General features: G+C 63.9%; 211 protein-coding genes, 3 tRNA genes and 1 pseudogene (2 of these 215 running past the window's edge). 134 read left to right on the top strand and 81 right to left on the bottom strand.

The features are described 5' to 3' along the window. Together Q4S45_RS13375 and Q4S45_RS13370 are read left to right on the top strand one after the other, a co-directional pair. Positions 1–218, top strand: partial view of a DUF47 domain-containing protein gene (locus Q4S45_RS13375; RefSeq protein ID WP_305504922.1) — the final stretch only. The gene continues 409 nt to the left of window position 1, outside the view; the window shows 218 of its 627 coding nt (coding positions 410–627); its start codon lies off the left edge, out of view; its stop codon occupies positions 216–218. A 15-nt stretch (positions 219–233) separates the two neighbouring features. After that, complete coding sequence (locus tag Q4S45_RS13370; protein WP_305504920.1) at positions 234–1,244, top strand: inorganic phosphate transporter; 1,011 nt, start codon at positions 234–236, stop codon at positions 1,242–1,244. A gap of 54 nt (positions 1,245–1,298) precedes the next feature. On the opposite strand, the gene Q4S45_RS13365 is transcribed toward Q4S45_RS13370, so the two are convergent. Next, positions 1,299–2,075 carry a glutaminyl-peptide cyclotransferase gene (locus Q4S45_RS13365; protein ID WP_305504917.1) on the bottom strand — a complete coding sequence of 259 codons (777 nt, stop codon included), beginning with the start codon at positions 2,073–2,075 and terminating at the stop codon, positions 1,299–1,301. A gap of 179 nt (positions 2,076–2,254) precedes the next feature. Here Q4S45_RS13365 and Q4S45_RS13360 point away from each other — a divergent pair, with 179 nt between their 5' ends. Next, complete coding sequence (locus Q4S45_RS13360) at positions 2,255–3,649, top strand: TonB family protein (RefSeq protein ID WP_305504915.1); 1,395 nt, start codon at positions 2,255–2,257, stop codon at positions 3,647–3,649. 86 nt (positions 3,650–3,735) lie between these two features. Here the strand turns inward: Q4S45_RS13360 and Q4S45_RS13355 are convergent. The 12 genes and pseudogenes from Q4S45_RS13355 to Q4S45_RS13300 all read right to left on the bottom strand — a co-directional run. Further along, a pseudogene (locus Q4S45_RS13355) lies at positions 3,736–4,037 on the bottom strand (PhoH family protein); the annotation flags it as partial. A 45-nt stretch (positions 4,038–4,082) separates the two neighbouring features. Beyond that, entirely contained in the window at positions 4,083–5,840 is a 1,758-nt protein-coding gene (locus Q4S45_RS13350) for an ATP-binding protein (RefSeq protein ID WP_305504913.1), read from the bottom strand. Between the two features lie 319 nt (positions 5,841–6,159). Next, a complete protein-coding gene (locus Q4S45_RS13345) occupies positions 6,160–7,929 on the bottom strand; it encodes a PhoH family protein (RefSeq protein ID WP_305504911.1) in 1,770 nt (589 codons plus the stop codon). A gap of 242 nt (positions 7,930–8,171) precedes the next feature. Next, complete coding sequence (locus Q4S45_RS13340) at positions 8,172–8,594, bottom strand: peroxiredoxin (RefSeq protein ID WP_305512105.1); 423 nt, start codon at positions 8,592–8,594, stop codon at positions 8,172–8,174. A 40-nt stretch (positions 8,595–8,634) separates the two neighbouring features. After that, positions 8,635–9,624: a polysaccharide deacetylase family protein gene (locus tag Q4S45_RS13335; protein ID WP_305504910.1), complete on the bottom strand. Its 990-nt coding sequence runs from the start codon at positions 9,622–9,624 to the stop codon at positions 8,635–8,637. A gap of 4 nt (positions 9,625–9,628) precedes the next feature. Further along, entirely contained in the window at positions 9,629–10,681 is a 1,053-nt protein-coding gene (locus Q4S45_RS13330) for a bifunctional UDP-4-keto-pentose/UDP-xylose synthase (RefSeq protein WP_305504908.1), read from the bottom strand. Between the two features lie 19 nt (positions 10,682–10,700). Next, positions 10,701–11,615, bottom strand: coding sequence for a formyltransferase (locus Q4S45_RS13325; protein ID WP_305504907.1), 915 nt, complete (start codon positions 11,613–11,615; stop codon positions 10,701–10,703). Then, positions 11,612–12,601, bottom strand: a complete 990-nt coding sequence (locus tag Q4S45_RS13320; RefSeq protein ID WP_305512104.1) for a glycosyltransferase — start codon at positions 12,599–12,601, stop codon at positions 11,612–11,614. The genes Q4S45_RS13325 and Q4S45_RS13320 overlap by 4 nt, the downstream gene beginning before the upstream one ends. Before the next feature lie 11 nt (positions 12,602–12,612). After that, a complete protein-coding gene (locus Q4S45_RS13315) occupies positions 12,613–13,755 on the bottom strand; it encodes a DegT/DnrJ/EryC1/StrS aminotransferase family protein (protein ID WP_305504905.1) in 1,143 nt (380 codons plus the stop codon). Between the two features lie 65 nt (positions 13,756–13,820). Next, on the bottom strand, positions 13,821–14,192 hold the full coding sequence (locus tag Q4S45_RS13310) for a 4-amino-4-deoxy-L-arabinose transferase (RefSeq protein ID WP_305504903.1): 372 nt from the start codon (positions 14,190–14,192) through the stop codon (positions 13,821–13,823). Further along, positions 14,189–15,856, bottom strand: coding sequence for a glycosyltransferase family 39 protein (locus Q4S45_RS13305; RefSeq protein WP_305504902.1), 1,668 nt, complete (start codon positions 15,854–15,856; stop codon positions 14,189–14,191). Before Q4S45_RS13305 ends, Q4S45_RS13310 begins: the two co-directional genes overlap by 4 nt. Further along, positions 15,853–16,239 (bottom strand): Mth938-like domain-containing protein, encoded by a 387-nt coding sequence (locus Q4S45_RS13300; protein ID WP_305504900.1) that lies wholly within the window; start codon positions 16,237–16,239, stop codon positions 15,853–15,855. The genes Q4S45_RS13305 and Q4S45_RS13300 overlap by 4 nt, the downstream gene beginning before the upstream one ends. Positions 16,240–16,446: 207 nt before the next feature. On the opposite strand from Q4S45_RS13300, the gene Q4S45_RS13295 reads away from it, so the two are divergent. Next, on the top strand, positions 16,447–17,676 hold the full coding sequence (locus Q4S45_RS13295; protein ID WP_305504898.1) for a pyridoxal phosphate-dependent aminotransferase: 1,230 nt from the start codon (positions 16,447–16,449) through the stop codon (positions 17,674–17,676). Positions 17,677–17,696: 20 nt separating this feature from the next. Further along, a complete protein-coding gene (locus Q4S45_RS13290) occupies positions 17,697–19,019 on the top strand; it encodes a homoserine dehydrogenase (protein WP_305504896.1) in 1,323 nt (440 codons plus the stop codon). A gap of 214 nt (positions 19,020–19,233) precedes the next feature. Here Q4S45_RS13290 and Q4S45_RS13285 read toward each other — a convergent pair whose 3' ends face one another. From Q4S45_RS13285 to Q4S45_RS13275, 3 genes are all read right to left on the bottom strand, one after another. After that, the gene (locus tag Q4S45_RS13285; RefSeq protein WP_305504894.1) at positions 19,234–19,434 is read right to left on the bottom strand and encodes a hypothetical protein; all 201 of its coding nucleotides are present in this window, start codon (positions 19,432–19,434) and stop codon (positions 19,234–19,236) included. Positions 19,435–19,497: 63 nt separating this feature from the next. After that, the gene (locus Q4S45_RS13280) at positions 19,498–20,970 is read right to left on the bottom strand and encodes a sensor histidine kinase (RefSeq protein ID WP_305504892.1); all 1,473 of its coding nucleotides are present in this window, start codon (positions 20,968–20,970) and stop codon (positions 19,498–19,500) included. Position 20,971: 1 nt separating this feature from the next. Then, positions 20,972–21,664 (bottom strand): response regulator, encoded by a 693-nt coding sequence (locus Q4S45_RS13275; RefSeq protein ID WP_305504890.1) that lies wholly within the window; start codon positions 21,662–21,664, stop codon positions 20,972–20,974. Positions 21,665–21,798: 134 nt separating this feature from the next. Between Q4S45_RS13275 and Q4S45_RS13270 the strand changes: the two genes are divergently transcribed. The 7 genes from Q4S45_RS13270 to Q4S45_RS13240 all read left to right on the top strand — a co-directional run bounded on the left by Q4S45_RS13270 (position 21,799) and on the right by Q4S45_RS13240 (position 29,442). Further along, positions 21,799–22,863, top strand: coding sequence for a porin (locus Q4S45_RS13270; protein ID WP_305504887.1), 1,065 nt, complete (start codon positions 21,799–21,801; stop codon positions 22,861–22,863). 9 nt (positions 22,864–22,872) lie between these two features. Continuing rightward, positions 22,873–23,826, top strand: coding sequence for a tripartite tricarboxylate transporter substrate binding protein (locus tag Q4S45_RS13265; protein WP_305504885.1), 954 nt, complete (start codon positions 22,873–22,875; stop codon positions 23,824–23,826). Positions 23,827–23,851: 25 nt separating this feature from the next. Continuing rightward, entirely contained in the window at positions 23,852–24,952 is a 1,101-nt protein-coding gene (locus tag Q4S45_RS13260; protein WP_305504882.1) for an ABC transporter substrate-binding protein, read from the top strand. 73 nt (positions 24,953–25,025) lie between these two features. Further along, on the top strand, positions 25,026–26,795 hold the full coding sequence (locus Q4S45_RS13255) for an iron ABC transporter permease (protein ID WP_305504880.1): 1,770 nt from the start codon (positions 25,026–25,028) through the stop codon (positions 26,793–26,795). 27 nt (positions 26,796–26,822) lie between these two features. Further along, positions 26,823–27,887: an ABC transporter ATP-binding protein gene (locus Q4S45_RS13250; RefSeq protein WP_305504878.1), complete on the top strand. Its 1,065-nt coding sequence runs from the start codon at positions 26,823–26,825 to the stop codon at positions 27,885–27,887. Further along, positions 27,884–28,930, top strand: a complete 1,047-nt coding sequence (locus Q4S45_RS13245) for an AbrB family transcriptional regulator (protein WP_305504876.1) — start codon at positions 27,884–27,886, stop codon at positions 28,928–28,930. The genes Q4S45_RS13250 and Q4S45_RS13245 overlap by 4 nt, the downstream gene beginning before the upstream one ends. Before the next feature lie 56 nt (positions 28,931–28,986). Then, the gene (locus Q4S45_RS13240; protein WP_305504874.1) at positions 28,987–29,442 is read left to right on the top strand and encodes a cupin domain-containing protein; all 456 of its coding nucleotides are present in this window, start codon (positions 28,987–28,989) and stop codon (positions 29,440–29,442) included. A 116-nt stretch (positions 29,443–29,558) separates the two neighbouring features. On the opposite strand, the gene Q4S45_RS13235 is transcribed toward Q4S45_RS13240, so the two are convergent. Both Q4S45_RS13235 and Q4S45_RS13230 read right to left on the bottom strand, forming a co-directional pair. Next, positions 29,559–30,344 (bottom strand): DUF2145 domain-containing protein, encoded by a 786-nt coding sequence (locus tag Q4S45_RS13235; protein WP_305504872.1) that lies wholly within the window; start codon positions 30,342–30,344, stop codon positions 29,559–29,561. A 2-nt stretch (positions 30,345–30,346) separates the two neighbouring features. Then, entirely contained in the window at positions 30,347–30,763 is a 417-nt protein-coding gene (locus tag Q4S45_RS13230; protein WP_305504871.1) for a hypothetical protein, read from the bottom strand. Positions 30,764–30,964: 201 nt separating this feature from the next. Between Q4S45_RS13230 and Q4S45_RS13225 the strand changes: the two genes are divergently transcribed. The 3 genes from Q4S45_RS13225 (at position 30,965) to Q4S45_RS13215 (ending at position 34,535) form a co-directional block, all read left to right on the top strand. After that, a complete protein-coding gene (locus Q4S45_RS13225) occupies positions 30,965–32,851 on the top strand; it encodes an MFS transporter (RefSeq protein WP_305504870.1) in 1,887 nt (628 codons plus the stop codon). Between the two features lie 185 nt (positions 32,852–33,036). After that, positions 33,037–33,113, top strand: a tRNA-Pro gene (locus Q4S45_RS13220). A 423-nt stretch (positions 33,114–33,536) separates the two neighbouring features. Then, on the top strand, positions 33,537–34,535 hold the full coding sequence (locus Q4S45_RS13215; RefSeq protein WP_305504868.1) for a ParB/RepB/Spo0J family partition protein: 999 nt from the start codon (positions 33,537–33,539) through the stop codon (positions 34,533–34,535). Positions 34,536–35,092: 557 nt separating this feature from the next. Here Q4S45_RS13215 and Q4S45_RS13210 read toward each other — a convergent pair. The 9 genes from Q4S45_RS13210 to Q4S45_RS13170 form a co-directional block, all read right to left on the bottom strand. Next, positions 35,093–37,699, bottom strand: coding sequence for a diguanylate cyclase (locus Q4S45_RS13210; RefSeq protein ID WP_305504866.1), 2,607 nt, complete (start codon positions 37,697–37,699; stop codon positions 35,093–35,095). 128 nt (positions 37,700–37,827) lie between these two features. Then, positions 37,828–38,049 (bottom strand): hypothetical protein, encoded by a 222-nt coding sequence (locus tag Q4S45_RS13205; protein ID WP_305504864.1) that lies wholly within the window; start codon positions 38,047–38,049, stop codon positions 37,828–37,830. Positions 38,050–38,156: 107 nt separating this feature from the next. Next, a complete protein-coding gene (locus Q4S45_RS13200) occupies positions 38,157–38,735 on the bottom strand; it encodes a hypothetical protein (protein ID WP_305504862.1) in 579 nt (192 codons plus the stop codon). Between the two features lie 31 nt (positions 38,736–38,766). Next, entirely contained in the window at positions 38,767–42,624 is a 3,858-nt protein-coding gene (locus Q4S45_RS13195; RefSeq protein ID WP_305504860.1) for an AMP-binding protein, read from the bottom strand. Position 42,625: 1 nt separating this feature from the next. Next, positions 42,626–44,023: a pyridoxal phosphate-dependent aminotransferase family protein gene (locus Q4S45_RS13190; RefSeq protein ID WP_305504859.1), complete on the bottom strand. Its 1,398-nt coding sequence runs from the start codon at positions 44,021–44,023 to the stop codon at positions 42,626–42,628. Next, on the bottom strand, positions 44,023–46,575 hold the full coding sequence (locus tag Q4S45_RS13185; RefSeq protein ID WP_305504857.1) for a bifunctional diguanylate cyclase/phosphodiesterase: 2,553 nt from the start codon (positions 46,573–46,575) through the stop codon (positions 44,023–44,025). The genes Q4S45_RS13190 and Q4S45_RS13185 overlap by 1 nt, the downstream gene beginning before the upstream one ends. Positions 46,576–47,455: 880 nt before the next feature. Then, positions 47,456–48,862: a site-specific integrase gene (locus Q4S45_RS13180; RefSeq protein WP_305504855.1), complete on the bottom strand. Its 1,407-nt coding sequence runs from the start codon at positions 48,860–48,862 to the stop codon at positions 47,456–47,458. Positions 48,863–49,142: 280 nt separating this feature from the next. After that, positions 49,143–49,919, bottom strand: coding sequence for a hypothetical protein (locus Q4S45_RS13175; RefSeq protein WP_305504853.1), 777 nt, complete (start codon positions 49,917–49,919; stop codon positions 49,143–49,145). A 341-nt stretch (positions 49,920–50,260) separates the two neighbouring features. After that, a complete protein-coding gene (locus tag Q4S45_RS13170; RefSeq protein WP_305504851.1) occupies positions 50,261–51,154 on the bottom strand; it encodes a BRCT domain-containing protein in 894 nt (297 codons plus the stop codon). Between the two features lie 161 nt (positions 51,155–51,315). Here Q4S45_RS13170 and Q4S45_RS13165 point away from each other — a divergent pair, with 161 nt between their 5' ends. The 3 genes from Q4S45_RS13165 to Q4S45_RS13155 all read left to right on the top strand — a co-directional run bounded on the left by Q4S45_RS13165 (position 51,316) and on the right by Q4S45_RS13155 (position 53,352). Beyond that, complete coding sequence (locus Q4S45_RS13165) at positions 51,316–51,591, top strand: hypothetical protein (protein ID WP_305504850.1); 276 nt, start codon at positions 51,316–51,318, stop codon at positions 51,589–51,591. A gap of 107 nt (positions 51,592–51,698) precedes the next feature. Further along, positions 51,699–52,976: an App1 family protein gene (locus Q4S45_RS13160; RefSeq protein ID WP_305504848.1), complete on the top strand. Its 1,278-nt coding sequence runs from the start codon at positions 51,699–51,701 to the stop codon at positions 52,974–52,976. 91 nt (positions 52,977–53,067) lie between these two features. After that, positions 53,068–53,352, top strand: coding sequence for a hypothetical protein (locus tag Q4S45_RS13155; RefSeq protein WP_305504846.1), 285 nt, complete (start codon positions 53,068–53,070; stop codon positions 53,350–53,352). A gap of 119 nt (positions 53,353–53,471) precedes the next feature. Here Q4S45_RS13155 and Q4S45_RS13150 read toward each other — a convergent pair whose 3' ends face one another. After that, a complete protein-coding gene (locus tag Q4S45_RS13150; protein ID WP_305504844.1) occupies positions 53,472–53,723 on the bottom strand; it encodes a hypothetical protein in 252 nt (83 codons plus the stop codon). 316 nt (positions 53,724–54,039) lie between these two features. On the opposite strand from Q4S45_RS13150, the gene Q4S45_RS13145 reads away from it, so the two are divergent. Then, positions 54,040–54,498, top strand: a complete 459-nt coding sequence (locus tag Q4S45_RS13145; RefSeq protein WP_305504843.1) for a response regulator — start codon at positions 54,040–54,042, stop codon at positions 54,496–54,498. Here Q4S45_RS13145 and Q4S45_RS13140 read toward each other — a convergent pair. From Q4S45_RS13140 to Q4S45_RS13130, 3 genes are all read right to left on the bottom strand, one after another. Beyond that, a complete protein-coding gene (locus Q4S45_RS13140; protein ID WP_305504842.1) occupies positions 54,495–56,774 on the bottom strand; it encodes a VIT domain-containing protein in 2,280 nt (759 codons plus the stop codon). The genes Q4S45_RS13145 and Q4S45_RS13140 overlap by 4 nt on opposite strands. Next, positions 56,771–57,202: a helix-turn-helix domain-containing protein gene (locus tag Q4S45_RS13135; protein ID WP_305504840.1), complete on the bottom strand. Its 432-nt coding sequence runs from the start codon at positions 57,200–57,202 to the stop codon at positions 56,771–56,773. Before Q4S45_RS13135 ends, Q4S45_RS13140 begins: the two co-directional genes overlap by 4 nt. A gap of 108 nt (positions 57,203–57,310) precedes the next feature. Next, positions 57,311–58,087 carry a PEP-CTERM sorting domain-containing protein gene (locus Q4S45_RS13130; RefSeq protein ID WP_305504838.1) on the bottom strand — a complete coding sequence of 259 codons (777 nt, stop codon included), beginning with the start codon at positions 58,085–58,087 and terminating at the stop codon, positions 57,311–57,313. A gap of 265 nt (positions 58,088–58,352) precedes the next feature. Between Q4S45_RS13130 and prsT the strand changes: the two genes are divergently transcribed. Further along, positions 58,353–61,130, top strand: a complete 2,778-nt coding sequence (prsT, locus tag Q4S45_RS13125; protein WP_305504836.1) for an XrtA/PEP-CTERM system TPR-repeat protein PrsT — start codon at positions 58,353–58,355, stop codon at positions 61,128–61,130. Positions 61,131–61,215: 85 nt separating this feature from the next. On the opposite strand, the gene Q4S45_RS13120 is transcribed toward prsT, so the two are convergent. Beyond that, positions 61,216–62,199, bottom strand: coding sequence for an NAD(P)H-quinone oxidoreductase (locus Q4S45_RS13120; RefSeq protein WP_305504834.1), 984 nt, complete (start codon positions 62,197–62,199; stop codon positions 61,216–61,218). Positions 62,200–62,517: 318 nt separating this feature from the next. Here Q4S45_RS13120 and frc (Q4S45_RS13115) point away from each other — a divergent pair, with 318 nt between their 5' ends. The 4 genes from frc (Q4S45_RS13115) to oxlT (Q4S45_RS13100) all read left to right on the top strand — a co-directional run bounded on the left by frc (Q4S45_RS13115) (position 62,518) and on the right by oxlT (Q4S45_RS13100) (position 69,943). After that, positions 62,518–63,765 (top strand): formyl-CoA transferase, encoded by a 1,248-nt coding sequence (gene frc, locus Q4S45_RS13115; RefSeq protein WP_305504832.1) that lies wholly within the window; start codon positions 62,518–62,520, stop codon positions 63,763–63,765. A 101-nt stretch (positions 63,766–63,866) separates the two neighbouring features. Further along, complete coding sequence (locus Q4S45_RS13110) at positions 63,867–65,564, top strand: NADH-ubiquinone oxidoreductase-F iron-sulfur binding region domain-containing protein (RefSeq protein ID WP_305504830.1); 1,698 nt, start codon at positions 63,867–63,869, stop codon at positions 65,562–65,564. Between the two features lie 10 nt (positions 65,565–65,574). After that, positions 65,575–68,415, top strand: a complete 2,841-nt coding sequence (gene fdhF / locus Q4S45_RS13105; RefSeq protein ID WP_305504828.1) for a formate dehydrogenase subunit alpha — start codon at positions 65,575–65,577, stop codon at positions 68,413–68,415. A gap of 235 nt (positions 68,416–68,650) precedes the next feature. Continuing rightward, complete coding sequence (oxlT, locus tag Q4S45_RS13100) at positions 68,651–69,943, top strand: oxalate/formate MFS antiporter (RefSeq protein ID WP_305504826.1); 1,293 nt, start codon at positions 68,651–68,653, stop codon at positions 69,941–69,943. A gap of 10 nt (positions 69,944–69,953) precedes the next feature. Here the strand turns inward: oxlT (Q4S45_RS13100) and Q4S45_RS13095 are convergent, their stop codons facing one another. The 3 genes from Q4S45_RS13095 to Q4S45_RS13085 form a co-directional block, all read right to left on the bottom strand. Further along, the gene (locus tag Q4S45_RS13095) at positions 69,954–70,532 is read right to left on the bottom strand and encodes a hypothetical protein (RefSeq protein ID WP_305504825.1); all 579 of its coding nucleotides are present in this window, start codon (positions 70,530–70,532) and stop codon (positions 69,954–69,956) included. After that, on the bottom strand, positions 70,513–70,899 hold the full coding sequence (locus Q4S45_RS13090; protein ID WP_305504824.1) for a CHAP domain-containing protein: 387 nt from the start codon (positions 70,897–70,899) through the stop codon (positions 70,513–70,515). Before Q4S45_RS13090 ends, Q4S45_RS13095 begins: the two co-directional genes overlap by 20 nt. A 314-nt stretch (positions 70,900–71,213) precedes the next feature. Then, a complete protein-coding gene (locus Q4S45_RS13085) occupies positions 71,214–72,128 on the bottom strand; it encodes a LysR family transcriptional regulator (protein ID WP_305504822.1) in 915 nt (304 codons plus the stop codon). A gap of 256 nt (positions 72,129–72,384) precedes the next feature. On the opposite strand from Q4S45_RS13085, the gene gcl reads away from it, so the two are divergent. The 5 genes from gcl to Q4S45_RS13060 are packed head-to-tail and all read left to right on the top strand — an operon-like array spanning position 72,385 to position 78,059. Further along, on the top strand, positions 72,385–74,133 hold the full coding sequence (gcl, locus tag Q4S45_RS13080; protein WP_305504820.1) for a glyoxylate carboligase: 1,749 nt from the start codon (positions 72,385–72,387) through the stop codon (positions 74,131–74,133). A gap of 13 nt (positions 74,134–74,146) precedes the next feature. Further along, on the top strand, positions 74,147–74,932 hold the full coding sequence (gene hyi / locus Q4S45_RS13075; RefSeq protein WP_305504819.1) for a hydroxypyruvate isomerase: 786 nt from the start codon (positions 74,147–74,149) through the stop codon (positions 74,930–74,932). Between the two features lie 16 nt (positions 74,933–74,948). Beyond that, positions 74,949–75,839: a 2-hydroxy-3-oxopropionate reductase gene (gene glxR, locus Q4S45_RS13070; protein WP_305504818.1), complete on the top strand. Its 891-nt coding sequence runs from the start codon at positions 74,949–74,951 to the stop codon at positions 75,837–75,839. A gap of 1 nt (position 75,840) precedes the next feature. Next, complete coding sequence (locus tag Q4S45_RS13065; RefSeq protein WP_305504816.1) at positions 75,841–77,103, top strand: glycerate kinase; 1,263 nt, start codon at positions 75,841–75,843, stop codon at positions 77,101–77,103. A 26-nt stretch (positions 77,104–77,129) separates the two neighbouring features. After that, a complete protein-coding gene (locus tag Q4S45_RS13060; protein WP_305504815.1) occupies positions 77,130–78,059 on the top strand; it encodes a histone deacetylase family protein in 930 nt (309 codons plus the stop codon). A 220-nt stretch (positions 78,060–78,279) separates the two neighbouring features. Here Q4S45_RS13060 and Q4S45_RS13055 read toward each other — a convergent pair whose 3' ends face one another. Further along, complete coding sequence (locus Q4S45_RS13055) at positions 78,280–79,215, bottom strand: LysR family transcriptional regulator (protein WP_305504814.1); 936 nt, start codon at positions 79,213–79,215, stop codon at positions 78,280–78,282. A 125-nt stretch (positions 79,216–79,340) separates the two neighbouring features. Between Q4S45_RS13055 and Q4S45_RS13050 the strand changes: the two genes are divergently transcribed. Beyond that, positions 79,341–79,661, top strand: coding sequence for a hypothetical protein (locus tag Q4S45_RS13050; RefSeq protein ID WP_305504812.1), 321 nt, complete (start codon positions 79,341–79,343; stop codon positions 79,659–79,661). 25 nt (positions 79,662–79,686) lie between these two features. Here Q4S45_RS13050 and Q4S45_RS13045 read toward each other — a convergent pair whose 3' ends face one another. Further along, positions 79,687–79,917, bottom strand: a complete 231-nt coding sequence (locus Q4S45_RS13045; RefSeq protein ID WP_305504810.1) for a hypothetical protein — start codon at positions 79,915–79,917, stop codon at positions 79,687–79,689. 140 nt (positions 79,918–80,057) lie between these two features. On the opposite strand from Q4S45_RS13045, the gene oxlT (Q4S45_RS13040) reads away from it, so the two are divergent. The 3 genes from oxlT (Q4S45_RS13040) to Q4S45_RS13030 all read left to right on the top strand — a co-directional run bounded on the left by oxlT (Q4S45_RS13040) (position 80,058) and on the right by Q4S45_RS13030 (position 83,248). Beyond that, positions 80,058–81,377 carry an oxalate/formate MFS antiporter gene (gene oxlT, locus Q4S45_RS13040; protein ID WP_305504809.1) on the top strand — a complete coding sequence of 440 codons (1,320 nt, stop codon included), beginning with the start codon at positions 80,058–80,060 and terminating at the stop codon, positions 81,375–81,377. A gap of 77 nt (positions 81,378–81,454) precedes the next feature. Continuing rightward, positions 81,455–82,222 (top strand): fumarylacetoacetate hydrolase family protein, encoded by a 768-nt coding sequence (locus tag Q4S45_RS13035; protein ID WP_305512103.1) that lies wholly within the window; start codon positions 81,455–81,457, stop codon positions 82,220–82,222. Positions 82,223–82,240: 18 nt separating this feature from the next. Further along, positions 82,241–83,248 (top strand): 2-dehydropantoate 2-reductase, encoded by a 1,008-nt coding sequence (locus Q4S45_RS13030; RefSeq protein WP_305504808.1) that lies wholly within the window; start codon positions 82,241–82,243, stop codon positions 83,246–83,248. A gap of 103 nt (positions 83,249–83,351) precedes the next feature. Here Q4S45_RS13030 and Q4S45_RS13025 read toward each other — a convergent pair whose 3' ends face one another. From Q4S45_RS13025 to Q4S45_RS13015, 3 genes are all read right to left on the bottom strand, one after another. Further along, on the bottom strand, positions 83,352–83,501 hold the full coding sequence (locus Q4S45_RS13025) for a hypothetical protein (protein WP_305504807.1): 150 nt from the start codon (positions 83,499–83,501) through the stop codon (positions 83,352–83,354). Positions 83,502–83,717: 216 nt separating this feature from the next. Beyond that, complete coding sequence (locus Q4S45_RS13020) at positions 83,718–83,882, bottom strand: hypothetical protein (RefSeq protein WP_305504805.1); 165 nt, start codon at positions 83,880–83,882, stop codon at positions 83,718–83,720. A gap of 187 nt (positions 83,883–84,069) precedes the next feature. Beyond that, positions 84,070–84,678, bottom strand: a complete 609-nt coding sequence (locus Q4S45_RS13015; RefSeq protein WP_305504803.1) for a Crp/Fnr family transcriptional regulator — start codon at positions 84,676–84,678, stop codon at positions 84,070–84,072. A gap of 192 nt (positions 84,679–84,870) precedes the next feature. Between Q4S45_RS13015 and oxc the strand changes: the two genes are divergently transcribed. The 3 genes from oxc to Q4S45_RS13000 all read left to right on the top strand — a co-directional run bounded on the left by oxc (position 84,871) and on the right by Q4S45_RS13000 (position 88,421). Next, positions 84,871–86,586, top strand: a complete 1,716-nt coding sequence (gene oxc / locus Q4S45_RS13010; RefSeq protein WP_305504800.1) for an oxalyl-CoA decarboxylase — start codon at positions 84,871–84,873, stop codon at positions 86,584–86,586. Positions 86,587–86,623: 37 nt separating this feature from the next. Next, positions 86,624–87,877, top strand: a complete 1,254-nt coding sequence (gene frc, locus Q4S45_RS13005) for a formyl-CoA transferase (RefSeq protein WP_305504798.1) — start codon at positions 86,624–86,626, stop codon at positions 87,875–87,877. 100 nt (positions 87,878–87,977) lie between these two features. Further along, the gene (locus Q4S45_RS13000; RefSeq protein ID WP_305504797.1) at positions 87,978–88,421 is read left to right on the top strand and encodes a PAS domain-containing protein; all 444 of its coding nucleotides are present in this window, start codon (positions 87,978–87,980) and stop codon (positions 88,419–88,421) included. 285 nt (positions 88,422–88,706) lie between these two features. On the opposite strand, the gene Q4S45_RS12995 is transcribed toward Q4S45_RS13000, so the two are convergent. The 7 genes from Q4S45_RS12995 to Q4S45_RS12965 form a co-directional block, all read right to left on the bottom strand. Then, positions 88,707–88,889, bottom strand: a complete 183-nt coding sequence (locus tag Q4S45_RS12995; protein ID WP_305504796.1) for a hypothetical protein — start codon at positions 88,887–88,889, stop codon at positions 88,707–88,709. Next, complete coding sequence (locus Q4S45_RS12990; RefSeq protein WP_305504795.1) at positions 88,886–89,281, bottom strand: hypothetical protein; 396 nt, start codon at positions 89,279–89,281, stop codon at positions 88,886–88,888. Before Q4S45_RS12990 ends, Q4S45_RS12995 begins: the two co-directional genes overlap by 4 nt. Positions 89,282–89,363: 82 nt before the next feature. Beyond that, positions 89,364–89,927 carry an HAD-IIIA family hydrolase gene (locus Q4S45_RS12985; RefSeq protein WP_305504794.1) on the bottom strand — a complete coding sequence of 188 codons (564 nt, stop codon included), beginning with the start codon at positions 89,925–89,927 and terminating at the stop codon, positions 89,364–89,366. 3 nt (positions 89,928–89,930) lie between these two features. Further along, on the bottom strand, positions 89,931–90,923 hold the full coding sequence (locus Q4S45_RS12980) for a glycosyltransferase family 2 protein (protein WP_305504793.1): 993 nt from the start codon (positions 90,921–90,923) through the stop codon (positions 89,931–89,933). 73 nt (positions 90,924–90,996) lie between these two features. After that, positions 90,997–91,884 carry an alpha/beta hydrolase gene (locus tag Q4S45_RS12975; protein WP_305504791.1) on the bottom strand — a complete coding sequence of 296 codons (888 nt, stop codon included), beginning with the start codon at positions 91,882–91,884 and terminating at the stop codon, positions 90,997–90,999. A 1-nt stretch (position 91,885) separates the two neighbouring features. After that, positions 91,886–92,764, bottom strand: a complete 879-nt coding sequence (locus tag Q4S45_RS12970) for a neutral zinc metallopeptidase (protein ID WP_305504789.1) — start codon at positions 92,762–92,764, stop codon at positions 91,886–91,888. Between the two features lie 141 nt (positions 92,765–92,905). After that, entirely contained in the window at positions 92,906–93,268 is a 363-nt protein-coding gene (locus tag Q4S45_RS12965) for a hypothetical protein (protein WP_305504787.1), read from the bottom strand. Positions 93,269–93,659: 391 nt separating this feature from the next. Here Q4S45_RS12965 and Q4S45_RS12960 point away from each other — a divergent pair, with 391 nt between their 5' ends. The 6 genes from Q4S45_RS12960 (at position 93,660) to Q4S45_RS12935 (ending at position 97,213) form a co-directional block, all read left to right on the top strand. Then, a complete protein-coding gene (locus tag Q4S45_RS12960; protein WP_374046035.1) occupies positions 93,660–93,926 on the top strand; it encodes a KGG domain-containing protein in 267 nt (88 codons plus the stop codon). A 190-nt stretch (positions 93,927–94,116) separates the two neighbouring features. Beyond that, on the top strand, positions 94,117–94,479 hold the full coding sequence (locus tag Q4S45_RS12955) for a hypothetical protein (RefSeq protein ID WP_305504783.1): 363 nt from the start codon (positions 94,117–94,119) through the stop codon (positions 94,477–94,479). Positions 94,480–94,491: 12 nt separating this feature from the next. Next, entirely contained in the window at positions 94,492–95,613 is a 1,122-nt protein-coding gene (locus tag Q4S45_RS12950; protein WP_305504781.1) for a M14-type cytosolic carboxypeptidase, read from the top strand. 2 nt (positions 95,614–95,615) lie between these two features. After that, entirely contained in the window at positions 95,616–96,080 is a 465-nt protein-coding gene (locus tag Q4S45_RS12945; protein ID WP_305504779.1) for a CYTH domain-containing protein, read from the top strand. Next, the gene (locus tag Q4S45_RS12940) at positions 96,081–96,767 is read left to right on the top strand and encodes a hypothetical protein (RefSeq protein ID WP_305504778.1); all 687 of its coding nucleotides are present in this window, start codon (positions 96,081–96,083) and stop codon (positions 96,765–96,767) included. It abuts the gene before it with no gap. After that, positions 96,689–97,213 (top strand): serine hydrolase, encoded by a 525-nt coding sequence (locus tag Q4S45_RS12935; RefSeq protein ID WP_305504777.1) that lies wholly within the window; start codon positions 96,689–96,691, stop codon positions 97,211–97,213. The genes Q4S45_RS12940 and Q4S45_RS12935 overlap by 79 nt, the downstream gene beginning before the upstream one ends. A gap of 32 nt (positions 97,214–97,245) precedes the next feature. On the opposite strand, the gene Q4S45_RS12930 is transcribed toward Q4S45_RS12935, so the two are convergent. Then, complete coding sequence (locus Q4S45_RS12930) at positions 97,246–97,734, bottom strand: hypothetical protein (protein ID WP_305504776.1); 489 nt, start codon at positions 97,732–97,734, stop codon at positions 97,246–97,248. A gap of 34 nt (positions 97,735–97,768) precedes the next feature. Continuing rightward, complete coding sequence (locus Q4S45_RS12925; protein ID WP_305504774.1) at positions 97,769–98,272, bottom strand: hypothetical protein; 504 nt, start codon at positions 98,270–98,272, stop codon at positions 97,769–97,771. 164 nt (positions 98,273–98,436) lie between these two features. Here Q4S45_RS12925 and Q4S45_RS12920 point away from each other — a divergent pair, with 164 nt between their 5' ends. Further along, positions 98,437–98,904 (top strand): YbhB/YbcL family Raf kinase inhibitor-like protein, encoded by a 468-nt coding sequence (locus tag Q4S45_RS12920; protein WP_305504772.1) that lies wholly within the window; start codon positions 98,437–98,439, stop codon positions 98,902–98,904. A 146-nt stretch (positions 98,905–99,050) separates the two neighbouring features. Here Q4S45_RS12920 and Q4S45_RS12915 read toward each other — a convergent pair whose 3' ends face one another. The 6 genes from Q4S45_RS12915 to Q4S45_RS12890 all read right to left on the bottom strand — a co-directional run bounded on the left by Q4S45_RS12915 (position 99,051) and on the right by Q4S45_RS12890 (position 107,781). Next, positions 99,051–100,319 (bottom strand): DUF2863 family protein, encoded by a 1,269-nt coding sequence (locus Q4S45_RS12915; RefSeq protein ID WP_305504770.1) that lies wholly within the window; start codon positions 100,317–100,319, stop codon positions 99,051–99,053. Positions 100,320–100,479: 160 nt separating this feature from the next. Next, positions 100,480–101,829, bottom strand: coding sequence for a PEP-CTERM sorting domain-containing protein (locus tag Q4S45_RS12910; protein ID WP_305504768.1), 1,350 nt, complete (start codon positions 101,827–101,829; stop codon positions 100,480–100,482). A gap of 256 nt (positions 101,830–102,085) precedes the next feature. Then, on the bottom strand, positions 102,086–104,797 hold the full coding sequence (acnA, locus tag Q4S45_RS12905) for an aconitate hydratase AcnA (RefSeq protein WP_305504766.1): 2,712 nt from the start codon (positions 104,795–104,797) through the stop codon (positions 102,086–102,088). Positions 104,798–104,829: 32 nt separating this feature from the next. Beyond that, on the bottom strand, positions 104,830–105,690 hold the full coding sequence (locus Q4S45_RS23185) for a hypothetical protein (protein ID WP_308633149.1): 861 nt from the start codon (positions 105,688–105,690) through the stop codon (positions 104,830–104,832). Further along, entirely contained in the window at positions 105,690–106,688 is a 999-nt protein-coding gene (locus Q4S45_RS12895; RefSeq protein ID WP_305504764.1) for a CoA ester lyase, read from the bottom strand. The genes Q4S45_RS23185 and Q4S45_RS12895 overlap by 1 nt, the downstream gene beginning before the upstream one ends. 103 nt (positions 106,689–106,791) lie before the next feature. Next, positions 106,792–107,781, bottom strand: coding sequence for a malate dehydrogenase (locus Q4S45_RS12890; protein WP_305504762.1), 990 nt, complete (start codon positions 107,779–107,781; stop codon positions 106,792–106,794). Between the two features lie 269 nt (positions 107,782–108,050). Here Q4S45_RS12890 and Q4S45_RS12885 point away from each other — a divergent pair, with 269 nt between their 5' ends. The 8 genes from Q4S45_RS12885 to Q4S45_RS12850 all read left to right on the top strand — a co-directional run bounded on the left by Q4S45_RS12885 (position 108,051) and on the right by Q4S45_RS12850 (position 114,721). Continuing rightward, positions 108,051–108,848: a GntR family transcriptional regulator gene (locus Q4S45_RS12885; protein WP_305504761.1), complete on the top strand. Its 798-nt coding sequence runs from the start codon at positions 108,051–108,053 to the stop codon at positions 108,846–108,848. Positions 108,849–109,115: 267 nt separating this feature from the next. Beyond that, a complete protein-coding gene (sdhC, locus tag Q4S45_RS12880; protein ID WP_305504759.1) occupies positions 109,116–109,538 on the top strand; it encodes a succinate dehydrogenase, cytochrome b556 subunit in 423 nt (140 codons plus the stop codon). Between the two features lies 1 nt (position 109,539). Continuing rightward, the gene (gene sdhD, locus Q4S45_RS12875; protein WP_305504757.1) at positions 109,540–109,908 is read left to right on the top strand and encodes a succinate dehydrogenase, hydrophobic membrane anchor protein; all 369 of its coding nucleotides are present in this window, start codon (positions 109,540–109,542) and stop codon (positions 109,906–109,908) included. Between the two features lie 2 nt (positions 109,909–109,910). Next, positions 109,911–111,689, top strand: a complete 1,779-nt coding sequence (gene sdhA / locus Q4S45_RS12870; RefSeq protein ID WP_305504755.1) for a succinate dehydrogenase flavoprotein subunit — start codon at positions 109,911–109,913, stop codon at positions 111,687–111,689. A gap of 9 nt (positions 111,690–111,698) precedes the next feature. Further along, complete coding sequence (locus tag Q4S45_RS12865) at positions 111,699–112,409, top strand: succinate dehydrogenase iron-sulfur subunit (protein WP_305504753.1); 711 nt, start codon at positions 111,699–111,701, stop codon at positions 112,407–112,409. A gap of 72 nt (positions 112,410–112,481) precedes the next feature. Then, positions 112,482–112,748 carry a succinate dehydrogenase assembly factor 2 gene (locus Q4S45_RS12860; protein WP_305504751.1) on the top strand — a complete coding sequence of 89 codons (267 nt, stop codon included), beginning with the start codon at positions 112,482–112,484 and terminating at the stop codon, positions 112,746–112,748. Between the two features lie 52 nt (positions 112,749–112,800). Beyond that, the gene (gene gltA / locus Q4S45_RS12855) at positions 112,801–114,102 is read left to right on the top strand and encodes a citrate synthase (RefSeq protein WP_305504749.1); all 1,302 of its coding nucleotides are present in this window, start codon (positions 112,801–112,803) and stop codon (positions 114,100–114,102) included. Positions 114,103–114,349: 247 nt separating this feature from the next. After that, entirely contained in the window at positions 114,350–114,721 is a 372-nt protein-coding gene (locus tag Q4S45_RS12850; protein WP_305504747.1) for a hypothetical protein, read from the top strand. Positions 114,722–114,909: 188 nt separating this feature from the next. Here Q4S45_RS12850 and Q4S45_RS12845 read toward each other — a convergent pair whose 3' ends face one another. After that, on the bottom strand, positions 114,910–115,410 hold the full coding sequence (locus Q4S45_RS12845) for a hypothetical protein (RefSeq protein WP_305504745.1): 501 nt from the start codon (positions 115,408–115,410) through the stop codon (positions 114,910–114,912). A 92-nt stretch (positions 115,411–115,502) separates the two neighbouring features. Between Q4S45_RS12845 and Q4S45_RS12840 the strand changes: the two genes are divergently transcribed. Genes Q4S45_RS12840 through Q4S45_RS12830 form a run of 3 tightly spaced genes read left to right on the top strand, consistent with a single transcriptional unit; the run spans position 115,503 to position 117,914 of the window. Continuing rightward, entirely contained in the window at positions 115,503–115,994 is a 492-nt protein-coding gene (locus Q4S45_RS12840) for a nuclear transport factor 2 family protein (protein ID WP_305504743.1), read from the top strand. A 1-nt stretch (position 115,995) separates the two neighbouring features. Next, positions 115,996–116,895: a tRNA glutamyl-Q(34) synthetase GluQRS gene (gluQRS, locus tag Q4S45_RS12835; protein ID WP_305504741.1), complete on the top strand. Its 900-nt coding sequence runs from the start codon at positions 115,996–115,998 to the stop codon at positions 116,893–116,895. 59 nt (positions 116,896–116,954) lie between these two features. Beyond that, positions 116,955–117,914, top strand: coding sequence for a hypothetical protein (locus tag Q4S45_RS12830; RefSeq protein WP_305504738.1), 960 nt, complete (start codon positions 116,955–116,957; stop codon positions 117,912–117,914). A 39-nt stretch (positions 117,915–117,953) separates the two neighbouring features. Here the strand turns inward: Q4S45_RS12830 and Q4S45_RS12825 are convergent, their stop codons facing one another. The 3 genes from Q4S45_RS12825 to Q4S45_RS12815 all read right to left on the bottom strand — a co-directional run bounded on the left by Q4S45_RS12825 (position 117,954) and on the right by Q4S45_RS12815 (position 120,584). Further along, positions 117,954–118,280 carry a hypothetical protein gene (locus tag Q4S45_RS12825; RefSeq protein WP_305504736.1) on the bottom strand — a complete coding sequence of 109 codons (327 nt, stop codon included), beginning with the start codon at positions 118,278–118,280 and terminating at the stop codon, positions 117,954–117,956. A gap of 163 nt (positions 118,281–118,443) precedes the next feature. Next, positions 118,444–119,100, bottom strand: a complete 657-nt coding sequence (locus tag Q4S45_RS12820; protein ID WP_305504733.1) for a response regulator — start codon at positions 119,098–119,100, stop codon at positions 118,444–118,446. After that, the gene (locus Q4S45_RS12815) at positions 119,097–120,584 is read right to left on the bottom strand and encodes an ATP-binding protein (RefSeq protein WP_305504731.1); all 1,488 of its coding nucleotides are present in this window, start codon (positions 120,582–120,584) and stop codon (positions 119,097–119,099) included. The genes Q4S45_RS12820 and Q4S45_RS12815 overlap by 4 nt, the downstream gene beginning before the upstream one ends. Before the next feature lie 275 nt (positions 120,585–120,859). Between Q4S45_RS12815 and Q4S45_RS12810 the strand changes: the two genes are divergently transcribed. The 6 genes from Q4S45_RS12810 (at position 120,860) to Q4S45_RS12785 (ending at position 128,667) form a co-directional block, all read left to right on the top strand. Further along, entirely contained in the window at positions 120,860–123,715 is a 2,856-nt protein-coding gene (locus tag Q4S45_RS12810; RefSeq protein ID WP_305504729.1) for a 2-oxoglutarate dehydrogenase E1 component, read from the top strand. 59 nt (positions 123,716–123,774) lie between these two features. Continuing rightward, entirely contained in the window at positions 123,775–125,028 is a 1,254-nt protein-coding gene (gene odhB, locus Q4S45_RS12805; protein WP_305504727.1) for a 2-oxoglutarate dehydrogenase complex dihydrolipoyllysine-residue succinyltransferase, read from the top strand. 62 nt (positions 125,029–125,090) lie between these two features. Further along, a complete protein-coding gene (locus Q4S45_RS12800) occupies positions 125,091–125,420 on the top strand; it encodes a PspC domain-containing protein (RefSeq protein WP_305504725.1) in 330 nt (109 codons plus the stop codon). Positions 125,421–125,438: 18 nt separating this feature from the next. Then, entirely contained in the window at positions 125,439–126,866 is a 1,428-nt protein-coding gene (gene lpdA / locus Q4S45_RS12795) for a dihydrolipoyl dehydrogenase (RefSeq protein ID WP_305504723.1), read from the top strand. Positions 126,867–126,926: 60 nt separating this feature from the next. Further along, positions 126,927–128,024 carry a cell division protein ZapE gene (gene zapE / locus Q4S45_RS12790; RefSeq protein ID WP_305504721.1) on the top strand — a complete coding sequence of 366 codons (1,098 nt, stop codon included), beginning with the start codon at positions 126,927–126,929 and terminating at the stop codon, positions 128,022–128,024. Positions 128,025–128,040: 16 nt separating this feature from the next. Then, positions 128,041–128,667, top strand: a complete 627-nt coding sequence (locus Q4S45_RS12785) for a hypothetical protein (RefSeq protein WP_305504719.1) — start codon at positions 128,041–128,043, stop codon at positions 128,665–128,667. A 133-nt stretch (positions 128,668–128,800) separates the two neighbouring features. Here the strand turns inward: Q4S45_RS12785 and Q4S45_RS12780 are convergent, their stop codons facing one another. Further along, on the bottom strand, positions 128,801–129,607 hold the full coding sequence (locus tag Q4S45_RS12780) for a PP2C family serine/threonine-protein phosphatase (RefSeq protein WP_305504718.1): 807 nt from the start codon (positions 129,605–129,607) through the stop codon (positions 128,801–128,803). A gap of 151 nt (positions 129,608–129,758) precedes the next feature. On the opposite strand from Q4S45_RS12780, the gene Q4S45_RS12775 reads away from it, so the two are divergent. The 3 genes from Q4S45_RS12775 (at position 129,759) to Q4S45_RS12765 (ending at position 132,998) form a co-directional block, all read left to right on the top strand. After that, the gene (locus Q4S45_RS12775) at positions 129,759–129,959 is read left to right on the top strand and encodes a YdcH family protein (RefSeq protein WP_305504716.1); all 201 of its coding nucleotides are present in this window, start codon (positions 129,759–129,761) and stop codon (positions 129,957–129,959) included. 115 nt (positions 129,960–130,074) lie between these two features. Continuing rightward, positions 130,075–132,012: an ATP-dependent DNA helicase gene (locus tag Q4S45_RS12770; protein WP_305512102.1), complete on the top strand. Its 1,938-nt coding sequence runs from the start codon at positions 130,075–130,077 to the stop codon at positions 132,010–132,012. Positions 132,013–132,146: 134 nt separating this feature from the next. Further along, positions 132,147–132,998: a DUF6159 family protein gene (locus tag Q4S45_RS12765; RefSeq protein WP_305504714.1), complete on the top strand. Its 852-nt coding sequence runs from the start codon at positions 132,147–132,149 to the stop codon at positions 132,996–132,998. Between the two features lie 51 nt (positions 132,999–133,049). On the opposite strand, the gene Q4S45_RS12760 is transcribed toward Q4S45_RS12765, so the two are convergent. Continuing rightward, positions 133,050–134,024 carry an NADPH:quinone oxidoreductase family protein gene (locus Q4S45_RS12760; RefSeq protein ID WP_305504712.1) on the bottom strand — a complete coding sequence of 325 codons (975 nt, stop codon included), beginning with the start codon at positions 134,022–134,024 and terminating at the stop codon, positions 133,050–133,052. 152 nt (positions 134,025–134,176) lie between these two features. Here Q4S45_RS12760 and Q4S45_RS12755 point away from each other — a divergent pair, with 152 nt between their 5' ends. From Q4S45_RS12755 to Q4S45_RS12715, 9 genes are all read left to right on the top strand, one after another. Next, positions 134,177–134,785, top strand: coding sequence for a toll/interleukin-1 receptor domain-containing protein (locus Q4S45_RS12755; protein ID WP_305504710.1), 609 nt, complete (start codon positions 134,177–134,179; stop codon positions 134,783–134,785). A gap of 10 nt (positions 134,786–134,795) precedes the next feature. After that, a complete protein-coding gene (locus tag Q4S45_RS12750) occupies positions 134,796–137,072 on the top strand; it encodes a tetratricopeptide repeat protein (RefSeq protein WP_305504708.1) in 2,277 nt (758 codons plus the stop codon). A gap of 171 nt (positions 137,073–137,243) precedes the next feature. Beyond that, positions 137,244–137,981, top strand: coding sequence for a 5'/3'-nucleotidase SurE (surE, locus tag Q4S45_RS12745; RefSeq protein WP_305504706.1), 738 nt, complete (start codon positions 137,244–137,246; stop codon positions 137,979–137,981). Next, a complete protein-coding gene (locus tag Q4S45_RS12740; protein WP_305504704.1) occupies positions 137,978–138,847 on the top strand; it encodes a protein-L-isoaspartate(D-aspartate) O-methyltransferase in 870 nt (289 codons plus the stop codon). Before surE ends, Q4S45_RS12740 begins: the two co-directional genes overlap by 4 nt. Before the next feature lie 32 nt (positions 138,848–138,879). Next, positions 138,880–139,797 (top strand): peptidoglycan DD-metalloendopeptidase family protein, encoded by a 918-nt coding sequence (locus Q4S45_RS12735; protein WP_305504702.1) that lies wholly within the window; start codon positions 138,880–138,882, stop codon positions 139,795–139,797. A 21-nt stretch (positions 139,798–139,818) separates the two neighbouring features. Further along, positions 139,819–140,835, top strand: coding sequence for an RNA polymerase sigma factor RpoS (rpoS, locus tag Q4S45_RS12730; protein ID WP_305504700.1), 1,017 nt, complete (start codon positions 139,819–139,821; stop codon positions 140,833–140,835). Positions 140,836–140,922: 87 nt separating this feature from the next. Next, a complete protein-coding gene (gene rlmD / locus Q4S45_RS12725) occupies positions 140,923–142,269 on the top strand; it encodes a 23S rRNA (uracil(1939)-C(5))-methyltransferase RlmD (protein ID WP_305504698.1) in 1,347 nt (448 codons plus the stop codon). Positions 142,270–142,379: 110 nt separating this feature from the next. Then, a complete protein-coding gene (locus Q4S45_RS12720; RefSeq protein ID WP_305504696.1) occupies positions 142,380–143,684 on the top strand; it encodes a chloride channel protein in 1,305 nt (434 codons plus the stop codon). Between the two features lie 92 nt (positions 143,685–143,776). Next, entirely contained in the window at positions 143,777–145,195 is a 1,419-nt protein-coding gene (locus tag Q4S45_RS12715; RefSeq protein ID WP_305504694.1) for a M20/M25/M40 family metallo-hydrolase, read from the top strand. Positions 145,196–145,263: 68 nt separating this feature from the next. On the opposite strand, the gene Q4S45_RS12710 is transcribed toward Q4S45_RS12715, so the two are convergent. Beyond that, positions 145,264–145,947 (bottom strand): Bax inhibitor-1/YccA family protein, encoded by a 684-nt coding sequence (locus Q4S45_RS12710; RefSeq protein WP_305512101.1) that lies wholly within the window; start codon positions 145,945–145,947, stop codon positions 145,264–145,266. A gap of 227 nt (positions 145,948–146,174) precedes the next feature. Here Q4S45_RS12710 and ndk point away from each other — a divergent pair, with 227 nt between their 5' ends. The 17 genes from ndk (at position 146,175) to Q4S45_RS12625 (ending at position 163,265) form a co-directional block, all read left to right on the top strand. Further along, on the top strand, positions 146,175–146,588 hold the full coding sequence (gene ndk, locus Q4S45_RS12705) for a nucleoside-diphosphate kinase (RefSeq protein ID WP_305504692.1): 414 nt from the start codon (positions 146,175–146,177) through the stop codon (positions 146,586–146,588). Positions 146,589–146,674: 86 nt separating this feature from the next. After that, entirely contained in the window at positions 146,675–147,844 is a 1,170-nt protein-coding gene (gene rlmN, locus Q4S45_RS12700; RefSeq protein WP_305504690.1) for a 23S rRNA (adenine(2503)-C(2))-methyltransferase RlmN, read from the top strand. Further along, positions 147,841–148,635: a type IV pilus biogenesis/stability protein PilW gene (pilW, locus tag Q4S45_RS12695; protein ID WP_305504689.1), complete on the top strand. Its 795-nt coding sequence runs from the start codon at positions 147,841–147,843 to the stop codon at positions 148,633–148,635. Before rlmN ends, pilW begins: the two co-directional genes overlap by 4 nt. Positions 148,636–148,648: 13 nt before the next feature. After that, positions 148,649–149,611: a helix-turn-helix domain-containing protein gene (locus tag Q4S45_RS12690; protein WP_305504688.1), complete on the top strand. Its 963-nt coding sequence runs from the start codon at positions 148,649–148,651 to the stop codon at positions 149,609–149,611. Between the two features lie 16 nt (positions 149,612–149,627). Beyond that, positions 149,628–150,887 (top strand): flavodoxin-dependent (E)-4-hydroxy-3-methylbut-2-enyl-diphosphate synthase, encoded by a 1,260-nt coding sequence (gene ispG / locus Q4S45_RS12685; RefSeq protein WP_305504686.1) that lies wholly within the window; start codon positions 149,628–149,630, stop codon positions 150,885–150,887. Next, positions 150,888–152,222, top strand: coding sequence for a histidine--tRNA ligase (gene hisS, locus Q4S45_RS12680; protein ID WP_305504684.1), 1,335 nt, complete (start codon positions 150,888–150,890; stop codon positions 152,220–152,222). It begins immediately after the preceding gene. A 30-nt stretch (positions 152,223–152,252) separates the two neighbouring features. Next, positions 152,253–152,909: a tetratricopeptide repeat protein gene (locus Q4S45_RS12675; protein ID WP_305504682.1), complete on the top strand. Its 657-nt coding sequence runs from the start codon at positions 152,253–152,255 to the stop codon at positions 152,907–152,909. 56 nt (positions 152,910–152,965) lie between these two features. Continuing rightward, the gene (gene bamB, locus Q4S45_RS12670) at positions 152,966–154,120 is read left to right on the top strand and encodes an outer membrane protein assembly factor BamB (RefSeq protein WP_305504680.1); all 1,155 of its coding nucleotides are present in this window, start codon (positions 152,966–152,968) and stop codon (positions 154,118–154,120) included. Between the two features lies 1 nt (position 154,121). After that, the gene (der, locus tag Q4S45_RS12665; protein ID WP_305504678.1) at positions 154,122–155,459 is read left to right on the top strand and encodes a ribosome biogenesis GTPase Der; all 1,338 of its coding nucleotides are present in this window, start codon (positions 154,122–154,124) and stop codon (positions 155,457–155,459) included. A 142-nt stretch (positions 155,460–155,601) separates the two neighbouring features. Continuing rightward, positions 155,602–155,838 (top strand): RNA chaperone Hfq, encoded by a 237-nt coding sequence (gene hfq, locus Q4S45_RS12660; RefSeq protein ID WP_211463703.1) that lies wholly within the window; start codon positions 155,602–155,604, stop codon positions 155,836–155,838. 39 nt (positions 155,839–155,877) lie between these two features. Beyond that, the gene (hflX, locus tag Q4S45_RS12655; RefSeq protein ID WP_305504674.1) at positions 155,878–157,059 is read left to right on the top strand and encodes a GTPase HflX; all 1,182 of its coding nucleotides are present in this window, start codon (positions 155,878–155,880) and stop codon (positions 157,057–157,059) included. A gap of 1 nt (position 157,060) precedes the next feature. Continuing rightward, positions 157,061–158,353 carry an FtsH protease activity modulator HflK gene (hflK, locus tag Q4S45_RS12650; protein WP_305504673.1) on the top strand — a complete coding sequence of 431 codons (1,293 nt, stop codon included), beginning with the start codon at positions 157,061–157,063 and terminating at the stop codon, positions 158,351–158,353. Further along, the gene (gene hflC / locus Q4S45_RS12645; RefSeq protein WP_305504671.1) at positions 158,353–159,249 is read left to right on the top strand and encodes a protease modulator HflC; all 897 of its coding nucleotides are present in this window, start codon (positions 158,353–158,355) and stop codon (positions 159,247–159,249) included. Before hflK ends, hflC begins: the two co-directional genes overlap by 1 nt. Before the next feature lie 208 nt (positions 159,250–159,457). After that, a complete protein-coding gene (locus Q4S45_RS12640) occupies positions 159,458–160,612 on the top strand; it encodes an ATP phosphoribosyltransferase regulatory subunit (RefSeq protein ID WP_305504669.1) in 1,155 nt (384 codons plus the stop codon). 5 nt (positions 160,613–160,617) lie between these two features. Continuing rightward, positions 160,618–161,931: an adenylosuccinate synthase gene (locus Q4S45_RS12635; protein WP_305504667.1), complete on the top strand. Its 1,314-nt coding sequence runs from the start codon at positions 160,618–160,620 to the stop codon at positions 161,929–161,931. A 27-nt stretch (positions 161,932–161,958) separates the two neighbouring features. Then, positions 161,959–162,504 carry a phosphoribosyltransferase gene (locus tag Q4S45_RS12630; protein ID WP_305504665.1) on the top strand — a complete coding sequence of 182 codons (546 nt, stop codon included), beginning with the start codon at positions 161,959–161,961 and terminating at the stop codon, positions 162,502–162,504. Between the two features lie 164 nt (positions 162,505–162,668). Further along, positions 162,669–163,265, top strand: a complete 597-nt coding sequence (locus Q4S45_RS12625; RefSeq protein WP_305504663.1) for a MarC family protein — start codon at positions 162,669–162,671, stop codon at positions 163,263–163,265. A gap of 57 nt (positions 163,266–163,322) precedes the next feature. Here the strand turns inward: Q4S45_RS12625 and Q4S45_RS12620 are convergent, their stop codons facing one another. Next, entirely contained in the window at positions 163,323–164,633 is a 1,311-nt protein-coding gene (locus Q4S45_RS12620; RefSeq protein WP_305504662.1) for an MFS transporter, read from the bottom strand. Between the two features lie 63 nt (positions 164,634–164,696). Next, positions 164,697–165,488 carry a substrate-binding domain-containing protein gene (locus Q4S45_RS12615; RefSeq protein WP_305504661.1) on the bottom strand — a complete coding sequence of 264 codons (792 nt, stop codon included), beginning with the start codon at positions 165,486–165,488 and terminating at the stop codon, positions 164,697–164,699. Positions 165,489–165,602: 114 nt separating this feature from the next. Between Q4S45_RS12615 and Q4S45_RS12610 the strand changes: the two genes are divergently transcribed. After that, complete coding sequence (locus tag Q4S45_RS12610; protein ID WP_305504659.1) at positions 165,603–166,499, top strand: LysR family transcriptional regulator; 897 nt, start codon at positions 165,603–165,605, stop codon at positions 166,497–166,499. A 110-nt stretch (positions 166,500–166,609) separates the two neighbouring features. Beyond that, the gene (locus Q4S45_RS12605) at positions 166,610–167,677 is read left to right on the top strand and encodes an SDR family oxidoreductase (RefSeq protein WP_305504657.1); all 1,068 of its coding nucleotides are present in this window, start codon (positions 166,610–166,612) and stop codon (positions 167,675–167,677) included. A gap of 222 nt (positions 167,678–167,899) precedes the next feature. Here Q4S45_RS12605 and Q4S45_RS12600 read toward each other — a convergent pair whose 3' ends face one another. The 5 genes from Q4S45_RS12600 to uvrB form a co-directional block, all read right to left on the bottom strand. Next, entirely contained in the window at positions 167,900–168,412 is a 513-nt protein-coding gene (locus Q4S45_RS12600) for a hypothetical protein (protein WP_305504655.1), read from the bottom strand. A 64-nt stretch (positions 168,413–168,476) separates the two neighbouring features. Then, a complete protein-coding gene (locus tag Q4S45_RS12595; RefSeq protein WP_305504653.1) occupies positions 168,477–170,522 on the bottom strand; it encodes a S9 family peptidase in 2,046 nt (681 codons plus the stop codon). A 109-nt stretch (positions 170,523–170,631) separates the two neighbouring features. Beyond that, the gene (locus tag Q4S45_RS12590) at positions 170,632–170,856 is read right to left on the bottom strand and encodes a hypothetical protein (protein WP_305504651.1); all 225 of its coding nucleotides are present in this window, start codon (positions 170,854–170,856) and stop codon (positions 170,632–170,634) included. A 452-nt stretch (positions 170,857–171,308) separates the two neighbouring features. Then, the gene (locus tag Q4S45_RS12585; protein WP_305504639.1) at positions 171,309–172,283 is read right to left on the bottom strand and encodes an IS110 family transposase; all 975 of its coding nucleotides are present in this window, start codon (positions 172,281–172,283) and stop codon (positions 171,309–171,311) included. 308 nt (positions 172,284–172,591) lie between these two features. Beyond that, entirely contained in the window at positions 172,592–174,679 is a 2,088-nt protein-coding gene (uvrB, locus tag Q4S45_RS12580) for an excinuclease ABC subunit UvrB (RefSeq protein WP_305504649.1), read from the bottom strand. Between the two features lie 110 nt (positions 174,680–174,789). Between uvrB and Q4S45_RS12575 the strand changes: the two genes are divergently transcribed. From Q4S45_RS12575 to Q4S45_RS12555, 5 genes are all read left to right on the top strand, one after another. Next, the gene (locus Q4S45_RS12575) at positions 174,790–176,004 is read left to right on the top strand and encodes an amino acid aminotransferase (RefSeq protein WP_305504647.1); all 1,215 of its coding nucleotides are present in this window, start codon (positions 174,790–174,792) and stop codon (positions 176,002–176,004) included. A 122-nt stretch (positions 176,005–176,126) separates the two neighbouring features. Further along, positions 176,127–176,202 (top strand) — tRNA-Asn (locus Q4S45_RS12570). A 146-nt stretch (positions 176,203–176,348) separates the two neighbouring features. Next, positions 176,349–176,696, top strand: coding sequence for a hypothetical protein (locus Q4S45_RS12565; RefSeq protein ID WP_305504645.1), 348 nt, complete (start codon positions 176,349–176,351; stop codon positions 176,694–176,696). A 51-nt stretch (positions 176,697–176,747) separates the two neighbouring features. Next, positions 176,748–176,823: transfer RNA gene (locus Q4S45_RS12560), tRNA-Asn, on the top strand. A gap of 238 nt (positions 176,824–177,061) precedes the next feature. Continuing rightward, on the top strand, positions 177,062–178,921 hold the full coding sequence (locus Q4S45_RS12555; RefSeq protein WP_305512100.1) for a di-heme-cytochrome C peroxidase: 1,860 nt from the start codon (positions 177,062–177,064) through the stop codon (positions 178,919–178,921). Here the strand turns inward: Q4S45_RS12555 and Q4S45_RS12550 are convergent. Further along, positions 178,918–179,601 (bottom strand): glutathione S-transferase family protein, encoded by a 684-nt coding sequence (locus tag Q4S45_RS12550; RefSeq protein ID WP_305504643.1) that lies wholly within the window; start codon positions 179,599–179,601, stop codon positions 178,918–178,920. The genes Q4S45_RS12555 and Q4S45_RS12550 overlap by 4 nt on opposite strands. A 130-nt stretch (positions 179,602–179,731) precedes the next feature. Here Q4S45_RS12550 and Q4S45_RS12545 point away from each other — a divergent pair, with 130 nt between their 5' ends. The 4 genes from Q4S45_RS12545 to Q4S45_RS12530 all read left to right on the top strand — a co-directional run bounded on the left by Q4S45_RS12545 (position 179,732) and on the right by Q4S45_RS12530 (position 183,913). Then, positions 179,732–180,127, top strand: a complete 396-nt coding sequence (locus Q4S45_RS12545) for a DUF4440 domain-containing protein (RefSeq protein WP_305504641.1) — start codon at positions 179,732–179,734, stop codon at positions 180,125–180,127. A gap of 237 nt (positions 180,128–180,364) precedes the next feature. Further along, complete coding sequence (locus tag Q4S45_RS12540; protein ID WP_305504639.1) at positions 180,365–181,339, top strand: IS110 family transposase; 975 nt, start codon at positions 180,365–180,367, stop codon at positions 181,337–181,339. A 126-nt stretch (positions 181,340–181,465) separates the two neighbouring features. Then, positions 181,466–182,191: an SDR family oxidoreductase gene (locus tag Q4S45_RS12535; protein WP_305504637.1), complete on the top strand. Its 726-nt coding sequence runs from the start codon at positions 181,466–181,468 to the stop codon at positions 182,189–182,191. A 108-nt stretch (positions 182,192–182,299) separates the two neighbouring features. After that, on the top strand, positions 182,300–183,913 hold the full coding sequence (locus Q4S45_RS12530) for a response regulator (protein WP_305504635.1): 1,614 nt from the start codon (positions 182,300–182,302) through the stop codon (positions 183,911–183,913). Between the two features lie 3 nt (positions 183,914–183,916). Here the strand turns inward: Q4S45_RS12530 and Q4S45_RS12525 are convergent, their stop codons facing one another. Next, complete coding sequence (locus tag Q4S45_RS12525; protein ID WP_305504633.1) at positions 183,917–184,375, bottom strand: response regulator; 459 nt, start codon at positions 184,373–184,375, stop codon at positions 183,917–183,919. Positions 184,376–184,383: 8 nt separating this feature from the next. After that, entirely contained in the window at positions 184,384–186,624 is a 2,241-nt protein-coding gene (locus Q4S45_RS12520) for an ATP-binding protein (RefSeq protein WP_305504631.1), read from the bottom strand. A 285-nt stretch (positions 186,625–186,909) separates the two neighbouring features. Here Q4S45_RS12520 and Q4S45_RS12515 point away from each other — a divergent pair, with 285 nt between their 5' ends. Beyond that, positions 186,910–189,174 carry a polysaccharide biosynthesis tyrosine autokinase gene (locus Q4S45_RS12515; protein ID WP_305504629.1) on the top strand — a complete coding sequence of 755 codons (2,265 nt, stop codon included), beginning with the start codon at positions 186,910–186,912 and terminating at the stop codon, positions 189,172–189,174. Between the two features lie 115 nt (positions 189,175–189,289). Further along, positions 189,290–189,832 carry a CHRD domain-containing protein gene (locus Q4S45_RS12510; protein ID WP_305504627.1) on the top strand — a complete coding sequence of 181 codons (543 nt, stop codon included), beginning with the start codon at positions 189,290–189,292 and terminating at the stop codon, positions 189,830–189,832. Positions 189,833–189,893: 61 nt separating this feature from the next. Here the strand turns inward: Q4S45_RS12510 and Q4S45_RS12505 are convergent, their stop codons facing one another. Next, a complete protein-coding gene (locus Q4S45_RS12505) occupies positions 189,894–191,414 on the bottom strand; it encodes a serine hydrolase (RefSeq protein WP_305504626.1) in 1,521 nt (506 codons plus the stop codon). A 177-nt stretch (positions 191,415–191,591) separates the two neighbouring features. Here Q4S45_RS12505 and Q4S45_RS12500 point away from each other — a divergent pair, with 177 nt between their 5' ends. Continuing rightward, on the top strand, positions 191,592–192,014 hold the full coding sequence (locus tag Q4S45_RS12500) for a hypothetical protein (RefSeq protein ID WP_305504624.1): 423 nt from the start codon (positions 191,592–191,594) through the stop codon (positions 192,012–192,014). Then, complete coding sequence (locus tag Q4S45_RS12495; protein WP_305504622.1) at positions 192,011–192,931, top strand: pyridoxal-phosphate dependent enzyme; 921 nt, start codon at positions 192,011–192,013, stop codon at positions 192,929–192,931. Before Q4S45_RS12500 ends, Q4S45_RS12495 begins: the two co-directional genes overlap by 4 nt. A 91-nt stretch (positions 192,932–193,022) precedes the next feature. Here Q4S45_RS12495 and Q4S45_RS12490 read toward each other — a convergent pair whose 3' ends face one another. Next, positions 193,023–194,198, bottom strand: coding sequence for a dienelactone hydrolase family protein (locus tag Q4S45_RS12490; protein ID WP_305504620.1), 1,176 nt, complete (start codon positions 194,196–194,198; stop codon positions 193,023–193,025). A 223-nt stretch (positions 194,199–194,421) separates the two neighbouring features. Between Q4S45_RS12490 and Q4S45_RS12485 the strand changes: the two genes are divergently transcribed. The 7 genes from Q4S45_RS12485 to Q4S45_RS12455 all read left to right on the top strand — a co-directional run bounded on the left by Q4S45_RS12485 (position 194,422) and on the right by Q4S45_RS12455 (position 202,822). Continuing rightward, on the top strand, positions 194,422–196,074 hold the full coding sequence (locus tag Q4S45_RS12485) for an MFS transporter (protein ID WP_305504618.1): 1,653 nt from the start codon (positions 194,422–194,424) through the stop codon (positions 196,072–196,074). Position 196,075: 1 nt separating this feature from the next. Further along, positions 196,076–197,152, top strand: coding sequence for an HlyD family secretion protein (locus Q4S45_RS12480; protein ID WP_305504616.1), 1,077 nt, complete (start codon positions 196,076–196,078; stop codon positions 197,150–197,152). After that, positions 197,149–198,516, top strand: coding sequence for an efflux transporter outer membrane subunit (locus Q4S45_RS12475; protein WP_305504614.1), 1,368 nt, complete (start codon positions 197,149–197,151; stop codon positions 198,514–198,516). Before Q4S45_RS12480 ends, Q4S45_RS12475 begins: the two co-directional genes overlap by 4 nt. Positions 198,517–198,645: 129 nt before the next feature. Next, entirely contained in the window at positions 198,646–200,334 is a 1,689-nt protein-coding gene (locus tag Q4S45_RS12470) for a methyl-accepting chemotaxis protein (RefSeq protein WP_305504612.1), read from the top strand. 54 nt (positions 200,335–200,388) lie between these two features. Beyond that, on the top strand, positions 200,389–200,973 hold the full coding sequence (locus Q4S45_RS12465) for a tRNA-uridine aminocarboxypropyltransferase (protein ID WP_305504610.1): 585 nt from the start codon (positions 200,389–200,391) through the stop codon (positions 200,971–200,973). Positions 200,974–201,056: 83 nt separating this feature from the next. Next, positions 201,057–202,229 (top strand): PA0069 family radical SAM protein, encoded by a 1,173-nt coding sequence (locus Q4S45_RS12460; RefSeq protein WP_374046034.1) that lies wholly within the window; start codon positions 201,057–201,059, stop codon positions 202,227–202,229. A 74-nt stretch (positions 202,230–202,303) separates the two neighbouring features. Continuing rightward, entirely contained in the window at positions 202,304–202,822 is a 519-nt protein-coding gene (locus Q4S45_RS12455) for a hypothetical protein (RefSeq protein ID WP_305504608.1), read from the top strand. 10 nt (positions 202,823–202,832) lie between these two features. On the opposite strand, the gene Q4S45_RS12450 is transcribed toward Q4S45_RS12455, so the two are convergent. Then, entirely contained in the window at positions 202,833–203,396 is a 564-nt protein-coding gene (locus Q4S45_RS12450; protein WP_305504606.1) for a gamma-glutamylcyclotransferase, read from the bottom strand. Positions 203,397–203,538: 142 nt separating this feature from the next. Here Q4S45_RS12450 and Q4S45_RS12445 point away from each other — a divergent pair, with 142 nt between their 5' ends. The 3 genes from Q4S45_RS12445 to maiA are packed head-to-tail and all read left to right on the top strand — an operon-like array spanning position 203,539 to position 205,732. Continuing rightward, positions 203,539–204,081, top strand: coding sequence for a VOC family protein (locus tag Q4S45_RS12445; RefSeq protein WP_305504604.1), 543 nt, complete (start codon positions 203,539–203,541; stop codon positions 204,079–204,081). Beyond that, entirely contained in the window at positions 204,078–205,103 is a 1,026-nt protein-coding gene (locus Q4S45_RS12440; protein WP_305504602.1) for a fumarylacetoacetate hydrolase family protein, read from the top strand. The genes Q4S45_RS12445 and Q4S45_RS12440 overlap by 4 nt, the downstream gene beginning before the upstream one ends. Beyond that, complete coding sequence (maiA, locus tag Q4S45_RS12435; RefSeq protein WP_305504600.1) at positions 205,100–205,732, top strand: maleylacetoacetate isomerase; 633 nt, start codon at positions 205,100–205,102, stop codon at positions 205,730–205,732. Before Q4S45_RS12440 ends, maiA begins: the two co-directional genes overlap by 4 nt. 143 nt (positions 205,733–205,875) lie before the next feature. Here the strand turns inward: maiA and Q4S45_RS12430 are convergent, their stop codons facing one another. Further along, the gene (locus Q4S45_RS12430) at positions 205,876–206,283 is read right to left on the bottom strand and encodes a CBS domain-containing protein (RefSeq protein WP_305512098.1); all 408 of its coding nucleotides are present in this window, start codon (positions 206,281–206,283) and stop codon (positions 205,876–205,878) included. Positions 206,284–206,406: 123 nt separating this feature from the next. Between Q4S45_RS12430 and Q4S45_RS12425 the strand changes: the two genes are divergently transcribed. The 12 genes from Q4S45_RS12425 (at position 206,407) to Q4S45_RS12370 (ending at position 215,573) form a co-directional block, all read left to right on the top strand. After that, on the top strand, positions 206,407–207,171 hold the full coding sequence (locus tag Q4S45_RS12425) for a uracil-DNA glycosylase family protein (RefSeq protein WP_305504598.1): 765 nt from the start codon (positions 206,407–206,409) through the stop codon (positions 207,169–207,171). Positions 207,172–207,312: 141 nt separating this feature from the next. Next, positions 207,313–207,792: a Fe-S cluster assembly transcriptional regulator IscR gene (gene iscR / locus Q4S45_RS12420; RefSeq protein WP_305504596.1), complete on the top strand. Its 480-nt coding sequence runs from the start codon at positions 207,313–207,315 to the stop codon at positions 207,790–207,792. A 19-nt stretch (positions 207,793–207,811) separates the two neighbouring features. After that, on the top strand, positions 207,812–209,068 hold the full coding sequence (locus Q4S45_RS12415; protein ID WP_305504594.1) for an IscS subfamily cysteine desulfurase: 1,257 nt from the start codon (positions 207,812–207,814) through the stop codon (positions 209,066–209,068). A 27-nt stretch (positions 209,069–209,095) separates the two neighbouring features. After that, positions 209,096–209,485, top strand: a complete 390-nt coding sequence (iscU, locus tag Q4S45_RS12410) for a Fe-S cluster assembly scaffold IscU (protein WP_305504592.1) — start codon at positions 209,096–209,098, stop codon at positions 209,483–209,485. Between the two features lie 17 nt (positions 209,486–209,502). Next, positions 209,503–209,826, top strand: coding sequence for an iron-sulfur cluster assembly protein IscA (gene iscA / locus Q4S45_RS12405; RefSeq protein ID WP_305504590.1), 324 nt, complete (start codon positions 209,503–209,505; stop codon positions 209,824–209,826). A gap of 5 nt (positions 209,827–209,831) precedes the next feature. Beyond that, positions 209,832–210,347: a Fe-S protein assembly co-chaperone HscB gene (hscB, locus tag Q4S45_RS12400; protein WP_305504588.1), complete on the top strand. Its 516-nt coding sequence runs from the start codon at positions 209,832–209,834 to the stop codon at positions 210,345–210,347. Between the two features lie 168 nt (positions 210,348–210,515). Next, complete coding sequence (hscA, locus tag Q4S45_RS12395) at positions 210,516–212,405, top strand: Fe-S protein assembly chaperone HscA (RefSeq protein ID WP_305504586.1); 1,890 nt, start codon at positions 210,516–210,518, stop codon at positions 212,403–212,405. Between the two features lie 27 nt (positions 212,406–212,432). Next, positions 212,433–212,774, top strand: a complete 342-nt coding sequence (gene fdx / locus Q4S45_RS12390) for an ISC system 2Fe-2S type ferredoxin (RefSeq protein ID WP_305504584.1) — start codon at positions 212,433–212,435, stop codon at positions 212,772–212,774. 1 nt (position 212,775) lies between these two features. Next, entirely contained in the window at positions 212,776–212,970 is a 195-nt protein-coding gene (iscX, locus tag Q4S45_RS12385; protein ID WP_305504582.1) for a Fe-S cluster assembly protein IscX, read from the top strand. Beyond that, positions 212,957–213,826, top strand: coding sequence for an SAM-dependent methyltransferase (locus Q4S45_RS12380; RefSeq protein ID WP_305504580.1), 870 nt, complete (start codon positions 212,957–212,959; stop codon positions 213,824–213,826). The genes iscX and Q4S45_RS12380 overlap by 14 nt, the downstream gene beginning before the upstream one ends. Positions 213,827–213,828: 2 nt before the next feature. Continuing rightward, entirely contained in the window at positions 213,829–214,860 is a 1,032-nt protein-coding gene (gene ltaE, locus Q4S45_RS12375) for a low-specificity L-threonine aldolase (protein ID WP_305504578.1), read from the top strand. Continuing rightward, positions 214,857–215,573, top strand: a complete 717-nt coding sequence (locus Q4S45_RS12370) for an rRNA pseudouridine synthase (protein WP_305504576.1) — start codon at positions 214,857–214,859, stop codon at positions 215,571–215,573. The genes ltaE and Q4S45_RS12370 overlap by 4 nt, the downstream gene beginning before the upstream one ends. Before the next feature lie 73 nt (positions 215,574–215,646). On the opposite strand, the gene Q4S45_RS12365 is transcribed toward Q4S45_RS12370, so the two are convergent. The 4 genes from Q4S45_RS12365 to Q4S45_RS12350 are packed head-to-tail and all read right to left on the bottom strand — an operon-like array spanning position 215,647 to position 217,804. Further along, positions 215,647–216,165 (bottom strand): RDD family protein, encoded by a 519-nt coding sequence (locus tag Q4S45_RS12365; protein WP_305504574.1) that lies wholly within the window; start codon positions 216,163–216,165, stop codon positions 215,647–215,649. After that, positions 216,155–216,826: a DUF3106 domain-containing protein gene (locus Q4S45_RS12360; RefSeq protein WP_305504572.1), complete on the bottom strand. Its 672-nt coding sequence runs from the start codon at positions 216,824–216,826 to the stop codon at positions 216,155–216,157. The genes Q4S45_RS12365 and Q4S45_RS12360 overlap by 11 nt, the downstream gene beginning before the upstream one ends. Before the next feature lie 19 nt (positions 216,827–216,845). Beyond that, entirely contained in the window at positions 216,846–217,238 is a 393-nt protein-coding gene (locus tag Q4S45_RS12355; RefSeq protein WP_305504570.1) for a DUF3619 family protein, read from the bottom strand. Then, the gene (locus tag Q4S45_RS12350; protein WP_305504568.1) at positions 217,235–217,804 is read right to left on the bottom strand and encodes an RNA polymerase sigma factor; all 570 of its coding nucleotides are present in this window, start codon (positions 217,802–217,804) and stop codon (positions 217,235–217,237) included. The genes Q4S45_RS12355 and Q4S45_RS12350 overlap by 4 nt, the downstream gene beginning before the upstream one ends. Positions 217,805–218,281: 477 nt before the next feature. Here Q4S45_RS12350 and Q4S45_RS12345 point away from each other — a divergent pair, with 477 nt between their 5' ends. The 6 genes from Q4S45_RS12345 (at position 218,282) to Q4S45_RS12320 (ending at position 225,032) form a co-directional block, all read left to right on the top strand. Beyond that, positions 218,282–220,009 (top strand): acetolactate synthase 3 catalytic subunit, encoded by a 1,728-nt coding sequence (locus tag Q4S45_RS12345; RefSeq protein ID WP_305504566.1) that lies wholly within the window; start codon positions 218,282–218,284, stop codon positions 220,007–220,009. Position 220,010: 1 nt separating this feature from the next. Continuing rightward, positions 220,011–220,502 carry an acetolactate synthase small subunit gene (ilvN, locus tag Q4S45_RS12340; RefSeq protein WP_305504565.1) on the top strand — a complete coding sequence of 164 codons (492 nt, stop codon included), beginning with the start codon at positions 220,011–220,013 and terminating at the stop codon, positions 220,500–220,502. A 35-nt stretch (positions 220,503–220,537) separates the two neighbouring features. Continuing rightward, positions 220,538–221,554 carry a ketol-acid reductoisomerase gene (ilvC, locus tag Q4S45_RS12335; protein WP_305504563.1) on the top strand — a complete coding sequence of 339 codons (1,017 nt, stop codon included), beginning with the start codon at positions 220,538–220,540 and terminating at the stop codon, positions 221,552–221,554. Positions 221,555–221,752: 198 nt separating this feature from the next. After that, positions 221,753–222,493 (top strand): SIMPL domain-containing protein, encoded by a 741-nt coding sequence (locus Q4S45_RS12330; RefSeq protein WP_305504561.1) that lies wholly within the window; start codon positions 221,753–221,755, stop codon positions 222,491–222,493. An 85-nt stretch (positions 222,494–222,578) separates the two neighbouring features. Beyond that, positions 222,579–223,424: a CDP-diacylglycerol--serine O-phosphatidyltransferase gene (pssA, locus tag Q4S45_RS12325; protein ID WP_305504559.1), complete on the top strand. Its 846-nt coding sequence runs from the start codon at positions 222,579–222,581 to the stop codon at positions 223,422–223,424. Positions 223,425–223,487: 63 nt separating this feature from the next. Next, positions 223,488–225,032, top strand: a complete 1,545-nt coding sequence (locus Q4S45_RS12320) for a 2-isopropylmalate synthase (protein WP_305504557.1) — start codon at positions 223,488–223,490, stop codon at positions 225,030–225,032. Positions 225,033–225,157: 125 nt separating this feature from the next. Here the strand turns inward: Q4S45_RS12320 and Q4S45_RS12315 are convergent, their stop codons facing one another. Continuing rightward, positions 225,158–225,592, bottom strand: a complete 435-nt coding sequence (locus Q4S45_RS12315; RefSeq protein WP_305504556.1) for a hypothetical protein — start codon at positions 225,590–225,592, stop codon at positions 225,158–225,160. Between the two features lie 240 nt (positions 225,593–225,832). Here Q4S45_RS12315 and rpsO point away from each other — a divergent pair, with 240 nt between their 5' ends. Both rpsO and pnp read left to right on the top strand, forming a co-directional pair. Then, complete coding sequence (gene rpsO, locus Q4S45_RS12310; RefSeq protein ID WP_054263682.1) at positions 225,833–226,102, top strand: 30S ribosomal protein S15; 270 nt, start codon at positions 225,833–225,835, stop codon at positions 226,100–226,102. A gap of 176 nt (positions 226,103–226,278) precedes the next feature. Further along, positions 226,279–228,232 carry the 5' portion of a polyribonucleotide nucleotidyltransferase gene (gene pnp, locus Q4S45_RS12305; protein ID WP_305504551.1) on the top strand. The gene runs 176 nt beyond the window's last position, so 1,954 of the gene's 2,130 nt are visible here — the first part of the coding sequence; the start codon lies at positions 226,279–226,281; its stop codon lies beyond the right edge, outside the window.

Genomic DNA, 228,232 nt, shown 5'->3' with positions numbered 1-228,232 from the left:
ACTCGCAGAAGATCGTCTCGATCTGCGAAGAGATCGACCGCCTCGAGTCCGACGCCGACCACGTGATGCGCGCCGCGATGTCCAAGCTGTTCCGCGACGAGCCGGACGTGCGCAACCTGATCAAGCTGAAGGCGATCTACGAGATCCTCGAAACCGTCACCGACCGCTGCGAAGATGTTGCCAACATCATCGAAGGCATCATCGTCGAAAACGCGTAAGCGGAAAGCCTGTACATGCAAACTCTTCACATGAGTATCTACGTGCTCGGGCTCTTGATCGCCCTGGCGCTGCTGTTCGACTTCATGAACGGCTTCCACGACGCCGCCAATGCGATCGCCACGGTGGTCTCGACCGGCGTGCTCAAGCCGCAGACGGCGGTGGCGATGGCCGCGGTGTTCAACTTCATCGCGATCTTCATCTTCGGCCTGGGCGTGGCCGCTACGGTGGGCAAGGGCACCATCGATCCGAATGTCGTCGATCAGTACGTGATCTTCGGCGCCCTGGTGGGCGCGATCATCTGGAACATCATCACCTGGTACTACGGCATTCCGTCGTCGTCCTCGCACGCGCTGGTCGGCGGCCTGGTGGGTTCGGCCGTGGCCAAGGCCGGCACCGGCGCGCTGGTGGGCGGCGGCCTGCTCAAGACCGTGATCTTCATCGTCGTCTCGCCGCTGCTCGGTTTCGTGTTCGGTTCGATCATCATGCTGATCGTGTCGTGGATGTTCGTGAAATCCACGCCGCGCAAGGTGGACACATGGTTCCGCCGCTTCCAGCTGTTCTCGGCCGCGGCATACAGCCTTGGCCACGGCGGCAACGACGCGCAGAAGACCATCGGCATCATCTGGATGCTGCTGATTTTCGCCGGCTACTCGCTGCCGACCGACCATACGCCGCCGATGTGGGTGGTGATCTGCTGCTACACGGCGATCAGCTTCGGCACGCTGTTCGGCGGCTGGCGCATCGTCAAGACCATGGGCCAGAAGATCACCAAGCTCAAGCCCGTGGGCGGCTTCTGCGCCGAAAGCGGCGGCGCGATGACGCTGTTCATCGCCAGCGCGCTGGGCGTGCCGGTATCGACCACCCACACCATCACTGGCGCGATCGTCGGCGTCGGCTCGGCGCAGAAGATGTCGGCGGTGCGCTGGGGCGTGGCGGGCAACATCGTCTGGGCATGGGTCTTCACGATCCCGGCATCGGCCTTCATGGCGGCGATCGCCTGGTGGGTCGGCACCCACGTGCTGTAATTCGCGGCGCTTGAAAAAATGGGGTCAGGTTCGCCGAACCTGATCCCTTTGTCGTTAACGGCGGCCGGTGCGCTCCACCAGCTCGATCTCGAACAGCTTCGGCCAGTGCTTCCCTGTGACGAACAGGCGCTTGTGCTGCGCGTCCCACGCGATGCCGTTCAGGACGTCGTCCGGCCCCATTCCTTTCCAGTCCTTGTCGGCCAGGCCGGTCAGGTCGATCCAGCCGACCACCTTGCCGGTCTCCGGATCGATCCGCGCGATCACGTCGCTGCCCCACACGTTGGCGAACAGCTGGCCATCGACCCATTCGAGCTCGTTCAGGCTGGCGATCGGCCTGCCCTCGGCGCTGACCTGGATGCGCCGCACCTCGGCCAGCGTCTTCGGATCGAGTACGCGGATCGCCGCCGTGCCGTCGCTCATGAACAGGTGGGCGCCGTTCCCGGTCAGGCCCCAGCCTTCGCCGGTGTAGGAGAACTTGCGCTTCAGCGCGAAGGTCTTGGCGTCGTACACGAAGCCGACCTGGGTGGTCCAGGTCAGGCTGACGATCTCGTTGCCGACCGGCGCGATGCCCTCGCCGAAGAACTCCGCGGCGATATCCTTTTTCTGCAGCACCCGGCCGGTTTCGAGCTGGACCCGGCGGATCGACGACTGGCCCTTCAGGCCGGTGCTCTCGAACAGCGCGCCGTCCTTGATGTACAGGCCTTGGGTGAATGCCCCGGTGTCATGCGGATAGGCGTGCTTGACCATGAAGGCGTAGATGGGAATGGCGGCCTGCGCCGTTCCCGTGGCCAGCAGAAGGGCGCCGATAGCGGCGGAAGTGAGTTTTTTCAATGGGCACCTGTTGTGATGGCGGCTTGCTGCCGCTGCCAGACTCTACCTCAAAAACCGGCGCGCCGTCACCCGCTGCCACCGCGTCAATATATTGATTCTCGGAACGGAAGTCGGCATACTCGTGTCCACTCGGACAAGATGGGCATTTTGCCAATCTTCCGTTTCTGGAAACGTCAATCATGATTCGTGCAGCTATCCTACCCGGCCTGATCGCCGCCCTGGCAAGCCTTCCGCTGGCGGCGCACGCCGCCGAACCGGCGTCGCGTCCGGCGAAACCCGATTTCAGCAACTGCCCCAAGCCGGAGTGGCCGAAAGAGGCGCTGCGCAACGAGCAGACCGGCAAGGTCACAGTGGGTTTCCTGATCGCGCGCGACGGCAGCATCAAGGACAGCAAGGTGCTGGTGTCGAGCGGCTTCCCGCTGCTCGACGAAGCGGCGCGGACTGGATTGACGCGCTGCCGGTTCCAGCCGGCGATGCGCGACGGCGAGCCGGCCGAGGCGTGGATGCAGATGCAGTACGTGTGGCAGCTCGAGCCGAAAGTCGCGGCGCCCGCGGCCAGTCCGGGGGTAGCCGATGCGGCGAGCCGCGGCGATCCGGCGGCGCAGCTGGAGATGGCCCATCGCGCAAGCGACGCGCAGGAGGCGGCGCGCTGGCTGCGCCTGGCAGCGGAACAGGGCAACGCCGAAGCGCAATACGCCCTGGGCGCGGCGCTTGAAGCCGGGCGCGGCATGCCGCGCGACTTGGCCGAGGCGGCGCTGTGGTATCGCAAGGCCGCCGACCAGGGAATGGCGATGGCGCAGAACAACCTGGGCTTGCTGTATTCGAGAGGCAGCGGCGTGCCGCCGGACCCGGTGAAGGCGACCGAGTGGTACCGCAAGGCGGCGTTGAATGGCTACGTATGGGGGCAGTTCAATCTCGGACTGGCCTACGCGAACGGGCGCGGCGTCGGCCGCGACGACGCGATAGCGAACGACTGGATGCGCAAGGCCGCCGAGCAGGGCTTGCCGCGCGCGCAGATCGCGCTGGGATTCCGCCTCGCACACGGCGTCGGCGGGCCGCGCGACGAGGCCGCCGCGACGGCCTGGTATCGCAGGGCGGCCGATCAGGGTGATCCGATGGGCCAGAATAATCTGGGCTACAGCTACGAGACCGGGGCCGGTGTGACGCGCGATTATGCCGAGGCGCTGCGCCTGTACCGCATCGCGGCGTCGCGCGGCAATGCGTTCGCCGAAGAGGCGCTGGGCGGCCTGTACGAGACCGGCCGCGGGGTCGAGGCCGATTTGCCGACGGCGCTGACCTGGTACCGCGCGGCCGCGGCGAAAAACAATCCGCCCGCATTGCGCAAGCTGGGCATGCTGTACGAAGCCGGCCGCGGCGTCGAGAAGGATCCCGCGACGGCGCTGGGCTACTTCGAGCGCGCCGGCGCCGGCGGCGACCAGGCTGCGATGCAGCGCCTGGCCGCGGCCTATGCAGCTGGCGAGCTCGGACTGACGCCCAACGCCGACGTGGCAAAGCAGTGGCAGGAGAAGGCTGAACGCGTCTACGCCACCGTCAGCGGCAACGCGGCGCACTAATCTAGCGGCGCCGCGGATTTAGTCGAGGCGAAAAAAATCCCGCATGCCCGAAGGTATGCGGGATTTTGCATAATTACAGGACTGGGTTACAGCACTTCGCTCGCGTGGTCCGCCAGGCGCGAACGCTCGCCGCGCGCCAGCGTGACGTGGCCGCTGTGCGACCAGCCCTTGAAGCGATCCACCACGTAGGTCAGGCCGCTCGAGCCTTCGGTCAGGTAGGGCGTGTCGATCTGCGCGATGTTGCCCAGGCAGAGGATCTTGGTGCCGGGACCGGCGCGTGTGACCAGCGTCTTGATCTGCTTCGGCGTCAGGTTCTGTGCCTCGTCGATGATCAAGCACTTTTGAGGAAGGCGCGGCCGCGTATGGAGATGATTCTGGAACGGTGCAGACTTTCGCTTCCGCTGACCCCACGTTCAGCGGTCGGCGTAGAAAACTACTTCAATCTAGACGCAATTGCATTGACGATGTCTGAAATCTTTTTCCGAGTGGCGGCGTCCAAACTCTCAAAGCTTACTAGTCCTGACTGTACCCGGAGCAAAAATTGATAAGCCAAAACTGGTTTAGACCTGTTGCTTCTTTTTAGAAATTCCGAATTCTTGCTTTCGATCACTGTCGAATCGTCGCAAAGGACGAACGATTTCAAATCGTTCGCGCTGAAGGCGTCTTCAATCCCTTGGCAATCAGGAAATTTGAGCATGCGTTTTTTCCCGATTTCGACATCGTCGGCGAACATATTCCTTAAAATTGATTTATATGCATCACGCCCTTGACTATCGTCGTCAATAGCTACAATGAAATGAAGCCCCCATCCGACAAACATATTGGCGAGGGGCTCAATTTTATTTACGCCAGTTGCAGCAATAAAATGGACCTCCTTCTCCGCTTTGCATAATTGCCAAAATGCCGTTAGGTAATAATACCCACTCATTTCTTCAAGAAGAACGTTGTTGGTCTTTTTGATAACCTCTTGGTTACTTAGATTCGATCCCATAGCGGTCAAAATCGGAGAGAGGGTATCAGAAGATGCCGTTCCTAACTGATGGGCGTCTATTACTACGCTCGGGCTATCATCTAAGTCGCTGTCGCGCTGCACTGCGTGAACTCTATATAGTCTCGAATACTCCAGAAGTTGCGGACTATGTGTGGTATATACGACCGTGCACGTGTTTTTCGCGAGCTTATTGATCAAACGCAGTACATCGTTTTGAGCTTTTGCATGCAGGTTGGAGCCGGGCTCATCTAAAAGAAAAATTCGTCTCACGCCAATCTTTTCCGAAGCTTTTAATTGAAGATAGAACGAAACAAACCAACTCACTCCCTGGCTTCTCTGACGTGGGTACAAATGATTTTGGCCATCGCTTATCCAAAACACTAGGTGAGAACGTCCTGATTTTTCCTCATTTGAATCATCGTATCGGTCGAGTTCGCAACGAAGTGCAAGTCTTCCGCTTTGTCCTATTGTCTGACTCCAAAAATTGTTAAAGTCTTCGCTAATATGGGCATTGGATTTGTTTAGCAATGTCTCCTGAGAGCGTTTATCTTTACTCATCAGCGCAGGCAAATCGATACCCGCTATTTTCAGAAAATTGTTCGCGGCATCTCGTCCTTCGCCAATCAGATTTCCACTCTTATCGATATCGACAATATTTGGAAGCCGGCCCGTTTTCTCGTCGAATTTAACGCCGCTGGGTAAAACTCCCCAGATATGATTGGCGAGGTCATCCGGAGTCATTGGCTTGTAGTCTTCTGCCATTACTGTTGCGTGATTGTGTACCGCTTCTAAAACGGTAAGCATTTCACCACCGGACGGAGAAGGCGTAGTTGCAGATTTGACATAGCCATCCCGAAATTTTGAAAAACTTTCGTCGGACATTTCTACTTCAGCAATCAAACGTTTACTCTTGGCGTCCAGGTTCCACACGCAGTCAATTTCCACAATGTTGTTTTCGTGCGCGAAATATTTCTCAATTGCCTTTTGTTCGAGTGGCTGGATGTCTTCGAGTTGGCTCTGAATATCTAAGAAGTCTATTGCGATTCGAAGCTTCACGATAGGTAACGGCGCGCCGATCCGGAAATCGTCGTCGGTTGGACAGTCTTTGGAAAAGGCAAAATATAAAGCATCAAGGATCGACGTTTTTCCGCTCTCATTCTGCCCAACAAAAACTGTGATGCCATCCTGCGAAAATGGCACCCATCCGGAGTCCACTATCGATCTGAAATTGTTTATTCGGAACGCAATTAGTTTCATATTTTATGAGGGTTATTAGCTGTCTAGGATGATAAGGCGGACTCGTAGAAATGATTAAAAAATAGCATGTGTTGGTTGTGGAACGCAAGGATTAATTTTCGCGTCGGAAACGGAATGCTGCGTGCCAGCTTTGCACGCATTCGAAATTGTGAGGGCGAACGCTTAGCGGCTGCGTTATACCTGTCTTAATATTGTTTCGTCTTATGCAAAAAATCCCGCATACCCGAAGGTATGCGGGATTTTGCATAATTACAGGACTGGCTTACAGCACTTCGCTCGCGTGGTCCGCCAGGCGCGAACGCTCGCCGCGCGCCAGCGTTACGTGGCCACTGTGCGACCAGCCCTTGAAGCGGTCCACCACGTAGGTCAGGCCGCTCGAGCCTTCGGTCAGGTAGGGCGTGTCGATCTGCGCGATGTTGCCCAGGCAGAGGATCTTGGTGCCGGGACCGGCGCGCGTGACCAGGGTCTTGATCTGCTTCGGCGTCAGGTTCTGCGCCTCGTCGATGATCAGGAACTTGTTCACGAAGGTGCGGCCGCGCATGAAGTTGAGCGACTTGATCTTGATGCGCGAGCGGATCAGGTCCTGGGTCGCCGCGCGGCCCCACTCGCCGCCGTCCGAGTCGGACTTGTTGAGCACTTCGAGATTGTCGTCGAAGGCGCCCATCCACGGCGACATCTTCTCTTCCTCGGTGCCCGGCAGGAAGCCGATGTCCTCGCCCACCGGCACGGTCACGCGGGTGACGATGATCTCGTTGTACAGCTTGGTCTCGAGCACCTGCGCCAGGCCCGCGGCGAGCGCCAGCAGGGTCTTGCCGGTGCCGGCCTGGCCGAGCAGGGTGATGAAGTCGCACTCCGGATCCATCAGCAGGTTCAGCGCGAAGTTCTGCTCGCGGTTGCGCGCGGTCACGCCCCACACATTGTTCTTGTTATGGCTGAAGTCGCGCAGGGTGCGGATTACCGCGGTCTTGCCATTGAGCTGGCGCACCTGGCCGTAGAAGGGCGCTTCGCCGTTCTTCGGCTCCATGTACACGAACTGGTTCACCAGCAGGGTCGGGATGGTCGGGCCGGTGACGCGGTAGTAGGTGGACGAGACGCCGTTCTTGTTCTCCTGCCAGGACTCCATGTCCTTGCCGTTCTTGTTCCAGAAGTCGTCCGGCAGCTGCACGATGCCCGAATACAGCAGGTCGGTGTCTTCCAGCACGTGGTCGTTGAAGTAGTCCTCGGCCGGCAGGCCCAGCGCGCGCGCCTTGATGCGCATGTTGATGTCTTTCGACACCAGCACGATGGCGCGGCCCGGCAGCTCGGACTCCAGGTTGCGCACCACGCCCAGGATCTGGTTGTCGGCCTTGCCGACCGGCAGGCCTTCCGGCAGGGTCGGGCCGCTTTGCAGGCGGGTCTGGAAGAACAGGCGGCCCTTGGCGTCCTTGTTGCCCAGCTTGTTGAGCGGGATGCCGCTTTCGATCGCGTCGTCGTCGATGTTGGCGATCAAGGCGTCGAGCGTGCGCGAGACCTGGCGGGCGTTGCGCGCCACTTCCGACATGCCTTTCTTGTGATCGTCGAGTTCCTCGAGCGTCATCATCGGCAGGTAGACGTCGTGCTCCTCGAAACGGAACAGCGAGGTCGGGTCGTGCATCAGCACGTTGGTGTCGAGCACGAACATCTTGGTCGTGCCGCTCTTGTCGGCCTGGCGGCTGGTGGACGACTTGATGACCGCCTCGACCGGCTTGTGCTTGGCCGGATGCGGCGCGCCGCGCTCGCTGTCGACAGGCTGCGGGGCGCGCGCGGCCGGCGCCGCGGCTGGGACTGCGGCGACGGGCGCCACGGCCGGCACGGCGGCGACCGGCGCCTTCTTGCGCGCTGGCTTGGGCGCGGCCACGGCCTTGCCGCTGATCAGGTCTTCGACCGCGTCGAGCGGCGCGGCGGCGGCCGGGGCCGGCACGGCGCGCACGGCGCCCTTGCGCGGTTCGGCTTTCGGATAATCTTTGGCCAGCAGCAGCGCGGCTGGCTTGGTAGGCATTTTTGGCAGTGGCATCAGGGTCTCAATCTAAAAAATTTCCGAAGGACAGAAACGCCGCGACACGCAAGCGGTGCTTGCGCGACGCGGTCGGCGCGGCCTGGTCGAAGGATGGGGGAGAGGCGCTGGTCAGTCGCGGCATGGAGGCCGGGCTGGCGCGGCGCCAGATCAAGATGATGCGAGAGTAAAAAACTTTCACTCAAAATGGGCGGCAGCAATCGACGTTTTACAGCAGGTTAATCGACGAGGAGCCTTCCTTGCTAGGGCTGGCTCTTCACAAACTCCAGCACTTCATCGGCGTGCTCTGCAACTTTCACGCCACGCCATTCTTTCACCAATCGGCCCTCAGCGTCAACGATAAACGTGCTGCGCTCGATGCCGCGAACTTGCTTGCCGTACATATTCTTCATCTTCATCACGCCGAACTGCTGGCACACCAGTTCTTCCGGATCGGAAATGAGTTCGAACGGCAGGCCCAGCTTTGACTTGAAGCCCTCGTGCGAGCGCAGCGAATCGCGGCTGATGCCGTAGATCTCGGCGCCGGCGGCCTGGAACTGGTCGTGCAGTTCGCGAAACGCGATGCTCTCGGTGGTGCAGCCGGGCGTGTTGTCCTTCGGGTAGAAGTACAGCACGGTGTAGCGCGCGGGGCGCCCGGCCAGCTGGAACTGCTTGTCGCTGGTCATGGCGGCGGAAAAATCGTTGACGGTTGCGGTCGATGGGCTGTCAGCCACGTTGCTCTCCTGGGCGCGCTGCGATCGGGGCCGGCACGATCAGTTCGCCTGAGCGGCCGGGCACTTCGCCCCAGCTGACCGGATAGTCGGGCAGGGGCAGGTCTTTTACTTTCTGGTAGTAGTCGGCCATCGACGCCAGCTGGTAGCCCTGGGCTTTCCAGCCTGTCAATAACTGTTCGAATATGGGGGCCAGTTTCTGGCCTTCAAGCTCGGCGTGCAGGGTATATACGTGGTCGCGTGTGGCGCCAGCGGTCAGCTTGAGCAGGTGGTCGGCGATGTTGCGCGTGGTGATGGTCACGCCGTCGATGGTGCGGCCCAGCAGTTCGTCGAGCGTCGGCAGGGTGGTCGGCAGCTGGATGCAGCGGGTGCCTTGCACGCGGTAGGGGCCGATGTGCGGGTCCTGCAGCGAGCCGTCGTCGTTGAGCAGCGCGCGGCCGTCGGACGCATAGGCGTAGCCGGCCGCGTCGTGCTCGGCGAAGGCGAAATTGTTCATCTGCCAGCCGGCCGCGCCGTGGGTGTGCGGCGAAATGCCGAACACGAAGCGGTAGCGGTCTTCGGCGCGCCGCATCACGTGCGAGGTCCAGCCGGCGCCGCGTTCGCGCACGTGGTCCTGCCACACCACGTGGTCCCAGGTGTGGATGCCGCATTCGAAACCGGCGTTGGCCGCCTTGCGCATCTCGTCGATGCAACGCCGGCCGATGTCTGGGGCGGGCAGCATCACGCCGTACATCAGCGTCTTGATGCCGTAGTGTTCGAGCACCGAGGTGCGCGAGACTTTCTTGAAGAAGCCGGGCCGGAAGGCGCGCCGCAGGGCCCAGCCGGTATGGTCCGGCCCGAGCGAGAACAGGAAGGTGGCGTGGGCGCCGTGCGCGCTCAGCATGCGCACCAAATTGGGCACGCCTTCGCGCGTGCCGCGATAGGTGTCGACGTCGATCTTGAGCGTCAGCAGCGGGCCCTGGTTGTTGGAGGTGGGTTCGGACAAATCGTCAGTCCATCAAGGCTTTGGCTTCGGCCACCTGGCCGCGGTAGGCGTCGAAAATGCCGCGCAGCGCGTCGGCCATCGTCACCTGCGGTTTCCAGCCCAGTTCGGACATGGTGTTGTCGATCTTCGGCACGCGGTTCTGCACGTCCTGGTAGCCCTTGCCGTAGTAGGCGCCCGAGCTGGTCTCGACCAGCTTGACCTGCTTGGCCGAGTCGGCGTACTCGGGATATTCGGCCGCCAGTTCCAGCATCATGTGGGCCAGTTCGCGGATCGAGTAGTTGTTGCTCGGGTTGCCGATGTTGTAGATCTTGCCCGATGCGACGCCGCCCGCGTTGGCGATGATGCGCACCAGCGCGTCGATGCCGTCGTCGGCGTAGGTGAACGAGCGCTTCTGCGCGCCGCCGTCGACCAGCTGGATGTTCTCGCCGCGCACGATGTGGCCGAGGAACTGGGTCAGCACGCGCGAGGAGCCTTCCTTCGGCGTGTGGATCGAGTCGAGCCCGGCACCGATCCAGTTAAATGGACGGAACAGCGTGAAGTTCAGGCCTTCCATGCCGTAGCCCCAGATCACGCGGTCCATCAGCTGCTTCGAGCAAGCGTAGATCCAGCGCGGCTTGTTGATCGGGCCGTACACCAGCGGCGAATTCTCTGGATCGAACTCGGCGTCCGGGCTCATGCCGTACACCTCGGAGGTCGACGGGAACACCAGGTGCTTGCCGTACTTGTGCGCCGAACGCACGATCGGCAGGTTCGCCTCGAAGTCCAGCTCGAACACGCGCAGCGGATCGGTGACGTAGGTCGACGGCGTGGCGATCGCCACCAGCGGCAGGATCACGTCGCACTTCTTGACGTGGTACTCGACCCATTCCTTGTTGATGTTGATGTCGCCCTCGAAGAAGTGCAGGCGCGACTTGTACGCGTCGTTCTCGAGCAGGTCCTTGATGCGCTCGGAGTGCATGTCCATGCCGTACACGTCCCAGTCGGTGGTTTCGAGGATGCGCTTGGACAGGTGGTGGCCGATGAAGCCATTGACGCCGAGGATGAGGACTTTTTTCATGGAATGGGCTCTTGTGTTGTTAGGCCGTCAGGCGCTGTTGCAGCTGCGCCGGCGTGACGGGAACGCCATCGGCAAGCAGGCTTGAAATTGCCAGCAGGCGGCCGTCGCCGCACACACCGACGATGCGATTATCCACCACAGCCAGCCCGGGTGGCAAATGGGCTGGCGCGCTGCGGGACAGTCTTGCGCGTTCGATAACATAACGCTGGCCGCCGGCGTCGGTGAAGGCGCCGGGGTAGGGCGGAGCCACGGCGCGGTGCAGGTTGTACACCTGGCTGGCCGGCTGCGACCAGTCGATCCGGCCGTCTTCCGGCTTGCGCCCGCCGAAGTAGCCGCCTTGCGTCAGGTCGTTCACCGTGCGCGGCGCGGCACCAATCAGCAGCGCCGGCAGCACGCGCCACAGGCATTGCTCGGCCGCGACGGTGACCTTGCCGAACACCTCGAACGCGGTGTCGTCGGGGAGGATAGGCACGGCGCTCTGCGCCACGATGGCGCCGGCGTCCGGCTTGACCGTCATTTCGTGCAGGGTGGCGCCGGTCTCAGTGGCGCCGTGCAGCACCGCCCAGTTGACCGGCGCGCGGCCGCGGTACTGCGGCAGCAGCGAGCCGTGCATGTTGAACGCGGGCGCCACCGCCAGCAGGGAAGCGGGCAGCATGTTGCGGTAGTAGAAGCTGAACATCAGGTCCGGCTTGCAGGCCGCGACCTGCGCCAGCAGCTCGGGCGAATTCGCGTCGCCAGGCGTGATGTAAGGGATGCCTTCGGCCTGGCACAGCGAGATGACCGACTCGAACCAGATGTTCTCTGTGGCGCTGTCCTCGTGCGTGACGACCAGCGCGACGTCCACGCCGCCGGCCAGCAGCACCTTCAGGCAGCGCACACCCACATTGTGATACGCAAAAACGACCGCGCGCTTGTTTTTTGTATCATTACTCACGAGCGGCTCACCTGGCGCTTTTCGACGGCGAGATCGAGTTGTTCGTCCTTGCCCGGCGTGTGCTGCAGGATGGTCTGCACCACGTAGCGCGGACGCGCGCGCACCTGCTGGAAGATGCGGCCGACGTATTCGCCCAGGAGGCCAATGCCGAACAGGATCACGCCCATGAAGAAGAAGGCGATGGCGAACAGCGTGAACACACCTTCGGCCTCGGCGCCGAGCGCGAAGCGGCGGATCAGCAGCATCACCACCAGCAGCGCCGACGCCAGCGACATCATCATGCCCAGCATCGAGAACATCTGCAGCGGCACCAGCGAGAAGCCGGTCACCAAGTCGAAGTTCAGGCGGATCAGCGAGTACAGCGAATACTTCGATTCGCCGGCCGCGCGCTCTTCGTGTTCGACGATGATCTCGGTCGGCTTGCGCGCGAACTTGTAGGCCAGCGCCGGCACGAAGGTATTGACCTCGCCGCACTGGTTGACCAGGTCGATCACGTTGCGCCCGTAGGCGCGCAGCATGTTGCCCTGGTCGGTGATCTTGATGTTGGTGATGCGCTCGCGCAGCCGGTTCATCGCTTTCGAGGCGATCGTGCGCCAGGCCGAATCCTGGCGCTTGCGGCGGATCGAGCCGACGTAGTCGTACCCTTCGCGCATCTTCTCGACCAGCTTGTGGATTTCCTCGGGCGGATTCTGCAGGTCGGCGTCGAGCGTGACGGTGATTTCGCCGCGGGTCGCTTCGAAGCCGGCCAGGATCGCCATGTGCTGGCCGTAGTTACCGTTGAACAGGACCACGCGCGTCACGTCCGGGCGCGCGCGGAACTGCTCGGCCAGGATCGCCACCGAGTTGTCGCGGCTGCCGTCGTTGACGAACACGATCTCGTAGGGGATGCCGATCTTGTCGAGCGCCGGGTACAGGCGCGCGAACAGCGCGGCCAGGCCCGCCTCCTCGTTGTAGATCGGGATGACGACCGACAGTTCCGGTTTCAGTGCGTCGAGATTCATTTCGCCAGCACCGCGTTGACCGCGCCGACCACGCGCTCGACGTCCGCCTTGGTCATCGCCGCGAACATCGGCAAGGTCACCGTCAGGCGGCCGATGCGCTCGGACTCGGGGAACATCCCTTCGTGGAAGCCGCGCTCGCGGTACATCGTAAACAGGTGGATCGCCGCGTAGTGGAAGCCGGTGGCGATGTTGTGCTCGTTTTTCAGGGCCGTCATGAAATCGGCGCGCGTGTTCGGGCCGCGGTCCGGCAGGATGATCTGGAACAGGTGCCAGTTCGAGGTGTCGAAGGCCTGCACCGGCAGCTGGGCGCCGGTGCGCGCTTCGAAATCGGCGCCGAAGGTGTCGAAGTAGTGGCGCGCCAGTTCCGCGCGGTGCGCGGTGACGGCGTCGATGGTCTTCATCTGGCCCAGGCCGATCGCCGCGGCGATGTCGGTCATGTTGTATTTGCCGCCCAGGACATCGACGTCGATGCCGTCCACGCCGCTGCGGGTGACGCCCTGCAGGCGATACTTCTCGGCCAGCACGGCTTCCTCCGGCGTGTTCATCACCAGGCAGCCGCCTTCGCCGGTGGTCAGGTTTTTATTCACCTGGAAGCTGAACGAGACGAAGTCGCCGAAGGCGCCGATGCGCTGGCCTTTCCAGGTCGAGCCGAAGGCCTGGGCCGCGTCCTCGACCACGCGCAGATTGTGCTTCTTGGCGATCGCGTACAGGCGGTCCATGTCCACCGGCAGGCCGGCCAGGTACACCGGGATGATGGCGCGGGTGCGCGGGGTGATCGCCGCTTCCACTTTGTCCAGGTCGATGTTGCGGGTGACCGGGTCGATGTCGGCGAACACCGGCGTGGCGCCCACTTCCAGGATGACGTTGGCGGTGGCGACCCAGGAGATCGGCGTGGTGATCACTTCGTCGCCCGGCCCGATGCCGGCGATGCGCAGCGCGATCTCCATGGTGCAGGTGCCGGAGTTAAAAGTGCGTACCGGGCGGCCGCCGAAGTAGGCCGACAGCTGCTTCTCGAACTCCGCCACTTTCGGGCCGCCGTTGGTCAGCCATCCGGAGCGCAGCACGTCGCCGACCATGGCGATCGTGTCTTCGTCGATGGTCGGTTTGGAAAAGGGCAGGAACGGCAAAGTGGCAGTCATCGATTTCTCTTGTTAAATTGTTATTGTTGACACGCCAGGCGTGCCAAAAGCGCATTCTATCAGCCTTAGGTACGCGCAAGGAGCGCCACGCCGACCATGATCACGGCCATCGCGCCCAGGCGCTGCAGCGACACGGCCTCGCCCAGGAACATCCAGGCGCCCACCGCGCTGACCACGTAGCCGAGCGAGAGCATCGGGTAGGCGATGGTGACGTCGGTGCGCGACAGGCCCATGATCCACACCAGCAGCGAAATCACGTAGCAGGCAAGGCCGGCCAGGATCGGCAGCTGGGAAAACACCTTGACGCCGGTGGAGAACCAGTTCTGCGCGTTGACGTGGATGACGCCCAGCGCGTTGGTGCCGGCCTTGAGCAGGAGCTGGGCGGCGGCGTTGAGCAGCACGCCGGTGATGATGAAGGCGAAAGCGGAGAGGTTCATGGTTTCTTTATATCGTTGGCGATGACGGTGCGGCGCGAATCTTGCGCCACCACGCGCAGCGGCACGCCTTTCTGTTGGAGGTCTTTGACGATGTCGGCGCGGATGATCGCCACGTCGCGCACGCCGGCGGCGGCGTCGCGGGTCCACTGATCGGCGAACGCGGCGACGGTCGGTATTGCCAGTTCCGGCTGCTGCTGCAGGCCGAAGGTAAATTCGTCGAGGTAGTCCACCAGCGTGACGGTGCGGCGCAGGTAGAAGGTGAGCGACTGTTCGTACAGGCCGACCGAGTAGATTTTCGTGTCGGGCTTCAGTTCGGCCTTAATCGCCGGCAGCAGGTTGGTGCCCGCGCGCACCTGGCCGAGCGGCTCGAAGCCGGCCAGCATGATCTCGGTGGTGGCGAAGCCCGCGATGGCCAGCACGAGGACGAACAGGTCGCGCTGCATCTGGCGCGCGTAGATGAAGGCCAGGCCGCCGCCGGCCAGCGCGATGAAGCCCGCGGCCAGCACCCACGGCTGGAACGCCTGGTACAGCACGTGCTCGCCGGCGTGGCCGGCCATCTTCGGCATGAAGGGCACGGTCGCCAGCAGCGCAGCGCCCACCAGCGACAGCAGGGCGGCCGCCAGCATGCGGCTGCGGCGCGTGCCGTGCTCCAGGTAGGACGCCGTCAGCAGCGCGAGGGCGGGGAACACCGGCAGGATGTAGCCGGGCAGCTTGGAGTTCGACTTGGTGAAGAACAGGATGATGAAGGCGGCCCACACCAGCGCCATCAGGCGCGGGCGGAAGCGGCCCGCTTCGCGCTTGGCGCCCAGGGCCAGGCTCTGGAACAGCACGCCGAGCCACGGCACCATGCCCACCGCGGTCAGCACGACGAAGATGTACCAGGCCTGCTCGCGGTGGTGCTCCTTCAGGAAGAAGCGGTCCCAGTGCTCGTGGATGAAGAAGAAGTGCGGCTGCTCCGGGTTGCGCATCCAGACCAGCAGGAACCACGGTGCGGCGATGGCAAAGAACAGCAGCAGGCCCTTGACCAGGTGCAGGCGGGTCCACAGCTTCCAGTCGCGCGTGATCAGGGTATAGACCACCAGCACGCCGCCAGGCAGCATCAGGCCGATCAGGCCCTTGGACAGCACCGCCAGCGCCATGCCGGCCCAGCAGGCCAGCATCCAGTTGCGCCGCTCATGGTCGGGCGCGCCGTCGCGCTGGGCGATCAGCAGCGCGCACAGCGAAATGGTCATCATGCCCGACAGGCCCATGTCGAGAGAGTCGATCTGGCTGCAGGCGGCCCAGTAGAAGCACGATCCCAGCACCAGCGCGGCATAGAAACCGATGCGGCGGCCGAATACCTTGGCGCCGGCGTAACCGGTCAGGGCCACGCCGCCGATGCCGCACAAACCCGTCCACAGGCGCGCCTGCCAGTCGCCCAGGCCGAACAGGGCGAACGACAGCGCGTTCATCCAGGTCTGCAGCGGCGGCTTTTCGAAGTACTTGATGCCGTTCAGGCGGGTGGTGATCCAGTCGCCGCTGGCGAACATCTCACGCGCCATTTCGGCGTAGCGGCCCTCGTCGGGCGGCACCAGGGTGCGCACGCCGAGCAGGTACAGCGAGACGATGGCAAAGGCGGCGAACAGGCTCCAGGCGAGTTTGTTGGACAGGTGGAGTTCTTTCATCGGGCGCCTGGCGCTCCGAGGATCAGCGCCAGCGTGACCTTGCGGCCTTCGCCCATCAGGATGTTGTAGGTGCGGCAGGCGGCCTGGTTGTCCATGCACTCGACGCCGATGCGGCGCGACGACAGCGCCGCGATCAGGCGCGGGTGGATGAAGCGCTGGCGCTCGCCCGTGCCGAGGATGACGACGTCGGGCGCGTCAAGCGCGATCGCCTCGAAATGGGCCTCGGTCAGGTCCTCGAAGGCGGCCACCGGCCACGGCCGCGGCGGCACTTCCGGCATCACGGTCAGGCTGTAGTCGTAGGGCGCGGCGTTGATTTCGACGCCGCCGTCGAAGTAGCCGGTGACGGTCTGGTATTGTTGGGTCGAGCTGGAATGGAGCTTCATGTGCGGATGTGGTTGGCGCGGCAGGCAGGCCGCTTGCGGGCGTTAGCATGCCACAAACGGCAATAAAGCGCGAATTTCCGCGATCCTGCGAGCAATACATGCCATCGGGCAGCAATTCGAGCTTGGCGGTTGATTAATTCGGGCGCTTTCGGCAGAATGGGATTTTTCGCACTGCAACATAGCGCGCCACCGGACAGGGAAAAGACTTTGCGACCGATTCTGAAATCGAACAAGCTCGACGACGTGTGCTACGAGATCCGCGGCCCGGCCATGGAAAAGGCGCGCCAGATGGAAGAAGACGGCCACAAGATCATCAAGCTCAATATCGGCAACCTGGCGGTGTTCGGCTTCGACCCGCCGGACGAGATCGTGCAGGACATGATCATGAACCTGCACGGCGCGGCCGGCTACACCGACTCGAAGGGCATGTTCGCGCCGCGCAAGGCGGTGATGCACTACACCCAGGGCAAGAAGATCGCCGGCGTGAAGATCGACGACATCTACCTGGGCAACGGCGCCTCCGAGCTGATCGTGATGGCGATGAACGGCCTGCTCAACAACGGCGACGAAGTGCTGGTGCCGGCGCCCGACTACCCGCTGTGGACGGCCGCGGTCAGCCTTTCGGGCGGCAACCCGGTGCATTACGTCTGCGACGAGCAGGCCGGCTGGTTCCCCGACATCGAGGACATGCGCCGCAAGATCACGCCCAACACCAAGGCGATCGTCGTGATCAACCCGAACAACCCGACCGGCGCGCTGTATCCGCGCGAAGTGCTGCTCGAGATCGTCGAACTGGCGCGCCAGCACCAGCTGATCATCTACGCCGACGAAATCTACGACAAGACCCTGTACGACGGCGAGGAGCACGAGTCGATCGCCGCGCTGGCCGACGACGTGCTGTTCGTGACCCTGAACGGCCTGTCGAAGAACTACCGCTCGTGCGGCTACCGCGCCGGCTGGATGGTGGTGTCGGGCGAGAAGCGCCACGCCAAGGACTACATCGAGGGCCTGAACATGCTCGCCTCGATGCGCCTGTGCGCCAACGCGCCGGGCCAGTTCGCCATCCAGACCGCGCTGGGCGGCTACCAGAGCATCGCCGACCTGGTCGGCCCGGGCGGGCGCTTGCTCAAGCAGCGCGACCTCGCCCACAAACTGCTTACCGATATACCGGGCGTTACCTGCGTCAAGCCAAAAGCGGCGCTGTACATGTTCCCGCGCCTCGACCCCGCGATGTATCCGATCGCGGACGACCAGCAGTTCGCCTGCGACCTGCTGTCCGAGGAAAAAGTCCTGATCGTGCAGGGCACGGGATTCAACTGGATCGCGCCGGACCACTTCCGGCTGGTGTTCCTGCCGAACTCCGATGACCTGACCGATGCATGCGGCCGCATCGCCCGCTACCTCGATGGCTACCGCCGGAGGCACGGGCGCGGCTGAAACCCTCACCTTCAAAGAATATGAAACCCATCAAAGTAGGCCTGCTAGGCATCGGCACCGTCGGTGCGGGCACATTCCACGTCCTCAAGCGCAACCAGGAAGAGATCCGGCGCCGCGCCGGCCGCGGCATCGAGATCGCCATGGTCGCGGCGCGCAATACCGAGCGCGCGGGCAGCCTGGTCGAAGGCCAGTGCCAGGTCGTCGGCGACCCGTTCGCCGTGGTCGACCATCCCGACATCGACATCGTGGTCGAACTGATTGGCGGCTACGAGCTGCCGTACGAACTGGTGATGCGCGCCATCGCCAACGGCAAGCACGTGGTCACCGCCAACAAGGCGCTGCTGGCGCTGCACGGCAACGAGATTTTCGCCGCCGCCCAGGAGAAGGGCGTGATGGTCGCGTTCGAGGCCGCGGTGGCCGGCGGCATCCCCATCATCAAGGCGCTGCGCGAAGGCCTGACCGCCAACCGCATCGAGTCGGTGGCCGGCATCATCAACGGCACCACCAACTTCATCCTGTCCGAGATGCGCGACAAGGGCCTGGATTTTTCGACCGCGCTGGCGCAGGCGCAGGGCCTGGGCTACGCGGAGGCCGATCCGACCTTCGACATCGAAGGCGTGGACGCGGCGCACAAGCTGACCATCATGTCGGCGATCGCCTTCGGCATCCCGGTGCAGTTCGACAAGGCGCACGTGGAAGGCATCAGCAAGCTGCAGGCGATCGACATCAAGTACGCCGAGCAGCTGGGCTACCGCATCAAGCTGCTGGGCATCACGCGGCGCACGGTGATCGACGGCGTGGAAGGCATCGAGCTGCGCGTACACCCGACGCTGATCCCGGCCAAGCGCCTGATCGCCAACGTCGAAGGCGCGATGAACGCGGTGCTGGTGCAGGCCGACGCGGTGGGCGCCACGCTCTACTACGGCAAGGGCGCCGGCGCCGAGCCGACCGCCTCGTCGGTGATCGCCGACCTGGTCGACATCACCCGCCTGGCCACCGCCGACCCGGAGTACCGCGTGCCGCACCTGGCGTTCCAGCCGAACCAGATGACCGACGTGGCGATCTGGCCGATGTCGGAGATTAATACCAGCTACTACCTGCGGGTGTACGTGAAGAACCGGCTCGGCGTGATGGCCGACCTGACGCGGATACTTGCGGACGCAAGGATTTCCATCGACGCGGTGCTGCAGAAGGAGCCGGCGGAGGGCGCGACGCGGCTCGACATCATCATGCTGACGCACCAGACGCGCGAGAAGAACATCGACGCGGCGATCGCCAAGATCGAAGCGCTGGAGACGGTGGTGGGCAGCGTGACGCGGATCCGCCTCGAGAGCCTGAGCTGATGCTGCCTCGGGGTCTGGTCCCGGGGACCTGACCCCCGCCTTTGGTCCGCGCCGCATGAATACCGGGGTCTGGTCCCGCGGACCTGACCCCATCTTTGAGTACCTCCACAAAAAATGGGGTCAGGTCCGCAGGACCAGGAAGGAGTCGAGCCTTGCACGGCTAGACCGTTTCGCAGGAGCGAAGCTTCGCTTCACTAAACCCCTGCCACACCCCCTACAAACCGGGCTGATCGTCGGCCCGCCGTCCGCGCGGCGCCTGCAGCAAAAACTCATCGGAAAACTCGTCGACGGGCTGACAGGGCGGGGCGTCGTCATCGTGGTCCAGGTCGACGCTGATCAGGGCGCGCAGCTCCTGGTCCTCGTCTTCCGGACCGAGGGTGTCCGGCGCGATCAAATTGTCATTTGGCGTTTTCATTCGGCGATTTTACGCGCGCGGACTCGCCACGAAGCCCGCATCCTACCGCTCCTTTGAGCCTACTCAACGCAATGATGGCGCAGCGGAATCTAGTTGCCGCGCAGGCGGAAAACCGATGCTGACCTTCAGCCCGCGCCCGTCGGCGCCCTCCGACAGCGTGATGCCGGCTCCGTGCAGCGTCGCAATGTCGCGCACGATCGCCAGCCCGAGCCCGGTGCCGCCCTGGTTGGCCGCCAGCGACGCGCTCGAGCGGTAGAACGGCCGGAACACTTTCTCGCGCTCGCCCTCGGCGATGCCTTCGCCGCTGTCCTCCACCTGCAGCAGCGCTCCCGACGGCGTCGCCCGCACGCGCAGGATCACGTGGCCGCCGGCCGGCGTGTAGCGGATCGCGTTGTCCACCAGGTTGCTGACCATCTCGTGCAGCATCAGCGCCTGGCCATCGACCACCACCTCGCCGGCGGCCTCCAGCGACAGGTCGATCTTCTTCTGCACCGCTGGCAGCGCCAGTTCCAGCCCGACCTGGCGCGCGATGTCCGGCAGCGACACCGGCGCCAGCGCCGCCGCCTCGCTGCCATGCTCAATGCGCGCCAGCGTCAGCAGCCGGTTGGCCAGGTGGACGGTCGAATCGGTGGTCGCCGCGATCGACGCGACGATAGAGCGCATCGCCTGCACGTCGTTCTCGCGCAGCGCCAGCTCGGCCTGGGTCTTGAGCACAGTGAGCGGCGTGCGCAGCTGGTGCGAAGCGTCGGCGATGAAGCGGCGCTGGCCGGCGATCAGCTTTTGCATGCGGCTCATGGTGGTGTTCATCGCCGCCACCAGCGGGCGCACTTCGCGGTGCACCAGCGCCGGATCGACATCCGACAGGTCGTGCACGTCGCGCCGTTCGACTTCGCTTTTCAGCCGCATCAGCGGCGCCAGCACCAGCCTCACGGCAAACCACACCAGCGCGGCCACCGCCAGCAGCATCGCGCCCTGGCGCAGCAGGGTGTCGAACAGGATCTTGCGCGACAGCCCTTTGCGCGCCTCCATCGTCTCGCCGACCTGGATCAGGGCGATGCCGCGCATCGAATCGTCGAACACCGGCTGCAGCAGCGCGGCGATGCGCACCGGCTCGCCGTTGTAGTCGGCCTTGTAGAAGCGCACCAGCGCGGGATAGGCCTCCGAGCGCGGCACATTGGCCGGCACCGGCGGCAGGTCGCCGAAGCCGGAGACGGTCTCGCCGTTGATGCCGGTGACCTTGTAATAGATGCGGCCCAGCGTGTCGGTCTCGAAGCTGTCGAGCGCGACGTAGGGCACGTCGGCCACCACCTTGCCGTCCCTGATCGAGACCCGCTCGGCCAGCGCGCGCGTTGACGCCAGCAGCGAGCGGTCGTAGGCCTGGTCGGCCGCGTCGATGCCGTTGTTGTAGGCCGAGATCGAGTTGATCGCCACCAGCAGCACTAGCGGCACCAGCAGCCAGCGCAGCAGCTGGCTGCGCAGGCTGCCGAGCGGCGCGGCGGCGAGGCGCCGCTGCAGCAGGGTGGCCAGCGGCGCCATGTCAGGCCGGGTCGCGCGGCTGCAGCATGTAGCCGATGCCGCGCAAGGTCGTGATGGCCGCGCCGTTGTCGGCGACCTTGTCGAGCTTCTTGCGCACGCGGTGGATGTATAGCTCGATGGCGTCGACGTTGGCGTCGTCCGACAGCGCGAACACTTCGTCGAACAGCTTCTCCTTCGGCACCGCGCGCCCCGGGCGGGTGATCAGCGCTTCGAGCACCGCGTGCTCGCGCGGGGTCAGCGCCAGCGGGGCGCCGCCGTAGGTGAACATGCGCGTGACGGTGTCGAAGGACAGCGCGCCGCACTGGTGCACCAGCGCTTCGTTGCCCTGGCTGCGCCGCAGCAGCGCCTTCACGCGCGCTTCCAGTTCGGACAGTTCGAACGGCTTGGCCAGGTAGTCGTCGGCGCCCAGGTTCAGGCCCTGGACGCGTTCTTCCAGCCCGCCGCGCGCGGTAAGGATCATCACCGGCGTCTTGGCGCGCGGGCCGCCGCGCGCGCGCAGGCGCCGCAGCACTTCGAGGCCGTCCATCTTGGGCAGGGTCAGGTCGAGCAGCACCAGCGAGTAGTCCTGGGTGTGCAGCAGGGCGTCGGCGTCGGCCCCGCTGGTCGCCGTCTCGACGGTGAGGTTGGCGTCGCGCAGGGCCTTGGCCAGCCAGTGGGACAGTTCGAGGTGGTCTTCAACTAAAAGTATGCGCATAGGGTCAAGTGTAAGCCGAACTGTGTTCTTTGCGCTACAGGCGGGGCTGAAAGCGAATTGAAAGGATGACAGCCATATAGTATGTCCAGAAACACCAGCATTCAAAACCATAACTCACGTCCAGGAGACACCCAATGAAGAAGTCTGTTCTTTCGCTCGCAGTATTCGCAGCCCTTGCCGCCGCTGGCGCCGCCCACGCGCAGTCCAACGTCCAGGTGTACGGCCTGATCGACGCCGGCATCGAAGAACTGAACCACGCCAACGCCAACCAGAACACCGTCACCAAGGTCATCTCGGGCGGCAAGAACACTTCGCGCTGGGGCTTCCGCGGCACCGAGGACCTGGGCAGCGGCCTGAAAGCCGTATTCAACCTCGAAGGCGGCATCCTGATGGACACCGGCGCCGCCGATGGCGCGATGTTCAAGCGCCAGGCATACGTCGGCCTTGAAGGCGGTTTCGGCCGCGTCGTGATCGGCCGTTCGTTCACCACCACCTACGACTTCGTCATCAACTTCGACCCGCTCGGCTACGCGCCGAACTACTCGTGGGCGACCTCCTCGAACGCCACCGGCCCGTCGAAATACGGCATGACCACCGCCTTCGACAACCTGGTCAAGTACTCGGGCAGCACGGGCGACTTCAAATACGGCGCGACGGTCGGCCTGGGCGAGCAGCCGGGCAGCAGCGCCGACAGCCGCAAATACGCGGTCGGCGGCTCGTGGACCCACTCCGGCCTGGGCCTGATGGCAGCCTACGAGCAGGTCAACGGCAACGTCGTCCCCGCCACCGGCAACCGCGACGAAACCAAGGCCTACCACCTGGGCGCGGACTACAAGACCGGCGACTGGCGCCTGACGGCCGGCATGCGCGGCTACAAGCTGGTGGCCGGCAAAGCCGCCACCGCCGACGTGCGCGCCGACACCTACTGGGGCGGCCTGAGCTACTACATCAAGCCGGCCATCACCGTGACCGGCGCGGTCTATCACGTCAACGTGAAGGAAGTCGCCGCCGGCCAGGACGCCGATCCGACCATGTACGTGGCGCGCATCCTGTACGCGCTGTCCAAGCGCACCGACCTGTACACCGCCGTCGGCTACGCCAAGGCCAAGAACGGCAAGCTGGTGGGCCTGTCGCGCGACGACGCCGGCTTCGGCAACTCGCAGACCGGCGTGACCGTCGGCATCCAGCACCGCTTCTAAGGCGCCACGATGAAAGCCCGCCTGCCGCTGTTCGCCGCCGCCATGCTGCTGGTGGCAAGCGGCGCCGCGCGCGCGGCCGACGCCGAGTGCATCGTGCCGTCCAAGCCGGGCGGCGCGATGGACCTGACCTGCAAGCTGGCGCAGAAGGCGCTGCACGGAAACGGCCAGATGCGGCTGAACTACATGCCGGGCGGGATCGGCGCGGTGGCCTGGCACACGCTGGTATCTCAGCGCGCCAGCGAGCCGAACACGCTGGTGGCGTTTTCGGGCGGCTCATTGCTCAATCTCGCGCAGGGCAAGTTCGGCAAGGCCAGGGCGTCCGATGTGCGCTGGGTTGCGGCGCTTGGCGCGGACTACGGCATGGTCGCGGTGCGCTCGGATTCGCAGTTCAAGTCGCTGGCCGACCTGCTCGACGCGCTCAGGAAGCAGCCGGAAAAGGTGCTGATCGGCGTCTCCGGCACCATCGGCAGCCAGGACTGGCTGAAGATGGCGCTGGTGGCGCAGCGCGCCGGCATCGACCCGAAAGTGCTGCGCTTCGTGGCGCTGGAAGGCGGCGGCGAATCGTTCACCGCGCTCGACGCCAGCTTCGTCCAGGTGGTGTCGGGCGACGCATCGGAAGCGACGCTGTATGCCGGCGCCGGCAAGGTGCGGGTGCTGGCGGTGCTGTCCGAGAAGCGCCTTCCCGGCGTGTTGGCCAGCGCCCCGACCGCGCGCGAGCAGGGCATCGACGTGGTGTGGCCGATCATCCGCGGCGTGTGGATGGGGCCCAAGGTGCCGGATGCCGATTACCGGCGCTGGGTGCGCGCCTTCGAACAGGCGGAAGCCAGTCCCGAGTTCGCCCAGATCCGCGCATCGCAGGGCTTCTACCCGTTCAGCATGACGGGCGAGGCACTGACGCAGTATGTGACAAAAGCGATTGACGATTACAACCGGCAGGCCAGGCAGTTCAAGCTGGTCCGCTAAAAAAACATAAACCAGGAGACCAGACATGAAACTTACCAAGACCATTTTGAGCGCTGCAATCGCGGCAACCCTGGCCGGCGCCGCGATGAGCGCGTATGCCCAGGTCCCGGCCGGCTACCCGGCCGACTACCAGAAGGTGATCGACGGCGCCAAGAAAGAGGCCAAGCTGGTCATCTACGGCGCGACTGACAGCAAGGCCACCCAGCCGCTGATCAAGGACTTCAGCGCGCTGTACCCCGGCATCACGGTCGAATACAACGACATGAATTCCACCGAGGTGTATAACCGCTTCATCTCCGAGGCGGCGGCCGGCGGCAACACCGCCGACGTGATGTGGTCGTCGGCGATGGACCTGCAGGTCAAGCTGGCGTCCGAAGGCCACGCGATGGCCTACAAGTCGGTTGAAGCCTCGAAGATCCCCGGCTGGGCGGTGTGGAACGACATGGCCTACGGCACCACGTTCGAGCCGGCTGCGATCGTCTACAACAAGCGCCTGGTGACGGCCGCCGAAGTGCCGCAGACGCACGCCGACTTCGCCAAGCTGATCACGTCCGAAAAATTCAAGGACAAGGTCACCACTTACGACATCGAGAAGTCCGGCGTCGGTTTCATGTTCATGACCCAGGACGCGCAGGACTATCCGCAGTTCCCGGCGCTGGAACAGGCGCTGGGCGCGGCGCGCGTGCGCGTGCAGTCGTCCACCGGCACCATGCTCGAGCGGATCTCGTCGGGCGAGAACCTGATCGGCTACAACGTGCTCGGTTCCTACGCGCTGGTGCGCGCCAAGGCCGACCCATCGATCGGCATCGTGCTGCCGAAGGACTACACGCTGATCATCTCGCGCGTCCAGTTCATCAACAAGTCGGCCAAGAACCCGAACGCCGCCAAGCTGTGGATCGACTACATGCTGTCGCACCGCGGCCAGACCGTCATCGCCAACGAATCGAAGCTGTATGCGATCCGCGCCGACGTCAAGGGCGAAACCACTTCGGCCGACCTGATCAAACTGATCGGCGAGAAGAACATCAAGCCGGTGCCGGTCGGACCTGCCGTGCTGACCTACCTTGCGCCGGCCAAGCGCATGGCCTTCCTGAAGCAGTGGAAGGAAACCGCGGGCAAGAAATAATTGGTAAAACGGCGGGCCGCGGCGCGGCCTGCCTTGTCGGTCGCCGTACCCCATCCTTCATCGGGAAATCCTCATGTCTACCTTATCCTTATCCGGTTCGCCGCGCCTTAACTGGCCGCGCGGACTGGTGGTGACGCTCACCTGTATCGCCGTCTTCCTGCCGCTCCTGCTGATCTTCTACCAGAGCTTCCTGTCGGCGCCGTTCTTCATGCCGACCAAGGTGCTGGGGTTGGAAGCCTACCAGTTCATCTTCGACGACTCCGACTTCTGGATGGCCGCGAAGAACGGCTTCATTCTCGCCGCCGGCCTGGCCGCGATCGCCGTGCCGCTGGGCGGCATGCTGGCTTTCCTGATGATCCGCACCGACCTGCCGGGCCGCGGCTGGATCGCGCCGCTGCTGCTGGTGCCGATCTTCGTGTCGCCGATGGTGATGGGCTTCGGTTACGTCGTCTCGATGGGGCCGGTCGGCTTCTACTCGACCTGGGCCAAGCAGCTGCTCGGCTTCGTGCCATGGAATATCTATTCGTTTACCAGCATCGTCATCATCGCCGGCCTGACCCACGTGCCGCACGTCTATCTGTACGCCTCGTCGGCGCTGAAAAGCCTCGGCTCGGACGTCGAGGAAGCGGCGCGCGTGGCCGGCGCCTCGCCGCTGCAGGTGATGCTCAACGTGTCGCTGCCGATGATCATGCCGGCGCTGGCGTATGCCGGCGTGCTGGTGTTCTTCCTCGGTTTCGAAGTGTTCGGCCTGGTGCTGGTGCTGGGCGACCCGGAAGGCCACCTGGTGCTGGCGACTTATCTGTACAAGCTGACGAATAAACTTGGCACCCCGTCGTACCACCTGATGGCCGCCGTCGCGGTGTGCCTGGTGATGGTGACGATGCCGCTGGTGATGATGCAACGCTGGCTGCTCAAGTCGGCCAACAAGTATGTGTCGATCAAGGGCAAGGGCGCGCGCCAGAAGGCCATGCCGCTGGGCCGCTGGAAGTGGGTCGCGTTCGCGCTGCTGGCCGGCTGGCTGATCTTCACCATCGTGCTGCCCATCTCCGGCATCGTGCTGCGCTCGTTCGTGCAGTACTGGGGCGAGGGCGTGAAGCTGGCCGACGTGCTGACCCTGCAGCACTTCCGCGACATCTTCGAGCAGCCATCGCTGATGCGCGGCATCTTCAACACGGTCCTGATCGGCGTGGTCGGCGGCGCGCTGGCCGTGTGCTGCTACAGCGCCATCGCACTGGCGATGCACCGGAAGCCCGACGGCATCACCCGCCTGCTCGATTACAGCGTGCTGGTGCCGCGCGCCGTGCCTGGCCTGCTGGCCGGCCTGGCCTTCCTGTGGGTGTTCCTGTTCGTTCCGAGCTGGCTCGATGGGATGCTCCAGACCAGCGACAGCGGCATCGCGGTCTACCTCCACGAGCACCTGATCCCGGCGCTGCGCGCGGTGCGCTCGACTATCTTCGCCTTGTGGCTGGCGTATTCGGTGGTGTGGCTGGCCTACGGCATGCGTCTGATTTCGACCGCGCTGCTGCAGGTCGGGCCGGAGCTGGAAGAAGCGGCGAGGGCGGTCGGCGCCACCCGCGGCCAGGTCACCCGCGACGTCACGCTGCCGCTGATCAAATTCGGCCTGATGGGCGCCTGGCTGATGGTGTTCCTGATTTTCGAGCGCGAATATTCGACCGGCGTCTACCTGCTCTCGCCGGGCACCGAAGTGATTGGCGCGATGCTGGTATCGTTGTGGGCAGGCGGCTCGACGGACCTGGTGGCGGCACTCTCCTTCATCAACATTACACTGGTCGCGATTGGCCTCGGCATCGCGTTGCGCTTCGGCGTCAAGCTGCATAACTAATATACGATCATGAAACGAGACCTCAACATGAATGAACTGTCCGTCAACGAACTGCACCTGGACTACGGCAGCGGCGCGACGGCCAACCCGATCCTCAAGGGCGTATCGATGCACCTGCAGCGCGGCGAAGTGGTGGCGCTGCTCGGGCCTTCGGGCAGCGGCAAGACGACCCTGCTGCGCGCGGTGGCCGGACTGGAAAGCCCGAAGCAGGGCACCATCGACATCGGCGAGCGCCGCGTGTTCGACGGCGCCGCCGGCCTGGAGATGCCGGCCGAAGCGCGCAACCTGGGCCTGGTGTTCCAGTCGTACGCGCTGTGGCCGCACAAGACTGTGTTCGACAACGTCGCCTACGGACTGAAGCTGCGCAAGATGGGAAAGAGCGAGATCGAAGGGAAGGTCAACGAGGTGCTGTCGCAGCTTGGCCTCGGCCACCTCGGCGCGCGCTTCCCGCACCAGCTGTCGGGCGGCCAGCAGCAGCGCGTGGCGATTGCGCGCGCGCTGGTGTACAACCCGCCGGTGATCCTGCTCGACGAGCCGCTGTCGAACCTCGACGCCAAGCTGCGCGAGGAAGCGCGCGCCTTCCTGCGCGAGCTGATCGTCCGCCTGGGGCTGTCGGCGCTGATGGTCACGCACGACCAGGCCGAAGCGATGGCGATTTCGGACCGCATCCTGCTGCTCAATAACGGCAAGATCGAACAGCAGGGCAGCCCGCAAAGCATGTACGAGACGCCGGACACGCTGTTCACCGCCGAATTCATGGGCAGTAACAACCGCCTGCCGGGCAAGGTGGTCAGCCGCGATGGCGCGCAGGTCCAGCTGGTGGTCGACGGCGTGGCGTTGCAGGGCACGGCGCGCGGCGCGAACACCGGCGCCGACGTGCAGCCGCTGATCCGCGTGGAGGAAGTGCGCGTCAGCCCGACCCCGGTGGACAACGCGCTCGAACTGCCGCTCCTGACCTGCATGTACCTGGGCGACCGTTGGGAGTGCCTGTTCACGCGCGGCGAATTGAGCCTGCGCGCCTACTCGAAGTACCGCCTCGAGCCGGGCAACTACTGGCTGCACATGCCGGCCGATAAGCTCTGGGTATTTTGAAGCCGAACGAGCGGTTGCCGCTGCTCGGCGCACTGCTGCTCGCGTTCATCGCGGCACAGCTATGCGTCTGGCTCGACACGCCGCTTCCGTGGATGATCGGGCCGCTGTTCTCCACCGCCGCGGCCTGCATGCTGGGCGCGCCGCTGCATGCGCCGCTGCAGGTGCGCTGGGCCGGGCAGTGGGCGATCGGCACCGCGCTCGGGCTGTACTTCACGGCGCCGGTGCTGGCGGTGCTGGCTTCCTACGCCGGCTGGATCGTGCTTGCGGTGCTGTTCGCGATGGTGCTGGGGGCGCTGTCCGGCAGGCTGCTGCAGCGCCTGTCCGGCGTCGACAAGGTGACCGCGTTCTTCGCGATGGCGGTGGGCGGCGCCTCCGAGATGGCGGCGCAGGGCGAGCGCCACGGCGCCGCGGTCGAACGCGTGGCCGCCGCGCACAGCCTGCGCATCATGATGGTGGTGGCGACCATTCCCTACGCGATCCGCTGGTGGAGCGGGCATGGACTCGGGCCGGGCCTCGACATGTACGTGCCCGGCGCGGCGCAGGTCCACTACGGCTTCCTGCTGATCCTCGTTGCGCTGACGGTGCTCGGCGCCTTCGCGCTGATGCGCATCGACGTGCCGAATGCGTGGGTGATCGGCCCGCTGTTCGTGGCGCTGGCGCTGACGGCGTGCGGCATCCATCTGAGCCGGCTGCCCGAGTGGATGATCCGCCTCGGCCAGCTGTTCATCGGCGTCTCGCTCGGGACGCGCTTCACGCCGGCGTTCGTGCACACGGCGCCGCGCTACATGGCCAGCGTGGCGCTCTGCACACTGGTGATGATGGTGCTGGGCGCCGGCTTCGGCTCCGGGCTGGCGGCGCTGGCCGGCATCAATCCCGGCGTGGCGATCCTGGCGACCTCGCCGGGCGGCATTGCCGAGATGTCGCTGACGGCGCGCGTGCTGCACCTGGGCGTGCCGATCGTCACTGCTTTCCACGTCTCGCGCATGGTGTGCGTGGTGTTGCTGATCGGACCCTTGTACCGGCTGGCGATCCACGAGGATTGAAAATCGGTCGCGCGTCGCTATGATGAAAATATATCGACGACAGCGAGGTGATTGCCATGAAGCGAATATTACTCATGTCGGCAATGCTGCTGACGGCAGCGGCCGCCTATCCGCAGGAAACGTCGTTCATCAATCAGTCGGACATGAAATGGGAAGACGCGCCGCCGGCGCTGCCGAAGGGCGGCAAGCTGGCCGTGCTGTTCGGCGATCCCTCCAAGGAAGGCCCATATTCGATCCGCGCCAAGATGCCGGCCGGATATATGGTGCCGCCGCATTTTCACACCAAGGATGAGAACCTGACGGTGCTGAGCGGCGCGCTGTACATCGGCATGAGCGACACGGTGGACAAGAAAACGGCGCATGCGCTCAAGGCCGGCGGCTTCCACCACGTGCCGGGCAAGGTGCACCACTACGCGTTCACCAAGGCGCCGACCGTGCTGCAGATCAGCGGGGAGGGGCCGTTCGACATCAACTACCTGAATGCGGCGGACGATCCGCGCACCAAGAAGTGATTTCGGTGTCGTACCTGCGGAGGCAGGTACCCATACTGAGCTGGCGAATGAGGGGAGGCTGATTCAGCATGGGTATCTGCCTGCGCAGGTACGATTTGCGTGAGTTCGCGCGTTCTTCAAATTGCGACCAGGATCTCCCACGATCCGGGATCGCGCTGGTGCACGAAGCGCACCACGGAATCGACCGTGACGGTGTCGATGCGGCCGGCCATGCGCCGCTCGAACGGCTGGTCGTCGAACGAGACGTTGGCGCGGAACATGCGCGCCCCCAGCCGCGTCATGGCCGGAATGTCGATCGTGATCGGCGCGAAGCCGGCCAGCTTCAGCCACGCCTGCGCCTGCGCGCGCCCGTCGATCGGCATGTCCGACACGCTCGCCGCCCAGGTCTCGAGCAGCCACTGGTTCGAGTTCTGGTAGTTGGTCGAATACGGAAACGCCAGCATGTTGTAGCGCTCATCGTGCAAGCGCAGCGGCGTGGTCGACGACAGCATCGCGGCGATCCGCTGCTGTACCTGCGGGCTCGGCACGACGATGCGCGTTTCGTAGGCGTGCATATCGTCAAGGAAGAAATTGCCGAGGCCTTCGTCGAACAGCGCCGATTGCGCCGTGCCGCAGCGGTTCAGTTCATGCACCACCAGCCAGCGCCCTTGCGGATGGTCGCGCCACACGTAGCCCATGTGCGAGTAGCGCAGGCCATACTTCGACAGGTCCTGGCCGACGCGCGCGATCAGCGCCACCTGCGCGCCGGACTTGTCCAGCGCCTTCATGGTGCGCTCGGCCAGCGTCATCGCCTTCACGAACGTGGCCACATCGGTCTTCTTCGTCTCGCACGCGGTGCCGGCAAACGCCAGCTTGGTGGCCAGTGCGGCGGCAAGGATCGCTACGGTGAGCAGGCGCCGCACGGTCAGCCCCTGGCGCTGACGCGCGAGTGGTGCAGCAGCGCCTTGCCGATTTCGTTCGGGACGAAGGCGAGCACCTTGCCCGCCGAGACCAGCAGATAGCCGGTCGATGTCGCCACCAGGTTGACCGAGGCGCCGGCCGCCAGCGATGCTTCGCGCGCCGCGCGCCCGCTTAACTGAATCGTCGCGCGTGCCGCGTCGGAGGCGCCGATCAGCACGATGACGCTGGCGTCGCCTGTCGCGACCACGCTGTCGACCACCACCGTGCCGGAGGCGGCCAGCGCCGACATCGAGCCGTAGACCACCGTGGCCGAGCCTTCGCTCACCAGTTCCGATGCGTTCGACAGCTCGGTACTGCCTTGTTGTTCGGCGGCGCCGGCGGCAAGGGAGCAGCACAGCAGCATCAGGACGATCGGTTTCATGGTCACGCTTTCTTGAGGATGGCCGGGTTGGCAAAATCATCATTGGCGATTTTGTCGCCCCGCTCAAGTTATGCCGGAGAAGTATCGCGGCGTGATGCCGCGCGTATCGTTTGACGAACCGCAGTGTTCGGGGGAAACATTGTTTGTTCGGAGGGGCAATGTGCGATAAATTACTGGTCTGACCTTCCGGGACTATCCAGCATGAACAAGCCGAGCCAATTTACCCTGTTAGCGCAGCGCCGATTTGCGCCGTTTTTCTGGACCCAGTTTTTCGGCGCGTTCAACGACAACCTGTTCAAGACGGCGCTGCTGGTGATGCTGACCTTCGACGCGCTGGCCTGGACGTCGATCAGCGCTGCGACGCTCAACATCGTCATCCCCGCGCTGTTCATCCTGCCGTACGTGGTGTTTTCCGCCACCGCCGGGCAGATCGCCGACAAGGTCGAGAAGTCGCGCCTGGCGCGCTTCGTCAAGTGGCTCGAACTGGCGATCATGCTCGTCGCCGGCATCGGCTGGATGACGCATACGCTGTGGGTGCTGGTGGCGGCGGTGGTCGGCATGGGCGTGCATTCGACCCTGTTCGGGCCCGTGAAATACGCCTACCTGCCGCAGAACCTCAAGGCCGAGGAACTGGTGGGCGGCAACGGCGTGATCGAGATGGGCACTTTTGTCGGCATCCTGCTCGGCGAAATCTTCGGCGCGCTGCTGGTGTCGCACAAACCGTTCGGCATCGAGATGGTGGCGGCCGGCACGCTGTTCTTCGCGGTCCTGGGACTGATCGCCAGCTATCGCATCCCGCTGTCGCCGGCGCCCGAGCCGAACCTGATCATCAGCGCCAATCCGTTGGCCGAGTCGATGCGCAACCTGGCGTTCTCGCGCCAGAACCGCACGGTGTTCCTGTCGATGCTGGGTAACTCGTGGTTCTGGTTCTACGGCGCGCTGATGCTGTCGCAGTTCCCGGTCTATGCGAAGGATTACCTGCACGGCGACCACGGCGTGTTCGTATTGCTGCTGACGGTGTTCTCGCTGGGGATCGGCACCGGCTCGCTGCTGTGCGAGCGGCTGTCCGGCCACAAGGTCGAGATCGGGCTGGTGCCGTTCGGCTCGATCGGCCTGTCGGTATTTGGCATCGACCTGTACTTCGCCAGCCTGCACTACGCGAATACCGCGGCGGTGGACGTGGCGGGCCTGCTGCACCAGGCCGGCGTGATGCGCATCCTCGCCGACGTGGTGCTGATCGGCGTATTCGGCGGCCTGTTCATCGTACCGCTGTTCGCCCTGATCCAGACCCGCTGCGATCCGCGCCATGTGTCTCGCACGATCGCCGGCATGAATATCATGAATGCGCTGTTCATGGTGGCGTCGGCGCTGGTGGCGATGGCGCTGCTGCACTTCGGCGCGACGATCCCCGAGATGTTCCTCGCAACGGCGGTGCTGAACGCGCTGGTGGCGGTATACATCTTCTCGCTGGTGCCGGAATTCCTGATCCGCTTCCTCGCCTGGATGCTGATCCACACGATCCACCGCGTGAAGGTGGAGGGCGCCGACCGTATTCCCGATAGCGGGCCGGCGGTCCTGGTCTGCAACCACGTCAGCTACGTCGATGCACTGGTGATAGGCGCGGCCAGCCCGCGTCCGATCCGCTTCGTGATGGACCATCGGATTTTCGCGACGCCGGTGCTGGGCTGGATCTTCCGCTCCGCAAAGGCGATCCCGATCGCGTCGGCGAAGGAGGACCCGTGGCTGATGGAGAAGGCATACGTGGACATCGCCAAGGCGCTGCACGAGGGCGACCTGGTGTGCATTTTCCCAGAGGGGAAGCTGACTGGCACGGGCGAGATGAACGAGTTCCGCGGCGGCGTCGCCAAGATCGTCGGGCGCAGCGAAGTGCCGGTGATCCCGATGGCGCTGCGCGGGTTGTGGGGCAGTGTGTTTACGCGCGACCGGAACAACGTGTTCGAGCGCGTCTTCACGCGCGGCCCGCGATCGCGGCTGGCGCTGGCAGTAGGCGCTCCGGTTGCGCCGCAGGAAGTGACGCCCGAGTACCTGCACCAGCAAGTAAAAGAGCTGCGCGGCGAGTGGAAGTAGCCGGGCTTGGTGTCAAATCCTGCGCAACCTGACCCCGTCCTGTCGCCGCCGCCCAGCGTAGGGAAGGGGGCTGGTCCCGCGGAACTGCCCCCATCTTGGCCGCACCGACCACCGACAATCATGAATCGATGATGCCCCCGAAGCTGGCAAAACTGGCAAACCCGATGTTATAATTCCGACCTCGTCGGGGCGTAGCGCAGCCTGGTAGCGTACTTGCATGGGGTGCAAGGGGTCGGAAGTTCGAATCTTCTCGCCCCGACCAATAAAATCAATGACTTAGGCCAGCCTCACGGCTGGCCTTTTTCATTAGTCAGCAGGCTTGACCCCCACAACGACCCCCACAGATTCGGCGACTATTTCTGCTTGAGCTGCCTCAAGAAGCACAGCTGTCGCGGGTAGGCGAACCACGTCTGCCTGATCTCCCTCACTCCGCAACCCATCGATAACAAGTCTAATTCGTTCACTCAGCTGGCAGGATTTCCAGGCTCGGTGACCTTTCCTGTCCGCGGTATTTCGACCAGGCGAGCCGGCAGGGGCGATTCGAGCCGAGCGAAGGCGAGGTAGCCCGTTAGGGCGTACCCCTGCATCCCACGGCGCTCCTCCAGAGCGCCGGCTCGGTAAGTCGCACCGAGCAGCTGTCTTACTTATTCGTACTCGTCTCGCTTCGCGCTAAAGGAGTGTAAAGATGGCACTCGATTTGTCGGCACTCGATGGATGGGAACTCAATCCCAAGCCTCGCGAGGGAGGATCTGCTGCACGCGCTGTTTTGTCGTTGCTTGAGGAGGATCCTGAGAACCCGCGCTTTGAAGATGCGCCAGAGGACTTCGCAGCACTTGTGGAAGACGTACGCGTTCACGGTATCCTTCAACCGATTGTGGTGCGGCGTCTCGCCGGCGGCAAGCTTCGCATTCGCTTTGGTGCCCGTCGCTACAGGGCTGCGATGCAGCTTGGACTTCCGGATGTGCCCTACGTGGTCACTGAGGATCCACGCCAATTCGATGATTACGCGCAGGTAGCCGAGAATGAACGACGCACTGCATTGCAGCCGCTCGAACTGGCCACCTTCATCGCGAAGAAGCTCCAACATGGTGATTCGAAAGCGAAGATCGCCGCACGGCTTGGCATCCATCCGAGCGCATTGACCCACCTGCTTTGCCTTGTGGGGGACGTCCCGCCGATACTGTTGGAGCTCTATCACTCGCGTCGATGCCGCACAATCCAGTATCTCTATCGTCTGGGGCGACTGTGGAAAGCTGATTCGCGCCGCGTCGAAGAGGCATGCGCGGGAACAGGCGATATCGACGGCCGAATGATCCTTGCTCTCGAATCGACGGCCGCGGACCCCGAAAATAGGCAGCCACCCATGGCTGGCACTTCGTCCGGCAAGACTTCCGAGGTTACTGATTCCCAAACTAGGAAGAGTGCTTTGGAAAACGCGAAGGCAGGAAATCGTGCCAGTTCTGGTCCTGATGCTGATTCCTCTCGATCGCGACCGAAACCGCCAGCTGGCCGTTTCCGTAGACCTCAGTTGTTCGGGACACTTGACGGTAAGGATGTTGAGATCGACCTGGTGAATAGGTCGTCGAGTCCGGGTAACGCAATCGTGCGATTCATCGATGAATTGATCGTCTCTGAAGTCGACCTTAGTTCGTTGATCGTCACCAGACTGATAGAGGCTCCCTGAGGGACCGGTTCACTGTCCTAATCGTGACTAATCCTCTGAAGGTATCAAGCATAAGGGATTCCTGATTTGCCTGATCTCCCTGGTTCGCAGTCTCCGCATGTCAGGCAGCTGCGCTCATTGATCCTCATCGACTGGCCGCCTCGGCATCACCGGTGCCACGGAGCGAACGGTCACGCGCAAATCCTCGATGCTCCCCGATCACGCCACGCGAGCACACCCTGTACCTCCCTCGGAGTGGCTGCTTCCCTACTAGTGACTTGATAATATCAACAAAGGGGTGAGTCGCCATGGAATGCAGGATAGGCTGTCGCCGGTTAGTGTGCTCCGCGCACGATTTGCCGAGATGGGTGGTTCGATCAAAGTAGTACCTGGTCCAAGAGGGCTGGATCTAAGCGCCATCGAGCCAAGAGCGCGCTATCCCTTTAAATCGCGAGACTCAATGAATCAACGTTTGACGCGCGCAGTAACATTGCTGGCCGCAGCGTGTGCCTCGGCAAACATACCGAGCTTGTGCTGACCTTTTCTTGCGCTGTGTTCTATGCGGGCGGGCAGTAGAATTAAACTGCGACCTTGAGTCGTGGTCGGGAGGCAGCGTTCTCGCATTCGAGCAGCACTGCGATCTTGTCGGGGTGAAGCGCATGGTTGAACAGCCAGCCTTGTGCTTCATCGCATTTCATCGTCTGCAGGTCGGACAACTGGCGTGGTGTTTCGACTGCTTCCGCGATGACCTTCAGCTTCAGGCGATGTGCCATGTCGATGATCGACTCGGCGATTTCGTAGGACTTGCTGCGATCGCCGGGCTTGCCCAGGCGCCGTACGAAGGACCCATCGATCTTCAGTATATCGGCGGGGAGTTCGCTGAGGTAATTCAGACTTGAATAACCAGTGCCGAAATCGTCGATCGATATTTGCACGCCGGCGTCGCGCAACCGCGTCATTGTGATCTGGTTCAGTTCGAGATTGTCGATCAGAATCCCTTCGGTGATTTCGAGGTCGAGGCAGTGTGATTCGATCCCCGTTTGCGCGACGATTTCCAAGACCCGTTCCACCAGGTCAGGTTGTTTTAGCTGGCGTGCCGAAAGATTCACTGCCGTCTTGATCGGTGGCAGGCCCGCGTCGACCCACGCGCGGTTTTGTGCGCACGCCGTTCGCAGCACCCAGTCGCCGATCGGCACGATCATGCCGGTCTCTTCCGCCAGCGGGACGAAACGGGACGGTTCGATCCTGCCGAGGGTCGGATGCTGCCAGCGGATTAACGCCTCGACGCCAACGATGCGCTGGGTCGCCAGTTCGATTTGCGGTTGGTACTCGAGGAAAAGCTGGCCACCTCCCAGCGCCTCCCGCAAGCCATTCTTCAGGGCCAGTCGTTCGCTCGGCGGGACGCTGACCTGCGCCGAGTACACCTGGACCATGTTGTCGCCCCATGATTTCGCGCGCACCATCGCTATGTCTGCGCGCTTGAGCAATTCATCCATGTCCGAATCGATGGCGGGGGAGACGGCGATGCCGATGCTGAGTGTGACGAAGCATTCGCGCGAATTTACCTCAAAAGGCATCGCGAACTGATTCAGGATCTTTTCCGCTACTTGCTGAGCATCCGCCTCCTGCGCGATGTCCTCTAGGATGACGACGAATTCGTCGCCGCCCCAGCGGGCGATGGTATCCGACTCGCGCAAGCAAGAGCGCACTTTGTCAGCGGTACGCACCAGAATTGAATCGCCTGCCTCGTAGCCGAGCGCATCGTTGAATTCCTTGAACTTGTTGACGTTCAATAACATCAGCGACACCATTCGGCCGTTTCGGACGGCGCGCTCCATCGCGTGGCTAAGGCGGTCTCTCAGCATGCGCCGGTTCAGCAGGCCGGTCAGCGGATCGGCTTGCGGCGCCTCGAACACGCGCAAAGCGGGAATGGTCTGCGTCAGGGACGGGAGGCTCCTAGGGGCGAATTCTGGCGCGCTTTCTTTTGCTTCGACTTGCTGGCCGTAGCAAACGATGCGATTTCTGCCGCTCGATTTCGCCAGGTACAAAGCCTCGTCGGCACGCGCGACGGTTTGCGCAATCGATTCGCCGGCGCGAAACTCGGCCACGCCGCTCGAAACGGTTACACCCAGATCAAGTGATATATCGGGAAAGGAGAGCTTCTCTATGCTCAGGCGCACGCGTTCGGTCAAGGTGATTGCCTCCGAGAGCGACGTCTCAGGGAGCATGAGCAGGAATTCCTCGCCGCCATAACGGCCGAATGAGTCACTGTCGCGGATCTGGCGCTGGACGGTGGCGGCAAATTCGCGCAGGACCGTGTCGCCGGCCGAGTGGCCATAGGTATCGTTGATCCGTTTGAAAAAGTCGATGTCGAGTAGGCATAGGCAGAACAGGCTACCAAGTCGGGCAGTGCGATCTTTTTCGTGCTCGATCAATTCGATCAGGTGGCGCCGGTTGTGACTGCCGGTGAGTTCGTCACGAATGGCGAGTTCGTTGATGATTTTCAGCGCCTGTTCGAGTTTGATAAAGCCCTGAGTCTTGGTCAGTTCAAACATCAGCACAAACACTACTACCACGACATACAACCCCACATTGCAAATTAGATGCAAGAGATCCATTTCGGTAACGCGTGTCGCGGGCAGCGGGAAGCCAAGATGCGGCAGCGCGTAAATCACCGCGACCGCGGCGCAGCTCATCATGAGCCAGAACAGCGCCGTGCCTACTCCGCCCAGAAACATCGCAACGACCGGGCCGGTGATCAGCCATCCGGCGGTTGGGGCGTCGATTCCGCCGAGGTTGAATGTGAGCCAGGTGAAATTGAAAAAAACGGCGCACAGAAACAATTCGCGCGCCAGAAAGATACTGCCGGTGGCGCGCATTAGAAACGGCGCAATGAACATGAAGGCGCAGCACAGCAAAATCTCCTGCGCTGCGAGCGTGAAGCCGAGTCCGTAATAGGCGGCGGCATAGAACGGTCCCGCCACTGCCGCCATCACCACCGCATTGATGACGTTCTGTGCGCGTGTGAGGGTGGCGGCGTCATGCTGTACCGATTCCGGGATGAACCAGTGGATGGCGGCAATATAACGTGCGATCCAAGGGGCAGCGATTCCGCTACGCCAGCACTGCACCAGCGTATCCACCCTGATCAACAGCGAACCCAAGAAAGTCCCGACATTGCGCATGAAGTCATTACCTTTCGAATTGCTCTAACAGAATTTTGCTTCCGAGAAATTAAATTCTTAGAACCAGTTCGCATAAAATCTTCTGAAGAACAACAGCGAAATGGATGGACGTGGACGGGTTGTAAAATTTAGTTGGCATACACCACTAAGCGCCATTGAATCGGCAGGTTTGCTGGATGCTGGCGATGCAGCGCGGGAAGAGGGTGGTCTTCGGACGAGACAATTTCAAAACCGCAGGCTTCGCAGCGGTATATTCCGGAGAATGGGGTGGGGGTGCGCGGTGCGTGAATGGCGTCGAAAGCGGGAGATTGATTCTGACGTACCACTTCGGCTTGTTTGTAGATCGCCATAGCTTCCTTCTGTCAGGTTAAGAACATCGTGGATATAAACCGATGCAAATAGCATAACGGGAAAATGTTGATGGAATCTAACTAATTGTCACCAAGCAGTATTAATTTCAACGAGATTTGAAGCACCAGGCGATGATCGTGGCCAAGGCAAACAGGCCGATGTGGCTAACCAATTGCAGCACAAGCGGGCTGGAGACGGGATGAGCGACGAATGGACCGCTGGCGTGCTCGATAGCGAACAGCAGGGCCACCGTCAGCGTAACGACGGCGCCCCACACGAGGCCAGGGCGGACCCCTCCCACCAGCACCGCGACGAGCGGGCATAGCAGGAACCAAGGCACCGTCGGCGCACTGATGCCGCCCAGTTGGACGGCCATCCAGACCTTGAGCAGGTAGAGCGCGCCGATGAAAACCTCGCGCACGACCGGCAGTCCGAGCCCCGCATTCATTGCAAAGGGCGCCACCATCATCGCGATGCCGGCGGTGAGCACCATCATGCCAGCGGCGTCGAATCCGAGAAAGTGATACATCAGCATCAGCAGCGGCACGCACAGACCAGTGATCGTGGCCAGCAGGGTCAAATGGCGCGCGGCGCGCAACTGTGCGTGGTCGGCCAGTATGCTGCTTGGAAAGAAACGGTCGAATACTGCCAGAGTATGCGGGGCCTGGAGTGTACTTGCGATCATTTGGGAGACTCCGGAAAAAGGATATGTCATGTCAGGCGAGGTCGGCTGCGAGGGCGGTAGGTTGTTGTGAATTGCCAGGTTGCGCAAGCAGGCGATTTTCGATGAAGGCGGCCAACTGACCGATGGTCTGGTTGTCGTAAATGAGTTCGGGAATAATCGCGAAGCCGATACGTTGTTCCAGTTCGAACGAAATCGACGCGGTGGCGAGGGAATCCATTCCTAGCGAGGTAAACGGGGTGTCGATCCCGATCTGTTGCGAAGCGCGTGGATTTTCGCTCAAGATCCATTTCAGCACACAGTCATGAACGATGCCTTCCATTTCGCTGACCGGCACGCGGTGCTCCGACGGCGCCGGCGCTGCCGTTGTGGCCGCCTGCAGCACCGGCGCTGGCGCTTCGACGCGATCTGGAGCCCGTTGAAGCAGGACGTCCGTGCGCTGCAGTTCGCCAGGCAGCAGTTGATCGATATCGCCGATTGCTTCGGCGTAGCGGCCGATCTGTGCCAGCAGCGCGGCGCCTGCGCGATTCGAGACCGGCCCGTCAATGTCGGCGGCGATTGCATGCGCCGTGCTGTCAAAACGCTGGCGCGCCCAGACAGCGTCGGAAGCAACACCGTCGCTTTCGACCGCAGCGAGGAGGAAGGCCTGTGCCGCCAGCTCACCCAAGCGGTACTCGAGCCAGTGCGCCGATTGCGCGCTGCTGGAGAACATGCCGGTGCGTTGCGCAAGGGCAGACTGCAGCTGCGCCACGGTGGCGACCAGTTCCTGCGCCAGTTCGCGGCGCCCCAAGGCGGTGCCAATGAATTCGATGGCAGGTGAGTGCTTGTGAGCGAGCGATGCGCCCAGGTGTGAATACAGCGTTTCGGTAGGGCCTTCAAGAATCCGAAGCACGCGGGCATCACGCAGGATTTGCGGCGCGCCGTTCGATTCGATGTAGCCGCGCCCACCCAGCATTTGAACCAGCCAGTCGGCAGACTGGCCAAGCAGTTCGGTGGTGGTGGTCTTGCACGCGAGATAGGCTTCGACAGGCACTGCTTCGCCGGCGTCGAGGCGGCGCGCGATGGCGTATACCAGAGCTTCGCAAGCGCCGATGGCGCACGTCAGTTCGTGCAGCCGCGCCACCGTCACCCCATGATCGGCCAGCAGGCCGCTGGCGATCGTGCGGCGCGAGGCATAACGTCCCATCAATTGCACACAGCGCTTCATCGCGCCGACGCACATTGCGCCGATGCCGAGGCGGCTGAAGAGCATTGCGTCGCGACCTACTTCCATGCCTTCGCCTGGGCTGAGCAAGACCTGATCATCGGGCACGAAGGCGTTGTTCAGCAGCACAGTATTTTGCACCATACCTCGCATGCCCATCGTCAGCGATTCCGGGCCATGTGACAGGCCCGCATTGTCGGCCGTGACGAGCAGGGCGGTGATGCCCAGCGGACCGCCTGCTGGATCGACCGCCTTGGCGAATACCGTGGTTACGCCTGCCCACGAGCCAAGGCCGATCCATTGCTTCTCTCCGGTGACGTTCCAGCCGCCAGCGGTGCGCACGGCTTGAGCGCGAATCGCCAGTGGATTCGAGCCGGCGTCGGGCTCGGTGAGCGCGAACGCGGCCAGCTGCCGTCCGCTGGCGAGAGACGGCAGCAGCTGTTCGCGAGTGGCGGGCGACGCGGCATGCAGGATCGGGCGCACGCCCAGGCCATTGTGCACCCCGACCAGTGTGGCGATAGTGAGGTCGACCGCGGCGAGCTGTTCAAGCACGCGCATCAGGTCGACGGTGTCGAGCTCCTTACCGCCGAAGCGTGCCGGTATCTGCAGGCCGAAAAATCCTTGGTTGCCCAGGTCAAGCACCACGTACGGAGGGATCGTGCGGCGTTCGTCGATGATGCGCGAGTTAAGCCGCTTGGCCGCGTAGTCGCGGAACCAGTGGATCATCGCGTCGGCGGTATCCGCGCTGTTGCCGGTGGAAGACGGCTTGGACTGCACGGCAACCGGCGCTTGCGGCAGGTACGTCGGCGCGAGAGGAGCTTCCGGACGGAACGGCGGTGCTGCGATCTCGCGCGTTCCGCGCCGGTCGAAAATCGAACCGGGCATGACGTACACGACTTCCAGCTGGCCCTGCAGCGCCATGTCACGGCAGCGCGTGCGCTGGACCTTGCCGCTGGTGGTGCGAGGGAAAGTACCGGGCTTGACGAACACGATGGACGACACTGACACGTCGAACTGCTGGCCGATCACCTTGCAGATGTTGTGCGCCATCGCCTCGATTTTTCCGAGGTAGTCGTCCTTGGCGCGCAGTTGTTCTGCCTTGTTGCCGGGGTCTCTGGCGGCCAATTGCTGAGCCGCGCGCACCAGGCTGCGATTCGCTTCGGCGACGATTGCCAAGCGTTCCTGGAAATCAATCTCTACGGAAAACGCGGCGCACATGTTCGGTTCGATGAAATCGATCGAGCGCTCAATGACTTCCTCCACATCCTGCGGATAGACGTTGCGTCCGTTAATGATGATCAGGTCTTTCAGGCGGCCCGTGATAAATAGCTCGCCATCGCGCATGAAGGCGAGATCGCCGGTGCGCAGGTAAGGACCGGCACCGGTGCTGGCCAGGCAGGCGCCGAATGCGGCGGCAGTTTCCTCTGGCTTGTTCCAGTAACCGCGCGCCACGCCTGGACCGGCGACCCAGACTTCGCCGACGCGCTGGCTCGACACGGGAAGGCAGGTTTCCGGATCGACGATCACGACCGAGGTCGACGAGGCGATGGTCCCCGAGCTGACGATGTCGCGGGCATCGTCGCCGCCGGGGGCTACGTCGCGAATCTGATTACCTTCAAGCAGCGATTTGCTCACTGTGCGGACCTGCGGTTCGGTGCCGAGCGGCCCACCGGAGACGAACAGGGTAGTCTCGGCCATACCGTAGCACGGGAACAGCGCGGATGGTCGCATCCCGCAGCGGCCGAACGCAGCGATAAAATTACGCAGGGTCGATGCGCGTATCGGTTCGGAGCCGTTGTAAGCGACTTCGAGATGACTCAGGTCGAGCCGCCCCTTCTGCTCGTCGGTAATCTTCTTGGCGCAGTAATCCCAGCCGAAATTGGGCGCCCCGGCGCACGTGCCACGGTAGTTCGAGATCGCGTCGAGCCATAGAATCGGATTTTTCAGGAACGCCGCCGGCGCCATCAGCACGCAATGAAAACCAGCATACATCGGCGACACGACGCTGCCAATCAGACCCATGTCGTGGAACAACGGGAGCCAGCTGACCATGACGGTTGCCGGAGTGAAGCCGAAGCCCTGGCGGATTGACTCTGCATTGCTGGCGATGTTTCGGTGAGTAATCTCGACGCCTTTCGGCATTGCAGTCGAACCCGATGTGTACTGCAGAAAGGCCAGCATCGATTCATTGATCTCCGGCAGGCCGGAGAAATCGTCACTCAGCGCGATATTATCGGTCGACAGACAGGTTCGCATTTCGGCGCCCACCAACGCCAGACTTGCACGAATCGCCGGCTCACAATCGCTGCGCGTCAGGATCAGGGCAGGGTCGGCGTCGTCCAGCAGCCCTTTGAGACGGCGCGAGGCGCGCGTCTTGTGTGGAATGGTTGCGGGAACAGCGATCAGTCCTGCGAACAGGCAGGCGAAGTACACGATGATGAATTCAAGGCCCGCCGGATACAGGAGCAAGGCGCGCTCGCCGACGGCAGCCCTACGTGCGAGCGTGGCGGCCAGCGCTCGCGAGCGCTGCTCGAGTTCGCCATAGGTAATTTCGTCGATCTTTCCATCATCCCGCAGGAAGGTATAGGCCAGGCGGTCGGGCGTATGCGTTGCGTGGCTGCGCAGGCGCTCGGTGATCAGGAATGGCTGCTCGGCTGGGGCGCAGCCCGTATTTTCGTTGTTGTCCAAATTAACCCACCTTTCGCATTTGCATGCGCGCCTCTCCGGAGTCAATAGCCGCGGTCGCGCGTTCGACGGCTCCGGCAATCACCGCCGCAGCCCGTTTGATCTGTTGAATATTATGGTTGGCCATCAGCTGAAGGCGCAGTCGCGAAGCACCGATTGGTACGCCGGGGAATTCGACCTGGTTGACGAACACAGAATGCTTGAACAGCATTTTTCCTACCAGCCGTGATACGGTTTCGCTGCCGATCAACACCGGCACAATGGCCGAAGGCATACCCATGCACAGCAGATCGTCTGCGCTGAGCAGCTTGCGAAGCGCCTGGACGTTGCGCATCAAGTCCGCGCGCAGCAGGCGGCCTTCCTCTGCGCGGACGATTTCTACGCATTGCAGCACGACGCCCGCCTGAATCGGCGAGAGGGCATTGGAAAACATGTGCGGACCGGCGTAAAGCTGCAAATGACGCTTGACGGCGCGCGATTTGGTCGCGACGAAGCCTCCGTTCGAGGAGAAGGTCTTTGAGAACGCGCCCATGACCAGGTCGATCTTGCCTAGCATGCCTTGGATGCCGATGCACCCGCTGCCATCGGGTCCGAGCGCGCCCAAGTCGTGCGCTACATCGACCATCAGCGTGGCATTGTATTCGTGGCAGCTCGCTTGCAACGTCGCCAGATCCGGCGAATCGGAATCCATGCTGAACAGGCCTTCGGTGACTACGAGGATCGCGTGTTCCGCGTCGCGCGCGCGGATCGCTGCCAGCAATTCGCGCACATGCGCCACGTCGAGATGGCGGTTGATGGAAATATTGGTGGTGGCCGCGCTAGCGCCCTGGCGCAGCGAAGCGTGCGCGAACTGATCGATGACGATATGGTCCTGCGCCTGCACCAGCGCAGTGATGGCACCGAACGCGGCACCCCAGCCAGTCGGGAACAAAGTCACATGCTCGGTCTGCACCAGTTCGCCGATCGCCTTCTCCAGCGCCAGCGAGGTCTTAGTGTTACCCAATAGGACCGCCGAACCTGCACTATGCGGCCCGGCGTCTTGCAGGGCCCGCGCTGCCGCTTCGGCAACCACCGGATGCGAGGCCAGCGAAAGATAGTCCTGCGACGCGAAATTGATGCCGCGCGCGCTGACGCCGGCTTCGTCCTGAATACTGGCAATCGGATGAGGCGCGCCGTCCAGCGCCCGCGCATATTGCCAGACGCCATGGGCGCTGCGTCGCGCATGCCAGTCCTCGAGTTGCTCCATGCGGCCGAGCAGATTGGCGCCGTGCGGCTGCGCGAACTGTGCGGCGGTGCCGGCCAGTGCCCCACTTGCGAGCATGGCGTCGATTTCCGCTTCCCACGCCCGTTCGGCGTCGGTGTCGTTCTGGTCCGTTCCGGCCCGGTTCGAGACGTTTTGCATTATGTGCTTTCCTTGCATTGCACTACGGACGAATGGGGGATTGCCGGCTGCTCGGCCTGGAGCACCAGCAGCGCTCTCACTTTGTCCGGGTGCATAGAACGGTTAAAAAAATATCCCTGGGCGGCGTCGCAACCCATGCGCTCGAGGTCCGCCAGTTGTTCGGCCGTTTCAACGGCTTCGGCGATTACTTTCAATTGCAGGCGATGGGCCATTTCAATGATTGCCTCGGCAATCGCGAAAGAGCGCGCCCCGCCAGCGTTCTGGCCCAGGCGTTTGATGAACGAACCGTCCATCTTCAATACGTCGGCCGGCAGTTCGGCGAGGTAATTGAGGCTGGAGTAGCCGGTGCCGAAGTCGTCGATCGAAATTTGCAGGCCATGCGCACGCAGGCGCGTCATCGTGGCGTGATTCAGCTCTAAGTTGTCGATCAAAATTCCTTCAGTAATCTCGAGATCGAGGCAGGCCGGCTCGATCCCGGTCTCGCGGACGATCTGCATGATGCGGTCGATCAGGTTCGGCTCCTTAAGCTGGCGCGCAGACAAATTGACCGCAGTCTTTACTGGCGGCAGACCCGCTTTTCGCCACTGTTGGTTCTGGATGCATGCGGAGCGCAGCACCCATTCACCGATCGGCACGATCATCCCGGTCTCTTCGGCTAGCGCAATGAAACGCGACGGTTCAATCCGTCCGTAGACGGGATGCTGCCAGCGGATCAGCGCCTCTACGCCGATGATCTGTTGCGTCGCGATATCCACTTGTGGCTGGTATTCGAGAAACAGCTGTCCGGCACCGAGCGCTTCGCGTAGGCCATTCTTCAACGCGAGGCGCTCGCTCGGCGCGATATTCGTGGCTAGCGTATAGGTCTGCACATGGTTTTGGCCCCAGGCTTTTGCACCGACCATCGCCACATCGGCGCGCTTGAGCAGTGTATCCATGTCGCAGTCTTCGCCTGGGTAGGTAGCGATGCCGATGCTGAGAGTGACGAAGCATTCGCTGTCGCCCACTCCGAACGGCATGGCGAACTGGTCGAGAATCTTTTCGGCCACTTGCTGGGCATCGGATTCGGCCACCAAATCTTCGAGCACTACAACGAATTCATCTCCGCCCCAACGGGCAATCGTGTCCGATTCGCGCAACGCGGAGCGGACCATTGCCGCGGCCCGTATCAGGATTGCGTCGCCGGCTTCGTAACCGAAAGCGTCGTTGATTTCCTTGAATTTGTTCACGTTGAGCAGCATGAGTGCAACGAGACGATTGTTGCGAATCGCCCGTTCCATTGCGTGACTGAGACGGTCTCGCAGCATGCTGCGATTCAAGGCGCCAGTGAGGGGATCGGACTGCGCGGCCTGGAACACGCGCAAGGCCGGCAGGGTGGGCGGGCCAAGGCGCTCAGCTTCAGCGGTGGCAAGGACAGGCGCCACTTCGGTTTGCTCGCCGTAGCTGACGACGCGATTGCGGCCGCCGGATTTGGCCTGATACAGCGCCTCGTCGGCGCGCGCGACAGTCTGGCCGATCGATTCGCCGAAACGGAATTCCGCCACGCCGATGGACACAGTGACTGTCAGGTCGCGCGCTATATCGCCGAACATCATCTTCTCAATACTGATGCGCACGCGCTCTGCCAGCACTATCGCTTCGTCAAGCGAGGTTTGGGGCAGCATCAGCAGAAATTCTTCGCCGCCATAGCGCCCAAAGGAATCGCTCTCTCGGATCTGTCGTTGCACTGTGGTAGCGAATTCCTTCAACACCATGTCGCCTGCCGTGTGGCCGTACGTATCGTTGATGCGCTTGAAGTAGTCAATATCGAGCAAACAAAGGCAGAACAGGCTGCCCAGGCGGGCGGTGCGCTCTTTTTCGCTTTCGATCAGCTTGATAAGGTGGCGTCGGTTATGGCTGCCAGTCAGCTCATCGCGGATTGCCAGTTCGTTGATGATCTTTAGAGCCTGTTCGAGCTTGATGAAGCCTTGTGTTTTGGTCAGTTCGAACAACAAAACGAACACCACGACCACTATATAAAGGCCGAGATCGCAAAGCAGATACAGGAGTGCCATATCCTTCACGGGATGGTCCGGCAGGGCGATCCCGAAAAGAGGCAGAGTATAAATCGCGGCGACAGCGGTGCAGCTCATTATGAGCCAGAAGACAGCAGTCGACACTCCGCCAAGGAACATAGCGACCACTGGTCCGGTGATTAGCCAACCTACCGTCGGCGCATTTACCCCGCCGAGATTGAAGGTGAGCCAGGTAAAGTTGAAAAATACCGCGCACAGGAAGACCTCACGCGCGAGCACGATGCTCCCGGTCGCGCGCATCAGGAATGGTGCTGTGAACATGAACGCGCAGCAGAGCAGGATCTCTTGGGCGGCCGCGGTAAAACCGAGCGCGAAATACGCCGCCGCGTAAAACGGACCAGACAGCGCGGCCATCACAACAGCGTTGATGACATTTTGCGCGCGCGTGAGAACGGCAGCCTCGTGCTGGGCTTCAATCGGTATGAACCAATGAATCGCCTCAATATATCTGGCGATTCCACGTGCAGCCAATGTCGTCATGGGCGTTTCTTTTTTTTTGTAATTTCCTGCGACTTTCGAACGAGGCGAGATCAGCTTGAACGCCCTAAGGCGTCTAGAGTCTCCAATTTGTTACTTCATGGTAACCTATTCGGAGTGGATTTTGACTAGCAATCCAAAAGATTTATGGCGTCTGAGCAACAAATTTGCGTGGAAATCTGAGTTTTTCGACCATTTTCCGACGTCAACAGGGCTGATCACTCTATTGAGGTCAACGCAACATCCCGTAGGCATTACCAAGCTTACGGGAGATAACGTGTAAAACAGTAGAGTCAACCAAGGCGCGACTAGGAGCTGGTTTTCAAGTTCAAGGTGGAGGAGCAGTGCGGCCTGCCTAGCAAAGCCGTAGACGATCGACAGTGGCGAACCTGCCGTTGTGTGATTTTGGGTGTCTTCGGAGCCGATGCTAGCGTTGCACGAAACGTCACCCGCAAGCAGCCGTTGGCATTTGGCTCTTGCCGATGATTCGTCCAGGGCAGTATCGCCGTCGGACCGGAAGACACCAATCCCAGCGCTAGTACCAAGTTTAGCGACATCACCGAGAGGAGTCGGTGATTCGCCCAAGCGCACCATTCCTTCCCCGCATCTTTTCGCCCTTAAATGCCTGATAGGAGCGACAGGGCCTGCGGGGGATACAGAATGTCGAATGCACGGGCTTAAGCGTGACGTACTGATTCGTGTCGCCCGTTGCCAACACAGTTGGCGCTAGCGGTGACCTTAGGCGGTCCCGGCTGAGCCGATGCTGGACCTGCAGATACTGCTTAGGAGATCTGTTTTTAAATTGCCATTGGGCCGGGGGGGCGGTGATGCGTTCGGTAGAGTAGGGGGCGTGACTTTCCTCTGCCGACGTCAAAGGATTATTTTAGTGAGGCTGCGGTTGGGCGCCAAGGATAACGTTAATCCTTTTACCAAGCATTTCCCATGCTGCTTTTTTCTCTTCGGCGTACTCATGGTGCAAATAATGTCTTCTAACCTTGCTCCCAGCGAGTACATGATTCTGACAACGGTCAATGACATCGAGCGACACTCCGAGCGCCTGCATCATAGTCGCACCTGTGCGGCGAAGATCGTGCGGTGTCCATGCCCCGTGTTTTCCCTGACCCAATACCAAAAAATTATCGTGCGGTCGATTCAGCATTTGCTGGCGTGGCCCACCGTCTCGACTCTTCTTGAACTGTACTTGGCGATCGCCAATCTGCTTGGCAATTGACTTAGTATCGATGTGATCTTCTCGCAGGCGCGAAGGGAAGCACCATAACGAATTTCCGGTGATGCGATGCAGTTGACGGAATTGATTTAGAGTGAAGGCGGATAGGTATACGGTAAGGCTGCCATACTTGCCTTTTACATCCGTTTTCGGGATGAACCATTCGGACCGATCGAAGCTAACGTTTTCCCACCGGGCTACGGAAAGTTCGCCCACACGGCACATCGTCGATAACATGATCCAGATCGCAAGCTCGGTGGTGGGCTCGATCGGTTGCGGACCATATCGTTTGTTCGCTTGTAGCTCGTGTTCGTTGCGGAGGCGCTGCAGAGCCGCGTAGAGTTCTCGAATCTCGTCGGCGGACAAGACCCGATCCCTGAATTTGTTGATGTCGTATTCAGGACTGAGGATTTGCTCGATATCGATGAGGTCGATAGGACTTCCGTTTGCGAGGAGCCGACGCCACGGTTGCCGTTTCCCGGCCCAGGAGAACATCTGCTTAAGGTTGTTGCGCACGGTGACGGCAGTGCGATTGACGCCGCGAGCCACCAATGCGCGTAGGATGCGGCGGAGATCGTGTTCAGTGAGGTCAACGATCCTCGTTGCGCCAATAGTGGGGAGGACATCTGCCGAAAAGGACCGAATCAGCACCGCGTTACCGTCTTTTCTGCGAACCCCATCCGTGAGCCAGGTGTCGAACAGATCCTGAACCGTGAGCGCATCATCTCGCTTAACATCGATCTCGCTGAGAAGAGTCGCGATCTGAAGCTCGTTCTGGTGTTTCAGAATTTTCTTTTCGTCGACGGGGTCAATACCTTGAGCCACTTTTAACCGAGTCGTATCCCGTGTCAAGCGGATCGAAGCGAGGCTATCGCTGGGCCAAGTTCCGCAAGTGAATTCTTTTATTTTTCCGTCGAATCGATATCGGTAATAGAAGGTGACAGATATTCTCCCTTCAGTGCCAGGACGGATTTTCCCATACAGGCCACCTTCATCACGCACCTTCTCCCCACAATCTTGAGTGGTCAGAGATTCTAAATAGCGATGCGTCAGCTTAGGCATGCGTTTTTAAATGCATTTCTCGGGTTTTTTTCCAGTGGAACTTTGACCCCCACACCGACCCCCACAGATTTCCTGGCTCACCGCGGACGTTGGCGGACCAATGTGGACGACTAAATCTGCAACATACTGAATTTTAACGGAAAATTATAGCGGTGTGAACGCCGGCGGACGATTGAGGACGAGCAACGGAGCCAATGGGGTGCAAGGGGTCGGAAGTTCGAATCTTCTCGCCCCGACCAATAGAATCAAAGACTAAGGCCAGCCTTCGCGCTGGCCTTTTTCACTCCGAAGCCCTGTCGGCGATAACTCCATCTGCCGTCAGCTTTACATACTGAACATTCAATGTGATTGCTTCGCTATAACGTAGCACAAAGGAATCGCCGTCGATTTTATAGAATCGATCCACATCATCGGTATGATCTGAACCAGGCTTCGGCTTGTCATTTTCGATCGGACGACGCACCACGCCTTGGAGAACAAGACGATCTAGCTGGCCCCCGGAATCGACAACGAACTCGTCGAGCACCCCTACGTAGAGCACCGCTTCCTTCGCTACTTCGACAATGGCGGACACTACGATGAAGTCGGGCGCCTCTTCGTGCGAAAAATCCGCGCCGGTTAGCAAGTAATACCAGGGAGCTTCATGAAAGCGGAACACGGAGCTGAAAGGAGAGGCAAGTCGATCGAGCCTGAACCTGGAGATCAGCGAACGAATCATCGTGGGTATCGAAAAAGACGCCAACAACAAGGAGATGAAATAGGCGGAAATCCAGCGAGTATTCTTGGCGACTTCGTTTGTCGCTTCGACTTGACTCGCGGGAGCGGAGGAAAGAAGTTTTATCAGTACGATCGGCTCGACGCGATAGCGGAATAAAACATACGAGATGGTGAGCCAGAAGAGGTGCGCTAAGATCGCCCAAAGCACTGCCTCAGCTGCTATCTGCCCAAAAGGTGAAAAGTCGAGGGAAGTCCTGTCCGCCCTTTTGAGGCGGGTCCGAAAAATAAATCCGGGAAGTAGAAGTAGAAATACGATGATCGCAGGCAGAGCTACGTTCATGCGCCACTGTAGTCAAGCTGATTTGGCTTTTGGAACGAACGCTGCTCTAACTGCGCGACCGTCAGTCCGACGAATTTCAACCTGACCTGAAGCGCGTTGCTGCGTTGGGGAATCGGCAGAACCTTGCGCAACCATGAACCGGCGCAGCTGATCGCGCGCTTGCGGATCGGCCAAGAGTTCAGACGCGAGCGGACTTTTGAGGGCTTTCATACGCTTACTATGCCATAAGTGAGATCCAAAAGCAGCGACCCGCTCAAAAGGACGCAGCCGGTCGTTGCGTTTTTTCGCCAAAAGGGGTGGCGTGGGAGGTCCAATCACCCGTGAATGGAATGCGAGCGAACTCAGCGGAGATCAGCGACTGCGTCATGGAAATCATTCTCGTGGACGAGCAGGAGGCGCGAACCCGCTTTGCGAAGTTCCACCGCCCTCTCCACTTTTCTCCCATAGCAGGCATACGCCCAACAAGGATTACCCTCAGCACAGATCACCAGATAGGCGACGGTGGACGTGAGTGATGAGACAACTTCACCGCCGTGCCTTTTTACCATTGCGGTGAGATCGGCGCGGGTGTGCCGGGTCGAGGCGCCGGTAAAACAAAATTTCTGTCCTACGAATCCTATTTCTGGGCACACTGCGCACAGACCAATCAATGCCGGACCCTGGGCAATAGGCGGACTGACGATCGTCCGTTCATCTAAAATTTGCACGAATTCAGAGAAAAAATCCGTAAGCATCTTTTGCTCCTGATCGTCAATTTTCCCGTCCGCCATTATTGCCGTGATGAGGCTGCCAATTTCGTCATACGGCCAACAAGTTCGCAGATGCTCGTGATCATCGAGCCACGACGACAAACCACGAAGTTCGTCCTCGGTGACAACGCCGTCGGCGATGATACCTCCAAGAATGCCGTGCAAACGCTGCAAGTCTGCGGTTGTCTTGTCGTAGTACTCGATAGAACGCAGTCGTTCACAGAGCCAGCTAATGTCTTCACGCTCATCTGCGGACAGGACGCCGTCGCTGATTGCAGCTTTCACGACCGGCATAAGCTCATTGTAGGGATGGCGATCCTGAAATTCCTCGTGGTCGGCGAGCCAACGATTGAGAAAAGAAATCTCACGGTGATTTATGGTGCCGTCAATAGCTATTCCCTCAATTAATCCCATCAACGAATTGAGAAACTTCTCCACACGCGCGCGCCCTGTAAAAGCGAAGTACTTACTTTGATCCGGATGCATAACGGTCCTTTACGATGGCAAGTGACGGGGTAGCGGATAATGGGTTTTCGACCACATTGCAATGATGTCAATCACAGTCTAAGCACAAACTGAACGGATGTCTATAAGGCAATATTGGCGGGGACGGACGTGCACGCTTTCACTCACCGCAAGCTGCCCTGATGCTCATCACCGGAATCGGCACCTCGACCGTTTCTCCTGCTTGTTCGATTGTGGTCGCCGACACTTTCCTGCCATCGGTTGAAACGATTCTCGCGCTATTGAGCTCGGGGCAGAGATTGCTGTTCTGGCTGGCGCTGCAATCGCCGGGCGCCATCGATCGAGGGCTGCGCCTGCTGAGCGCGCATTGCCGCATACTTGGCACCACGAGCGTAACAGGGGGGATCATGCAGGTGCAGTTGGCGAACGGAGGTGGTGCGGAAGGAGTGCGAATATGATGTCGTTCCTGGTTCTCACGGAGGCGGGGCTTACGGCTCTACAAAACGATCCGCCCGGCGCCGGCGCCATTGTCCATCTCAACCCCTCCGCGTCATCAGAAATCGCATTGGAGCGCCTGCGCGACGCCGGCGTGAGGGTGGTCCCGTTGAAGGAGCCTGTCGATCCCGCCGACGATCACGCTATCGCCGCTGCGCTGCGCCAGGCCTCACGTGACGGCGCCGTGGTCTGGCTGGAGCGCGGCGCCGCAGGTAGATCGCCAGAGCCTGCCGCGCCGAAGCGAGCCCCCACACGTCGCGTCGCTGGCGCCGCCGGCAAGATCGCCGGGGACGCCTGGCGCTTCATCGGCCGCCAACTGCGCGGCGGTTCGTCGCTGATGATCATCCCGTACATCGGCTTCGGCAACGTCACCATGCTAAGCGTGCGCGGGCGCGTGCTCGACGAACGCGCCTTCCGGCCGCAAGGCCTGGAAGACAGCGGCTGGCGCAACCTCGCCGCACTGTACCAGCGGCTCGAATCGGACGAGGTGCGCGGCGCCCGCGTGCGCGCCAGCTTCAATGGCGTCGAGACAGAGACGCTCACCGACCGCGGCGGCTACTTCCAGTTCGAGATCGCGCTGCCGGCGCCGCTCGAACGCAGCGGCTGGCATTCGGTCGATCTCGAGCTGCCCGCCCCACCGGGCGGCGCACCGGTGCGCGCGGCCGCCGAAGTGCTGGTGCCGCCGGCGTCGGCGCGCTTCGGCGTGATCAGCGACATCGACGACACGGTGGTCTGGACCAACGTGACCAACAAGGTGAACATGGCCCTGATGCTGGCGCGCCTGAATCCGCATACGCGCCGGCCGTTCAAGGGCGTGGCCGCGTTCTACCGCGCCTTGCACGAGGGCGCGGCCGGCAACGAAGCCAATCCGGTGTTCTACGTGTCGAGCAGCCCTTGGCACCTGTTCGAGCCGCTGGTCGAATTCATGCGCCTGCAGGGGATTCCGCTCGGCCCCCTGATGCTGCGCGAACTGAGCGTGCGCTCGCTGATCAAGCCGGAACTGGCGCGCAATCACAAGCTCGACAAAATCGAATCGATCCTGCGCGCCTATCCCGATCTGAAGTTCGTCCTGATCGGCGACAGCGGCGAGCGCGACCCCGAAATCTACGCCGAGATCCTGCGCCGCCATCCCCAGTCGGTGCGCGTCATCTATATCCGCAACGTCAATCCGGACCCGCAGCGGATCGAGGCGCTGGACCGGCTGACGGAGGAGGTCAGCAACTCCGGTGCGCAGCTGGTGCTGGCGGCCGACAGCGTGGCCGCAGCCTCGCACGCGGCCGCCGAGGGGCTGATCCGCGTCGAGGCGCTGGCGCAGGTGCGGCAGGATAAACGCAGCGGCGATGAATGAAACAATGGAATCGCGTCAACCCGCCGATTCGTTCAGGCGTTAACCGTTCGCATCTCGGGTCTCTTTCATTGATTTCTTCAAAGGATGAATTATGAAAACCATTTTGAGCCTCACCGCCGCAAGCCTGATCGCCCTGTCCGCCTCCGCGTTTGCCGCACCGCAAGCTGCGACGACCGCACCGGCCGCTACCACCGCGCCGCCAGTCGCCCACATGACCCACGCCGAGCGCAAGGCGGCGAAGAAGCAAATTGAAGCCGACGAGAAAATGGCGATGGCAGAGTGCAAGAAAATGAAGGGCGCCGAGGAGAAGGCCTGCAAGAAAGACGCCAGGGCCAAGGAAAAGGCAGCGAAAGCGGAGCTCAAGGCCAAACCGTAAAGATGCGACCGTATTCCGCAAAAACCGGGCCCGCGTGGCCCGGTTTTGTTTTGTGACGGTGTCACTCCAACAATGGCGGGACGCCGAGTCCCCGGGGTACCACTGCCTCCAGAGGCCGCTCAGGCCAGCTTGAGCTGTTCGAAGCGGAAGCCGATCAGTTCCAGCGCCTGCGCGGCGCCGTCGAGGGTGTCAAACACCTGCGCTTCGAGCGTCTTCACGTCGAGCAGCATGCCGGCGTCGCCCTTGCCGCCGCTCAGCCGCACCGTCCAGCCTGACCGGCTCATCGGCACGCGGATCAGCACCGCGGCGCTCAGCTTCCCGAGCGAGAAATCCCGCCTGGCCTGTTCCATCTTTCGATTGCATTCGATCATGAGTTTCCTGAAAAGCAGCGTTCGCGTGGCGCCGCGACCGCATTAATGTAACAATCGGCAGTGCCGCAAGACAAGACTCGCATGTTTTGCTACACTGCACGCAGTCGTTTCCCCGTTCTGGGGATCCCGGCTTGTCGGCCTGACACCCGCCGGCGCCTGCTTCCACTGTTCGCCTCCGTGAACCACCCAGCATACTGACCCGCACGCCAATTGCCAACAGCGTGCCCTGAAGTCATGCGCGACCGCTTTTCGCCTTGTCGCCGCACCTATCCTGTTATTACCTTCACCACCAGGTTCGGCCTTTAAGGAACGAAGAATGAGTTACGAATTTGACGGCGGCGCGCCCGCCCGCCGCGTTGTTCAAAATATCCCTGCCGGCGCGCTCGCGCAAGCGGCGCTGCGGGTGCTGGTCGTCGACCGCAACCCCGAGATGCTCGATTTGCTCGGCACGCTGCTCGAGCATCACGGCTGCGCCGTCGCCTGCGCCGCCAGCGCGGACCAGGCGCTCGCGCTGGCGCCGGAATTCCAACCGCACGCGGTGTGTTCGGGCCTGGTCCTCGGCGGCGTCGATGGCTTCACGCTGGCGAGCCGCCTGCGCGCGCTGCCCGAAACCGCGGCCAGCCTGCTGATCGCCGTCTCCGGCCGCCACCACCCGGACGACAAGGCCAGCGCGCGCGCCGCGGGCTTCGACCACTTCGTCGTCAAACCCTTCATCCTGGACGAGGTCGTCGCGCCGCTGCTGGCGCTGCGCCAGACCCTGAACCTGTCCGCTTAAGCACAACCCGCGCCGCTGGTCTCGAGCGCGAACACGCAGGGCGGCCAGTCGGACGCGGTCATGTCCGCCAGCGACTCGGCGATGCGTTCGGCAAGCGCCGCTTCGGCGTCACCCGCCTCCGCGGGCGCGGCGGATGGGGCCAGCAGCCGGGTGATCAGCTTGCGGACCGACGCCATGCGCGGCTGCCGCAGGGCAGTGCGGATATCGTCCGCGCACATCACGAACAGGAAAGCGGCCACCACGTCGGGTTCATCCTGTCCCGCCCCCATCACCAGCTCGAGCCAGTCCACGATAGCGGCGCCCAGGCCGATGCCGCGCAGGTCCGCGTAACTGCGCGGCCATTGCGGCTTCGGCATGGCGCGCAGAAGTTCGTGCAGCCCCAGCGGCGTCAGGCCCTCGGCGCCCATCGTCTCGCTGCCGCTGCGGCGGAAGAATGCGGGAACATCGTAAGCCGGCACGCTGGAGGCGACGCACAGCGCGTCGCCTCCAGCGTCCAGGCGTCGCCATACTGCGGGCTGTCTGAAACCTTCGCCACCCCGGGTGACGACCGAGCCTGCGCCAGCCCATCCCGCCGGCAGCATCGGCGCGACCTGCAGCAGCGGCGGCATGTCAGCTGGCTTGTCCGCGTCGGCGCGCTCGTGCACCAGCAGGAAATTGGTGCGCTCGGTGACCAGCTGGTAGTCGAGCGCCAGCGACGGCGCTTCCTCTTGTGGAACTCCCGGCGCCGCGGCCCTGGCGCTGGCTGCCATCCGTGCGAGCGTGTGCGCCTCGCCGCTGGCCGGAGCGATGACGGCGCAGGCGATCTCCCGCTCCGGGCAATCGCCGTCGCAGCCATAAAGACGCACAGTGCCGCCGGCGTCGCCTTCCAGCTGCGCATACAGGTTGACCGTGTCGCCGTCGAACACCGCCTCCGGCAGCGCCGAGGTCCAGCCGCCAGCCGGCCAGCTGACGCGCAGCCGGTTCAGGCGCGGTGAGCGCAGCCGCGCGAACATGCGCAGCACCGCCGGCTCGACCCGTTCTCCCGGCGCGACGAAATCGCAGGCCCCGCCGGTTGCCAGCGCGAGCCGGCGCAGGTGGCTCTCGGCCGGGCTGCTGCCGATGGCGACGATGAACAGCCGGTGGCCGGACGCCTTTGCGGTAGCGAGCACGCCGTCGATCGCGTGGATCTGGCCGTCGGTCACCAGCAGCACGTCGGCGCGGACGTTGGCGCCGAGCGTGAAGGTCGAGGCCAGCGCCGCTTCCATTTCGGTGCCGCCCAGCGTGGCGTCGAGCGCGCCGACCCAGCGCCGCGCCGCCAGCCGGGTGCGCTCGGTCACGGCCCACAGGCCGCGCGCGCGGTGCTCCACCGTGGAGCCGAAGCGCGACAGAGAAAAGCGGTCGCGCGCGTCAAATTTGTCGACGATCGCCTGCAGCGCGCGCCGCGCCGCGGCAATGCTGTCGCCGGCCATCGAGCCGGAGCAGTCGACCAGCAGCTTGGCCACCACCGGCAGCGGCGCGGCGGCAGCAATGCGCGGGCAGAAGCTGGCCAGCGCGGCGCTGCGGCCCGGCGCCGTCGTGTCGGGCGCGGCGATGGCGAACGAATCCTGGGCAAGGTCTTCCAGCACCAGCACGAAGTCGCGGTCGAGCGACCCGGCCTGCGCCAGCGACAGCGTCACGCCGTCGCCCACCATCTGGCTGGCGAGCGCGTGGCTCGGCGACCCGATCCGGGCGCGCGTCAATTCCGGCGGCAGCCGCAAGGTGAGGTCGAATGGATGATGGGCGTGCAGGCTGGGCGCCGCGGCGTGCTGCGGCGCCAGCCGCGCGTCTCGCACCGCGTCGCCAAAGCGCGGCGCGATCACCGTCGGGATGCACACGCGCAGGCCGCGCTGCTCGAACTGCAGCGTTTCGGCGTAGCGCATCGTCACCAGGCAGGTTTCGCCCGCGGCGAGGTTGCCCAGGTTAAGGCTGTAGCTGCGGTCGTGGTTCTGCTCGAGCATGATGGCGCAGTCGCCCGCGGCCAGGCTGTCTTCGTAGTCCTGCGCGGCCTGGCGCTTTTCCACCACCGCGCCGCGCAGTTCGCGCTCGCCCAGGCGCACGTCAACGCCCAGCAGCACCGCGCCGAACGGCAGCGGGAAGGTGTAGACGATTTCGACATGCCGATCGCAGGGATTGCGAAAGCGCTGCGCCACCGACACCTTGAGCAGCAGGCCGGCGATGGCGCCGTCGATGCCGACGTGTTCGAGCAGCACCGGGTCGCCGCTGCGGGTACGCAGGCAGGCGGTGTCGCTATGGCTCATGCTGGATCTCCTTCGGGTGGGTGGGTAAGCTGCTCGAACAGCGCCATCACGCCTTTCGCGAAGGCGCGCACCTGCTCGGGCGACATGCCGGCGCGGCCCGGCTCGATGACCAGTTCGACGCCGTCGGCCACGATCAGGTGGCTGCACACCTCGATCGATCCGGGCGCGCGCGGACGCGGCGGGATGGGCGGCTCGCCGCCGTGCAGCAGTTCGCGGATGCGTTCGAGCGACAAGCCGGCCGCCGTCCATTTGCGGATCAGCAGCAATTGTTCGAGATGGCGTGCGCCGTAGCGCGCCGCGCGGGTTTCGCCGACAGGGCGGTCCACCAGGCCCGTCTGGACGTAGTAGCGCACGGTGCGCGCGGTCATTTCGGCGAGCACGCACAATTCGTTGAGCGAGTAGCTGGCTGCGGGATCTGGTGTATTCATACAGTTAATTAAATCACCAAGACTGTATGAATGCAAGCGACGCGCGCAAAAAAAATGCCGTCGCTGCCACGACGGCATGAGTGGCCGGGTCTTGCTGTTGGACTGCGGCTACGCGCTCCTGCGCCGGCGCACTGCCAGCACGCCGCACAGGCCGATGCCCAGCAGCGCCAGGCCGGCCGGCTCCGGCACGCTGGTCATGCCCTCGATCACGTCGTTCTGGCAGGTTTCGCCCCAGTGCATGGCGAAGGACTTGAACGTCATCAGGTCCGAGACGCTGGCGACGTTGATGCTGAACTTGATCGACTGGTCGGCCGTGACGGTCCAGTCGCCCTGCAGCGCCTGCGTGCCCACTTTCTGCGCCACCGCGGTGGTGCCGGCCGCCGTATTGACCGCCACTTCCTGGTCCTGGCGGTAGGTGCAGCCGCTGCCGCAGGTGACGAAGGAATTCGAATTGAGGATGTTGGTGCTGTTCGCGCCGTCGAGCTTGTAGAGCGTGAACTTGCCGCCGCTGTTGCTCCAGCGGTTATCCAGGCTGAACCCGTATTGCCAGTCGGTGCCGGTGTTGGCGTTGTCGGTGCTGTAGCCGCTGGCCGCCGTGCCGGCCGGATTCCACAGTTGCGACAGGAATACGTCGCCATAGCCGATCCCCTTGGCGTTGGCGAAGGTGTCCATCCCGGCGTGACCGGCGAACGCGGTGTTGATCGTCACCGTCAGGACGCTGCCGACGCGGGTGATGGATGCGCCGCTGATGTCGTAGGTGCTCGCACCGATCACATCGGCCGCGTTATTGGCGCCGATATAGCTGTCGGTGAAGCTCCCGGCCTGCGCGGCAGGCAACGCGAGCAGCGCCAGGGTGAGCCCGGCGATGCGGAGGAGGTTTTTCATGGACTGATATCCCTTGGAATTATGTGTCATCTATAGCACGAATCATGCCTGGAATAAACATTTCATTGAAATCAGCGGCTTAGCTGATTCCGTCGATCGCAGGGCTGGGGCGACTGTAAATAATTTCGACAACTACTTTTTCTGTAATGCAATTCTTTCTTGCAATCCAGACTAGGGAGAGTGGCATAAAAATTGTTGCAACGCAATCTTTTACATGCCACCATGCTTGGCAAGTCGCTCATACCCTGAAGCCCAAAGGAAATTCATGTTGCATTTCAACAACAAGCGTTGCGTGCTTGTCGACATCGCCGCCACATTGTTGCTTTCCGCGACCCTTGCGGGGTGCGACCAGGAGTCGGATGCGGCGCTGCGGGCCAAGGCCCTGCAATACCAGCAAAAGGGCGAGATGAACGCGGCCGTGATCACCCTGAAAAACAGCCTCGACGCCAAGCCCGACAATGCCGAAGTGCGTTTCCTGCTGGCCTCGGTGTATCTCGACATTAACGATCCGGTCAGCGCGGAGAAGGAAGTCCGGCTTGCGATCAAGCAGGGCCACCCGGCCGGCGCCGCCATGCCGCTGCTCGGCAGGGCCCTGAACCTGCAGGCGCAGTTCCAGAAGACGATCGACGAAACCCAGCAGGAAGTGGGTCGCAAGGATCCCGCGCTGCTGTGCGTGCGCGCCGACGCCTACCTGGCGCTGGGCAAACTCGACGACGCGCGGCAACTCTACGGCGATGTGCTGCGCGCGAAGCCCGACTACCCGCCGGCCCTGATCGGACAGGGCCGCCTGGCGTTCCTGACGGGCGATGCCGACGCGGCGCAACGCTATGCGACGCAGGCGATCGCGGCGGCGCCACGCAGCACCGACGCGCTGTGGTTCCAGGGCGACCTGTTGCGCGCGCAGAACCAGTCGCAGAAAGCGCTGGCGACTTACGACAAGGTGCTGGCGATCAATCCCGAGCACCGCACCGCGCACATCGAGAAGGCCTACCTCGACATCGCGCTGGGCAAGTTCGAGGCCGCGCAGCAGGAGCTCGACACGGCGCGCGTGCTGGCGCCGGGCAACCTGCTGCTGCATTACACCCAGGCGCTGTTGTATTTCTCGGAAGGCCGGAGCGTCGACGCCCAGATACCGGTGCATAACGTGCTGCGTGTCGCGCCCGAGCACATGCCGACGATCCTGCTGGCCGGCGCCGTCAATTTCAACCTGGGATCGATGCACCAGGCCGAGCATCACCTGCGCCATTACCTCGAAAAAAATCCCGACAACCCGTACGCGCGCAAGATGCTCGCTTCGACCTTGCTGCGCACCGGTCACACGCCGCAGGCGCTGGAAGTGCTGGCCCCGGCCCTGAAGCAGGCGCAACCGGACGTGCAGATGCTGGCGCTGGCCGGCGAGTCGTACATGCAGGCGCGCGACTTCAACCGCGCCTCCCAGTATTTCGAGAAGGCCAGCGCGCTCGACCCGGCCGCCGCCAGGCTGCGCACCTCGCTCGCGTTCAGCAAGCTTGGCAAGGGACAGGCGGCGCAGGCGGTCAGCGACCTGCGGCTGGCCACCAAGCTCGAAAAGGGTTCGCACCAGGCCGGCATCGCGCTGGTGCGCACCGAGCTGGGACTGAAGCACTTCGACCAGGCGTTCGCCGCCGCGCTCGACCTTGAAAAGGAACAGCCGGACAACGCGACGGTGCAGGACCTGAAGGGCATGGCCTACCTGGGCAAGGGCGACGTGAAGCAGGCGCGCGCCAGCTTCCTCAAGGCGCTGGCGCTGCAGCCATCGTACTTTGCCTCCGCCGCGAACCTGGCGCAAATCGAACTGGACGCAAACAATCCGGCCGGCGCCCGCAAGCACCTGCAGCAGTTCCTGGACAAGAACCCGCGCAGCACCGAGGCGATGTCCACCTTCGCCACGCTGGCCACCCTCGAAAAGAAGGCCGGCGAGACCACCAGCTGGCTCGAACGCGCCGCCGCGGTCGATCCGGATGCGGTAGGGCCGGCCGTCAACCTGATCGGCCAGTACCTGAAGACGGGCCAGCACCAGAAAGCGCTCGACATCGTCCTGCGCCTGCGCGTGACGCATCCGGACGACCCCGACTTGCTCGACCTGCTCGGCAAGGGGCAGCTGGCCGTCGCCGCGCAGGAGCAGGCGCTCGACACCTACAAGAAGCTGGCGACCGCGCTGCCGCGATCGGCGCAGGCGCAGATGCAGGTCGGCGCGCTGTTGATGGTGATGAAGCGCCATCAGCAGGCCGAAGACTGGCTCAAGGCGGCGCTGGCGATGCAGCCCGATTTCCCGGCGGCGCAGCTGGCGCTGGCCGAGCTGTACGTGCGCAAGAACTGGAACGAGCTGGCGATGACGATCGCCGAGAAGATGCAGCAGAACCATCCAAATGCGGCGGCCGGCTACCAGCTTGAGGGCGATGTGCTGATGGCGCAGCACAAGCCGGCGCTGGCGGTGGCCGCGTTTGACCGCGCCTTCGCGCTGAACCGCAGCAACGAGATGGTCATCAAGACCGACAACGCGCTGAAGCTGGCCGGCAGGCAGGAGGAAGCGGCGCGGCGCCTGGCGCAATGGCTGCAGCAGCACCCGGACGACCTGCGCGTGGAACTGTACCGCGCGCAGGCGCTGGCCGCCGACCAGCAGTACAAGGCGGCAGCGGCGCAATTCGAGGCGATCGTCAAGCGCCATCCGGACAACGTCATCGCGCTGAACAACCTGGCGCTGGTGTATCAGCAGTCGCAGGATGCGCGCGCGCAGGCGGCCGCCGAACACGCGTACAAGGTCGCCGGCGACAATCCCGTCATCATGGATACGCTGGGCTGGATATTGGTGGAGCAGGGCGACACCGGCCGCGGCCTGCCGATCCTGCAGAAAGCCAGCGCAAAGTCGCCGCAGGCGCGCGACATCCGCTATCACGTCGCGCTGGGACTGTTCAAATCGGGCGACAAGGCCGCGGCGCGCAAGGAGCTTGAAGCGCTGCTGAAAGACGCGACGCAGTTCGCCGAAGCGGGCGACGCGCGGGCCTTGCTCAAGCAGCTGCAGTAATCGCGATGGGGTCAGGTCCGCGGGACCAGACCCCGGACTTCGGCAGCATCGGGGTCTGGTCCCGCGGACCTGACCCCAACTTCAGTTAAGCCGCCACCTCCAGCACGATCTTCCCCACGTGCGAGCTCGATTCCATCAGCGCGTGCGCTTTCGCGGCATCCTCCAGCGCAAACGTCTGGTAAATCACCGGCTTGATCTTGCCCGCATCGAGCAGCGGCCACACGTGCTTGCGCAGGTTGTCGGCGATCTTCGCCTTGAACGACAGCGGGCGAGGGCGCAACGTCGACCCGGTCACGGTGAGCCGCCGAATCAGGATCTGCCCGAGCGGCACGGTCGCCTTGCCGCCGCCGAGCAGCGCAATGAAAACGAGCCGGCCGTCATCGGCCAGGCAGCTGATCTCGCGCGGCACGTAATCGCCGCCCACCATGTCGAGGATCACATCGACGCCCTTGCCGCCGGTCTCCGCCTTGACGATCTCCACAAAATCCTCGGTCTTGTAATTGATCGCGCGGTCGGCGCCCAGCGCCTCGCACGCGCGGCACTTCTCGTCGGAGCCGGCGGTAGCGAACACCTTGTGCCCGAGCGCCTTGGCCAGCTGGATCGCCGTCACGCCGATGCCCGACGAGCCGCCTTGCACCAGCAAGGTCTCGCCTTCGGCCAGCCCGGCGCGGTCGAACACATTGCTCCACACAGTGAAAAAAGTCTCCGGCAGCGACGCCGCTTCCAGCGCGCTCATGCCTTTCGGGATCGGCAGGCACAAGTCAAGCGCGGCCGCGCAGTACTCCGCATAACCGCCGCCCTGCACCAGCGCGCACACCATGTCGCCCTTCTTAAAGGCGCTGCCGGCCAGGTCGCCATCGACGATTTCGCCCGCAATCTCCAGCCCCGGTAAATCGGACGCGCCGGGCGGCACCGGATAGTTGCCGGTCCGCTGCAGCACGTCGGGACGGTTGATCCCGGCCGCATGGACCTTGATCAGAACGTGGCCGGGCGCCAGCTGCGGCATCGGCCGCTCGCACAGTTTCAGGACGTCGGGCGGGCCGGGCTGGGTGATTTCGATTGCGCGCATTGCTGCTTCTCCTTGTTTGAATTACCGAAAGCATACAACGTTCAGCGCAGCCCGGTTGTCGTACCTCCGCAGGCAGGTACCTATGCGGAATCCGCTTTCCCCGGCTTGCCAGCTCAGTATGGGTGCCTGCCTCCGCAGGCACGACCACGTCACCATTTTGGCCATCTGGCTAATCTTGACCGTGGTCAATGAGCAAACACGGGCCGCGTCGATATCATGGACTTCGCGTCACTGCCAGTGGTTAAAAGAGCAGGCCGCAACTAGAGCGTACTTTGTCGGGCATAATTAAAACAGAGTGATTCTTCGGAGAGTAGTGCCATGAGCAAAGCATTAGAAGGAGTTCGCATCCTCGACTTCACCCACGTGCAGTCCGGCCCGACCTGCACCCAGCTGCTGGCCTGGTTCGGCGCGGACGTGATCAAGGTCGAGCGGGCCGGCGAAGGCGACGCCACGCGCGGCCAGCTGCGCGATATCCCCGGCGTGGACAGCCTGTATTTCACCATGCTGAACCACAACAAGCGCTCGATCACGCTCGACACCAAGAAGGCGGCCGGCAAGGAAGTGCTGGAAACGCTGATCAAGGATTGCGACGTGCTGGTCGAGAACTTCGCCCCCGGCGCGCTGGACCGCATGGGCTTTTCGTGGGAACGCATCCAGGAACTCAATCCGAAGATGATCGTCGCGTCGGTCAAGGGTTTCGGCCCGGGCCCGTACGAGCATTGCAAGGTCTATGAAAACGTCGCCCAGTGCGCTGGCGGCTCGGCCGCCACCACCGGCTTCGACGACGGCCCGCCGATGGTCACCGGCGCCCAGATCGGCGACAGCGGCAGCGGCCTGCACCTGGCGCTGGGCATCGTCACCGCGCTGTACCAGCGCACCCAGACCGGCCGCGGCCAGAAGGTGCTGACCTCGATGCAGGACGCGGTGCTGAACCTGTGCCGCGTCAAGCTGCGCGACCAGCAGCGCCTCGAGCGCACCGGCGTGATGGAAGAATACCCGCAGTATCCGAACGGCACCTTTGGCGACTCGGTGCCGCGCGCCGGCAACGCGTCCGGCGGCGGCCAGCCAGGCTGGATCCTCAAGTGCAAGGGCTGGGAGACCGACCCGAACGCCTACATCTACTTCGTCGCGCAGTCGCAGGCCTGGGGCGCGATCTGCCGCGTGATCGGCAAGGAAGAGTGGATCTCGCATCCCGACTACGCGACGCCGCGCGCGCGCTTGCCGCGCCTGATGGAGATCTTCGGCACCGTCGAGGAGTGGACCAAGACCCTGACCAAGTTCGAGGCGATGGATGCGATGAACCAGTTCGACATCCCGTGCGGCCCGATCCTGTCGATGAAGGAGATCGCCGAGGAGCCGTCGCTGCGCGAAACCGGCACCATCGTCGAAGTGGACCACCCGGAGCGCGGCAAGTACCTCACGGTCGGCAATCCGATCAAGCTGTCCGACAGCCCGACCCACGTCGAACGCTCGCCGCTGCTGGGCGAGCACACCGACGAAGTGCTGTCCCAGCTTGGCTACAACGCCGACCAGATCGCGCTGCTGCGCGCCGAACACGTAATTTGATGGATGAACAAGGGAGCGCCGGCAATGGCGCTCCCGGATTTTTTTAACAGAGGCCGCGACCACGAGCGCGGTCCAGGGCTAGTAGAGACAGGAACAATAGTATGGGACAGATGATCATTCCGATTAAAGTTGAAGGCGCATCGCGCCAGCGCAAGCGCGAAGCGCCGAAAGGCCGCCGCGTCGATCCCGCCGCGCTGGCGCGGGTGCAGGCGCTGCTCGGCGAAGAGTCGCGCAACGCCGACATGCTCATCGAACACCTGCACAAGATCCAGGACGCTTACAACTGCCTGTCGGCCGAACACCTCGCCGCGCTGGCCGCCGAGATGAAGCTGGCCCAGACCGAAGTCTACGAAGTCGCTTCCTTCTACCATCACTTCGACGTCGTGAAAGAGGGCGGCGAAGCGCCTGCCGCCATGACCGTGCGCGTCTGCGACGGCCTGTCGTGCGAAATGGCCGGCGCCAAAGACCTGATTGCGAAGCTGCCATCCATCCTCGGCCGCGACGTGCGCGTCATCGCCGCGCCGTGCGTCGGCCGCTGCGAGCAGGCGCCTGTCGCCGTCGTCGGCCAGAACCCGGTGCCGCATGCGACCGTCGAAACCGTAGCCGCCAAGGTGGAAGCCAAGGAAACCACCCACACCCACACCGGCCACATCGACTACGCGGGCTACAAGGCCAACGGCGGTTACCAGCTGCTGCGCGACTGCGTCGGCGGCGCGCGCGACGTCGAAGGCATCATCAAGACAATGGAAACCTCGGGCCTGCGCGGCCTGGGCGGCGCCGGCTTCCCGGCCGGCCGCAAGTGGCGCATCGTGCGCAACGAAGCCGGCCCGCGCCTGATGGCGATCAACATCGACGAAGGCGAGCCAGGCACCTTCAAGGATCGCTTCTACCTCGAGCAGGACCCGCACCGCTTCATCGAAGGCGCCCTGATCGCCGCGTGGGCGGTCGGCATCGAGACCATCTACATCTATCTGCGCGACGAATACCACGGCTGCCGCGGCATGCTCGAAGCCGAGCTGGCCGCGCTGCGCGCCGACCCGCCGCTGGCCGATATGCCCGAGATCATCCTGCGCCGCGGCGCCGGCGCTTACATCTGCGGCGAAGAGTCGGCGATGATCGAGTCGATCGAAGGCAAGCGCGGCATGCCGCGTCTGCGTCCGCCGTACGTGGCGCAGGTGGGCCTGTTCGGCCGTCCGACCCTCGAGCACAACTTCGAAACGCTGCACTGGGTGCGCGAGATCATCGAGAAGGGCGGCGAGTGGTTCAGCAGCTTCGGCGCCAACGGCCGCAAGGGCCTGCGCTCGTTCTCGGTGTCGGGCCGCGTGAAGAACCCGGGCGTCAAGCTGGCGCCGGCCGGCATCACCATCCAGCAGCTGATCGACGACCATTGCGGCGGCATGCTGGACGGCCAGACGCTGTACGGCTACCTGCCGGGCGGCGCCTCGGGCGGCATCCTGCCCGCCTCGCTGAACGACATTCCGCTCGACTTCGACACGCTGCAACCGTACGGCTGCTTCATCGGCTCGGCCTCGGTGATCGTGCTGTCGAACCTCGACACCGCCACCGAAGCGGCGCGCAACATGATGAACTTCTTCAAGCACGAATCCTGCGGACAGTGCACGCCATGCCGCGTCGGCACCGCCAAGACCCACGCGATCATCGAGAAGCCGCACTGGGACCTGGGCATGCTGGCGGACCTGTCGCAAGTGATGCGCGATGCATCGATCTGCGGCCTGGGCCAGGCAGCGCCGAATCCGGTCGACTGCGTCATCAAATACTTCCCGCACGAGCTGGCATAAAGAGATACCCATGAACGCGATTACCCGTAACGAACTGGCACAGATCGACGTGCCGACCGTCAGCTTCGAACTCAATGGCCGCGAAGTCACCGCGCGCGCCAACGAAACCATCATCGAGGTCGCCGACCGCGAAGGCGTCGAGATCCCGCGCCTGTGCTACAAGGAAGGCCTGGACACCGCCGGCAACTGCCGCTCGTGCATGGTGGAGATCAACGGCGAGCGCGTGCTGGCGCCGTCGTGCTGCCGCTTCCCGACCGAAGGCATGAAGGTCAACTCCGAGAGCGACCGTGCCGTCGCCGCGCAGAAGATGGTGCTCGAACTGCTGCTGTCGGACATGCCGGAAACCGAATACACCCGCAACAACGAAGTCGACCAGTGGGCCGCCAAGCTCGAAGTGGGCAAGCCGCGCTTCGAGGCGCGCGCCCGCGTTGCGCCCGACCTGTCGCACGCCGCGATCGCCGTCAACCTCGACGCCTGCATCCAGTGCACCCGCTGCGTGCGCGCCTGCCGCGACGAGCAGATGAACGACGTGATCGGCCTGTCGCTGCGCGGCGAAGGCACCAAGATCGTGTTCGACATGGACGACCCGATGGGCAACTCCACCTGCGTGGCTTGCGGCGAATGCGTCCAGGCCTGCCCGACCGGCGCCCTGATGCCGGCGCGCGAAGTGGCGCTGACGGTGCCGGACAAGCAGGTCGAATCGCTGTGCCCATTCTGCGGCGTCGGCTGCCAGCTGACCTACAACGTCAAGGACGACAAGATCCTTTACGTCGAAGGCCGCGACGGTCCCGCCAACGCGGGCCGCCTGTGCGTCAAGGGCCGCTACGGTTTCGACTACGCGCACCACCCGCACCGCCTGACCAAACCGCTGATCCGCCGCGCCGACGCGCCCAAGCGCGGCGACGTCGAGATGGATCCGAGCCGCGTGATGGAATTCTTCCGCGAAGCGAGCTGGGAAGAAGCACTGGAACTGGCCGGCGGCAAGCTGGCGCAGATCCGCGACACCTACGGCAAGAAGTCGCTGGCAGGCTTCGGCTCGGCCAAGGGCTCGAACGAGGAAGCCTACCTGTTTCAGAAACTGGTGCGCACCGGCTTCGGCTCGAACAACGTCGACCACTGCACGCGCCTGTGCCACGCCTCGTCGGTCGTCGCGCTGCTCGAAGGTATCGGCTCGGGCGCCGTGTCGAACCCGGTGATGGACGTGACCAAGGCCGAGGTGATCGTCATCATCGGCGCCAACCCGACCGTCAATCACCCGGTCGCCGCCACCTGGATCAAGAACGCGGTGGCCAACGGCTCCAAGCTGGTCGTGATGGATCCGCGCCGCTCCGAACTGGCGCGCATGTCGCATCGCTTCCTGCAGTTCAAGCCGGACACCGACGTCGCCATGCTCAACGCGATGATGCACGTGATCGTCCACGAGAACCTGGTGGACCAGGAGTTCATCGACAGCCGCACCATCGGCTACGAAGACCTGAAGAAGAACGTCGAAGGCTACAGCCCGGAGCTGATGGCGCCGATCTGCGGCATCGACGCGGAGACGCTGCGCTACACCGCGCGCCTGTATGCGACGTCGAAAGCGTCGATCATCCTGTGGGGCATGGGCGTATCGCAGCACGTGCACGGCACCGATAACGCGCGCTGCCTGATCGCGCTGGCGCTGATGACCGGCCAGATCGGCCGCGAAGGCACCGGCCTGCATCCGCTGCGCGGCCAGAACAACGTCCAGGGCGCGTCCGACGCCGGCCTGATCCCGATGATGTATCCGGACTACCAGCATGTGACCGACCCGAAAGTGCAGGCCAGCTTCGAAAAAGCATGGAAGCTCGAGCCGGGCACGCTCGACACCAAGCCTGGCCTGACCGTGGTCGAGGTGATGCACGCCATCAAGCATGGCGACGTGCGCGGCATGTACGTGATGGGCGAAAATCCGGCGATGTCCGACCCGGACGCCAACCATGCCCGCGATTCGCTGGCATCGCTCGACCACCTGGTGGTGCAGGACATCTTCCTGACCGAGACCGCCTACCTGGCCGACGTGATCCTGCCTGCCACCGCCTTCCCCGAGAAGGACGGCACCTTCACCAACACCGACCGCCTGGTGCAGATGGGCCGCAAGGCAGTCAACGCGCCGGGCGAGGCCAAGCCCGACCTGTGGATCATCCAGCAGATCGCCAACCGCATGGGCCTGGACTGGCAGTACAAGCACGTGTCGGAAGTGTTCGACGAGATGCGCCACACCATGCCTAGCATCGGCGGCATCACCTGGGAGCGCCTCGAGCGCGAGCACGCTGTCACGTATCCGTGCATGAAAGAGGGCGACCCTGGCCAGTCGGTGGTGTTTACCGAATCCTTCCCGCGCGAATCCGGCCGCGCCAAGTTCGTCCCGGCCGACATCATCCCGGCCGCCGAGCGTCCCGATCCCGAGTACCCGATGGTCTTGATCACCGGGCGCCAGCTCGAACACTGGCACACCGGCAGCATGACGCGCCGCGCGCTGGTGCTCGATGCGCTCGAGCCGGATCCGGTTGCGCTGGTCCATCCGCTTGACCTGGCGGAGATGGGAGGCCAGCCTGGCGACATCGTCACGATCGAATCGCGCCGCGGCAAGGTGCAGCTGTATGCGCGTGCCGACGAAAGCTCGCCGCGCGGCGCCGTGTTCGTCCCGTTCTGCTACTACGAAGCGGCGATCAACCGCCTGACCAACGCGGCGCTCGACCCGTTCGCGAAGATCCCGGAGTTCAAGTACTGCGCGATCCGCGTCACGCTGGGCGGCGAAGCGCCGGTGCAGGGCACCTACGGCGGCGGCCAGGTGCTCGCGGCAACGGAACTGGCGCGCGCCGCCCGCTAAGTACAGCGCCCGAAGCTGGGGTCTGGTCCTGCGGACCTGACCCCATTTTTTTGTGCGTTTGTATCACCATTGTAAAAACTTATCCGCGGTCAAGGAATCGCAGGGCACATTTGGGGAATATGCATAGATATCTACTGAATTTTTAGCAATGTATTTACGGATGTGAAACACCCTATAGAGCGAGCCCACTCGCCATCAGCATTTCGCTATCAAAAGTAAGTCAGGAGACAATTCAATGAGTACCCACAGCAGCACATCCCGCAGGCCGCCCAACCGCTGGCTCCAGCTCATCTTCGGCATCATCTGCATGGGCCTCGTGGCCAACCTGCAGTACGCCTGGACCCTGTTCGTCAGCCCGCTCGACGCCAAGAACCACTGGGGCCTGTCGGCGATCCAGCTGTCGTTCTCCATCTTCATCCTGGTCGAGACCTGGCTGGTGCCGATCGAAGGCTGGCTGGTCGATAAATTCGGCCCGCGTCCCGTCATCGCCGGCGGCGCCGTGTTCGCCGCATTGGGCTGGGTGATCGACGCCTACGCCACCACGCTGCCCGAACTGTATGCCGCCGCCGTCATCGCCGGCATCGGCGCCGGCTGCGTGTACGGCACCTGCGTCGGCAACGCCCTCAAATGGTTTCCGGACAAGCGCGGCCTGGCCGCTGGCCTGACCGCAGCGGGCTTTGGCGCCGGCGCGGCCGTCACCGTGATCCCGATCGCCAACATGATCCAGACTGCGGGCTACGAGCACACCTTCGTCTTCTTCGGCATCCTGCAAGGCGTGGCGATCTTCATCCTGGCGATGTTCATGGTGCGGCCGCAGCCGCCGGCCGGCGTGCAGCCAGCGCCGCGCGTGGTCACCACCAAGGTGGACTACCCGACCGGCAAGATGATCCGCACCCCCTTGTTTTGGCTGATCTACGCACTGTTCGTCGCGGTTGCCGCCGGCGGCCTGATGGCCACGGCGCAGATCGGGCCGATCGCCAAGGACTACGGCCTGGCCAAGCTGCCAATGAGCCTGTTCGGCATCACTTTGCCGCTGCTGACGATGACGCTGTCGATCGATAACCTGGCCAACGGCTTCACGCGTCCGCTGTGCGGCTTCCTGTCGGACCGCCTGGGCCGCGAAAACACCATGTTCTTCGTGTTCCTGGGGGAGGGCCTGTCGATGCTGGGCCTGATGAAGTTCGGCCACCATCCGATCGCGTTCATGACCTTCGCGGCGCTGATCTTCCTGTTCTGGGGCGAGATTTTCTCGATCTTCCCAGCGGTGTGCGCGGACACCTTCGGCGTCAAGTTCGCCGCCGGTAACGCGGGCACGCTGTACACGGCCAAGGGCACGGCTTCGCTGCTGGTGCCGCTGGCGTCGGTGCTGTCGGCCGGTGGCAACTGGGACCGCGCCTTCATCTTCTCGGCGTCGATCACGATCGCCGCAGCGATCGCGGCCAAGTTCGTGCTGCTGCCGATGCGCCGCCGCTTCATCGAAAACGCCAACGCGCAGTTGGCGGTGGCGGAGAAAAAACGCGTCGCTTGAATCGCGTCCGCTACTCTTTGAAGTATCGCTGGAATGCTTTTCGCAATTCTGGCGAAAGGGTAGCGGAGTCGATATGCTGGTGTCGAAATTGAGTAGCTAACTGGTCTGGCCCGCCGAACGCACGCGCCAGCCTTTGCGCAAGATCGGCGGCCAGCTGTTGCAGAACCGGCTGCGGGGTCTCTTCGAAAAAGCGCGCATCGAACGTCTCGCGCGCCGGCCCCGTCAATGTGCACTCCCGGCCCTGGATATAGAAGACCGCCCCGAGGGTGTCCAGCACGTAACGGGGCGAGCCTATTTGTTTGGAGTCGGGGCGTATGTAATAGCCTCCGACCACATAATAGGTTCGCGCCGCGTCGTGCGCGACCGCATATTTCCAAAGGCGCATTTGCTCCTGTGCGTTGCTCAGGCCCGCACACAGCTTCAATACTTCATCCGGAAGTTCATCCAGTTTCGCTTTGGCGATTTCAAATCGAAGGCCGAAAACGGGCTCCTGCAGAACGCGTGGCAGAACTTCATCCGCAAGTGCTGAACACGAGGCCAAGGACAAAAATGCACTGACGATAGCGCGCCTAGCGGCGGTAGACAACATAGGATGGCCTTTCCTTACGATAGGCCGGTCCCGGCCAAAACCCGTTCTGAACGAAATCCGAAATCCAGTTTTTGCCATCGTAACCTGCAATGTGACCTTCCTGGCGACCGTGTTCAGGTGGCTCGATGTCGACAATGTAACCCTTCATGAATAGGAAGCCTTCCGGACTCTCCACGCTGAGCTCACGAAAACCGTTTTTCAACAGAACGGGGCCGTACGTTTTGGCTGCCACCAAATGGCCGCTGGTGTCGGCCCCGCCGGCGTCGAGCGCGGTACGTACGAACTTTGCGCATTCTCCGTTGCCGAAACCGACCTTGTGAGCTCTTTCTCGCAGTTTCGTCGCGAATACATCAACATTGAAGGGCATACCTGGTTCCTTTCTATCGCTGGCCAACAGGGCGTTGACTGAATGGGGAGTTCCGCCGAGTCGCTCGACGAAATGCCAGCATAGTTGCGACCGAACGGAGGTTATTAACCCAGCGCAAGTTATCCAGTGTTACTGCCGCGGCGCCACAAGTTCACCGAGGCGCCAACGCGCGCAGTTTGGAGGTGTCGGAGAAAAAACGCGTCGCTTGAAATATGGGCCGTCGTTCCTGCGGAGGCAGGTACCCATGCTGAGCGTGACGAGCGGGGCAAGTCATCTCAGCATAGGCACCTGCCTTCGCAGGTGCGACATACGGCTCAGCGCGTGGCCCGGGTCCAGTACCCCGGCTGCGCGTAGGTCGCCTTCAACGCATCGATGAAGAAGCGCACCTTGGCCGGCAAATGGCGCTGCTGCATGTACACCGCAGTGATGTCGTAGTCGGGCAGGGCGAATTCGTCGAGCACCGTGATCAGTTCCCCAGACGCCAGCTGCGCCTGGATCTCCCAGGTCGAGCGCCACGCCAGCCCAATCCCCTCGCTGGCCCAGCGGTGCAGCAACTCGCCGTCGTTGCAGTCCAGGTTTCCCTGCACCTTGATAGTCACGGGCTTGCCGTCCTTCTGAAAATACCAGCCGCGCTGCTGACCGCCCTGGAGGTTGAACGCCAGGCAGTTGTGCCCGGCCAGATCGTCCAGCGTCTGCGGTATGCCGTTGCGCTCGAAATACTCCGGCGTGCCGCACACCACGCGCCGGTTGGTCGCCAGTTTCACCGCCACGAAATTCGGATCGAGCACGCCGCCGATGCGGATTCCCACGTCATACCCCTCGCGCACCAGGTCGACCACGTGGTCGGTCAGGTTGAACGAGATCTGCACCTTCGGATTGGCGGCGACAAACGCCGGCGCATGCGGCGCCACGTGCAGCCGCCCGAACGCCGCCGGCGCCGACACGATCAAATGGCCGCTGGCCTTGTGCCGGCCCTCCGACACGATCGTCTCCGCGATATCGACATCGGCCAGCAGCTTGCGGCAATGGTCGAGGAACACCTGGCCTTGTTCGGTGAGGGTGAGGTGGCGCGTGGTCCGGTGCATCAGCTTCACGCCCAGCCGTTTTTCCAGCGCGTCGATGCGACGTCCCAGCATCACCGGTGTGATGTGCTGCTCCAGCGCCGCGCGCGCCAGGCTGCCTTTTTCGACCACGTCGACAAAGGCTTCCATCTGTTTGAGCTTGTCCATGGTTCCACGCTTCTGCTTGTAAAAATCATCTGGCTTTGCCAGGAATTTTTGCCTGACTGGCCGTGCGTCTGGTAGCCGGTTTCCATCTTGGCTTACTGACCAGATCCAAACAAAAGTAGGTTTTCACTTTTGTTTGATTTGTATTATTCCATACCTGGAGTATCGAATAAACCGATATTTTGTCGTCTTATCACGGGCCCGTTAAACCTCTAGCATAGGCTCATCGAGTAAATGCAATTCAATCCTGGAGAACGACATGGCAAAGATGACGGCAGCCGAAGCGGCAGTCCACGTGATGGAAAAGGAGGGAGTCAGCGTCGCCTTCGGTGTGCCCGGCGCGGCAATCAACCCGTTGTATGCGGCCCTCCGCAAGCGCGACAGCATCCGCCACATCCTGGCGCGCCACGTCGAAGGCGCCTCGCACATGGCCGAAGGCTACACCCGCGCCAAGGCCGGCAACCTCGGCGTGTGCATCGGCACCTCCGGTCCGGCCGGCACCGACATGATCACCGGGCTGTATTCGGCCCAGGCCGATTCGATACCTATTCTTTGCATTACCGGCCAGGCGCCGCGCGCCCGCATGTACAAGGAAGACTTCCAGGCGGTCGACATCGAGTCGATCGCCAAGCCGGTAACCAAGTGGGCCGTCACCGTGCGCGAGCCCGCGCTGGTGCCGCGCGTGTTCCAGCAGGCCTTCCACCTGATGCGCTCCGGCCGCCCCGGCCCGGTCCTGATCGACATGCCGTTCGACGTGCAGATGGCGATCATCGAGTTCGACCCGGACACCTACGAGCCGATGGAGCTGTACAAGCCGAAGGCGACCCGAGCCCAGGCCGAGAAGGCGCTGACGATGCTGAACGAAGCCGACCGTCCTTTGATCACCGCCGGGGGCGGCATCATCAACGCCGACGCATCGGCTTTGCTGGTCGAATTCGCCGAGATCACCGGCGTTCCTGTCATCCCGACCCTGATGGGCTGGGGCTGCATTCCCGACGACCACCCGCAGATGGCGGGCATGGCCGGGTTGCAGACCAGCCACCGCTACGGCAATGCCACGATGCTGGCGTCCGACTTCGTGATCGGCATCGGCAACCGCTGGGCCAACCGCCACACCGGCAGCGTCGAAGTGTTCACCAAGGGCCGCAAGTTCGTCCACATAGACATCGAGCCGACCCAGATCGGCCGCGTGTTCGGCCCCGACTTCGGCATCGTCTCGGACGCCAAGGTGGCCCTGCAATTGCTGGTCGACGTGGCGAAGGAATGGAAAGCCGACGGCAAGCTGGCCGACCGCTCCGAATGGCTGGCCGAGTGCCAGGAACGCAAGCGCACCATGCTGCGCAAGGGCGACTACGACAACGTGCCGGTCCAGCCGCTGCGCGTGTACCACGAGATGAACGAATACTTCGGCCGCGACGTGCGCTACGTCGCCAGCATCGGCCTGTCGCAGATCGCCGCGGCGCAGTCGCTGCACGTGCACCACGCGCGCCACTGGATCAACTGCGGCCAGGCCGGCCCGCTCGGCTGGACCATCTCCGCGGCGCTGGGCGTGCGCGCCTCCGACCCGACCGGCGACATCGTCGCCATCTCGGGCGACTACGACTTCCAGTTCATGATCGAGGAGCTGGCCGTCGGCGCGCAATTCAAGCTGCCCTACATCCACGTCCTCGTGAACAACTCCTATCTGGGCCTGATCCGCCAGTCGCAGCGCGGCTTCGAGATGGACTACTGTGTGCAGCTCGGCTTCGAAAACGTCAACGTCGATACACCGGAACTGGAGGGAAGGGGCGTTGATCACGTCGCCGTGGTCGAAGGCCTGGGCTGCAAGGCGCTGCGCGTGTTCCGGCCGGAAGACATCATTCCCGCGTTCGACAAGGCGCGCGACCTGATGAAGCAGCACAGCGTGCCGGTGGTCGTCGAGATCATCCTCGAGCGCGTGACCAACATCGCGATGGGCACCGAAATCGACGCCATCAACGAATTTAACGACGTCCTCGATGTCAAATAAGAAGGAGCGCATTATGCCGAAATTAGCCGCAAACCTGACGATGCTGTTCAACGAAGTCGACTTCCTCGACCGCTTCGGCGAGGCAGCGAAGGCCGGCTTCAAGGGCGTCGAATTCCTGTTCCCGTATGCGTACGAAGCGGGCCGCATCGCCGAGAAGCTCGACGCCAACGGTCTGCAGCTGGTGCTGCACAATCTCCCGGCCGGCAACTGGGAAGCGGGCGAGCGCGGCATCGCCTGCCACCCGAACCGCAAGGGCGAGTTCCAGGACGGCGTGGGCAAGGCGATCGCCTACGCCAAGGCCCTTGGCGTGAAGCAGTTGAACTGCCTGGCCGGCATCAAGCCGCCCAACGTCACCGACGGCGAGGCATACGGCGCGCTGGTCGATAACCTGAAATTCGCCGCGAAGGCGCTGCAGGCCGAGGACATCCGCCTGCTGGTCGAGCCAATCAACACCTTCGACATCCCTGGCTTCTACCTGCACGGCACCGAGCAGGCGCTGAGCATCATCCGCGAAACCGGCTCGTACAACATCCTGGTCCAGTACGACATCTATCACATGCAGCGCATGGAGGGCGAGCTGGCCGCGACCATCAAGGCCAACCTGGCGAAGATCGGCCACATCCAGCTGGCCGACAATCCAGGCCGCTTCGAGCCCGGCACCGGCGAGATCAACTACCGCTACCTGCTCGGCATGCTCGACGAAATCGGCTACACCGGCTGGGTGGGCTGCGAATACAAGCCGAAGGACGGCACGGCCAGGGGACTGTCCTGGATCGCCGCGCACGGCATCAATCAATAAATCGGAGGAGACAATAATGACGACCAAAGTAGGCTTCATCGGGCTGGGCATCATGGGTGCGCCAATGGCGGCCAACCTGCAGGCGGGTGGCTGCAAGCTGTACCTGCACGACCAGAAGAACCCGCCCGCCACGCTGATCGACGGCGGCGCCACCGTCTGCACCTCGGGCGCGGAAGTGGCCAAGCGGGCCGACATCATCATCGTGATGGTGCCCGACACGCCGCACGTCGAAGCGGTGCTGTTCGATGCCGACGGCGTTGCGGCCGGCCTCTCGACCGGCAAGATCGTCGTCGACATGAGTTCGATCTCGCCGATGGCGACCAAGGAGTTCGCCAAGCGCATCAACAAGCTCGGATGCGACTACCTCGATGCCCCGGTGTCCGGCGGCGAGGTTGGCGCGCGCGCCGCATCGCTGACGATCATGGTTGGCGGAGGGGAAGAAGCGTTCGGCCGCGTCAAGCCGCTGTTCGAGATGATGGGCAAGAACATCACGCTGGTAGGCGGCAACGGCGACGGCCAGACCACCAAGGTGGCCAACCAGATCATCGTCGCGCTGAACATCCAGGCGGTGTCCGAGGCGCTGCTGTTCGCGTCGAAGGCCGGCGCCGATCCGGCCAAGGTGCGCCAGGCGCTGATGGGCGGATTCGCCTCGTCGCGCATCCTCGAAGTGCACGGCGAACGAATGGTCAAGCGCACATTCGCGCCGGGCTTCCGCATCGAGCTGCACCAGAAGGACCTGAACCTGGCGCTGCAGGGCGCCAAGTCACTCGGCGTGTCGCTGCCCAACACCGCCACGGTGCAGGAGCTGATGAACTCCTGCGCGGCGCACGGCGGCAGCGCGCTCGATCATTCTTCGCTGTGCCAGGCGATCGAGCGCATGTCCAACCACCAGATCGCCAAGGGCTGACATGGATGACCCGCGCCGCTTCCTGCTTGACCTGTTCGGCGCGGCGGTCGGCGCCGTGACCGCGGAAGGCTGCCTGCCAGCCTTCCTGCCGGAGCCGCCCGCCAACGGCCGCACCATTGTCGTCGGCGCCGGCAAGGGCGCCGCAGAGATGGCGCGCGTGCTGGAATCGCACTGGAAAGGTCCGCTCGAAGGCGTGGTCGTCACCCGCTACGGCCACCGCGTGCCGTGCGAAGGCATCGAGGTGCTGGAGGCGTCGCATCCGGTGCCCGACGCGGCTGGCGAGCAGGCCGCGCGGCGCATCCTCAACACCGTCGCGGGCCTGACCGAAAATGATCTGGTGATCTGCCTGATTTCCGGCGGCGGTTCGGCCTTGCTGGCGTTGCCGGCGGAAGGCGTCACTCTGGCCGACAAGCAGGATCTGAATCGCGCGCTGCTCGCGAGCGGCGCCACCATCGGCGAGATGAACTGCGTGCGCAAGCATCTGTCGGCCATCAAGGGCGGACGGCTCGCGCTCGCGTGTGCGCCGGCGCGCGTGGTCACGCTGCTGATCTCCGACGTGCCGGGCGACGATCCCGGAGTGGTCGCCAGCGGCCCGACCCTGGCGGACGCCGGCACCTGCGCCGACGCGCTGGCGATCCTGGCGCGCTACCGCATCGAAGTTCCTGCCAATGTGATGCGCGTGCTCGAATCGGGCGACGGCGAAACGCCGAAGCCGGGCGATCCGCGGTTTGCCCGCAACAGCGTCCATATCATCGCTTCCGCGCAGATCGCACTGGAAGCGGCGGCCGCCGCGGCGTGCGCCGCCGGCATTACGCCATATATATTGTCCGACGAGATTGAAGGAGAAGCGCGCGACATCGCATTGATGCATGCGGCGATGGCGCGCGCGGTCTCGCTGCGCGGCCAGCCTTTCGCCAAACCGTGCGTGATTTTGTCCGGCGGCGAGACGACGGTGACGGTGCGCGGCAAGGGCCGGGGAGGGCGCAATACCGAGTTCCTTCTCAGCCTGGCGGTGGCGCTGAACGGCCAGGCCGGCATCCATGCGATCGCCTGCGACACCGACGGCATCGACGGCTCCGAGGACAACGCCGGCGCGCTGCTGGCGCCCGACACGCTGGTCCGCGCCGGCGCGCACGGTTTGCGCCCGCGGGCAATGCTGGACAATAATGACGGAGTCGGATTCTTCGAAGCGCTGGGCGACCTGGTTGTTTGCGGTCCAACGCTCACCAACGTCAACGATTTTCGCGCGATCCTGGTCTTGTGAGCGGGAGCGCGCATGAAGGGATAGCCATGAGCACACTGATATATACGCACCAGGACTGTTTCAAGCACGAGCCGGGTTCGAGCCACCCGGAGTCGCCGCAGCGATTGAAGGTGGTGCTGGAGACCTTGCGGGCGCCGGAATTCGAGGCGCTGTCGTGGCGCGACGCGCCGATTGGCACGCGCATGCAGGCGATGCTGGTGCACGACCAGGACTTCGTTGACGCGATCGCCGACGCGGCGCCGGACAGCGGCCGGGTTGCGCTCGACGGCGGCGACACGGTGATGTCGGCCGGCTCGTGGAACGCGGTGATGCGCTGCATCGGCGCGGCCTGCGCGGGCGTGGATGCGGTGATGGCGGGGGAGGCGGACAACGTGTTCTGCGCCACGCGGCCGTGCGGGCACCACGCCGAGCCGGATCGGGCGATGGGCTTCTGCATCTTCAACCAGGCCGCGATCGCCGCGGTGCACGCGGTGCAGAAGCATGGGCTCGAGCGGGTGGCGGTGGTGGACTTCGACGTCCATCACGGGAACGGCACGCAGGCGGCGTTCTATGCGCGGCCCGAGCTGTTCTACGCGTCGAGCCACCAGTCGCCGCTGTATCCCGGCACTGGCAGCAGGACCGAGACGGGCGTGGCGCACAACATAGTCAACGTGCCGCTGCCGCCGGGCTGCGGCTCGGTGATGTTCCGCGAACGGATCGAGGCCGAGATGCTGCCCAAGCTGCGCGCGTTCAGGCCGGACTTCATCATCATCTCGGCGGGCTTCGACGCGCACAAGCTCGATCCGCTGGCGGGCATGAGCCTGGAGGATGACGACTTCCGCTGGGTGACCGAAAAGCTGATGGAGATCGCGGACGAGGAGTGCGCTGGCAGGATCGTTTCGATTCTCGAGGGCGGTTACAGCGGCGAAGGACTGGCTGGCGGCACTGCGGCGCACGTGAAGGCGCTAATGGCGTAAGCCGGTCGGGGTCTGGTCCTGCGGACCTGACCCCATTTTTTGTTTCGATCGTATTCGTATGAAGATGGGGACAGGTCCGCAGGACCAGTCCCCGCCAATCTGCACGCGAAAAAAAGCCGCGGCCCTTGCAGGTCGCGGCGAAAATACTTCGGAGTGAAACGTGGGCGATTCTGCACGCCCGTGCCGCCGTTCGCCTTGACTGAAGTCAAGAATTCGGGATTCACCGCGCCGCCGGCTTCGGCATCGGGATCAGCTTGTCGATCAGCGCCGCTCCCTCGTCGAGCAGGAACTGCTTGAACGCGCGCGCCACCGGCGGCAGCCGCTTGTCGCGCCGGTGCACCACGTACCAGTCCAGCATCAGCGGAAATCCCTGCACCGGCAGCACCACCAGGCTGCCGGCCCTCAGCTCGGGCCCGATCGTGTGCGCCGACAGGAAACCGATCCCCATCCCCGCGATGATCGCCTGCTTGATCGTTTCCGTACTCTTGATCTCCATGCCGATGTTCAGGTCGCGCAGGTGCTCGCCAAAGCCGGCCTCCATCGAGAACCAGGTGTCCGATCCCTTTTCGCGCACCACGAACGATTCCTTCATGATCGTCTCCATCGAGATCCGCTTGCGACCCGCCAAGTGATGGCCGGGCGCCGCGACGATCACGTACGGGTGCGGCGCGAACGACTCGTTGAGCGTGTCGAGGTCGTGCGGAGGGCGCACCATGATCGCCAGGTCGGTCAGGTTGTTGGCCAGCTGGCCAAGCAGCTCCGGCCGGTTATGCACCGTCAGGTTCAGCGTGACGCCGGGATTCTTGCGCGCGAATTCGACCAGCAGGTGAGGGAAGAAGTAGTCGCCCGCGCTGATCACCGCCACGTTCAGACGCCCACCCGAGATGCCCTTGAAATGCGCCAGCGCCTCCTCGGCGTCCTGGAACTGCTTGATGATCGCGCGCGAGTGCCACAGCAGCTCGGCGCCGCCCTGGGTCAGGTAGACCTTTTTACCGAGCTGCTCGAATAGTTCGAGGCCGACGTGGCTCTCGAGCGTCTTGATCTGGGTGGAGACGGCCGGCTGGGTCAGGTGCAGCTCGTCGGCCGCGCGCGAAAAACTGAGGTGGCGCGCCACCGCTTCGAACACTTTCAGCTGGCGCAAGGTGGCGTTCTTCATGGGGACTCATTCCGATGTATTCAGGATCATGAATCATTATGCTTAATAACTTTAACTATTACTAATCATTTGTGCGGGTTACATTGAACTCACTGATTTCCAACCGCACCTTCCCGGAGAATGCCATGTCCAACACTCACAGCAGCAATCAAGCCGATGCACACCGCAACGCCTACAACGCCGCATTCCACGAGCTGGGACTGCGCTTTCACTGGGACAGCGAGACCTACGAGAGCGTGTTGTGCCCGGACGGCGAGCGCGAATGCCTGCGCCGCTACCTCGAGCAGCACCAGCCGCACCTGCTCAAGGCCTACGACGCCAGCTTCCTGGTCGATGCGATCCAGACGGCCAAGGAGCGCTGCCTCGGCGTGATGTCGGCCGCCGGCGGCCACCCCGGCGCCTTCATCAATTGGGCAGAAATCCAGCAGCACCACGCTGGGGTTTGAGCAAAAAAAATCAATGGTCTAGATGTCAAAACTTAACCGAGGTCAAGGATATCAAAAAACGCTTCTCCCACAATCGGGCATCTGTTCGAACTTCCGTGTAATGACGACCCCGGTAAAAATCGGGGCGCCGGTCAGGTAAAAAGCGGTAATTTTCCTGGCGATCACTGGAGTTTGCGCTGTCCCCGCCCTCCAACGGCGAGGACAGCAGGGCAGAAGAGTCCATGGCAAGCAAAACAACATCAGGAGACAGCTTCATGAACACCCTTTCGACCCACGGCAACGGGACCACCGAAGTCCAGGCATTTTCCACAGCAATGGCGGGGGTAGCACGGGCCTGACCCACTACCACCCTGGCGCACTAAGACGCTACATTCACACCATCACGGAGACATGGAAATGACAAACGCAACAATGAAAACCCCGGCCGCGCCGGGAGCAAACCGCTGGCTTCAGCTGTTAATGGGCATCGTCTGCATGGCGATGATCGCCAACCTGCAATATGGCTGGACCCTCTTCGTCAACCCGATCGCCGACAAGTACCACTGGTCGAAAGCGGCGATCCAGGTGGCATTCACGATTTTCGTGCTGACCGAAACCTGGCTGGTGCCGATCGAAGGCTGGGCGGTCGATAAATTCGGTCCGCGCCCCGTGGTCCTGTTCGGCGGCTTGCTGTGCGCCCTGGGCTGGGTGATGAACTCGTTCGCCGACTCGCTGATGATGCTGTACATTGCCGCCGCGATCAGCGGTATCGGCGCCGGTGCCGTCTACGGCACCTGCGTCGGTTCGGCACTGAAATGGTTCCCGGATCGCCGCGGCCTGGCCGCAGGCCTGACGGCGGCCGGTTTCGGCGCCGGCTCCGCCGCCACCATCATCCCGATTTCGAAGATGATCGAAAGCTCGGGCTACGAAGCGACCTTCCTGTATTTCGGCCTCGGCCAGGGCATCATCGTCATTCTGCTGGCGCTGATGATGGTTCGTCCTCCGGCACACTCCACCGCGACCAGCAAGGCCAAGGTCCAGCAGGGCAAGGCTGAATTCAGCCCAACCCAGCTGATCCGCAAGCCGGTGTTCTGGGTCATGTACCTGATCTTCGTGCTGGTTGCCGCCGGCGGCCTGATGGCTACCGCGCAAATGGGTCCGATCGCCAAGGACTTCGCGATCGACGGCGTCAAGTTCAACGTCATGGGCATGGTCCTGCCGGCACTGACCTTCGCCCTGGCGATCGACCGTGTGCTCAACGGCCTGACCCGTCCATTCTTCGGCTGGGTGTCGGACCAGATCGGCCGCGAAAAGACCATGTTCATCGCTTTCGCGCTGGAAGCGGTCGGCATCCTGGCCCTGTACTACTACGGCCGTGACCCGATCATGTTCGTGATCCTGACCGGCATCGTGTTCTTCGCCTGGGGTGAGATCTACTCGCTGTTCCCTGCGACGTCGGCCGACACCTTCGGCACCAAGTACGCCGCCGGCAACGCTGGCCTGCTCTACACCGCGAAAGGCACCGCATCGATCTTCGTGCCGATCTCGTCGGTCATCATGGCCGCCACTGGCAGCTGGGAATCGGTGTTCTTCATCGGTTGCGGCATGAACGCCCTGGCCGCGATCCTGGCCTGGTTCGTCCTGAAGCCGATGCGCGCCAAGTTCATGGCAGAGGCGGTTACCCCTGCCGAGCAGGGCGCCGTTGAAATCGCTACCGCAGCACGCATGGCCAACTAAGCAAGACGAGGCGCCGGCCATCCCCGGCCGGCGCCCTCCCGACGACCAATCCGGCGCATTACGAGGTAAGCAAAATGATGATCAAACGCTGGATTCGCTTCCATCACATGGACGCGGTGTGCTTCGGCACGCTCGAAGGCGAGAAGATCCGGGTGTACGAGGGCGACATGTTCAACGCTCCCGAGCCGACCGGCAAATCGATGCACGTCAACGAAGTACAGATGCTCGCGCCTGTGGTGCCGGGCAAGATCCTGGCGATGTGGAACAACTTCCATGCGCTGGGCAAGAAGCTGGGACTGGAGCCTCCTCCCGAGCCGCTCTACCTGATCAAGACCCCGAACTCATTGCTCGCGCCAGGCGGCACGATCCGCAAGCCGCTGTGCGACGGCAAGGTGGTGTTCGAAGGCGAGCTGGCGATCGTGATCGGCAAGACCTGTTTCGACGTCAGCGAGGAAGAAGCGCCGCAGTACGTGTTCGGCTTCACCTGCGCGAACGACGTGACGGTGGCCGACATCATCAACCGCGATCCGACGTTCGCGCAGTGGTGCCGGGCCAAGGGCTTCGACACCTTCTGCCCGCTCGGGCCGGTGATCGCGACGGGACTTGACCCGGCGATGCTGGTGGTGCGCACCATCCACAACAACGAAGTGCGGCAGGACTACCCGGTGAATGACATGGTGTTCTCCGTGGCCCAGCTGGTGAGCAAGATTTCGAAAGACATGACTTTAAATCCGGGCGACGTCCTGTTGTGCGGGACGTCGGTCGGCGTGGGCTCCATGCGACCAGGAAGTACGATCGAAGTCGAGATCGATGGCATAGGCAAGCTCAAAAACCGGTTCGAGTAAACTAGGTGGGAGCACGTCATGAAGATAGCAGTGATCGGAGCTGGGGCAATCGGTGGTTATGTCGGCGCTAAGCTGGCACTGGCCGGCGAGGATGTGACGTTCATCGTCAGGGGCGCCAACCTGGAGGCAATTCGCGCCAGGGGAATCAAGCTGATCGAGAACGACGGAACGGAAAAGGTGGCGCCACACGTCAAGGCCACCGACAACTACGCGCAGGCGGGTGTGCAAGAGCTGGTGATCCTGGCGCTGAAAGCACACCAGGTCGACGCCGTCGCCGACGAGGTGTCGAAACTGATGGGCCCGGACACGGTGGTGGTGACCATGCAGAACGGCATCCCGTTCTGGTATTTCCACCGCCACGGCGGGCCGTTCGAAGGACATACGGTGCACAGCGTGGACGCGAGCGGCAACCTGGCGAGCAAGATCGCGCCAGCGCGCATTCTCGGCTGCGTGGTGTATCCGGCGGCGGAACTGATTGCGCCGGGCGTGATCCAGCATGTCGAGGGGGAGCGCTTCCCGCTGGGCGAGCTGGACGGGTCGATCAGCCCGAGGGCGCAGGCGATTTCCGAAGTGTTCCAGCATGCCGGCCTGAAGGCGCCGGTCCTGGACAACATCCGGGCCGAAATCTGGCTCAAGCTGTGGGGCAACGTCTGCTTCAATCCGATCAGCGCGCTGTCGCATTCGACGCTGGTCGATATCTGCCAGTATCCGCTGGCGCGGGAGCTGGCCGCGGAAATGATGCTCGAAGCGCAGGCGGTTGCCGCCAAGCTGGGAATATCGTTCCGCGTCACGCTGGACCGCCGCATCGAAGGCGCCGAGAAGGTCGGCAAGCACAAGACGTCGATGCTGCAGGATGTGGAGGCGGGGCGCGGGCCGGAGATCGACGCGCTGGTGGGGTCGGTGGTGGAGCTGGGCAAGCTGACCGGCACGCCGACGCCGCACATCGACTCGGCCTACGCGCTGGTCAAGCTGCTCGAGCGCACCATGAGCGAGGAGCACGGCGGCGTGAAGCTCGTGCCGGCGTAAGTACTGTCGGGGTCTGGTCCTGCGGACCTGACCCCATCTTCAGCAATCGGGAAAAACAAAACCCACCGCATGCGGTGGGTTTTTCATTTGCTGCCGGCGAGAGTTACAGGCCGTAAGCGTAAGCTGCGTCCGACTTGTCGCCGCCGGTTTCGGCGTCGAGCTGTTCGCGCAGGTTGAGCATGAAGAAGGCGCCAATCAGCGCAGCGAACGAGAAGGTCGAGCCGGTAGGTGCGGTAGCGGTGATGGTCGTCATGTCAAGCTCCTGAAGGTTTGTTGAATTCGATAGAGATGAGTCTACGGAAGACTGTCGAATCGATCCAATTTCGAGTTCTGATATGGGATATCACTCGACGAGATGCCAGCAAGACCGGAATGCGTTTTCGGTCGCTGCAAAAAACAAAACCCACCGCATGCGGTGGGTTTTTCATTGCGCCGCGCTGATTCCGCGGCATCGCTGTTTCAGCGGGAATTACAGGCCGTAGGCGTAAGCTGCGTCCGACTTGTCGCCGCCGGTTTCGGCGTCGAGTTCTTCACGCAGGTTGACCATGAACAGGGCGCCGATCAGCGAAGCGAACGAGAAGGTCGGTGCTGGGTAGGTCGAGCCGGCTGGTGCGGTGGTGGTGATGGTGGACATGTGCATCTCCTGAAAGTTGGTGGAATTCGATAGGTGAAATTCTACGGAAGACCTTCGAAGCAATCCAATTTCAAGTTCTGATATGAGGTATACGCGTTGCGAATATTGCCTATGACAAACCGGGCTTTTCGCGCGTTCTCTTTTTTTTGTTTGGGGGGCACTTTTTCAGCACCAGTCCCCGCCATTCTCAGATTTTTCCTTGATTCTTCAGGCGCGACAGCGTTTCCGGCGACAGGTTCAGGTAGGACGCCAGTTCCTTCTTCGGCAGCCGCTCGAACAGTTCCGGATACTTGCGCATGAAGCGGTGCACGCGGCCAGGCGCGTCGAGCAGGTGCAGCGTGATGGTGTGCGCCATGATCGAGCTCATCAGGTTCATCACCTCGTATTCAAACGCGGCCTTGACCGTGCTGTGGCTCTCGAGGAAGTTGACCCACTGCTGCAGCGGCATGCGCGCCACGCGCGCCTTGGTCACGCAGACGATGCTGTACGGCGTCGGCGTGTGCAGGCGCCACGCCGCATAACTGGTTTCGATGTCGCGTTCGGCAGGAAAGCGCAGGATCATCTCCTTCGCTTCCTGGTTGGTCACTACGCGCTTGAGAATGCCGTCGAGCACGAAATACTGCTCCATGTCATGCACGCCCTGGTTGAGCAGCAGGTCGCCTTTCTGGTGGTTCTCCACCGTCAGGTAAGGCTCGAGCGCCTCCATCTCGCTGTCGCGCAATTCTTTCAGCACGACATTCTGCTTCAGCTGGACGCGAATAATGTTTCGCTCGGGATGGTTTGCGACTAACGTCATGAGAGATTCACTACCTAATTTCACAAGAGCCGACATCATGCGGCGAAAATTGACCTCGGTCAATGAGAGATATCAGAGCGACTCGCTATAGTGGGCGCACTAAAAGACGGGCTGCACATCGACTCAGATCGAAGCTTGTACTGACAGTCAAACCGCAGCACCTTATCGAATTACTGGAGGAGACATCTCATCATGACAGACACCACGCAAGCACAAGAAATGACCGACGGTTTCCATCTGGTCATCGATGCCCTCAAGCACAACGACATCGACACGATCTTCGGCCTGGTCGGCATTCCGATCACCGACCTGTGCCGCCTGGCCCAAGCCCAGGGCATGAAATTCATCGGTTTCCGCCACGAGCAACACGCAGGCAACGCTGCCGCGATTGCCGGCTACATGACCAAGAAACCAGGCATCTGCATGACCGTGTCGGCTCCAGGCTTCCTGAACGGCCTGACCGCACTTGCCAATGCTACCACTAACTGCTTCCCGATGATTTTGATCTCGGGCTCGTCCGAGCGTGAAATCGTCGACCTGCAGCAGGGCGACTACGAAGAGATGGACCAGCTGAACGCCGCCAAGCCATACTGCAAGGCCGCCTACCGCATCAACAAGGCCGAAGACATCGGCATCGGCATCGCCCGCGCCATCCGCTCGGCCGTCTCGGGCCGTCCAGGTGGCGTCTACCTCGACCTGCCGGCCCAGCTGCTGGCCCAGACCCTCGACGCCGCCCACGGCAAGCGTTCGCTGGTCAAGGTGGTCGATGCCGCTCCTGCCCAGCTGCCTGCGCCCGACTCGGTCCAGCGCGCACTGGACGTGCTGAAAGGCGCCAAGAAGCCGCTGATCCTGCTGGGCAAGGGCGCAGCCTACGCTCAGGCCGACGCCGACATCCGCGCGCTGGTCGAGAAATCGGGCATTCCTTACCTGCCGATGTCGATGGCCAAGGGCCTGCTGCCTGACACCCACGCGCAGTCCGCATCGGCGGCCCGCTCGTTCGTGCTGGCCGAAGCCGACGTGGTCCTGCTGATCGGCGCGCGCCTGAACTGGCTGCTGTCGCACGGCAAGGGCAAGACCTGGGGCGCGATTCCGAAGAAATTCATCCAGATCGACATCTCGCCGACCGAGATCGACAGCAACGTGGCGATCGCCGCACCGCTGATCGGCGACATCGGCTCCTGCGTGCAGGCACTGGTCAAGGGCATCGACGCCGGCGGCTACCAGAAGCCGTCGGCCGAGTGGACCGGCGCGATCGCCGAGCGCAAGGACAAGAACCTGACCAAGATGGCCGCGACGCTGGAGCAGAATCCATCGCCGATGAACTTCCACAGCGCGCTGCGCGTGATCCGCGACGTCGTCAAGGCCAATCCGGAGATCAACATCGTCAACGAAGGCGCCAACACGCTGGACTACGCACGTTCGATCGTCGACATGTACCAGCCACGCAAGCGTTTCGACTCGGGCACCTGGGGCATCATGGGCATCGGCATGGGCTTTGCGATTGGCGCGGCCGTCATCTCCAAGAAGCCGGTGATCGCGATCGAAGGCGACAGCGCATTCGGCTTCTCGGGCATGGAACTGGAAACCATCTGCCGCTACGACCTGCCGGTCATCACGGTCGTGTTCAACAACAACGGCGTGTACAAGGGCACCGATCCTAACCTGAACCCGAACGACCCGAAAGACGTGCCGGTCACTTCCTTCGTCAAGGGCGCGCGTTACGACAAGATGATCGAAGCGTTCGGCGGCATCGGCTACAACGTCGAGACCCCGGAAGAGCTGGACAAGGCGCTGAAGGAAGCGCTCGCTTCGGGCAAGCCGACCCTGATCAACGCGGTGATCGACCCGAACGCAGGCACCGAGTCGGGCCGCCTGACCAACCTGAATCCGCAAAGCGGCAAGAAATAATTAAAAGCGGCACCCACGAATACTTAAGGAGAACAGCATGAGCAACAAACCGTTGGAAGGCATCAAGATCATCGACTTCACCCACGTCCAGGCAGGACCGGCTTGCACCCAGATGCTGGCATGGTTCGGCGCCGACGTGGTCAAGGTCGAGCGCCCAGGCGCGGGCGACGTGACCCGTTCGCAGCTGCGCGACATCCCTGGCGTCGATGCCCTGTACTTCACTATGCTCAACAGCAACAAGAAGTCGCTGACCCTCGACACCAAGACCCCGGCCGGCAAGGAAATCCTGACCAAGCTGATCAAGGAATCGGACGTGCTGGTCGAGAACTTCGGTCCTGGCGCACTGGACCGCATGGGCTTCACCTGGGAACACATCCATGAACTGAATCCTGGCATGATCGTCGCATCGGTCAAGGGCTTCTCGGATGGCCACCACTACGAAGACCTGAAAGTGTACGAGAACGTGGCGCAGTGCGCAGGCGGCGCCGCATCGACCACGGGCTTCGACGACGGTCCTCCAACCATCTCGGCTGCCGCGCTGGGCGACTCGAACACCGGCATGCACCTGGCCATCGGCATCCTGACCGCACTGCGCGGCCGCGACAAGACCGGCCAGGGCCAGAAGGTGGCCGTGTCGATGCAGGACTCCGTGCTGAACCTGTGCCGCGTGAAGCTGCGCGACCAGCAGCGCCTGGACCGCGTCGGCTACCTGGAAGAGTATCCACAGTACCCGCACGGCAAGTTCGACGACTTCGTGCCACGCGGCGGCAATGCCGGCGGCGGCGGCCAGCCAGGCTGGGTTCTGAAGTGCAAGGGCTGGGAAACCGATCCGAACGCGTACATCTACTTCACCATCCAGGGCCACGCCTGGGAGCCGATCACGCGCGCCATCGGCAAGCCTGAGTGGGCCAACGATCCGGCCTACATGACCGCGGCGGCACGCCAGGACAAGATCTTCGACATCTTCGCGACGATCGAAGAGTGGCTCAAGGACAAGACCAAGTACGAAGCGGTCGACATCCTGCGCAAGTTCGACATCCCATGCGCGCCTGTCATGACGATGAAGGAACTGCTGAACGATCCGTCGCTGCGCGCCAGCGGCACGATCGCCGAAGTGCAGCACAAGGAACGCGGTTCGTACTTCACCGTCGGCAGCCCGATCAAATTCTCGGACACCAAGGTCGAGATCACCGGTTCGCCGCTGCTGGGCGAGCACACCGATGAAGTGCTGGAAGGCCTCGGCTACACCCAGGCACAGATCGCTGCCCTGCACGAGCAGAAGGTAGTGTAAGGATCAGGGCGGCGCCAGCCGCCGTTGATTGCAGGCGGCGCACTGTGGCATCATGCTGCGGCGCGCCGTTTTTTATTCCTTCAGCAGAAAAGGAGCTTGCATGAGCACCAGTATCGATTTCAACCAGTTCGTCGGCGCCCTCGGCGACGGCGTCATCGTGTGCGACGCCGGCGGTGCGATCACCGTCTGGAATGCGGCGGCCACGCGCATCTTCGGCTTCACCGAAGCGGACGCGATCGGCAAATCGCTCGACATCATCATTCCCGAGCGCCAGCGCCAACGGCACTGGGACGGCTATCACAAGACGATGGCCACCGGCGAGACGCGCTACGGCAGCGACGTGCTGCGCGTGCCGGCGCTGCACAAGGAAGGCAAGCCGCTGTCGATCGCGTTCACGGTAGCGATGCTGTACACGCCCGACGGCAAGGTGTCGGCGATCGTCGCCATCGTGCGCGACGAGACGGTGCGCTGGAGCGAAGAGCGCGCGCTCAAGACCAAGCTGGCGCAGCTCGAAGCGAAGGCTGCGGCGCCCGCGGCGCAGTAATCCTGCCGCGCTTTGCTCCATCTGGAGACAGCCCGCACCGTGCGCAATACCGTGAAGTCAAGCCGTCGTACCTGCGCAGGCAGGTACCCATGCTGAGCGTGCTTTACCTCGTCGGCACGCTCGGTATGGGGGAAACGCATGCGTTTCCCCTGCGCGGGTACGACGGTTTTTAAGCTAACGCGTATTCGTGCAGTGCTGATTTATTCTTTCACTTAACGGCATTACCGCACGTTTCGGGTTTTTCATGCGCGTCAGCGGGAGCGCCGGCCGGCTAGCTGCTCGGGCCTACTTGCCCTCGAGGTCCGCGCGCTGTCGTTGTATTTCACGCAGGTGATCCCGCATGGAGATGAGGGTCATCTTCGCACCGAAGTCGGCAGGATCGACCCGCAGCTCCTGCTCCAGGCCTACGATAAAGCCGCGGACTTGCTCGATGCGCTGTTTCAGGCGCTGCAGTTCGTCGTTGCTCATACCAGGATAAATCCTATTCCTTGCGGCGTCCCGCCGTCGCGCGTGAAGCCGAACCAGCCAAGCCAATAGGACAGCATCGCGATTCTCGTATTCGGAACCTGATAGACGTCGCAATGGTAGCTTGTCCTGCAATGACGGCGGTCGAGCAGCATGGCAAATTGCGCCAGTCCTTGCTCGTCGAGGCTGGCGGCCGACGCATGGTTCCAGACCACGAGCAGATCCACATCGGCCGGATCGAGCGCGGCGCAGGCGAAGGAGCCGACGATCCAGACATCGCATTTGACGCCTGTCTGCGCCAGTTCATTGAGAAACTCTGTCAGGCCCGCCGCAAGCATGCGGCGCCGGCGCGAGCCCGGAAAAGGACGAACGAACATCGTCGCGATGTCCGGCAAACGGCACTCATGAAATCCTGGAGGGAATAGGGGCTGCATGGGGCGTCATGGTGGGGGGTATCTTGTGCGATTCAAAGTGCGGCTAATGACGCTCCTCGCCCTCGATCGAGATCAGCCGCGCCGCCGCGTACAGGTCGGGCGCGATGCGCGTGGGGACGCGGCGCGGACCGAGCCGCCATTCCATTTCGGTGCCGTTGTCGATCAGCACGGTGCGGCAGCCGGCGCGGTTGCCGGCCTCCACATCGTGCAGGCTGGCGCCGATCATCCACGAGGCGCGCAGGTCGATCTCGTGCTCCATCGCCGCCTTCAGCAGCATGCCTGGCTGCGGCTTGCGGCAGAAGCACTCGAGCCCGTTGCGCGGCGCCGGCATCAGCCGGTCGTGCGGGCAGTAGTAGAACCCTTCGAGCGTGAGCCGTTCGCGAAACAGCAGGTCGCCCAGCCGGTGCGCCACCCTTGCCATCAGTTCGTCGTCGACGCGGCCGTCGTCGCCAGTCTCCTGGTCGCTCACGGCGATGAAGCGGTAGTCCAGCCGCGCCAGCAGCCGCAGGGCAGGGCCGGCACCGGCGCGCAGGGACAGGCGGCGCTGGCCGTTGCAGGCGAAGTCGTCCACCAGCGCCCCTTGCTTGTCGAGGAACACGGCTTTCATGATCTAGGCGAATCCCACACGGTATTTGATGGCGCCGACGAGCCGCCAGAACACCGCCAGCGGCGGGATCAGCGGCGACGTCAGCAGCACTTCGGCGACGTGCGATGCGCTCCTGGAGGCGTGGTGCAGGCGCCGCACGCACAGCATGCCGGTCAACACCAGCCAGGTGCCGGCGCCGAGGACGGCGACAATCTCCTGGCCGAAGCCCCTCCCGAGCGCGGCGACCAGCAGCGCGGCGACGGTGGCATAGTCTTCCCAGCAGGGCAGGCGGCGGATTTTCTGCCGGTACAGCGCGGGATGCTTTTTGTAGAGCAGCGCGTCGAAGGCGACGCCATGCAGCTGGGACAGGCTGGCGCCCCAGGCCGGTCTCGCCACCGGCTGCGACACCAGCGCCTGCGGTGCGCGCCCCACGCGGGCGTTCATTTCGAGCAGGCGGAAATGCATGTCGGCGTTTTCGCGCCAGCCGGCACCGAAGCGTTCGTCGAAGCCGCCCAGCGCATCGAGCAGCGTGCGGCGCCAGAAGCAGTTGGCCGCGGAGAATCCGGCCGGCTCGGCGTCGGACGCCGGCGCATTGGACGGCGTTTCCACGCCCCCGCACAGCACGTCGGTCTGGTCATCGAACGCCGCCATGCCCTGCGACAGCCAGCCCGGCGAGGGCACGGTGTCGTCGCCGGTGAAGGCGATCACCGGCGCCCGCGCCGCCTGCCAGCCGCGGTTGCGCGATGCGCCCGGCCCGTGCGGCCCGTCGTCGTTGGCGACATATACCAGGCGCGGCCCGCGATCGACGGTGCGCGCGCGCCAGCCTGCCACCAGTTGCAGCGTATTGCGGTCGGGATCGTCGTCGACGATGATCACTTCGTAGGCGGCGGCGGGAAAGTCCTGGCGCGTCAGCGCGTCGAGGCTGCGGTCGAGCAGGTCGAGGTCGCCGTTGGTCGGCACCACCACCGACACGGCCAGCGTCAGCTCGGCGATGGTGCCGTTTGCTGCTGTATCCATACGCCTCTCCCGACGATCGCTGCTGCGGTTTATAGGGTTGGAGCGGCGCCGGGGCCGTCTGGTTCCGGCTGACTTACATTGCTTGAACCTGGATCAATGTAGTGTGCTTGCGGACGAACTTGTCGACGGCGTCGAGCGTCGGCGCGAGCTTGCGCAGAGGCGTGGCGAGCGACGCCACCAGGGTCGCGTGGTTCACGCCATCGTAATAGATTTCCTCGACCGATACGCCGCGCGCGCGCAGCCGTTTTGCCAGCCCGCCGGTGTTGCGCGCCGGGTTGACCAGCCGGTCGCTGCTGGCCGCGATCAGCAGCGCCGGCACGCGCGGCCCGTCGAGATGGTTGACCGGCTGCGATTCCGCCGGCGTATCCGGGAAGTGGAACACCGGCCGCGCCGTGGGATTTTCCACCGGCAGGAAATCGTAGGGGCCGGCCATGCCGATCCAGCCGCGCAGGGCGGCCGGCGTCATGCCCTGTTTTGCCAGCCAGCGGCCGTCGAGGGCGATCATCGCGGCGTTGTAGGCGCCGGCGCTGTGGCCCATCACGAACAGCTGGTTCGGGTCGCCGCCGTAACCCGCGATGTGCTTTGCCGTCCACGCCACCGCTTGTGCGGCATCGTCGAGGAAGTCCGGATAGCTCACTTCGGGGTACAGGCGGTAATCGGGAATCACCACAACGAAGCCGCGCGCGGCGAGGGCGCGGCCGACGAAGGCGTAGCTCTCGCGCTGGCCGCTGGTCCAGTTGCCGCCGTAGAAAAATACGACGACCGGCGACGCGGCGGTGACGGTGGCGGGTCGGTAGATGTCGAGCTTGAGGCGCGGATTGGCGCCGAAGGCGAGGCCGGTGCTGGCGTGGACGCCGTTGGCCGGCGACAGCGCGTTGAGCGCAGTCAGCGGCGAGCAGGCGGCCAGGCAGGCCAGCGCAAAGGCTGCGGCGGCCAAGGTGAGGCCGATCCTGGTCGCCAAGTTACAGCTGGCTCGCGCCAAAGGTGTCGCACTGCTCGATCTGGCCGGACTGGATGCCGCGGGTGAACCAGCGCACGCGCTGGGCCGAGGTGCCGTGGGTGAACGAGTCCGGCACGACCTGGCCTTGCGACTGCTTTTGCAAGGTGTCGTCGCCGATCGCGGTCGCCGCCGACAGCGCGCCTTCGACGTCGCCCTGTTCGAGGATGCTGCGCGCCTTGTTGGCGTGGAAGCCCCAGACGCCGGCGAAGCAGTCAGCCTGCAGTTCGAGCTTGACCGACATGGCGTTGGCCTGGCGCTCGCTGCCGCGCTCGCGCGCCGCCGCCACCTGCTGGTCGATGCCGAGCAGGTGCTGGACGTGGTGGCCCACTTCGTGCGCGATCACGTAGGCATTGGCGAACTCGCTGGAGACATGGAAGCGCTGCTGCATCAGGCGGTAAAAGGCCAGGTCGATGTACACTTTCTGGTCGCCGGGACAGTAGAACGGGCCCGAAGCGGTCTGGCCGGTGCCGCAGGCGGTTTGCGTGGCGCCGGTGAACAGCACCAGCTTCGGCTTGACGTACTGCGCGTTCTGGGCGCGGAACAGCTGGGTCCACACGTCCTCGGTATCGGCCAGCACCACCGAGACGAACTTCGCCTCGCGGTCGTCCTTGGGCGGCGCGTGGGCCGGCTGTTCCTGCTGCACCGGCATCGAGCCGCCGCCGCTAAGGGCGTTAATGATCGTCATCGGGCTCACGCCCAGGAAGTAGGAGCCGATCAGCGCGATGGCGATGGTGCCGATGCCGATCGAGCGCCCGCCGAAGCCGAAACCGCCGCCGCCTCCGCCGCCGTCGCCGCGACGGTCTTCTACGTTATCGCTTTCGCGATTGCCTTCCCATTTCATATGAAGCTCCTGCTGTGTGATGGTGAAAATGCTAACTGTTGCCAATATACCGGGAAGACGGGAATTGCAGCGCCCGCATGCAAAACCGGGGTCAGGTCCGGCGGACCTGACCCCAGCTGTTGGTCCGGGACGCGGACAAAATCAATCCGGCGTGCCGTCGCTGCGCCGTCCCACGTTGCTCTGGCGCTCCTGCTTCAGGTTCTGGTCCAGCTCGGACGGCTCGCGGTTGGCCGTGTTCGACAGGCCGGTATCGTCGTTCATTTCCTCGTCGGCCGACTGGCGGTTGCCGCCCGGGCTGCGCGGATAGCCGCCGGCCGCGTCGTTGGACTGGCGTTCGCCCGGCCTGGACTGCTGCTTCGAATCGCCGTGCAGCGTGCCCGACTGCTCCGACTGGTTCAGGTTGCCGCGGTCGGCGGTGCTGCCGGCGCGCGAGGACGAGACGTTCAAGTCGTTGCCGCCGTTGTCGGACTGGTTGTTGGCGTTGTTGCGTTGGTTGGTGTTCATAGCGTCTCCGTGTGTGGTTGACAGTGTTGCCATCTTGCGCGCCACGCGTGCTGCACAGAATAGGATGGCAGAGCGGCCTCGTGTAGGACGCAGACTGACGGGAGCGCACCAGTGAGGGCAGTATTTATTTTGCGCATTTTCTCTAGCGCGTTGTCCTACAAAGCCGACTGCTTCTGTCCTATACCGGCTTCTAGTTGCCCTGCATAAGATGATTTCATCCGGTCGCTCATCTGCGCCTTTCCGTGAGGGATCGGACATCGACCTCCGCAATCGCGGTGGCTTGAACAGAGGATGGAGGTTCACCATGGCTTCGAGTAATCAAGGCAACAAGCAAAGTGGCAACCAGGGCGTGAGCCAAGGTGGCGGTACCAAGAATCGCGGATTCGCTTCCATGGATCCGGCCCGCCAGCGCGAAATCGCCAGCGAAGGCGGCAAGGCGGCACACCAGAAAGGCACGGCGCATGAATTCACGTCCGAAGAAGCACGCCGGGCGGGCAGCATGAGCCACGGCAACCGCCAATCGGCCGAATCGAGCGCGCGCACCGCCAGCAGCGCCCGCACCAGCGTCAAACAAGGGCCCGACATCCAGGGCGAACAAGGCGCCAGCCGTGCAGGGGAAAAACCTGCTGCACCGGACACGCCCAAAAAGTCGCACTGACCGTGCGGCAGAGGCGCCTGGCAGCAGGCGCATCTTCATCACCAGAACAGGGGAGCGCAAGCTCCCCGTTTTATAGGCAGATTCATACAAAAGACGGAATGGATGGGGTAGAATCGACGCGCATTTTCAATCCACCCTGGGGAATTTCGTCGTGAAACAAGCAGTTATCCGTCAAGTCAAAAGCATGGCCATGTCCTGCGATCCGGTCGGCAATCTGCTGCTGGCCAAGTTTTCTTGCGAGGGCGGCAAGGACGCCTGCGTATTCATCCCCGCATCGATCGTCTTCTGGCTGCTCGCGCACCTGCCCGTCAACCAGGATCCCACCCTGAAGCAGCCGCCGGCGCCGCCGAAGATCGACCAGGACGACTGGTACGACCCGGCCACCCCGCGCGCGCTCAGCGTGAACTGCAAGGAACTCCCGGGCGCGATCCGCATGACGATGGAGCTGGACCGCTCGCCGGGCCTGACCATCCTGCTCAACCGCTCCAATGTCGAGATGATGCGCCAGATCTTCGGCCATTATTCGTCCGACCTGATCAACCTCGACGCGTAAGCAAGGAAGCCCATGTCCATCAAAATCAGCCAGGTGTTCGATTCCGGCGCCATCGACGTGGTCAGCGCCGACAGCGCCGCGCGCATCGACCTGAACCTGCGCAGCGATTCGCACGCCGACATCCATCAGTGGTTCCACTTCCGCCTGCAAGGCGCGAGCGGTCAGGCGTGCACGATGCGCTTCCTGAACGCCGGCCAGGCGACCTATCCGAAGGGCTTCGAAGGCTATCAGGCCGCCGCCAGCTACGATACCGAAAACTGGTTCCGCGTGCCCACCAGCTTCGACGGCCAGGTCATGACGATCAACCACACGCCGGAACGCGACAGCGTCTATTACGCGTATTTCGAGCCGTACTCGTGGGAGCGCCACCTGCGCCTGCTGGGCGAAGTGGCCGAGAATCCGCTGGCGCGCGTGTCCGACATCGGCAGCACCGTCGATGGCCGCGACATGAACCTGGTCGTCATCGGCGATGCGAACGCGGAGAAGAAGATCTGGGTCATCGCGCGCCAGCATCCGGGCGAGACGATGGCCGAATGGTTCGTCGAGGGCATGATCGACGCCTTGCTCGACGACGCCAACCCGGTCGCGCGCAAGCTGCTGCAGCGCGCCGCGTTCTACATCGTGCCGAACATGAATCCGGATGGCTCGTTCCGCGGCAACCTGCGCACCAACGCCGCCGGCGCCAACCTGAACCGCGAGTGGATGACTCCGTCGCAAGAGCGCAGCCCGGAAGTGCTGTGCGTGAAGAACAAGATCCACGAAGTCGGCTGCGACATGTTCTTCGACATCCACGGCGACGAAGCGCTGCCGTACAACTTCGTGGCGGGCAACGAGATGCTGGCCGACTTCACGCCCGAGCGCGCGGCGCGCCAGAAGGCGTTTGTGGACCAGTACATGGCGGCCAGCCCGGACTTCCAGAACGTCTACGGCTACGCGGCCAGCAAGTACAACGAAGACATGCTGACGCTCGCGTCGAAGTACATCGGCCACACCTTCAAGTGCCTGTCGCTGACGCTGGAGATGCCGTTCAAGGACAACGCCGACCTGCCGGATGCGTACACCGGCTGGAACGGCGCGCGCAGCAGCGAGCTGGGCGCGGCGATCCTGCAGCCGATCCTGCAGTCGCTGGACTGATCGTGGGCGTCGAGATCGAACGCAAGTTCCTGCTGGCCGGCGACCGCTGGCGCACGCTGGGCACGCCCGTGCTGCTGCGCCAGGGCTACCTGTCGTCCGACCCGGGCCGCGTGGTGCGGGTGCGGGTGGACGGCAACCAGGCCTACCTCACCATCAAGGGCCGCAGCGAGGGCGCAACGCGCGGCGAGTGGGAGTATCCGATTCCGCTCGACGAGGCGAACGAGCTGCTCGAACGCCTGTGCGAGAAGCCGCTCATCGAGAAGACCCGGCGCGCTATCAGCTTTCGCGGCAATACCTGGGAAGTCGATGAATTCCTCGGCGTCAACCAGGGCCTGGTGGTGGCGGAGATCGAGCTGGCGTCGGAAGACCAGCAGTTCGACAAGCCGGACTGGATCGGCGAGGAAGTGACACACGATGCGCGCTATTACAACTCCAGCCTGGTGCGCAAGCCGTTTTCGAGCTGGTAAATGCTGCGACGCGCCTTCCTGACCTGCTGCCTGCTCGCGTGCGTGTCCGCCGCGGCAGGCGCGCCGGCCTACTTCCCGCCGCCGGGCGAGTGGGCGCGAAAATCGCCTGCGGAGTTGGGCATGGACCCCGCGCGCCTGGCCGACGCCGTCGCCTACGCCAGGTCGCACGAGACTTCGCGCGCCATCGATTTCTCCGACCAGGAACAGACGTTCGGCGCGATGCTCGGCTCGATGCCGACCCGGCGCGCGCACACCAACGGACTGGTGATCTACAAAGGCTACGTGGTGGCGGAGTTCGGTGACACCGGCTTCGTCGATCCGACCTATTCGGTGGCCAAGAGCATGCTGTCGACGGTGGCGGCGCTGGCGCTGCGCGACGGCAAGATCGCCTCGATCGACGACCCTGTCGCCAGGCTGGTAGCCGACGGCGGCTACGCGTCGCCGCACAACGCGCAGATCACCTGGAAGCACCACTTGCAGCAGGAGTCCGAGTGGGAAGGGCAGATGTGGGGCAAGCGCGACGACTTCATCGGCGCTGCCGCGTTCGGTGCGGGCGAGCGCAAGCCGCGCGCGCTGTCCGCCCCGGCGAGTTTTACGAGTACAACGATGTGCGCATCAACCGCCTGGCGCTGTCCCTGCTGCGCGTGTGGAACAAGCCGGTGCCGGACGTGTTCCAGGACGAGGTGATGGGCCCGATCGGCGCCTCGGCCACGTGGAAGTGGGTGCCGTACCACAACAGCTATGTGGACCTGAACGGCAAGCGCACGGCGTCGGTCAGCGGCGGCACGCGCTGGGGGGGCGGCATGTGGATCAATTCCTGGGACATGGCGCGGTTCGGCTACCTGTGGCTGCGCGGCGGCGCCTGGGGCGGCCGGCAGATCCTGCCCGCGTCGTATGTGCAGGCGGCGCTGGCGCCGAGCGCGCACGGTCCCGACTACGGTTATCTGTGGTGGCTGAACACGAAGGGCAAGAATTTCCCCGGAATGCCGGCAAGCACCTACGGCGCATTGGGCGCCGGCAGCAACACCATCACCATCTCGCCCGAGCACGACCTGGTCGTCGTTTGGCGCTGGCATGCGGGCAACCAGGCCGAGTTCGCGCGCCGCGTGATTGAGGCGATTCCGAAACGCTGAGTGGCGGTGCGTGGTGGCCGAATTCCTTCAGCCTAAATGTAATAGTAAGTATTGCCCATTACGCTCTTAAAGAGCTTGAACGATCCCCCCGGCGGCCCGGAACCTTCGGTGCGCCACGAGACGAGCTTGCCGGGAGTTGGGTCCGCGATGCTTGACTCCGAGGTTACGGCGATCGCTGCGTCAATGAAATCAATATAGAGCTGCTTTCGTTTATCTTTGCGGCTGTTGGCGATATCAACAATCGATTGAATTCTCAATGCAAGATCGTCGGTGATAGTCGGATATGCACCAAAACCGGCGAATTGGCCGGGTGCGCGCACGATATCTGCGATGCTTTTGGCACCAGCCGCGCCGTAAGGTTTAGGATTCTCCAGCCGGTTGAACAGCACCTTGTCCATGTACTGCATTGAGAGTTTTGCGTCAGCCGCTGAGTAAACCTTATAGGCGGGAGAGCGGCATTCAGCGAGCAAAAGCCTCACTTCGCAGCCGGCGTTGCTGTCTTTCGGGGGAAGTACGATCATTGGCGCCACCTCGAAAAATGAGCGGATAAATGGGTCAGTGTTTGGCGCGCGCAGGCGAAACGCCCCTCCCGGGGCTGCGCGGTGTAATGTGCAGCTGCGCGCCGTGCTGATGGCAGGCGTTGCGTATCTGCTCCAGCCTGTCTTTGGTGATCAGATAGGTGCTGCCGCGCAAATCGGACTCGCTTGCGACGACGTCCTTCTTCAAATTTAAGCGCCGTCGAGAGAGCGATAGATCAGTTTCGCCGTCTTCGTATAAGATCAGCTCACCACCTTGTTCCCAAAGCACCCACGCGAATTTGGACCGATCGTCCGCAATGAGTCCCAGCACGCAGACATCTTCAGCGGCGTGCGGTCTTTGTTTTTGGATATATTTGCGGACGACGCTCTTGTAGTTAGAAAAATCATGGGTCTGGTCTAGGCTGAATGTCTGCCCGATGGAAGCGGGCTGCGCCGCAGCTTGGCCAGGCATTGGTAGCCAAGCCGCCATGCAGAATGACAGAGCAAGAAAGCGCCTGCCAACGGCATCGGTAATCTTCATGGAGTCCGCCTTCGTGCCAAATACGCGATGGTTGATTATGTGAGAAGTTGGATCAGCGTGCATCCCATCAATTCGGCGCGTTGACAGCACGCCAGAAATAATGCGCGCTCTCCCAAACCGCAAAAAAGCGCAAAATCCTCCGTGACATCATTGCGGAGGATTCCATGACGCTGACACTGACTTCAACCGCGTTCGACGCCGGCGGGCCGATCCCGCCGATCTACACCTGTGAAGGCAACGACATCTCGCCGCCGCTGGCTTGGTCCGGCGCACCGGCCGAGACCAAAAGCTACGCGCTGATCGTCGACGATCCCGACGCTCCCGATCCGGCGGCGCCGCAGCGAACGTGGGTGCACTGGGTGGTGTACAACCTGGGGCCGGAAGTATCGGCGCTGGAGCAGGCCGGCAGGCATTCGCCGTCCGGCTCGCTCGACGGGCTGAACGACTGGAAGCGCGCCGGCTATGGCGGACCGTGCCCGCCGATCGGGCGTCATCGCTATTTCTTCAAGCTGTACGCGCTCGACACCATGCTGCCCGACCTGAAGCAGCCCACCAAGCAGCAGCTGGAGAAGGCGATGGAAAAGCATGTGCTGGCCAAGGCGGAGCTGATCGGGACCTATCACAAGGCGTAGACCCTGGGTGTCGCTCCTGCGCAGGCAGGAGCCCATGCTGAGTATGTGCAAAGCCGGCATGGGTTCCTGCCTGCGCAGGAACGACAGGCGAAAAAAAGGGGTCTGGTCCCACGGACCTGACCCCATCTTTGTCGCAGCCGCGAGCCTTAGTGGAAGTGCTCGCCCCCTTGCGGTGTATCTTCCGGCATCTCGGCATGCACCAGGTCGCCCGCCGGATCGGCGAAGTAGGGCGCGCCGCAATCGTCGCAGTACTCGACCACGAAGCGCTCGCTGTGCTTCTTCACGTGCGTCACGCCCGCTTCGTTCAGGTGCGCGATGATCTCGTCGATCGGCGCGCGCGGCGCATCGAGCTCACCGGCCGTGCCGATATTGCCCAGGCCCTCGACCGGCGTGCCGTCTTCGTCTTCCTGCCCGTACAGCGGCCACACGATGCCGTAGATGACGTCGGACTCCGCGCGCAGGGTGAAGCCGACGCGGTACTCGTCGATCTGGCCGTCGGCCGATTCCTCGCCGAAGCCGGCGATCACCGCGCGCAGGTCGCCCGGCTCGATGCCCAGGGTGTTGGTCAGATAATGCACCGCGGCGCGGATCGACACCGGGCGAATCAGCTTGTCGGCTTCGCGGCATGCGACGTAATACGCCTCGGGCAGCAGCAGCTCGATGCCGCAGCCCGGCAGCAGCCGCGCGACGTTCGGCGTGGCCTGCTCGCGCCACCGGTTCAGCGCGCGCGCTCGCTCGCCGGCGAAATCGACCTGGTGCTGCGTCTCCTGCCAGCGGAACATCGGCGCGCCCAGCGGCGCCACGACCGCGGCCAGCAAGTAGCGGGTGTCGGCCAGGAAGGGCGCGGTTTCCGGCGGCCGGCTGGCCGGCTTGATGCCGCCGCCCTTGAAGGCCGCCTGCGCCAGCTTGTGCGTGATGGCGTAGGCTTCGACGTGGGTGCGCGGCAGCTGGTCGATCGAGTACAAGGTCGGCGCCATCGCCACGCGGGTGCCGTCGGCCAGCAGGTGCGCCGAGAAATGCGCCGACAGGGTGGTCAGCAGCTCGGCCGGGATGTTGCCCGAGCCGATGGAAAAACGCGTCCAGGCCAGGATCGGCGCGGCCACCAGCAGCGCCTGCCAACCGGTTTCGACGCCATCGACCAGCTCCGTCATGGTCGACGATTCGCTGATCGCTTCGACGCCTTCCATCAAGGTGTCGTAGCCGTTCAGGTCATCCTTGAACAGCATGTTGAGGGTGGCGTCGACGGTGTCCTGGTGGCCCGACTTGAGCAGTTTCTGCAGCTGCGTATCCAGTTGCTGCTCCAGCACGCGCTCTTCGATGCGGCTGCCGGCCTGCGCGATGGCCTGTGAAAGGCTGGCGAGGCGCTGGCTCTCGGCAGAGAGTCTATTGGATGGATCTTTGGATGGACGACGCATGGCGCTTTATGATGATTGAATTGAACTCGTATTGTAGTTGATTCGGCCTTCTTCCATGAACTCTCAGGTTCGCGCTGGGCTCCTTCGAAAGAACCCGGAAAAAAAGTGGCCCGCGCTGGGCGGGCCACTTCGATCGGATTGCGCGTTTTGCCAAACCGCGTCACCCGCGCGCCGGCGCTGTCCGCCGCCGGCGTGCAAGCGCCATGATGGCGGCGGCCAGCGCGGCGAGGGCCGCCGTACCTGGCTCCGGCACGGCATTGCCCCTGATCGGCGTATCGAAGGTGATGACGTATGCCGGATCGAATTCCGTCACCGACCTCAGGCCGACGCGATAGGTTCCCGGGTTCAGGAACCGCTGCAAGTCTCCCGTGAAATTATCGGCTGCATTCAGCGCAAGCTTGTCCAGTTCGACGCCAATCGCATCGAGCAGCGCGAACTCGAAGATCGCCTGCGGGTCGGCGTCGGTCAGAACCGAATTCGCCCGGAACAGGCCGCCCTGCCAATAGAATTCGTAAAACGCCATCGACCCGACGCCACCGATGGTTCCGTTCAATTGTCCGATCTCGCCCTGGTGCGTCAGCGGCGTCGGATTGTTCGCAGTGCCCCCTTGCAGCGTCAACGAGGTGACCGATCCGTTGATTGGCCCGGTCGTGAATTGGCCCAGCGTGCTCGTAATGAAATTGCGATAGAAGCCGACCGGGTTGCCGGTGCCACAGTTGAGCGCTCCTCCGCAATGGTCGAGATTACTGAATTGAAGGACATATTGGTATTTTGTGTTGCCCGCAAGCGTGTTGGCGGGCAGTAAAAGGCTGGTGGTCGTCATCGGCATGGGCGCCGAGACATAGACGGGCGATCCGTCTTCCTTGTAAATGGCGACCCTGACTGAGGGCGTGACTTCTCCCGGCGACAGCGGAATGCCATCGGCGACGAAGGAATTGAAATTCAACGAGTGTTGCACCGTGGCGTTGACGCCCTGCAGCGTGGCATAACTCGATGCGCTCATCGCCGGAATGGCGATTTCGCCCAGGCCGCCGGGCACTGTCGGCCAATGATTGAAATCGTAATCCAGTCGTGCCGTCTGCCTGGCGCCGGTTGAACTGTTGGCGGCCTCGATTGTGTAGGTGCCAAATGGAAACGCTGCGTTCATTTGCGCCATCGCCGCCGTCGCATCGCTGCCGCTTTGCACCCCTCCGGTGATACCCGCGCTGTATGTCCCGTTCGAAACGAGGCGCGGCCGATAGGCATATGAGGTTGCCGCGCCGAGTGGGGTCGTCAGGGTGACGCTGTCGAAATCCGTTTGCGCCTGGCTTGCCATGGAAAAGGAAATGCTGGCCTGCGTGAACTGGAGGCTGGCGGCAGAATCCTGGAAATAATATTCGGAAGCGTTGAGTCCCGTGTAGGCAATCCCGGCGGTCGCAGGACTTCCCTGCAGGGCGCACAAGCAGCCGAGGAAGGCCGACAGGATGATTTTCCCCTGCTTGAGCCTAGTCGGGGGATTTTTTTTCTCCATAGTATTCTCCTGTGAATTTGTTGTTCATAGCGTTGTTCAACGAGAAGAGCGAAACGGAGGATTTAACAAGCAAACATTGTGCCGGGAACCAAACTGGCTCTGGCGCTCATGGAAGGGCAAAGCAATGGCGCGATCGCTGTAAAGGATTTCGACAATCCCTCCCTTTAGAATCAGTGGTTCGCGTAGGAAAGAAAGCTGGCGCCCAAGAAAAAAACGCCGGACGAATCCGGCGTTTTTCATGTGCGACGCGGCTTGCTTACGCGGCCAGCAGCTGGCGCAGGACGAACGGCAGAATGCCGCCATGCTTGTAGTAGTCCACTTCGATCGGGGTGTCGATACGCAGCAGCACCTTCGCTTCGGTGGTCTCGCCGTTGGCGCGGTGGATCACCAGCGTCGCCAGTTGCTGCGGCTTGATCTCGCCTTCCAGGCCCTTCAGGTCGAACGTCTCGTTGCCGGTGATGCCCAGCGTCTGCACGCTGTCGTCGCCGATGAACTGCAGCGGCAGCACGCCCATGCCGACCAGGTTGGAACGGTGGATGCGCTCGAACGAACGGGTGATCACTGCCTTCACGCCCAGCAGCTGGGTGCCCTTGGCCGCCCAGTCGCGCGACGAGCCGGTGCCGTACTCTTCGCCGCCGAACACCATCGTCGGCACGCCGTCGTCGATGTACTTCATCGCCGCGTCGTAGATCGACATCTGTTCGCCGCTCGGCTGGTGGATCGTGATGCCGCCTTCGACCGCGGAGCCGTCGGCCTTGGCCGGGATCATGCGGTTCTTGATGCGCACGTTGGCAAACGTACCGCGCATCATGATCTCGTGGTTGCCGCGGCGCGAGCCGTACGAGTTGAAGTCGGCCTTCATCACGCCGTTGGCCTTGAGCCATTTGCCCGCTGGGCCGTTTTCCTGGATCGAGCCGGCCGGGGAGATGTGGTCGGTGGTGATCGAGTCGCCGAACACGCCCAGCGCGCGCGCGCCGGTGATGCCGGTGGCGGCGGCTTTCGGGGTCATATCGAAGTCGGCGAAGAACGGCGGCTCGGCGATGTAGGTGGACTCGGGCCAGTTGTAGACCTGGCCGGACACGGTCGTGACTTTCTCCCACAGCTTGCCCGGCGCGTTCTTGACGTCGGAGTAGTTGGCCTTGAAGGTCGATGCGTTCATCGCGAACTTCATCATCGCGGCCACTTCCTGCGAGGTCGGCCAGATGTCGCCCAGGTAGACGTCGCGGCCATCGGCGTTCTTGCCGACCGGCTGAGTCATCAGGTCGATCGTCATGTTGCCGGCGATTGCGTAGGCGACGACCAGCGGTGGCGAAGCGAGGAAGTTCGAGCGGATGTTCGGATGGATCCGCGCTTCGAAGTTGCGGTTGCCCGACAGGACCGCCGACGCGACGATGTCGTTGTCGGTGATGGTCTGGTTCATTTCAGGCGTCAGGTCGCCGGCGTTGCCGATGCAGGTGGTGCAGCCGTAGGCGGTCACACCGAAGCCCAGCTTTTCCATGTACGGCAGCAGGCCGGCGGCGGTCAGGTACTCGGTGACGACGCGCGAGCCGGGAGCCAGCGAGGTCTTGATGTGCGGCGCGACGGTCAGGCCCGCTTCGACGGCCTTCTTGGCCAGCAGGCCGGCGGCCAGCATCACGCTCGGGTTCGAGGTGTTGGTGCACGAGGTGATCGCGGCGATCAGCACGTCGCCGTTCTTCACGTGCACGCCATTGCTGGTGGTGTAGACGTTGGTCAGGTCGTCGGCCAGCTTGTTGAAACCGTTTTCGGTGGTCGGCTTGGAGAACAGGTCGGCGAAGTTGGCCTTGACGTTGCCCAGTTCGATACGGTCCTGAGGACGCTTCGGGCCTGCCAGCGACGGGGTGACGGTTGCCAGGTCGAGCGTGACGACGCGGGTGTAGTCGATCTCGCCGGCCTTCGGGATGCCGTACATGCCCTGCGCCTTGTAGTAGTTCTGGAACGCGGTGATTTCGTCGGCGGTGCGGCCGGTGCCTTCGAAGTATTCGACGGTGGCGTCGTCCACAGGGAAGAAGCCCATCGTCGCGCCGTATTCAGGCGCCATGTTGGCGATGGTGGCGCGGTCGGTCAGCGACAGTGACTCGGTGCCTTCGCCGAAGAACTCGACGAACTTGCCGACGACTTTCTCTTTGCGCAGCAGTTCGGTGATGGTCAGGACCAGGTCGGTCGCGGTGCAGCCTTCGCGAAGCGCGCCGGTCAGGTTCACGCCGATCACGTCCGGGGTCAGGAAATAGACCGGCTGGCCCAGCATGCCGGCTTCGGCTTCGATGCCGCCCACGCCCCAGCCGACCACGCCGATACCGTTGATCATGGTGGTGTGCGAGTCGGTGCCGACCAGGGTGTCAGGGTAGTAGGTGTTGTCGCCGGACTTGTGCACGCCGCGCGCCAGATATTCCAGGTTGACCTGGTGGACGATGCCGAAGCCAGGAGGCACGACGCCGAAGGTGTCGAAGGCCTGCATGCCCCATTTCATGAACTGGTAGCGCTCGTTGTTGCGCGAGAATTCCAGCTTCATGTTCAGGTCCAGCGCGCCCTTTTCGCGGAAATGGTCGATCGTGACCGAGTGGTCGACCACCAGGTCGACCGGCACCAGCGGCTCGATGTTCTTCGGGTTCATGCCCATCTTGTGGGCGACGTTGCGCATCGCGGCCAGGTCGGCCAGCAGCGGAACGCCGGTGAAGTCCTGCAGCACAACGCGCGCGACCACGAACGGAATCTCTTCGGTGCGCTCGCCGGCCGGCGCCCAGCTGGCCAGCTGGCGCACGTGTTCTTCAGTGACCTTCTTGCCGTCGCAGTTGCGCAGCACCGATTCGAGCACGATGCGGATCGACACCGGCAGGCGCGAGATGTTCACGCCAAGGCTTTTTTCCAGCGCGGGCAGCGAGTAGAACTGGCCTTTCTTGCCAGCCGATAGTTTGAATTCCTTGAGCGTGTTCAGAGTGTTGCGGGACATGACCTCTCCTTCAGTGGTGTTTTGTTGTTCGATTAAATCGGTGTGGCTTTTGGTTCGGCTGCGGCCGGGGCAGGGGCCGGCGCCGGCTGCGGCTGCGGCGCCGGTTGCGGCGCCACGGCTGGTTCGACCACGGCTGCGGCAGGAGCAGTTGCGGCTGCAGGAGCAGTCGCGGCGGCAGGAGCAGTTGCAGCGGCGGGAGCAGTTGCAGCGGCAGGTGCAGTTGCAGCGGCAGGAGCAGCTGCAGCGGCAGGAGCAGCTGCAGGAACAGTCGCGGCGGCAGGAGCAGCTGCAGCGGCAGGAGCAGTTGCAGCGGCAGGAGCAGTTGCAGCGGCAGGTGCCGCGGCAGCCGCGGCAGCCGCGGCCGGCAGCGGCGGCACGATCGGCTCGACGACTTCCTTCACCTTGGTCGAGACGGTCTTCGCGACCCGCGCGGCCGGCACGAAATCGGGACGCGACTGATCGGCGTCCTTGCATTCGTTGGCCAGCTGGCGGTTCAGTTTGGCGTCGAGCAGCATGCCCTTCGACGGGATGCCGATCCACAGCAGGCCGAACGTGGTGTTCTCGTAACGCTGCGCGCCGGTGGTCGTGCCGACTTTTTCCAGCCGGTGGATGCGCTTCTTCCAGCGCAGCGCGATGTGCGAATCGTCGTTGTCGTTATGGTAGATCGTGACCTTGTTACCGAGTTCGCAGCTGTACTCGGTGGTGGTGGTGTCGGTGATATCGGCGTCCGGTCCGTCCGGGATCGCTTCTTCCTGCGCGGCCTTGGCCTTGACGGTCTTGGCGGCCTTGGCCGGCTTCTTTTGCGCCGCGGCGAAGGCGGGCGCGGCGCACAGGCTGGCGGCGGCCAGCGCAAGGCTTGCGGCGATCAGGGACTGCTTGAAAGTATTGGACATTAAGTGGCTTCCGGTTGTGTTGCGTAGTTGACGAGCGCCGCCGCGTTATCGGGCAGCGCCAGGCCGGCCAGCTTGGCGCGCTGCAGGACGGTCCAGAAATAGCGATAGCTGGCCCGGTCGTGCAGCCGGCCGTGCTGGGAAATCGGGCCCCAGTTGGCGTTGATCGCCTCGGTGAGGATGTTCGCGGCCTCGTTCACTTCCGACAGGCGCGGCGTGAAGGCCTTGATGATCGGCTTGATCTGGTCGGGGTGAATGCTCCACATGCGCGTGAAGCCGAACTCGCCGGCGGCGCGGGTGGCGTCATTGGCGACCACCGCGCTGTCCTTGATTTCGGTGGTCACATTATGCGACGGCACCTTGCCGTGGGCGTGGCATGCCGCGACGACCTCCAGTTTGGCGCGCACCACCAGCGGGTGGGTGAACTGGCCCGGGGTGCGCATCGCGCTGCCGGGAATGGCGCCGTAGTGGGCCGAGACGAAATCCATGATCCCGAACGACAGGCATTCGACCTGCGGCAGGGCGGCGATATCCCAGGCGTCGCGCAGGGCGCCGTGGGTTTCGATCAGCACGTGGATCGGCAGGCTGGCGCGGCCCGCGGGCGCGGCGTAGCGGTTGACGAATTCGATCACGCGGGTGACGTCCGACAGGCTTTCGACCTTCGGGATTACCAAGTACGCGAGCTTGTTGGCGCAGGCGCCGACGATGGCCGCGACGTCGGCGGCGAAATGGGTGCTGCGCGGATCGTGCACGCGCGCGCCGATGCGGTTGAAGCGGTTGCCTTCATCGTTGATCAGCGCGGCAACCAGCTGGGCATGCTCCTTTTCAAAGCCGGCGGCGGCGCCGTCTTCGCAGTCGAAGGTGATGTCGAACAGCGGCCCGAGCTCCTGCTGCAGCGCCATCGACTTGCGCATCAGCTTTTCGGAGCCGGCGTAATGGTCGCAGGCGGGCAGCAGCAGCGGCTGGCGCTTGCCTTGAAAGAGGACTTCGGAAGGATGCATGCGGGATGTTTGAGGTGCGACAGCGCCCGTGCCGCTCGGGGCGGCACGGGGCTTGCGGCGAACTGGTGGGCTGGATGGCTCCACGTGGCGCGCCGCGTTCTGCTTAGGCCAGCAGGTGGGCGACGCCTTCGCGCTCTTCGGTCAGTTCCTTGAGCGTGAGGTTGATGCGCTCTTGCGAGAACTCGTCGATGGCCAGGCCCTGGACGATCTTGTACTCGCCGTTTTCAACCGTGACCGGGAAGCCGAACATGGTGTCCTTCGGGATGCCGTACGAGCCGTCCGACGGGATGCCCATGGTGGTCCACTTGCCGCCGGTGCCCAAGTGCCAGTCGTGCATGTGGTCGATCGCCGCGTTGGCAGCCGACGCCGCCGACGACAGGCCGCGCGCTTCGATGATCGCCGCGCCGCGCTTGCCGACGGTTGGCAGGAAGGTGTCGCGGTTCCAGGCGTCGTCGTTGATCATGTCCTTGACCGACTTGCCATCGATGGTGGCGAAGCGGTAGTCGGCGTACATCGTCGGCGAGTGGTTGCCCCACACGGCCAGCTTCTCGATCGAGGCGACTGGCTTGCCGGTCTTGGCGGCCACTTGCGACAGGGCGCGGTTGTGGTCCAGGCGCAGCATGGCGGTGAAGTTCTTGGCCGGCAGCGACGGCGCCGATTTCATGGCGATGTAGGCGTTGGTGTTGGCCGGGTTGCCGACCACCAGCACCTTGACGTTGCGCGAGGCGACGGCGTCGAGCGCCTTGCCCTGCACGGTGAAGATCTGGGCGTTCGCTTCGAGCAGGTCCTTGCGCTCCATGCCTGGGCCGCGTGGACGCGCGCCAACCAGCAGGGCGAAATCGGCGTCCTTGAACGCGGTCATCGGGTCGCTGTGCGCGGTCATGCCGGCCAGCAGCGGGAATGCGCAGTCGTCGATTTCCATCATCACGCCTTTGAGCGCTTTCTGGGCTTTCTCGTCGGGGATTTCCAGCAGTTGCAGGATGACCGGCTGGTCTTTGCCCAGCATGTCGCCGTTAGCGATGCGGAACAGCAGGGAATAGCCGATCTGGCCGGCGGCGCCGGTAACGGCAACGCGCATTGGGGTTTTAGCCATGAGAATCTCCAAAGTGGGAAAGAAAAACGGTCGAAGCCGAGGATACGCTTGTTCCCGAGCGTCGGCCGGGAAAAACTGCAATCATACCAAAACTGCACATCGAGCAACCGTCGGCGGGGCCGCGGTCGGCGCGTGCACAAGCCGGATCGACCGCGAGTGTAGGCTCGGCAGAGTCATCTGTCAATTTATATCATATGTCTTATATAAGACAGCTAATTTTTCGGGTTATTGCTGGACTGGAAAGCCCAATTGTGGTGAAATCGCGGTCTATGAATTCACTCCCGTCCCAGCCGACCGACGATGCGAGCACGCCCAGCGGGGCTGGCGCGCAGGGCGGCGGATCCGGCAACCTGCCGACTTTCAGCCCGCTGTACCAGCAGATCAAGGCGCTGCTCACGCAAAGCCTGCAATCGGGCGAGTGGAAGCCGGGCGAACTGATTCCCAGCGAAGTCGAACTGGCGGCCCGCTTCAAGGTCAGCCAGGGCACGGTGCGCAAGGCGATCGATGAGCTGGCGGCCGAGAACCTGGTGATGCGCAGGCAGGGCAAGGGCACGTTCGTGTCGACCCACCATGAAGAGCGCGCCCACTTCCGCTTCCTCAAGCTGGTGCCCGACGAAGGCGTGCCGCACCATCCCGACAACCGCATCCTCGAGGTCAGGCGCCTGCGCGCGCCGCCCGAAGTGGCGGGCCTGCTCGATCTGAAGGCGGGCGACGCCGTCATTTTCATCAAGCGCCTGATGTCGTTCGACGGCGCGCCGACCATCCTCGAAGAGCTGTGGCTGCCTGGCGCCATCTTCAAGGGGCTGACGGCCGAGCGCCTCGACCAGTACAAGGGGCCGATGTACGGCCTGTTCGAGTCCGAGTTCGGCACGCGCATGATCCGCGCCACGGAGAAGATCCGCGCGGTCGGCGCCGAGCCTGACGCGGCCGCGCTGCTCGGGGTGGGCGAGGGCACGCCGCTGCTGTGCGCCGAGCGGGTGTCGTTCACGTACGGCGACAAGGCGGTCGAACTGCGCCGCGGGCTTTATCTGACCGCGCACCATCATTACCAGAACGAATTGTCGTAAATATCGGTCCGATATTCAGGCGCGTCGTACCTGCGAAGGCAGGTACCCATGCTGAGCGAAAGTGAGTAGGGGAGCTGAGTCAGTATAGGTACCTGCCTTCGCAGGTACGACATTCTGGCAGGTCAGCAGCGAGAGGCCGATGGGATTAAAATGAGTGGGTTTACCGAAAAATTTTCAGGTTCGGCGATTTAGATATTGTTGCGATGCAATAAATCGTCGAAAATAGCGGGTTTTCTTTTTTGTCTGTCAGTTTAAGGGAGGTGTTTCATGTCCGAAGCCGTGCGCGAAGGTCCAAAAAAACAGCGGCCGCAATTCCGTAACATCCACGTTACCGAGTTGAGCAACTACCGCTTGCCGCTGGCCGGCGTCGTATCGATCCTGCACCGCATCAGCGGGTTCGCAATGTTCGTGGCCCTGCCGGTCATCCTCTACCTCTTCCAGATGAGCCTGCTCTCGGAAGACACCTTCAAGTACTTCGCCGGCATCGCGCAGCACCCCCTCGTCAAGCTGGTGATCCTGGCACTGTGCTGGGCTTACTTCCAGCACTTCTGCGCCGGCCTGCGCCACCTGTTCATGGACCTGCACATGGGCCTGGACAAGGACTCGGCTCGCAAGAGCGCGGCCACCGTGCTGGCGGCCAGCCTGTTCCTCACTTTCGTCACCGCCCTCAAACTGTTCGGAGTCTTCTGAGATGGCTAACAATAACAACATCGGCCCAAAACGCCTGGTCGTCGGCGCCCACTACGGCCTGAAGGACTGGCTGGCGCAGCGCATCACCGCCATCGTCATGGCGCTCTACACTTTCACCTTGCTGTTCTCCTTCCTGTCCGGCCACAACTTCACCTATGAAGGCTGGGCCGGCCTGTTCGCGCACCAGTGGTTCAAGCTGTTCTCGCTGGTCACCTTCGCGGCGCTGTTCTACCACGCCTGGGTCGGCGTGCGCGACATCTGGATGGACTACGTGAAATCGGTCGGCCTGCGCCTGACCCTGCAAATCCTCACCATCGTGTGGCTGGTCGTCTGCGCCGCATGGGCAGTACAAATTCTCTGGAGCGTGTAATCGTGGCAGCTACTAAAACTGCAATCCCTACCCGCCGCTTCGATGCGGTCATCATCGGCGCCGGCGGCTCGGGCATGCGCGCCTCGCTGCAGCTGGCCGAAGCCGGCCTGAATGTCGCCGTGCTGTCGAAAGTATTCCCGACCCGTTCGCACACCGTCGCGGCGCAGGGCGGCATCGGCGCCTCGCTGGGCAACATGAGCGAGGACGACTGGTACTGGCACATGTTCGACACCGTCAAGGGCGGCGACTACCTCGGCGACCAGGACGCGATCGAATTCATGTGCCGCGAAGCGCCGAAGGTCGTCTACGAGCTCGAACACTTCGGCATGCCGTTCGACCGCAACCCTGACGGCACCATCTACCAGCGTCCGTTCGGCGGCCACACCGCCAACTTCGGCGAGAAGCCGGTGCAGCGCGCCTGCGCCGCTGCCGACCGCACCGGCCACGCGCTGCTGCACACGCTGTACCAGCGCAACGTCCGCGCACGCACCCACTTCTTCGTCGAGTGGATGGCGCTCGACCTGATCCGCGACGCCGACGGCGACGTGGTCGGCGTGGTCGCGCTCGAGATGGAAACGGGCGAGTGCATGATCCTCGAAGCGAAGACCACCATCATGGCCACCGGCGGTGCAGGGCGCATCTTCGCCGCATCGACCAACGCGTTCATCAACACCGGCGACGGCATGGGCATGGCGGCACGCGCCGGCCTGCCGCTGCAGGACATGGAGTTCTGGCAGTTCCACCCGACCGGCGTGTCCGGCGCGGGCGTGCTGATCACCGAAGGCGTGCGCGGCGAAGGCGGCATCCTGATCAACAGTAACGGCGAGCGCTTCATGGAGCGCTACGCGCCGACCCTGAAAGACCTGGCGCCGCGCGACTTCGTGTCGCGTTCGATGGACCAGGAAATCAAGGAAGGCCGTGGCTGCGGTCCGAACAAGGACCACGTGCTGCTGGACCTGCGCCACATCGGCGCCGACACCATCGCCAAGCGCCTGCCGTCGATCCTGGAAATCGGCCACAAGTTCGCCAACGTGGACGCGACCAAGGAACCGATTCCTGTCGTGCCGACGATTCACTACCAGATGGGCGGCATCCCGACCAACATCCACGGCCAGGTCGTCGCACCAAAAGACGGCAACCCGGTCGCCGTGGTCAACGGCCTGTACGCGATCGGCGAGTGCGCCTGCGTGTCGGTGCACGGCGCCAACCGCCTGGGCACCAACTCGCTGCTCGACCTGGTGGTGTTCGGCCGCGCGGCCGGCAACCACGTCGTCGCGTCGAACCTGAAGCAGAAGGAAAACAAGCCGCTGCCGGAAGGCGCCGCCGACTTCGCGATGAACCGCCTCAACGCCCTCGAGAACTCGAACGGCACCGAGAAGGTGCAGGACGTCGCCAACGCGATCCGCGCCACGATGCAGAAGTACTGCGGCGTGTTCCGCACCGACGCGCTGCTCGAGCAGGGCTACGCCGAGATCATGAAGCTCGACGAGCGCCGCAAGCACGTGTCGTTCAAGGACAAGTCGAAAGTGTTCAACACCGCGCGCGTCGAAGCGCTCGAGCTGGACAACCTGATCGAGACCGCCAAGGCGACCATCACCTCGGCCGTCGCCCGCAAGGAATCGCGCGGCGCGCACGCGCACAGCGACTACCCGACCCGCGACGACGACGTCTGGATGAAGCACACGCTTTGGTACTCGGAAGGCAACCGCCTCGAGTACAAGCCTGTCATCACCAAGCCGCTGACGGTCGACACCTTCAAGCCGAAACCACGTACTTTCTAAGGTCAGAACATGACACGCACCGTAAAACTGAAAATCTACCGCTACGATCCTGACCGCGACGCCAAGCCGTACATGCAGGACGTCACCGTCGAACTGCAGGACAACGACAAGATGCTGCTCGACGCGCTCCAGCGCATCAAGTCCGACGTTGACGACTCGCTGTCGCTGCGCCGCTCGTGCCGCGAAGGCGTGTGCGGTTCGGACGCGATGAACATCAACGGCAAGAACGGCTTGGCCTGCACCACCAACCTGAACGAGCTGACCCAGCCGATCGTGCTGCGTCCGCTGCCAGGCCTGCCGGTGATCCGCGATCTGATCGTCGACATGACCCAGTTCTTCAAGCAGTACGACTCGATCAAGCCGTACCTGATCAACGACTCGATCCGCCCTGAGAAAGAGCGCCTGCAGTCGCCGACCGAGCGTGAAGAGCTCGACGGCCTGTACGAGTGCATCCTGTGCGCCTGCTGCTCGACCTCATGCCCGTCGTTCTGGTGGAACCCGGACAAGTTCGTCGGCCCGGCTGGCCTGCTGCAAGCCTACCGCTTCATCGCCGATTCGCGCGACGAAGCGACCGGCGCGCGCCTGGACAACCTGGAAGATCCGTACCGCCTGTTCCGCTGCCACTCGATCATGAATTGCGTCGACGTTTGCCCGAAAGGGTTGAACCCGAACAAGGCGATCGGCAAGATCAAGGAACTGATGGTGCGTCGCGCCATTTAAGTACAGTAATACTACCGTACTGCCTTTCGCGGGCAGGCGGAGTATGATGTTGACCCAACAACGGACTCTAGTGTGACTACGCATCAATCCGACCCGGCCAACCGCGCCCGCCTGCGCTGGCGCAGCCGCCGGGGGCTGCTCGAAAACGACCTGATCCTGACGCGCTTCCTCGATGCGCATGAGGCCGACCTGAGCGACGAGGATGTCGATGCGCTGACGCGGCTGCTGGACCTGGCGGACCAACCGCTGATGGACCTGCTGCTCGCGCGTGCCGAGCCCGAAGGCGAGGTCGATCTGCCGCAGGTGCGCGCCTTGCTCGCGCGGCTGCGGCAAGCGTAGGAACCCGGTCCGTTTTTTTATTTTGTTGTCCCGCACCCAAGAAGGAAGTGCCATGAATATCTCCGATACCAAAGCCACCCTGTCGTTCTCCGATGGCAGCGCCGCCATCGACATGCCGATCTACAAGGGCACCGTCGGCCCGGACGTCATCGACATCCGCAAGCTGTACGCCCAGACCGGCAAGTTCACCTACGACCCAGGCTTCATGTCGACCGCCGCCTGCAACTCGTCGATCACCTACATCGACGGCGACAAGGGCGAGCTGCAGTACCGCGGCTACCCGATCGAGCAGCTGGCCGAGCACTGCGACTTCCTCGACACCTGCTACCTGCTGCTGAACGGCGAACTGCCGAACGCCGCGCAGAGCAAGAAGTTCGACGAGACCGTCACCAAGCACACCATGGTGCACGAGCAGATGCAATTCTTCTTCCGCGGCTTCCGCCGCGACGCGCACCCGATGTCGGTGCTGGTGGGCACGGTCGGCGCGCTGGCCTCGTTCTATCACGACTCGCTCGACATCAACGACCCGCACCACCGCGAAGTGTCGGCGATCCGCCTGATCGCCAAGATGCCGACCCTGGTCGCGATGTCGTACAAGTACTCGATGGGCCAGCCGTTCATGTACCCGCGCAACGACCTGTCGTACAGCGCCAACTTCATGCGCATGATGTTCGGTAATCCGTGCGAAGAGTACGTCGTCAACGACGTGCTGGTGCGCGCGCTCGACCGCATCCTGATCCTGCACGCGGACCACGAGCAGAACGCCTCGACCTCGACCGTCCGCCTGGCCGGCTCGTCGGGCGCCAACCCGTTCGCCTGTATCGCAGCGGGCATCGCCTGCCTGTGGGGCCCTGCGCACGGCGGCGCCAACGAAGCTGCGCTGAACATGCTCAAGGAAATCGGCAGCGTCGAGAACATCCCGGCCTTCATCGAGAAGGTCAAGGACAAGAACTCGGGCGTGAAGCTGATGGGCTTCGGTCACCGCGTCTACAAGAACTTCGACCCGCGCGCCAAGTTGATGCGCGAGACCTGCCACGAGGTGCTCGACGAGCTGGGCCTGCACGACGACCCGCTGTTCAAGCTGGCCATGGCGCTGGAAAAGATCGCGCTGGAAGACGAGTACTTCGTGTCGCGCAAGCTGTACCCGAACGTCGACTTCTACTCGGGTATCGTGCAGTCGGCGCTGGGCATTCCAGTGTCGCTGTTCACCGGTATCTTCGCGATGGCGCGCACCGTCGGCTGGATCGCCCAGTGGAACGAGATGATCGCCGATCCTGAGCAGAAGATCGGCCGTCCGCGCCAGCTGTTCATCGGCGCGACCAAGCGCGATGTGCCGCCGATGGACAAGCGTTAATCAGTCCGCGGTATCAATGAAAAAGCGAGCTTCGGCTCGCTTTTTTTTGTTTTGATCTGGCTCCCCAGAGATTCAGCGTTTGAAATCACGATTTGTGATCTCAATTTAGTCGCCGCACCACGAAGAGTGAGCAGGTCTTGACGTGGGCTGTTGACGATGCTGCATCGCTGTTCGATAGTTCTCCGCCAGGATCGATCGCACTTATCCCTAGAGGCCGACAATGCACAAAAAACGGACCAGGTGGCTCGTGTACACCGTGTTGGTTGGTCTTATCCCCATTGCGTCAAGAGCGTTTGCCTGGCTGGTCACGCGGCGTGGCACACTTGACGCGATTGCGGCGTCCGATTTTGTTGCTTTTGGTTTGGTGTTGCACATCTCGGCAATCAATGAGCTAGACCATTTCTCGACCGACGACCCGTCCTGGAAAACTGCGCAGAACGGCGTTGCGGTATTTTTTGTTGCGCTCTACAGCGTGCTGTATTCGGTTGATCTGGTTGGGGCAATGGTCGTCGAGAAGTTGCCGCTGAAATACTGCGTGATGATTTTGGCTTGTATCTCGTTCTTGCTAAACTACTCTGTATTCAAAGACTTGGACAGTGCAGCTGGAAGGAAGGTGTGAGGTGCAAACGTTTGTGATTGCTTTGACAGTAATTGGTTGTTTCGTTGGCGGTGGGGTCGCCATCTGGTCGCTCGCGCGAACCAGCAAGCGTCGCAAGGCTCTCGAAGAAACCCGGTTGGGCCCGTAGTCCGCATCGTCATTGGTGCGGATGAAAGCGCGCACTAACGCGTGGAGGCCTGAACGAAAAATCATTTGCACTTGCCGCGCACCTTCGCCACCACCACGAACGGAATCGCCAGCAGTCCGCCGAATGCGATCGGTCCGATCTTTGGCGGCTGGAACTTGAGCCCGCCATTTCCCAGGCAGTAGGGAATTTTGGCGTCGGCGAATTGCCGCGAGAATTCCTCATTTTGACGGTCGTCGCTGAATACCGGCGCGAGCAGGGCAGCCTGGCGGTTGGCGGGCGCGCTGTCCCGGTCGGGCACTTCGGCAAGCGTCGCGCTGACGGCCTGTTTGATGACCGGATCAGTCAGCGGTATTTTCGCTGCGGCCGGCGCCGCGACCGGCGCGGCGACAGGGGGCGCCGCCCAGTCCTCGCGAATGACGATGGCGGGCTCCCTCTGTCGCCGGTGGCGGCGCCGCTGGTACTGTCGCTTGCATGCTTCGATCCTCTGGCGGGCCGCCGCTGGGATGGTGCGGCCTCCCGCGAACTTTACCGCAAGAAACTGCCTTTGTATCAACCTTGCCAAAAAATCTGGATGACTTCCGCCAACATTGCGAGGTGTACAATCTGCTCCCATGCACCGTCGCCGACGGCTGCACCAACTTTTCCGGAGCCGATATGAAACGCCTGATCCTCGCTTTCTGCCTCTTCCTCTCCAGCTTCGCCGCCGTCGCGGAAACCGCCGATGCCGCCCTGACCAAGCAGGTCAACGCCTTCGTCGACGGCTGGCACGACGACGCGGCCAATTCGCGCATGGCTTACTTTGACAAGATCGCCAAGGACGGCGTGTACATCGGCACCGACAAGACCGAACTGTGGAACAGGGAAGAGTTCAAGGCGTATGCGAAGCCGTACTTCGACCGGAAAAAGGGATGGGCGATGAAGCCGATCCGGCGAAACGTCTACAGCACGCCCGACAAGCACATCGTCTGGTTCGACGAACTGCTCGACACGTCGATGGGCGTGTGCCAGGCCACTGGCGTGATTCACCGCACCCCGACCGGTTTCGAGATCGAACACTACCAGCTGTCGATGGCGGTGCCGAACGACGTGTCGAAATCGGTCACGAAGACGATCAAGGAATTCGAGGCGAAGGGCCCCGCCAAATAGGATGCAGTCAACACGCTATATCGGCCGTTTCGCGCCGTCGCCGACCGGCCCGCTGCACGCCGGCTCGCTGGTGGCGGCGCTGGCCAGCTACCTCGACGCGCGCGTCCACGGCGGCGCATGGCTGGTGCGCATCGAGGATGTCGATGAGGGCCGCAGCGTGCCCGGCGCCGCCGACGGCATGCTCGATTTGCTGCGGCGGCTCGGCATGCACTGGGATGGCGACGTGGTCTGGCAAAGCCGGCGCGGCGCGCTCTACCAGGCCGCCTTCGACAGCTTGTGGGAGCACGCGTACCCGTGCGGCTGCAACCGGCGCGAGATCGCCGATTCGCGCCTGGGCACGGCGCCCGACGGTTCGGCGATCTATCCCGGCACCTGCCGCCTCGGCCTCGGCGCCGGCAAGACCACGCGCAGCCTGCGCTTGCGCGTGCCGGAGCCGGGCGACGACACCGTCTCGTTTGTCGACCGCTTCGCCGGCAGGGTGGAACACCACCTCGCGCTTGACGCGGGCGATTTCGTGCTCAAGCGCGCCGATGGCTTCTGGGCCTATCAGCTGGCGGTCGTGGTAGACGATGCGGAGCAGGGCGTCACCGACATCGTGCGCGGCGCCGACCTGCTCGACTCGACGCCGCGCCAGATCTATCTGCAGCGCCTGCTCGGCGTGCCGACGCCGCGCTACCTGCACGTGCCGGTGCTGCGCAACGAACAGGGCGAGAAGCTGTCGAAGCAGACCGGCGCGGCCGCGGTGACGGCGCACGACGAAGCCGGCGCCGTCGCGGCCTTGATGGACGCGGCGCGCGGCCTTGGCCTGGCGCTCGCGCCAGCCGGCTCGCTGGACGGGTTCTGGCGCGATGCGATTCCGGCCTGGGCGGCGCTGCTGTCGGCCAGGGGTGAAACGATCTGATCCGTGCGACCGAATATCGCGGGAAACGGCATGATGGCGACCAGGAAAGGATTTACCCCATGCATAAGAAAAACTTAGTCATTTTACTGGCGCTCGCCAGCGGCGCGGCCGCGGCCCAGGACACCTCCCTGCTTGCAGGCGGACTCAACAACAACAAGGTGCACGAACGCTCGTTCGGGGTGGAACTGGGGTACGCCCAGCGCCTGAACGAAGTGACCTCGGTCAGCGCGGAATACCTCAACGAAGGCCATCCGAGCAAGCATCACCGCGACGGCCTCGGCGCGCAGTTCTGGCTGCATACGCCGGTGCCGGAGAACGGCGCCTCGTTCGCCGTCGGCTTCGGTCCCTACTATTATTTCGACACCACCACCGGCTTCGGGGCGGCCAGCGACTACCGCAACCTGCACGGCTGGGGCACGCTGTCGAGCCTGAGCGCCAAGTGGCACCTCGAAAAGCGCGGCTACATCGAGATGCGCCTGAACCACACCAAGACGCATGGCGAGGGCGATTCGAACAGCCTCCTGATCGGCGTCGGCTACGAACTGAAAAACGTTCCTGAACGCGAGCGTGAAAAGACCGAGAGGAAGGGCGACCGGCTGCTGATGGTGCAGGGCGGCCAGGCCATCGTCAACAGTTTCGAGTCCGAGCGCGCGGCTGCCTACGGCATCGAATACCGCGACACGGTCACGCAGAACATGGAGTGGAGCGTCACCGCGCTGAACGAGGGACACATCGGCCTGATCGAACGCCGGGGCGCCGCTGCGCAGCTATGGCTGCTGCGGCCGTTCACCGACCGCACCGTGCTGGAACTGGGCGGCGGCGGCTACCTGATGCGCGACCGGATCAACCGCGACAGCGCGATCGAGCCTTCGAAAACGCACCTGGTGCCGATCGCCACGATCGGCATGCGCTACCGGTTCACCCCCGACTGGCGCGGGCAATTGAGCTGGAGCCGCGTGATCACCGACTACCATCGCGATTCGGACGTGCTGCTGATCGGCGTCGGCAAGGTCTTCTGACGTTCGGGGTCTCGTCCCGCGACCGGACCCCATTTCTCTCTATCCCGCCCTGGAATACGAGCGCAGGATGAACAGCATCTTGCCGCCTTCGCTTTCGCAGGTGCCGGTCATGACTTCGTCTTTTGAAATGACATACGTGATCGATGTGCCTGCATTCTTGCCGACGCAGGCCGCATGCGCCTGGGCTGGGATTTCCGGCAATGTCGGCGCGGCCGGCGGTGCTGGCGGCACCGGCGGCACCGGCGGGACCGGCGGAGGTGGGCATTTGCCGCCTTTATCCGTGCAGGTGTAATGATAGACGCCGGGCGTGGCTGCGCCGGCCGCGGTGCTGAGCGCTGCGAGTAGCAGCAGGGCGATGACTTTCATGATGTCTCCTTGGGCTTGGTATGACAGCAGTGTGCCGCCCGATTGTGGAGAGATTGTGGAGCCGCACGTCGTCGTTCCTGCGAAGGCAGGAACCCATGCTGAAAAGGCTGTAGAGTTCTGCGCGCTCAGTATGGGTACCTGCCTGCGCAGGTACGACGCCAATCTATAAGTCCAGCCGATACCCCAGCCCGTAGATCGAATGAATCGCCTCGACACCGGGCAGCGCGGTGCCCAGCTTGCGCCGCAGGTTCTTGATATGGCTGTCGACCGCGCGGTCGGTGACGTCGAGGCTGTCCTCGCGCGCCAGGTCGAGCAGCTGCGCGCGCGAAAACACCTGGCCCGGCCGGCGCGCCATCGCCGCCAGAATCTGGAACTCGGTCTGCGTCAGCTCCAGCGGCCGGCGATGCACCAGGATGCGCAGTCCCTGTTCGTCGACCTCGATCGTCCTGTCCCTCGCGCCGGCGCGCCGCAGGATCGCCTTGATGCGCGCCATCAGCTCGCGCGGGCTGAACGGCTTGCACAGATAATCGTCGGCGCCCGCATCGAGCCCGAGCAAGCGGTCGATTTCCTCCACCCGCGCCGTCACCATCACGATCGGAACGTCGGAAAACGCGCGCACCTCGCGGCACACCGACAGGCCGTCGAGGCCAGGGAGCATCAGGTCGAGCACGACCAGGTCCGGTGCGCCGGCGCGGATCGCCGCCAGCGCCGTTGCGCCGTCGGCAAACAGCACGGGTTCGTAGCCCGCCGCGCGCGCATAATCGGCGACCAGCGCCGCCAGTTCCGGCTCGTCCTCGACGATGAACAGGCGCGCGCTCACGGCTTCACCATCGGCAGCGTCAGTTCGACCCGCAGGCCGCCCAGCGGCGAGTGCGCGAACGCCAGCGTGCCGCCCTGGTCCTCGACGATGCGCCGGCACAGCGCCAGTCCAAGTCCCGCGCCGCCCTTGTCGCGGCTGCGCGATGCATCGACCCGGTAGAAGCGTTCGCCCAGCCGCGCCAGCGCGTCCTCCGGCACGCCGGGGGCGCTGTCGTCCAGCGTCACATGGATTGCCGAACCGTCGGTGCGCGCATGCAGCGATACCGTGCCGCCACGCGCGGTGTAGCGCACGCAGTTCTCGAACAGGTTGGCTAACACCTGACGCATCGACTCCGGATCGGCCAGCGCCGTGCTGGCGGCGGGCGGCGCCCCAGCGGCAAAGCGCAGGCCGGCGCCGGCCAGCTTGTCCTCGAATGCCGTCGCCTGCTCCAGCGCCAGCGGCCACAGGTCGAGTTCCATGCGCTGGTAGTAGGGCGTACCCACGTCCGAGCGCGCCAGCGCGTACAGGTCGTCGATCAGCTTGTTGAGCGACAGGACCTGGCGCAGCATCGACGCCACCGTCGCCGGATCGCCCGCGCGCACGCCGTCCTGGATCGCTTCGAGCTGGGCGCGCAGTACCGACAGCGGCGTGCGCAATTCATGCGACGTGTCGGCCACCCACTGGCGGCGCGATTGTTCGGCCGCTTCCAGTTTGTGCGCCAGCTGGTTGAAGCTGTGCGCCAGTTCGCCCAGTTCGTCGCTGCGGTCGGCCGGCAGGCGCACGTCGAAGCGGCCGTCGGCCAATTCGCGCGCCGCGCCGGCCAGCCGCCCGATCGGCTTGCGAAAGTGCGCCGCCAGCAGCATCGCGGCGCCAGCGCTGAGCGCGATGCTGGCGCCGACGATCCAGACCAGGCTGTCGCTCAACTCGCGCAGGAAGGCCCGCGCCAGCGCGTCGCTCGGTCGCGGCGGCCGGCTCACGGCCAGAAACCCGAAGGGCGCAGATGAAGGGCCGATGGCGCGCTTCGCGGACGGCCCCGAGTCCAGCGGCCGGCCGGCCAGATACGCGCCGCGGGCGTCGAGGAGGGTGATGCGGTCTTGCAGGCCTGGCGTGGATTGCGCCGATAGCGGCAGCGGGGGCAGCGGCGGCGCGGGAGGCACTGGAGGCGCCGGCGGAGAGATGGGGTCAGGTCCGCCGGACCTGACCCCGGTGTTGATCGGCGGCGGTGCCACGTCGAAGCGCCGCTGGTCCAGGCGCTCCAGTTCGCGCGCTATCCACAGCCGCCGTTCGTCGGCCGATGGCGGCAGGAAGTCCCAGCCCCCGCGATCGCTGTACTGCCTGGCCAGCGCCCCCGACAATTCCCCGAGCCGGTCCAGCTCGATGTTCAGCGCGTACTCGCCGAAGCTGGCCGTGACGTTCTGCCGCATCAGCGCGATGCCGGCGGCGGCCACGGCGAGCATCGCCAGCAGCACGGAGGCAAACAGCCGGTGACCGATCGAAATGCGCAAAATGTTAATTCTCCGACCATGAAAAACATGAGTGTAATGGCAACAGCGTGGCGTCCGCAGCATTTTTTCGCGGCAGAACCGGTCATTCTTTTTCACGCAATCGGCTGCTGCTTTATAATAACGCGTGCTATATTCTGATGAGCAGTCAGCTTAGTCCGAAGCTTTACAGTCCTTCCCCCACAACTTGATGTGCGATCCGCTAACCGGTCAGGCCGTGTCGCGGAAGGTTAGATTAACCCGCCAATTTCGCGAAGCGCGAACGAAAGGTGAGCAAGATGATGCAACAACAGACAGCGAACTCGTATCTGTTCGGTGGCAATGCGCCATACGTAGAAGAGTTATACGAGGCCTATCTCGACAATCCTGGCTCGGTGCCAGACAATTGGCGTGCCTACTTCGACTCCATGCAGAACGTGCCTGCGGTCGATGGATCCAATAAACCCGACGTCGTCCATGCATCCGTGATCGCCTCGTTTGCCGAGCGCGCGAAGCAGGGCCCGATCCGCGTGGTGCACGCCGCCGCCGACGCCGACATGGGACGCAAGAACGTCTCCGTCACCCAGCTGATCGCCACCTACCGCAACCTCGGTTCGCAGTGGGCCAACCTGGACCCGCTGCAGCGCCAGGAGCGCCCGACGATTCCTGAACTGGAACCGGCGTTCTACGGCTTCACCGATGCTGACATGGACACCCAGTTCAACATCAGCAATACCTACTTCGGCCAGGAGACGGCGTCGCTGCGCGACCTGATCAACTTCCTGCGCGATACCTACTGCCGCTCGATCGGCGCCGAATTCATGTACATCAGCGACCCGGCCGAAAAGCGCTGGTTGCAAGAGAAGCTCGAATCGATCCGCTCGACCCCTTCGTTCCCGGCCGAGAAAAAAATCCACATCCTCGACCGCCTGACGGCCGCCGAAGGCCTGGAGCGCTACCTCCACACCCGCTACGTCGGCCAGAAGCGCTTCTCGCTCGAAGGCTCGGAGTCGTTCATCGCCTCGATCGACGAGACCATCCAGCGCGCCGGCGAAAAAGGCGTGCAGGAGATCGTCATCGGCATGGCCCACCGCGGCCGCCTGAACGTGCTGGTCAACACCCTGGGCAAGTCCCCGGCCGACCTGTTCGAAGAATTCGAAGGCAAGCACGGCGACGAACTGCCGTCGGGCGACGTCAAGTACCACCAGGGCTTCTCGAGCGACATCGCTACCGCGGGCGGCCCGGTCCACCTGTCGCTGGCGTTCAACCCGTCGCACCTCGAGATCGTCAACCCGGTCGTCGAAGGCTCGGTCAAGGCGCGCATGGACCGCCGCGGCGACAAGGACGGCGCGCAAGTGCTGCCGATCCTGGTGCACGGCGACGCCGCATTCGCCGGCCAGGGCGTGGTCATGGAAACGCTGAACCTCGCGCAGACCCGCGGCTACGGCACGGGCGGCACGGTGCACATCGTGATCAACAACCAGATCGGCTTCACCACGTCGGACCCGCGCGACGCGCGCTCGACCCTGTACTGCTCGGACGTCGTGAAGATGATCGAAGCGCCGGTCCTGCACATCAATAGCGACGATCCGGAAGCGGTCGTGCTGGCGACCCAGATCGCGCTCGACTACCGCATGCAGTTCCAGAAGGACATCGTCCTCGACATCATCAGCTACCGCAAACTGGGCCACAACGAGCAGGACACGCCTGCGCTGACCCAGCCGCTGATGTACAAGAAAATCGGCCAGCATCCAGGCACCCGCAAGCTGTACGCGGACAAGCTGATCGCCCAGGGCGTGATTCCGGCCGATGGCGGCGACAAGATGGTCTCTACGTTCCGCGACGCGATGGACGCCGGCAAGCACACCGTCGATCCGGTCATCTCCAACTTCAAGAACAAGTACGCGGTCGACTGGCTGCCGTTCCTGAACAAGAAGTGGACCGACAGCGCCGACACCGCCGTGCCGATGACGGAACTGAAGCGCCTCGCTTCGCGCATCACCGTGGTGCCGGAGCAGTTCAAGGCCCACTCGCTGGTTGAAAAAGTGCTGGCCGACCGCGCCTCGATGGGCCGAGGCGACATGAACCTGGACTGGGGCATGGGCGAGCACCTGGCCTACGCCTCGCTGGTGTCGTCCGGCTACGCCGTGCGCCTGACCGGCCAGGACGCCGGCCGCGGCACCTTCGTGCACCGCCACGCCGTGCTGCACGACCAGAACCGCGAGCGCTGGGATGCGGGCACCTACGTCCCGCTGTGCAACGTGTCCGACACCCAGGCGCCGTTCACCGTCATCGACTCGGTGCTGTCGGAAGAAGCGGTACTCGCATTCGAGTACGGCTATTCGACCGCCGAACCGAACACGCTGACGATCTGGGAAGCGCAGTTCGGCGACTTCGCCAACGGCGCGCAAGTCGTGATCGACCAGTTCATCAGCTCTGGCGAAGTGAAGTGGGGCCGCGCATCGGGCCTGGTGATGATGCTGCCGCACGGTTACGAAGGCCAGGGCCCGGAGCACTCGTCGGCACGCCTCGAGCGCTTCCTGCAGCTGTGCGCCGACAACAACATGCAAGTGGTGCAGCCGACCTCCGCGTCGCAGATCTTCCACCTGCTGCGCCGCCAGATGGTGCGCCAGTTCCGCAAGCCGCTCGTCATCATGACGCCGAAGTCGCTGCTGCGTAACAAGGACGCCGGCTCGCCGCTGTCGGATCTCGCCAAGGGCGCGTTCCAGACCGTGATCGGCGAAGTGGACGAGAAGATCGACGGCAAGAAGGTCAAGCGCGTCATCGCCTGCTCGGGCAAGGTCTATTACGACCTGGTCGCGCAGCGCAAGACGCGCGGCGCCTCCGACGTGGCCATCATCCGCGTCGAGCAGCTGTATCCGTTCCCGCACAAGTCGTTCGCGGCCGAACTGAAGAAGTTCCCGAACTTCACCGAGCTGGTATGGGCGCAGGATGAGCCGCAGAACCAGGGTCCGTGGTTCCAGATCCAGCACAACATCTTCGAAAGCCTGGAATCGGGTCAGCGCCTCGCGTACGCGGGCCGTCCGGCTTCGGCTTCGCCTGCGGTCGGTTACTACGACAAGCACTACGCGCAGCAGAAGGAGTTGCTGGAGACCGCGTTCTCCAAGCTCAAGGGCTTCATCCTCACTAAATAAAACGGCGCGCCCCGTCACGAGCGGGGCGCAGCACCCAAAACAGAATACGGAGTTTTTTCATGGCACAAATCGAAGTCAAGGTCCCACAACTGTCGGAGTCGGTAGCCGAAGCGACCATGCTTTCATGGCACAAGAAAGTCGGCGAGCCAGTCGCGCGCGACGAAAACCTGATCGACATCGAGACCGACAAAGTGGTCCTTGAACTGCCGGCGCCGGCAGCGGGCACCATCGTCCAGATCATCAAGGGCGACGGCAGCACCGTGGTCGCTGGCGAAGTCATCGCCATCATCGACACCGAAGCGTCGGCGCAAGTGAGCCCGCTGGAAGTAAAGGCTGTCGCCACCCCGAACGCGCCGGCGCCTGCCGTCGATTCCCCATCGCCAGCGTCGAAAGGCGACATCGCCATGCCGGCCGCCGCCAAGATCCTGTCGGAAGCTTCCATGACGACCAGCCAGGTCACCGGCACCGGCAAGGACGGCCGCGTCACCAAGGGCGATGCGCTCAGCGCCGTCGCCGCCGGCGTCAAGCCTGCCGCTCCGACGCCGCTGACCGTCGTGGCATCGAAGCCTGCGCTGCAGCAGGTCGCCGCACCGGCCATCGCCAGCCTGGGCGACCGTCCGGAAGAGCGCGTGCCGATGAGCCGCCTGCGCGCCCGCATCGCCGAGCGCCTGGTGCAGTCGCAGTCGACCAACGCGATCCTGACCACGTTCAATGAAGTGAACATGCAGCCGGTGATCGACCTGCGCAACAAGTACAAGGACAAGTTCGAGAAAGAGCACGGCGTCAAGCTGGGCTTCATGTCCTTCTTCGTCAAGGCCGCCGTCGCCGCGTTGAAGAAGTACCCGATCATCAACGCTTCGGTCGATGGCAACGACATCGTCTACCACGGCTACTTCGACATCGGTATCGCGGTCGGTTCGCCGCGCGGCCTGGTGGTGCCTATCCTGCGCAATGCCGACCAGATGTCGATCGCCGACATCGAAAAGAAGATCGGTGAATTCGGCGCCAAGGCCAAGGAAGGCAAGCTGACCCTGGACGACCTGACCGGCGGCACCTTCTCGATCTCGAACGGCGGCACCTTCGGCTCGATGCTGTCGACCCCGATCATCAACCCGCCGCAGTCGGCCATCCTGGGCGTGCACGCGACCAAGGACCGCGCCGTCGTCGAAAACGGCCAGATCGTGGTGCGTCCGATGAACTACCTGGCGATGTCGTACGACCACCGCATCATCGACGGCCGCGAAGCCGTCCTGGGCCTGGTCACGATGAAGGAAACGCTGGAAGATCCATCGCGCCTGCTGCTGGACCTGTAACCGGTCGTCCTTAGCGCGCTGCCCGCAGCGCGTGCCAACCATGTTTTTGAGAGGTGGTCGTAATGAGTGTCTCCGATGAAATCAAGCGTTTGCACGAACTGCACCAGGCCGGCGCGCTGTCTGATGCCGAGTATGAGCAGGCCAAGGCCAAGGTGCTTGGCGCCGGCGTGGACCTGAACAAGACGGCGCCCGGCAGCGACTTCGCCAGCGAGATTGGCGCATTGCGCCGCTCGCGCACCGACCGCTGGCTCGGTGGCGTCTGTGGCGGCCTCGCCAAGGCGTCCGGCATGGAGTCGTGGATCTGGCGCCTGGTGTTCGTGCTGTTTACCGTCACCTTCGGCTTTGGCCTCTTGATCTACCTGCTGCTGTGGATTTTCGTCCCCGAAGAATAAAACTAGGAATATCAAACAATGAGCAAACAATTTGACGTCGTCGTGATCGGCGCCGGACCTGGCGGCTACATCGCCGCGATCCGCGCCGCGCAACTGGGTTTTTCCGTCGCCTGTATCGATGAATGGGCCAACGCCAAGGGCGGTCCCGCACCAGGCGGCACCTGCACCAACGTCGGCTGCATCCCGTCGAAGGCGATGCTGCAATCGTCCGAGCATTTCGAGCACGCCGGCCACAGCTTCAAGGAGCACGGCATCGACGTCGCCGGCCTGTCGCTGAACCTGCCGCAGATGTTGAAGCGCAAGGACACCGTCGTCAAACAGAACAACGAAGGCATCCTGTATCTGTTCAAGAAGAACAAGGTCACCTTCTTCCACGGCCGCGGCGCATTCGCCGGCACCGCGGAAGGCGGCTACTCGGTCAGCGTCACCGGCGCGAATGCCGAAACCCTGACCGCCAAGCACGTCGTCGTCGCAACCGGTTCGAACGCACGCGAACTGCCGGGCGCACCGTTCGATGAGAAGCTGATCCTGTCGAACACTGGCGCACTGGCGATCGACGCCGTGCCGGCCAAGCTGGGCGTGATCGGCGCCGGCGTGATCGGCCTGGAAATGGGCAGCGTATGGCGCCGCCTGGGTTCCGACGTCACCGTGCTGGAAGGCCTGCCGACCTTCCTGGGCGCGGTCGACGAGCAGATCGCCAAGGAAGCGCACAAGCTGTTTACCAAGCAGGGCCTGAAGATCAGCCTGGGCTGCAAGATCGGCCAGATCACGCCGAGCGGCGACAAGGTCACCGTGGCTTATGCCGACGCTTCCGGCGCCGAGCAGACCGCCGAATTCGACAAGCTGATCATCTCGATCGGCCGCGTCCCGAACACCAATGGCCTGAACGCCGAATCGGTCGGCCTGAAGTTAGACGAGCGCGGCTTCATCGCCGTGGACGACGACTGCAAGACCAGCCTGCCGAACGTGTGGGCGGTGGGCGACGTGGTGCGCGGCCCGATGCTGGCGCACAAGGCCGAGGAAGAGGGCGTGGCGGTTGCCGAGCGCATCGCCGGCCAGCACGGCCACACCAACTTCAACACGATCCCGTGGGTGATCTACACCTCGCCGGAAATCGCGTGGGTTGGCCAGACCGAGCAGCAGCTCAAAGCGGCCGGCACGGCCTACAAGGCGGGCACCTTCCCGTTCATGGCGAACGGCCGCGCGCGCGCGCTGGGCGACACCTCCGGCATGGTCAAGGTGCTGGCCGATGCGACGACCGATGAAATCCTGGGCGTGCACATCGTCGGCCCGATGGCCTCCGAACTGATTTCGGAAGCGGTCGTCGCGATGGAGTTCCGCGCTTCGTCGGAAGACATCGCGCGCATCTGCCACGCTCACCCGTCGCTGTCCGAATCGACCAAGGAAGCCATGCTTGCCGTCGACAAGCGTTCGCTGAACTTCTGATTGTAGTTCCCTCAGCGGGCCGGCCACAAGCCGGCCCGTTTTGTTTTATACCGCAGATCCATGAACGTCCAAGAGTTTTACCAACATTCGCTGGCCCAGCGCGGCTACAAGTCCGACGAGGCGCAGCAGCGCGCGGTGGACCGGCTTCAGCGCGCCTACGACGAATGGGTCGAGTACAAGGGCCGCCGCTCGTCCAGCTTCAAGCGCCTGATCAACCGGCCGGACGTCCCGCGCGGCGTCTACCTGTGGGGCGGGGTGGGGCGCGGCAAGTCGTTTTTGATGGACAGCTTTTACTCGGTGGTGCCGGTGGTGCGCAAGACGCGCCTGCACTTCCACGAATTCATGCGCGGCGTGCACCGCCAGCTCGATGAGCTCAAGGGCGTGGCAGATCCGCTCGACGAAGTCGCGCGCCGCATCGCCAAGAAGTACCGCCTGATCTGCTTCGACGAATTCCACGTCTCCGACATCGCCGACGCGATGATCCTGTATAACCTGCTCAAAGCCCTGTTCGACAACGGCGTCTCCTTCATCATGACGTCGAACTACGACCCGGACCTGCTGTACCCGGACGGGCTGCACCGCGACCGCATGCTGCCGACCATCGCGCTGCTCAAGGAAAAGCTCGACGTGATGAACGTGGACGCCGGCGTGGACTACCGCAAGCGCGCGCTCGAGCAGGTCGATTCGTATTACACGCCGCTCGGCGCCGCGGCCGACCAGGCGCTGCGCACGGCCTACGCCAAGATCGCCGAGACGGCCGACGAAGACCCGCGCGTGCATATCGAGCAGCGCGAGATCCGCGCCTTGCGCCGGGCCGGCGGCATCATCTGGTTCGACTTCGCCACCCTGTGCGGCGGTCCGCGCTCGCAGAACGACTACCTAGAAATCGCCAGCCGCTTCCACACCGTGATCCTGTCGTCGATCCCGGCGATGTCGGCCGGCCAGTCGTCCGAGGCGCGCCGCTTCACCTGGCTGGTGGACGTGTTCTACGACCACAAGGTCAAGCTGCTGATGTCGGCCGAGGTCGAGCCCGAGGACCTGTACACCGAAGGCATGCTGGCGAACGAGTTTCACCGCACCGTCTCGCGTATCATTGAAATGCAGTCGCGCGAATACATGGAGTCGGCGCGGCGCGACGCGGCCGACGCGATTGCATAACAGGGGGAAGACTACGATGACCAGGCAGATTTCATTGTTGATGGTGCTGCTGGCGCTGGCCGGCTGCGCGTCGGTCAAGCCTTCGCCGCCGCCGCCGTTGGCGCCGCCCAGCCATTCGGTGGCCGAAGCCCAGGGTAAGCTGGCGCTGGCCGCGCGCGAGCGCGCGAGAGCCGAAGCCGAATTTGCCGTCAGCGAGCAGCAGTGCTATACCAAATTCCTAGTCAATAACTGCCTCGACAAGGCGCGCGAGAAGCGCCGCACCGCGCTCGCCGCGCTGCACGCGATCGAGAACGAGGCCGAACGCTACCAGCGCCAGGCCAGGGTCGATGAACGCGACAAGGCGATGGCGAAGGCGGAGCAGGAGTTCAAGGAACAGGAGGCCAGGATAGCGGCCCAGCCGCCGGCGCCGCCGTACCAGCCGCCGCCCGATGCGCCGCCCAGGCCGCCGGCGAAGGTGGACCGCGCCGCCGAACACACGGCGAAGGTGAAGCGGATCGAGGCCGAGGAGCGGGCGGGCGCCGCGAAGCGCGCGGCCAATGTGGAAGCCTACGAGAAGCGCAAGGCGGAGTCGGAACGGCGCCAGCGCAAGGTTGAAGAGAAGAAGCAGGAAAAAGAGAAAGAGAAAGCTGCGGAGGCGAAGTAACGAACATGGGGTCAGGTCCGGCGGAGCGACGGGGACGCCTAGTCCCGGTTTTGTCGCGGTCGAAAACGATGACGCGAATGTGCTGGCGGCAGCTTCAACTGCGGGGTCAGGTCCGGCGGACCTGACCCCAACATCAGACCGCGCGGCCCATCTTCTGCACCTTGTAGTTAGGCGCCTCTTTCGGCGGCGCGACCAGCTTGACGATCGCCATCGTGCAGTTGCCGCCCTTGCCCTGGGCCCGTTCGCCCGCCTTGTTGATCAGCATCTCGGACGCCTGCCGCGGCGAATTTTTCGCCAGCACCGCGCCCAGTTCGGCGTCGGTGAAGAAATGCCACAGGCCGTCGGTGCACAGCAGGAAGATATCGCCCGCCTTCAGCGCCTCATGGCTACCGATCGCCACGAAGGGCTCCTTGCGGCTGTTGCCCAGCACGTTGACCAGCAGCTTGGAATGGCGATGGTTGCGCGCCGCCTCGGCCGGCAGCCGGTCCGTTTCCATCAGGTAGTCGATGTAGCCGGCGTCGCCGGTGCGCATCTTGCACTCGGCCTTCTGGAAGCGGTACACGCGCGAATCGCCGACATGCGCCCACACCGCCTGGCCGGCCGGCGTGACGATCAGCGCGGCAAACGTGCAATGCTGCTCGGTCCCGGTGGCCACGGCGTTGAGCTTGATCACCAGGTGGGTCTCGTGGACGATCTCGCGCAGCAGGCCGGACAGGCGTTCCACGCTGGGGGCGTCGCCCGGCTTGAATTCGTCGAACAGCAGCTTGGCCGTGTGCAGCACCTGCTCGGAGGCGGCCGCGCCGCCGGTCACGCCGTCGGCCAGCACCGCCAGCATGTAGCCCGGCGCGCGAGAGCCGGAAAATACGGCGGCCCGGTCGTTCTGCTGCGGCCGGTTTCCAATATGTTGCGCTGTTCCGGCTTCGATCTTGTATGAATTCATATCTATGTTGGCGGCAACGTCTGGGTAGATTAAACTATGCACTGATTCCACCGAATGTTGCAAGCGGTAACTAATTACTGCGCTCGATTGTAGGCGTTTCCACGCTTTCTCTCGAAAGGGAATTGTAAAAATCTGTAGAGAACAACACACTATGCCAGATGTCCAGGAAATCCAGCGCCGCCTCGTCGAACTCGACGTGGAACATCGCGACCTCGATGCGGTCATAGATATGCTGGTGCTCGATGGCCACCACGACCAGTTGCAGCTGCGGCGCCTGAAAAAGCGCAAGCTGCAGCTGAAAGACCATATCACCCTGTTGAAAATGCAATTGGTGCCGGATGTTCCGGCCTGATCCGTCTTCGCTTCACTGACACTCCATTTTGACCGATTCCAACCAGGCGCCCGGCGAACAGCTTCCCGGCGCCGCTGATCAGGGCTCCCAGCCGGTCGGCAAATTCGACGCCGAGATCGACCGCCTGTTCAGTGCCGGCGGCCCGCTCGCGCCCGCGGTCGGCAGTTTTTCCCCGCGCCGCTCGCAGACCGAGATGGCCAAGGCGATTGCCCAGGCCATCGCCGACCAGAAGACCCTCATCGCCGAGGCGGGCACCGGCACGGGCAAGACCTTCGCCTACCTGGTGCCGGCGCTGATGTGGGGCGGCAAGACCATCGTCTCGACCGGCACCAAGAACCTGCAGGACCAGTTGTTCCTGCGCGACATCCCGACCGTGCGCGCCGCCTTGCGCGCGCCGGTCTCGATCGCACTGCTCAAGGGCCGCTCGAACTACGTCTGCCACTACAACCTCGAGCGCACCATGCAGAACGGCCGCATGACCTCGCGCGACGACGTCGGCCACCTGCGCGAGATCTCGCGCTTCATCAAGATGACCAGTTCGGGCGACAAGGCCGAGCTGTCCAAGGTGCCCGAGAACGCCACCATCTGGAACCTGGTGACGTCGACCCGCGAAAACTGCGTCGGCGCCGAGTGCCAGTATTACCAGGACTGCTTCGTCATGAAGGCGCGCCGCGAGGCCCAGCAGGCCGACGTGGTGGTGGTCAACCACCACCTGTTCTTCGCCGACGTGGCGCTGAAAGACACCGGCGTGGCCGAGCTGCTGCCGTCGGCCAACACCATCATCTTCGACGAGGCGCACCAGCTGCCCGACACCGCCACGCTGTTCTTCGGCCAGACCGTGTCGACCTCGCAGATCCTCGAGCTGTGCCGCGACGTGCTGGCCGAGGGCCTCGCGCACGCGCGCGGGGGGCCGGACTGGGCCAAGGTCGTCACCGCGGTCGAAAAGGCCGCCCGCGACCTGCGCCTGACCTTCCCGCAGGACATCGTGCGCATGTCGCTGGCGCAGATCGCGGCGTCCTCGCCATTCTTCCCGGCGCTCGAGACGGTCAAGGAAAAGCTGGCCGAGATGATCGAGGTGCTGGAAGACCAGTCGGCGCGCGCCGAAACCATCGAGCAGTGCCGGGTGCGCGCGGTCGAATTGGGCCAGGCGCTGGACGGCTGGAAGCCCGATGGCAAGGGCAAGATGGTCGAGGGCGACGACGCCGTGCTGTGGGTCGAAGCGTTCGCCTCGTCGCTGCAGCTGCACAAGACGCCGCTGTCGATCGCGCCCATCTTCAACAACCAGCGCGAAGGCACGCCGCGCAGCTGGATCTTCACCTCGGCCACGCTGGCGGTGAAGAACGACTTCAAGCATTTCACCGACCAGATGGGCCTGGCGGGGGAGGCGGCGCAGACCTGGCCGAGTCCCTTCAACTACGAGCAGCAGGGCATCCTGTATGTGCCGACCGGGCTGCCCGATCCGAACGCGATGGGCTACACCGACGCGGTTATCGACTGCGCGCTGCCGGTGATCGAGGCGGCCGGCGGGCGCACCTTCTTCCTGTGCACCACGATTCGCGCGGTCAAGCATGTGGCCGAGCGATTGCGCAAGGAATTCGCCGACCGCGGCCTCGAGTACCCGCTGTTCGTGCAGGGCGAGCGCGGGCGCACCGAGCTGCTCGACTCGTTCCGCAACGCCGGCAACGCCGTGCTGGTGGGCAGCCAGAGCTTCTGGGAGGGCGTCGACGTGCGCGGCGAGGCGCTGTCCCTGGTGATCATCGACAAGCTGCCGTTCGCGCCGCCGGACGATCCGGTGCTGGCCGCGCGCATCGACGTGATGGAAAAGCAGGGCATGAACGGCTTCATGCACCACACCCTGCCGGAGGCGATCATCAACCTCAAGCAGGGGGCAGGGCGCCTGATCCGCGACGAGACCGACCGCGGCGTGCTGATGATCTGCGATCCGCGGCTCATCTCCAAGTCGTACGGCAAGCGCGTGTGGCAAAGCCTGCCGCCGTTCAAGCGCACCCGGGTGCAGAAGGACGTCATCGACTTCTTCAAGCCGCCGCAGTAATTCGAATGGGGGCTGGTCGTGCCGACCCCCCCATCTCTGCCCCAAATCAAGGTGCCAATTCGTCAATCTTGTGATACTGTCCAGGCTGTTCCGCAAGGCAACTTGCGGCCCCATCGATCCGGACAGGAGCCACCATGTTCAACCGCATCACCCGCAGTTTCGATTTGCTCAAGGCCAGCGCCACGGTGCTCAAGGCCGACCGCCATTTGCTGGTTTTCCCGCTGATATCCGGCGTTGCGCTCGTGATGGTCCTGGCCTGTTTCGCGCTGCCGCTGTTCGGCATGGGCGCGTTCGACGGCATCCGCAGCGAATCTGACGTCACCCCGGTGCTGTATTCGGCCGCCTTCCTGTTCTACGTGGTCCAGTATTTCGTCATCTTCTACTGCAACGCCGCGCTGGTCGGCTGCGTGCTGATGCGCCTCGACGGCGGCGCCCCGACCGTGAAGGATGGCCTGCGGATCGCCAATTCGCGTTTCGGCGCCATCCTCGGCTACGCGGTCATCGCCGCCACGGTCGGCATGATCCTGCGCGCAATCGAGGAGCGGGTCGGCTTCCTCGGCCGCTGGATCACCGCCCTGGTTGGCGCCGGCTGGACCCTCGCCACCTTCCTCGTAGTGCCGGTGCTGGTCGCGCGCGACGCCGGCGCGATCGCCTCGGTCAAGGAGAGCGCCGGCATGTTCAAGCGCACCTGGGGCGAGAACGTCGCCGGCCAGGCCGGGCTGGGAATCGCGTTCAGCATCATCCAATTGGGGCTGATCGCCGCGGGCGGTATCGCGATTGCCGTCTTCATCGCCGTATTCAAGCTGCCCGTGCTGGCGCTGCTGATGATCGTGCTGACGGTTTTTGCCGTGCTGGCGACCCTGCTGTTTCACAGCGCGCTGACCGGCATCTATTCAGCCGTGCTGTACCGCTACGCCTCGACCGGCGATGCCGCGACCGGCTTCGACAACGGCGTGCTCGGCACGGCCTTCCTGCCCAAAAAATAATTCACCGCCGGGGTCTGGTCCTGCGGAACGACGCGGACCCCGAGTCCCGATTTACGGCACGATCACCACTTTCCCCGTCACCTTGCGCGCCGCCATGTCCTCGAGCGCGAGGTGCGTATCGGCCAGCGGATAACGCTTCGAAATGAGCGGCCGGATCTTGCCTTCGCCCAGCCACCCTAGCAGCTGGTGCATCGCCGCCAGGTTCGCCTTCGGCTCCTTGCGCACGAAGTCGCCCCAGAACACCCCCACCACCGAGGCGCCTTTCAGCAGCATCAGGTTGAACGGCAGCTTCGGAATCTCGCCGTTGGCGAACCCCACCACCAGGTAGCGCCCGCGCCAGGCGATCGAGCGGAACGCCGGCTCCGCGTACGCGCCGCCGACTGGATCGTAGATCACGTCCGGCCCCTTGCCGCCGGTGGCTTCCTTGATCGCCTCGCGCAGGTCGCCCGCACTGTAATTGATGGTGGCGTCGGCCCCGTGCGCGCGGCACACCGCCAGCTTGTCCTCGCTCGACGCGGCCGCGATCACGCGCGCGCCCAGCGCCTTGCCGATCTCGATCGCCGCCAGTCCGACCCCGCCGGCCGCGCCCAGCACCAGCATGGTCTCGCCGGCCTTCAGCGCGGCCCGGTCCACCACCGCGTGATGCGAGGTGCCGTAGGTGAGGGTGATCGCCGCCGCCGTGTCGAAATCCATCCCCGGCGGCATCGGCATCACGGCCTGCGCCGGCGCCACCACCTGTTCGGCGAAGGCGCCCAGCTGGGTGAAGGCGATCACCTTGTCGCCCACCTTGACGTGCGCGACACCGTCGCCGACCGCGCGCACCACGCCGGCCAGCTCATTGCCAGGCGTGAACGGCAAAGGAGGCTTCACCTGGTACTTGCCCTGGATGATCAGCACGTCGGGGAAATTCACCCCGGCCGCTTTCACGTCGATCGCCACCTGGCCCGGTCCCGGCGCCAGGTCGGGCAACTCCTGCACTTCCAGTGTGTCGGGCAGGCCCCACGCTTTGCATACCACCGCTTTCATTGCCGTCTCCGCTTGTGATGTTTGAAAAAGTACGATCGTTTGATTTTTCATTATGCCCGCTCCGGGCCATTTGCGCCGACGCAAGGTGGCAATGGATGAGCTTGTTACAGTCCTTGGTGCGCAGTTGGCTGTTTGTTCACGGGGAGGTCGATATGGCAATTCGCTACGGCTGTTTCTTCAGTTACGCCCAAGGCAAATACGACCTGATGACCCGCTTCAAGACCTCGCTGGCCGATGCGCTGCGCTGCTATCTCGAGCCGCACTTCGACCGCGAGGACGAACTGTTCGTCGACCACGAGCAGCTTGGCGGCGGCGACGACATCGACCGCAAGATCGCCCGCGCCATGTGCGAGAGCGTGGCGATGATCATGATCTACACGCCGAAGTATGAGGCCCATGCCTACACCCGCCGCGAATACGCCGCCATGCAAAAGCTCGAAGAGGAGCGGCGCCGCCACTACGACCTGCCTGGCCACCTGATCATCCCGGTGGTGATGACGCGCCACCCGGACGGACTGCCCGCGCAGATCACCGAGTCCGGCATGTACGTGGACTTCTCGCGTTTCACGATGGCCACGCCGGACCTGAAAGCGAACCTGGATTTTCTCCCCGATATCGCGAAGATCGTCGATCGCATCGTGCAGCACTACCAGATTCTAAAAAAGTGCACGCTCTCCGGACACGATTGCAACCAATTCGTGCTTCCCGCTGTCCCACCAGAATGGCGCGACCCGCCGGAAGTCTCGTTCCCAAAAAAATAAAAGGAGTCTTATGGAAATCAACCGCATTACATTGCCGCCGATACCCGCTCCCGGCGACGTGACCACGTTCTATTCATTCGAGAGCGGAACGGCGCGCAGCAGCGCGCTGGCAAACATGGCCGTGCTGCTGGCCGGGGGCAACAACGCCACCGTGCCGGTACTGATGATCGACTGGGACACCGAGTCGCCCGGCCTGCACCATGCCTTCGGCGCCGGCGGCGACGGTCCCGGCCTGCTCGAATATTTCGCGGCGCTGAAGGAGCACCTCGAGATGCTGGTGCGCAGCCAGGCCGAGTGCGCCCGCGACGACGAGCGCCTGGCCCGCGCCGTGCTCGAAGCGGTCGACTGGGAGCCGTTCGTCGCGCGGGTCGACCAGAGCCGCCCGCTGTACCTGATGCGCGCCGGCCGCTTCGACGGCAGCTACGGCGAGCGCGCCGGCGCGATGGACTGGGACGGCCTGTTCGCCGCCTGCCCGGCCCTGTTCCGCTGCTTTGGCGAGCATATGGCGCGGCGCTTCCGCCACGTCATGGTTGACGCGCGCAGCGGGCGTTCGGCCGCCGTCAGCATCTGCACCACGCTGTTGCCGCGCAAGCTGGTGGCCCTGTTCACGCCGAACCAGCGCAGCCTGGAAGGCATGTGCGGCGTGGTCAATCGCGCCATCGAATACCGTTGCAGCCACGAGGACGAACAGCGCCCGCTGCTGGTCTACCCGGTGCCATGCTCGATCGACAGCGCCGACTGCGAGCGCCGCCTGCAATGGCGCCGCGGCGATGCCGTCAAGGGCGGCGGCTATCAGCGCGCGCTGGAAAAGCTGCTGCGCGAGGCCTACGGCGTGAGCCGGATCTCGCTCGACAGCTATCTGGACGAAGTGCAGCTGCAGCAGACCAACGCCATGGCCAGCGGCGAGACGCTAGCCGAATGCGCCGGACGCGAAGGCGACCGCTTTTCGCTGGCGCGCACCTTCGAGACCCTGCTCGACTGGGTGGCCGACGGCCATTTCCCGTGGCAGTCGCACGCCGAAGTCGGCCTGCTCGGGCGCGTCGGCGTCGCGCGCGCGCTGTCGGCCGACGGCATCTCCACCGCGGTGTCGGTGCCGCTGGCCGGCGACCTGCGCCGACTGGGCGAACTGTATCGCAGGCAGGGCAGGGAGCGCCAGGCGCAGGAATGCTTCAAGGAGAGCACGGACTTGCGCGAACGCCTGCTAGGCCCCGACCATGCCGATACGCGCGCCAGCCGCGCCAGCCTTGCCGGCTTGCTGCGCCAGACCGGCAAGCTGCACGAAGCCAAATTCCTGTATGAGCTGCTGGAGCAGGACTGCCTGCGCCTGCTTGGCGCCGGCCACCCGGAAACCCTGGCGGTGCGCGGCGAACTGGCCGCCACCCTGGCCGACCTGAACGACTTTGCGGCCGCACTCGAACTGCACGAAGAACTGGGCGCGGCCTGGGAGCGGCGCTTCGGCCCGGACCACGCGATGACCCTGGCCAGCCTGGACGCGCAGGCGGGCACGCTGGCGCGCGCCGGCAAGCTCACGCTCGCGCGCATGAAATACGAACGGGTGCTGATCGGGCGCGAACGCCTGCTCGGCGCCGAGCACGACGACACCCTGCGCTGCACCCAGCAGCTGGCGCTGGTGTTGCGGCGCCTGGGCGACCTGGCCAACGGGCGCAAGCTGCAGGAGGGCGTGGTGAGGGCGCGCGAGCGCCATGCCGGCGCCGACCATCCCGACACCTTGCAGGCGCTCGAAGCGCTGGCCGACATTTTGGCCGACCAGTGCGACGTCAAGGGCGTGCAGGAAGTCGATGCCGCGTTGGCGCGTTCCTACCGGCGCCGTTTCGGCGTCGAGCCGCCGCAGGCGGCCAGCGTCGAGCGGCGCCTTGCTGCGCGCCTGGGACAGCAGGACGAATCGGGCCCCGCCTGCGCGCAAGGGGGCGGGCCGCGCCCTCAGGCGGCGCTGTCGGCCGGCCCGCATGAAGCCGAATCGGTCCCGGCCGCGATGCGCCAGCCGTTTCGCGAGCTGCGCGGCGCCGATCCCGACAGCCTCGAACTCAGGCTCGCGGAGCTCGAGCACCTGATCGACAACCAGCGGGACGCCGAAGCGCGCGAGCTGGCCGACAGCCTGGGCAAGATCGTGCTGCGGCCCAGCGTGGCGCCGCACTTGCGGCGGCGCGGAGGTGCGCTGATCCGCCAGGTGTACGACATGCAGGGCGACAAGGACGCGCGCATCGCGTACGGCGAGGCCGAGGTGGCGTCGCTGGAAGGGGCGCTGATGGAAGCGAAGGGCGGCTGACCGGCCACGGCGTGCAGCGGAGAAGGGGGCTGGTCCTGCGGAGCGACGGGGACGCCGAGTCCCCATTTTCATTCACAAGCCAACGCTAAGCCGAAATTGGGGGCAGGTCCGCAGGACCAGACCCCCAATCTTTACAGTCGATGCGGCCCCAGCTTCAGGTAAAATTGCCGCATGAGAATACTTATCAGCAATGACGACGGCTATCTCGCCCCCGGTATCAACGCCCTGGCCGAAGCGCTCGCGCCGGTCGCCGACATCGTGGTGGTCGCTCCCGACAGCAACCGCTCGGGCGCCTCGAATTCTCTGTCGCTCGACCGCCCCCTGTCGGTAACGCAGGCGGCCAACGGTTTCTATTTCGTCAACGGCACGCCGACCGACTGCGTGCACGTGGCCCTCACCGGCATGCTCGACTACCGCCCCGACCTGATCGTCTCGGGCATCAACAACGGCCCCAACATGGGCGACGACACCCTGTATTCCGGCACCGTCGCCGCCGCCACCGAAGGTTTCCTGTTCGGCATCCCGGCGATCGCCTTCTCTCAGGCCGAGCACGGCTGGGCTCACCTCGACGCCGCCGCGCGGGTGGCGCGCGAAATCGTGCTGCGCCGCTTCGACGCGCTGCAATCGCCCTGGCTGCTGAACGTGAACATCCCGTGCCTGCCCTACGAACAGCTGGGCAAGGTCACCGCGACCCGGCTCGGCCGGCGCCACCAGGCCGAGCCGGTGATCCGCGCCCAGGATCCGCGCGGGCGCGAAATCTTCTGGATCGGCCCGCCGGGCGCGACCCGCGATGCCGGCGAGGGCACCGATTTCCACGCCACGGCCAACGGCCTGGTCTCGGTCACGCCGCTGCAGGTCGACCTGACCCACAAGACCCAGCTGGCCCAGCTGGCCGGGGAGCTGGCATGAAAGAGCCGAAGAACAGCACCTTCCCCTTGCCGCTGTCGTCGGTGACCGGCGCGGCCGACCGCAAGCGCGAAGGCTACGCGCCGGCGCGCGTGGCCACGCCGCAGACGGCCACCCGCAACGCCGTGCATACGCCCTACGTGGCGCCGAAAGCGAGCGCGGCGCCGTCGAAGTCGCACAGCGACGCGCTGCAGCGCTCGCAGCCGGCCGCGCCCGCCGCGCCGCGGCCCGACCTGATGGTGTCGGACGCGATCCGCCGCGCCATGGTGCTGCGGGTGGCGAAGCAGGGCGTGCAGGACCGGGTGGTGCTGGGCGCGCTGGAAACGGTACCGCGCCACGCCTTCATCGAGCCGGCGCTGTCGGCCCAGGCCTATATCGACGCCTCGCTGCCGATCGGCCACAACCAGACCATTTCCCAGCCCTACATCGTGGCGCGCATGATCGAAGTGATGCGCAACGACGGGCCGCTGCAGCGCGTGCTCGAGATCGGCACCGGCTGCGGCTACCAGGCCGCGGTGCTCTCCTGCGTGGCCCGGGAAGTGTATTCGATCGAGCGGATCAAGCCGCTGCACGAGCTCGCCAAGGCCAATTTGCGGCCCCTGCGCATCGCTAACCTGCGCTTGCACTACGGAGATGGTATGCTTGGCCTGCCGCAGGTCGCCCCTTTCGACGGTATCATATTGGCCGCAGCCGGCCTCGAAGTGCCGCGCGCCCTGCTCGAACAACTCGCCATCGGCGGCCGGCTGGTCGCGCCGGTGGGCGCGCAGGTACAGCACCTGCAACTGATTACCCGCACCGGCAAGGCTGAATGGATGAGTGAAACGCTGGAAGGCTGCCACTTCGTGCCGCTGCGTCCCGGCACCGTCTGAGCCCAAGAACGTCGATACCCACAATGATGAGAATGAAACAAACCAGTCCCTTAGCCCTCCTGACCCTCACCGTTTGCCTGCTCAGCGCCTGCAGCACAGCGAGCCGCCGGGCGCCGATCATCGACCGCGCCCCGGCGCCGGTCGCGGCCCGTCCCGCCCCGGTCGTCGCCGACGAGCAGAAAGAGGAAGCGCGCGGCAGCTACGTCGTCCGGCGCGGCGACACCTTGCTGCGCATCGCGCTCGACCACGGCCTGAACTACCGCGACGTGGTGGCCTGGAACCGCCTGGCCAATCCCGACGACATCAAGGTCGACCAGGTGCTGCGCCTGACCGCGCCCGAGCACGTGGCCGGCGCCATCCAGACCGCGCCGGTGACGATGCCGGAAATCCGTCCGGCGGCGCCGAAGAAGACCGCCCCGCGCGGCGAGAAGAAGTCGAACAGCGACAGCGCGCTGGCCGACGCCAAAAAGGACGACGACGGCAAGCCGGACGCGCGCCCGGAGCCGAAGGTGGAGAAGGCGGCCGTGACCAATCCGTCGGCTGGCATCGCCCCGGGCAGCATCGTGCGCGCCGACGACGACGAGAAGCTCAGCTGGATGTGGCCGTCCGACGGCAAGATCGTCGCCACTTTCGACGAAGGCAAGAACAAGGGCATCGACATCGCAGGCAAGCCCGGCCAGCAAGTGATGGCCGCAGGCGCCGGAAAAGTAATGTACGCGGGCTCCGGCATCCGCGGTTATGGTAATCTAGTCATCGTCAAGCATAGCAACAGCTTGTTGTCGGCCTATGCCCACAATCGCACCATCGTGGTCAAGGAAGGCCAGACCGTCAACAAGGGAGAGAAGATCGCCGAAATGGGCGACTCCGATTCCGATTCGGTCAAGCTGCACTTTGAAATACGCCAGCAGGGCAAGCCGGTCGATCCGTCGAGGTTCCTGCCAAACCGTTAAAGTTCATGCCATGAAGCGCCCATGACACATCCGCCGCACCAGCTGGAAGACGACTCGGGCCCGGACGAACTGCCGGATGGGCCGCTGGACGAAACCATGAGCGATCCGGACGAGGGCGCCGACTCCGACACCCAGGAGGCACCCCATCCGGAAGTGGTGCTGGCCAGCGTCGACGAGCTGAAAAAGGTGCTGGCGGCCGAACTGTCGACCGACACCACCCAGCATTACCTGAACCAGATCGGCACCCGGCCGCTGCTGACGGCGCCCCAGGAAGTCCACTTCGCCACCCTGGCCAAATGCGGCGACTTTTCCGCGCGCCAGACCATGATCGAGCACAACCTGCGGCTGGTGGTGTCGATCGCCAAGCACTACATCAACCGCGGCGTGGTCCTGCTCGACATGATCGAGGAGGGCAACATCGGCCTGATGCGCGCGATCGACAAGTTCGAGCCCGAGCGCGGCTTCCGGTTTTCGACCTACGCGACCTGGTGGATCCGCCAGAGCATCGAGCGCGCCATCATGAACCAGGCGCGCACGGTGAGATTGCCGGTGCACATGGTGCGCGAGCTGAACCAGGTGCTGCGCGCCAAATACCACCTCGAGGCCCAGCACCACAACGGCAAGGACGCCACCGCCGAGGATATCGCCCACCTGGTCAGCCGGCCGGTCGAGGAGGTGCAGGACATCCTCGCGCTGTCCGAGCACGCCACCTCGCTCGACGCCCCGCTCGACAACGATCCGCAGTCGAGCCTGATGGACATGCTGCCCGGCGAGGCCGACGACAGCCCCGACGCGCGCGCCGAGCACCACGAGATGACCGTGCTGGTGCGCGACTGGCTCACCAAGCTGCCCGACAAGCAGCGCATTGTCGTGATGCGCCGCTTCGGCCTCGACAACGACGATCCGGCCACGCTGGAAACCCTGGCCGAGGAGATGGGCGTCACGCGCGAGCGGGTGCGCCAGATCCAGCAGGAAGCGCTGGTCAAGCTGAAGCGGGCGATGGCCGCCCGTGGCGTGGTGCGCGATTCCTTGTTATGATGCGCCCGGGCTGAAACGCCCGCATCGACCGACTATTTCCCCGAACATTCACCCGCCGGCGCCGGTATGCGGCCGCTATTTTCCTTTATGCCAGATATGCAGATTGACATCAAATCCCTCGACATGGACGCGCGCGGCGTCGGCCACATCGAGAACGAAGACGGTTCGCCGGGCAAGGTGGTGTTCGTCGAAGGCGCCTTGCCGGGCGAGCGCGTGAGCTTCCTGACGTTCAAGAAAAAGAAGAACTGGGAAGCGGCGCGCATGACCGAACTGCACCGCGAGTCGTCGATGCGCGTGACCCCCAAGTGCGCGCATTTCGACAACTGCGGCGGCTGCTCGATGCAGCACCTGGAGCCGTCGGCGCAGGTCGCAATGAAGCAGCGCGTCCTGGAGGACAACCTCTGGCATATCAGCAAGGTCAAGTCCGAGACCATCATGCGCCCGATGCACGGGCCGACGTGGGGCTACCGCTACCGCTCGCGCCTGTCGGTGCGCCACGTGGTCAAGAAGGACACGGTGCTGGTCGGCTTCCATGAGAAACGCTCGGCGTTCGTCGCCGACATGAGCGAGTGCAAGATCCTGCCGCCGCACGTGGACGCCATGCTGCTGCCGCTGCGCGCGCTGATCGGATCGCTGTCGATCTTCGACAAGGTGCCGCAGATCGAAGTGGCGGTGGGCGAGGGCGTCACCGCGCTGGTGCTGCGCATCATGGCGCCTTTGTCGCCGGCCGACGAGACCTTGCTCAAGGCCTTTGCCGACCAGTGGAACATCCAGTGGTGGCTGCAGACCAAGGGGCCGGAGACGGTCGCGCCGTATTATCCGCTCGACAAGGAACTGTTCTACACGCTGCCCGAATTTGGCGTCAAGATGCCGTTCAAGCCGGTCGACTTCACCCAGGTGAACCACCACATCAACCGCGTGCTGGTCTCGAGCGCGCTGCGCCTGCTCGACGTGCAACCGCAGCACCGCGTGGCCGACCTGTTCTGCGGCCTGGGCAACTTCACCTTGCCGCTGGCGACGCGTGCGCGCGAAGTGGTCGGCATCGAGGGCAGCACCGCGCTGACCGAGCGCGCGCTCGACAACGCGAAAAAGAATGGCCTGTCCGACAAGACGACCTTCGAGACGCGCAACCTGTTCGAAGTGACGACCGAGGACCTGGTCGCGCTGGGCAAGTTCGACCGCATGCTGATCGACCCGCCGCGCGATGGCGCGATGGCGCTGTCGCAGGCGCTTGCCGGCCTGCGCGCCAGCCATCCCGAGATGCTGCCGGAGCGGATCGTGTATGTCTCGTGCAGCCCGTCGACGCTGGCGCGCGACGCCGGCATCCTGACGCACGAAGCCGGCTACGTGCTGAAGAAGGCGGGGGTGGTGAACATGTTCCCGCACACCTCTCACGTCGAATCGATGGCCGTCTTCGAATTGCCGGCGGCGTAAGCGACGGGGACGCAGAGTCCCCATTTTCATCGCACCGCTGAAATACATTTGGACAAATGTAATATAATCGTCCGAATCCATTTCAGCCGCGGGCGCAAGCCGCGCCCTCCATGTTCTCACCGTTCAGCCGCCGCAGCATCGACCGCGCCCTTCGCCTGTGGCACCGCGGCGCCGCCTGGACGCTCGGGCCCCTGCTGGTCGGCGCGATGGCGGTCGGGCTGGCGCTGGGCAGCGAACGCGCCGGCCGCCTGAACGCCGTCCTGACCGCCGCCTGGCGCTTCGCTCCGCTGATCTATATGCCCGCCGGCTTCGTGCTGATCGCCTGGCTGACGCGGCGCTACTTCCCCGGCGCCCAGGGCAGCGGCATACCGCAAACCATCGCCGCGATCGAGGAAGAGGGCGAGGCCAAAACCAGCCATCTGCTGTCGCTGCGCATCGCCGCCGGCAAGTCGCTGCTGACCCTGGCTGCGCTGGTGCTGGGCGCCTCGGTCGGACGTGAAGGCCCGACGGTGCAGATCGGCGCCTCGATCATGCATGCGTTCTACCGCAAGGGGCCGTTCCAGGGCGCGCGGATGCGCCGCATCCTGATCACCGCCGGCGGCGCGGCCGGTATCGCGGCCGCCTTCAACACGCCGCTGGCCGGCATCATGTTCGCGATCGAGGAACTGAGCAAGAAGCACGTCTTCAACGGCAACAGCTCGACCCTGGTGACGGTGATCCTGTCCGGCCTGATATCGCTGGCGGTGCTGGGCAATTACACTTACTTCGGATCGAGCGCCGCCACCCTGGCGTGGCCGTCGGGCGTGATGGCCGTGCTGGTATGCGGCCTGGCTGGCGGTCTTGCGGGCGGCGTGTTCAGTCGCCTGATGCTCGCCTGCACGGTGCGCCTGCCGGCGCGCGCCGCCGCCCTGATGCGCGAGCGCCGCCTGCATTTTGCCGCGCTGTGCGGTCTGCTGGTCGCCGTCATCGGCATCGCGTCCGGCGGCCTGGCGTTCGGCACCGGCTATGAAACGACCCGCACGATGCTCGAAGCGAACGCGGCGCTGCCGTGGTATTTCGGCGCCGCCAAATTCGCCGCGACCTTGCTGACCTCGGCGAGCGGTATTGCGGGCGGAATCTTCGCGCCGTCGCTCGCGGTGGGCGCCGGCTTTGGCGACAACCTGGCGGCGCTGATGCCCCAGCTGGGCAGCCACAGCGCGGTGGTGCTGATGGTGATGGCGGCCTATCTGTCGGGCGTGACCCGCGCCCCTGTCACGTCCTTCATCATCATGCTGGAGATGACCAACAGCCACCAGATGCTGATGCCGCTGATGAGCGCCTCGGTGATCGCCAGCGCCGCGTCCAGGCTGGTGTGCCGATCGCCGCTGTATCACAGCCTGGCGCAGCAGTTTGGCAACGCGCTTCCTGCAAAATAATTAATTTAATTGCAATAACGGTGAGGTTGAGATAAGTTCATTTCCTCGCTGGCTTTTCGTCGGCGCCGTTGCATCTCACCTGAGGAAGCAAAATGAAATTTCCAGGAATTGGAATTGCCGTGCTGCTGATGGGGTCGATCGTTTCAGCCAGCAGCCATGCGCAAACCGCGCCGCTCACCCCCGAACAAAAGCAGTTGCGTGAAATCTACCAGGAACTGGTGGAAATCAATACGACCGATTCCGCCGGGAGCTGCACCATCGCGGTGACGGCAATGGCGGCGCGGCTGAAAGCCGGTGGCTACAGCGATTCCGAGATGCAAATTATCGTGCCGCCCGGCGGTCCGACCAAGGGCAATCTGGTCGCTCGCCTGAAGGGCAACGGCGCGAGCAAGCCATTGCTGTTACTGGCGCACGTCGACGTCGTGGAAGCAAAGCGCGCTGACTGGGTGCGCGACCCCTTCAAGCTCATCGAAGAGAACGGCGTGTTTTATGCCCGGGGGTCTTCGGACGACAAGGCGATGGCCGCCGTGTTCGTGGCAAACATGATTCGCTACAAGCGCGAGCATCTGGCCGCCAGGCGCGACATCATCCTGGCGCTGACCTGCGACGAAGAGATTATCCCGTCCAGGTTCGACGGCCTCGAATATCTGCTGAAGCACCACCGCAATCTCATCGACGCCGAGTTGGCCTTGAACGAAGGCGGCAGCGGCTTGCTCGACAAGAACGAGAAGCCGGTTCGCCACGGCATCCAGGTGGGCGAGCGCGTATTCCAGAGCTATCAGCTGGAAGTGACCAACCCCGGTGGCCATAGTGCGCGCGCGCCGCGCGATAATGCGATCTATCACCTGGCGGACGGCCTGTCGCGGCTGGGAAAGTTCGACTTTCCGTTCACGCTGTCGCCCACGACCCGTCTTTTTTATGAACGCATGTCGAAGATCGAAACCGGACAGACCGCCGCCGACATGAAGGCCATCCTGCGCGATCCGCCAGACCGTGACGCGATGGAGCGCCTGTACACCATCAGTCCCGAGCACAACTCCACGGTGCGCACCACGTGTGTGGCGACAATGGTCGACGCCGGGCACGCGACCAACGCTTTGCCGCAGCGTGCCCGCGCTGTGGTCAACTGCCGGGTACTGCCGGGGGAATCGGTCGATGCCGTGCGCGATACGCTCGTGCGCGTGCTGGCCGACGATAAGATCAAGATCACCCCGATGGGCGAGGCCGTGTTGTCGCCGCCGCCCCCGATGACGCCCGCCATCATGAATGCCGTCGAGCTCATTACCAACGATATGTGGCCGGGCGTGCCTGTGGTCCCGACGATGTCGGTGGCCACCACCGACGGACGCTACCTGAACAATGCCGGGATCTGGACGTATGGCGTGAGCGGCATGTTTGCCGGCGCCGAAGGGAACGGCATCCATGGGCTCAACGAACATATCCGTGTCAAGTCGCTGTACGACGGACTGGAGTTCTTGTATCGCCTTGGTAAGAACTTGGCGCAGCAATAGTCGTCCGGCGCCCATAAAAAAAGCCGACCCGCGGGTCGGCTTTTTCTTTACTTGACTACTCAAGCATCTTAATCGCGGCTACCGCCCAGGCCCAGCAGCGACAGCAGATTCACGAAGATGTTGTACACGTCGAGGTAGATCGACAGCGTGGCGGTGATGTAGTTGGTCTCGCCGCCGTTGATGATGCGCTGCACGTCGAACAGGATGTAGGCCGAGAAGATACCGATCGCCATCACTGAAATGACGATGTACAGCGCCGACAGGTGCAGGAAGATGTTGGCGAACGACGCCAGGATCAGCACGATGACGCCGGCGAACAGCCACTTGCCCATCAGCGAGAAGTCGCGTTTCGACACCGTGGCCCAGGTTGCCATCACGGCGAAGATGCAGGCCGTGCCGCCGAACGCGGTCATGATCAGGCTGCCGCCGTTGCTGTAGCCCAGCGTGTGGCGCAGGATCGGCGTGAGCATCAGGCCCATGAAGAAGGTGAAGCCGAGCAGCACGGCGACGCCGGCGGCCGAGTTCTTGGTCTTTTCGATGGCGAAAATGAAGCCGAACGCGATCGCCATGAAGATGATGAAGCCCATGGCGCCGGTCAGCATCGGCAGGTTCATCTGCACGCCGACGAAGGCGCCGAATACGGTCGGGATCATCGACAGCGCCAGCAGCCAGTAGGTGTTGCGCAGCACGCGATGGCGGATGGCCTGGGTGCTTCCCGCCAGGTCGTAGCCTTTTTGCAGGTTGGTGATCATCATGACTCCAAGTCGTGGTTAGGGTTGTCGCTCGATCAAAGCATAGCACGCACGCGCAAAAGCGCGCAAAATTGCGTCAGTGCAGCATCGAATTGCTGGCGCCACTCTATCACTACGGCGCCCGCCGGTGCAATATAGGGCAGGTGGGGTTTATATGGTAAAATCAAAGGTTGATTGAGTTCTTATTTTCTCGATTTAAACCTTTCTTTTTATTGGAGTTTTTACACATGGCTATCGAACGCACCCTGTCGATCATCAAACCAGACGCAGTTGCAAAAAACGTCATCGGCCAAATCTACAGCCGTTTCGAAAACGCTGGCCTGAAGATCGTCGCTGCCCGCATGACCCAACTGTCGCGCGAACAGGCTGAAGGCTTCTACGCCGCTCACAAAGAGCGCGGCTTCTTCAAGGATCTGGTCGACTTCATGGTGTCCGGCCCTGTCATGATCCAGACCCTGGAAGGCGAGAACGCCGTCCTCAAGCACCGCGACCTGATGGGCGCGACCGATCCGAAGAAAGCTGAAAAAGGCACCATCCGCGCCGATTTCGCCGATTCGATCGACGCCAACGCCGTCCACGGTTCGGACGCTGTCGAAGCTGCCAAAGTAGAAATCGCTTACTTCTTCCCAGAACTGAAGTAATCGCCAGCACGCAACAAGAACCGCTCGCCTGAAGCCTCGGGCCCGGCGAGCGGGGTTCGCATCACTTTTTAGATATTGAAAACACCATGACGACTCTCACCAACCTGCTGGACTTCGATCCCGCGCAACTCGTCGCTTACTGCGCCGACTTGGGTGAGAAGCCGTTTCGCGCCAAGCAGCTGCAGCGCTGGATCCACCAGTTCGGCGCCAGCGACTTCGACAGCATGACCGACCTGGCCAAGTCCCTGCGCGACAAGCTGAAGACCCGCGCCGAGATCCGCGCGCCGGCCATCATCAGCGACAACACTTCCAGCGACGGCACCCGCAAGTGGCTGGTCGACGTCGGCAACGGCAACGCGGTCGAAACCGTGTTCATCCCGGAAGAAAACCGCGGCACGCTGTGCATCTCCACGCAGGCCGGCTGCGCTGTCAACTGCCGCTTCTGCTCCACCGGCAAGCAGGGCTTCAGCCGCAACCTGACGGTGGCCGAAATCATCGGCCAGCTGTGGATGGCCGAATTCGAACTGCGCCGCACCAAGGGCATCGAGCCCGGCCCGAAAGGCGAACGCCAGATCACCAACGTGGTCATGATGGGCATGGGCGAGCCGCTGCTGAACTTCGAGCCGACCACCACCGCGCTCAAGCTCATGCTCGACGATAACGCCTACGGCCTGTCGCGCCGCCGCGTCACGCTCTCGACCTCCGGCGTGGTGCCGATGATGGACAAGCTGTCGCAGGAAGTGCCGGTGGCGCTGGCCGTATCGCTGCACGCGTCGAACGACAAGCTGCGCGACGGCCTGGTGCCGCTGAATAAAAAATACCCGCTGCGCGAGCTGATGGCTGCGTGCAAGCGCTATCTCGAATTCGCCCCGCGCGACTTCATTACCTTCGAATACTGCATGCTCGACGGCGTCAACGACAGCGACGAGCACGCGCGCGAGCTGCTGGCGCTGGTCAATGACCCGGTCGTCGGCGTATCGTGCAAGTTCAACCTGATCCCGTTCAATCCCTTCCCGGAATCGGGCCTGCTGCGCTCGAAGAACCCGCGCATCAAGGCCTTCGCCCAGGTGCTGATGGACGGCGGCCTGGTGACCACCATCCGCAAGACCCGCGGCGACGACATCGACGCCGCCTGCGGCCAGTTGGCCGGCGAAGTGCAGGACCGCACCCGGGTCCAGGAACGGATGGAGAAGATGGACGAATACAAGCAGAAGTTCGGCGCCAATTTCGGCAAGATCGTGGAGATCCGTTCTTGAACCGGGCCCTGACCCTGTGCCTGTTCGCGCTGGCGCTGGCCGGCTGCGCGGGCAGCGGCGGGCCGGGCGGCGGCAGCGCCGACCTGAAAACCGCGTCCGACCAGACCGCGGCCGACAAGCGCGCCTCGATCCGCCTGCAGCTGGCGGTCGGCTACTTCCAGGACGGGAAGATGGAAGTGGCGCTCGACGAAGTCAAGCAGGCCATCGCCATCAGCCCGGACTTTGCCGATGCCCACGGCGTGCGCGCGCTGATCTACGACCGCATGGGCGAGGAGAAGCTGGCCGACGAAAGCTTCCAGCGCGCGCTGCGCCTGGCGCCGCGCAATCCGGAGCTGGCCAACAACTACGGCTCCTTCCTGTGCCAGCACAACCGCGGCGCTCAGGGCATCCCGTACTTCGAGTCGGCGCTGAAGAACCCGACCTACCAGTCGCCGGTCAAGGCGCTGATCAACGCCGGTTCGTGCAGCGTCAAGATGAAGAACTACGAGGCCGCCGAGCGCTATCTGCTTGACGCCTTGCGCTACGAGCCTGATTATCCTGCCACCAACGCCGCACTGGCGCGGGTGTACTACGAGCGGCGCGATTTGCAGCGCGCCGGATTTTTTATCAATCGCGTCAAGGCGGATGCGAAGCTCGACAGCTTGTCGGCCGAGGTGCTGTGGCTGGCGGTGCGGATCGACCGCAAGCTGGGCGACAAGGCGTCCGAGGCCAGCATGGCGACGATGCTGCGGCGCCACCATCCCGGTTCGCCGGAATACGCGGCACTGCAGCGCGGTGCATTCGATGAATGAAACAGGAACGACAATGAGTTCAGAGTGGGTAGAACAGCCGGCTAACGGCGACAACCACGGCGTGCCGGGCAAGACGCTGGCGGCGCAACGCGAGGCCATGGGATGGACCGTCGAGCAGGTCGCCGACCAGCTCAAGCTGGCGGTGCGCCAGGTGGTCGCGCTCGAGGCGGGCGACTACGCCGCGCTGCCGGGACCGGCCGTGGTGCGCGGCTTCGTGCGCGCCTATGCCAAGATCGTCAAGCTCGATGCGGCGCCGCTGGTGGCGCAGATCCCGCTCGACACCCCCAGCCCGAGCGACGCCACCGGCACTACGATCCGCGGCCACAAGACGCAGGCATCGTTCTCCGAAGTGCGCTTCCCGACCCACGGCAAGCGCGCGGCGCTGCCGGTCATGCCGATCGTCGCCGCCGTCGTGCTGGCCGGCGCCGTTGCCGCGGCCTGGCATTTCGGCCTGGTCGCCAAGCTGATGAACCGGGGCGAGACCGCCGCCACGCCGGCATCGGCCACCGCGGTGCTGCAGCCGAATAACGCGGCGCCTGCCGCGCCGGTCGCCAGCGCGCCGGCCACGCCGACCACCTTGCTCAATCCTTCGGTGCCGCTCATTTCCGTGCCGCCGCCGAGCACCGCCACCGCCGGTTCGCCGTCGGCCGGCGTTGCGCCTGTCGTGGCGCCCGCTGTCACGCCTGAAGCCGCTCCTGCCGCCGTGACTGCGCCTGCCGCAGCCGCGGCGCCGGCGCCTGCGGCCAACGCCCTGGTGATCGCGGTGCGCGAAGACTCGTGGATCGAAGTCAGGCGCGCTCACGGCGCACCGCTGATCAAGCGCGTCGTCAAGGCCGGCAGCACCGAAACCTTCGACATCACCGAGCCGGTCACGCTGGTGGTCGGCAAGCCAACTGGCGTCAGCGCGACCCTGCGCGGCGCCGCGCTCGACCTGCCTGCGCAACCCGGCGCGGCTGCCAAAGTGAACCTCAAGTAATCGAATTTAATTGCATATGTCTTCTTCGAATTTGGCGATTCCATCCGGCCCCCTCGCGCGGCGCGCAAGCCGCAGCGTTTTGATTGCACACGGCGACCGCAAGGTGTGGATGGGTGGCGACGCGCCCATCGTCGTCCAGTCGATGACCAACACCGATACCGCCGACGCGATCGGCACCGCGATCCAGATCAAGGAACTGGCGCGCGCCGGCTCCGAACTGGTGCGCCTGACCGTGGACCGACCGGAAGCGGCGGCCGCCGTGCCGGCGATTCGCGAGCAGCTCGACAAGATGGGCATCGACGTGCCGCTGGTGGGCGACTTCCACTACAACGGCCACACCTTGCTGCGCGACTTCCCCGAGTGCGCCCGCGCGCTGTCGAAGTACCGCATCAACCCGGGCAACGTGGGGCAGGGCGCCAAGCGCGACTCGCAGTTCGCCCAGATGATCGAAGTGGCGGCGCAGTACGACAAGCCGGTGCGCATCGGCGTGAACTGGGGCTCGCTCGACCAGTCGCTGCTGGCGCGCATCATGGACGAAAACGCCGCGCGCGCGCAGCCGTGGACCGCGCAGCAGGTGATGTACGAAGCGCTGATCACGTCGGCGATCGAGAACGCCGTGCGCGCCGAAGAACTGGGCCTGGCGCGCGACAAGATTATCCTGTCGTGCAAAGTGTCGGGCGTGCAGGACCTGATCGCCGTCTACCGCGAACTGGCGCGCCGCTGCGACTACCCGCTGCACCTGGGCCTGACCGAAGCGGGCATGGGCAGCAAGGGCATCGTCGCCTCCACCGCGGCGCTGTCGGTGCTGCTGCAGGAAGGGATCGGCGACACCATCCGCATTTCGCTCACGCCCGAACCGGGCGGCGATCGCACCAAGGAAGTCGTGGTCGGCCAGGAGATCCTGCAGACCATGGGCCTGCGCAAGTTCGCGCCGATGGTGATTGCCTGCCCTGGTTGCGGCCGCACCACCTCGACCACCTTCCAGGAGCTGGCCGACGACATCCAGACCTACCTGCGCGAGCAGATGCCGGAATGGAAAAAGCTGTATCCCGGCGTCGAAGGCATGAACGTGGCCGTCATGGGCTGCATCGTCAACGGCCCTGGCGAATCGAAGCACGCCAACATCGGCATCAGCCTGCCGGGCACCGGCGAATCGCCGGCCGCGCCGGTGTTCGTCGACGGCCAGAAGAAGGTCACCCTGCGCGGCGAGAACATCGTCAAGGAATTCCAGCAGATCGTGCTGGACTATGTACAAACGAATTACGGCAAAAAATAAATGAGCAAACCCGAAAAAATCGTGGCCGTGAAGGGCATGAACGACATCCTGCCGGCCGAAGCGCCGCTGTGGGAGCTGCTGGAAAACACCACTGAGTCCATCCTGAAAAGCTACGGCTACCAGAAGATCGTCACGCCGATCCTCGAGGAGACCGGCCTGTTCGCGCGCGCCATCGGCGCCGTCACCGACATCGTCGAAAAAGAGATGTACTCCTTCGAAGACTCGATGAACGGCGACAAGCTGACCCTGCGCCCTGAAGGCACCGCCGGCACCGTGCGCGCGATCCTCGAGCACAACCTGGTCTACGACGGCCCGAAGCGCCTGTGGTACAAGGGCCCGATGTTCCGCCACGAGCGTCCGCAGCGCGGCCGCTATCGCCAGTTCTTCCAGTTCGGCGCCGAAGCGGTCGGCTTCGCCGGCCCGGACATCGACGCCGAGATGATCATGCTGTGCCGCCGCCTGTGGGATGACCTGGGCCTGGAAAACATCAAGCTCGAACTGAACTCGATCGGCGACGCGGCCGAGCGCCTGCGCCACCGCGCCGACCTGATCGCCTACTTCGAGCAGCACCTGGACGTGCTCGACGCGGAAGCCAAGCGCCGCCTGCACACCAACCCGCTGCGCATCCTCGACACCAAGAACCCGGCGATGCAGGACCTGGTGAACAACGCGCCGAAGCTGCTCGACTACCTCGAAGGCGAGTCGCTGGCCCACTTCGAAGGCGTCAAGAAGATCCTCGACCATAACAACGTGCCCTACACGGTCAACACGCGCCTGGTGCGCGGCATCGACTACTACAACCGCACCGTGTTCGAATGGGTCACCACCGAACTGGGCGCCCAGGGCACCGTGTGCGCCGGCGGCCGTTACGACCCGCTGATCGAAATGTTCGGCGGCAAACCGACGCCGGCGGTCGGCTTCGCGATGGGCATGGAGCGCCTGATCGAGCTGATGAAGTCGGCGGGCGAGCCGAACGAGCCGTCCCAGTGCGACGTCTACATGGTGCACCAGGGCGAAGCGGCGCAGATGCAGGCCTTCGTGCTGGCCGAGCGAATTCGCGATGCCGGCCTCGATGTTGTGCTACATTGCGCGGCGGCTTCGGGCGCCGGCAGTTTCAAGAGCCAGATGAAGAAGGCCGACGGCAGCGGCGCGGCGTTCGCGGTGATCCTCGGCGACGACGAGATTGCCAACAATGTCGCCGCGGTCAAGGCCATGCGCGCGACTGCCGATGGACAGCAGCAGGCCACGGTGCCGTTCGACGAAGTGGTCGACTACCTGGTCGACCAGATCGTCGGCGACGACCACGACCACGATCACGTGCACTACCACCACTAATCCCATCCACACACTGATATTGACACGACCATGGCATACGATCTCGAAGAACAAGAACAATTGGCGGAACTGAAGGCGTTCTGGAACAAGTTCGGCAATCTGATCAGCTGGGTGCTGATCATCGGCCTGGCGTCCTACGCCGGCTGGAATTTCTGGAACTACCACCAGCGCACCCAGGCCGCGGAAGCGTCGGCCATCTACGACGAGCTGCAGAAGTCGGCCGCCGCCAACGACAATGCGCGCGCCCAGAAGCTCGCCGCCGACATCGAAGCAAAATACACCAGCACCGCCTACGCGCAGATGGCCGCGCTGGTCGCTGCCAAGGGCGCGTTCGACGCCAGCGACATGAAGACCGCCAAGGCCCAGCTGCAGTGGGTCGTCGACCACGGCAGCGACGAGTACAAGGCGATCGCCAGGCTGCGCATGGCCGGCGTGCTGCTCGACGAGAAAGCCTACGACGAAGGCCTGAAGCTGCTCGGTGCCGAGTTCCTGCCGCAGTTCGCCGCCGCCGTGGCCGACCGCAAGGGCGACATCCTGGTCGCGCAGAACAAGCTGGCCGAGGCGCGCACCGCCTACATCGCCGCGCTGGCCGCGATGGACAAGAAAAACCCTGGCCGCAAGCTGGTCGAAATCAAGCTCGAGTCGATCGGTGGCACCGTGCCGGCCGACGCAAAGGCCGCTGCCTGATTCGTCGAAGCGACGCGTCCGAACCCACAACAAGTCAAAGAACAAGGTTAAAGACTATGCGTATTACCCAGAAACTGGTTGGCGTGAGTGTGCTGGCCCTGATGGCCGGCTGTTCCACCATTAGTTCGCTCAACCCGTTTGCCTCCAAGCCGAAAGGCAATGTGCCAGTGCCGCTGGTCGAACTGAAAGGTTCGATGGCGGTGCGCACGGCCTGGAAACTCGACATCGGCAAGTCGCAGAATTACGAGTTCACCCCGGCGCTGGTCGGCTCGACCCTGATCGTCGCCGCCGGCGACGGCACCATCGCGCGCGTCGACGCGGCCAGCGGCAAGGCGGCCTGGCGCATCAAGGCGGCCAAGCCGCTGTCGGCCGGCGTCAGCTCGGACGGCAACATGTTCGTCGTCGGCGGCGTCAAGGGCGCCGTGATGGCCTTCGACATGGACGGCAAGGCGCTGTGGACCGCGCAGGCTTCCAGCGAGGTGCTGTCGGCGCCGGTGGTGGGGCAGGGCATGGTGGTGGTGCGCTCGATCGACAACCGCATCGTCGGCCTTGACGCCAAGACCGGCGAGAAGAAGTGGACCGTGCAGCGCCCATCGCCGCCGCTGACGCTGCGCACCTCGCCCGGCATGGTCATCGCCGGCAAGGACGTGATCGTCGCCCAGCCGGGCGGCAAGCTGCTGTCGCTGGTCATCGCGAACGGCGCTCCGCGCTGGGAAATCGCGGTCGGCGAAGCGCGCGGCGCGACCGAACTCGAACGCGTCACCGACATCGGCGGCACGCCCGTCGTCATCGAGGGCGACGTCTGCGCCGTGTCCTACCAGGGTCGCGTGGGCTGTTTCGACCTGGCCACCGGCAATGCGCGCTGGACCAAGGAACTGTCGTCGGAAGTGGGCGTGGCCGTCGACCAGCGCTTCGTGTTCGCCTCGAGCGACCGCGGCGAAGTGCTGGCATTCAACCGCGAAGGCGGCGTGAGCGCCTGGAAGAACGACAAGCTGGGCTACCGCCGCCTGTCGACCCCCGTCTCGTACGGCCGCGCGGTCGCGGTCGGCGACTATCAGGGGTATATTCATTTCCTGTCCCGCGAAGACGGCGCCTTTTTGGCGCGCGCGGCAACCGACGGCAGCCCGGTAACGGCCACTCCGCTGGTCGCTGGCTCGAACCTTATTTTTCAAACACAGAATGGAACCGTGACCGCAATCGCGGTCGAATAACATGAAGCCGGTAATAGCATTAGTTGGTCGCCCCAACGTCGGGAAATCGACCTTATTCAACCGCCTCACCCGCTCGCGCGACGCGCTGGTGGCGGACCTGCCCGGCCTGACGCGCGATCGTCACTACGGCGAAGGCCGCGTGGGCGAACGTCCCTTCCTGGTCATCGACACCGGCGGTTTCGAGCCGGTCGCCAAGGAAGGCATCATGCACCAGATGGCCCTGCAGACCAAGCAGGCCGTGGCCGAAGCGGACGTCGTCATCTTCATCGTCGACGGCCGCCAGGGCATGACGCCGCACGACAAGACCATCACCGACTTCCTGCGCAAGTCCGGCCGCAAGGTCATGCTGGTGGTGAACAAGGGCGAGGGCATGAAGTACACCTCGGTCGTGGCCGACTTCTACGAGCTGGGCATGGGCGATCCCTACGTGATCTCGGCCGCGCACGGCGACGGCGTCGCCGACCTGGTCGAGGAAGCGCTCAACGAAGCCTTCGCCTCGCGCGCGCCGGACGCGGAAGAACTCGAGCCGGCCGACCGCGGCATCAAGATCGCCATCGTCGGCCGCCCGAACGTGGGCAAGTCCACGCTGGTCAACACCCTGATCGGCGAGCAGCGCGTGATCGCCTTCGACATGCCGGGCACCACGCGCGACTCGATCGAAGTGCCGTTCGAGCGCGACGGCAAGAACTACACGCTGATCGACACCGCGGGCATCCGCCGCCGCGGCAAGGTGTTCGAGGCGATCGAGAAGTTCTCGGTCGTCAAAACGCTGCAGTCGATCTCGGAAGCGCACGTCGTCATCCTGCTGCTCGACGCGCAGCAGGACATCTCGGAGCAGGACGCGCACATCGCCGGCTTCATCCTGGAGTCGGGCCGCGCGCTGGTCGTCGCCGTCAACAAGTGGGACGGTCTGCAAAGCGACGAGCGCGACGAGATCAAGATCGACCTCGACCGCAAGCTCGACTTCCTGTCCTTCGCCAAGACCCATTTCATCTCGGCGCTGAAAGCCACCGGCATCGGCCCGATGATGAAGTCGGTCGACGCCGCCTACGCCGCCGCCACCGCCGACCTGTCGACGCCGCGCCTGACGCGCGCGCTGATCGAGGCGGTCGAGAAGCAGGAGCCGAAGCGCAAGGGCTCGATCCGTCCGAAGATGCGCTACGCCCACCAGGGCGGGCAGAATCCGCCGATCATCGTCATCCACGGCAACGCGCTCGACGCCATCGGCGAGCCGTACAAACGTTACCTGGAAAAGCACTTCCGCGACACATTCAACCTGGTCGGCACGCCGCTGCGGATCGAACTGCGCATGGGCAAGAATCCATTCGCAAAGAAATAAGGCCGGGCGTACGACATAGACCGGCAAAACAGGTTACAGTAGCTTATCGACATTATTGGCCTCTTAGGAAAGATACAGTCCCCCACTTGAAATCGCCCGAGTCGCCTCCAACTTTTGAAATACAACAACACACGGAGCTGTTATGAGCAACAAAGGGCAACTGTTACAAGACCCATTCCTCAATGCCTTGCGCAAAGAGCACGTTCCCGTTTCGATCTACTTGGTCAACGGGATCAAACTGCAGGGTCATATCGAATCGTTCGACCAGTACGTCGTACTGCTGCGTAACACGGTTACCCAGATGGTCTACAAGCATGCGATCTCCACCGTTGTTCCAGCGCGCGCCGTCAACCTCAACCTCGAGACTGAAGCTGAGTAAGGCCGCGGGCGGTTCGGCCATGGCCCAGGCTGAGTGCATATGCGCGCCGCGCTAGTCGGCATCGATTTCGGCGCTGGAGACTTTGCCGCCAGCGTGGAAGAGCTGTCGCTGCTCGCGCGCTCGGCCGGCGCCGAACCGATCACCACCATCACCGCCAAGCGCTCCAGCCCCGACCCGGCCTACTTCGTCGGCAGCGGCAAGGCCGACGAGATCGGCCAGGCCTGCCTGGCCGAGAACATCGAAATCGTCATTTTCAACCACGCGCTGTCGCCGGCCCAGCAGCGCAATCTCGAGAAGCGCCTGAACGTGCGCGTGCTCGACCGCACCAGCCTGATCCTCGACATCTTCGCCCAGCGCGCCAAGAGCCACGAGGGCAAGCTGCAGGTCGAACTGGCGCAGCTGCAGCACCTGGCCACGCGACTGATCCGCGGCTGGACCCACCTGGAACGGCAAAAGGGCGGTATCGGCCTGCGCGGTCCGGGCGAAACCCAGCTCGAGACCGACCGCCGCCTGATCGGCGAGCGCGTCAAGATGCTGCGCGCGCGCCTGGTCAAGCTGCGCAAGCAGCACGAGACCCAGCGCCGTTCGCGCGGGCGCAGCCAGACCTTCTCGGTCTCGCTGGTCGGCTACACCAACGCCGGCAAGTCCACCCTGTTCAACGCCCTGACCAAGGCCGGCGTGTACGTCGCCAACCAGTTGTTCGCCACCTTGGACACCACCTCGCGCCGCCTGTACCTTGGCCAGGAAGTTGGCAACGTCGTCATGTCCGACACGGTCGGCTTCGTGCGCGAGTTGCCGCACCAGCTGGTCGCCGCGTTCCGCGCAACGCTGGAAGAGACCATCCACGCCGACCTGCTGCTGCACGTCGTCGACGGCGCCAGCCCGGTGCGCATGGAGCAGATCGACCAGGTCAACGAAGTGCTGCGCGAGATCGGCGCCGACCACATTCCGCAGATCCTCGTCTGGAACAAGATCGACGCGGCGGGCCTCGAGCCGGCGATTGAACGTGATGAATATGATAAAATCAGCCGCGTTTTTATCAGCGCCCAGAGTGGCGAGGGCCTCGACCTGCTGCGCGAGGCGATTGTCGAAGCGGCGAAGGCCGCGCCAGGTCTGACCCGTCTTTTCGAAGAGCAGGACGATGCCGGTGAGGCGTTTGCGTTGGAAGACGCCGACATCGCCGATACGAATAAAACCACTAATAACGTCGGACCACGATAGCATGCTCGTTTCCCTGATCAGGCGCCTCGGCGTCAAGTTGTCGCTCAACGATCCGCGCTGGGGCCACAAGCCCGAAGGCGACAACAAAAAACAAGAAGGCAAGAAGCCCGGGGGAGAAGGTCCGCCCGACCTCGACCAGATGTGGCGCGATTTCAACCAGCGCCTGAACCGCATGTTCGGCCAGAAGAACAACGGCGGCGGCGGTGGCGGCGACTACCGTCCCGACATGAAAGGCGCCGGCATCACCGCCGGCGTGGTCGGCGCGATCGCCGTGTTCATCTGGCTCGCCAGCGGCGCCTTCATCGTGCAGGAAGGCTCGGTCGGCGTGGTCACCACCTTCGGCAGGCTCAGTCACACCACCGGCGCCGGCTTTAACTGGCGCTGGCCGTACCCGTTCCAGGCGCACGAGACGGTCAACGTGTCGACCGTGCGCACCGCCGAAGTGGGCTACCGCGGCTCGGTGCGTTCGAAGAACACCAAGGAATCGCTGATGCTGACCGATGACGAGAACATCATCGATATCCAGTTCGCGGTGCAGTACACACTCAAGGATCCGGTCGCCTGGATCTACACCAACCGCGAGCACGATGACGACACGGTGCGCCAGATCGCCGAGACCGCGATCCGCGAAGTGGTCGGCAAGAGCAAGATGGACTTCGTGCTCTACGAAGGGCGCGAGAAGGTCGCGCTCGACGCGACGCGCCTGATGCAGGACCTGGCCAACCGCTACAACCTGGGCGCGCAGATCACCAACGTGACCATGCAAAGCGTGCAGCCGCCCGAGCAGGTGCAGGGCGCCTTCGACGACGCCGTCAAGGCCGGCCAGGACCGCGCCCGCGCCCGCAGCGAAGGCGAAGCGTATGCCAATAACGTCATTCCGAGCTCACGCGGCGACGCGATCCGCCTGACCCAGGAGGCCGAGGCCTATCGCGCCAAGGTCACCGAGAACGCCACCGGCAACGCGGCGCGCTTCTCGCAGGTGCTCACCGAGTACCAGAAGGCGCCGGGCGTCACGCGCGACCGCATGTACCTCGACACGATGCAAGAGATCTTCACCAGCGCGAGCAAGGTGATGGTCGACGCCAAGGCGGGCAGCAACCTGCTGTATCTCCCGCTCGACAAACTGATCGCCCAGAGCGCCGGCAAGGACGGCGGCCCGGGCTCGAAATCCGGTCCGGTGCAGCCTATGCCTGCCGCCGCGCCGCAGCCACAGGAAACCATGCAGACAGCAGAACAGGTGCGCCAGCGCGACAGCCGCGGCCGAGACAATTCGCGTGACCGGGAGACCCGCTGATGAACCGCATCGTCACCCTTCTCGTTACCGGCTTTCTCGCCTTCCTGCTGCTCCAGTCGACCATGTTCGTGGTGGACCAGAAGCACTATGCCATTGTCTTCGCGCTGGGCGAAGTGCGCGAAGTGATCAGCGAGCCGGGCATCCACTTCAAGCTGCCGCCGCCGTTCCAGAACGTGCTGTCGCTCGACAAGCGCATCCTGACCATCGACACCCCCGACGCCGACCGCTTCATCACGGCCGAGAAGAAGAACATCCTGGTCGACGCCTTCGTCAAGTGGCGCATCACCAATCCGCGCCTGTACTACGTCAGCTTCAACGGCGACGAGAACCGCGCGCGTGACCGCCTGAACCAGATCATCAAGGCGGCGCTGAACGACGAGATCACCAAGCGCACCGTGCGCGAAGTGATCTCGGGCGAACGCGGCAAGGTGATGCAGGCGATCGTCAGCAAGGTCGTCACGGAGGCAAACCAGATCGGCGTGGGCATCGTCGACGTGCGCCTCAAGCGCGTCGAGTACGTCGAGCAGATCAACAACTCGGTGTACGAGCGCATGAAGGCCGAGCGCACCCGCGTGGCCAACGAACTGCGCTCGACCGGCTCGGCCGAATCGGAAAAGATCCGCGCCGACGCCGACCGCCAGCGCACCGTGATCCTGGCCGAAGCGTTCCGCGACGCCGAAAAGATCAAGGGCGAGGGCGACGCCAAGGCGTCCGAAATCTATGCCCAGGCGTTCGGCAAGAACCCGGAGTTCTACAAGTTCTACCGCTCGCTCGAAGCCTACCGCGCCACCTTCCGCAACCGCGGCGACGTCATGGTGCTCGATTCGGGCTCGGAATTCTTCAAGTACTTCCGCGCGCCGGGCGGCGCCGCTGCGCCGGCGCCATCGAAGAAATAGGAAAACCTGGGTCTGACCCCGCGGGGTCAGACCCTGAAGACGCGACTAGAAATCGCCGGGTTCAGGTTCTGCGGACCTGAGCCCTTTTTGTTTGCTGGCCGCTGATTTGCATTTTCGGGTAAAATTGATGGTTCGGCGCTCCATTTGCGCGAGCCCGTTTTCGCGTCTTGCCCGAAATTTAATAAACTCCCGTTACCGCTCCTAGCCCATGCCGAACTGGCTCCTGCCTGAGAACATCGCCGACGTCCTGCCGTCCGAAGCGCGCAAGATCGAAGACCTGCGTCGCCAGATGCTCGACAACTTCCGCCTGTACGGCTACGAGCTGGTCATGCCGCCGATGCTGGAGTACGTCGATTCGCTGCTGACCGGCGCCGGCAAGGACACCGACCTGCGCACCTTCAAGCTGGTCGACCAGATTTCCGGGCGCATGCTCGGCCTGCGCGCCGACATGACAACCCAGGTCGCGCGCATCGACGCGCACCTGCTCAATCGCGATTCTGTCACCCGCCTGTGCTACGCCGGCAGCGTGCTGCACACCCGTCCTTCGGGCCTGCACGCCACCCGCGAACCGCTGCAGATCGGCGCCGAAATCTACGGACACGCCGGCCTCGAAGCCGACGCCGAGATCCAGGAACTGGCGCTGGCGTCGCTGGCGATGGCCGGCTTCGACGATGTCCGGCTCGACCTGTCGCACGTCGGCGTGCTGCGCTCGATCATCGCCGACGATGCCGCCGCGCGCGGCGACGAAGCGGCGCTGTACGCCTTCCTGCGCGCCAAGGACAGCCCGGGGCTGGACGCGCTGACGAAGAACTACGCCGCGGAGACGCGCGAGGCGCTGCTGGCGCTGCCGCACCTGTACGGCGACGTCGATGTGCTCACGCGCGCACGCGACGTGCTGCCGCAGTCGCACGGCATCGCCAGGGCGCTGGCCGAACTGGCCGCGCTGGCCGGCTCCGCGCTGGGCCGCGCCGAAGTGGCGATCGACCTGGCCGACCTGCGCGGCTACCAGTACGAAAGCGGCGCGATGTTCGCGCTGTACGTGCCCGGCCTGCCGAATGCGGTGGCGCGCGGCGGGCGCTACGACCACGTCGGCGAGGCGTTCGGCCGGGCCAGGCCCGCGACCGGCTTCTCGCTCGACCTGCGCGAACTGGCGCGGCTGTTGCCGAGCGCCGAGCGCAAACATGCAATCCGCGCGCCATGGGGCAATGCGCCGGAACTGCGCGAACAAATCGCCGAGCTGCGCAAAACAGGCGAGGTCGTGATCCAGAGTCTGCCGGGTCACGACGACGATCAGGACGAGTTCGAGTGCGACCGCGCGCTCGTGCTCGAAGATGGAAATTGGATTCTCAAAAACTTAGGCTGAGTGTGATGTCAAAGAAAAACGTGGCAAAGAACGTCGTCGTCATCGGTACCCAATGGGGCGATGAAGGCAAGGGCAAAATCGTCGACTGGCTGACCGACCATGCGAAGGGCGTCGTGCGCTTCCAGGGCGGCCATAACGCCGGTCATACCCTGGTCATCAAGGGCCAGAAGACCGCGCTGCAGCTGATCCCGTCTGGCATCATGCGCGAAGGCGTGGCCTGCTACATCGGCAACGGCGTGGTCGTGTCGGTGCCGGACATCATGCGCGAGATCGACAAGCTGCAGGCGATCGGCGTCGAAGTCGTGTCGCGCCTGAAGATCTCCGAGGCCTGCCCGGCGATCCTGCCGTACCACGTCGCGATCGACGTGGCGCGCGAAAAGAAGCGTGGCGAGAACAAGATCGGCACTACATGCAAGGGTATCGGCCCGGCCTATGAAGACAAGGTCGCGCGCCGCGCGATCCGCATCGCCGACATGCTCAATCCGGAGCGTTTCGCCGAGAAGCTCAAAGAGAACCTCGACTACCACAACTTCGTGCTGACCAACTACCTGGGCGGCGAAGCGATCGACTTCCAGAAGACCTTCGACGACGCGATGGCCCTCGTGCCGCGCCTGCGTCCAATGGTCGCCGACGTGCCGTCCTCGCTGCACAACACCTTCAAGGCCGGCGGCAACCTGCTGTTCGAAGGCGCCCAGGGTTCCCTGCTCGACATCGACCACGGCACCTATCCGTACGTGACCTCGTCGAACTGCGTGGCCGGTAACGCCTCCGCCGGTTCGGGCGTCGGTCCTGGCATGCTGCACTACATCCTGGGCATCACCAAGGCCTACACCACCCGCGTCGGTTCGGGCCCGTTCCCGTCCGAGCTGGCGACCGACGCCGGCGTCGGCGAGCACCTGTCGCGCGTCGGCCATGAATTCGGCACCGTCACCGGCCGTGCGCGCCGCTGCGGCTGGTTCGACGCCGCGCTGCTGCGCCGCTCGGTCCAGATCAACGGCGTGTCGGGCATGTGCCTGACCAAGCTCGACGTCCTCGACGGCATCGAGTCGCTCAAGCTGTGCACCGGCTACAAGATCGACGGCCGCGATGTCGACATCTTCCCGGTCGGCGCCGAAGAAGCGGGCCGCTGCGAACCGGTGTACGAAGAGATGCCGGGCTGGAAAGAGAGCACCGTCGGCGCCAAGTCGCTGGCCGAGCTGCCGGCTGCCGCGCGCAACTACATCAAGCGCATCGAAGAGCTGGTCGGCGTGCCGATCGACATGGTTTCGACCGGTCCTGACCGCGTCGAGACCATCGTCCTGCGCCACCCGTTTGAATAATCCCACGACTTCAGAAGAGGAATGAGCATGACCACTCCACCATCGACCGACAAGGACCTCTGGGTCTCCTGGGACGAATACCACCGCCTGATCGAGCGCCTGGCGCTCAAGGTGTACGAATCGGGCTGGAAGTTCGACCAGGTCCTGTGCCTGGCGCGCGGCGGCGTCCGTCCGGGCGACGTCTTCTCGCGCATCTTCGACGTGCCGCTGGCGATCCTGTCGACCAGTTCGTACCGTGAAGAAGCCGGCACCGTGCGCGGTGACCTCGACATCGCCAAGTACATGACGATGACCAAGGGCCCGCTGGCCGGCAAGATCCTGCTGGTCGACGACCTGGCCGATTCGGGCGTCACGCTCGACAAGGTCACCAAGCACCTGAGCGAAAATTTCGCCGGCGTGACCGAAGTGAAATCGGCTGTCATCTGGGTGAAGGGCACCTCGTCGATCATGCCGGACTACTTCCTCGAGGAGCTGCCGCACAATCCGTGGATCCACCAGCCGTTCGAAGACTACGACGGCCTGCGTCCGCACCAGCTGGCCGCGTGGATGAAGAAGGGCCGCGCCGCGCTGTAGAGCGCCGCCGTGCCGCGAAAGCCAGAGCGTGATGCTCTGGCTTTTTTTATATGGCAGCCGCATCAAGATGGGGTCAGGTCCGCCGGACCAGACCCCGGTACGCGACTGCCGCATGTCGGGGTCTGGTCCCGCGGACCTGACCCCATGTTGAATTGACTTGCCCCATGACCCAGACCTTCCTGCAAACCTTCATCCTGCTGCTGCTCGTCACCGACCCATTTGGCAACGTGCCGATTTTCGTCAGCGCGCTGGCCGGCACCGAGCGCACGCGCCGCCCGCGCATCGTGCTGCGCGAATGCGCGATCGCCTTCGTGGTTCTGCTTGTATTCATGTTCTTCGGCCGGCACCTGCTGACGGCGCTGCAGCTGTCGGAAGTATCGCTGCGCATCGGCGGCAGCGTGATTCTGCTGCTGATCGCGATTCGCATGGTGTTCCCGCATCCGGACGGCGTGCTGGGGCGAACCGAGGGAGGCGAGCCGTTCATCGTCCCGCTAGCGATTCCCGCGCTGGCCGGACCGTCCGCGCTGGCGACGGTGCTGCTGTTCTCGCGCGAGACGATGGGCGAGGTGATGATCCACGTCGCAGCGCTCGCCGCGGTGGCGGTGGTGTGGCTGGCGGTATTCCTCAGCGCCGAGAAGCTGCAGAAAGCGCTCGGCCCGCAGGTGATGACCGCGTTCGAGCGCCTGATGGGACTGATCCTGACCGCCATGTCGGTCGAGATGCTGCTGGGCGGCGTGCGCGCGTTCATCAAGACTCTGTAGCGACAAAAGCGGGGGCAGGTCCGCCGGACCTGACCCCCATCGCCCCGACCCGTTGCATCAGGCAGCGTGGATTGCGGGCGCCGCTTCGCTGGCCAGCCGTGCATCGCGCTTGCGGTACAAGACCAGCGTAGCGATCACGCTGCAAACAGCCGCAAACGTCATCCACAGTCCCGGCGCGCCCTTGTCGCCGCTGGCGCCGATCAGCGCGGTGGCGATCGCCGGCGTGAAGCCGCCGAAGATCGCCGTCGCCAGCGAATATGCAAGCGAGAAGCCGACGGTGCGCACCTCGACCGGCATCACCTCGGTCAGCGCCACCACCATCGCGCCGTTATAGCTGGCATACAGGAACGACAGCCACAACTCCACCGCCAGCATCTTCTCGAAACTCGGCTCGCGCACCAGCCAGCTCATGGCCGGGTAGGCGGAGGCGATCGTCAGCAGCGCGAAGCCGATCAGCAGCGGCTTGCGGCCGACGCGATCCGACAGCGCGCCCATGATCGGCAGCCAGATGAAGTTCGACAGGCCCACGCACAAGGTGACGATCAGCGCATCGCTGGTGCTCAGTTTGAGGACGGCCTTGCCGAAGGTCGGCGTGTACACCGTGATCAGGTAGAACGAGACCGTGGTCATTGCCACCAGCAGCATCCCTGCCAGTACCAGTCCCCAGTTGTCGAGCATCGACCTGAATATCTCGTGCAAGCTTGGGCGGTGCTTGCGTTGTTTGAACTCCTCGGTCTCCTGCAGCGAACGGCGAATCACGAACAGCACCGGCACGATCAGGCAGCCGATGAAGAACGGGATGCGCCAGCCCCACGTACCGACCTGCGATGGCGTCAGCCACAGGTTCAGCGCATACCCGAGCGCGGCGGCGACGATGATCGCCACCTGCTGGCTGGCCGATTGCCAGCTGACGTAGAAGCCCTTGTTGCCGGGCGTCGCCATCTCGGCCAGGTAGACCGATACGCCGCCCAACTCCGCACCGGCCGAAAAGCCTTGCAGCAGGCGCCCGACCAGCACCAGCGCCGGCGCCAGGTAGCCGATGCTGGCGTAGCCGGGCACGCAGGCGATCAGCACGGTGCCGAGCGCCATCAGGCCGAGCGTGACGATCAGGCCCTGGCGGCGGCCGACATGGTCGACGTACGCGCCCAGGATGATCGCGCCGAGTGGCCGCATCAGGAAGCCGGCGCCAAAAGTCATGAAGGTCATCATCAGCGACGCCACCTCGTCGCCGGCCGGGAAGAAGGCCTTGGAGATGGCGGTGGCGTAAAAGCCGAACAGGAAAAAGTCGAACATTTCCATGAAGTTGCCGCTGGTGACGCGCAGCACGGTGCCGACGCGCGAGCGCGTTGCTGTAGAAGGGGAGTGCATGAGGAACCTCGTGACGCCGCGGCCAGGCGCGGCTTGAATTAATTAGGGGAAGGGATGCCGCGGTCAGCGCGCGGGCACCAGGTCAAGACCGCTTTCCAGCACATCGGCACGCGCCGCCGGCGATGCCATGTAGCGAATCAGTTCGCGCGCCGCGTCCGGATGGCGTGCCCCGACCGGGATGCCGGCGGCGAATCTGGTCACGCTTTGCACCGCCTCCGGCAAGCGCCCGGCGAATTCGGCGCCGGCCACCGGCAGGATCTCGCTGACCTGCTGGAAGCCCAGTTCGTAATCGCCGCGCGCCACACGGGCGGCCACCGGCGTCTTCTCGACCATGTATGCCTTCGGTTTCATTTGCTGCTCGATGCCCAGCCTGGTGAGCAGCTCGCGTTCGATGTAGACGCCGCTGGCGCTGTCGGAGTAGGCGATCGAGCGCGCGCCCAGCATTGCCGCGCGCAGGCCATCGACCGTCGAGATGTCCGGCTTGGCGTGGCCGGCGCGCACCACCATGCCGATCCGCGAATCGGCGAGGTCGGTGCGGCTGGCCGGATCGACCTTTCCTTCCTTGATCAGCGCATCGAGCGCATAGCCCACCATGATCACTACGTCCGCCTGCTCGCCGCGCGCGAGGCGGTTCGGAATCGCTTCGGGTGACTTGCCCATCGACGGGCCCCACGCGGTCGACAGCGTGTGGCCGCTGGCCGCCTCGAATTTCGGTTTCAGCGCTTTGTAGGCGGCGGAAAAGCCGCCGGAGTTCATCACCTCCACCGTCTCGGCCCGTGCCGCACCCAGGGCGAGCGTGAGGGCGAGGCCGGCGAACAGGCGGCGTGTGAGAGTCGAATGAAGGGTGGCGCGCATGGTGTCTCCTGATTTTTTATGGTGGGGGTGATTGCGCCTTCATTATCAGAACCGGGATTGATAAAGTAAAATGCAACCTTCCTTACTTTTGATGCGTCCACGGCATCAATCCTCATGAACCGCTTACGATTCGATCTGGATGACTTGCAAGCGATGGTGGCGGTCGTCGAGCAGGGCGGATTTCGCGCCGCGGCGCTGGCGCTGAACCTGTCGCAGCCGGCGTTGTCGCGGCGCGTCGGCAAGCTCGAGGAAGCGCTCGGCGTCCAGTTGTTCGAGCGCACCACGCGGCGCGTCGCGCTCACGCTGGTGGGTCGCGAGTTCTACGGCCGCGCGGTCGAGATCTTGCAGGGCGTGGAGGCGTCGCTGCATAACATCGGCGACCTTTCGCTTAGTTTTGGCGAAGTCACGGTGGCCTGCGTGCCATCGGTGGCGCATAACTTCCTGCCGCCGATCATGCAGCGTTTTCACCTGCAGTTCCCGCGCACGCGGCTGCGTATCATCGATGAAGGCGCGCATGCGGTGCTGAACAACGTGGCGCGCGGCGAGTCGGACTTTGGCATCAACTTTCTGGGCGCCGATGAGCCGGGAATCGATTTCGAACCGATCCTGCAGGAGCGGTTCGTGATGGCCTGCCGGTTCGACCATGCGCTGGCCAAGCGGCGCAGCGTCACGTGGGACGACATCGGCAAGCATCCCTACATCACGGTGGCCAAGTCGAGCGGCAACCGGATGGTGCTGGACCGCGCCAGGGCGCCAGGCGAAAAGCAGCTGGTCTCCATGCTCGAAGTGCGCCACGTGTCGACCTTGCTGGAAATGGTCAAGGCCGGCCTCGGTATCGCCGTGGTGCCGCAACTGGCCATGCCGACGGACAGCGCCAGCGTGCTGCGTGCGGTGGCGCTGAAGGGAGAGGGCATCACGCGCTCGCTGGGCGTCATCCGGCGCGCCGGGCGCGTGCTGTCGCCTGGCGCCCAGCACTTTTACGACATGATGAAGGATGCCGTGCCGCGCTGATTTGCGTCTCAGGTTCCGCGTTTGCCCTATCCTCAAGAACGTCTTCGCACGCGCCGCGTTGTGAGACATCGCGGTAGACTAAGCGATTTTCAACGCAGCGGACGCCGACCATGAACAAGACCGCCCTGGTAGTAGGCGCAAGCGGTATCGCCGGCAGCAACCTTGCCACTGTACTTATCGACAATGGATGGGAAGTGCACGGCCTTGCGCGCAAGCCACAGCAGGATGTGCCGGGCGTGCGCCCGGTGGCCGCCGACCTGCTCGACCCGGCCAATCTCGAAGCGGCGCTGGCCGGCGTCGCGCCCACCAACGTCTTCATCACCGCCTGGTTGCGCCAGGATACGGAGGTGGAAAACATCCGGGTCAACGGCGCCATGGTGCGCAACGTGCTCACCGCGCTGTCGCCAAAGAAGTCGGTACGCCATGTCGCGCTGGTGACGGGGCTGAAGCACTACCTCGGCCCGTTCGAAGCCTATGCGAGCGCCGGCACTCTGCCCGAGACGCCGCTGCGCGAAGAGCAGCCACGCCTGCCGATCGAGAATTTCTACTATGCGCAGGAAGACGAAGTGTACGCCGCTGCGGCGCGCGATGGCTTCAGCTGGAACGTGCATCGCCCGCACACCCTGATCGGCAAGGCGGTCGGCAACGCCATGAACATGGGCACCACGCTGGCCGTGTATGCCTCGATCTGCAAGGAGACGGGGCGGCCGTTCCAGTGGCCTGGTTCAGAGGCGCAGTGGAAAGGGCTGTCGGACGTCACCGATGCGCGTCAGCTGGCGCGCCAGCTGGTATGGGCGGCCGATACTCCGGCGGCGCACAACATGGCATTCAACATCGTCAACGGCGACGTGTTTCGCTGGCAGTGGCTGTGGGGCCGGCTGGCGAATTGGTTCGGCGTCGAAGCGGCTGGCTTCGACGGCACCATTCATCCGCTGGAGGCAGCCATGCAGGCCGATCAGGCTCTGTGGCGCGACATGGCTCAGCGCCACGGCCTGGTCGAGGCAGACCTTGGGCGTCTCGCGTCGGCCTGGCACACCGACCTGGACCTGGGCCGGCCAATCGAAGTGATGACGGACATGGCGCGCAGCCGCAAGCTCGGCTTCACCGGCTACCAGTCGACCGAAGAATCGTTCTTCGATTTGTTCGCTCAGTTGCGCGACGAGCGCCTCATACCGTAGCCGCGGCGTCAAAGGCGGGGGTGAGGTCCGCCGGACCTGACTCCATTCGTCCGATGCGGATACTATTTGTCGAACCTCGACGATCCGGGCGAACTATTCGCCCCGCGGGAGGTCGAACATGCATGTTCGACTGCTGCTTCAGCCTGAAGTGGAATCGGGCATCATCATCTCAACAAACCTCTTCCAAAGCAGTTCCCCGGCATTCAACATCCTCTGGATTTTTCAATGGGCTGCGGCTTCAAGCGCGGCTTGGTATTGGCGCGACTTCTTCAGGCGATCCATATACCGTATGGGCCGGCGCGCTTTCATCGGCATCGACAGTGCGGACAAGGTGCCGTTCGCGCCGCAGTAGGCGTTGCAACTGCGCGCGTCATCTGTAGCCAGGCGGTCGGTCAGCGTCAGAGCATCGCCTTCGCGCCGGATGGTGAATGTACACGGCGGCTCGTTCGGAAGCAGCGACTCACGTTCGCGGTAGACGAACCCGCCTTTTTCGGCGGCCGCGATACCCGAGATCGAACAGTTGTGGCCATTCCTGTAAAGGTATTCGGCGCGGAAGTAGATGTGCGATTGGTCCTGCCGCACGATTTCGACGATGTTTTCACCCGTGCGAACGTGCGCCGGACCCTCCGAGAAGACTTCGAACGAAGTACGTTCCTTGTAGACGCCTTCAATTTCGCCGATTGGATCGGCGGCGGCGGGAATTGCAAGCGACAGCAGCAGGAAGAACAGTTTCATATCGATCCGTCGTCACATAAGAAAATGGGGTCAGGTTCGCAGAACCTGACCCCTTCGTTGACGCTTACTTCGGCGTCTTCAGGTGGCCATCAAGCCAGTCGATGACGGTGTGGTGCCACAGTACCGAGTTGGCCGGCTTGAGCACCCAGTGGTTCTCGTCCGGGAACACCAGCAGCTTGCTCTCGACGCCCTGGCGCTGCAGCGCGGTGAATGCGCCCAGGCCCTGCGACAGCGGAATGCGGAAGTCCTTCTCGCCGTGGATCACCAGCATCGGCGTCTTCCACTTGTTGACCAGGCTGACGGGGTTGAACTTCTCGTGCTTCTGCGGCGCGGCGAAGTAGCTGCCGCCGTTTTCCCATTCGTTGAACCACAGTTCCTCGGTCGAATAGTACATCGCGCGGTTGTCGAACACGCCGTCGTGGTTGACTATGCACTTGAAGCCGTTCGACCAGTTACCCTCGATCCAGTTCATCATGAAGCCGCCGTACGAGGCGCCCAACGCGCAGGCGTTGCCGGTGTCGAGCCACGGATACTTGGCGCCGGCCGCGGCCAGGCCTTTCTTCAGGTCTTCCAGCGGCGCGCCGCCCCAGTCGCCGCTGATCGCGTCGGTGAACTTCTGGCCGTAGCCGGTCGACCCGTGGAAGTCGATGAACACGGTGGCGTAGCCGGCGCCCGCGTACACCTGCGGATTCCAGCGGTAGCTCCAGCTGTTGCCGAAGCTGCCCTGCGGGCCGCCGTGCACCAGGAAGGCGACCGGATACTTCTGGCCCGGCTGTGCATTCCACGGCTTCATCACGTGGCCATAGACCGTCTCGCCCTTGGCGCCCTTGAACGAGAACTGCTCCGGCTCGCCCATGCGCACGTCGGCAAGCGCCTGAGCGTTCACGTTGGTCAGCTGCGTCATCGCATCCGAACCAACGCTGCGCTTGTACAGCTGCGCGCCCGAAGTCAGGCTGGCCTGGCTCACGACGATGGTGTCGCCGGCGATGTCGAAGCCGCCGACATAGCCCTTGCCGGTCAGCGGCGTGACCTTGCCGCTTTGCGCGTCGATCGAGAACAGGCGGTGCTGGCCGACGTCGTCGGCGGTCGCCAGCAGCGCCTTGCCGTCAGGCGTCCAGCGGAAGTCGGCGACCGAGCGGTCCCAGTTGTCGGCCAGCTTGCGCTTCTTGCCGGTGGCGACATCGATCAGCATGAAGTGGAAGCGGTCCGCTTCGAAGCCGGGGCGGTCCATCGCGATGTAGGCGATCGTACGGCCGTCCGGCGAATAAATCGGCTTCGAATCCCAGGCCTTGTTTTCGGCCGACAAGTTCTGCGGCGTGCCGCCAGCGGCCGGCACCGAATACAGGTCGAAGTTGGTCGACCACGATTCGGTCTTGCCGGCGATGCGCGCGGCGAACACGATGGTCTTGCCGTCGGGGCTGAAGTGGTATTCGTCGTGATCGCCGAACGGCTTGGACGGCACGTCGCCATCCAGGGTGCCCGACAGGCTGATCGGCGCGGCGCTGACCTTGCCGCTGGCGTCGATCGGCGCCGAGTACAGCACGTTGTTGCGCAGGTCCGACCAGGTGTCCCAGTGGCGCACGAACAGGCGGTCGTAGACGCGGCCGCTGGCCTTGACCTTGGACTTGTCGTCGAGGCGCTTGGCGGTGCAGGCGAGGTCGGCGCAGTCGCGGAACACGGCCAGGCTGAGCGCGATGCGGTCGCCCTGCGGCGACAGGCGGAAGTTGTCGACATCGACAGGCAGGTCGGTGACCTTGGCCGCGGCGCCGCCGGCGGCCGGCATGCGCCACACCTGCGACTGCGACATGAAGTAGATGGCGTCGCCGGCAGGAGACCATTCGGGATCGCTGCTGCTGGCGTCGGCGCTGGTCAGGCGCTTCGGCGCGGCGTTCGGCGTGCGCAGGTCGAGCATCCACAGGTCGGTATGGCCGCGGTTCTTGCCCATGTCGGTGGTGCGCACGGTGTAGAGCACGCGGGTCGCGTCGGGCGACAGCACCGGGCTGCCCACGCGCTCCATGGTCGCCAGGTCTTCCACGGTCAACCCGCGCGGCGCGGCGAATGCGCCGCCTGCCGCCAGCGCGGCTCCCAATACCAACAGTCGTAATTTCATCTTGTCTCCGGCGATATGTGAAAAATGCCGGCGTGGCGCCGGCCGCCGGGCATGATACCAAGGTTTGTTGCGGCTTGGACAGGATGATTGACGAACCGTCACGGGCAGGTCATTTTCGCGCAGAGTCCGCTTCCATGGACGCCCGGCGATCGTTGACGACGATGCCTTCGGGCCGGCGGCGCCGGCGCTGGAACCTGCGCCGCTCCGGTTTTTCCACGCAGGCGGCAAGCACGAGGAATGCAAGGAACAGGATGACGATGTAGCCCACGAAGAGCAGGGGGTGATTGGGCAACAGCGCCACACCGGCGAGCGCAAGCACAAGGAACACCGCCATGGCGATCTATCCTTCCGGGCTGAGCGGCGCGCCGCGACCGCAGCCGGCGCCATGTGGTCTCGCGGCCAACCAGTATTGTTCCGTTGTTTCCATTGGTTATCCTTTCGAATAACGCCAGCCGAATTATTGAACAGCCCGAGGCAGCGCGCGAACGGCGCTGCATATATACCATCATTGTAATACTGTTATCGCCGCATGAATCGTCGTGGCGATGCAATATTTCTATCGGAAACTGCTGCCTCTGAGTGCGGAGCTGCGGTGCGGGTGAAAGCGCGCCGCTTGAAAAATGGGGACTCGGTGTCCCCGTCGCTCCGCAGGACCAGACCCTAATGCCGTTAGGTTAAGCCGTCGTACCTGCGCAGGCAGGTACCCATACTGAGCGTGCTTTACCTCATCGGCATGCTCAGCATGGGGGAAACACATGCGTTTCCCCTGCGCAGATACTGTGGTCCCTAATTTTTTGCAAGCGCCATTTTTGGATCGAAGCGTGCGTCGCTCTTCAGTACCGCCATCATCCAATGGATCAGCTTGCGCATGACTGCGACCAACGCGACTTTACCCCCTTTGCCAGCAGCTCGAAGTCGCGCGTAGAGCGCTTGGGCAGCTGGATTGAACCGAATCGCCGTCATCGCCGGGCAGTACAATATTTTGCGTAGTCGTCCATGTCCTAGCTTGCACAAGTGTGATTTGCCGTGCACCGAATCGCCGGACTGATTATGTTCCGGTGATAGTCCTACGAACGCCACCATCTGGCGGATATTATCAAAGCGGTCTACAGGAAGCCACGCAAGAAAATAACTGCTAACCCGTTCCCCCACCCCGGGAATACTGCGTAGGAGTTCCTGTTGATTCCGCAGTCCGGGGTGGCGGTCGATATGATCGCGGATTTTTTGCGTCAATAATGCTTCCTCTTCCTTCAAAGTCAGCAATATGCGATCGACCGATTCCAACGCTTGGCCCGCCGCTTCGTGACGCCGATTCTGCTCCTGCACATGCATGCCTTGAACCGCTTCCAGGCGCGCGATGAGGCGCTGCAACTCCCGCACTTCCGTCGCGGGAGGCTCCCAGAGGACCAACTTCTTGGATTGCTCGCCAAATCGGGCGATCAACTCGGCATCAGCTCGGTCAGTCTTTTGTCTGCGCATCTCAGATTGGCCAAAAGCTTTAATTTGCAAAGGATTGACGACGCTGACCAAATATCCAGCGTCAAACATGGCATGCGCCAGAGCTTCGTAATACTGGCTGGTCGCTTCCATCACCACGCGACACTCATTCGCCGAAATACCCTGCTCGACGAGCCAATCGCAAAGCGCCTGAAAGCCAACGGGCGAATTTTCAAATGCCTTGTTACGAATCTTGCCCGTTTTTCCCGACAGCCAAGCCAAGTCAAATTTACGCTTTGCGATATCGATTCCGACTACTTCCATGGCAGCCTCCCCCATCCGCTGGTGATTTCGCTAGGACTTTATCTCGTGCATCCTTAAGAACACAGGCTCGCAGCCTCAGATACTGTTCGCACTCTGCGATAAAGGGAAGGACATGCGGCTTATCTGCGTCAACAGGCTCGAAGCCTCGGGTACGACTCAGCCTACATGCCCTTCGTTTTCCAAGCGTCCTCAGAAATCATAACGTGTTCCACAGCGTATAGGGTACGACGGTCTTTAGGCTGACGCGCCTCCTTGCAGTTCCGATTAAATCCTTAACTTAACGGCATTAGGACCAGACCCCGGCGACGTTATTTGCCCAGCATGGACACCACGTTGTCGGTTCCCGGCGCGCCGAACGCCTGCTGCTTGAGCACGTGCAGCTGGTCGCGCACCTGCGCCGCCTTCTCGAACTCGAGATTCTTCGCGTGGTCCACCATCAGCTTCTCGAGGCGCTTGATCTCCTTGCTGATCTGCTTCTCGTTCATCGACTCGATCTTTGCGGTCTCCTGCATCTCGTCGAGCGTCTCGCGCGCCTGCTGCGGGCTGTACACGCCGTCGATCATGTCGCGGATGGTCTTCTTGATGCCGATCGGCGTGATGCCGTTGGCCGTGTTGAACGCGATCTGCTTGGCGCGCCGGCGCTCGGTCTCGTCGATTGCCTTGCGCATCGAATCGGTGACCCGGTCCGCGTACAGGATCGCCACGCCGTTCAGGTTGCGCGCCGCGCGGCCGATGGTCTGGATCAGGCTGCGCTCGGAGCGCAGGAAGCCTTCCTTGTCGGCGTCGAGGATCGCCACCAGCGACACTTCCGGCAGATCGAGGCCCTCGCGCAGCAGGTTGATCCCGACCAGCACGTGGAAGGTGCCAAGCCGCAGGTCGCGCAAAATCTCCACGCGTTCCACCGTCTCGATGTCGCTGTGCAGGTAGCGCACCTTGATGCCGTGGTCGGACAGGTACTCGGTCAGCTGCTCGGCCATGCGCTTGGTCAGCGTGGTGACCAGCACCCGCTCGTCCTTCCTGATGCGGTCCTGAATCTCGGACATCAGGTCGTCCACCTGCGTCATCGCCGGCTTCACCTGGATCATCGGATCGACCAGGCCGGTCGGCCGCACCACCTGTTCGACCACATTGTCGGCGTGCGCGTTCTCGTAGTCGGCCGGCGTCGCCGACACGAACACGGTCTGGCGCATCTTGCGCTCGAACTCTTCGAACTTGAGCGGGCGGTTGTCCAGCGCGGACGGCAGTCGGAAGCCGTAGTCCACCAGGTTGGTCTTGCGCGAACGGTCGCCGTTGTACATCGCGTTGAGCTGGCCGATCAGGACGTGCGACTCGTCGAGGAACATCAGCGCGTCCTTCGGCAGGTAGTCCACCAGCGTCGGCGGCGGCTCGCCCGGCATCGCGCCCGACAGGTGGCGCGAGTAGTTCTCGATGCCCTTGGTGAAGCCGATTTCGGCCATCATCTCCAGGTCGAAGCGGGTGCGCTGCTCGAGCCGCTGCTCTTCGATCAGCTTGTTCTGCTGGCGGAATTCCTCGAGCCGGTCGCGCAGTTCGAGCTTGATGGTCTCGATCGCGCGCAGCACGGTGCTGCGCGGCGTGACGTAGTGCGAGCCAGGATAGACGGTGAAGCGCGGGATCTTCTGGCGCACGCGCCCGGTGAGCGGATCGAACAGCTGCAGCGACTCGATCTCGTCGTCGAACATCTCGACGCGGATCGCCAGTTCCGCATGCTCGGCCGGGAAGATGTCGATGGTGTCGCCGCGCACGCGGAAGGTGCCGCGGCCGAAGTCCATTTCGTTGCGCGTGTACTGCATCTGGATCAGGCGCGCGATGATGTCGCGCTGCGCCACCTTGTCCTTGGCGCGCAGGGTCAGGATCATCTGGTGGTATTCGCTCGGATTACCGATACCGTAGATCGCCGAGACGGTGGCGACGATGATCACGTCGCGCCGCTCCATCAGCGACTTGGTGCACGACAGGCGCATCTGCTCGATGTGCTCGTTGATCGACGAGTCCTTTTCGATGAACAGGTCGCGCTGCGGCACGTAGGCTTCCGGCTGGTAGTAGTCGTAGTAGCTGACGAAGTATTCGACCGCGTTCTGCGGGAAGAACTCGCGGAACTCGGCGTACAGCTGCGCCGCCAGCGTCTTGTTCGGCGCGAACACGATGGCGGGCCGGCCCGCGCGCGCGATCACGTTGGCCATCGTGTAGGTCTTGCCCGAGCCGGTCACGCCGAGCAGCGTCTGGAACGACAGGCCGTCGTTGATGCCTTCGACCAGGCCTTCGATCGCGGTCGGCTGGTCGCCGGCGGGAGGGAAGGGCTGATGCAGCTTGAACGGCGAATCGGGAAAGGTGATCACCGTCGGCGACGGATCGGAAATGGGGGTGACTTCAGCCATACTTTCAGACCTTTGTTAGAATGGTAGCTCGCTCGCGACCCTTGCCGGATATGGGGCGCTGTCTATACAACCCTGGTGCGAACCAGCCGATAATCAAGTTTAAGACTACGATGACCTCTACAGCTTCCGCCAGTATCTTCAGCGCCATCGCCATGGCTCCCCGCGACCCGATCCTGGGCATTACGGAAGCGTTCAATGCCGATCCGAATCCGGCGAAGATCAATCTTGGCGTAGGGGTCTATTATGACGACAATGGCAAGGTGCCGCTGCTTAACTGCGTGCGCAAGGCCGAAGCGCTGATGATCGAGCAGCAGGCGCCGCGCACCTACCTGCCGATCGACGGCCTGGCGGCCTACGACAAGGCGGTGCAGGAACTGGTATTTGGGGCCGGCAGCCCGATTATTCAAGGCAAGCGCGCGGTCACCGTGCAGGCGGTCGGCGGCACCGGCGCCCTGAAGATCGGCGCCGACTTCCTGCAGCGCTTCGCCCCGGCAGGCGCGCAGGTGTACATCAGCGATCCGAGCTGGGAGAACCACCGCGCGCTGTTCGAAAGCGCCGGCTTCGTGGTCAACAATTACGCCTACTACGACGAAGCGACGCACGGCGTCAATTTCGCCGGCATGCTGGCCTCGCTCAAGGCGATGCCGCGCGGCTCGATCGTGGTGCTGCACGCCTGCTGCCACAACCCGACCGGCGCCGACCTGACGTCCGCGCAGTGGGATGAGGTGATCGAGGCGGTCACCGCCGGCGGCCTGATTCCCTTCCTCGACATGGCCTACCAGGGCTTCGGCGCGGGCATCGAGGAAGACGGCGCCGTGGTGCGCCGCTTCGCCGCGGCGGGCGGCGCGCTGCTGGTGTCGAACTCGTTCTCCAAGTCGTTCTCGCTGTACGGCGAGCGCGTGGGGGCCCTGAGCGTGGTCGCGGCGAGCGCGGACGAAGCGGCGCGCGTGCTGTCGCAACTGAAGCGCGTGGTGCGCACCAACTACTCCAATCCGCCTCTGCACGGCGGCAAGGTGGTGGCCACTGTGCTCGCCACGCCGGAGTTGCGCCAGCTGTGGGAAGAGGAGCTGGCCGCGATGCGCGTGCGGATCAAGCAGATGCGCGACGAGTTCGTGCGAAAGCTGAAGGAAAAGGCGCCGGGCCGCGACTTCGAATTCGTGCGCCAGCAGGTCGGCATGTTCTCGTATTCGGGCCTGACCAAGCCGCAGGTGGACCAGCTGCGCGAGCAGTCGATCTACGCGGTGGACACCGGCCGCATTTGCGTGGCCGCGCTGAACTCCAAAAATATCGATGTCGTCATTGACGCGATTGCGAAAGTCCTTTAAGATCTTGCTTCTTCGGATCGGCGAATAGCTGGTTCGAAAGGCAGCAGAACCATATTGCAGCAGTCGCAACAATGTCGGTAGTTTGACAGGGCGGTTTCAGGAATATATAATGTTGCCTCTTTTCCCTGATAGCTCAGTCGGTAGAGCGACGGACTGTTAATCCGCAGGTCCCTGGTTCGAGTCCAGGTCGGGGAGCCAGAATACAGAAAAAACCACGAGCAATCGTGGTTTTTTTCGTCCGTGCGTTAGCGTTCTTCCTACAACGCGGCGCTCCGCGTGCCGATACTGTCCAACCCTCCTGCGGCGCATGATCGAACCATATCGAATCTTGCGAAGGAGTTGTCATGGGCACAGGAAATGCAGGCGGCACCCAGTCGGTGGGGCCGGGGCCGGGCGAGGAACGGCGCGGCGGATTGCCCGGCGAGGACGGATCGCAGAAGGAAACCGGCGGCAGCGGCGGCGAGCAGTTGACCCGCAACCTGGAAGACACGGGTAGCGCGGAGCCGATGATGCCGGTGGACGCTGGGATGAACAACAAGCTGCCGGAACCGGAAGGCGCCGGCGCGGCGGCGACCGCCTCGACGCGGGGACCGCAGGACACCCATTCCAGCCAGGCTGGCTCGAGCGGCACGGGGCTGGGCGCGCGCGAAACCGGCGCCAACCAGTCGCCCTCCGACTTCCCGAAAGAATAGCGCGGCAGGGGTAGTCAATTGCGAAACGGCCAGCTATAATGCGCGCTCTTTTCCCTGATAGCTCAGTCGGTAGAGCGACGGACTGTTAATCCGCAGGTCCCTGGTTCGAGTCCAGGTCGGGGAGCCAGAATTCAGAAGGCCACGTGTGAACCACGTGGCCTTTTTCGTTTTCGCGGCCCCGATCTTCTCGACCAGCCGGTCATCAGCGGCTCTCTGCTTCCCTTTCTTGTTTAACTTGTGCATTTGCAATAGCGCAATGGAGTTAAGCAAAAACAGCGGATATTAACGACGGGAAGCGTAGTGCGTGCCAATCAGGGGGGGGCGATATGTCGACAACCAGAACACTGAAAGCCGGCGTGCTGCTGATGATGGCAGTTTCCGTTTTTGCATACACGGCGGAAGACGCGCCTCTGGACGCCGACCAGGGATGGACTCCCGTACAAAAGCAGCAGTGGTACACGCTGTCGCAAGGATCGCGATTAATACCGCTGGCGTGGCTCAACGCGCTTGAGCAATCCGATTCCCGGTTGCCGCTGCTGGATCGCAGCCATACCGAACGGTTCCGCTACCTGGCCGACGCTTCGGCGGATCCGGCGCCGCTGCCGGTGGGGTTTGCGATCGACACCCAGCCCGACCACAAATTCTCGGTGACGAAACTGCGCTGGAAAAAAGGGCAGTCCGACCAGGAGCCGTGGGTTGGTATGAATTGCGCGGCCTGTCACACCAATGAGCTGACCTTCCAGGGCAAACGCCTGCGCATCGAAGGCGCGCCGGCGCTGGCGGATTTTCAGGGCTATCTGAGGTCGCTGAACGCGGCGCTGGTGGCCACCCGCAGCGACGCCTCAAAAATGGATCGCTTTGCGGGCAAAGTATTGCTGGGAGCGGACACTCCCGCCAACCGCCGATTGCTCGATAGTGCTCTGGCCACGCTGGTGACGTGGCAATCGCAGGTCGAACAGGCCAACGCCACCGACCTCGAATACGGTTTCGGGCGCCTCGATGCGTTCGGCCACATCTTCAACAAGGTCTTGCTGCGCACCGAAGGCAGCGACCAGCCGCGCAATCCATCGGACGCGCCGGTCAGCTATCCCTTCCTGTGGAATATCCACCAGCACGACCGGGTCCAATGGAACGGCATGGTCGCCAATCGTCCGATCGGGAACATTCTCGATATTGGCGCATTGGGCAGAAACGTGGGCGAGGTGACCGGCGTGTTTGCCGACCTGACCTTGCTGAAGCCCGGCCCAGCCATCGGAGGCTACCGCACCAGCGCCCGCCTCGACCATCTGCTCACGCTCGAGCAGCAGATCGCCATGCTCAAGCCTCCCGCCTGGCCGGATGCCTTCGGTCCGATCAATGCCGACAAGTGGGAGGCGGGCCAGCGCCTGTTCGACCGCGCCGCGAACGGCACGCCTGCCTGCTCGCAGTGCCATGCGGTGCTCAAGCGCGATGATCTGACGACGCCCGTCGTCGCCAGCATGGCGCCGCTGTCCGGTGCGAAACCGATCGGCACCGATCCCTGGATGGCGTGCAATGCCTACACCTATCAGGCGAACACCGGACTGTTGCGGCGTACACCCAAGAAATTCTTTCCAATCCCCGGTTTCGGAGTGTTCGGCGAGACGGAACCCTTATCCGACTTGCTCGGCGCCACGGTCATCGGCTCGATTTACTTCAAGCGCAAGGAACTGGGCGACGGCGTGGCCGATGACCTTCGCGGCTGGCTGACCTCGACGGATCTGTACGGGCGCCGCGTCGCGCTGTCGATCCCCGATTCGAACATCCGCGCGGGGCAGTTCCCGGCCAGCCTTGCGCAGGCGCTCAGCAAGGACGAGCGGCTGCGCCGCTGCATGAACGAAACCAGCCAGGTGCTCGCCTACAAGGGACGTCCGCTGGGGGGAATCTGGGCGACGCCGCCGTATTTGCACAATGGCTCGGTGCCCACGCTGTACGATCTCCTGCTGCCGGCAAGCCAGCGCCCGGCGACGTTCCTGATGGGCACCCGCGAGTTCGACCCGCTGAAGGTAGGACTCGTGACCGGCAGCACACCCGAGAATACGTTCGTGTTCCGGACGCGCGACGCGGCCGGTTCGCTCATTGCGGGCAATTCCAACCTCGGACACGACTACGGCAACGCCCGGTTGACCGATGAGGAAAGGTGGGCCCTGGTGGAGTACATGAAGGCGGTCGGGGGAACTCGCGTTGGCGACCGCGTTGTGCCTTAGCCAGCTCGGCGCGGAGCCCGGCTCGGCTTGGGATCGAGCGGAAACATGCCGAAGCTCGGCTCCGCTTCCTCCAGAACGCGCGCATACGACGGCCGCGCCATCAGCCGGTTCAGGTAGGCCGTCAATGCCGGCAGCCCGGCGCCGACCGGTTCGACCGTGTCGGCGTAGAACAGCGCCGGCGCCGCGGCGCAATCGGCCATGCTGAACGCGCCGCCGGCGATCCATTCGCGCCCGCCCAGCGCCTGTTCCACCATCGCATACGAACGCCGGATCAGCGCGCGCGCCTCGGCGACGCCAGCCGCATCGTGCGCATCCCCAGCGCGGAACGAATCGCCGACGATCTTCTGCATCGGCAGGTGCACGTACAGGTCGAACAGGCGGTCCCACAGCCTGACGTCGGACGCCAGCCGCGCATCGGCGGGAATGAGCCTGACCTGCCCCGGATGAACCGCCTGCAGGTACTCGATGATGATCGACGTCTCCGGCACCACCCGGTCGTTCGCCAGGTCGCGCAGCAGCGGCATCTTCGAGGTCGGCCAGAGCCTCGCGAATTCTTCCAGAGTGGCCGGGTCGGTTTGCTGCAGCAAGCGGCCCTCGAACGGCGTCGCGTTCTCGTACAGCGCGATCAGCACCTTGTGGCAGAACGAGGAGAGCGGATGATAGAAAAGCTGCAGCGACATGGCGGGCTCCGGCGCGGGAAAAGGGACCGCTTCACAGCATACGCTACCTGTCATACGAAATTGTGTTTTCCTCAATTAAATTCGTGTAGCATTGGCAACGTTAGCTCACCACCACCACAAGGGGAAGTCGATGAACCTGAAAGAGCAAATCCAGGGCGCGCAGCACCTGCTGGCACAAGCATTCGGCGCGCGCGACGCCAGCCGCGCCGCCGCGCTGTACACCGAAGACGCCAGCCTGATGCCCGATGGCATGCCGACTTTCCACGGCCGCGAGGCGATCTCCGGCTTTTTCGGCGGCGCGATCGCGCAGGGCGTGGTCGCCGCCCGCTTCACCACCCAGGATGTCGAAGGCGACGATGAACAGGCGCTCGAAATCGGCCGCTACGAACTGTTCGCCGCCTTGCCGGACGGCGAGCGCGCGTGCGTCGACGACGGCCGCTACTTCGTCGCATGGCGCAAGGTCGACGGCGCCTGGCGCATTCATCGCGATATGTTCAACCGCAGCAAGCCCGTCACGGGGCAATAAGCAGAAATGTCGTACCTTATACGCTGTGGAACACGTTATGATTTCTGAGGACGCTTGGAAAACGAAGGGCATGTAGGCTGAGTCGTACCCGAGGCTTCGAGCCTGTTGACGCAGATAAGCCGCATGTCCTTCCCTTTATCGCAGAGTGCGAACAGTATCTGAGGCTGCGAGCCTGTGTTCTTAAGGATGCACGAGATAAAGTCCTAGCGAAATCACCAGCGGATGGGGGAGGCTGCCATGGAAGTAGTCGGAATCGATATCGCAAAGCGTAAATTTGACTTGGCTTGGCTGTCGGGAAAAACGGGCAAGATTCGTAACAAGGCATTTGAAAATTCGCCCGTTGGCTTTCAGGCGCTTTGCGATTGGCTCGTCGAGCAGGGTATTTCGGCGAATGAGTGTCGCGTGGTGATGGAAGCGACCAGCCAGTATTACGAAGCTCTGGCGCATGCCATGTTTGACGCTGGATATTTGGTCAGCGTCGTCAATCCTTTGCAAATTAAAGCTTTTGGCCAATCTGAGATGCGCAGACAAAAGACTGACCGAGCTGATGCCGAGTTGATCGCCCGATTTGGCGAGCAATCCAAGAAGTTGGTCCTCTGGGAGCCTCCCGCGACGGAAGTGCGGGAGTTGCAGCGCCTCATCGCGCGCCTGGAAGCGGTTCAAGGCATGCATGTGCAGGAGCAGAATCGGCGTCACGAAGCGGCGGGCCAAGCGTTGGAATCGGTCGATCGCATATTGCTGACTTTGAAGGAAGAGGAAGCATTATTGACGCAAAAAATCCGCGATCATATCGACCGCCACCCCGGACTGCGGAATCAACAGGAACTCCTACGCAGTATTCCCGGGGTGGGGGAACGGGTTAGCAGTTATTTTCTTGCGTGGCTTCCTGTAGACCGCTTTGATAATATCCGCCAGATGGTGGCGTTCGTAGGACTATCACCGGAACATAATCAGTCCGGCGATTCGGTGCACGGCAAATCACACTTGTGCAAGCTAGGACATGGACGACTACGCAAAATATTGTACTGCCCGGCGATGACGGCGATTCGGTTCAATCCAGCTGCCCAAGCGCTCTACGCGCGACTTCGAGCTGCTGGCAAAGGGGGTAAAGTCGCGTTGGTCGCAGTCATGCGCAAGCTGATCCATTGGATGATGGCGGTACTGAAGAGCGACGCACGCTTCGATCCAAAAATGGCGCTTGCAAAAAATTAGGGACCACAGTATCTGCGCAGGCAGGTGCCCATACTGAGCTAGACTAAGAGTGCTCGTACGCTCAATATAGGCACCTGCCTGCGCAGGTGCGACAGCGTTTAGCTAACGACGAATTCCGGATTCCTCATGATCAAAGCCATCGTCACCGGACACACGCACGGCCTCGGCGCCGCCATTGCGGCTGAGCTTCTGGGCCGCGGCATCGCCGTGCTTGGAATTGCGCGCAGCGCGGCTGCCGGTATCGGTTCCCAAGTTGCACTCGACCTCTCCGACAGCGCCGCGCTGGCCGCCTGGCTCGCCGGCCCCGACCTCGCCGCCTGGCTGGCCGATGCCGATTCTGTCCTGCTGATCAACAATGCCGGCACGGTGCAGCCGGTCGGCCCGCTGGCGATGCAGGACCCGGCCGCCGTCGCGCGCGCGGTGGCGCTGAACATCGCCGCGCCGCTGATGCTGGCCGGCGCCGTCGCGGCGGCCCGCCCGCCATCGGCCGCATGCCGCATCCTGCACGTGTCGAGCGGCGCCGGGCGCGGCGCCTATCCAGGCTGGAGCGTGTACTGCGCCACCAAGGCCGCGCTCGACCAGCACGCCCGCGCCGCCGCGCTCGACGCCATCGCCGGCCTGCGCATCTGCAGCCTCGCGCCGGGCGTCATCGACACCGCCATGCAAGCCGAGATCCGCGCCGCGTCGCTCGCGCAGTTTCCGCTGCGCGAGCGCTTCGACGCGCTCAAGCGGGAAGGGGAGCTGACCGATCCGGCCGACTGCGCCGCCCGCCTGGTTGGCTACCTGCTGGGCGAGGGATTCGGCAGCGAGCCGGTGGCCGACCTGCGCAGCGTCGCGCCGCCAGGCGTCTGAGCAGCGCGCGGTGCCCATTTGTGCGCGTGATATTTCCGGCGTTCATGTAAAATTCGCGAACCTGACCACAATACGATCGGCTGCGTTAACGCCGAGCAACTCGCTTCGATGATTGACGACGCTTCTCCTCCCTGCTCGGTGCTGCTGATCGACGACGAGCCGTTCGCCCAGGACCTTATTTCCCACAGCCTCAAGGAATGCGCCCAGCTGCGGCTGCGCTACGATGCGCGATCGCCGCGCGCGGTCGAACTGGCCGTCGAGTTCCAGCCCAGCGTGGTGCTGGTGGACTTGCGCATGCCCGAGGTGGACGGCTTCGAAGTCATCCGCCGCCTGCGCGCCAATCCCGCGACCGAGCGCATTCCGGTGATCCTGCTGTCGTCCGAGGACGATCCGGAAATCAAGGCCAGGGCCTTCGCGGCCGGCGCCAGCGACTACCTGGTCAAGTGGCCCGATCCGCGCGAGCTGGTGGCCCGGGTGCGACACCACCACGGCGCCTTCATTGCGCGCAAGGAACGCGACGAAGCCTTCGTCTCGCTGCGCCGCAGCCAGGAAGAACTGGCCGCCAGCCAGCTGGCCCTGCACCAGGCGCAGAAGATGGAGGCGATCGGCCAGCTCACCGGCGGCGTCGCCCACGATTTCAACAATGTGCTGCAGATCATCGGCGGCAACCTGCAACTGATCAAGCTGATCGGCGGCCTCAGCGACAAGGTCGCGGCCCGCATCGATATCGCGCTGTCCGGCGTCGAACGCGGCGCCAAGCTGTCGTCGCACCTGCTGGCATTCGCGCGGCGCCAGCCGCTGCAGGCCGTCGTCACCGATCCGGCTGGCCTGCTGCGCAACATGGAAGAGATGATGGTGCGCGTGCTGGGACCGCGCGCCGCCGTGGTCAGCGACATCGCGCCCGACCTGTGGACCGTCACCGTCGATCCGAGCCAGCTCAACAACGTGTTGCTGAACCTGGTCATCAACGCGCGCGATGCGATGGCCGGCGCCGGCACGCTGACCATCCGCGCCCGCAACGTGCCCAACGCCGACGGCGCGGTGGCGGAGATCGCCAGCGAACCCCACGTCATGATCGAAGTGGCCGACACCGGCGCGGGCATGAGCGCGGAAGTGCTCGGGCGCGCCTTCGAACCGTTTTTCACCACCAAGGCGACCGGGCAGGGTACCGGCCTGGGCCTGTCGATGGCCTACGGCTTCGTCAAGCAGTCGGGCGGCGAGATCGTGCTGCGGAGCGCGCCGGGCTGCGGCACCAGCGTCAAGATCTACCTGCGGCGCAGCCACGGCGAAGCGGCCGCGCCGGATGAGCCGGCGGCGGGCCAGCTGGTCGGCGGCCTGGAAACCATCCTGGTCGTCGAGGACGAGCAGGATGTGCGCGACTCCACCGTCGAACTGCTGTCGGGCCTGGGCTACCAGGTGCTGGAGGCGCCGGACGCCGCCGCCGCGGTGGCGCTGGTCGATTCGGGCGTGCACATCGACCTGGTGTTTACCGACGTGATCATGCCGGGCCCGGTCAGCAGCCTGGCGCTGCGCGACCGCGTGCGCGACAGGCTGCCCGACGCGCAGGTCTTGTTTACATCAGGGTATGCGGAAGGAGTGCTGACGCATGAGGGCAAGGTCGATGCGTCCGTGAGCCTGCTGCAGAAGCCCTACACCGCCGACGTGCTCAGCGCGCGCATCCGTCACATGCTGCGGCGCCGTACGCAGCGCGCTGCGGCGTGAGGCTTACTTGGGCGGGCGCACGTAGCGCGCCGAGCCTGGCGGCGGTTCGTTCAGCACGGCCCAGAAAATGCCCAGGTCGGCAATCGCGCGCACGAATTCGGTGAAGTCCACCGGCTTGACGACGTAGGCGTTCACGCCCAGCTCGTAGCTGCGCAGCAGGTCCTGCTCTTCCTTCGACGAGGTGAGCATCACCACCGGCGTGCTCTTGAGGCCATCGGTGCTGCGGATCGATTTCAGCACCTCGAGGCCGTCCACTTTCGGCAGTTTCAGGTCGAGCAGCACGACGGCCGGATTGCCGGCCTGGCGCTTGGCGTACGGGCCGCGGCAGGTCAGGTAGTCGAGCGCCTCGGCGCCGTCGCGCGCGATGATCACCTCGTTCGCAAGCTGACTGCGGGAGAGCGCGATCAGGGTCAGTTCGAGGTCGTGGGGATTGTCTTCGACCAGCAGGATGGGTTTTAACATGGCAATTCTTAACTATCGAGTTCGTTGGGGATGCTGAAATAAAAGGTCGCGCCTTCGCCGGGCGCCGATTCGGCCCACACCCGCCCGCCGTGGCGCTCGACTATCCGGCGCACATTCGCCAGGCCGATGCCGGTGCCCTGAAAATCTTCCATCCGGTGCAGGCGCTGAAATACCCCGAACAGCTTGTGCACGTAGTCCATGTTGAAGCCGGCGCCGTTGTCGGCGACGCGGAACACGGTCTGCGTGTCCATGACAGACGCGTCAACCGAGATGATAGCCAACTCCTGCTGTCCCGTAAACTTTACCGCGTTCGCCAGCAGGTTGTAGACCGCCAGCTGGAGGAAGGTCGGATCGGCCTGGATCACCGGCAACTCGCCGATGCGCCACTCCACCTTGCGCTCGCCCACCTCGCCGGCCAGCTTGTCGATGCAGCCTTGCACCAGGTCGGCCATGTCGACGGCGACCGGGCGCAGGGCGGCGCGCCCCATCTGCGAAAAGCTCAGCAGGTCGTCGACCAGCTTGCCGGCCAGCCGCGCGGAGTCCTTGATGTTGGCCAGAAAGCGCTGGCGCGTCTGCGGGTCGCTGTCGGATTCCATCAAGAGGTTGGAAAAGCCGACGATGTGGCGCAGCGGCGCGCGCAGGTCGTGCGACACCGAATACGAAAACGCCTCGAGTTCCTTGTTGGCGCGGCCCAGCTCGTCGGCCAGCTCGGCCATCTGCTCGGCCCGTTCCAGCGCGATGCCCAGCAGCGCCGAGCGGAACTCGATCGCCAGCTCCAGCTCGCCGCTGCGCCACGGCACGCTGGTGCCGTGAATGGTCTCGCGCCAGCTCGCAAAACTGGTGCGCGGGGTCAGCTGCGCGCGCAAGTTCTGCGCGCCGTCCTTCTCGTGCGGATTGCCGGCCCAGTCGATGGTGTGCACCACTTCGGGACGGAACCACAGCAGGTAGTGCTTGTGGATGCGCGAGATCGGCATCGCCAGCAGGCCGCTGGCGTTGCTCACATACTCGGCCGCCGGCGGATACGCCGCCGACAGATGGTCGGTGTGGAACAGGTCGTCGTGGCTGTTGACGCCGAGCCAGTCGACCAGGGCGCGGATCTGCGCCTCGTCGGGCGCGTTGCCGAAGCGGATCAGCCGGTCATCGACGACGATCGCCGCCCCGCCCGCGCGCGCGAAGCGCAGCAGTTCGGGGAACACCTGGCTCATGTTGTCGATGAAGTCGGCGCCGTGGGTCAGGCCGGCCAGCATCGACACCATGATGCGGCGCAGGTCGAGGCGGAACTGCAGGTCGTCGGCGTCCTCGCGCGACTCGATGCATAGCGACAGCACCTGGCCCAGCTGCTCGCAGGCGCTGCGCTTGTCGAATTCGAGCGGGCGCGGCGCCGCGTGGTGACACGAGATCAGCCCCCACAACTGGCCCTTGACGATGATCGACACCGACATCGACGCCAGCGTGTCCATGTTGCGCATGTATTGCAGGTGGATCGGCGACACGCTGCGCAGGGCCGCGAACGACAGGTCGTTGGGCTTGCCGGTCAAAGGATTCGTTTCCGGCACCAGCCGCGACGGCGTGTAGTTGGCGTCCTGGATCAGGCGGATGCGGTTGATGGTGTACAGCTCGCGCGCCTGGCGCGGGATGTCGGTGCCGGGGAAGCGCTGGCCCAGGTAGGACGGGTGGTCGGCGTCGCGCGATTCGGCGATCACGTGGCCGTGGCCGTCGCGGTCGAACTGGTACACCATCACTCGGCCGAAGCCGGTCAGCTTGCGGATCTGCCTGGCGGCGGTCTGGCTCATCGCCTCGACCGACGGCGCCGCCGGCAGCTGCTGCATGAATTCGCCGACCAGCGGAAACAGGTCGCGGAAGGTGGCCGCGGCGGTGCGCGCGATGGTTTCGAATTCGAGCAGCACCAGGCCGTCGAAGGCGTGGCCGAGCACGTCGAACCAGCTGTCGTTGGGCAGCTGGACCGTGGCCAGGTAGGCGGGCCGCTCGCCCAGCCTGTCCTGGTCCAGTTCGGCCAGCAGCATTTCGGCGGCGGCGGCCCCGATTACCGCCTCGAGCGTGCCGCCGATCGCGGCGGTCGCCGCCACGCCGGCGTGCGCGGCCAGGTTGTCGCTGGCCTGGACGATGCGCCGGGCGGGCGACAGGCACAACAGGAAACCGTGCGGCTGGATGCTGCCGGGAAAGCGGATCGGTTCCTTGTCGCAACTCGACAGGTCGAACGGGGAGGGCGCGGGAGGGGCCTGGATCATGGGGAACGGGTCAGCTTGGCAAACACCGACATTTTCGGGAAACCGCATTGTAGCCAGAAAATTTCCGTCGCGACGCACGCACGGTTGGGAGTGTTGCAATATTTTAACGGCAACGCAAATTATGCGAAATCTTGCATAATTGCGAATCCGAAGCGAGCTCATCTTCTGCGAATTTCCCGCAACCTCGTCCATAAGCTGAGCCGTATGCGCCCGATTGATTCAACGCAAACGGGGCAGGGCGCGCTGCCGTAGCGTTGAGCTACCGAATTCAAGCGATCTCCCACCATGTCCACCACCGCCAATCTCGGTCATGCGCGCTCCTTGCGCCGCCGCGCGCTCAGCCGCCGCGGCATCGCGGCGCCGGCGCCCGCGCGCGAGCAGGACGATCCGCCGGCGCGCGTCTGGCTCAACCTGCTGCGCGATCAGTGGCGCGTGCTCGCCGCGATCGCCGGCTTCGTCACCTTGCTGGCGCTGGCCTACGCGGTGCTGGCGCGCCCGGTGTACGAAGCGAGCATGCTGATCCACGTCGAGGAAGCCACCCCGTCCACCTCGAAGAACGCGCTCAACGACGTCGCCTCGATGTTCGACACCAAGAAGGCGGTGACGGCGGAGATGGAATTGCTGCGCTCGCGCACCGTCGTCGCGCCGGCGGTGGCGCGCCTGAACCTGACCATCGACGCGCGTCCCGATTACTTCCCCCTGCTCGGCAAGCTGGTGCGCGACGCCCGCCCCGGCCAGTTGTCGCAGCCGGGCCTGTTCGGCTGGGGCGGCAAGGTATGGGGCGCCGAGCAGATCGAGGTGCCCGTGCTCAACGTGCCGCCTTCGATGTACGGCCGCGCGCTGGCCGTCACCAGCCTGGGCGGCGGCCGCTATTCCGTGCTCGACCCGGACGGGAAGGTGATGTTCTACGGCCAGGTGGGGCCGCTGCTGCAGGTGCACACGCCGGCCGGCGCGGTGGAACTGCAGGTGGCGCGGCTCGACGGCTTGCCGGGAGCGCGCTTCCTGGTGCGGCGCAGCTCGGCCAGCACGGCCATCCGCAAACTGCAGGACGAGCTGATCGTCGCCGAACGGGGCAAGCAGTCCGGCGTGATCGAAGTGCGGCTCGAAGGCGGCAGCCCCGAGCTGGTCAACGCCATGCTGCGCGACATCGGCCAGCAATACATGTCGCAGAACCTGGGGCGCAAGAGCGAGGAGGCGGAAAAGTCGCTTGCCTTCCTTGACCAGCAGCTGCCCAAGCTCAAGGCCAAGCTCGAGCGCGCCGAGAGCGAGTACAACGCCTTTCGCAACGCCCACGGCACCATCGACTTCGCCGAGGAAGCGAAGCTGAGCCTGCAGCAGGCGGCCGCGGCCCGGCTGCGGCGCACCGAGCTGCTCCAGAAGCGCACCGAACTGCTGACCCGCTTCACCATGCGCCACCCGGTCGTGGCCGCCGTCACCGGCCAGCTACGCCAGGTCGACCGCGAACTGGCCGAGATCGCCGCCCACATCAAGACGCTGCCGCTGCTTGAGCAGGATTCGGTGCGCATGGCGCGCGACATCAAGCTCAACACGGACCTGTACACGGCGCTGGCGAACACCGCGCAGCAACTGCGGATCGTCTCGGTGGGCAAGGTCAGCAACGTGCGCCTGGTCGATCCGCCCATGGTCAGCGACGACCCGGTGCGCCCGCACCGGGGCCTGATCGTCGTCGTCGGCCTGGTCTGCGGGCTGCTGCTGGGCGTGCTCGGCGCGGTGCTGCGCAAGAACCTGGGCGGCGCGGTGGACGATCCGCTGGCGATCGAAAAGCTGCTCGGCGCGCGCGTGGTCGTCGCCAGCATCCCGCACAGCGACGCCCAGGCCAGGATGGCCCGGCGCGGCGGCCCCAGCCCGCTGCTGGCGCGCGAGTGGCCGATCGACGGCGCCATCGAAGCGCTGCGCAGCTTCCGCGTGTCGCTGCAGTTTTCGATGCCGCGGCTGCACAACAACGTGATCATGTTCGCCGGCCCCACCAGCAGTCTCGGCAAGTCCTTCGTCTCGGCCAATTTCGCCGCCGTGATGGCCGCCTCCGGCAAGCGCGTGCTGCTGGTGGACGGCGACGTGCGCAACGGCAGCCTGCACCAGTATTTCGGCGTGCCGCGCGAAGGCGGGCTGTGCGAAGCGGCCAGCGGCGCCATCACGCTCGGCCAGGCGATCCGGCGCGGCGTGCTCGACAAGCTCGACCTGGTCACCACCGGCGTGCTGTCGCAGGCGCGCCCCGATTTCTTCATGCCGCTCGATATTGGCGCCTTGCTCGCGTCGGTGCGATCGCATTACGACCTGGTGCTGGTCGATTCGCCGCCCATCCTGGCGCTGGCCGATTCGCTGGTGATCGGCAGCCACGCCGGCGCGGTGTTCCTGGTGGTGCGCGCCGGGGTCAGCACCGAGCGCGAGATCACCGAGTCGATCAAGCGCCTGAACCAGGCCGGCGTTTCGCCGCTGGGCATCGTGTTCAACGACGTCAAGCCGCGCCTGTCCGGCTACGGCTACAAATATGCGTACCATCCGGTCGGCCAGCTCGAGTACGCGGCGTAGCAAAACTTTCATCAGTTGTGCGCTTGTTAGCTCAGCAGTGATGTAATATGAACATCGGACTGGTACGTCCCGCGCCTACAGGTAAATTTCACGCAGTCAACCAGGAGAACGACGAATGAAGACCGTAAAAAAAGACGTCCGGGTGGCAGGAATTGCCGCCGTTGCCGCAATGCTGGCGCTGGCCGGCTGCGACTCGATGAAGGCAAAGGACGCCAGCCCGCCGATGGCCGTTGAGAAGACCGCCACCGCGATCAATCCGACCCCGATGCCCAATGCCACGCCGGCGCCGATGCCGGCAGCGATGCCGGCCGCCGCGCCGATGATGCTGTCGGGCGCGCAGGAAGTGCCGCCCAACCCGTCGACCGCCAGCGGCAAGAGCATGATCATGATCGGCGCCGACAAGTCGGTGACCGGCTCGGTCGAAGTGATGGGCATGACGCCGACGATGGCGCACATCCACGAAGCGGCGAAGGGCCAGAACGGCCCGGTGATCGTCCCGTTCACCAAGACCGGCGCCAACACCTTCGCGCCGGCGCCGGGCGCCAAGCTGACCGACGCGCAGTACGCCAGCTACATGGCCGGCAACCTGTACATCAACGTGCACAGCGCCACCTATCCGGGCGGCGAAGTGCGCATGCAGCTGTGGCCCGCGAAATAAGTTAGCCCTTGGGGTCAGGTCCGCCGGACCTGACCCCGGTTTGGCACACCGCCGCTCGACGTCACGGCGCCGCGCGCGCCTTCAGTTCGATGAACTGCACCTTCGGCTCGCGCTCCGGCGTCAGCGTGAACGACACATCGACCGTCCCCGTCTCGCCCACCAGCGGGAATGTCCCGCGCAGCTGGTTCTCCGCCTTGATTGGTCCCACCGCGATCACCTTGCCGATCCTGTCCAGTTGCGTCCGGCTGGCGGCCACCCAATCCTCGCGCGAGCGGTCGAGGAAAAAATTCTCCGCCGCGATCGCCGCGCCCAGCGCCGGGTCCCACGACTGCACCAGCTCGGCCACCTGGCGCTGGCGCGTCGCCAGGATCGCCGACACCGCCACCGGGCGCCGATCCAGCTGCGCGCGCTCGATCAGGCGCTCCAGCACTTTGGTGGTGGGCCCATACACCGGCGCGTAGCGCAGATTGCTGAACGCGATCACCCCGATGCCGTGCTGCGGCGCGAAGCGGTACTGGCTGCCGTAGCCGGGCAGCCCGCCCGAATGCCCGACGATGACGACGTCGCGGCTGTCGCGCGTCCACGACAGGCCGTAGCCGTAAAACGTGACCTTCGGATTCGGCGTCTTGTCGTCGGCCAGCGTCGCCTTCGGCGCCATGCCGGTGAACACGCGCGGCTGCTGCATCTCGCGCACCGAGGCGCGCCGCACCGGGCCGGTGTCTGGTCCGTCGCGCGCGGGCGAGGCGTCCAGGTGGAAGGCCACGTAGCGCGCGAAATCGTCCATCGTCGTGATCAGGCCGCCCATCGCGGCGCCGTCGCCGTCGTGCAGGATCGGTTCAGGCTTCCACGCGCCATGCTCCCAGCGGTAGCCGAGGGCCAGCTTGCCCGGCGCCGCCTGCGTGTATTCCCAGCGCGTGTGGCGCATCCCCAGCGGCAGCAGGATCTCGCGCGTGACGAAGTCCTGGAAGCGCATCCCCGCCACTTTCGACACGACCTTGCCCAGCATGACGTAACCGAGGTTGCTGTATTCGAAGGCCTCGCCCGGCGCGTTCGAGAACGACAGCCCGGCGCCGACGAAGCGCGCCAGTTCGGCGTTATCGATCTGCATCTGGCGGTCGCCCCACGGATTGTCTTCGGGCAGGCCGGTCGTCATCGTTATCAGCTGGCGGATCGTCAGCGCCGGCGAATCGGCGGTCGGCAGGGCCACGCCGCGCAGCTCCGGCAGATACTTCACGACCGGGTCGTCCAGTCCCAGCCTGCCTTCGTCGCGCAGTTTCATCACCGCCATCGCGACGAAGCTCTTGGTCATCGAAGCGATGCGAAATTCGGTGTCGGCCGCGACCGGCGTCTTGCGCTCGACGTTCGACAGACCGAAGCTGCGCGCGTGCACCAGCTTCCCGTCGAGGACCACGCCGATCGTCAGTCCGGGCAGGTGCTCGGCGCTGGCCAGGTCGGCGTACAGCTTGTCGATTTCGGGCATCAGTGCCGCCACCCGTTCGGCGCGGACCGCTTCCGCCAGCGCCGGCGCGGCGCTGCAGGCGATCAGGAGCAGGGCGGCGGCGCGGGCGAGGGTCAGGTTCATGCTGGAAGGTCCTTCGGAGTGATGGTATTCGTTGACGGCCCACCGGAATTTGCCGGGAGCGACACGTGAGGATCGGCCAGGCGGTAAATATTGTCAACCCGATGTTCCCGGTCGCGCCGGCTGTTGGCGCATCGGTGGTAGAATTTTTTCTTCTCGCCCACGACAGGTTCGCCAACGATGCAGCAGACAGTCGACTTCACGATTCGCACCGAATGCCCGCCCGGGCTGTGCGTGTGCGATCGCGAGCGCCTGCTGGCCGACCCCGATTCGGACAAGCGGGTGCTGCGGCTCACGCGCGAGGAAGAAAAGCGTCTGCTGGACCGGATCGAGTCGGTATCGACCTACGAGGACCTGCGCAAGCTCGAACAGCGCATGGTCCAGCTGCTCGGTATCCGCTTGTCGATCACGCCAGGCGCCAACGAGGTGCGCACGGTGCGCGGCTTCCGCATCGAACTGGCCGAGCTGCCAGGCTTGTGCCGCAAGACGCGCCAGTCGATTCCGGCCGCGGTGCGGCGCTGCCTCGACCAGCACCCCGAAATCGCCTACGCCATCCTCGATGCCGAAAGCCTGTTCGCGCCACCATCGAACGACATCCCATGACCCTGCACATCCAGACACCGCTGCTCGCATCGACCGCTTTCTCCGCCGTGCCGGGCCAGTCGGTCTGGCTCAAGATGGACGCCCTGCAGCCGACCGGCTCCTTCAAGAACCGCGGCATCGGCCACGCCTGCGAGGAATACGCGCGCCGCGGCGCCCGCCGCTTCGTCTCCTCGTCGGGCGGCAACGCCGGCATCGCCGCCGCCTACGCCGGCCGCCGCCTGGGCATCCCGGTCACGGTGGTGGTGCCGGAAACCGCGTCCGCGCGCGCCATCGAACTGATTCGCCGCGAGCGGGCCGAGGTGATCGTGCACGGCGCCTCGTTTCAGGAAGCGAACGAGCGCGCCCAGGCGATGCTGACCGATTCCGACGCCTTCATTCATCCGTTCGACGACCCGCTGCTGTGGGACGGCCACGCCACCATGATCGACGAGGTCGCGCAGGCTGGCGTCGCGCCCGATGCGGTGGTGCTGTCGGTCGGCGGAGGAGGGCTGCTGTGCGGCGTTGTGCAGGGCCTGCGGCGCAACGGCTGGGACGGCGTGCCCGTCATCGCCGTCGAAACGGAAGGCGCCGATTCGCTGGCGCAGTCGATGCGGGCCGGCGCGCGCGTCGAGCTGCCGCGCATTTCCAGCATCGCCACCTCGCTGGGCGCGCGCAAGGTGGCCGAACAAGCCTTTGCGCTCACTCGCAGCCATCCGGTGCGGAGCAGGGTGGTGTCCGACGCGGCCGCGGTGGACGCCTGCATCCGCTTCATGGACGATCATCGTGTGGTGGTGGAGCCGGCCTGCGGCGCCTCGCTGGCCGTGGCTTACGACGCGGCCAGCCAGCTGCGCGATTTCCGCAACGTGCTGGTGGTGGTCTGTGGTGGAGTGACCGCCACCGTCGCGCAGTTGCAGACCTGGGCGGCCGAGTACCGATAGCCCGCTTGTCGTTCCTGCGCAGGCAGGAACCTATACTGAGTGTGAACAGATTCAGCATGGGTTCCTGCCTGCGCAGGAACGACAGTCCGGGTTACTTCGTGGTCGAAGCGCTGCCGCCCACCGTGCCGGCGGCCCGCGACAAGCTGCGGCTGGCGATCATCGTGCCGACCTGGCCCGGCGCCGGATCGTCGCGCCACACCACGTTGTCGTCGACCGAATACAGCCTGCACGGCTGGCCGGACTTCTTCTCGCAGGTGGCGAGCGCGCGCCGGTCCGGGTCTTCGCCTTCCTCGGCCCAGCACCAGCCGCCGTTCGGCGCCACCGCGAACGCGCGCGGCGTCAGCTTTTCCAGGTATTCGCGATAGGCGCGGCGGCCATTCTCTTTCAGGAACGGCACCGCGTCGACGTCTTCGAGCGGCGCATAGTCGGTCTTCGGCAGCGCCGGCTGCGCCGTGACGGTATAGCGTTCGGCGGTCGGCATGCCAATCTTTTTGAGGAATGCCTCGGTGTCGCCCCACCACACCTTTTCTCCGTCGCGGCTGCCGATCATGCCGTGCGCGTCGCGCTTGAAGGCGCCGAATTCGACCAGCCGCGCCTTGCCGCCCGCCTTGACGAAGGCGTCGTGCATGTGGGTCACCAGCTCGGGGCCGAACAGCGAGTCGTTGGCGCCGTACATCCACAGGCTGGGGATCTTGTTGGCCGCGCCGTAGTTGGCGAACGCGCGCACTAGTTCCGAGCGCCAGTCGCAGCGCTCGGCGTCGTCGCGCAGGCCGCCGGCAAAGTTGATCAGGCCGCGCACGCCCGGCAGTTGCTGGGTGCCCAGCGCCATCGTCGCCAGCCCGCCGTACGACTGGCCGGCGATGACGATGCGGTCGGCGTCGACCCAGCTTTGCTGGCGCGCGTAGTCGACCGCGTCGCGCACGTCGCTGGCCTGGGCGAAGCCGTTCGCCGTCATGTTGCAGCCGAATTCCTTGTAGCGGCCGGTGGAGCTGGCGAAGCCTTGACGCATCGGCACCATCACCGCGTAGCCGCGCTTGACGAAGGCGGTGGCCATGAAGATGAAGCGGTCGCGCGCCTGGTCGCCGGGTGCGCCGGCGTCTTTGCCGTGATTGATGATCAGGAGCGGAAATGGGCCGGCGCCGTTCGGGCGGAAAATCGTGGTTTCCAGCATGGCGTGCCGTTGTTTTCCGGCAGGAACCTGGATGATCTGCTCGTTCAGGCGGTAATCGAGGGGGAGCTCTTGTTCGTATGCTAACGACGGTAGCATCGCGAGGCAGCCAATGAGTCCTAATGTGCTGTTGCGAACAGATGACATGACGCGAACCATAGCAATATAGATACTGAGCCTGAACAAATTTCCGGATGGAATGACTTGATTCTAAGCACCGAGAAATTTCAGAGCAATACCCAAGTGCTAATTCAGGCGGTTAATTTTTGCCTGATAGCCATAACGTCAATCCAGATCAAACTTCGATGCCGCCGCCCGCCCCATGAGCACATACGCACCGCGCGACTGGCACCCAGATGAAAAGCCGATGCTGCCCGGCTCGCCGTCGTCGCCGGCCCATCCGACCTGGCTGCGCTACGCCTACCTGATCGTGGGCATCGTGGTCAGCCTGACCGGCGGCCTGGGCAACGCGCTGGTGTCGGTCAACCTGGTGTCGCTGCAGGGCGCGCTCGGCGCCTACGCCACCGAGACGGCCTGGCTGCCGGCCGCCTACGTGATGACCAACGTCTCGATCAACCTGCTGCTGGTGAAATTTCGCCAGCAGTTCGGCCTGCGCCTGTTCACCGAATTCTTCCTGGTGCTGTACGCGCTGGTCACTTTCGCCCACCTGTTCGTCCACGACCTGGTGTCCGCCATCGCGGTGCGCGCGGCCCACGGCATGGTCGGCGCGGCGCTGTCGACCCTCGGCCTGTACTACATGCTGCAGGCCTTCAAGAAGCCGCAGCGGCTGCGCGGCCTGGTGATCGCCATCGGCGTGTCGCAGCTGGCGCTGCCGATCGCCTACATCTTCTCGAGCGACCTGCTGCAGTTCGCCGAGTGGCGCGGCCTGTACCTGTTCGAACTGGGGCTGACCCTGTTCTCGCTCGGCTGCGTGCTGATGCTCAAGCTGCCGCCGGGCGACCGCATCAAGACCTTCGAGAAGCTCGACTTCGTCACCTTCGGCCTGTTCGCGCCCGGCGTGGCGCTGCTGTGCGCCGCGCTCACCTTCGGCCGCCTGCTGTGGTGGTTTGAGACGCCGTGGATCGGCTGGGCGCTGGCCGCGTCCATCGTGCTGATCGCCGGCGCCATCTTCGTCGAGCATCACCGCGCGCGCCCGCTGCTCAACACGCGCTGGCTGGCCAGCGCCGATATCGTGCGCCTGGGCCTGTCGATGATCCTGATCCGCGTGGTGCTGTCGGAGCAGGGCACGGGCGCGGTCGGCTTCCTGCGCGCGGTGGGCCTGAACAACGACCAGATGCAGACCCTGTTCGTCATCGTGCTGGCCGCGACCATCGCCGGCATCGCGGTCAGCGCGCTGACGCTGTCGGTGAACCACCTGACCGCGCCGGTCGTCATCGCGCTGCTGCTAATGGCGGCCGGCGCGTATTTCGACGCCCATGCCACCAGCCTGACCCGCCCCGAGCAGATGTACGCCAGCCAGTTCCTGCTGGCGTTCGGCGGGGCGCTGTTCATCGGCCCCTCGCTGATAGCGCTGATCGGCGGCGTGATCGCCAACCCCGGAAACCTGATCAGCTTTTCGGTGATGTTCGGCCTGAGCCAGAACCTGGGCGGCCTGCTTGGCTCGGCGGCGCTCGGCACCTTCCAGGTCGTGCGCGAGAAATTCCATTCGAGCCAGCTGGCCGAGCACCTGAGCCAGCTCGACCCGATGGTCGCCAGCCGCGTGCAGGCCAGCGGCGCCGCGTTCGGACGCCTGATCCCCGACCCCGCCGCGCGTTCGGCGCGCGGACTGGCCACGCTCTCGGCCACCGCCACTCGCGAAGCCAACGTCCTGGCCTACAACGACGTGTTCCTGCTGATCTGCGCGATCGCCTTGTTCACCGCCGCGTGGATCTTCCTGCACGCGCTCTGGCTGCACCTGAATCCTCCACCGCCGGCGCCCGTGCCTGGCCCAACCCCTGACCCTGTAACGGACTGACATGAAAGCCCCGATTCCTCCCGAAAAATCGCGCAGCAAGATCTGGTTCAGCGCGATGATCTTCATCGCCATCGCGCTGGCCGGCGTACTGGTCGTGCTGTACGCCTGGAACCTTCCGCCGTTCCACAGCACCATCCAGAGCACCGAAAACGCGCTGGTGCGCGGCCAGGTGACAATCATCAGCCCGCAGCTGTCCGGCTACGTCGTCGAGGTGCCGGTGCAGGACTTCCAGCAGGTGCGCAAGGGCGATCTGCTGATGCGCATCGACGACCGCATCTACCGCCAGAAAGTGGACCAGGCCAGGGCGCAGCTGGCCGCGGCCAAGGCGGCGCTGGCCAACTCACGGCAGCAGCGCAGCACCGCCGAAGCGACCATCCGCCAGAACCAGGCGGCGCTGGCCAACGCCAACGCCCAGGCGCTGCGCGCCGCCGCCGATTCGCGCCGCGTCGAGGAGCTGGCGGCCGACGGCTCGCTGTCGGCGCGCGAACGCGACCAGACCCGCGCCGCCCGCGCGCAAAGCGTGGCCGGCGGCGCGCAGGCCCAGGCGGCGCTGGACATCGCGCGCGCCAACCTGCAGGCCGTGGCGGTCGGCCGCGGCTCGCTCGAAGCGGCGGTGGCCGGCGCCGAGGCGGCGCTGCAGCTGGCCGAGATCGACCTGTCCAACACCCGCGTGACGGCGCCGCGCGACGGCCAGCTTGGCCAGGTCGGCGTGCGGCAGGGCGCCTACGTCAACGCTGGCGCGCAGGTCACCGCGATAGTCCCGGATCAGCTGTGGGTGATCGCCAACCTGAAGGAAACCCAGATGGCCGGAGTCGCCGTCGGCCAGCCGGCCACGATGACGGTGGACGCATTGAACAACGCGAAGCTGCGCGGCCACGTCGAGCGCATCTCGCCGGCCACCGGTTCGGAATTTTCCGTGCTCACGCCCGACAACGCGACCGGCAACTACGTCAAGATCGCCCAGCGCATCCCGGTGCGCATCAGCCTCGACCCGAACCAGCCGCTGGCTGCGCGCCTGCGGCCCGGCATGTCGGTCGTTGCCAGCATCGACACGGCCGCGCGCGGCAGGCAGCCATGAAGGCGCTGGTGTGCCTGCTGGCGCTGGCCGGCTGCGCCGCGACGACCGCTCCGCCGCCGGCCTCCACGCTGGAAGTGCCGGCCGCGTGGCGCAGCCAGGTCGGGCCCGGCGCGCAGCCCGAGGCGCTGTGGTGGGGCGCTTTCGGCGACCCGGTGCTCAATCAGCTCGTGCAGCGCGCGCTGGCGCATAACGGCGACGTGCGCATCGCCGCCGCGCGGCTGCAGGAATATCGGGACAGGGTGACCATCGCCGCGGGCGCGCAAGGGCCTGCGCTGAACGCCGCCGTCACGCCCGCGCGGGCGCGCGTGATCGGTCCCTTCGGCACGCCGGTCGAGGGAACTTCGCTGAACGGCAGCTTGCAGGCCAGCTATGAACTTGACCTCTTCGGCAAGCTGGCCAGCACCACTGCGGCGGCGCGCGCCGACCTGCAGTCGCAGCAGGCGCTGGCCGGCGCCACTGCATTATCGGTCGCCGCCAGCACCGCATCGGGCTACCTGAACCTGCGCGGCCTGGACGCCCAGCTGGCGCTGGCGCAAGCGACACTGGCGTCGCGCGAGCGTTCGCTCGCGCTGGCAAAGCGCCAGTTCGACGTGGGCTACAGCTCGCGCCTGGATTGGGCGCAGGCGCAGGCCGAGTACCACGTCACCGCTGCCGTCGTGCCCCAGCTCGAACGCGCGATCGCGCAGCAGGAGAACGCGCTGTCCGTGCTTGTCGGCGCGAGCCCCGGCGCCATTTCGCGGGGCGCTGCGCTCGATGCCCTGGCCGCGCCGGCCATCGCACCCGGCCTGCCGTCCGAACTGCTGCGCCGGCGGCCCGACATTGCCCAGGCCGAGCGCGCCGTCGCCGCGGCCGACGCCAGCCTGGCCGCGGCGCGCGCCCAGTTGCTGCCGTCGATCCGGCTGACCGCATCGAGCGGCCTGCAGGCCTCCAGCATCAGCCAGCTGCTGCGTTCCCCCTACCTGTTGTGGAGCATCGGCGGCAGCGTGCTGGCGCCCCTGTTCGACGGCGGTCGGCTGCGCGCCCAGGCCGGCATCGCGGCGTCCCAGCGCGACCGCGCCGTGATCGCTTACGAAACCGTGGTGCGCAACGCCTTCGCCGACACGGACAACGCGCTGACGGCGTTGCAGCGCCTGGACGAGCAGCTGGCGCAGGCCGTCCAGCGCCGCCAGGCGTCGGCCGAAGTGCTGCGGGTCGCGCACAACCGCTACGCCAACGGCTACGCCTCCTACCTGGAAGAACTCGACGCCCAGCGCAGCTCCTTCAGCGCTGACGTGGCGGTGCTGCAGTTGCGCGCCAGCCTGCTCGCCGCGCATGTGGACCTCTACCGCGCGCTTGGCGGGGCATGGATGACAACATTGCCTTAGCATCATTTTTGTCTCTATGCAACAACTGATACGGTTGTTGCGCAATAACCCAAGGCTATGGAAAATTGCTGACGGGAATCAAAGATTGCTGCTAGGATAGAATTTCCATTCAGCATTTTGATATCCGCTATGAAAAACATGAATATCGGTACCCGCCTGGCGCTGGGCTTTGCCATCGTGCTTTCCTTGCTCGTGGCGCTGAGCATGATCGCGGTCTGGCGCATGCAGACGGCGAGCGCGATGACCGACGACCTGATCGCCGAAAAAGTGCGCAACGAACGCCTGATCGACGAATGGCAGCAAGTTGTCGAAGTCAATGCTGCGCGCACCACCGCAGCCTGGCTTGCCGCCGACGCCGGCGAGCAGAAGGCGGTCGAAGACCAGATGAAAAAGTCGTCCGCGCGCGCCACCGAAGTGCAGAACTTCCTGGTCAAGGAGGTGGAGGATCCGGTCGGCAAGGCGCTGGTGGCCGATGTGCTGTCGACCCGCAGCGCCTACACCGCGGCGCGCGCACAGGTGTTCAAGCACAAGGCGGCCGGCGAGATCGACGCCGCCAGGGATATCTACAGCAAGGAAATGGTCGGCAAGCGCGAGGCCTATCTCGATGCGCTGGCCAAATTGTCGGTGGCGCAGCGCAAGCTGCTCGACGACACCGCCGCGCTGGTGTCGGCGCAATACCAGAGCGGACGCCGGCTGGTCCTGGCGCTGGGCGCGCTGGGCATCCTGATCGGCGCGGCCTGCGCCTGGCTGATCAGCCGTTCGATCACCGGGCCGATTTATGAAGCGGTGCGCGTCGCGCAAACCGTGTCGGCGGGCGACCTGACCAGCGAGATCGAAGTCACCAGCACCGACGAAACCGGCAAGCTGATGGCCGCTCTCAAAGCCATGAACGACAGCCTGGTCGGCATCGTCGGCCAGGTCCGCAGCGGCACCGAGACCATCAGCATGGCGTCGAGCGAAATCGCCAGCGGCAACATGGACCTGTCCTCGCGCACCGAAGAACAGGCCAGCTCGCTGGAGGAAACCGCCTCGTCGATGGAAGAGCTGACTTCGACCGTCAAGTTCAACGCCGACAATGCGCGCCAGGCCAACCAGCTGGCGATTGCTGCATCGACGGTGGCCACCAAGGGCGGCACGGTTGTCTCGGAAGTGGTGGCGACGATGGGCTCCATCAACGAGTCGTCGCGCAAGATCGTCGACATCATCAGCGTCATCGACGGCATCGCCTTCCAGACCAATATCCTCGCACTGAACGCCGCGGTGGAAGCGGCGCGCGCCGGCGAGCAGGGCCGCGGCTTCGCGGTCGTCGCATCGGAAGTGCGCAACCTGGCCCAGCGCAGCGCGGCGGCGGCCAAGGAGATCAAGACCCTGATCGGCGATTCGGTCGAAAAGGTCGACAACGGTTCGCGCCTGGTCGACCAGGCCGGCAAGACGATGGCCGAGGTGGTCGCCAGCATCGGCCGCGTGACCAGCATCATGAACGAAATCACCACCGCCAGCGACGAGCAGCGCGACGGCATCGAGCAGGTCAACCAGGCCATCACCCAGATGGACGCGGTCACCCAGCAGAACGCCGCGCTGGTAGAGGAGGCCGCTGCTGCCGCAGCGTCGATGCAGGAGCAGTCCGCGCGCCTGTCGGAAGTGGTCGGCGTGTTCAAGCTGAGCCAGCCGGCGGCCGCGTCCCGCATCGAAGCGCGCATCGCCAGCACGGCTAGGCCGGCGCTGCGCCACGTTGCCCGCCCCGCAGTGGTCCAGCCAGTGGCACGCAAACCGGCTCCCGCGATGGCCGTGGCCGACGAAGCCTGGGAGGAGTTCTAAGCGCTTCAGGGGGGCGGTTCTGCGGGCCTGCCCCCATTTTGTTATGCTGCGTCGATGACCCGTCCCACCTGTTCGACCTGCCTGCGTCCCCAAGCCACCTGCATCTGCCGCTGGATCGCCCCGACCGCCGCGCAGGTTGAAGTCCTGATCCTGCAGCATCCCCTCGAAGTCCACAACGCAAAAGGCAGCGCGCGCCTGCTGCACCTGAGCCTTCCCGGCAGCGTGATGGTCACCGGCGAAGCCTTCGACCCCGATGAACTGGCCGCACTGCTGTACGCGGGCGGCCGCAGTCCGGTCTTGTTGTATCCCGGCGCCGATCACCCCGCGGAAGTCTGCGCGCCGTCGAATTTGCGCCTGGTCGTGCTCGATGGCACTTGGCGCAAGAGCCGCAAGATGCTGCACCTGAACCCGCTGCTGCAAACCTTGCCGCGGCTCGCGCTGGAAGGCATGCCCGAGTCCCACTACCGCATCCGCAAGGCGCACGCGCCGAACCAGCTCTCCAGCATGGAAGCGACGGTGTATGCGCTGATGCGCCTCGAAGGCAGCGAAGCGCCGTTGGCCCCTTTGCTGGCGGCATTCGACGGCTTCGTTGACCAGCAGGCGTCGTATGCCAGCCGGGGTCTGGTCCCGCGGACCTGACCCCATTTTCGCGTGCGCCGCTTGAATTGTCGCTTCACCCGGCGTAACATACTGTATGTTTGTACAGTATTCAAGGTGCCGCGATGGCCGACAGGGACAGCGATAAGGATTTCGAAGGGCAGGTGATGCTGCCGCCGAAGCCGCTCGCGCCGCGAAAAGGGCGAGGCGCCGTCTCGAACGTGCAGGGCCGCTATGAAGTCAACGCCCGCGAAGATTTCGACGACGGCTGGGTCCATGACGAAGAAGACGGCGAAGGAAAACCCTTCAAAACCCAGGTTACCGACGAATACGCCAAGACCATCCTCAGCCGCAACGCCTCGCCCGACATTCCCTTCAACGTCTCGCTCAATCCGTACCGCGGCTGCGAGCATGGCTGCATCTACTGCTTCGCCCGCCCGACGCACAGCTACCTCGGCTTGTCGCCCGGCCTCGACTTCGAAACCCGCCTGTTCGCCAAGGTCAACGCGCCCGAACTGCTTCGGCGCGAACTCGCGCGACCGTCGTACGTGCCCGAATCGATCGCCCTCGGCGTCAACACCGACGCCTACCAGCCATGCGAACGCCAGCTGGGGCTCACGCGCCGCGTGCTCGAAGTGCTGCAGGAATGCGAACACCCGGTCGGGCTGATCACCAAGTCCTCGCTGATCGAGCGCGACATCGACATTCTCGCGCCGATGGCTGCCAAACGCCAGGCGATCGCGTCGATCACCATTACCACGCTCGACCCCGAAATTTCGCGCACGCTCGAGCCGCGCGCGGCGGCCCCCGCGCGCAGGCTGCGCACCATCCGCACGCTGACCGAAGCGGGCATCCCTGTCTGCGTCAGCGTGGCGCCGATCATCCCCTTCGTCACCGAGCCGGAACTGGAAAAAGTGCTGGAAGCGGCGCGCGACGCCGGCGCGATCGGCGCGCACTACGTGGTGCTGCGGCTGCCGTGGGAGGTCAATCCGCTGTTTCAGGAATGGCTGCAGGCGCATTTCCCGGACCGCGCCCAGCGCGTGATGAACCGCGTGCGCGAAATGCGCGGCGGCAAAGAGTACGACAGCGACTTCTCCAAGCGCATGCACGGGGAGGGCGTCTGGGCCGACCTGATCCGCCAGCGTTTCACCAAGACCGTGAAGAAGCTAGGCATCGCCGGTGTCAACCAACAGCGCTTCGAAAAGCTCGATTTTTCCCGATTCAAGCGCCCGCAGGTGGTGCCGCCGGCGGCCGGCAAGCAAACCGGCAACGCCACCGGCCAGCTCGACCTGTTCTAAGGAAGGGGCTGGTCCTGTGCCCCCCGAGTCCGTTGTGCTAATCTGGCAATGTTCTTAACGAATTGAGCGAACGAATGACCTTCAGGAATCTGGCGATCGCACTCGCCACGTCAAGCGCATTGGCCGGCGTCACGCCGCCCGCCAGCGCCGCGGACTGGACCTTGCGCTTCGATGGCGTGGGCCCGCTGAAAATCGGCATGACGTTCGTCCAGGCCAACGCGCAATTGCAGAGGCGCTTGAGGCGCACACCCGATGACCTGCGGGCCAGCGAATTCTGCGACTATCTGGAGACGCCGGGACATCCGGGGATCAACCTGATGTTCGTCAACGACAAACTGGCGCGCGTCGATGTGTCGCGCACCGGCGCCCGCATTAGGGGCGGAGTAGTAATCGGTGGCGACGAAAGTTCGCTGCTGCCGGCGTATTCCTCCGCCACGAAAGCCCCGGGCGCCTATGACGCATCGGAAACCGAGTGGACCTTGCCTTCACCCGACGGACGGATGGCAATTCGAATCACCACTGCCGCCCACCACATTGCCGGCGCCGTCGGCGGTGATGCGAAATCGGTAGGCTACATCGAGGAGTGCAACTGAGCCGATCCATTCACTCGAAATCGGCAAGATGGCGCTCAATGGCGAACACGTGTTCGTCGTCCTTGCCGAGCGCGCGCAGTGCTTCCGCCAGCCCGACCAGGTAATCGCGATTGCGCCCGCTCGGTCCCGCCGAGGTGGCGATCTGGCGCGCGATGTCGCGCTCCGGCGCTTCGCCCAGGAACGCCGCGTTGTCTTCGGTGGCGATATAGACCAGTCCTTCCTCGCTGCCGCCCTCGTCGAACGATATCTCGATCGCCAGCCGCAGGTAGCCGTTTTTTTCGCGATGGTCCAGATGGGCGAATTCCTCCGGCGTGACCAGGTACGCCATCCCCGCGCACACCGCGCCCGGTTCCGGCGCCAGTGTGACCACGCGCCCCGGCGCCTCCGCTGTGCCGCGATGATCGTGCGAGCCTTGCCAGAAGCGCCGCGTCCAGCCGGAGATACTGGCCGGCCGCCGCTCGATGAAAGGGAAGTCGGCCTTGAAGATCAGCGAGCCGTAGCCGAACAGCCAGACCTGGTGGTGGCCGTCGAATTTGTCCATCTGCTGGTTGATCGCGATGGTGTTGTGTGACATGGGAGGAATCCGCGAAATCGAGCCCCGATTATAGCTTTCAAAATGGGGTCAGGTCCGCAGGACCAGACCCCGACTGGCGTGTGACGGCTTGTACGATTGCCAGTTTTGCACTCTAATGTCGGTATATACAGAGGAGCACACAATGCACATCCAGAAAATACATCACGTCGCCTACCGGTGCATCGATGCCAAGCAGACCGTCGAATGGTACGGAAAATATCTGAACATGGGCTTCATCCTGGCCATCGCCGAGGATCAGGTGCCGTCCACCGGCGCGCCCGACCCCTACATGCACGTCTTCCTGGACGCCGGCGCCGGCAACGTGCTGGCCTTCTTCGAACTGCCCAACCAGAGCGCGATGGGCCGCGACGAAAACACCCCGGCCTGGGTCCAGCACCTGGCGATGGAAGTGGGCTCGATGGACGAACTGCTGGCCGCCAAGGAGCGCCTGCAAGCAGACGGCATTGAAGTCATCGGTCCGACCAACCACACCATCTTCAAGTCGATCTACTTCTTCGACCCGAACGGCCACCGCCTCGAACTGGCTGTCAACACAGGCACGCCCGACATGATGCAAAAGCTCGACGCCGTGAAGTGGGACATGCTCAACGAGTGGGCCCAGACCCGCAAGGCGCCGAAGCACGCCGCATGGATGCACGCCCCCCAGCCGGAGGTGCAGGCATGAAGCTCGCAACCTTGAAAAACAATACCCGTGACGGCGTGCTGGTCGTCGTCAGCCGCGACCTGGTCACCTGCCAGCGCGTGCCCAAGATCGCCTACACCATGCAGTTCGCGCTCGATAACTGGGACGCGGTCTCGCCGCGCCTGCGCAACATCTACAACGATCTGAACGACGGCACCGCGCTGGCTGCGGAACCCTTCGTCGAATCGATGTGCCACTCGCCGCTGCCGCGCGCCTACCAGTGGGCCGACGGCTCGGCCTACATCAACCACGTCGAACTGGTGCGCAAGGCGCGCAACGCCGACGTGCCGGCCTCGTTCTATACCGATCCGCTGATGTACCAGGGCGGCTCCGACTCCTTCATCGGCCCATGGGACCCGATCTACGCGCTCGATGAAGCGTGGGGCATCGACCTCGAAGCCGAAGTGGCGGTCATCACCGGCGACGTCGAGATGGGCGCGACCGTGGAGCAGTGCGCCGACGCGATCAAGCTCGTCATGCTGGTCAACGACGTCTCGCTGCGCAACCTGATCCCCGGCGAACTGGCCAAAGGCTTCGGCTTCTACCAGTCGAAGGCGGCCAGCGCGTTTTCGCCGGTGGCGGTCACGCCTGATGAACTGGGCGACGCGTGGAAGGACAGCAAACTGTCGCTGCCGCTGGTGGTGACGCTGAACGAACTCCCGTTCGGCAAGCCGAATGCGGGCGAGGACATGACCTTCAACTTCGCCCAGCTGGTAGCGCACGCCGCGAAGACGCGCGAACTCGCGGCCGGCACCATCATCGGCTCGGGCACCGTGTCGAACAAGCAGGGCGGCCTGTACGGATCGAGTATCGAGCATGGCGGCGTGGGCTACTGCTGCCTGGCTGAAGTGCGCATGTACGAGACGATCGAGAAGGGCGCGCCGACCACGCCGTTCCTCAAGTTCGGCGACAACGTGCGCATCGAAATGATGGACAAGGACGGCGCCAGCATCTTCGGCGCCATCGACCAGGAAGTGGCCCACTACCACGGTCGCACGAAATGAAGCTGCACACCTACTTCCGCAGTTCGGCTGCGTACCGGGTGCGCATTGCGCTGAACCTCAAAGGGCTGCCGTACGACGCCGTACCCGTCCACCTGGTGAAAAGCGAGCACCAGTCGCCCGGGTACCGCGCGATGAATCCAAGCGCACTGGTGCCGACCTTCGAAGACGAGGGCGCGACGATCACGCAGTCGATGGCGATCATCGAGTACCTGGAAGAGACGCATCCGCAAGTGCCGCTGTTGCCGCGCGATGCGCTGGGGCGTGCGCGGGTGCGCGAGCTGGCGATGATGATCGGGTGCGACATCCATCCGGTCAACAACCTGCGCGTGCTGCGCTACCTGGTGCGCACGCTTGGCATCGACGACGACGCGAAGAACGCGTGGTACCGGCACTGGATTGAGGAAGGGTTCGGCGCCCTGGAGGCGCAGCTGGCGCGCGGGGCGGGGCGCTTCTGCGTTGGCGACACGCCGACGATCGCAGACTGCTTCCTGGCGCCGCAGGTGTACAACGCGCAGCGCTTCGACATCGACCTGGCGCCGTATCCGACCATCGTACGCATCAACGACACGTGTTCGATGCTGCCGGCCTTCGTCGCCGCGCATCCGGCGCAGCAACCGGACGCTGAATAGAAAACTCACGCGGCGGCGACAAACATGGGGTCAGGTCCCGCGGACCTGACCCCGCCCTTGTCGCCGGCGCTTGCGAAGTCCGAAGTCTACTGCCGGCACCAAAGGTCCGTCGCCTGGTTCCGCGGACCTGACCCTATCCTGTCTTATTGCTGCTGTCCGCCCGGCGCCGAAATCTCGCCCAGCGCCTTGTCGGTCTGGGTCTTCGCCTTCACCGCCATGTCGCCCAGCGACACAATGCCAACCATCTGGTGCGACGCCTGGTCGATCACCGGCACGCGTCGAATCTGCACGTCGCCCATCTCGGCCAGCACCTCTTCGACGGTCTGGTTGGCTTTGCAAGTGCGCACATCCGTGCTCATCACGTCGCCGATGCGCGTGCTCGGCGCGAGCCCGGCCGCCGTGGCGCGGATGGTGATGTCGCGGTCCGTGATCATGCCGACCAGCTTGCTGCCGTCGCAGACGGGAATGGCGCCCACGTCGTGCTGCTTCATCAATTCCGCAGCGTGACGCACAGTTTCGTCAGGCGAAACACTTTTTACATTCTTGGTCATTACGTCTTGAATAGTTTGCATCTCAACCTCCATACTGTGGGAAGCGAGATGATGCCTTTTTTTCAAGAAATTCGACGCATGATTGAAATGGTAAAATCCGGGCTTTCCCCAGCAACACCCGCCATGCCCGCCAATTCCATTCCGCCGCAGATCCTGGACGCGCTGACGCTTGCCCATCCCAGCTGGCGCCCAATCCTGCTGAAGGGCCTCGACGCCGTCGCGAAGGCCAACCCGGACTACCTTCCCGCGCTAGCCGCCGACCACTACCTTCCCACCGAAAACCGCCTGTTCGCCGCCTTCGCGCTGCCGCTGGGCGACGTACGCTTCGTGCTGGTGGGCGAGGGCCCGTATCCGCGCGCCGAAAGCGCCACCGGCGTGTGCTTCATGGACGGCGCGGTGGGCGAGCTGTGGTGCGACAACGGCCTGTCCAAGCCGGTCAACCGCGCCACCTCGCTGCGCAACTTCATGAAGATGCTGCTCGTGGCCGACGGCCAATTACAGGCCGACCAGACCAGCGGCGCTGCGATGGCCCCGGTCGCCGCGAGCGCGAAGGAAAACGGCTCGATCCAGACCTTGGCACAGCTGCAGGACAACATGACCCGCCACGGCTTCCTCCTGCTCAACGCGGCCCTGGTGTTCCGCAAGCACGTGCCGCCCCCGGTCGAGGCGCGCGCCTGGCTGCCCTTCCTGCAGACGGTCCTGGCCGCTCTGGAAGGCACCGGCGCCAAGCTGGTGTTATGGGGGAAAATCGCCGAACAGCTGAAAAAGCTGCCGGAATGCGCGAACCTCGAGCAACTGTGCTCCGAGCATCCGTACAACTTGTCATTCATTACGCATGAAGGAATGCAGGGCCTGTTCGGCCCGATGCGCCTGCTGCGCGCCCGCTAGCGGAAACCGGGGTCTCCAAGACAAGACCTGTCGATTTTGGTATACTTGACTAAATCGTTCAACTAATCAGGCCATATGCAGTGCAGCAAAGGCTGATTGAACGAAGGCAATATTTTACCATTTGTTGACCCCGGGGTTGAGATGCGTCTGACCACTAAAGGCCGTTTTGCAGTTACCGCGATGATCGATCTTGCCCTGCGTTCGGGCAAGGGCCCCGTCACGCTGTCGGGCATCAGCCAGCGCCAGGCGATCTCGCTGTCCTACCTCGAACAGCTGTTCGGCAAGCTGCGCCGCCACGAGATCGTCGAATCGATCCGCGGCCCGGGCGGCGGCTACAGTCTGGCGCGCAAGGCCGACAAGGTGACGGTGGCCGACATCATCATCGCTGTCGACGAGCCGCTCGACGCGACCCAGTGCGGCGGCAAGGAAACCTGCCACGGCGCCGACGCCGCCACCGGAACGCGCTGCATGACCCACGATCTGTGGGCCACGCTCAACGAAAAGATGGTCGATTACCTCGACTCGGTCTCCCTGCAAGACCTGGTCGACCAGCAGAAGCACAAGAATTCGGAACAAGTCGTGGTGCTGCACCGCAACGCCGCCGCCGTTGGACAAGATTGAAGCATATTGGAGTGATTTGATGAACGCGCCTTTGGACAAAAACCTCGAGCACACTTTCGTGACCGCTCCGCATTTCCCGATCTACATGGATTATTCGGCCACCACGCCGATCGATCCGCGCGTGGCCGACAAGATGATTCCCTACCTGCGCGAGCAGTTCGGCAATCCGGCCTCGCGCAGTCACATGTACGGCTGGACCGCGGAAGCGGCCGTCGAGGAAGCGCGCGCCGAAGTGGCGAAACTGGTCGGCGCCGACCCGCGCGAAATCATCTGGACCTCGGGCGCGACCGAAAGCAACAACCTCGCGCTCAAGGGCGCCGCGCAGTTCTACAAGACTAAAGGCAAGCACATCATCACGGTCAAGACCGAGCACAAGTCGGTGCTCGACACCGTGCGCGAACTCGAGCGCGTCGGCTTCGAAGCGACCTACCTCGAACCGCAGGACAACGGCCTGATCACCATCGCCCAGCTCGAAGCGGCAATCCGCCCGGATACCATCCTCGTGTCGGTCATGCTGGTCAATAACGAGATCGGCGTGATCCAGCCGATCGACGAAATCGGCGCGCTGTGCCGCTCGAAGGGCATCATCTTCCATTGCGACGCCGCGCAGGCGACCGGCAAGGTCAAGATCGACCTGGCCAACAGCAAGGTCGACCTGATGACCTTCACCGCGCACAAGACCTACGGCCCGAAAGGCGTGGGCGCCCTGTACGTGCGCCGCAAGCCGCGCGTGCGCCTGGAAGCGCAGATGCACGGCGGCGGCCATGAGCGCGGCCTGCGCTCGGGCACGCTGCCGACCCACCAGATCGTCGGCATGGGCGAAGCCTTCCGCATCGCACGCGAAGAGATGGACACCGAAATCGTCCGCATCAAGGCGCTGCGCGACCGCCTGGCCAAGGGCCTGCAGGAAATCGAAGAGGTCTACATCAACGGCGACATGGAACACCGCGTGCCGCACAACCTGAACGTGAGCTTCAACTACGTCGAAGGCGAGTCCCTGATCATGGCGATCAAGGGCCTGGCCGTGTCGTCCGGTTCGGCCTGCACCTCGGCCAGCCTGGAACCATCGTACGTGCTGCGCGCCCTGGGCCGCAGCGACGAACTGGCGCACAGCTCGATCCGCTTTACCATCGGCCGTTTCACGACCGAAGCCGACATCGATTTCGCGGTGGACCTGCTCAAGTCGAAGGTCCACAAACTGCGCGAACTGTCGCCCCTGTGGGATATGTTCAAAGAAGGCATCGACATCGCGTCGATCCAATGGGCAGCCCACTAACACCGTATTCAAATTAGGAGCATCACCATGGCATATTCGGACAAAGTGTTGGACCACTACGAAAATCCACGTAACGTCGGCGCCTTCGACAAGGGCGACGAAACCATCGGCACCGGCATGGTCGGCGCGCCGGCCTGCGGCGACGTCATGAAACTGCAGATCAAGGTCGGCGCCGATGGCCTGATCGAAGACGCGAAGTTCAAGACCTACGGCTGCGGTTCGGCCATCGCATCGAGCTCGCTGGTGACCGAATGGGTCAAGGGCAAGACGCTGGACCAGGCGCTGTCGATCAAGAACACCGAAATCGCCGAAGAACTGGCGCTGCCGCCGGTGAAGATCCACTGCTCGATCCTCGCCGAAGACGCGATCAAGGCTGCCGTGCTGGACTACAAGACCAAGCACCCGACCGCCGCCTGAGAGGGCTGGAGGAATACATGGCAATCACACTGACCGAAAAAGCGGCGAAGCACATCAACCGCTACATCGAGCGCCGCGGCAAGGGCATCGGCCTGCGCTTCGGCGTGCGCACGACCGGCTGCTCCGGTCTCGCGTACAAGCTTGAGTACGTCGATGAATCGGCCGCCGAAGACCAGGTCTTCGAGTCGCATGGCGTGAAGGTCTTCGTCGACCCGAAAAGCCTGCCGTACATCGACGGCACCGAGCTCGATTTCACCCGCGAAGGGCTGAACGAAGGCTTCCGCTTCAACAATCCGCAGGTCAAGGACGAATGCGGCTGCGGCGAAAGCTTCCGTATCTGACCGCAATGCAGAACCACTTCGACCTGTTCCACCTGCCGGCGCGCTTTTCGATCGACATGGGCGCGCTCGACGCGGCCTATCGCGACGTGCAGGGGCAGGTGCACCCGGACCGCTTCATCAACGCGACCGACGCCGAAAAGCGTGTCGCGATGCAGTGGGCCACGCGCGCCAATGAGGCCTACCAGACGCTGAAGAACCCGCAAAAGCGCGCGCGCTATCTGTGCGAGATCAACGGCGTCGATTTGCAGACGGAATCGAACACGGCGATGCCGATGGACTTCCTGATGCAGCAGATGGAATGGCGCGAAGCGCTGGGCGAGGCGAGGGCGGAGAAGAACGTCGAAGCACTCGATGCGCTCGATGAGCAGGTCAAGCAGGAGCGCAAGTCGCGGCTGGCGCAGGTGGGCCATGAACTCGACGCGGGCAATTTCGAGCCGGCCGCGCAAACGGTGCGAGCGCTCATGTTCCTCGACAAATTCGGCGAAGAAGTCCACTACGCCTTCGAGGCGATTGACGCCTAAGTGAACGCACATTCAGCATGGGCTCTTGCCTGCGCAGGAGCGACGGTCTAACGGCCGCCGGCTGAAAAACCGTCGTTCCTGCGCAGGCAGGAACCCATACTGAGCATCCAAAGCCGCAACAGACTATTTGCCGTCGCCCCGAAAAATAATAAAGACAGATCAAAACCTATGGCCTTACTCCAAATCTCCGAACCCGGCATGTCCACCGCGCCCCACCAGCACCGGCTGGCGGTCGGCATCGACCTGGGCACCACCAACTCGCTGGTCGCCACGGTCCGCAGCGGCATCCCCGAGGTCCTGAGCGATGAAGACGGCCGCCCGCTGCTGCCGTCGGTGGTGCGCTACCTGGCCAACGGCCACGCCAACATCGGCTACAAGGCGCAGGCGCACCAGACCACCGACCCGAAGAACACCGTGGTTTCGGTCAAGCGCTTCATGGGCCGCGGCCTGGCCGACATCGCCCACGCCGAAAACCTGCCCTACGATTTCCAGGATGCGCCCGGCATGGTGCAGCTGCGCACCGTCGCCGGCGTGAAAAGCCCGGTCGAGATTTCGGCCCAGATCCTCGCCACGCTGCGCCAGCGCGCCGAAGACTCGCTCGGCGACGAGCTGGTTGGCGCCGTCATCACCGTGCCGGCCTACTTCGACGACGCCCAGCGCCAGGCCACCAAGGACGCGGCCCAGCTGGCCGGCCTGAACGTGCTGCGCCTGCTGTCCGAGCCGACCGCCGCTGCGATCGCCTACGGCCTCGATCACGGCTCCGAAGGCATCTACGCGGTCTACGACCTGGGCGGCGGCACCTTCGACATTTCCATCCTCAAGCTGTCCAAGGGCGTGTTCGAAGTGCTGTCCACGGGCGGCGACTCCGCGCTCGGCGGCGACGACTTCGATCATCGCCTGTTCTGCTGGATCACCGAGCACGCCAAGCTGGCGCCGCTGTCCGACGAGGACACCGCAATCCTGATGGTGAAAGCGCGCCAGGCCAAGGAGCTGCTGTCGACCAATGGCTTCACCACCGTCGACGCGATCCTCAACTCCGGCGAAATCGTTCACCTGCAAGTGACCGCCGAGGACTTCGCCGATATGACGAAGCACCTGGTCGCCAAGACCATGAACGCGATCAAGAAGGCCATGCGCGACGCCTCGGTGTCGGTGGACGACGTCGATGGCGTGGTGATGGTCGGCGGCGCCACGCGCATGCCGCACGTGCGCCGCGCGGTCAGCGAATTTTTCAAGACCATCCCGCACGCGAACATCGACCCGGACAAGGTCGTCGCGCTGGGCGCCGCCATCCAGGCCAACCTGCTGGCCGGTAACCGCGCCGCCGGCGACGACTGGCTGCTGCTCGACGTGACTCCGCTGTCGCTCGGCATCGAGACGATGGGCGGACTGGTCGAGAAGATCATCCCGCGCAATTCGACGATCCCGTGCGCGCGCGCCCAGGAGTTCACCACCTTCAAGGACGGCCAGACCGCACTGTCGGTGCACGTGATGCAGGGCGAGCGCGAGCTGGTGTCCGACTGCCGCTCGCTGGCGAAATTCGAATTGCGCGGCATTCCGCCGATGGTCGCGGGCGCCGCGCGCATCCGCATCACCTACCAGGTCGATGCCGACGGTCTGCTGTCGGTGTCGGCGCGTGAAACGCGCTCCGGCGTGGAAGCGCACATCACGGTCAAACCGTCGTACGGCCTGGCCGACGACGAAGTGGCGCGCATGCTGCAGGACTCGTACAGCTCGGCCAAGGACGACATGGTCATGCGCGCGCTTCGCGAAGAGCAGGTCGAGGCCGAGCGCATCCTGCTGGCCACGCAGTCGGCGCTGGACACCGACGCCGCCCTGCTGACCGAAGCCGAAATGGCCGACATCGCCAAGCTGATGGACGCGGTGCGCGAAGCCGTGAAGGCGACCACCGGCCAGCCGGCCGACGTGCCGGCCGCCCAGGCTGCGCTGCACGCCGCGGTGGACGCGCTGGCGCACGGCACCGAGGAATTTGCCTCGCGCCGCATGGACCAGAGCGTGCGCAGCGCGCTGGCCGGCAAAACGCTCGACGAAGTCTGAATCCCGAATATTTAAAAGGTAAATCCCGTGCCGCAAATCGTCATTCTTCCCCATCCTGTTTTCTGCCCTGATGGCGCCGTCCTCGAGGCGCCGAAAGGCAAATCGGTCTGCGACGTCCTGCTCGAGAACGACATCGACATCGAACACGCCTGCGACCGCGTCTGCGCCTGCACCACCTGCCACGTGCTGGTGCGCGAGGGCTACGACTCGCTCAACGAGCCGGAAGAAAAAGAAGAAGACATGCTCGACAAGGCCTGGGGCCTCGAAGCCGTGTCGCGCCTGTCGTGCCAGGCAATCGTCGACTCCGAAGACTTGGTCGTCGAGATCCCGAAATACACGATCAACCACGCCGCCGAAAAGAACCATTGACATGAAATGGAGTGACATCTCGGCGATCGCCGAAGCGCTGTACGACAAATATCCGGATACCGATCCGGCGCAGATCCGTTTCGTCGACCTGCACAACAAGGTCGTCGATCTGGACGGCTTCGACGACGACCACACCCGTGGCGGCGAGAAGGTGTTGGAAGCAATCCAGGCGGCGTGGATCGATGAAGCGCGCTGACCCGAAAGCGATCGAGCTGCCGCCGGAAGTGCGTCCCGGCCAGTCGGTCGCGCTGCTGCATGAACTGCACATCCTCACGCGCGACGGCAAGCTCAATCAGGACAGCCGCCGCAAGCTCAAGCAGGTCTATCACCTGGTGCAGTTCATCGAGCCCCTGATCCGCGAGATCCAGCAGGACCATCCGGACGTGTCGCTGGTCGACCACGGCGCCGGCAAGTCCTACCTGGGCTTCATCCTGTACGACCTGTTCTTCAAGAACCTGCCGGGCGGCTCGCACATCTACGGCATCGAAACGCGCGAGGAACTGGTCGCCAAGTCGGAAGAGCTGGCCAAGCGACTCGACTTTCCCGGCATGTCCTTCCTGCCGCTGTCGGTGGCCGAGTCCACCACGTCGAGCCAGCTGCCGGACCGCATCGACATCGTCACGGCGCTCCACGCCTGCAACACGGCGACCGACGACGCCATCGACTTCGCGCTGAAGAAGAAGGCGAAGTTCATGGTGCTGGTGCCGTGCTGCCAGGCCGAAGTCGCGACCGTCCTGAAAAAGAACAAGGGCAAGGACCTGGGCCGCAGCGCGCTCACCGAAATCTGGCGCCACCCGCTGCACACGCGCGAATTCGGCAGCCAGGTGACCAACGTACTGCGCTGCCTGCAGCTCGAAGCGCACGGCTACCAGGTCAACGTGACCGAACTGGTGGGCTGGGAGCACTCGATGAAAAATGAGCTGATCATCGCCAGCTACAAAAACCTGCCGCGCAAGCGCCCGAGCGAGCGCCTGCAGGAAGTCCTGTCCACGCTGGGCCTCGAAGAAATGGGCCAGCGTTTCTATACCGAACAACTGACCACGGCACAATGACCATGAGCGAACACTGGATCGACCTGCGCAGCGACACCGTCACCCAACCGTCGGACGCAATGCGCGCCGCGATGGAAGCGGCGCCCGTCGGCGACGACGTCTACGGCGACGACCCGACCGTCAACCGCCTGCAGGACACCGCGGCGCAGATGTTCGGCTACGAAGCCGGCCTGTTCGCGCCGTCCGGCACGCAGAGCAACCTGATCGCGCTGCTGGTGCACTGCGCGCGCGGCGACGAGTACCTGGTCGGCCAGGAAGCGCACACTTACAAGTACGAAGGCGGCGGCGCCGCGGTTCTGGGCAGCATCCAGCCGCAGCCGATCGCCAACCAGCCAGACGGCTCGATCGCGCTGGTCGACATCGCCGCCTACATCAAGCCGGACGACATGCACTTCGCGCGCACCCGCCTGCTGGCGCTGGAGAACACCATCGGCGGCCGTGTGCTCGGCCAGGAGTACATGGCGCAGGCGACGTCGTTTGCGCACGAGCGCGGCCTGGCCACGCACCTCGACGGCGCGCGCATCTGCAATGCGGCCGTCAAGCAGGGCATCAGCCTGCGCGACGCGGTCAAGGGATTCGATACCGTGTCGGTGTGCCTGTCCAAGGGCCTCGGCGCGCCGGTCGGCTCCGTGCTGCTCGGGCCGAAGGCCTTCATCGAGCAGGGCAAGCGCTGGCGCAAGATGCTGGGCGGCGGCATGCGCCAGGCCGGCATCCTCGCCGCGGCCGGCCTGTACGCGCTCGAGCACAACGTCGAGCGCCTGGCCGACGACCACGCCAATTCGGCGCGGCTGTCCGCCGGCCTGAAAGAGATCGAAGGCCTGAAGGTCGCCACGCCGCAAACCAACATCTTCTACGTCGAAGTGCCACCGGCGGCGGTGGACGAGTTGCGCGAGACGCTCACGCGCGAGCGCATCCGCGCCACCGTCGGCCAGCACACGCGCCTGGTCACCCACATCAACATCAGCGCCGCCGATGTCGAAAAAGTGATCGCCGTATTCACCGCATTTTTCAAAGACTGGCGCTCCAAGCAATGACCGATAACACAATCCGCCTCGCCAAGCGCGTCGCCGAAATGGTGCCGTGCTCGCGCGCCGAAGCGGACAAATACATCGCCGGAGGCTGGGTCATCGTCGATGGCGCGGTGGTCGAGGAGGCGGGCGCCCGCGTGGCGGACGAGCAGGAAGTGGTGCTGCATCCGGACGCCACGCTGCTCGATCTGGCGCCAGTGACGATCCTGCTGAACAAGCCGGCGGGCGTGGATGCGGAAGAGGCGGTGAAGCTGCTGTCGGCCGAGACCTTGCTGCCGGCCGATCACGGCAACCAGCGCTTCCTCAAGCGTCACCTGGCCCACCTGACCCTGGCGACGCCGCTCGACGCCAAGGCCAGCGGACTGGTGGTGTACACGCAGGACTTCCGCGTGGCGCGCAAGCTGGTCACCGAGGGCGTTCGCGTCGAGCAGGAGTTCATCGTCGAAGTGGCGGGCGATATCCGCGAAGGCGGGCTGGCGCTGCTCAATCATGGGCTCTCGTTCAACGGCAAGGAGATCCCGCCGATGAAGGCCAGCTGGCAGAACGAGACGCGCCTGCGGTTTGCGGGCAAGGGCATCAAGCCGGGGCAGCTGCTGCACATGTGCCGGATGGTGGGACTGAATATTGTGTCGACGCGGCGGATTCGCGTGGGCCGGATTTCGATGGCCAGCCTGCCGGTGGGGCAGTGGCGCTATCTGCACGAGTACGAGCGCTTCTAAGCACGCTCGGTATGGGTTCCTGCCTTCGCAGGAACGACAACCTTGAAACCGTCGCTCCTGCGAAGGCAGGAGCCTATACTGAATTAGCGTTAGCCTTCGGCAGCTGAATCAGCCGCGTCCCCGCAACCTTATCGTGCAAGAACTGCCGGTCCTTGTCGAGGAACGCCGTCAGTCCCCACGCCACGGCGCCGATGGCAATCGCGCTCCCCACCTGTCCGGTGGTCTTCAGCCCGAACACGTAGCACACCACCAGCGCCGGCAGGAACCATCCCCACGCCATCAGGTAGCGGATCGCCGCCGCGCGCAGTGGCACCTTCGCGTATCCCAGCTTGACCACCTTGATGCGCCAGGTCTTCATGGCCAGCGTATGCCCGCTGCCCGACCACGCGTGGATGAAGTACGCCGCGGCCACCAGGAAGAACACGGCGTTGCGGCCGTGGTCGATCGCCGGCGTGTGCTGCAGGCGCGTCGCGACGAGATAAATGAAGATTGCCAAGGCCTCCACTGCGGTCAGCAGGAAGGCTTCATATACCATGGAGATCAGACGGCGTTTGACGGTGGGCGTGGCGATCGGCGGCTTGCTATTTGACATTTGGCGCTGGTGCGGCCGGCGAACCCGGCGGTGGAGTGGCCGGCGCGGCGACGCACGGCGGCGTCGAGGCGGCAGTATTGATCATGGTGCCGGCCGGGCAGGCAGCTGCCGGCGGCACCGAACGCTTGATCGGCGCGACCGTCTTTGCGCCCGCCTGCGCCGGCGGCGGCAGGTTGGTCAGCTGCTTCTTGGTGCGCGCGGCGGCCGCTTCGGCGGCGAGCTTTTGCTTCTGTTCTTCCGGCAGCTGCTGATATTTTTCCCACTGCTCGGACTTCTGCGTTGCATCGATCCGCTTGGCGCGCGTGTAGTTCTCGCGCACCAGGCGGCGCTGCTCGGGAGTCATCTGGACCCACTCGCGCATTTTTTCGTGCATGCGGGCCTGCTCATCCGGCTTCATCGAGGAAAAGCGGTTGGCGATTTCCAGCCACTTGTGCTTGCGCACGCCTTCCATCTTGTCCCATTCAACGGCCAGCGGCTCGAGCGCGACTTTCTGCGCGGGCGACAGGCTCGCCCACAGCGGCTTGTCGAGCGCTTTCGCTGGAGCCGTCTTGACGGCGGCAGCAGGGGCGGGGGACGGGGCGGCGACTGGCGCCTGGGCGCCGGCGAACGAGGCGACGGTGGCGGCCAGCGCGAACACGGCCGCCGATTTCAAAGAGGACATCAACAAATCGCGCGCCACCTTATTGACCGCGCTGCGCCAGGTAGGCGTTGAAACCGTGATCCAGGTAGGCGGTCAGGGGCAGTTCGTCGGACAGCACGGCGGCATCGAGTTCGGCGATTTCGGCGATATGCTTCTCTTCTTCGTATTGGTACACGCCCGCCAGGCCGGCCACCAGGGCCAGCAGCGGGATCACCACGCCGGCGCGGCCGAGCGAGGAAAACGAGAAGAACGAACCGATATTGCCGGCCAGGACGCGCTGGGATACCTTGACGGGCGCGTGCGCCTTTTTGCGGGAAACGGCCAGCTTGCGGGCCGAAGCGAGGCGATCGGCCGTCGATGCCGGCAGATTGTCCAGGTTGTCGTTGAGCGCATGGCGTACTTTGTACGCGAAATTGATGTCGTCGGTATTCATAATTTTAATCCCTTGGCTTTCAGCGATTCGGCGAGGGTATGGGTCGCCCGCGAACAGTGTGTCTTGACGCTGCCTTCTGAACACCCCATCGCTTCGGCCGTTTCAGCCACGTCCATGTCCTGCCAATAACGCATAAGGAACGCTTCCCGTTGACGCGCGGGCAGTTTTTGTACCTCCGCCTCGATCAGGGCCAGGGTCTGCTGGCGCTCGACCTGGTCCGCGCTCGACTCCGCGGCGGCCGATCCTTCCTCCGCTTCATGCGATTCGAGTATATCAAAGTCGTCATCGTCGTTATCGCGCCGGCCCATGCCCGAGAACAGGCTGACCCAGGTGTTGCGCACCTTCTCGCGCCGGAAGAAATCGAGGATGGTGTTCTGCAAAATCCGCTGGAACAGCATCGGCAATTCGGCCGCCGGCTTGTCGCCATATTTTTCGGCAAGCTTGATCATCGCGTCCTGCACGATGTCGAGAGCGGCCTCGTCCTTGCGCACGGCGTACACGGCCTGCTTGAAAGCACGCCGCTCGACATGTTCGAGGAAGTCGGATAATTCTTTGTCTGTGGCCATGCTGGACGGGGAAGGGCGTCTTTACGCCAATAATGCTTCAGTGAAAAACTGAGGCATCCTAGCAAATAACGGGCCGTTTTGCTTGCTTTTCGCGCCATTCCGGCGCCCGGGTGGCATTTTCGCTAATTTGGTCCTTGACCAAAATGGTGCAACGCAGTAAGGTGAGGAACGCTTTGACATCCCGAAGCTCTATGGTCAGGTCGTGACCGGCACACAAGGCCAACATCGACATGACGCGCTTTCATATGTAGGCAGTTTGCTCTGACCCGTGCCACAAGCACGAGAGGTTCGCTCAATCGCTACAGAAACTCACGCCAAACGAGTTGCGCCCAGCGCCGGTTTGTAACGACCCTACGGTGTCGTGAAAGATCGCCGTGACCGCAGAGAGAAGGGAAGCCTGAGCACTGTCGCGCAACGCGAATTTCGTTAGGAAAGAGCATCCGATCACCTCCCAATGGGTCTTGAAAGGAATGTATCATGAACAACGAAGCAGCAGCTCCCATCACGGGCGCTGAGATAGTCGTCCGCTGCCTGGCGGAAGAAGGCGTCAAGCACGTCTTCGGCTACCCCGGTGGCGCAGTGCTGTACATCTACGACGCCATCTTCAAGCAGGACAAATTCCAGCACATCCTGGTCCGCCACGAACAGGCCGCTATCCATGCCGCCGACGCGTATTCACGCAGCTCCAACACGGTCGGCGTCGCCCTCGTCACGTCCGGCCCGGGCGTCACCAATGCCGTCACCGGCCTGTCGACCGCCTACATGGACTCGATCCCGATGGTCGTCATCTCGGGCCAGGTGCCGAGCCACGCGATCGGCCAGGACGCGTTCCAGGAGTGCGACACGGTCGGCATCACCCGCCCGGTGGTCAAGCACAACTTCCTGGTCAAGGACGTCAAGGACCTGGCCGCGACGATCAAGAAGGCCTTCTTCATCGCCCGCACCGGCCGGCCCGGCCCCGTGCTGGTCGATATCCCGAAGGACATCAGCATGCACAAGTGCGCCTACGACTATCCGAAGGATATCGAGATGCGCTCGTACAAGCCGGTCGACAAGGGCCACTCGGGCCAGATCCGCAAGGCGGTCCAGCTGCTGCTGCAGGCCGAGCGGCCGATGATCTACGCCGGCGGCGGCGTCATTCTGGCCAACGCGGCGCCCGAACTGAACAAGCTGGTCGACAAGCTGGGCTTCCCGGTCACCAATACGCTGATGGGACTGGGCGGCTACCGCTCCTCGTCCGACAAGTGGGTCGGCATGCCCGGCATGCACGGCACCTACGAAGCGAACATGGCGATGCAGCACTGCGACGTATTGATCGCGATCGGCGCTCGCTTCGACGACCGCGTGATCGGCAACCCCAAGCACTTCGCCTCGCACCCGCGCAAGATCATCCACGTCGACATCGACCCGTCGTCGATTTCCAAGCGCGTCAAGGTCGACATTCCGATCGTGGGCAACGTCAAGGACGTGCTGATCGAATTCCTCGCGCAGCTCGACGCCGCCGAAGCGAAGCCGAATGCGGCGCCGCTGATGGACTGGTGGAAGCAGATCGGCGAATGGCGCGCGCGCGACTGCCTGAAATTCCAGGACTCCGACCTGGTCATCAAGCCGCAGTCGGTGGTGCAGAAGCTGTGGGAAGTCACCAAGGGCGACGCCTTCATCACGTCCGACGTCGGCCAGCACCAGATGTGGGCTGCGCAGTACTACCCGTTCGACAAGCCGCGCCGCTGGCTCAATTCCGGCGGCCTGGGCACGATGGGCGTCGGCCTGCCGTACGCGATGGGCGTGCAGATGGCCAATCCCGGCGCCACCGTCGCCTGCATCACCGGCGAAGGCTCGATCCAGATGAACATCCAGGAGCTCGCGACCTGCAAGCAGTACAACCTGACGCCGAAGATCATCCTGCTCAATAACCGCTCGCTCGGCATGGTGCGCCAATGGCAGCAGATCGACTACGGCGGCCGCTATTCGGAGTCGTACATGGACTCGCTGCCGGACTTCTCGATGCTGGCCGAATCGTTCGGCCACGTCGGCATGAAGATCGAAAAGCCGGGCGACGTCGAAGGCGCCTTGAAGGAGGCGTTCGCGATGAAGGACCGGCTGGTATTCATGAACTTCATCACCGACCAGGCCGAAAACGTCTGGCCGATGGTCAAGGCGGGCAAGGGCCTGTCCGAAATGCTGCTCGGATCGGAGGACCTCTAACATGCGCCATATTATTTCCGTCCTGCTGGAAAACGAAGCCGGCGCCCTGTCGCGCGTGGTCGGCCTGTTCTCGGCCCGCGGCTACAACATCGAAACGCTGACGGTGGCGCCGACTGAAGACGCTACGCTCTCGCGCATGACCATCGTCACCAGCGGCTCCGATGACATCATCGAGCAGATCACCAAGCATTTGAACCGGCTGATCGAAGTGGTGAAGGTGGTGGACCTGACCGAAGGCCAGCACATCGAGCGTGAGCTCATGCTGATCAAGGTGCGCGCGGTCGGCAAGGAGCGCGAAGAGATGAAGCGCACCGCGGACATCTTCCGCGGCCGCGTGATCGACGTGACCGAGAAGACCTACACGATCGAACTGACTGGCGCGAAGAGCAAGCTCGATGCCTTCATCGACTCGATCGACCGCGCCTCGATTCTGGAAACGGTGCGCACCGGCGGCTCGGGCATCGGCCGCGGCGAACGCATCCTCAAAGTATAAGCAGCATCCACCCAATACAACCTACAGGACATATCATGAAAGTTTTTTACGACAAAGACTGCGACCTCTTCCTCGTCAAAGGCAAGAACGTCGCCATCATCGGCTACGGCTCGCAGGGCCACGCGCACGCGCAGAACCTGAACGACTCGGGCGTGAACGTCACCGTCGGCCTGCGCAAGGGCGGCGCCTCGTGGAACAAGGTGGAGCAAGCCGGCCTGAAGGTCGCCGAGGTCAATGACGCCATCAAGGCCGCCGACATCATCATGATCCTCCTGCCGGACGAGAACATCGCCCAGGTCTATAACGAGAACGTGGCGCCGAACGCCAAGCAGGGCGCGGTGCTGGCCTTCGCGCACGGCTTCAACGTTCACTACGGCCAGGTCGTGCCGCGCGCCGACCTCGACGTGATCATGATCGCGCCGAAAGCGCCGGGCCACACCGTGCGCGGCACCTACGCGGCCGGCGGCGGCGTGCCGCACCTGGTCGCGGTCTACCAGGACAAGTCCGGCTCGGCGCGCGACATCGCGCTGTCGTACGCGATGGCCAACGGCGGCGGCCGCGCCGGCATCATCGAGACCAACTTCCGCGAAGAGACCGAGACCGACCTGTTCGGCGAGCAGGCCGTGTTGTGCGGCGGCGCGGTCGAATTGATCAAGGCCGGCTTCGAGACCCTGACTGAAGCGGGCTACGCGCCGGAGATGGCGTACTTCGAGTGCCTGCACGAGTTGAAGCTGATCGTCGACCTGATCTACGAGGGCGGCATCGCCAACATGAACTACTCGATCTCCAACAACGCGGAGTACGGCGAGTACGTGACGGGACCGAAGATCGTGACCGAAGCGACCAAGGACGCGATGCGCCAGTGTCTGAAGGACATCCAGACCGGCGAATACGCCAAGAGCTTCATCCTGGAGAACAAGGCCGGCGCCCCGACGCTGATCTCGCGCCGCCGCTTGAACGCGGAGCACCAGATCGAGCAGGTGGGTGGCAAGCTGCGCGCGATGATGCCGTGGATCGCCAAGAACAAGCTGGTGGACCAGTCGAAGAACTAGCATTAAAGGTTGTCGTCCCTGCGAAGGCAGGGACCCATGCTGAAGATGCTTCGCCGGATCGCCCGCTCAGCATGAGCCCCTGCCTTCGCAGGGGCGACGGCGATAAAAATTTGCAACTTTTCATGACAACCGCGCGCCCGGCCGCGTTTTCCGGTTATCTTCCCTGATATTGATTTGCCAACCCAGGGAGAACCAACTATGTCGCTACCAAAACTGATCATCGCCGCCACCTTCGTCCTGGCATCCCAGGCCTACGCCCAATCGACCAGCGGCACCCTGGTCGTGGTGCCGGCGTTCGGCGAGGTCAAGCACGCCAACGACCAGGCCACCATGACCTTCGGCGTGGAGGAGCAGGACAAGGACAAGGCGGCGGCCGCCTCCCGCGTCAACCAGAAAATCAAGCAGGGCCTCGAGATCCTGCGCCGCGAAGACCCGCAGGCCACCATCAAGACCCAGGGCTACTACACTTACCCCGTTTATCCCGAGCGCCGGCCGCTGGCCGACGGCACGATGCCGAAGCTGCTGCCGACTGGCTGGCGGGTCGGCAATTACGTCGAAATGAAAACGACCAACCTGGGCGGCTTGCCGAAGACCGTGGCCGCCGGTCAGAAGGTCCTCGCACTGAACAACCTGCAGTTTGGCCTGTCGCCGGCCACCACGAAAAAGCTCGACGACCAGCGCATCGCAGCCACCTACCAGAATCTGAACGAACGGATCGCTTCGATAGCCGCGGCGATGGGCCGCAAGCCGGGCGACGCGGTGCTCGACACCGTCGACTTCGAAGGGTCGGGCAATTACGTTAATCGGGTGGAAGTGGCGGGTTCGGCTCCGCAGATGATGGCGCGCGCCAAAATGGCGGAAGACGTCGCCGAGCCATCCTTCGAGCCGGGCGAAACCACCTTGCAGATGCGCCTCGTGGGAAAGGTGAAATTCAAGTAAGACTGTGCGTTCGCTATGTTAATCCTTTGCCCACTATAATAAGCGGGTAAACACGAGCAGCGAGACCTACTTGAAACGGACCCCTATGACCCCATTCACCCGCCGCAAAAAGCCTGGCGCCAAAAAACTGGCGCGCTTCGGACGCCGCCGCCTCGACGCGGCCGGCAATCCGATGCGCAGCCGCGGCATCTACCTGCTGCCGAATGCGTTCACGACCGCGGCACTGTTCTGCGGCTTCTACGCGATCGTCATGGCGATGAACCAGCGCTTCGAACACGCGGTATGGGCGATCTTCGTCGCCATGGTCCTCGACGCGCTCGACGGGCGCGTGGCGCGCCTGACCAACACTCAGTCCGAATTCGGCGCCCAGTACGACAGCCTGTCTGACATGGTGTCGTTCGGCGCGGCCCCGGCGCTGGTGATGTACGAATGGTCGCTGAATGGCCTGGGCAAGCTTGGCTGGATCGCCGCCTTCGTCTACTGCGCCGGCGCGGCCTGCCGCCTGGCGCGCTTCAACACCAACATCGAAGTGGTCGACAAGCGCTACTTCCAGGGCTTGCCCAGCCCGGCCGCCGCGGCGCTGGTGGCCGGCTACATCATGATGATGAGCGACCTCGAATTCATCGGCACGCGCATCTCGTGGGTGTCGTTCGTCGTCACGCTGTTCGCCGGCCTGACCATGGTGACCAACGTGCCGTTCTACAGCTTCAAGGACGTGAACTTCCGCAAGTCGGTGCCGTTCATCGCGGTATTCCTGATCGCGCTGATCTTCGCGCTGGTGTCGATCGACCCGCCGAAGGTGCTGTGGCCAATTTTTGTTTTATACGGTTTATCCGGTTATGCGGTGTATCTCTGGCGCCTGGCAAAGGGCAAGCCGGTGAGCATCATCCAGACCGACGAGGAACCGCTCGATCACAGCGAGCGCAGCTGACCCTCCACTCCGGTTGATGGCGGCTGCGTTCGCGTAATGTCAATTACGCTGAATGGAGCCGCCATGCCTGACCCGAACCGCCTCATCATATTCGACACCACGCTGCGCGACGGCGAGCAGTCGCCCGGCGCCTCGATGACCAGGGACGAAAAGCTCCGCATCGCGCGCCAGCTCGAGCGCATGCGCGTGGACGTCATCGAAGCCGGCTTCGCCGCCGCCTCGCCGGGCGATTTCGAAGCGATCCGCGCGATCGCCTCCGTCATCAAGGACTCCACCGTCTGCTCGCTGTCGCGCGCGAACGACCGCGACATCGCGCGCGCCGCCGAGGCGCTGCTGCCGGCGCCGAGGAAGCGCATCCACACCTTCATCGCCACCTCGCCGCTGCACATGAAAATGAAGCTGCGCATGGAGCCCGACCAGGTGCTCGAGCAGGCGATCCAGGCGATCCGCTTCGCCCGCAATCACACCGACGACATCGAGTTCAGTCCGGAAGACGGCAGCCGCTCGGAAGAGGACTTCCTGTGCCGCGTGCTCGAAGCCGTGATCGCCGAGGGCGCCACCACCATCAACTTCCCCGATACGGTCGGCTACGCGGTGCCGGAAGTGTTCGGCGCCACCATCAAGCGGCTGCGCGAGCGCATTCCCAATTCCGACAAGGCCGTGTGGTCGGTCCACTGTCACAACGACCTCGGGCTGGCGGTGGCCAACTCGCTGGCCGGCGTGATGATCGGCGGCGCGCGCCAGATCGAATGCACCGTCAACGGTCTGGGCGAGCGGGCAGGGAACACCGCGCTGGAAGAAGTGGTGATGGCGGTGCGCACGCGGTCGGACTACTACAAGCTGCAGCTGGGGATTGACACCACGCAGATCGTCGCCGCATCCAAGATGGTGTCGCAGATCACCGGTTTTGCGGTGCAGCCGAACAAGGCGGTGGTGGGCGCCAACGCGTTCGCGCATGCGTCGGGCATCCACCAGGACGGCATGCTCAAGGCGCGAGAGACTTACGAGATCATGCGCGCTGAGGACGTGGGCTGGGCCGCGACCAAGATCGTGCTGGGCAAGCTATCGGGGCGCAACGCCTTCAAGCAGCGCTTGCAGGAGCTGGGCATCGAGCTCGAATCCGAGGCCGAGGTGAATGCTGCGTTCGCGCGCTTCAAGGAGCTGGCCGACCGCAAGTCCGAGATCTTCGACGAGGACATCATGGCGCTGGTGTCGGACGAGGAGCATGCGCACGAGGGCGAGTATTACCGTTTCGTCTCGCTGGCGCAGCGCTCGGAGACGGGCGAAATGCCGCATGCGAACGTGGTGTTCGCGATCGACGGCAAGGAGTTCAGGTGCGAAGGCGAGGGCGACGGGCCGGTCGATGCGATGGTCAACGCCATCGAAAAGGAAGCGGCCAGCGGAGCGGAGCTGGTGCTGTTCTCGATCAACGCGATCAGCAACGGCACGCAGTCGCAGGGCGAGGTGACGATGCGGCTGTCGCATGCGGGGCGCATCGTGAATGGCGTCGGCGCCGATCCGGACATTATCGTGGCTTCAGCGAAGGCCTACATCGCCGGCTTGAACAAGCTGCATTCCAAGACCGAACGGGTCAATCCGCAGCAGTAGAAGAAAATGGGGTCAGGTCCGCCGGACCTGACCCGACCTTGTCGCTGCGGCGTGAATCGACGGATCGCCAGTTCGGACGCCGGCGTCAAAACCGGGGTCAGGTCCGCAGGACCAGACCCCTCGGACTAGCGGAAGAAGCGCCGCTCCTCGTACATCGGATCGGGCCCGTTCTGCATCATGCGCACCACGCCGGCGCGGTCGAAGTGCACGTGCATCATCGAGTTCCACACGCCCGCTTCCTTGTAGCGGTACGACCACACCTCGAAATCGCGCAGCGGCAGGTAGGACTTCTCGGCCGGCCTGCCGATCGTGCGCAGCACGTCCTCGTGCGTCGCCGTCCCCACCTGGATGGTAGCGAACTTTTCCCCGGTCAGCACCTGCTCGAGCAGCACCAGCCGCCCGTCGGCGCCGATGTGCGCCATCCACGTGCTCTGGCCCATCGGCCCGGTCGCGTATTCGAGCAGCTGCTCCGGCCCCGCCGAATAGGTCGCCGTCGGCTCGCCCAGCTTGAGCTTGACCGTGTCGATCGAGTCGCCCGGCAGCAGGGGCGGCCCCATCATGCTGGCGCAGCCAGCCAGAAATACTTGACTAGTCAACAATATCGCTGTTGTTATTTTGCGCATGACTGCCCCCGAATGGTGCAAAAAACATCATGATGCCCGAGTCCGGCGTAATCAGCACTGGCCGCACCATGCGTTTTCGCATATACTTGCGGGTCTGGCCGATTTTGGCTGGTTCATTTAACGAAGTTCACGGTGCGCTGGGTTGCGACTCTTGCACCGCATGTGAAAGGTAATATCATGACCGTAGAAAACATCAACAAAGCCGCGATCATCGCGGACAACGCCCGTGCCCAGAACGACACCGGCTCCCCGGAAGTCCAGGTTGCACTGCTGACCGCACGCATCAACGAACTGAACGGCCACTTCAAAGCCCACGCGAAAGATCACCACTCGCGCCGCGGCCTGATCATGATGGTCAACCGTCGTAAGAGCCTGCTGTCCTACCTGAAATCGAAGGACGCGACCCGTTACCGCGACCTGATCGCCAAACTCGGCCTGCGCAAGTAATTCTTGCCACCGCGATTTTAGCGACAATGCCTGCGCCAGTCTGACTGTCGCGGGCATTTTGCATTTTTGAGCGCCCGAATCATTGCAGCAAAGTAGTAAAGGTGGCCGTGAGGCTACCTGCGGTGAGGTGAACGACAGCCCCTGAAAATCTGTCGGCAAATAGAAAGGGATTACCCATGTTTAACAAAGTTACGAAAACCTTCCAGTACGGCCAACACCAGGTCACGCTGGAGACCGGCGAAATCGCCCGTCAAGCATCCGGCGCCGTGATGGTGTCGATCGAAGACACCGTGGTCCTGGCGACCGTGGTAGCGCGCAAGGACGCCAAGCCGGGACAGGACTTCTTCCCGCTGACCGTCGATTACGTCGAGAAAACGTACGCTGCAGGCAAGATCCCAGGCGGCTTCTTCAAGCGCGAAGGCCGTCCATCCGAAAAAGAAACCCTGACCTCGCGCCTGATCGACCGTCCGATCCGCCCGCTGTTCCCGGAAGGCTACCTGAACGAAGTCCAGGTCATCATCCACGTGCTGTCGGTGAACCCTGAAATCGATCCGGACATCGCCGCCATGATCGGCGCATCGGCCGCCCTGTGCGTGTCGGGCGTGCCGTTCAACGGCCCGGTCGGCGCCGCGCGCGTCGGCTACGCCAACGGCCAGTACATCCTGAACCCGACGACCACCCAGCTCAAGACGAGCCAGATGGACCTGGTCGTCGCCGGTACCGAGACCGCCGTGCTGATGGTCGAATCCGAAGCGCAGCAGCTGTCCGAAGAAGTGATGCTGGGCGCCGTGGTCTTCGGCCACGACCAGATGAAGGCGGTGATCGACGCGATCCACGACCTGGTGCGCGACGGCGGCAAGCCGGAAGTCGAGTGGGCGCCGCCTGCCAAGAATGAAGCGCTGATCGCGCGCGTCAAGCACTTCGCCGACGCCAAGATCAACGACGCTTACCAGACCAAGGACAAGCAGGCGCGTACCGCCAAGCTGAAGGCAGCCTTCAGCGAAGTGATCGCAGACCTGAACAACGAGTCGATGGCCTCGGGCGCCGCCGAAGTGGACGCTGCCGAAGTCGGCAACATCCTGTTCGACATCGAAGCGAAGGTCGTGCGTTCGCAGATCCTGAACGGCGAGCCACGCATCGACGGCCGCGACACCCGCACCGTGCGTCCAATCGAGATCCGCACCAGCATCCTGCCGCGCACCCACGGCTCGGCGCTGTTTACCCGCGGCGAAACCCAGGCGCTGGTCGTTGCCACCCTCGGCACCGCGCGCGACAGCCAGAAGATCGACGCGCTGATGGGCGAGTACACCGACTCGTTCATGATGCACTACAACATGCCTCCGTTCGCCACCGGCGAGACCGGCCGCGTCGGCACGCCGAAGCGCCGCGAAATCGGCCACGGCCGCCTGGCCAAGCGCGCGCTGATCGCCGCGCTGCCTGATCCGGAAGACTTCAGCTACTCGGTGCGCCTGGTATCGGAAATCACCGAATCGAACGGTTCGTCGTCGATGGCTTCGGTCTGCGGCGGCTGCCTGGCGCTGATGGACGCTGGCGTGCCGATGAAGGCGCACGTCGCCGGCATCGCGATGGGCCTGATCAAGGAAGGCGGCAAGTTCGCCGTCCTGACCGACATCCTGGGCGACGAAGACCACCTCGGCGACATGGACTTCAAGGTAGCTGGTACGCCTGACGGCATCACTGCGCTGCAGATGGACATCAAGATCATGGGCATCACCAAGGAGATCATGCAGGTCGCGCTGGCGCAAGCCAAAGAAGCGCGCCAGCACATCCTGGGCGAAATGCAGAAGGCCATGCCGCACGTGAAGACCGAGCTGTCGGACTTCGCACCGCGCCTGATCACCATCAAGATCAATCCGGAGAAGATCCGCGACGTGATTGGCAAGGGCGGCGCGGTCATTCGCGCGCTGACCGAAGAGACGGGCACCCAGATCGACATCAGCGACGAAGGCGTGGTCACGATCGCGTCGGTCGATGCCGCCGCCGGCCAGGAAGCCAAGCGCCGCATCGAAGAGCTGACCGCATCGGTCGAAGTGGGCAAGACCTACGACGGCGTCGTGCTCAAGCTGCTCGACTTCGGCGCGATCGTCCAGGTCATGCCAGGCAAGGATG

The organism is Massilia sp. R2A-15 (assembly GCF_030704305.1).
In the GTDB taxonomy this organism is placed as follows: domain Bacteria; phylum Pseudomonadota; class Gammaproteobacteria; order Burkholderiales; family Burkholderiaceae_D; genus JAFCUW01.
Note: the sequence above shows the minus strand (reverse complement) of the source record. Positions and strands in the feature narration are given on the sequence as shown.

Coding starts and splice junctions, on each gene's coding strand:
- Q4S45_RS13020 (WP_305504805.1), bottom strand. CDS start 83,882: ATGTCCACCATCACCACCACCGCACCAGCCGGCTCGACCTACCCAGCA.
- rpsO (WP_054263682.1), top strand. CDS start 225,833: ATGACCGTAGAAAACATCAACAAAGCCGCGATCATCGCGGACAACGCC.
- Q4S45_RS12415 (WP_305504594.1), top strand. CDS start 207,812: ATGAACGCGCCTTTGGACAAAAACCTCGAGCACACTTTCGTGACCGCT.
- hflC (WP_305504671.1), top strand. CDS start 158,353: ATGAACCGCATCGTCACCCTTCTCGTTACCGGCTTTCTCGCCTTCCTG.
- ilvN (WP_305504565.1), top strand. CDS start 220,011: ATGCGCCATATTATTTCCGTCCTGCTGGAAAACGAAGCCGGCGCCCTG.
- Q4S45_RS12920 (WP_305504772.1), top strand. CDS start 98,437: ATGACGCTGACACTGACTTCAACCGCGTTCGACGCCGGCGGGCCGATC.
- Q4S45_RS12320 (WP_305504557.1), top strand. CDS start 223,488: ATGCCTGACCCGAACCGCCTCATCATATTCGACACCACGCTGCGCGAC.
- Q4S45_RS13035 (WP_305512103.1), top strand. CDS start 81,455: ATGATCAAACGCTGGATTCGCTTCCATCACATGGACGCGGTGTGCTTC.
- hscA (WP_305504586.1), top strand. CDS start 210,516: ATGGCCTTACTCCAAATCTCCGAACCCGGCATGTCCACCGCGCCCCAC.
- Q4S45_RS12620 (WP_305504662.1), bottom strand. CDS start 164,633: ATGCACTCCCCTTCTACAGCAACGCGCTCGCGCGTCGGCACCGTGCTG.
- Q4S45_RS12780 (WP_305504718.1), bottom strand. CDS start 129,607: ATGAATTCATACAAGATCGAAGCCGGAACAGCGCAACATATTGGAAAC.
- Q4S45_RS13345 (WP_305504911.1), bottom strand. CDS start 7,929: ATGCCACTGCCAAAAATGCCTACCAAGCCAGCCGCGCTGCTGCTGGCC.
- sdhC (WP_305504759.1), top strand. CDS start 109,116: ATGTCCGAAGCCGTGCGCGAAGGTCCAAAAAAACAGCGGCCGCAATTC.
- Q4S45_RS12460 (WP_374046034.1), top strand. CDS start 201,057: ATGGCCGACAGGGACAGCGATAAGGATTTCGAAGGGCAGGTGATGCTG.
- Q4S45_RS13280 (WP_305504892.1), bottom strand. CDS start 20,970: ATGGCGCCGCTGGCCACCCTGCTGCAGCGGCGCCTCGCCGCCGCGCCG.
- Q4S45_RS13130 (WP_305504838.1), bottom strand. CDS start 58,087: ATGAAAAACCTCCTCCGCATCGCCGGGCTCACCCTGGCGCTGCTCGCG.
- Q4S45_RS12490 (WP_305504620.1), bottom strand. CDS start 194,198: ATGCTACCGTCGTTAGCATACGAACAAGAGCTCCCCCTCGATTACCGC.
- bamB (WP_305504680.1), top strand. CDS start 152,966: ATGCGTATTACCCAGAAACTGGTTGGCGTGAGTGTGCTGGCCCTGATG.
- Q4S45_RS23185 (WP_308633149.1), bottom strand. CDS start 105,690: ATGTCCAATACTTTCAAGCAGTCCCTGATCGCCGCAAGCCTTGCGCTG.
- uvrB (WP_305504649.1), bottom strand. CDS start 174,679: ATGGCTGAAGTCACCCCCATTTCCGATCCGTCGCCGACGGTGATCACC.
- Q4S45_RS13140 (WP_305504842.1), bottom strand. CDS start 56,774: ATGAGCCATAGCGACACCGCCTGCCTGCGTACCCGCAGCGGCGACCCG.
- Q4S45_RS12515 (WP_305504629.1), top strand. CDS start 186,910: ATGTCCACCACCGCCAATCTCGGTCATGCGCGCTCCTTGCGCCGCCGC.
- Q4S45_RS13285 (WP_305504894.1), bottom strand. CDS start 19,434: ATGAAAACGCCAAATGACAATTTGATCGCGCCGGACACCCTCGGTCCG.
- Q4S45_RS12625 (WP_305504663.1), top strand. CDS start 162,669: ATGACCCAGACCTTCCTGCAAACCTTCATCCTGCTGCTGCTCGTCACC.
- Q4S45_RS12465 (WP_305504610.1), top strand. CDS start 200,389: ATGACCCGTCCCACCTGTTCGACCTGCCTGCGTCCCCAAGCCACCTGC.
- Q4S45_RS13085 (WP_305504822.1), bottom strand. CDS start 72,128: ATGGACAAGCTCAAACAGATGGAAGCCTTTGTCGACGTGGTCGAAAAA.
- Q4S45_RS12940 (WP_305504778.1), top strand. CDS start 96,081: ATGCTGCGACGCGCCTTCCTGACCTGCTGCCTGCTCGCGTGCGTGTCC.
- surE (WP_305504706.1), top strand. CDS start 137,244: ATGAGAATACTTATCAGCAATGACGACGGCTATCTCGCCCCCGGTATC.
- Q4S45_RS12590 (WP_305504651.1), bottom strand. CDS start 170,856: ATGGCGGTGTTCCTTGTGCTTGCGCTCGCCGGTGTGGCGCTGTTGCCC.
- Q4S45_RS12750 (WP_305504708.1), top strand. CDS start 134,796: ATGGAAATCAACCGCATTACATTGCCGCCGATACCCGCTCCCGGCGAC.
- frc (WP_305504798.1), top strand. CDS start 86,624: ATGAGCAACAAACCGTTGGAAGGCATCAAGATCATCGACTTCACCCAC.
- Q4S45_RS12350 (WP_305504568.1), bottom strand. CDS start 217,804: ATGGCCACAGACAAAGAATTATCCGACTTCCTCGAACATGTCGAGCGG.
- Q4S45_RS12370 (WP_305504576.1), top strand. CDS start 214,857: ATGACCGATAACACAATCCGCCTCGCCAAGCGCGTCGCCGAAATGGTG.
- Q4S45_RS12765 (WP_305504714.1), top strand. CDS start 132,147: ATGTTCAACCGCATCACCCGCAGTTTCGATTTGCTCAAGGCCAGCGCC.
- rlmD (WP_305504698.1), top strand. CDS start 140,923: ATGCCAGATATGCAGATTGACATCAAATCCCTCGACATGGACGCGCGC.
- Q4S45_RS13340 (WP_305512105.1), bottom strand. CDS start 8,594: ATGACCAGCGACAAGCAGTTCCAGCTGGCCGGGCGCCCCGCGCGCTAC.
- fdhF (WP_305504828.1), top strand. CDS start 65,575: ATGAACGCGATTACCCGTAACGAACTGGCACAGATCGACGTGCCGACC.
- Q4S45_RS13030 (WP_305504808.1), top strand. CDS start 82,241: ATGAAGATAGCAGTGATCGGAGCTGGGGCAATCGGTGGTTATGTCGGC.
- Q4S45_RS13090 (WP_305504824.1), bottom strand. CDS start 70,899: ATGCCCTTCAATGTTGATGTATTCGCGACGAAACTGCGAGAAAGAGCT.
- gltA (WP_305504749.1), top strand. CDS start 112,801: ATGAATATCTCCGATACCAAAGCCACCCTGTCGTTCTCCGATGGCAGC.
- Q4S45_RS13300 (WP_305504900.1), bottom strand. CDS start 16,239: ATGAAGCTCCATTCCAGCTCGACCCAACAATACCAGACCGTCACCGGC.
- Q4S45_RS12500 (WP_305504624.1), top strand. CDS start 191,592: ATGCAGCAGACAGTCGACTTCACGATTCGCACCGAATGCCCGCCCGGG.
- Q4S45_RS12540 (WP_305504639.1), top strand. CDS start 180,365: ATGGAAGTAGTCGGAATCGATATCGCAAAGCGTAAATTTGACTTGGCT.
- Q4S45_RS13275 (WP_305504890.1), bottom strand. CDS start 21,664: ATGCGCATACTTTTAGTTGAAGACCACCTCGAACTGTCCCACTGGCTG.
- oxlT (WP_305504826.1), top strand. CDS start 68,651: ATGAGTACCCACAGCAGCACATCCCGCAGGCCGCCCAACCGCTGGCTC.
- Q4S45_RS12585 (WP_305504639.1), bottom strand. CDS start 172,283: ATGGAAGTAGTCGGAATCGATATCGCAAAGCGTAAATTTGACTTGGCT.
- Q4S45_RS13145 (WP_305504843.1), top strand. CDS start 54,040: ATGAGTTACGAATTTGACGGCGGCGCGCCCGCCCGCCGCGTTGTTCAA.
- hflX (WP_305504674.1), top strand. CDS start 155,878: ATGCGCGCCGCGCTAGTCGGCATCGATTTCGGCGCTGGAGACTTTGCC.
- Q4S45_RS12915 (WP_305504770.1), bottom strand. CDS start 100,319: ATGCGTCGTCCATCCAAAGATCCATCCAATAGACTCTCTGCCGAGAGC.
- Q4S45_RS13265 (WP_305504885.1), top strand. CDS start 22,873: ATGAAAGCCCGCCTGCCGCTGTTCGCCGCCGCCATGCTGCTGGTGGCA.
- Q4S45_RS12550 (WP_305504643.1), bottom strand. CDS start 179,601: ATGTCGCTGCAGCTTTTCTATCATCCGCTCTCCTCGTTCTGCCACAAG.
- Q4S45_RS12315 (WP_305504556.1), bottom strand. CDS start 225,592: ATGATGGGGCCGCCCCTGCTGCCGGGCGACTCGATCGACACGGTCAAG.
- Q4S45_RS12355 (WP_305504570.1), bottom strand. CDS start 217,238: ATGAATACCGACGACATCAATTTCGCGTACAAAGTACGCCATGCGCTC.
- Q4S45_RS12640 (WP_305504669.1), top strand. CDS start 159,458: ATGCCGAACTGGCTCCTGCCTGAGAACATCGCCGACGTCCTGCCGTCC.
- hfq (WP_211463703.1), top strand. CDS start 155,602: ATGAGCAACAAAGGGCAACTGTTACAAGACCCATTCCTCAATGCCTTG.
- Q4S45_RS12600 (WP_305504655.1), bottom strand. CDS start 168,412: ATGAAACTGTTCTTCCTGCTGCTGTCGCTTGCAATTCCCGCCGCCGCC.
- rlmN (WP_305504690.1), top strand. CDS start 146,675: ATGACGACTCTCACCAACCTGCTGGACTTCGATCCCGCGCAACTCGTC.
- ilvC (WP_305504563.1), top strand. CDS start 220,538: ATGAAAGTTTTTTACGACAAAGACTGCGACCTCTTCCTCGTCAAAGGC.
- Q4S45_RS13330 (WP_305504908.1), bottom strand. CDS start 10,681: ATGAAAAAAGTCCTCATCCTCGGCGTCAATGGCTTCATCGGCCACCAC.
- Q4S45_RS12690 (WP_305504688.1), top strand. CDS start 148,649: ATGAGTTCAGAGTGGGTAGAACAGCCGGCTAACGGCGACAACCACGGC.
- Q4S45_RS12760 (WP_305504712.1), bottom strand. CDS start 134,024: ATGAAAGCGGTGGTATGCAAAGCGTGGGGCCTGCCCGACACACTGGAA.
- Q4S45_RS12360 (WP_305504572.1), bottom strand. CDS start 216,826: ATGTCCTCTTTGAAATCGGCGGCCGTGTTCGCGCTGGCCGCCACCGTC.
- Q4S45_RS12440 (WP_305504602.1), top strand. CDS start 204,078: ATGAAGCTCGCAACCTTGAAAAACAATACCCGTGACGGCGTGCTGGTC.
- Q4S45_RS12720 (WP_305504696.1), top strand. CDS start 142,380: ATGTTCTCACCGTTCAGCCGCCGCAGCATCGACCGCGCCCTTCGCCTG.
- Q4S45_RS13370 (WP_305504920.1), top strand. CDS start 234: ATGCAAACTCTTCACATGAGTATCTACGTGCTCGGGCTCTTGATCGCC.
- Q4S45_RS12710 (WP_305512101.1), bottom strand. CDS start 145,947: ATGATCACCAACCTGCAAAAAGGCTACGACCTGGCGGGAAGCACCCAG.
- Q4S45_RS12615 (WP_305504661.1), bottom strand. CDS start 165,488: ATGCGCGCCACCCTTCATTCGACTCTCACACGCCGCCTGTTCGCCGGC.
- Q4S45_RS12450 (WP_305504606.1), bottom strand. CDS start 203,396: ATGTCACACAACACCATCGCGATCAACCAGCAGATGGACAAATTCGAC.
- Q4S45_RS13215 (WP_305504868.1), top strand. CDS start 33,537: ATGGCACTCGATTTGTCGGCACTCGATGGATGGGAACTCAATCCCAAG.
- Q4S45_RS13255 (WP_305504880.1), top strand. CDS start 25,026: ATGTCTACCTTATCCTTATCCGGTTCGCCGCGCCTTAACTGGCCGCGC.
- frc (WP_305504832.1), top strand. CDS start 62,518: ATGAGCAAAGCATTAGAAGGAGTTCGCATCCTCGACTTCACCCACGTG.
- der (WP_305504678.1), top strand. CDS start 154,122: ATGAAGCCGGTAATAGCATTAGTTGGTCGCCCCAACGTCGGGAAATCG.
- Q4S45_RS13055 (WP_305504814.1), bottom strand. CDS start 79,215: ATGAAGAACGCCACCTTGCGCCAGCTGAAAGTGTTCGAAGCGGTGGCG.
- Q4S45_RS12925 (WP_305504774.1), bottom strand. CDS start 98,272: ATGAAGATTACCGATGCCGTTGGCAGGCGCTTTCTTGCTCTGTCATTC.
- Q4S45_RS13025 (WP_305504807.1), bottom strand. CDS start 83,501: ATGACGACCATCACCGCTACCGCACCTACCGGCTCGACCTTCTCGTTC.
- Q4S45_RS13165 (WP_305504850.1), top strand. CDS start 51,316: ATGCTCATCACCGGAATCGGCACCTCGACCGTTTCTCCTGCTTGTTCG.
- Q4S45_RS12330 (WP_305504561.1), top strand. CDS start 221,753: ATGTCGCTACCAAAACTGATCATCGCCGCCACCTTCGTCCTGGCATCC.
- Q4S45_RS13230 (WP_305504871.1), bottom strand. CDS start 30,763: ATGAAACCGATCGTCCTGATGCTGCTGTGCTGCTCCCTTGCCGCCGGC.
- Q4S45_RS12530 (WP_305504635.1), top strand. CDS start 182,300: ATGATTGACGACGCTTCTCCTCCCTGCTCGGTGCTGCTGATCGACGAC.
- Q4S45_RS13190 (WP_305504859.1), bottom strand. CDS start 44,023: ATGCAAAACGTCTCGAACCGGGCCGGAACGGACCAGAACGACACCGAC.
- oxlT (WP_305504809.1), top strand. CDS start 80,058: ATGACAAACGCAACAATGAAAACCCCGGCCGCGCCGGGAGCAAACCGC.
- Q4S45_RS12950 (WP_305504781.1), top strand. CDS start 94,492: ATGTCCATCAAAATCAGCCAGGTGTTCGATTCCGGCGCCATCGACGTG.
- Q4S45_RS13270 (WP_305504887.1), top strand. CDS start 21,799: ATGAAGAAGTCTGTTCTTTCGCTCGCAGTATTCGCAGCCCTTGCCGCC.
- Q4S45_RS12555 (WP_305512100.1), top strand. CDS start 177,062: ATGATGGCAGTTTCCGTTTTTGCATACACGGCGGAAGACGCGCCTCTG.
- hscB (WP_305504588.1), top strand. CDS start 209,832: ATGCAGAACCACTTCGACCTGTTCCACCTGCCGGCGCGCTTTTCGATC.
- Q4S45_RS12960 (WP_374046035.1), top strand. CDS start 93,660: ATGGATCCGGCCCGCCAGCGCGAAATCGCCAGCGAAGGCGGCAAGGCG.
- Q4S45_RS13225 (WP_305504870.1), top strand. CDS start 30,965: ATGAACAAGCCGAGCCAATTTACCCTGTTAGCGCAGCGCCGATTTGCG.
- glxR (WP_305504818.1), top strand. CDS start 74,949: ATGACGACCAAAGTAGGCTTCATCGGGCTGGGCATCATGGGTGCGCCA.
- Q4S45_RS13200 (WP_305504862.1), bottom strand. CDS start 38,735: ATGATCGCAAGTACACTCCAGGCCCCGCATACTCTGGCAGTATTCGAC.
- Q4S45_RS13290 (WP_305504896.1), top strand. CDS start 17,697: ATGAAACCCATCAAAGTAGGCCTGCTAGGCATCGGCACCGTCGGTGCG.
- Q4S45_RS12825 (WP_305504736.1), bottom strand. CDS start 118,280: ATGAAAGTCATCGCCCTGCTGCTACTCGCAGCGCTCAGCACCGCGGCC.
- Q4S45_RS13260 (WP_305504882.1), top strand. CDS start 23,852: ATGAAACTTACCAAGACCATTTTGAGCGCTGCAATCGCGGCAACCCTG.
- Q4S45_RS12980 (WP_305504793.1), bottom strand. CDS start 90,923: ATGGATACAGCAGCAAACGGCACCATCGCCGAGCTGACGCTGGCCGTG.
- Q4S45_RS12735 (WP_305504702.1), top strand. CDS start 138,880: ATGAAACAAACCAGTCCCTTAGCCCTCCTGACCCTCACCGTTTGCCTG.
- Q4S45_RS12930 (WP_305504776.1), bottom strand. CDS start 97,734: ATGATCGTACTTCCCCCGAAAGACAGCAACGCCGGCTGCGAAGTGAGG.
- Q4S45_RS12480 (WP_305504616.1), top strand. CDS start 196,076: ATGAAAGCCCCGATTCCTCCCGAAAAATCGCGCAGCAAGATCTGGTTC.
- gcl (WP_305504820.1), top strand. CDS start 72,385: ATGGCAAAGATGACGGCAGCCGAAGCGGCAGTCCACGTGATGGAAAAG.
- Q4S45_RS12425 (WP_305504598.1), top strand. CDS start 206,407: ATGCCCGCCAATTCCATTCCGCCGCAGATCCTGGACGCGCTGACGCTT.
- Q4S45_RS13000 (WP_305504797.1), top strand. CDS start 87,978: ATGAGCACCAGTATCGATTTCAACCAGTTCGTCGGCGCCCTCGGCGAC.
- Q4S45_RS12740 (WP_305504704.1), top strand. CDS start 137,978: ATGAAAGAGCCGAAGAACAGCACCTTCCCCTTGCCGCTGTCGTCGGTG.
- Q4S45_RS13150 (WP_305504844.1), bottom strand. CDS start 53,723: ATGATCGAATGCAATCGAAAGATGGAACAGGCCAGGCGGGATTTCTCG.
- acnA (WP_305504766.1), bottom strand. CDS start 104,797: ATGTCCCGCAACACTCTGAACACGCTCAAGGAATTCAAACTATCGGCT.
- Q4S45_RS12380 (WP_305504580.1), top strand. CDS start 212,957: ATGAAGCGCGCTGACCCGAAAGCGATCGAGCTGCCGCCGGAAGTGCGT.
- hflK (WP_305504673.1), top strand. CDS start 157,061: ATGCTCGTTTCCCTGATCAGGCGCCTCGGCGTCAAGTTGTCGCTCAAC.
- iscU (WP_305504592.1), top strand. CDS start 209,096: ATGGCATATTCGGACAAAGTGTTGGACCACTACGAAAATCCACGTAAC.
- Q4S45_RS12895 (WP_305504764.1), bottom strand. CDS start 106,688: ATGCATCCTTCCGAAGTCCTCTTTCAAGGCAAGCGCCAGCCGCTGCTG.
- Q4S45_RS12865 (WP_305504753.1), top strand. CDS start 111,699: ATGACACGCACCGTAAAACTGAAAATCTACCGCTACGATCCTGACCGC.
- Q4S45_RS12890 (WP_305504762.1), bottom strand. CDS start 107,781: ATGGCTAAAACCCCAATGCGCGTTGCCGTTACCGGCGCCGCCGGCCAG.
- Q4S45_RS12715 (WP_305504694.1), top strand. CDS start 143,777: ATGAAATTTCCAGGAATTGGAATTGCCGTGCTGCTGATGGGGTCGATC.
- Q4S45_RS13060 (WP_305504815.1), top strand. CDS start 77,130: ATGAGCACACTGATATATACGCACCAGGACTGTTTCAAGCACGAGCCG.
- Q4S45_RS12430 (WP_305512098.1), bottom strand. CDS start 206,283: ATGACCAAGAATGTAAAAAGTGTTTCGCCTGACGAAACTGTGCGTCAC.
- Q4S45_RS12545 (WP_305504641.1), top strand. CDS start 179,732: ATGAACCTGAAAGAGCAAATCCAGGGCGCGCAGCACCTGCTGGCACAA.
- Q4S45_RS12965 (WP_305504787.1), bottom strand. CDS start 93,268: ATGAACACCAACCAACGCAACAACGCCAACAACCAGTCCGACAACGGC.
- lpdA (WP_305504723.1), top strand. CDS start 125,439: ATGAGCAAACAATTTGACGTCGTCGTGATCGGCGCCGGACCTGGCGGC.
- Q4S45_RS13095 (WP_305504825.1), bottom strand. CDS start 70,532: ATGTTGTCTACCGCCGCTAGGCGCGCTATCGTCAGTGCATTTTTGTCC.
- Q4S45_RS12955 (WP_305504783.1), top strand. CDS start 94,117: ATGTCCTGCGATCCGGTCGGCAATCTGCTGCTGGCCAAGTTTTCTTGC.
- Q4S45_RS13250 (WP_305504878.1), top strand. CDS start 26,823: ATGAATGAACTGTCCGTCAACGAACTGCACCTGGACTACGGCAGCGGC.
- Q4S45_RS12610 (WP_305504659.1), top strand. CDS start 165,603: ATGAACCGCTTACGATTCGATCTGGATGACTTGCAAGCGATGGTGGCG.
- Q4S45_RS12455 (WP_305504608.1), top strand. CDS start 202,304: ATGACCTTCAGGAATCTGGCGATCGCACTCGCCACGTCAAGCGCATTG.
- Q4S45_RS12535 (WP_305504637.1), top strand. CDS start 181,466: ATGATCAAAGCCATCGTCACCGGACACACGCACGGCCTCGGCGCCGCC.
- Q4S45_RS13110 (WP_305504830.1), top strand. CDS start 63,867: ATGGGACAGATGATCATTCCGATTAAAGTTGAAGGCGCATCGCGCCAG.
- Q4S45_RS13155 (WP_305504846.1), top strand. CDS start 53,068: ATGAAAACCATTTTGAGCCTCACCGCCGCAAGCCTGATCGCCCTGTCC.
- Q4S45_RS13015 (WP_305504803.1), bottom strand. CDS start 84,678: ATGACGTTAGTCGCAAACCATCCCGAGCGAAACATTATTCGCGTCCAG.
- Q4S45_RS12885 (WP_305504761.1), top strand. CDS start 108,051: ATGAATTCACTCCCGTCCCAGCCGACCGACGATGCGAGCACGCCCAGC.
- Q4S45_RS13175 (WP_305504853.1), bottom strand. CDS start 49,919: ATGAACGTAGCTCTGCCTGCGATCATCGTATTTCTACTTCTACTTCCC.
- rpoS (WP_305504700.1), top strand. CDS start 139,819: ATGACACATCCGCCGCACCAGCTGGAAGACGACTCGGGCCCGGACGAA.
- ltaE (WP_305504578.1), top strand. CDS start 213,829: ATGAGCGAACACTGGATCGACCTGCGCAGCGACACCGTCACCCAACCG.
- Q4S45_RS12800 (WP_305504725.1), top strand. CDS start 125,091: ATGAGTGTCTCCGATGAAATCAAGCGTTTGCACGAACTGCACCAGGCC.
- hyi (WP_305504819.1), top strand. CDS start 74,147: ATGCCGAAATTAGCCGCAAACCTGACGATGCTGTTCAACGAAGTCGAC.
- Q4S45_RS12495 (WP_305504622.1), top strand. CDS start 192,011: ATGACCCTGCACATCCAGACACCGCTGCTCGCATCGACCGCTTTCTCC.
- Q4S45_RS12810 (WP_305504729.1), top strand. CDS start 120,860: ATGATGCAACAACAGACAGCGAACTCGTATCTGTTCGGTGGCAATGCG.
- Q4S45_RS12485 (WP_305504618.1), top strand. CDS start 194,422: ATGAGCACATACGCACCGCGCGACTGGCACCCAGATGAAAAGCCGATG.
- Q4S45_RS13050 (WP_305504812.1), top strand. CDS start 79,341: ATGTCCAACACTCACAGCAGCAATCAAGCCGATGCACACCGCAACGCC.
- Q4S45_RS13135 (WP_305504840.1), bottom strand. CDS start 57,202: ATGAATACACCAGATCCCGCAGCCAGCTACTCGCTCAACGAATTGTGC.
- Q4S45_RS12785 (WP_305504719.1), top strand. CDS start 128,041: ATGACCAGGCAGATTTCATTGTTGATGGTGCTGCTGGCGCTGGCCGGC.
- Q4S45_RS13315 (WP_305504905.1), bottom strand. CDS start 13,755: ATGACTGCCACTTTGCCGTTCCTGCCCTTTTCCAAACCGACCATCGAC.
- Q4S45_RS12575 (WP_305504647.1), top strand. CDS start 174,790: ATGACCTCTACAGCTTCCGCCAGTATCTTCAGCGCCATCGCCATGGCT.
- Q4S45_RS12525 (WP_305504633.1), bottom strand. CDS start 184,375: ATGTTAAAACCCATCCTGCTGGTCGAAGACAATCCCCACGACCTCGAA.
- prsT (WP_305504836.1), top strand. CDS start 58,353: ATGTTGCATTTCAACAACAAGCGTTGCGTGCTTGTCGACATCGCCGCC.
- Q4S45_RS12345 (WP_305504566.1), top strand. CDS start 218,282: ATGAACAACGAAGCAGCAGCTCCCATCACGGGCGCTGAGATAGTCGTC.
- gluQRS (WP_305504741.1), top strand. CDS start 115,996: ATGCAGTCAACACGCTATATCGGCCGTTTCGCGCCGTCGCCGACCGGC.
- Q4S45_RS12675 (WP_305504682.1), top strand. CDS start 152,253: ATGGCATACGATCTCGAAGAACAAGAACAATTGGCGGAACTGAAGGCG.
- Q4S45_RS12595 (WP_305504653.1), bottom strand. CDS start 170,522: ATGAAATTACGACTGTTGGTATTGGGAGCCGCGCTGGCGGCAGGCGGC.
- Q4S45_RS13240 (WP_305504874.1), top strand. CDS start 28,987: ATGAAGCGAATATTACTCATGTCGGCAATGCTGCTGACGGCAGCGGCC.
- iscA (WP_305504590.1), top strand. CDS start 209,503: ATGGCAATCACACTGACCGAAAAAGCGGCGAAGCACATCAACCGCTAC.
- Q4S45_RS12510 (WP_305504627.1), top strand. CDS start 189,290: ATGAAGACCGTAAAAAAAGACGTCCGGGTGGCAGGAATTGCCGCCGTT.
- Q4S45_RS12470 (WP_305504612.1), top strand. CDS start 198,646: ATGAAAAACATGAATATCGGTACCCGCCTGGCGCTGGGCTTTGCCATC.
- oxc (WP_305504800.1), top strand. CDS start 84,871: ATGACAGACACCACGCAAGCACAAGAAATGACCGACGGTTTCCATCTG.
- Q4S45_RS13065 (WP_305504816.1), top strand. CDS start 75,841: ATGGATGACCCGCGCCGCTTCCTGCTTGACCTGTTCGGCGCGGCGGTC.
- Q4S45_RS12840 (WP_305504743.1), top strand. CDS start 115,503: ATGAAACGCCTGATCCTCGCTTTCTGCCTCTTCCTCTCCAGCTTCGCC.
- Q4S45_RS12365 (WP_305504574.1), bottom strand. CDS start 216,165: ATGTCAAATAGCAAGCCGCCGATCGCCACGCCCACCGTCAAACGCCGT.
- ndk (WP_305504692.1), top strand. CDS start 146,175: ATGGCTATCGAACGCACCCTGTCGATCATCAAACCAGACGCAGTTGCA.
- Q4S45_RS13045 (WP_305504810.1), bottom strand. CDS start 79,917: ATGAAGCTGTCTCCTGATGTTGTTTTGCTTGCCATGGACTCTTCTGCC.
- Q4S45_RS12775 (WP_305504716.1), top strand. CDS start 129,759: ATGCCAGATGTCCAGGAAATCCAGCGCCGCCTCGTCGAACTCGACGTG.
- Q4S45_RS12985 (WP_305504794.1), bottom strand. CDS start 89,927: ATGAAAGCCGTGTTCCTCGACAAGCAAGGGGCGCTGGTGGACGACTTC.
- Q4S45_RS12505 (WP_305504626.1), bottom strand. CDS start 191,414: ATGAACCTGACCCTCGCCCGCGCCGCCGCCCTGCTCCTGATCGCCTGC.
- zapE (WP_305504721.1), top strand. CDS start 126,927: ATGAACGTCCAAGAGTTTTACCAACATTCGCTGGCCCAGCGCGGCTAC.
- Q4S45_RS12995 (WP_305504796.1), bottom strand. CDS start 88,889: ATGAGCAACGACGAACTGCAGCGCCTGAAACAGCGCATCGAGCAAGTC.
- Q4S45_RS13205 (WP_305504864.1), bottom strand. CDS start 38,049: ATGGCGATCTACAAACAAGCCGAAGTGGTACGTCAGAATCAATCTCCC.
- Q4S45_RS13210 (WP_305504866.1), bottom strand. CDS start 37,699: ATGCGCAATGTCGGGACTTTCTTGGGTTCGCTGTTGATCAGGGTGGAT.
- odhB (WP_305504727.1), top strand. CDS start 123,775: ATGGCACAAATCGAAGTCAAGGTCCCACAACTGTCGGAGTCGGTAGCC.
- Q4S45_RS12605 (WP_305504657.1), top strand. CDS start 166,610: ATGAACAAGACCGCCCTGGTAGTAGGCGCAAGCGGTATCGCCGGCAGC.
- Q4S45_RS12630 (WP_305504665.1), top strand. CDS start 161,959: ATGACCACTCCACCATCGACCGACAAGGACCTCTGGGTCTCCTGGGAC.
- ispG (WP_305504686.1), top strand. CDS start 149,628: ATGTCTTCTTCGAATTTGGCGATTCCATCCGGCCCCCTCGCGCGGCGC.
- Q4S45_RS13120 (WP_305504834.1), bottom strand. CDS start 62,199: ATGCGCGCAATCGAAATCACCCAGCCCGGCCCGCCCGACGTCCTGAAA.
- Q4S45_RS12830 (WP_305504738.1), top strand. CDS start 116,955: ATGCATAAGAAAAACTTAGTCATTTTACTGGCGCTCGCCAGCGGCGCG.
- iscX (WP_305504582.1), top strand. CDS start 212,776: ATGAAATGGAGTGACATCTCGGCGATCGCCGAAGCGCTGTACGACAAA.
- Q4S45_RS12475 (WP_305504614.1), top strand. CDS start 197,149: ATGAAGGCGCTGGTGTGCCTGCTGGCGCTGGCCGGCTGCGCCGCGACG.
- Q4S45_RS12910 (WP_305504768.1), bottom strand. CDS start 101,829: ATGGAGAAAAAAAATCCCCCGACTAGGCTCAAGCAGGGGAAAATCATC.
- Q4S45_RS12635 (WP_305504667.1), top strand. CDS start 160,618: ATGTCAAAGAAAAACGTGGCAAAGAACGTCGTCGTCATCGGTACCCAA.
- maiA (WP_305504600.1), top strand. CDS start 205,100: ATGAAGCTGCACACCTACTTCCGCAGTTCGGCTGCGTACCGGGTGCGC.
- Q4S45_RS12445 (WP_305504604.1), top strand. CDS start 203,539: ATGCACATCCAGAAAATACATCACGTCGCCTACCGGTGCATCGATGCC.
- Q4S45_RS12520 (WP_305504631.1), bottom strand. CDS start 186,624: ATGATCCAGGCCCCTCCCGCGCCCTCCCCGTTCGACCTGTCGAGTTGC.
- Q4S45_RS12565 (WP_305504645.1), top strand. CDS start 176,349: ATGGGCACAGGAAATGCAGGCGGCACCCAGTCGGTGGGGCCGGGGCCG.
- hisS (WP_305504684.1), top strand. CDS start 150,888: ATGAGCAAACCCGAAAAAATCGTGGCCGTGAAGGGCATGAACGACATC.
- Q4S45_RS13310 (WP_305504903.1), bottom strand. CDS start 14,192: ATGAACCTCTCCGCTTTCGCCTTCATCATCACCGGCGTGCTGCTCAAC.
- sdhD (WP_305504757.1), top strand. CDS start 109,540: ATGGCTAACAATAACAACATCGGCCCAAAACGCCTGGTCGTCGGCGCC.
- Q4S45_RS13360 (WP_305504915.1), top strand. CDS start 2,255: ATGATTCGTGCAGCTATCCTACCCGGCCTGATCGCCGCCCTGGCAAGC.
- Q4S45_RS13170 (WP_305504851.1), bottom strand. CDS start 51,154: ATGCATCCGGATCAAAGTAAGTACTTCGCTTTTACAGGGCGCGCGCGT.
- pssA (WP_305504559.1), top strand. CDS start 222,579: ATGACCCCATTCACCCGCCGCAAAAAGCCTGGCGCCAAAAAACTGGCG.
- Q4S45_RS12755 (WP_305504710.1), top strand. CDS start 134,177: ATGGCAATTCGCTACGGCTGTTTCTTCAGTTACGCCCAAGGCAAATAC.
- Q4S45_RS13185 (WP_305504857.1), bottom strand. CDS start 46,575: ATGACGACATTGGCTGCACGTGGAATCGCCAGATATATTGAGGCGATT.
- Q4S45_RS12970 (WP_305504789.1), bottom strand. CDS start 92,764: ATGAAATGGGAAGGCAATCGCGAAAGCGATAACGTAGAAGACCGTCGC.
- Q4S45_RS13180 (WP_305504855.1), bottom strand. CDS start 48,862: ATGCCTAAGCTGACGCATCGCTATTTAGAATCTCTGACCACTCAAGAT.
- iscR (WP_305504596.1), top strand. CDS start 207,313: ATGCGTCTGACCACTAAAGGCCGTTTTGCAGTTACCGCGATGATCGAT.
- Q4S45_RS13305 (WP_305504902.1), bottom strand. CDS start 15,856: ATGAAAGAACTCCACCTGTCCAACAAACTCGCCTGGAGCCTGTTCGCC.